The organism is Sediminibacter sp. Hel_I_10 (assembly GCF_000688335.1).
Lineage (GTDB): Bacteria > Bacteroidota > Bacteroidia > Flavobacteriales > Flavobacteriaceae > Psychroserpens.
This window is the reverse complement of the sequence record NZ_JHZX01000001.1, coordinates 922,746-1,153,431: the sequence shown is the minus strand read 5'-3', so window position 1 is coordinate 1,153,431 and position 230,686 is coordinate 922,746. Positions and strand designations below refer to the sequence as shown.

Annotated in this window: 218 protein-coding genes, 1 tRNA gene and 1 riboswitch (2 of these 220 only partly in view); of the genes, 108 read left to right on the top strand and 111 right to left on the bottom strand. The window is 37.2% G+C overall.

Annotated elements, in window-relative coordinates; all coding sequences use genetic code 11:
* The 7 genes from groL to miaB form a co-directional block, all read right to left on the bottom strand.
* Positions 1-246, bottom strand: the start of a protein-coding gene (gene groL / locus P176_RS0105120) for a chaperonin GroEL (RefSeq protein WP_026753692.1). 1,392 nt of this gene lie to the left of the window's left edge; the window shows 246 of its 1,638 coding nt (coding positions 1-246); the start codon lies at positions 244-246; its stop codon lies off the left edge, out of view.
* Positions 247-361: 115 nt separating this feature from the next.
* Positions 362-637 (bottom strand): co-chaperone GroES, encoded by a 276-nt coding sequence (gene groES / locus P176_RS0105115; protein WP_026753691.1) that lies wholly within the window; start codon positions 635-637, stop codon positions 362-364.
* Positions 638-797: 160 nt separating this feature from the next.
* Entirely contained in the window at positions 798-1,157 is a 360-nt protein-coding gene (secG, locus tag P176_RS0105110; protein WP_026753690.1) for a preprotein translocase subunit SecG, read from the bottom strand.
* A complete protein-coding gene (locus P176_RS0105105; RefSeq protein WP_051605405.1) occupies positions 1,157-2,116 on the bottom strand; it encodes a hypothetical protein in 960 nt (319 codons plus the stop codon). The genes secG and P176_RS0105105 overlap by 1 nt, the downstream gene beginning before the upstream one ends.
* Entirely contained in the window at positions 2,094-2,600 is a 507-nt protein-coding gene (locus tag P176_RS0105100) for an LptE family protein (RefSeq protein WP_026753688.1), read from the bottom strand. Before P176_RS0105100 ends, P176_RS0105105 begins: the two co-directional genes overlap by 23 nt.
* A 68-nt stretch (positions 2,601-2,668) precedes the next feature.
* Entirely contained in the window at positions 2,669-3,937 is a 1,269-nt protein-coding gene (locus tag P176_RS0105095) for a sigma-54-dependent Fis family transcriptional regulator (protein WP_026753687.1), read from the bottom strand.
* 48 nt (positions 3,938-3,985) lie between these two features.
* Positions 3,986-5,413 (bottom strand): tRNA (N6-isopentenyl adenosine(37)-C2)-methylthiotransferase MiaB, encoded by a 1,428-nt coding sequence (miaB, locus tag P176_RS0105090; protein WP_026753686.1) that lies wholly within the window; start codon positions 5,411-5,413, stop codon positions 3,986-3,988.
* Between the two features lie 284 nt (positions 5,414-5,697).
* Between miaB and P176_RS0105085 the strand changes: the two genes are divergently transcribed.
* From P176_RS0105085 to P176_RS0105050, 8 genes are all read left to right on the top strand, one after another.
* The gene (locus P176_RS0105085) at positions 5,698-6,144 is read left to right on the top strand and encodes a hypothetical protein (protein ID WP_156032960.1); all 447 of its coding nucleotides are present in this window, start codon (positions 5,698-5,700) and stop codon (positions 6,142-6,144) included.
* A gap of 167 nt (positions 6,145-6,311) precedes the next feature.
* Complete coding sequence (topA, locus tag P176_RS0105080) at positions 6,312-8,834, top strand: type I DNA topoisomerase (RefSeq protein ID WP_026753684.1); 2,523 nt, start codon at positions 6,312-6,314, stop codon at positions 8,832-8,834.
* Between the two features lie 6 nt (positions 8,835-8,840).
* Positions 8,841-10,007: a formimidoylglutamase gene (locus tag P176_RS0105075; protein WP_026753683.1), complete on the top strand. Its 1,167-nt coding sequence runs from the start codon at positions 8,841-8,843 to the stop codon at positions 10,005-10,007.
* A 189-nt stretch (positions 10,008-10,196) separates the two neighbouring features.
* Positions 10,197-11,567 carry a gliding motility lipoprotein GldK gene (gene gldK / locus P176_RS0105070; RefSeq protein WP_026753682.1) on the top strand — a complete coding sequence of 457 codons (1,371 nt, stop codon included), beginning with the start codon at positions 10,197-10,199 and terminating at the stop codon, positions 11,565-11,567.
* A gap of 43 nt (positions 11,568-11,610) precedes the next feature.
* Positions 11,611-12,249 (top strand): gliding motility protein GldL, encoded by a 639-nt coding sequence (gldL, locus tag P176_RS0105065; protein ID WP_026753681.1) that lies wholly within the window; start codon positions 11,611-11,613, stop codon positions 12,247-12,249.
* Positions 12,250-12,307: 58 nt separating this feature from the next.
* Positions 12,308-13,873: a gliding motility protein GldM gene (gene gldM, locus P176_RS0105060; RefSeq protein WP_026753680.1), complete on the top strand. Its 1,566-nt coding sequence runs from the start codon at positions 12,308-12,310 to the stop codon at positions 13,871-13,873.
* Between the two features lie 42 nt (positions 13,874-13,915).
* Entirely contained in the window at positions 13,916-14,815 is a 900-nt protein-coding gene (gldN, locus tag P176_RS0105055) for a gliding motility protein GldN (protein ID WP_026753679.1), read from the top strand.
* Between the two features lie 106 nt (positions 14,816-14,921).
* A complete protein-coding gene (locus P176_RS0105050; RefSeq protein ID WP_026753678.1) occupies positions 14,922-15,974 on the top strand; it encodes an FAD-binding oxidoreductase in 1,053 nt (350 codons plus the stop codon).
* Here P176_RS0105050 and P176_RS0105045 read toward each other — a convergent pair whose 3' ends face one another.
* Positions 15,975-16,373, bottom strand: coding sequence for a DUF983 domain-containing protein (locus tag P176_RS0105045; RefSeq protein WP_026753677.1), 399 nt, complete (start codon positions 16,371-16,373; stop codon positions 15,975-15,977).
* A 72-nt stretch (positions 16,374-16,445) separates the two neighbouring features.
* On the opposite strand from P176_RS0105045, the gene P176_RS0105040 reads away from it, so the two are divergent.
* The 7 genes from P176_RS0105040 to P176_RS0105015 all read left to right on the top strand — a co-directional run bounded on the left by P176_RS0105040 (position 16,446) and on the right by P176_RS0105015 (position 25,857).
* Entirely contained in the window at positions 16,446-18,353 is a 1,908-nt protein-coding gene (locus P176_RS0105040) for an ABC-F family ATP-binding cassette domain-containing protein (RefSeq protein WP_026753676.1), read from the top strand.
* 203 nt (positions 18,354-18,556) lie between these two features.
* Entirely contained in the window at positions 18,557-19,726 is a 1,170-nt protein-coding gene (locus tag P176_RS0105035; protein ID WP_026753675.1) for an efflux RND transporter periplasmic adaptor subunit, read from the top strand.
* The gene (locus tag P176_RS0105030; RefSeq protein WP_026753674.1) at positions 19,723-22,968 is read left to right on the top strand and encodes an efflux RND transporter permease subunit; all 3,246 of its coding nucleotides are present in this window, start codon (positions 19,723-19,725) and stop codon (positions 22,966-22,968) included. The genes P176_RS0105035 and P176_RS0105030 overlap by 4 nt, the downstream gene beginning before the upstream one ends.
* 22 nt (positions 22,969-22,990) lie before the next feature.
* Entirely contained in the window at positions 22,991-24,346 is a 1,356-nt protein-coding gene (locus P176_RS0105025; protein WP_026753673.1) for a TolC family protein, read from the top strand.
* A 55-nt stretch (positions 24,347-24,401) separates the two neighbouring features.
* Positions 24,402-24,584 (top strand): CPXCG motif-containing cysteine-rich protein, encoded by a 183-nt coding sequence (locus P176_RS20240; protein ID WP_081820676.1) that lies wholly within the window; start codon positions 24,402-24,404, stop codon positions 24,582-24,584.
* A 137-nt stretch (positions 24,585-24,721) separates the two neighbouring features.
* Positions 24,722-25,630: a hypothetical protein gene (locus tag P176_RS0105020; RefSeq protein WP_026753672.1), complete on the top strand. Its 909-nt coding sequence runs from the start codon at positions 24,722-24,724 to the stop codon at positions 25,628-25,630.
* A 154-nt stretch (positions 25,631-25,784) separates the two neighbouring features.
* Positions 25,785-25,857: transfer RNA gene (locus tag P176_RS0105015), tRNA-Met, on the top strand.
* A 149-nt stretch (positions 25,858-26,006) separates the two neighbouring features.
* On the opposite strand, the gene P176_RS0105010 is transcribed toward P176_RS0105015, so the two are convergent.
* From P176_RS0105010 to P176_RS20535, 4 genes are all read right to left on the bottom strand, one after another.
* Complete coding sequence (locus P176_RS0105010; protein ID WP_026753671.1) at positions 26,007-26,681, bottom strand: hypothetical protein; 675 nt, start codon at positions 26,679-26,681, stop codon at positions 26,007-26,009.
* A complete protein-coding gene (locus P176_RS0105005) occupies positions 26,674-27,660 on the bottom strand; it encodes an adenylate/guanylate cyclase domain-containing protein (protein WP_026753670.1) in 987 nt (328 codons plus the stop codon). The genes P176_RS0105010 and P176_RS0105005 overlap by 8 nt, the downstream gene beginning before the upstream one ends.
* Before the next feature lies 1 nt (position 27,661).
* Positions 27,662-28,156 (bottom strand): Pycsar system effector family protein, encoded by a 495-nt coding sequence (locus tag P176_RS0105000; protein ID WP_026753669.1) that lies wholly within the window; start codon positions 28,154-28,156, stop codon positions 27,662-27,664.
* Between the two features lie 254 nt (positions 28,157-28,410).
* Entirely contained in the window at positions 28,411-28,587 is a 177-nt protein-coding gene (locus P176_RS20535; RefSeq protein ID WP_164916316.1) for a hypothetical protein, read from the bottom strand.
* Between the two features lie 173 nt (positions 28,588-28,760).
* On the opposite strand from P176_RS20535, the gene P176_RS0104985 reads away from it, so the two are divergent.
* The 19 genes from P176_RS0104985 (at position 28,761) to P176_RS0104890 (ending at position 47,619) form a co-directional block, all read left to right on the top strand.
* A complete protein-coding gene (locus P176_RS0104985; protein WP_156032958.1) occupies positions 28,761-29,291 on the top strand; it encodes a sigma-70 family RNA polymerase sigma factor in 531 nt (176 codons plus the stop codon).
* Positions 29,267-29,674: a hypothetical protein gene (locus tag P176_RS0104980; protein WP_026753667.1), complete on the top strand. Its 408-nt coding sequence runs from the start codon at positions 29,267-29,269 to the stop codon at positions 29,672-29,674. Before P176_RS0104985 ends, P176_RS0104980 begins: the two co-directional genes overlap by 25 nt.
* 55 nt (positions 29,675-29,729) lie before the next feature.
* Positions 29,730-30,449 (top strand): ImmA/IrrE family metallo-endopeptidase, encoded by a 720-nt coding sequence (locus tag P176_RS19970; RefSeq protein WP_128757748.1) that lies wholly within the window; start codon positions 29,730-29,732, stop codon positions 30,447-30,449.
* A 321-nt stretch (positions 30,450-30,770) separates the two neighbouring features.
* Entirely contained in the window at positions 30,771-32,567 is a 1,797-nt protein-coding gene (locus tag P176_RS0104970) for a ParB/RepB/Spo0J family partition protein (protein ID WP_026753665.1), read from the top strand.
* Positions 32,568-32,827: 260 nt separating this feature from the next.
* On the top strand, positions 32,828-32,989 hold the full coding sequence (locus P176_RS20355) for a hypothetical protein (protein WP_156032956.1): 162 nt from the start codon (positions 32,828-32,830) through the stop codon (positions 32,987-32,989).
* Between the two features lie 36 nt (positions 32,990-33,025).
* Positions 33,026-33,862 (top strand): DUF932 domain-containing protein, encoded by an 837-nt coding sequence (locus P176_RS0104960; protein WP_026753664.1) that lies wholly within the window; start codon positions 33,026-33,028, stop codon positions 33,860-33,862.
* Positions 33,863-33,990: 128 nt separating this feature from the next.
* On the top strand, positions 33,991-34,431 hold the full coding sequence (locus P176_RS0104955) for a hypothetical protein (RefSeq protein WP_026753663.1): 441 nt from the start codon (positions 33,991-33,993) through the stop codon (positions 34,429-34,431).
* A gap of 94 nt (positions 34,432-34,525) precedes the next feature.
* Positions 34,526-35,710 carry a TolC family protein gene (locus P176_RS0104950; RefSeq protein ID WP_026753662.1) on the top strand — a complete coding sequence of 395 codons (1,185 nt, stop codon included), beginning with the start codon at positions 34,526-34,528 and terminating at the stop codon, positions 35,708-35,710.
* 18 nt (positions 35,711-35,728) lie between these two features.
* Positions 35,729-36,061, top strand: coding sequence for a hypothetical protein (locus P176_RS0104945; RefSeq protein WP_026753661.1), 333 nt, complete (start codon positions 35,729-35,731; stop codon positions 36,059-36,061).
* Positions 36,062-36,081: 20 nt separating this feature from the next.
* Entirely contained in the window at positions 36,082-37,584 is a 1,503-nt protein-coding gene (locus tag P176_RS0104940; protein WP_026753660.1) for an efflux RND transporter periplasmic adaptor subunit, read from the top strand.
* A gap of 12 nt (positions 37,585-37,596) precedes the next feature.
* Positions 37,597-40,698, top strand: coding sequence for an efflux RND transporter permease subunit (locus tag P176_RS0104935; RefSeq protein ID WP_026753659.1), 3,102 nt, complete (start codon positions 37,597-37,599; stop codon positions 40,696-40,698).
* A 13-nt stretch (positions 40,699-40,711) separates the two neighbouring features.
* The gene (locus P176_RS0104930) at positions 40,712-41,938 is read left to right on the top strand and encodes an MFS transporter (RefSeq protein ID WP_026753658.1); all 1,227 of its coding nucleotides are present in this window, start codon (positions 40,712-40,714) and stop codon (positions 41,936-41,938) included.
* Between the two features lie 10 nt (positions 41,939-41,948).
* The gene (locus tag P176_RS0104925) at positions 41,949-42,197 is read left to right on the top strand and encodes a (2Fe-2S) ferredoxin domain-containing protein (protein WP_026753657.1); all 249 of its coding nucleotides are present in this window, start codon (positions 41,949-41,951) and stop codon (positions 42,195-42,197) included.
* A 956-nt stretch (positions 42,198-43,153) separates the two neighbouring features.
* Positions 43,154-43,498, top strand: coding sequence for a single-stranded DNA-binding protein (locus P176_RS0104915; RefSeq protein WP_026753655.1), 345 nt, complete (start codon positions 43,154-43,156; stop codon positions 43,496-43,498).
* A 77-nt stretch (positions 43,499-43,575) separates the two neighbouring features.
* Positions 43,576-43,956, top strand: a complete 381-nt coding sequence (locus tag P176_RS0104910) for a DUF6876 family protein (RefSeq protein WP_026753654.1) — start codon at positions 43,576-43,578, stop codon at positions 43,954-43,956.
* Positions 43,957-43,968: 12 nt separating this feature from the next.
* On the top strand, positions 43,969-44,166 hold the full coding sequence (locus P176_RS0104905; RefSeq protein WP_026753653.1) for a hypothetical protein: 198 nt from the start codon (positions 43,969-43,971) through the stop codon (positions 44,164-44,166).
* Between the two features lie 443 nt (positions 44,167-44,609).
* A complete protein-coding gene (locus tag P176_RS0104900) occupies positions 44,610-44,990 on the top strand; it encodes a BfmA/BtgA family mobilization protein (protein WP_026753652.1) in 381 nt (126 codons plus the stop codon).
* Between the two features lie 11 nt (positions 44,991-45,001).
* On the top strand, positions 45,002-46,033 hold the full coding sequence (gene mobB / locus P176_RS0104895; RefSeq protein WP_026753651.1) for a MobB family relaxase: 1,032 nt from the start codon (positions 45,002-45,004) through the stop codon (positions 46,031-46,033).
* A 5-nt stretch (positions 46,034-46,038) separates the two neighbouring features.
* On the top strand, positions 46,039-47,619 hold the full coding sequence (locus tag P176_RS0104890; RefSeq protein WP_037348722.1) for a type IV secretory system conjugative DNA transfer family protein: 1,581 nt from the start codon (positions 46,039-46,041) through the stop codon (positions 47,617-47,619).
* 14 nt (positions 47,620-47,633) lie between these two features.
* Here the strand turns inward: P176_RS0104890 and P176_RS20235 are convergent, their stop codons facing one another.
* On the bottom strand, positions 47,634-49,439 hold the full coding sequence (locus P176_RS20235; protein WP_081820674.1) for an ATP-dependent helicase: 1,806 nt from the start codon (positions 49,437-49,439) through the stop codon (positions 47,634-47,636).
* 2 nt (positions 49,440-49,441) lie between these two features.
* Entirely contained in the window at positions 49,442-51,367 is a 1,926-nt protein-coding gene (locus P176_RS0104880) for an ATP-dependent endonuclease (RefSeq protein WP_026753649.1), read from the bottom strand.
* A gap of 142 nt (positions 51,368-51,509) precedes the next feature.
* On the opposite strand from P176_RS0104880, the gene P176_RS0104875 reads away from it, so the two are divergent.
* Positions 51,510-52,877, top strand: a complete 1,368-nt coding sequence (locus P176_RS0104875; protein WP_026753648.1) for an RNA-binding domain-containing protein — start codon at positions 51,510-51,512, stop codon at positions 52,875-52,877.
* Between the two features lie 9 nt (positions 52,878-52,886).
* On the opposite strand, the gene P176_RS0104870 is transcribed toward P176_RS0104875, so the two are convergent.
* The 9 genes from P176_RS0104870 to P176_RS0104830 are packed head-to-tail and all read right to left on the bottom strand — an operon-like array spanning position 52,887 to position 60,147.
* Positions 52,887-53,249 carry a hypothetical protein gene (locus P176_RS0104870; protein ID WP_026753647.1) on the bottom strand — a complete coding sequence of 121 codons (363 nt, stop codon included), beginning with the start codon at positions 53,247-53,249 and terminating at the stop codon, positions 52,887-52,889.
* 6 nt (positions 53,250-53,255) lie between these two features.
* Positions 53,256-54,089, bottom strand: a complete 834-nt coding sequence (locus P176_RS0104865) for a DUF4138 domain-containing protein (RefSeq protein ID WP_026753646.1) — start codon at positions 54,087-54,089, stop codon at positions 53,256-53,258.
* A 32-nt stretch (positions 54,090-54,121) separates the two neighbouring features.
* Positions 54,122-55,051, bottom strand: a complete 930-nt coding sequence (traM, locus tag P176_RS0104860) for a conjugative transposon protein TraM (RefSeq protein ID WP_026753645.1) — start codon at positions 55,049-55,051, stop codon at positions 54,122-54,124.
* 33 nt (positions 55,052-55,084) lie between these two features.
* A complete protein-coding gene (locus tag P176_RS0104855) occupies positions 55,085-55,699 on the bottom strand; it encodes a conjugal transfer protein TraK (RefSeq protein WP_026753644.1) in 615 nt (204 codons plus the stop codon).
* Between the two features lie 11 nt (positions 55,700-55,710).
* Positions 55,711-56,553 (bottom strand): hypothetical protein, encoded by an 843-nt coding sequence (locus P176_RS0104850; protein ID WP_026753643.1) that lies wholly within the window; start codon positions 56,551-56,553, stop codon positions 55,711-55,713.
* 1 nt (position 56,554) lies between these two features.
* Entirely contained in the window at positions 56,555-57,139 is a 585-nt protein-coding gene (locus tag P176_RS0104845; protein ID WP_037348721.1) for a hypothetical protein, read from the bottom strand.
* A gap of 46 nt (positions 57,140-57,185) precedes the next feature.
* On the bottom strand, positions 57,186-59,588 hold the full coding sequence (locus P176_RS0104840) for a TraG family conjugative transposon ATPase (protein WP_026753641.1): 2,403 nt from the start codon (positions 59,586-59,588) through the stop codon (positions 57,186-57,188).
* Positions 59,581-59,859: a hypothetical protein gene (locus P176_RS0104835; protein ID WP_026753640.1), complete on the bottom strand. Its 279-nt coding sequence runs from the start codon at positions 59,857-59,859 to the stop codon at positions 59,581-59,583. The genes P176_RS0104840 and P176_RS0104835 overlap by 8 nt, the downstream gene beginning before the upstream one ends.
* Positions 59,860-60,147: a hypothetical protein gene (locus P176_RS0104830; RefSeq protein WP_008610937.1), complete on the bottom strand. Its 288-nt coding sequence runs from the start codon at positions 60,145-60,147 to the stop codon at positions 59,860-59,862.
* Positions 60,148-60,336: 189 nt separating this feature from the next.
* On the opposite strand from P176_RS0104830, the gene P176_RS0104825 reads away from it, so the two are divergent.
* The 7 genes from P176_RS0104825 to arsB all read left to right on the top strand — a co-directional run bounded on the left by P176_RS0104825 (position 60,337) and on the right by arsB (position 64,871).
* Positions 60,337-60,960, top strand: coding sequence for an N-acetylmuramoyl-L-alanine amidase (locus P176_RS0104825; protein ID WP_026753639.1), 624 nt, complete (start codon positions 60,337-60,339; stop codon positions 60,958-60,960).
* Positions 60,961-61,122: 162 nt separating this feature from the next.
* Positions 61,123-61,455 carry a helix-turn-helix transcriptional regulator gene (locus P176_RS0104820; RefSeq protein WP_026753638.1) on the top strand — a complete coding sequence of 111 codons (333 nt, stop codon included), beginning with the start codon at positions 61,123-61,125 and terminating at the stop codon, positions 61,453-61,455.
* Between the two features lie 64 nt (positions 61,456-61,519).
* The gene (locus P176_RS0104815; RefSeq protein ID WP_026753637.1) at positions 61,520-62,155 is read left to right on the top strand and encodes a hypothetical protein; all 636 of its coding nucleotides are present in this window, start codon (positions 61,520-61,522) and stop codon (positions 62,153-62,155) included.
* A 10-nt stretch (positions 62,156-62,165) separates the two neighbouring features.
* On the top strand, positions 62,166-62,633 hold the full coding sequence (locus P176_RS0104810) for a DUF6428 family protein (RefSeq protein ID WP_026753636.1): 468 nt from the start codon (positions 62,166-62,168) through the stop codon (positions 62,631-62,633).
* Between the two features lie 19 nt (positions 62,634-62,652).
* Complete coding sequence (locus tag P176_RS0104805; RefSeq protein WP_026753635.1) at positions 62,653-63,426, top strand: metallophosphoesterase; 774 nt, start codon at positions 62,653-62,655, stop codon at positions 63,424-63,426.
* Positions 63,427-63,438: 12 nt separating this feature from the next.
* Positions 63,439-63,819 carry a glycine cleavage system protein GcvH gene (gcvH, locus tag P176_RS0104800; RefSeq protein ID WP_026753634.1) on the top strand — a complete coding sequence of 127 codons (381 nt, stop codon included), beginning with the start codon at positions 63,439-63,441 and terminating at the stop codon, positions 63,817-63,819.
* Positions 63,820-63,824: 5 nt separating this feature from the next.
* Positions 63,825-64,871, top strand: a complete 1,047-nt coding sequence (arsB, locus tag P176_RS0104795; protein WP_026753633.1) for an ACR3 family arsenite efflux transporter — start codon at positions 63,825-63,827, stop codon at positions 64,869-64,871.
* Between the two features lie 24 nt (positions 64,872-64,895).
* Here the strand turns inward: arsB and P176_RS0104790 are convergent, their stop codons facing one another.
* The 22 genes from P176_RS0104790 to P176_RS0104685 form a co-directional block, all read right to left on the bottom strand.
* Positions 64,896-65,558 carry an ATPase gene (locus P176_RS0104790; protein ID WP_026753632.1) on the bottom strand — a complete coding sequence of 221 codons (663 nt, stop codon included), beginning with the start codon at positions 65,556-65,558 and terminating at the stop codon, positions 64,896-64,898.
* On the bottom strand, positions 65,542-66,261 hold the full coding sequence (locus P176_RS0104785) for a hypothetical protein (RefSeq protein WP_026753631.1): 720 nt from the start codon (positions 66,259-66,261) through the stop codon (positions 65,542-65,544). The genes P176_RS0104790 and P176_RS0104785 overlap by 17 nt, the downstream gene beginning before the upstream one ends.
* Positions 66,262-66,264: 3 nt before the next feature.
* Complete coding sequence (locus P176_RS0104780) at positions 66,265-66,549, bottom strand: helix-turn-helix domain-containing protein (RefSeq protein WP_026753630.1); 285 nt, start codon at positions 66,547-66,549, stop codon at positions 66,265-66,267.
* Between the two features lie 322 nt (positions 66,550-66,871).
* Positions 66,872-67,708 (bottom strand): RteC domain-containing protein, encoded by an 837-nt coding sequence (locus P176_RS0104775; RefSeq protein ID WP_026753629.1) that lies wholly within the window; start codon positions 67,706-67,708, stop codon positions 66,872-66,874.
* Between the two features lie 273 nt (positions 67,709-67,981).
* The gene (locus P176_RS0104770; RefSeq protein WP_026753628.1) at positions 67,982-68,899 is read right to left on the bottom strand and encodes a helix-turn-helix transcriptional regulator; all 918 of its coding nucleotides are present in this window, start codon (positions 68,897-68,899) and stop codon (positions 67,982-67,984) included.
* A gap of 8 nt (positions 68,900-68,907) precedes the next feature.
* Complete coding sequence (locus tag P176_RS0104765) at positions 68,908-69,393, bottom strand: asparaginase domain-containing protein (RefSeq protein WP_026753627.1); 486 nt, start codon at positions 69,391-69,393, stop codon at positions 68,908-68,910.
* A 502-nt stretch (positions 69,394-69,895) separates the two neighbouring features.
* Positions 69,896-70,702, bottom strand: a complete 807-nt coding sequence (locus P176_RS0104760; RefSeq protein ID WP_026753626.1) for a DUF547 domain-containing protein — start codon at positions 70,700-70,702, stop codon at positions 69,896-69,898.
* Positions 70,703-70,750: 48 nt separating this feature from the next.
* Positions 70,751-72,730 (bottom strand): heavy metal translocating P-type ATPase, encoded by a 1,980-nt coding sequence (locus P176_RS0104755; RefSeq protein ID WP_026753625.1) that lies wholly within the window; start codon positions 72,728-72,730, stop codon positions 70,751-70,753.
* A gap of 77 nt (positions 72,731-72,807) precedes the next feature.
* On the bottom strand, positions 72,808-73,164 hold the full coding sequence (locus tag P176_RS0104750) for an STAS/SEC14 domain-containing protein (RefSeq protein WP_026753624.1): 357 nt from the start codon (positions 73,162-73,164) through the stop codon (positions 72,808-72,810).
* Positions 73,165-73,187: 23 nt separating this feature from the next.
* On the bottom strand, positions 73,188-73,364 hold the full coding sequence (locus P176_RS20530; RefSeq protein WP_197022145.1) for a hypothetical protein: 177 nt from the start codon (positions 73,362-73,364) through the stop codon (positions 73,188-73,190).
* 10 nt (positions 73,365-73,374) lie between these two features.
* On the bottom strand, positions 73,375-74,691 hold the full coding sequence (locus P176_RS0104740) for an APC family permease (protein ID WP_026753623.1): 1,317 nt from the start codon (positions 74,689-74,691) through the stop codon (positions 73,375-73,377).
* Between the two features lie 80 nt (positions 74,692-74,771).
* A complete protein-coding gene (locus P176_RS0104735) occupies positions 74,772-75,206 on the bottom strand; it encodes a Fur family transcriptional regulator (protein ID WP_026753622.1) in 435 nt (144 codons plus the stop codon).
* 36 nt (positions 75,207-75,242) lie between these two features.
* Positions 75,243-77,750: a heavy metal translocating P-type ATPase gene (locus P176_RS0104730; RefSeq protein WP_026753621.1), complete on the bottom strand. Its 2,508-nt coding sequence runs from the start codon at positions 77,748-77,750 to the stop codon at positions 75,243-75,245.
* The gene (locus P176_RS0104725; RefSeq protein ID WP_026753620.1) at positions 77,747-78,109 is read right to left on the bottom strand and encodes an STAS/SEC14 domain-containing protein; all 363 of its coding nucleotides are present in this window, start codon (positions 78,107-78,109) and stop codon (positions 77,747-77,749) included. Before P176_RS0104725 ends, P176_RS0104730 begins: the two co-directional genes overlap by 4 nt.
* Positions 78,110-78,153: 44 nt before the next feature.
* Positions 78,154-78,576 carry a Fur family transcriptional regulator gene (locus tag P176_RS0104720; protein WP_008992770.1) on the bottom strand — a complete coding sequence of 141 codons (423 nt, stop codon included), beginning with the start codon at positions 78,574-78,576 and terminating at the stop codon, positions 78,154-78,156.
* Positions 78,577-78,720: 144 nt separating this feature from the next.
* A complete protein-coding gene (locus P176_RS0104715) occupies positions 78,721-79,152 on the bottom strand; it encodes a hypothetical protein (protein ID WP_026753619.1) in 432 nt (143 codons plus the stop codon).
* A gap of 59 nt (positions 79,153-79,211) precedes the next feature.
* The gene (locus tag P176_RS0104710) at positions 79,212-79,550 is read right to left on the bottom strand and encodes a P-II family nitrogen regulator (protein ID WP_026753618.1); all 339 of its coding nucleotides are present in this window, start codon (positions 79,548-79,550) and stop codon (positions 79,212-79,214) included.
* 115 nt (positions 79,551-79,665) lie between these two features.
* Positions 79,666-80,928 carry an efflux RND transporter periplasmic adaptor subunit gene (locus P176_RS0104705; RefSeq protein ID WP_026753617.1) on the bottom strand — a complete coding sequence of 421 codons (1,263 nt, stop codon included), beginning with the start codon at positions 80,926-80,928 and terminating at the stop codon, positions 79,666-79,668.
* Between the two features lie 16 nt (positions 80,929-80,944).
* Positions 80,945-85,360 (bottom strand): CusA/CzcA family heavy metal efflux RND transporter, encoded by a 4,416-nt coding sequence (locus P176_RS0104700; protein ID WP_026753616.1) that lies wholly within the window; start codon positions 85,358-85,360, stop codon positions 80,945-80,947.
* Positions 85,361-85,479: 119 nt separating this feature from the next.
* Positions 85,480-85,875, bottom strand: coding sequence for a hypothetical protein (locus tag P176_RS0104695; RefSeq protein ID WP_231481190.1), 396 nt, complete (start codon positions 85,873-85,875; stop codon positions 85,480-85,482).
* A gap of 75 nt (positions 85,876-85,950) precedes the next feature.
* Positions 85,951-86,292, bottom strand: a complete 342-nt coding sequence (locus tag P176_RS18990) for a DUF6660 family protein (protein ID WP_231481188.1) — start codon at positions 86,290-86,292, stop codon at positions 85,951-85,953.
* Between the two features lie 52 nt (positions 86,293-86,344).
* Positions 86,345-87,550 carry a site-specific integrase gene (locus P176_RS0104685; RefSeq protein ID WP_026753614.1) on the bottom strand — a complete coding sequence of 402 codons (1,206 nt, stop codon included), beginning with the start codon at positions 87,548-87,550 and terminating at the stop codon, positions 86,345-86,347.
* A gap of 581 nt (positions 87,551-88,131) precedes the next feature.
* Between P176_RS0104685 and P176_RS0104680 the strand changes: the two genes are divergently transcribed.
* Complete coding sequence (locus tag P176_RS0104680) at positions 88,132-89,343, top strand: serine hydrolase (protein ID WP_026753613.1); 1,212 nt, start codon at positions 88,132-88,134, stop codon at positions 89,341-89,343.
* A gap of 44 nt (positions 89,344-89,387) precedes the next feature.
* Here the strand turns inward: P176_RS0104680 and P176_RS0104675 are convergent, their stop codons facing one another.
* Positions 89,388-93,359 (bottom strand): AsmA family protein, encoded by a 3,972-nt coding sequence (locus P176_RS0104675; protein WP_026753612.1) that lies wholly within the window; start codon positions 93,357-93,359, stop codon positions 89,388-89,390.
* A gap of 95 nt (positions 93,360-93,454) precedes the next feature.
* Positions 93,455-94,660 carry an FAD-binding oxidoreductase gene (locus P176_RS0104670; RefSeq protein ID WP_026753611.1) on the bottom strand — a complete coding sequence of 402 codons (1,206 nt, stop codon included), beginning with the start codon at positions 94,658-94,660 and terminating at the stop codon, positions 93,455-93,457.
* Positions 94,661-94,856: 196 nt separating this feature from the next.
* On the opposite strand from P176_RS0104670, the gene P176_RS0104665 reads away from it, so the two are divergent.
* Positions 94,857-96,647 carry an alpha-amylase family glycosyl hydrolase gene (locus P176_RS0104665; RefSeq protein ID WP_026753610.1) on the top strand — a complete coding sequence of 597 codons (1,791 nt, stop codon included), beginning with the start codon at positions 94,857-94,859 and terminating at the stop codon, positions 96,645-96,647.
* Positions 96,648-96,808: 161 nt separating this feature from the next.
* Here P176_RS0104665 and P176_RS0104660 read toward each other — a convergent pair whose 3' ends face one another.
* Complete coding sequence (locus tag P176_RS0104660; protein ID WP_026753609.1) at positions 96,809-97,825, bottom strand: LacI family DNA-binding transcriptional regulator; 1,017 nt, start codon at positions 97,823-97,825, stop codon at positions 96,809-96,811.
* 146 nt (positions 97,826-97,971) lie between these two features.
* Between P176_RS0104660 and P176_RS0104655 the strand changes: the two genes are divergently transcribed.
* The 4 genes from P176_RS0104655 (at position 97,972) to P176_RS0104640 (ending at position 101,347) form a co-directional block, all read left to right on the top strand.
* Positions 97,972-99,018, top strand: coding sequence for a sugar kinase (locus P176_RS0104655; protein WP_026753608.1), 1,047 nt, complete (start codon positions 97,972-97,974; stop codon positions 99,016-99,018).
* A gap of 82 nt (positions 99,019-99,100) precedes the next feature.
* Positions 99,101-99,769, top strand: a complete 669-nt coding sequence (locus P176_RS0104650; protein ID WP_026753607.1) for a bifunctional 4-hydroxy-2-oxoglutarate aldolase/2-dehydro-3-deoxy-phosphogluconate aldolase — start codon at positions 99,101-99,103, stop codon at positions 99,767-99,769.
* 3 nt (positions 99,770-99,772) lie between these two features.
* Complete coding sequence (locus P176_RS0104645; RefSeq protein ID WP_026753606.1) at positions 99,773-100,294, top strand: LacI family DNA-binding transcriptional regulator; 522 nt, start codon at positions 99,773-99,775, stop codon at positions 100,292-100,294.
* Between the two features lie 78 nt (positions 100,295-100,372).
* The gene (locus P176_RS0104640; RefSeq protein ID WP_026753605.1) at positions 100,373-101,347 is read left to right on the top strand and encodes a Gfo/Idh/MocA family protein; all 975 of its coding nucleotides are present in this window, start codon (positions 100,373-100,375) and stop codon (positions 101,345-101,347) included.
* Here P176_RS0104640 and uxuA read toward each other — a convergent pair.
* Positions 101,341-102,537 (bottom strand): mannonate dehydratase, encoded by a 1,197-nt coding sequence (gene uxuA, locus P176_RS0104635; protein ID WP_026753604.1) that lies wholly within the window; start codon positions 102,535-102,537, stop codon positions 101,341-101,343. The genes P176_RS0104640 and uxuA overlap by 7 nt on opposite strands.
* Before the next feature lie 43 nt (positions 102,538-102,580).
* Positions 102,581-103,408: an SDR family oxidoreductase gene (locus P176_RS0104630; protein ID WP_026753603.1), complete on the bottom strand. Its 828-nt coding sequence runs from the start codon at positions 103,406-103,408 to the stop codon at positions 102,581-102,583.
* A gap of 242 nt (positions 103,409-103,650) precedes the next feature.
* Between P176_RS0104630 and P176_RS0104625 the strand changes: the two genes are divergently transcribed.
* Complete coding sequence (locus P176_RS0104625; RefSeq protein ID WP_037348717.1) at positions 103,651-104,466, top strand: DMT family transporter; 816 nt, start codon at positions 103,651-103,653, stop codon at positions 104,464-104,466.
* An 88-nt stretch (positions 104,467-104,554) separates the two neighbouring features.
* Here the strand turns inward: P176_RS0104625 and P176_RS20810 are convergent, their stop codons facing one another.
* From P176_RS20810 to P176_RS0104610, 3 genes are all read right to left on the bottom strand, one after another.
* The gene (locus P176_RS20810; RefSeq protein WP_369793738.1) at positions 104,555-104,683 is read right to left on the bottom strand and encodes a hypothetical protein; all 129 of its coding nucleotides are present in this window, start codon (positions 104,681-104,683) and stop codon (positions 104,555-104,557) included.
* Between the two features lie 547 nt (positions 104,684-105,230).
* Positions 105,231-106,049: an SDR family NAD(P)-dependent oxidoreductase gene (locus tag P176_RS0104615; protein ID WP_026753601.1), complete on the bottom strand. Its 819-nt coding sequence runs from the start codon at positions 106,047-106,049 to the stop codon at positions 105,231-105,233.
* Positions 106,050-106,067: 18 nt separating this feature from the next.
* Positions 106,068-106,922, bottom strand: a complete 855-nt coding sequence (locus P176_RS0104610; protein WP_231481187.1) for an SDR family oxidoreductase — start codon at positions 106,920-106,922, stop codon at positions 106,068-106,070.
* Between the two features lie 208 nt (positions 106,923-107,130).
* On the opposite strand from P176_RS0104610, the gene P176_RS0104605 reads away from it, so the two are divergent.
* Complete coding sequence (locus P176_RS0104605; protein ID WP_026753599.1) at positions 107,131-107,616, top strand: ferritin-like domain-containing protein; 486 nt, start codon at positions 107,131-107,133, stop codon at positions 107,614-107,616.
* A 217-nt stretch (positions 107,617-107,833) separates the two neighbouring features.
* Here P176_RS0104605 and P176_RS0104600 read toward each other — a convergent pair whose 3' ends face one another.
* Complete coding sequence (locus P176_RS0104600; protein WP_231481186.1) at positions 107,834-108,487, bottom strand: Crp/Fnr family transcriptional regulator; 654 nt, start codon at positions 108,485-108,487, stop codon at positions 107,834-107,836.
* A 94-nt stretch (positions 108,488-108,581) separates the two neighbouring features.
* A complete protein-coding gene (locus tag P176_RS0104595; RefSeq protein WP_026753597.1) occupies positions 108,582-108,803 on the bottom strand; it encodes a hypothetical protein in 222 nt (73 codons plus the stop codon).
* Positions 108,804-108,928: 125 nt separating this feature from the next.
* Between P176_RS0104595 and P176_RS0104590 the strand changes: the two genes are divergently transcribed.
* The 11 genes from P176_RS0104590 (at position 108,929) to P176_RS0104540 (ending at position 118,528) form a co-directional block, all read left to right on the top strand.
* Positions 108,929-111,388: a heavy metal translocating P-type ATPase metal-binding domain-containing protein gene (locus P176_RS0104590; protein WP_026753596.1), complete on the top strand. Its 2,460-nt coding sequence runs from the start codon at positions 108,929-108,931 to the stop codon at positions 111,386-111,388.
* 2 nt (positions 111,389-111,390) lie between these two features.
* Positions 111,391-111,630 (top strand): hypothetical protein, encoded by a 240-nt coding sequence (locus P176_RS0104585; protein WP_026753595.1) that lies wholly within the window; start codon positions 111,391-111,393, stop codon positions 111,628-111,630.
* Between the two features lie 139 nt (positions 111,631-111,769).
* Positions 111,770-111,970, top strand: coding sequence for a cbb3-type cytochrome oxidase assembly protein CcoS (gene ccoS / locus P176_RS0104580; protein WP_026753594.1), 201 nt, complete (start codon positions 111,770-111,772; stop codon positions 111,968-111,970).
* A gap of 10 nt (positions 111,971-111,980) precedes the next feature.
* A complete protein-coding gene (gene ccoN, locus P176_RS0104575; protein WP_026753593.1) occupies positions 111,981-114,185 on the top strand; it encodes a cytochrome-c oxidase, cbb3-type subunit I in 2,205 nt (734 codons plus the stop codon).
* A 2-nt stretch (positions 114,186-114,187) separates the two neighbouring features.
* The gene (locus P176_RS0104570; protein ID WP_026753592.1) at positions 114,188-114,376 is read left to right on the top strand and encodes a CcoQ/FixQ family Cbb3-type cytochrome c oxidase assembly chaperone; all 189 of its coding nucleotides are present in this window, start codon (positions 114,188-114,190) and stop codon (positions 114,374-114,376) included.
* Positions 114,373-115,344 carry a cbb3-type cytochrome c oxidase N-terminal domain-containing protein gene (locus P176_RS0104565; RefSeq protein ID WP_026753591.1) on the top strand — a complete coding sequence of 324 codons (972 nt, stop codon included), beginning with the start codon at positions 114,373-114,375 and terminating at the stop codon, positions 115,342-115,344. The genes P176_RS0104570 and P176_RS0104565 overlap by 4 nt, the downstream gene beginning before the upstream one ends.
* 14 nt (positions 115,345-115,358) lie before the next feature.
* Entirely contained in the window at positions 115,359-115,664 is a 306-nt protein-coding gene (locus P176_RS0104560; protein ID WP_026753590.1) for a hypothetical protein, read from the top strand.
* Positions 115,665-115,758: 94 nt separating this feature from the next.
* Positions 115,759-117,180 carry a cytochrome c oxidase accessory protein CcoG gene (ccoG, locus tag P176_RS0104555; RefSeq protein WP_026753589.1) on the top strand — a complete coding sequence of 474 codons (1,422 nt, stop codon included), beginning with the start codon at positions 115,759-115,761 and terminating at the stop codon, positions 117,178-117,180.
* A gap of 43 nt (positions 117,181-117,223) precedes the next feature.
* Positions 117,224-117,379, top strand: coding sequence for a hypothetical protein (locus P176_RS20525; RefSeq protein WP_197022144.1), 156 nt, complete (start codon positions 117,224-117,226; stop codon positions 117,377-117,379).
* Positions 117,369-117,818 (top strand): FixH family protein, encoded by a 450-nt coding sequence (locus tag P176_RS0104545; protein WP_026753588.1) that lies wholly within the window; start codon positions 117,369-117,371, stop codon positions 117,816-117,818. The genes P176_RS20525 and P176_RS0104545 overlap by 11 nt, the downstream gene beginning before the upstream one ends.
* 2 nt (positions 117,819-117,820) lie before the next feature.
* Complete coding sequence (locus P176_RS0104540) at positions 117,821-118,528, top strand: sulfite exporter TauE/SafE family protein (protein ID WP_026753587.1); 708 nt, start codon at positions 117,821-117,823, stop codon at positions 118,526-118,528.
* An 85-nt stretch (positions 118,529-118,613) separates the two neighbouring features.
* Here the strand turns inward: P176_RS0104540 and hemN are convergent, their stop codons facing one another.
* The 3 genes from hemN to P176_RS0104525 form a co-directional block, all read right to left on the bottom strand.
* The gene (hemN, locus tag P176_RS0104535; protein ID WP_026753586.1) at positions 118,614-120,002 is read right to left on the bottom strand and encodes an oxygen-independent coproporphyrinogen III oxidase; all 1,389 of its coding nucleotides are present in this window, start codon (positions 120,000-120,002) and stop codon (positions 118,614-118,616) included.
* Positions 119,999-120,283: a hypothetical protein gene (locus P176_RS0104530; RefSeq protein WP_026753585.1), complete on the bottom strand. Its 285-nt coding sequence runs from the start codon at positions 120,281-120,283 to the stop codon at positions 119,999-120,001. The genes hemN and P176_RS0104530 overlap by 4 nt, the downstream gene beginning before the upstream one ends.
* 149 nt (positions 120,284-120,432) lie before the next feature.
* A complete protein-coding gene (locus P176_RS0104525; RefSeq protein WP_026753584.1) occupies positions 120,433-121,401 on the bottom strand; it encodes an App1 family protein in 969 nt (322 codons plus the stop codon).
* 64 nt (positions 121,402-121,465) lie between these two features.
* Here P176_RS0104525 and P176_RS0104520 point away from each other — a divergent pair, with 64 nt between their 5' ends.
* Positions 121,466-122,362 (top strand): diacylglycerol kinase family protein, encoded by an 897-nt coding sequence (locus P176_RS0104520; RefSeq protein ID WP_026753583.1) that lies wholly within the window; start codon positions 121,466-121,468, stop codon positions 122,360-122,362.
* 256 nt (positions 122,363-122,618) lie between these two features.
* Here the strand turns inward: P176_RS0104520 and P176_RS0104515 are convergent, their stop codons facing one another.
* A complete protein-coding gene (locus tag P176_RS0104515) occupies positions 122,619-123,257 on the bottom strand; it encodes a porin family protein (protein ID WP_026753582.1) in 639 nt (212 codons plus the stop codon).
* 480 nt (positions 123,258-123,737) lie between these two features.
* Between P176_RS0104515 and era the strand changes: the two genes are divergently transcribed.
* The gene (era, locus tag P176_RS0104510; RefSeq protein ID WP_037348715.1) at positions 123,738-124,628 is read left to right on the top strand and encodes a GTPase Era; all 891 of its coding nucleotides are present in this window, start codon (positions 123,738-123,740) and stop codon (positions 124,626-124,628) included.
* Positions 124,629-124,743: 115 nt separating this feature from the next.
* On the opposite strand, the gene P176_RS0104505 is transcribed toward era, so the two are convergent.
* The 4 genes from P176_RS0104505 to P176_RS0104490 form a co-directional block, all read right to left on the bottom strand.
* On the bottom strand, positions 124,744-126,669 hold the full coding sequence (locus P176_RS0104505; protein WP_051605403.1) for an OmpA family protein: 1,926 nt from the start codon (positions 126,667-126,669) through the stop codon (positions 124,744-124,746).
* Positions 126,644-127,582 carry a type IX secretion system membrane protein PorP/SprF gene (locus P176_RS0104500; protein ID WP_037348713.1) on the bottom strand — a complete coding sequence of 313 codons (939 nt, stop codon included), beginning with the start codon at positions 127,580-127,582 and terminating at the stop codon, positions 126,644-126,646. The genes P176_RS0104505 and P176_RS0104500 overlap by 26 nt, the downstream gene beginning before the upstream one ends.
* A 13-nt stretch (positions 127,583-127,595) precedes the next feature.
* A complete protein-coding gene (locus P176_RS0104495; RefSeq protein WP_197022143.1) occupies positions 127,596-131,810 on the bottom strand; it encodes a gliding motility-associated C-terminal domain-containing protein in 4,215 nt (1,404 codons plus the stop codon).
* 157 nt (positions 131,811-131,967) lie between these two features.
* Positions 131,968-134,424, bottom strand: a complete 2,457-nt coding sequence (locus P176_RS0104490; RefSeq protein ID WP_026753577.1) for a LysM peptidoglycan-binding domain-containing protein — start codon at positions 134,422-134,424, stop codon at positions 131,968-131,970.
* A gap of 231 nt (positions 134,425-134,655) precedes the next feature.
* Between P176_RS0104490 and der the strand changes: the two genes are divergently transcribed.
* From der to P176_RS0104475, 3 genes are all read left to right on the top strand, one after another.
* Entirely contained in the window at positions 134,656-135,963 is a 1,308-nt protein-coding gene (gene der / locus P176_RS0104485) for a ribosome biogenesis GTPase Der (protein WP_026753576.1), read from the top strand.
* Between the two features lie 10 nt (positions 135,964-135,973).
* Positions 135,974-138,415: a T9SS type B sorting domain-containing protein gene (locus P176_RS0104480; protein WP_231481185.1), complete on the top strand. Its 2,442-nt coding sequence runs from the start codon at positions 135,974-135,976 to the stop codon at positions 138,413-138,415.
* Between the two features lie 131 nt (positions 138,416-138,546).
* Positions 138,547-141,324 carry an outer membrane beta-barrel protein gene (locus P176_RS0104475; protein WP_026753574.1) on the top strand — a complete coding sequence of 926 codons (2,778 nt, stop codon included), beginning with the start codon at positions 138,547-138,549 and terminating at the stop codon, positions 141,322-141,324.
* A 135-nt stretch (positions 141,325-141,459) separates the two neighbouring features.
* Here P176_RS0104475 and P176_RS0104470 read toward each other — a convergent pair whose 3' ends face one another.
* Genes P176_RS0104470 through P176_RS0104450 form a run of 5 tightly spaced genes read right to left on the bottom strand, consistent with a single transcriptional unit; the run spans position 141,460 to position 144,721 of the window.
* Positions 141,460-142,323, bottom strand: a complete 864-nt coding sequence (locus P176_RS0104470; RefSeq protein ID WP_081820673.1) for a TPM domain-containing protein — start codon at positions 142,321-142,323, stop codon at positions 141,460-141,462.
* Between the two features lie 29 nt (positions 142,324-142,352).
* Positions 142,353-142,790, bottom strand: coding sequence for a TPM domain-containing protein (locus tag P176_RS0104465; RefSeq protein WP_026753572.1), 438 nt, complete (start codon positions 142,788-142,790; stop codon positions 142,353-142,355).
* Positions 142,791-142,801: 11 nt separating this feature from the next.
* The gene (locus P176_RS0104460; protein WP_026753571.1) at positions 142,802-143,404 is read right to left on the bottom strand and encodes a LemA family protein; all 603 of its coding nucleotides are present in this window, start codon (positions 143,402-143,404) and stop codon (positions 142,802-142,804) included.
* Between the two features lie 11 nt (positions 143,405-143,415).
* The gene (locus P176_RS0104455) at positions 143,416-143,745 is read right to left on the bottom strand and encodes a MerR family transcriptional regulator (RefSeq protein ID WP_026753570.1); all 330 of its coding nucleotides are present in this window, start codon (positions 143,743-143,745) and stop codon (positions 143,416-143,418) included.
* A 4-nt stretch (positions 143,746-143,749) separates the two neighbouring features.
* A complete protein-coding gene (locus P176_RS0104450; RefSeq protein ID WP_026753569.1) occupies positions 143,750-144,721 on the bottom strand; it encodes a M23 family metallopeptidase in 972 nt (323 codons plus the stop codon).
* Positions 144,722-144,825: 104 nt separating this feature from the next.
* Here P176_RS0104450 and alaS point away from each other — a divergent pair, with 104 nt between their 5' ends.
* The 6 genes from alaS to P176_RS0104420 all read left to right on the top strand — a co-directional run bounded on the left by alaS (position 144,826) and on the right by P176_RS0104420 (position 153,970).
* A complete protein-coding gene (gene alaS / locus P176_RS0104445) occupies positions 144,826-147,465 on the top strand; it encodes an alanine--tRNA ligase (protein ID WP_026753568.1) in 2,640 nt (879 codons plus the stop codon).
* An 87-nt stretch (positions 147,466-147,552) separates the two neighbouring features.
* On the top strand, positions 147,553-148,515 hold the full coding sequence (locus tag P176_RS0104440; protein WP_026753567.1) for a GSCFA domain-containing protein: 963 nt from the start codon (positions 147,553-147,555) through the stop codon (positions 148,513-148,515).
* 126 nt (positions 148,516-148,641) lie between these two features.
* A complete protein-coding gene (locus P176_RS0104435) occupies positions 148,642-149,184 on the top strand; it encodes a DUF6252 family protein (protein WP_026753566.1) in 543 nt (180 codons plus the stop codon).
* Between the two features lie 9 nt (positions 149,185-149,193).
* Positions 149,194-151,101, top strand: a complete 1,908-nt coding sequence (locus tag P176_RS0104430; protein ID WP_026753565.1) for a PQQ-binding-like beta-propeller repeat protein — start codon at positions 149,194-149,196, stop codon at positions 151,099-151,101.
* Between the two features lie 323 nt (positions 151,102-151,424).
* The gene (locus P176_RS19965) at positions 151,425-153,251 is read left to right on the top strand and encodes a tetratricopeptide repeat-containing sensor histidine kinase (RefSeq protein WP_197022142.1); all 1,827 of its coding nucleotides are present in this window, start codon (positions 151,425-151,427) and stop codon (positions 153,249-153,251) included.
* 68 nt (positions 153,252-153,319) lie between these two features.
* Positions 153,320-153,970, top strand: a complete 651-nt coding sequence (locus P176_RS0104420) for a response regulator transcription factor (RefSeq protein WP_026753564.1) — start codon at positions 153,320-153,322, stop codon at positions 153,968-153,970.
* On the opposite strand, the gene coaD is transcribed toward P176_RS0104420, so the two are convergent.
* Entirely contained in the window at positions 153,963-154,418 is a 456-nt protein-coding gene (gene coaD / locus P176_RS0104415; protein WP_026753563.1) for a pantetheine-phosphate adenylyltransferase, read from the bottom strand. The two genes, P176_RS0104420 and coaD, sit on opposite strands and share 8 nt — an antisense overlap.
* 130 nt (positions 154,419-154,548) lie before the next feature.
* Positions 154,549-155,526 carry a D-alanine--D-alanine ligase gene (locus P176_RS0104410; RefSeq protein ID WP_026753562.1) on the bottom strand — a complete coding sequence of 326 codons (978 nt, stop codon included), beginning with the start codon at positions 155,524-155,526 and terminating at the stop codon, positions 154,549-154,551.
* A 144-nt stretch (positions 155,527-155,670) separates the two neighbouring features.
* Between P176_RS0104410 and P176_RS0104405 the strand changes: the two genes are divergently transcribed.
* From P176_RS0104405 to yaaA, 3 genes are all read left to right on the top strand, one after another.
* A complete protein-coding gene (locus P176_RS0104405; RefSeq protein WP_026753561.1) occupies positions 155,671-156,222 on the top strand; it encodes a PASTA domain-containing protein in 552 nt (183 codons plus the stop codon).
* Between the two features lie 14 nt (positions 156,223-156,236).
* Positions 156,237-157,274, top strand: coding sequence for an RluA family pseudouridine synthase (locus tag P176_RS0104400; RefSeq protein WP_026753560.1), 1,038 nt, complete (start codon positions 156,237-156,239; stop codon positions 157,272-157,274).
* A 297-nt stretch (positions 157,275-157,571) separates the two neighbouring features.
* Positions 157,572-158,330, top strand: a complete 759-nt coding sequence (gene yaaA, locus P176_RS0104395; RefSeq protein ID WP_026753559.1) for a peroxide stress protein YaaA — start codon at positions 157,572-157,574, stop codon at positions 158,328-158,330.
* A 3-nt stretch (positions 158,331-158,333) separates the two neighbouring features.
* Here the strand turns inward: yaaA and P176_RS20230 are convergent, their stop codons facing one another.
* Positions 158,334-158,459 carry a 30S ribosomal protein THX gene (locus P176_RS20230; protein WP_081820671.1) on the bottom strand — a complete coding sequence of 42 codons (126 nt, stop codon included), beginning with the start codon at positions 158,457-158,459 and terminating at the stop codon, positions 158,334-158,336.
* A gap of 65 nt (positions 158,460-158,524) precedes the next feature.
* On the opposite strand from P176_RS20230, the gene P176_RS0104385 reads away from it, so the two are divergent.
* Together P176_RS0104385 and P176_RS0104380 are read left to right on the top strand one after the other, a co-directional pair.
* Positions 158,525-159,205, top strand: coding sequence for a uracil-DNA glycosylase family protein (locus tag P176_RS0104385; RefSeq protein WP_026753558.1), 681 nt, complete (start codon positions 158,525-158,527; stop codon positions 159,203-159,205).
* Between the two features lie 185 nt (positions 159,206-159,390).
* On the top strand, positions 159,391-160,191 hold the full coding sequence (locus tag P176_RS0104380) for a hypothetical protein (RefSeq protein ID WP_026753557.1): 801 nt from the start codon (positions 159,391-159,393) through the stop codon (positions 160,189-160,191).
* Positions 160,192-160,215: 24 nt separating this feature from the next.
* Here the strand turns inward: P176_RS0104380 and P176_RS19960 are convergent, their stop codons facing one another.
* From P176_RS19960 to P176_RS0104365, 3 genes are read right to left on the bottom strand one after another with little or no spacing between them, the layout of a single operon-like run.
* Positions 160,216-161,187 (bottom strand): hypothetical protein, encoded by a 972-nt coding sequence (locus tag P176_RS19960; RefSeq protein ID WP_051605400.1) that lies wholly within the window; start codon positions 161,185-161,187, stop codon positions 160,216-160,218.
* Positions 161,184-162,140, bottom strand: a complete 957-nt coding sequence (locus tag P176_RS0104370) for an aspartyl protease family protein (RefSeq protein WP_026753556.1) — start codon at positions 162,138-162,140, stop codon at positions 161,184-161,186. The genes P176_RS19960 and P176_RS0104370 overlap by 4 nt, the downstream gene beginning before the upstream one ends.
* Before the next feature lie 37 nt (positions 162,141-162,177).
* Positions 162,178-163,041, bottom strand: a complete 864-nt coding sequence (locus tag P176_RS0104365) for an alpha/beta hydrolase (protein WP_026753555.1) — start codon at positions 163,039-163,041, stop codon at positions 162,178-162,180.
* A 47-nt stretch (positions 163,042-163,088) separates the two neighbouring features.
* Between P176_RS0104365 and P176_RS0104360 the strand changes: the two genes are divergently transcribed.
* Complete coding sequence (locus P176_RS0104360; protein ID WP_026753554.1) at positions 163,089-163,709, top strand: L-threonylcarbamoyladenylate synthase; 621 nt, start codon at positions 163,089-163,091, stop codon at positions 163,707-163,709.
* Positions 163,710-163,800: 91 nt separating this feature from the next.
* On the opposite strand, the gene P176_RS0104355 is transcribed toward P176_RS0104360, so the two are convergent.
* The 3 genes from P176_RS0104355 to P176_RS0104345 form a co-directional block, all read right to left on the bottom strand.
* Entirely contained in the window at positions 163,801-164,661 is an 861-nt protein-coding gene (locus tag P176_RS0104355; RefSeq protein WP_026753553.1) for an OmpA family protein, read from the bottom strand.
* 80 nt (positions 164,662-164,741) lie between these two features.
* Positions 164,742-165,746, bottom strand: a complete 1,005-nt coding sequence (locus P176_RS0104350; protein ID WP_026753552.1) for a glycosyltransferase family 2 protein — start codon at positions 165,744-165,746, stop codon at positions 164,742-164,744.
* A 33-nt stretch (positions 165,747-165,779) separates the two neighbouring features.
* Positions 165,780-166,229: a type I restriction enzyme HsdR N-terminal domain-containing protein gene (locus P176_RS0104345; protein ID WP_037348710.1), complete on the bottom strand. Its 450-nt coding sequence runs from the start codon at positions 166,227-166,229 to the stop codon at positions 165,780-165,782.
* 143 nt (positions 166,230-166,372) lie between these two features.
* On the opposite strand from P176_RS0104345, the gene holA reads away from it, so the two are divergent.
* Entirely contained in the window at positions 166,373-167,377 is a 1,005-nt protein-coding gene (gene holA, locus P176_RS0104340; RefSeq protein ID WP_026753550.1) for a DNA polymerase III subunit delta, read from the top strand.
* Between the two features lie 34 nt (positions 167,378-167,411).
* On the opposite strand, the gene P176_RS0104335 is transcribed toward holA, so the two are convergent.
* Positions 167,412-167,924, bottom strand: a complete 513-nt coding sequence (locus tag P176_RS0104335) for a hypothetical protein (RefSeq protein WP_156032950.1) — start codon at positions 167,922-167,924, stop codon at positions 167,412-167,414.
* 375 nt (positions 167,925-168,299) lie between these two features.
* Between P176_RS0104335 and P176_RS0104330 the strand changes: the two genes are divergently transcribed.
* The gene (locus P176_RS0104330; protein WP_051605399.1) at positions 168,300-169,934 is read left to right on the top strand and encodes an ABC transporter substrate-binding protein; all 1,635 of its coding nucleotides are present in this window, start codon (positions 168,300-168,302) and stop codon (positions 169,932-169,934) included.
* Positions 169,935-169,944: 10 nt separating this feature from the next.
* Here the strand turns inward: P176_RS0104330 and P176_RS0104325 are convergent, their stop codons facing one another.
* The 3 genes from P176_RS0104325 to P176_RS0104315 form a co-directional block, all read right to left on the bottom strand.
* Positions 169,945-170,652 (bottom strand): lysoplasmalogenase family protein, encoded by a 708-nt coding sequence (locus tag P176_RS0104325; protein ID WP_026753547.1) that lies wholly within the window; start codon positions 170,650-170,652, stop codon positions 169,945-169,947.
* 126 nt (positions 170,653-170,778) lie between these two features.
* Positions 170,779-171,960: a GlmU family protein gene (locus tag P176_RS0104320; protein WP_026753546.1), complete on the bottom strand. Its 1,182-nt coding sequence runs from the start codon at positions 171,958-171,960 to the stop codon at positions 170,779-170,781.
* A 109-nt stretch (positions 171,961-172,069) separates the two neighbouring features.
* The gene (locus P176_RS0104315) at positions 172,070-172,321 is read right to left on the bottom strand and encodes a type B 50S ribosomal protein L31 (RefSeq protein WP_026753545.1); all 252 of its coding nucleotides are present in this window, start codon (positions 172,319-172,321) and stop codon (positions 172,070-172,072) included.
* Positions 172,322-172,490: 169 nt separating this feature from the next.
* On the opposite strand from P176_RS0104315, the gene P176_RS0104310 reads away from it, so the two are divergent.
* The 4 genes from P176_RS0104310 to P176_RS0104295 are packed head-to-tail and all read left to right on the top strand — an operon-like array spanning position 172,491 to position 177,638.
* Complete coding sequence (locus tag P176_RS0104310; protein ID WP_026753544.1) at positions 172,491-173,015, top strand: DUF4199 domain-containing protein; 525 nt, start codon at positions 172,491-172,493, stop codon at positions 173,013-173,015.
* Between the two features lie 43 nt (positions 173,016-173,058).
* Entirely contained in the window at positions 173,059-174,021 is a 963-nt protein-coding gene (locus P176_RS0104305; RefSeq protein WP_026753543.1) for a glycosyltransferase family 2 protein, read from the top strand.
* 60 nt (positions 174,022-174,081) lie between these two features.
* Complete coding sequence (locus tag P176_RS0104300; RefSeq protein ID WP_026753542.1) at positions 174,082-175,812, top strand: phospho-sugar mutase; 1,731 nt, start codon at positions 174,082-174,084, stop codon at positions 175,810-175,812.
* Positions 175,812-177,638, top strand: a complete 1,827-nt coding sequence (locus P176_RS0104295) for an ABC transporter ATP-binding protein (RefSeq protein ID WP_026753541.1) — start codon at positions 175,812-175,814, stop codon at positions 177,636-177,638. Before P176_RS0104300 ends, P176_RS0104295 begins: the two co-directional genes overlap by 1 nt.
* A gap of 352 nt (positions 177,639-177,990) precedes the next feature.
* Here the strand turns inward: P176_RS0104295 and P176_RS0104290 are convergent, their stop codons facing one another.
* On the bottom strand, positions 177,991-178,584 hold the full coding sequence (locus P176_RS0104290) for an NUDIX hydrolase (RefSeq protein ID WP_026753540.1): 594 nt from the start codon (positions 178,582-178,584) through the stop codon (positions 177,991-177,993).
* Positions 178,585-178,699: 115 nt separating this feature from the next.
* Here P176_RS0104290 and pyrE point away from each other — a divergent pair, with 115 nt between their 5' ends.
* On the top strand, positions 178,700-179,353 hold the full coding sequence (pyrE, locus tag P176_RS0104285; protein ID WP_026753539.1) for an orotate phosphoribosyltransferase: 654 nt from the start codon (positions 178,700-178,702) through the stop codon (positions 179,351-179,353).
* Positions 179,354-179,377: 24 nt separating this feature from the next.
* Positions 179,378-179,773, top strand: coding sequence for an orotate phosphoribosyltransferase (locus P176_RS0104280; RefSeq protein WP_026753538.1), 396 nt, complete (start codon positions 179,378-179,380; stop codon positions 179,771-179,773).
* Here the strand turns inward: P176_RS0104280 and P176_RS0104275 are convergent.
* Positions 179,770-180,501 (bottom strand): biotin--[acetyl-CoA-carboxylase] ligase, encoded by a 732-nt coding sequence (locus tag P176_RS0104275; RefSeq protein WP_026753537.1) that lies wholly within the window; start codon positions 180,499-180,501, stop codon positions 179,770-179,772. The two genes, P176_RS0104280 and P176_RS0104275, sit on opposite strands and share 4 nt — an antisense overlap.
* Before the next feature lie 96 nt (positions 180,502-180,597).
* Between P176_RS0104275 and rsfS the strand changes: the two genes are divergently transcribed.
* The 6 genes from rsfS (at position 180,598) to P176_RS0104245 (ending at position 185,434) form a co-directional block, all read left to right on the top strand.
* Complete coding sequence (gene rsfS, locus P176_RS0104270; protein WP_026753536.1) at positions 180,598-180,969, top strand: ribosome silencing factor; 372 nt, start codon at positions 180,598-180,600, stop codon at positions 180,967-180,969.
* A 42-nt stretch (positions 180,970-181,011) separates the two neighbouring features.
* Positions 181,012-182,991 carry an ATP-dependent zinc metalloprotease FtsH gene (gene ftsH, locus P176_RS18970; RefSeq protein WP_051605398.1) on the top strand — a complete coding sequence of 660 codons (1,980 nt, stop codon included), beginning with the start codon at positions 181,012-181,014 and terminating at the stop codon, positions 182,989-182,991.
* A gap of 109 nt (positions 182,992-183,100) precedes the next feature.
* Entirely contained in the window at positions 183,101-183,706 is a 606-nt protein-coding gene (locus P176_RS0104260; protein WP_026753535.1) for an LUD domain-containing protein, read from the top strand.
* Entirely contained in the window at positions 183,707-184,528 is an 822-nt protein-coding gene (locus P176_RS0104255; RefSeq protein ID WP_026753534.1) for a phosphatidate cytidylyltransferase, read from the top strand.
* Positions 184,518-185,171: a phosphatidylserine decarboxylase family protein gene (locus P176_RS0104250; protein WP_026753533.1), complete on the top strand. Its 654-nt coding sequence runs from the start codon at positions 184,518-184,520 to the stop codon at positions 185,169-185,171. The genes P176_RS0104255 and P176_RS0104250 overlap by 11 nt, the downstream gene beginning before the upstream one ends.
* Positions 185,168-185,434: an acyl-CoA-binding protein gene (locus P176_RS0104245; RefSeq protein WP_026753532.1), complete on the top strand. Its 267-nt coding sequence runs from the start codon at positions 185,168-185,170 to the stop codon at positions 185,432-185,434. The genes P176_RS0104250 and P176_RS0104245 overlap by 4 nt, the downstream gene beginning before the upstream one ends.
* Positions 185,435-185,512: 78 nt before the next feature.
* On the opposite strand, the gene P176_RS0104240 is transcribed toward P176_RS0104245, so the two are convergent.
* From P176_RS0104240 to P176_RS0104230, 3 genes are all read right to left on the bottom strand, one after another.
* The gene (locus P176_RS0104240; RefSeq protein WP_026753531.1) at positions 185,513-185,767 is read right to left on the bottom strand and encodes a Rho termination factor N-terminal domain-containing protein; all 255 of its coding nucleotides are present in this window, start codon (positions 185,765-185,767) and stop codon (positions 185,513-185,515) included.
* Between the two features lie 22 nt (positions 185,768-185,789).
* A complete protein-coding gene (locus P176_RS0104235) occupies positions 185,790-186,350 on the bottom strand; it encodes a type 1 glutamine amidotransferase domain-containing protein (RefSeq protein WP_026753530.1) in 561 nt (186 codons plus the stop codon).
* 219 nt (positions 186,351-186,569) lie between these two features.
* Positions 186,570-186,869, bottom strand: a complete 300-nt coding sequence (locus P176_RS0104230) for a GNAT family N-acetyltransferase (RefSeq protein ID WP_026753529.1) — start codon at positions 186,867-186,869, stop codon at positions 186,570-186,572.
* A 119-nt stretch (positions 186,870-186,988) separates the two neighbouring features.
* Between P176_RS0104230 and P176_RS0104225 the strand changes: the two genes are divergently transcribed.
* From P176_RS0104225 to cls, 3 genes are read left to right on the top strand one after another with little or no spacing between them, the layout of a single operon-like run.
* Entirely contained in the window at positions 186,989-187,663 is a 675-nt protein-coding gene (locus tag P176_RS0104225) for an alpha/beta hydrolase (protein ID WP_026753528.1), read from the top strand.
* Positions 187,664-187,698: 35 nt separating this feature from the next.
* Positions 187,699-188,655, top strand: coding sequence for a lytic transglycosylase domain-containing protein (locus P176_RS0104220; RefSeq protein ID WP_026753527.1), 957 nt, complete (start codon positions 187,699-187,701; stop codon positions 188,653-188,655).
* Positions 188,656-188,658: 3 nt separating this feature from the next.
* Positions 188,659-190,113 (top strand): cardiolipin synthase, encoded by a 1,455-nt coding sequence (cls, locus tag P176_RS0104215; protein ID WP_026753526.1) that lies wholly within the window; start codon positions 188,659-188,661, stop codon positions 190,111-190,113.
* A gap of 82 nt (positions 190,114-190,195) precedes the next feature.
* Here the strand turns inward: cls and P176_RS0104210 are convergent, their stop codons facing one another.
* Both P176_RS0104210 and P176_RS0104205 read right to left on the bottom strand, forming a co-directional pair.
* The gene (locus P176_RS0104210) at positions 190,196-190,756 is read right to left on the bottom strand and encodes a membrane protein (protein ID WP_026753525.1); all 561 of its coding nucleotides are present in this window, start codon (positions 190,754-190,756) and stop codon (positions 190,196-190,198) included.
* Positions 190,746-191,645, bottom strand: a complete 900-nt coding sequence (locus tag P176_RS0104205; protein WP_026753524.1) for a DUF6263 family protein — start codon at positions 191,643-191,645, stop codon at positions 190,746-190,748. The genes P176_RS0104210 and P176_RS0104205 overlap by 11 nt, the downstream gene beginning before the upstream one ends.
* 251 nt (positions 191,646-191,896) lie before the next feature.
* Between P176_RS0104205 and rpmH the strand changes: the two genes are divergently transcribed.
* The 3 genes from rpmH to P176_RS0104190 all read left to right on the top strand — a co-directional run bounded on the left by rpmH (position 191,897) and on the right by P176_RS0104190 (position 195,759).
* Positions 191,897-192,058 carry a 50S ribosomal protein L34 gene (gene rpmH / locus P176_RS0104200; protein ID WP_026753523.1) on the top strand — a complete coding sequence of 54 codons (162 nt, stop codon included), beginning with the start codon at positions 191,897-191,899 and terminating at the stop codon, positions 192,056-192,058.
* A gap of 98 nt (positions 192,059-192,156) precedes the next feature.
* Positions 192,157-195,009, top strand: a complete 2,853-nt coding sequence (gene carB, locus P176_RS0104195; protein ID WP_026753522.1) for a carbamoyl-phosphate synthase large subunit — start codon at positions 192,157-192,159, stop codon at positions 195,007-195,009.
* Positions 195,010-195,132: 123 nt separating this feature from the next.
* On the top strand, positions 195,133-195,759 hold the full coding sequence (locus P176_RS0104190) for a T9SS type A sorting domain-containing protein (RefSeq protein ID WP_156032948.1): 627 nt from the start codon (positions 195,133-195,135) through the stop codon (positions 195,757-195,759).
* A gap of 49 nt (positions 195,760-195,808) precedes the next feature.
* Here P176_RS0104190 and P176_RS0104185 read toward each other — a convergent pair whose 3' ends face one another.
* The 6 genes from P176_RS0104185 to P176_RS0104160 form a co-directional block, all read right to left on the bottom strand.
* Positions 195,809-196,360: an acyl-CoA thioesterase gene (locus P176_RS0104185; protein WP_026753520.1), complete on the bottom strand. Its 552-nt coding sequence runs from the start codon at positions 196,358-196,360 to the stop codon at positions 195,809-195,811.
* Positions 196,361-196,366: 6 nt separating this feature from the next.
* A complete protein-coding gene (locus P176_RS0104180; RefSeq protein WP_026753519.1) occupies positions 196,367-196,732 on the bottom strand; it encodes a hypothetical protein in 366 nt (121 codons plus the stop codon).
* Positions 196,733-196,825: 93 nt separating this feature from the next.
* Entirely contained in the window at positions 196,826-198,217 is a 1,392-nt protein-coding gene (gene rmuC / locus P176_RS0104175; RefSeq protein WP_026753518.1) for a DNA recombination protein RmuC, read from the bottom strand.
* Between the two features lie 94 nt (positions 198,218-198,311).
* Entirely contained in the window at positions 198,312-199,103 is a 792-nt protein-coding gene (locus P176_RS0104170) for an ABC transporter ATP-binding protein (protein WP_026753517.1), read from the bottom strand.
* A 61-nt stretch (positions 199,104-199,164) separates the two neighbouring features.
* Entirely contained in the window at positions 199,165-200,187 is a 1,023-nt protein-coding gene (locus P176_RS0104165; RefSeq protein ID WP_026753516.1) for an iron ABC transporter permease, read from the bottom strand.
* 72 nt (positions 200,188-200,259) lie between these two features.
* Positions 200,260-201,438 carry an ABC transporter substrate-binding protein gene (locus tag P176_RS0104160; protein WP_231481183.1) on the bottom strand — a complete coding sequence of 393 codons (1,179 nt, stop codon included), beginning with the start codon at positions 201,436-201,438 and terminating at the stop codon, positions 200,260-200,262.
* A gap of 92 nt (positions 201,439-201,530) precedes the next feature.
* Positions 201,531-201,764: riboswitch (cobalamin riboswitch) on the top strand.
* A 27-nt stretch (positions 201,765-201,791) separates the two neighbouring features.
* Here P176_RS0104160 and P176_RS0104155 point away from each other — a divergent pair.
* Both P176_RS0104155 and P176_RS0104150 read left to right on the top strand, forming a co-directional pair.
* Positions 201,792-203,624 carry a TonB-dependent siderophore receptor gene (locus P176_RS0104155; protein WP_026753514.1) on the top strand — a complete coding sequence of 611 codons (1,833 nt, stop codon included), beginning with the start codon at positions 201,792-201,794 and terminating at the stop codon, positions 203,622-203,624.
* A 4-nt stretch (positions 203,625-203,628) separates the two neighbouring features.
* Positions 203,629-204,651 (top strand): DUF5074 domain-containing protein, encoded by a 1,023-nt coding sequence (locus P176_RS0104150; RefSeq protein ID WP_026753513.1) that lies wholly within the window; start codon positions 203,629-203,631, stop codon positions 204,649-204,651.
* Between the two features lie 78 nt (positions 204,652-204,729).
* Here P176_RS0104150 and P176_RS0104145 read toward each other — a convergent pair whose 3' ends face one another.
* Complete coding sequence (locus P176_RS0104145; protein ID WP_026753512.1) at positions 204,730-206,235, bottom strand: S41 family peptidase; 1,506 nt, start codon at positions 206,233-206,235, stop codon at positions 204,730-204,732.
* 313 nt (positions 206,236-206,548) lie between these two features.
* Here P176_RS0104145 and P176_RS0104140 point away from each other — a divergent pair, with 313 nt between their 5' ends.
* Genes P176_RS0104140 through P176_RS0104125 form a run of 4 tightly spaced genes read left to right on the top strand, consistent with a single transcriptional unit; the run spans position 206,549 to position 208,710 of the window.
* On the top strand, positions 206,549-207,058 hold the full coding sequence (locus tag P176_RS0104140; RefSeq protein WP_026753511.1) for an RNA polymerase sigma factor: 510 nt from the start codon (positions 206,549-206,551) through the stop codon (positions 207,056-207,058).
* The gene (locus tag P176_RS0104135) at positions 207,045-207,581 is read left to right on the top strand and encodes a hypothetical protein (RefSeq protein WP_026753510.1); all 537 of its coding nucleotides are present in this window, start codon (positions 207,045-207,047) and stop codon (positions 207,579-207,581) included. The genes P176_RS0104140 and P176_RS0104135 overlap by 14 nt, the downstream gene beginning before the upstream one ends.
* A gap of 5 nt (positions 207,582-207,586) precedes the next feature.
* Entirely contained in the window at positions 207,587-208,153 is a 567-nt protein-coding gene (locus tag P176_RS0104130) for a DUF4252 domain-containing protein (protein ID WP_026753509.1), read from the top strand.
* Positions 208,154-208,164: 11 nt separating this feature from the next.
* On the top strand, positions 208,165-208,710 hold the full coding sequence (locus P176_RS0104125; RefSeq protein ID WP_037348708.1) for a DUF4252 domain-containing protein: 546 nt from the start codon (positions 208,165-208,167) through the stop codon (positions 208,708-208,710).
* Between the two features lie 120 nt (positions 208,711-208,830).
* On the opposite strand, the gene purB is transcribed toward P176_RS0104125, so the two are convergent.
* Both purB and P176_RS0104115 read right to left on the bottom strand, forming a co-directional pair.
* Positions 208,831-210,174: an adenylosuccinate lyase gene (purB, locus tag P176_RS0104120; protein ID WP_026753507.1), complete on the bottom strand. Its 1,344-nt coding sequence runs from the start codon at positions 210,172-210,174 to the stop codon at positions 208,831-208,833.
* Positions 210,175-210,247: 73 nt separating this feature from the next.
* Entirely contained in the window at positions 210,248-210,817 is a 570-nt protein-coding gene (locus tag P176_RS0104115; RefSeq protein WP_026753506.1) for a hypothetical protein, read from the bottom strand.
* Positions 210,818-210,855: 38 nt separating this feature from the next.
* Between P176_RS0104115 and P176_RS0104110 the strand changes: the two genes are divergently transcribed.
* Positions 210,856-211,329, top strand: coding sequence for a heme-binding domain-containing protein (locus P176_RS0104110; protein WP_026753505.1), 474 nt, complete (start codon positions 210,856-210,858; stop codon positions 211,327-211,329).
* 102 nt (positions 211,330-211,431) lie between these two features.
* Complete coding sequence (locus P176_RS0104105; RefSeq protein WP_026753504.1) at positions 211,432-212,664, top strand: glycosyltransferase; 1,233 nt, start codon at positions 211,432-211,434, stop codon at positions 212,662-212,664.
* A gap of 11 nt (positions 212,665-212,675) precedes the next feature.
* Here P176_RS0104105 and P176_RS0104100 read toward each other — a convergent pair whose 3' ends face one another.
* The 9 genes from P176_RS0104100 to gcvT form a co-directional block, all read right to left on the bottom strand.
* On the bottom strand, positions 212,676-213,146 hold the full coding sequence (locus P176_RS0104100; RefSeq protein ID WP_197022141.1) for a nuclear transport factor 2 family protein: 471 nt from the start codon (positions 213,144-213,146) through the stop codon (positions 212,676-212,678).
* A 171-nt stretch (positions 213,147-213,317) separates the two neighbouring features.
* Positions 213,318-214,040 (bottom strand): YebC/PmpR family DNA-binding transcriptional regulator, encoded by a 723-nt coding sequence (locus tag P176_RS0104095; RefSeq protein WP_026753502.1) that lies wholly within the window; start codon positions 214,038-214,040, stop codon positions 213,318-213,320.
* 138 nt (positions 214,041-214,178) lie between these two features.
* Positions 214,179-214,871, bottom strand: a complete 693-nt coding sequence (locus P176_RS0104090) for a hypothetical protein (RefSeq protein ID WP_026753501.1) — start codon at positions 214,869-214,871, stop codon at positions 214,179-214,181.
* 21 nt (positions 214,872-214,892) lie between these two features.
* On the bottom strand, positions 214,893-215,213 hold the full coding sequence (locus P176_RS0104085) for a hypothetical protein (RefSeq protein ID WP_026753500.1): 321 nt from the start codon (positions 215,211-215,213) through the stop codon (positions 214,893-214,895).
* Positions 215,214-215,219: 6 nt separating this feature from the next.
* On the bottom strand, positions 215,220-217,280 hold the full coding sequence (locus P176_RS0104080) for a carboxy terminal-processing peptidase (protein ID WP_081820670.1): 2,061 nt from the start codon (positions 217,278-217,280) through the stop codon (positions 215,220-215,222).
* Positions 217,281-217,308: 28 nt separating this feature from the next.
* Complete coding sequence (locus tag P176_RS0104075) at positions 217,309-217,599, bottom strand: 4a-hydroxytetrahydrobiopterin dehydratase (protein WP_026753498.1); 291 nt, start codon at positions 217,597-217,599, stop codon at positions 217,309-217,311.
* 116 nt (positions 217,600-217,715) lie between these two features.
* On the bottom strand, positions 217,716-218,555 hold the full coding sequence (locus P176_RS0104070) for a sugar nucleotide-binding protein (protein ID WP_026753497.1): 840 nt from the start codon (positions 218,553-218,555) through the stop codon (positions 217,716-217,718).
* Between the two features lie 18 nt (positions 218,556-218,573).
* A complete protein-coding gene (locus P176_RS0104065) occupies positions 218,574-219,488 on the bottom strand; it encodes a glutaminase (protein WP_026753496.1) in 915 nt (304 codons plus the stop codon).
* Positions 219,489-219,490: 2 nt separating this feature from the next.
* Positions 219,491-220,561: a glycine cleavage system aminomethyltransferase GcvT gene (gene gcvT / locus P176_RS0104060; RefSeq protein ID WP_026753495.1), complete on the bottom strand. Its 1,071-nt coding sequence runs from the start codon at positions 220,559-220,561 to the stop codon at positions 219,491-219,493.
* 223 nt (positions 220,562-220,784) lie between these two features.
* Here gcvT and P176_RS0104055 point away from each other — a divergent pair, with 223 nt between their 5' ends.
* Positions 220,785-222,260 (top strand): aminopeptidase P N-terminal domain-containing protein, encoded by a 1,476-nt coding sequence (locus P176_RS0104055; RefSeq protein ID WP_026753494.1) that lies wholly within the window; start codon positions 220,785-220,787, stop codon positions 222,258-222,260.
* A gap of 49 nt (positions 222,261-222,309) precedes the next feature.
* Here the strand turns inward: P176_RS0104055 and thrC are convergent, their stop codons facing one another.
* From thrC to thrA, 4 genes are all read right to left on the bottom strand, one after another.
* Entirely contained in the window at positions 222,310-223,605 is a 1,296-nt protein-coding gene (thrC, locus tag P176_RS0104050; protein ID WP_026753493.1) for a threonine synthase, read from the bottom strand.
* 62 nt (positions 223,606-223,667) lie between these two features.
* Entirely contained in the window at positions 223,668-224,024 is a 357-nt protein-coding gene (locus P176_RS0104045) for a four helix bundle protein (RefSeq protein WP_026753492.1), read from the bottom strand.
* A 144-nt stretch (positions 224,025-224,168) separates the two neighbouring features.
* Positions 224,169-225,095 (bottom strand): homoserine kinase, encoded by a 927-nt coding sequence (locus P176_RS0104040; RefSeq protein ID WP_026753491.1) that lies wholly within the window; start codon positions 225,093-225,095, stop codon positions 224,169-224,171.
* Between the two features lie 45 nt (positions 225,096-225,140).
* Complete coding sequence (thrA, locus tag P176_RS0104035; protein ID WP_026753490.1) at positions 225,141-227,585, bottom strand: bifunctional aspartate kinase/homoserine dehydrogenase I; 2,445 nt, start codon at positions 227,583-227,585, stop codon at positions 225,141-225,143.
* A 324-nt stretch (positions 227,586-227,909) separates the two neighbouring features.
* Between thrA and P176_RS0104030 the strand changes: the two genes are divergently transcribed.
* Positions 227,910-229,466: a bifunctional ADP-dependent NAD(P)H-hydrate dehydratase/NAD(P)H-hydrate epimerase gene (locus P176_RS0104030; RefSeq protein ID WP_026753489.1), complete on the top strand. Its 1,557-nt coding sequence runs from the start codon at positions 227,910-227,912 to the stop codon at positions 229,464-229,466.
* Positions 229,467-229,524: 58 nt separating this feature from the next.
* Here the strand turns inward: P176_RS0104030 and P176_RS18965 are convergent, their stop codons facing one another.
* A protein-coding gene (locus tag P176_RS18965) for a TlpA disulfide reductase family protein (protein ID WP_051605397.1) crosses the window boundary here: on the bottom strand, positions 229,525-230,686 show its 3' portion. 257 nt of this gene lie beyond the right edge of the window; the window shows 1,162 of its 1,419 coding nt (coding positions 258-1,419); its start codon lies beyond the right edge, outside the window — the gene reads right to left on this strand; the stop codon is at positions 229,525-229,527.

The window sequence follows — 230,686 nt, the reverse complement described above, 5'->3', positions numbered from 1 at the left end:
ATCATTGGTTTTAGAAGCAACTTCTTTTACCATTTGAGCGCCCATATTTTCGAGCTCATCATCTAATTCTATTTCTTTTGCAACGGTAACACCATCTTTAGTAACTTGAGGAGCCCCAAATGATTTACCAATAATAACGTTACGACCTTTTGGTCCTAAGGTTACTTTTACTGCATTTGCCAATGCATCAACGCCACGTTTTAATCCGTCACGCGCTTCAATATCAAATTTTATATCTTTTGCCATTTTGTTTTATTTTAACTTTTAAGGTTTTGGCAGTTGCCAATAGTTGAAAGTTCTTGTGTTTAATAGTTTTAATAGGAAAGATGCTCATGACGGGTAGGCCAAGAGCAACTGCGATTTATACAATCGCCAAGATGTCACTTTCGCGCATCATCAAATAATCTTTACCTTCTAATTTTAGTTCGGTACCAGAATATTTTCCGTAAAGCACGGTATCACCAGATTTTACGGTCATAGGCTCATCTTTAGTGCCTTTGCCAACAGCAACTACTTTACCTCTCTGAGGTTTTTCTTTAGCGTTGTCTGGAATGATAATTCCTGAAGCTGTTTTAGTTTCAGCTTCAACTGGTTCAATAAGAACTCTGTCTGCTAATGGTTTAATGTTTAAGCTCATTTTTATGATAGTTTTTTAATTAAAATTTTACACTATTCAAGGTGCTAAAAATGTGCCAATAGCGGGTAACTGACAAACTTGCAGACTACGTCTAAACAAGGTGAAACAAAAAAAGCCAACTCATAGGAGTTGGCTTTTTAGAGATATAAAAATAGTTATTTTATTTTGTAGAGTCTGCAGGAGTGGCAATATCGTTTGCAGTACTTGGCGTAGAAACCGGAGCAGGCGTGCTCGTTGAAGTTTCGTTACCATTAATAATTTTAGACTCTGTAGTTGCGCCTCCAGCACCTGGAATTGCAAAGTTAGAAGCTAAAATCAACGCCAATAACATTGTTGCCAAGGCCCAAGTACTTTTATCCAAGAAATCTGTTGTTTTCTTAACACCACCCAATTGCTGAGTGCCGCCTCCACCAAATGAAGAAGAAAGTCCGCCACCTTTAGGGTTTTGTACCATAATAACAACCACTAGTAAAAAAGCTACTAGTACGATTAGGATTAAAAATATTGTAAACGTGTTCATTAGTTCTTGGTATTATTTTCTTGTAATTGTTTTACCGCCTTAATTTGGTCTGCAAAGAAACCACTTTTTTCTGGATATTTCAAACTTAAAATTTTATAAGATTGAATCGCTTTATCATAGTTTTTTTGTTCTAAGTAAATGCGTGCCAATGTTTCTGTCATTAGCTCGTCATTACTGGTGTTTGAGACTTTTGTAAGATCTATTTTTGGACTCTCTTTAGACGGAACAATTTTGGGGTTACTCTTCAAAAACTTATTGATTAACTCAAATTTCTGGTCTACGGTGGAGCCGGTCTGTGACGCTTTTTCTTCTTTTTCTTCTTCTTCGGAAACTTTAGATGAAGCTTCTCTTTCAATTGGTTTGAAACTTGTGATCTTTAGCCATTCTGCAAAGGAATGCGTTTCATTTTTGTTGAAATCAAGGGGCTGTCCTAGACTGAGTATCTTTTCTGGCGTTGTTTCAATATTTTGGGTATCGACATTTAAAAGCGGCTCATTAGATGGAACTTCGGGGAGCGGTTTGTTCTCAAAGAGATGAGGGTCTAGAACACCTTCACTATTTTTTATATGCTCTTTAAGGGCATCATCATAAGTGACTTTCTTGTCGATAGAAATATCATCGTGTTCATTAACCTCTATAGACTTAAGATGCTCAGAATTGTGCTTTATGTTAAGAGAGATATTATTTTGATTAAATGCTTCCGAAGTAATATAATCAAAGAGAATGCTACGATCTGTAGTAAAGGCAGCGGTGGTTTTTAGAGCCTGATTGTATTTAAAACTTTGCTTCAATTTTAGACCTTTAAGATGCAGGGCTCTCAAGGCTTGAAAATACGGATAATCATTAAGTGTCTCTTCTAGCTCTGCGGTTTGGGCTTTACTAATGTGCTGCGGATGCTGAAGTAGATATGTGATTTCTTCGGGTTTCAAAATTGCATTACCATTTGGCCAAAGAGGCATTAAATATATCTTGAGTTAAACGCTCAAAAATTTCTTCATGTGCTGTATCTCTTAAATTTCCTGTGAGTAATTCGGCGCCGGCATAATCATAAAAAAATGAAAAGCGTTGCTCAAATTCTTCATCGGGTGTGTTTTTATCGTAAAACCTAACATTTACACTAACGGTCAATCGGTTTTGTGCCGCGGTACTGTTGGCTTGAGCAGTTGTTGGAGAAATACGGTATTCGGTAATTTCACCTTCGTAAACTAAATCCCCGTTTGTAGTAGTTAAAGTAAGGTTGGTTTGGTTTAAGATTAAATCTTGTAGCGCCAAGGTGAAATCTCTGTCAAATCCTGGTTCTATAAGTGATGCCGTGTTTTGAAAGTAATTGACTTGAAAGGTCTCTGTGCCAGGAGCAATCGAAATCCCTGAAAAAGAATAAGGCCCACATCCCGAAATTAAGGGCAAAACACTAAAAAGTAATAAGAATTTGAGCAACTTCATGACAAACAATTTTTACAAATAAACGATAGCAGTATGCTAAAATATAATAAGGACCTCATAAACTTCTCTTAAAGATCATATTGTTTTATTTTTCTATACAAGGTACGCTCGCTTATCCCAAGTTCTGCAGCTGCTAGTTTTCTTTTGCCTTGATGACGTTCTAGTGATTTTTTGATCAACTCAAGTTCTTTGTCATGCAGGGAGAGAGTCTCCTCTTCTTCAACTTCTTCAGCAAAATGATATTTGTCTTTAGCATTGGCTTCAAGTTGTTCTTCCTCTTGTTGAATTTTTTCTGGAATAGATAATACTTCCAGGTCTTCAAATTCTTCAGTATAGCTCTCTTTTTTATGATCACCATAAATTTTTTGAATGAGTCTCTCGTTGTCCTTTTCAACATCATCCACGTTGCCACTCTTCATAAGCTCCATGGTTAACTTTTTAAGATCGTTAAGATCACTCTTCATATCAAAAAGTACCTTATAAAGAATCTCACGCTCATTGCTAAAATCACCTTCAGATTTTGAATTATTTACCACCGCAGGAAGATTATTGCTTCCGCTCGGTAAATAATGGTTTAATGTAGAAGCATCTATGGTCCTGTCTTGTTCTAATACCGAAATTTGCTCAGCCACATTGCGCAATTGTCTAATGTTTCCATTCCAGCGGTGCTTTAGTAGGTAATGCACGGCTTCATCGGTGAGTTTTATAGTGGGCATTTTATATTTGAGCGCAAAATCACTCGAAAATTTTCTGAACAATAAATGAATGTCCTCTTTTCTATCCCTAAGTGGTGGAATATTAATGTCTACTGTACTCAATCTATAAAAAAGATCTTCCCTAAATTTTTCTTTTTGGATGGCCTCAAACATATTGACGTTAGTTGCAGCCACAATGCGCACATTTGTACTTTGCACCTTACTTGATCCTACTTTAATAAACTCTCCGTTTTCTAAGACACGTAATAATCTTACTTGAGTGGTTAAGGGTAATTCTCCAACTTCATCTAAAAAAATAGTACCTCCATCTGCTACTTCAAAGTAACCAGATCTGGTTTGGGTGGCTCCTGTAAAGGCGCCTTTCTCGTGACCAAATAACTCACTGTCAATCGTACCCTCGGGTATAGCACCACAGTTAACAGCAATGTATTTGCCATGTTTTCTGTGGGATAATTGGTGTATAATTTTAGGGATACTCTCTTTACCTACACCACTTTCTCCAGTAACCAATACCGAGATATCAGTAGGGGCAACCTGCATGGCTTTTTCTATGGCGCGGTTGAGCTTGGGATCATTCCCTATAATGCCGAAGCGTTGTTTTATGGTTTGTATACTTTCCATGTTCGTTTTCCGCGAAAGCGAAACTTTTATTTTAATTACTAGTGTATTTTAAATAGCCTCTCCAATCAAGGTCGCGCTGGTGCAATCGGTAATTTTAACCTTGACTAACTCCCCAACTTTATAGTGCTTTTTAGGGAAAACGGCTACAACATTCTGAGAAGTGCGACCGGACCATTCATTGCTTGATTTTTTAGACTCGCGTTCAATTAATACCTCTACTATAGAATTAATATAGGCCTTGGTTCTAATTTCACTGTGCTCACGTTGCTTTTGTACAATTTCGGCCAAACGGCGTTTTTTGACCTCTTCAGGAACATCATCGTCTAATTTTCGTTCAGCCATGGTGCCTGGTCGTTCTGAATAGGTAAACATGTAACCAAAATTATACTTTACGTAATCCATTAGACTTAAAGTGTCTTGATGATCTTGTTCGGTTTCGGTGGGAAAACCAGAAATTAAATCTTGACTAATAGAGCATTCTGGCAATATGCGACGAATGTTATCAATAAGTGCAAAATATTCTTCACGGGTGTGAAGACGATTCATAGCCTTTAGAATACGATTGCTCCCACTTTGCACAGGCAAGTGGATGTGCTTACAGATGTTTTTATAAGCAGCCATAGTCTCAATCACATCTAAGGTTAAATCTTGTGGATTGCTTGTTGAAAAACGAATACGCATTTCTGGGTGGGCATCGGCGCACATGGCGAGTAGGCTAGAAAACCCTACAGCGGTTGCCTTTTGCATATCGCTGGCTTTTTCAAAATCTTTTTTGAGTCCGCCACCATACCATAAATAACTGTCTACGTTTTGCCCCAAAAGTGTAATCTCCTTGTACCCTTTGTTCCACAAATCATTGATTTCTTCAATGATACTTTGCGGGTCTCTACTGCGTTCTCGTCCTCTTGTAAAAGGTACGACGCAGAAGGTGCACATATTGTCACAACCACGGGTAATAGAAACAAAAGCACTTACACCATTGGTGTTCAGTCGTACAGGAGAGATGTCCCCATAAGTTTCATCTTTAGAGAGAATCACATTGATGGCGTCCCGACCTTCATCAACTTCAGCCAAAAGATTGGGCAGGTCTTTATAAGCATCGGGGCCTACAACTAAATCCACGATTTTTTCTTCTTCGAGAAACTTGGTTTTTAAGCGCTCTGCCATGCAACCCAACACGCCGACTTTCATTTTGGGGTTGATTCGTTTAACCGCATTGTATTTTTCCAAACGCTTTCTAACGGTCTGTTCGGCTTTATCTCTAATAGAGCAGGTGTTTACGAGAACTAAATCGGCTTCCTCTAAATGTTGTGTGGTATTAAAGCCTTGATCAGACAAAATTGAAGCTACGATTTCGCTATCGCTAAAGTTCATAGCACAGCCATAACTTTCTATAAATAGTTTTCGTGTGTTTCCTTCTTTTTGATCTAAAACCAAGTGTTCTCCTTGTTTGGTTTCATCTATTGTTTTCTCCATAATTCTTGCTGCACAAATGTGTTTGTCAATATAAATCTAACGCTTTTCAATAGGCTTGCAAAGATAGCATAAATTATATAATTGTGACAAAGTGTCATAGCTGAATTTTATTTAGAACAGCGCCTTCTTTGCAGTGTGAATTACAACTTTACCTGTGACAATAATCATAAAGCTCTAAGTGAAGAATAACAGTCGTCAAAAAACTATAAAGAATTAAAATTTTACGCAACCTTTTATTAAATTCGACATCTACATGAATGTAGAACTAAAAAAGACAGAGCGCTATGATCAATAAACTTCCTAAATCCCTTTTGTTGGGTTTGTGTTTCACTTTATTATTTATGAATACCCAATGTGATGAAGATGATGAGGTGCAAAGTTATTGTGGTGAGGCTGTAGTTGTAGATCCTGGATATTATGAAACCGCAACATCAGGCCCATACAATTTAATTAGCGCTGAAATTACAGATAACTGTCTCAATGTAGAATTTTCGGCAAGTGGTTGTGATGGGAATACTTGGAGTGCAGTGCTTGTGGATTCTGGCGATATTATGGAATCTTCTCCTGAGCAACGCAACCTCAAATTAGTGTTTTCTAACGAAGAGCTTTGCCAAGCTGTTTTTGAGCAAACTCGGATATTTGATCTTACCAATCTTCAAATTGAGGGCAGTAGTTCTATTTTATTAAATATTGAAGACTTTCCGGCGCCCTTAACCTATAATTACGAATAAGGTCTAGAGTGGTATTTTTATAAAGTTTTAAATCTGAATCTTATTGGTTTTTTGTGCATTACAATAGATAAAAGTCTTTTTTTATCGGATAAAACACGTTTCAATTTTACTTAAATTAGGAAGATAACTTTTTTTTCGCATACATTTGTGACTTTAAAAATCCAAGTATGCCGAAGAATTTAGTCATAGTAGAGTCACCAGCAAAAGCCAAAACCATAGAAAAATTTCTAGGGAAAGATTACAAAGTAGAATCTAGTTTTGGTCATATTGCAGACTTGCCGTCTAAAGAACTCGGCGTTGATGTTGAGGGAAATTTTGATCCTAAATATCAAGTTTCGAAAGACAAAAAAGATGTTGTCAAAAAACTGAAGGATTTAGCTAAAAAAGCCGAAATGGTTTGGCTGGCAAGTGATGAGGATCGAGAAGGAGAGGCTATTGCATGGCACTTGGCAGAGTCTTTAGGTTTAGATAAAGCGAAGACCAAACGTATTGTTTTTCATGAAATTACTAAAACGGCCATTCAAAAGGCCATCGAAAACCCAAGAGATATTGATTATGATCTGGTAGATGCGCAACAAGCACGTCGGGTCTTAGATCGTATTGTGGGTTATGAGCTGTCTCCCGTATTATGGAGAAAAGTAAAGGGCGGACTTTCAGCAGGTCGCGTACAGTCAGTCTCAGTAAGGCTTATTGTAGAGCGTGAGAGAGATATCCAAGACTTTACAGCAGAGGCTTCCTATAGGATTGATGCGGAATTTTCAAACGAAGATGGGCAAACATTTAAAGCCAAACTTCCGAAGAACTTTTCATCTAAAGAAGAGGCATATGCCTTTTTAGAAAAAAATGCTAAGGCCGATTTTAAAGTTGGAGATTTAACCAAAAAACCAGCTAAAAAATCGCCGGCAGCACCATTTACAACCTCTACACTGCAACAGGAGGCATCCAGAAAACTTGGGTATTCTGTAGGTAGAACCATGAGCAACGCACAGCGTCTGTACGAAGCAGGTTTGATTACTTATATGAGAACCGATAGTGTTAATCTTTCTGATGAAGCCCGAAATGGCGCTAAAGCAGAAATTGAGCACGCTTATGGAGAAGATTTTAGTAAACCAAGAACTTATAAAGGTAAATCAAAAGGTGCTCAAGAAGCGCATGAGGCGATTAGACCAACAGATTTTAAAAACCACAGTGTAAATATAGAACGTGATCAAGCCAGATTATATGATTTGATTTGGAAACGTGCAATTGCTTCTCAAATGAGTGACGCGCAATTAGAGCGAACTAATGTGAGAATTGAAGCCTCAACTCATGACGAAACTTTTACGGCAAATGGTGAAGTCATTAAATTTGAAGGTTTTTTAAAGGTCTATCTCGAGGGTACAGATGATGAAGATGCAGAGCAAGATGGGATGTTGCCTGCCATGAAAGTGAATGAGACCTTATTAAATAGCTATATAACGGCAACAGAGCGTTTCTCAAGACCACCATATCGTTTTACAGAGGCTTCTTTGGTAAAACAATTAGAAGAGCTGGGTATCGGTCGTCCGTCAACCTACGCACCTACGATCTCTACAATTCAGAATAGAAATTATATAGAAAAAGGAGATAATGAAGGGGAAGAACGCGATTATGCGCAGTTAACCCTTCAGCAAGGAAAAATTAAAGATGTCAAACTTACCGAAAAAACAAATAGTAATAAAGGTAAGCTTGTACCTACAGATATTGGGATGATCGTCACCGACTTTTTGGTGACTCATTTTGGCGGAATTTTAGATTATAATTTCACGGCTAAAGTTGAGGCCGATTTTGACGAAATTGCAGAAGGCAAGGAAGATTGGAAGAAGATGATGAAAAGCTTTTACAAAGATTTTCATCCAAGAGTTCAAGATGTACAGGAAAATGCAGATCGCGAATCTGGAGAACGTGTTTTAGGAAAAGATCCGGAAACAGGCAAACAGGTAAGTGTGCGTTTAGGTAAGTTTGGGCCTATGGTTCAAATAGGTACAGTAGACGATGAAGATAAACCACAATTTGCAAGTCTATCTCCAGACCAACAGCTCAATAGCATTACTTACGAAGAGGCCATGCAATTATTTGAATTGCCAAAATCTTTAGGTACTTATGAAGATGAGCCTATAGAGGTTAATAACGGTAGATATGGTCCTTATGTTAAATTTGGAGAGCAGTTTGTCTCGCTTCCTAAAGGAACAAACCCTATTGACGTGGAGCGTGATCAGGCCATTGAGCTTATAAAGGAAAAACAAAAAGCAGATGCTCCTATATACATGTATAAGGATTTACCTGTTCAAAAAGGAAAAGGGCGTTTTGGTCCTTATATCAAGTGGAATAACATGTTCATTAATGTGAACAAGAAATACGATTGGGATGATCTTTCTGACGATGATATCGTAGAATTGATCGAGACCAAAATTCAAAAGGAAATAGATAAAGTCATCCACAATTGGGAAGATGAAGGCATTAGGGTAGAAAAGGCACGTTGGGGCAGACATAATATTATCAAAGGAAAAACAAAGGTGGAGCTTCCTAAAACAGTGGATGTTTCTGAAATGACTTTGGAACAAGCAAAAGCTGAAATAGAGAAGAAGGCGCCTAAGAAAAAAGCGGCTGCCAAAAAGAAACCGGCAAAGAAAAAACCAGCTAAAAAGAAATCGACCACCACTAAAAAATAATAGCCTATGAGTTTCAATTTTTTATCACCAGTTTCAGATTCGGTGCTCGCACATAACGAGCTCCTGTCTTTGCAGACGCTTGGTAAAAAAATGAAAATTCACTCAGATCAAAACGGCATGCCAGACTTAGATGGCGTGCAAATGGCAATTATTGGCGTTTTAGAGAACCGTAATGATGTCAACTATATGGGCGAAGATCTTAACTTCGATACCATCAGGATGTCGCTCTATGCGCTCTTCCCAGGAAACTGGAATACAAAACTTGCCGACTTAGGAGATATTCGTAAAGGGGCTTCTGTTGAAGACACCTACTTTGCTTTAAAAACAACGATTTCGGTTTTAGTAGAAAAAAAGATCATTCCTATCATTTTAGGCGGAAGTCAAGATTTGACTTACGCAAATTACCGCGCATACGATACGATGGCGCCAATGATCAATATTGTTAACGTTGATAGCAATTTTGACCTTGGAGATGTCTCTGTAGACATGAAAAACAATAGCTTTTTGGGTAAGATTATCTTAGAGCAGCCTTATAACCTTTTTAATTATTCAGCAATTGGCTATCAAACCTATTTCAATTCGCAAGAAGAGATAGATTTGATGGAAAAGCTCTATTTTGAGGCCTATAGATTAGGCGAGGTCTCCAATAAGATTAGTTTAGTGGAGCCCGTGATGCGAGATGCCCATATTGTGACCTTAGATCTTAAATCGGTTAGAGCTTCAGAGATGGGGGCCAAACAAAAGTATTCGCCTAACGGTTTTGACGGAAAAGAAATTTGTGCTATTTCTAGATATGCAGGAATTAGTAATAAAGTATCTTCCTTTGGTATCTATGAGTTCAAAGTCACCAAAGAGCTTGATGCCACGCCAATGTTGATCTCACAGATTATTTGGTATTTTATTGAAGGCGTTAACTGTAGAATTAAGGACGACGACTTTTCATCAGGAAACTCTCATCAAAAGTTTAATGTGCTTATAGAAGAGGATGAACTTATTTTTTACAAGAGCACAAAATCTGGGCGTTGGTGGATAGAGATCCCTTTTTTACCAAATGTTAATAATAAATTAAAAAAGCATACGTTATTACCATGTACCCATGAAGATTATATTGAGGCAAGTCATGGGAAGATTCCAGAACGCTGGTATAAGGCATATAAAAAGAACAGTTTCTAACTATTTTACGAATATCGCATTTTAACACACCCCTAATCGACGAAGTGTTAATTTTAAAGGTTTAAGTGCAAAATAATCCGAAAAAAAGTTGGTTATTAAAAAATATATAAATATGTTTACCGTCTCAAAAAAATTAAAGACCTATTTATCTTTTATCATTACGAAAAAATAATTTAACCTCGAGTTACTATGAATTTCAAAAAGTTTGCTTTATTAACAGCTGTATTGGCGCTTATGGTCAGCTGTAACTCTGGTGACAGAGGACAGTTAGTAGGAGTCAAAGGAAAGCAATGGCATCCCGAAAAACCATACGGTATGACACTTGTACCTGGTGGTGCTTTTATCATGGGAAAATCCGATGATGACCTTCCTGGTGTGCAAGATGCTCCAACAAGAACGGTAACCGTTAGAGCCTTTTATATGGACGAAACGGAAATTACAAACAGCGAGTACCGTCAGTTTGTAGAATGGGTTCGTGACTCAACGTTAAGAATGAAATTAGCCATTCTTGCTGATGATATTGGTGAGACCCCTGGTAATGGTGGTATTGGTGAATTTGCATTTAATGATGCAGATCCAGAGAACATGACCGTTTACGAGCAATACATGTACGATAACTATAGCGGTTTAGGCCCAACAGGTTATGAAGGTAGAAAATTGAACCACGATGTGGATTTGATTTTTGACACTTCTGAATATCCTGATGAGTATTATGCTGAAGTTATGGACACCATGTATTTGCCTATAGAAGAATCTTACAACGGGCAACGTACTTGGGATGTAGATAAATTCAAGTTCCAATACACATACATGGATATCAAAAAAGCAGCGAAAGATAGAAATTTAAAGAGGAGTGATGTGTTAATCACCGAGGAAGTAAAGGTGTATCCTGATACTACGGCTTGGATTCGTGACTTTTCATATTCTTACAATGAGCCTATGCACAATGATTATTTTTGGCATGATGCTTATGGGGATTATCCTGTAGTTGGTGTCTCTTGGAAACAAGCAAACGCATTTTGTCAATGGAGAACATTATACCATAATGCTTATAGAAAATCAAGAGGGGTTCACAACGTCAATCAATACCGTTTACCATCAGAAGCTGAGTGGGAGTATGCTGCAAGAGGTGGTTTGCAAGGCGCAACTTTTCCATGGGGAGGGCCTTATGCTAAAAACGACCGCGGATGTTTTATGGCAAACTTTAAGCCTTTACGTGGTGACTATGCGGCAGATGCAGCTTTGTACACTGTAGAAGCTGATGCTTACGAGCCAAATGATTTTAATCTTTATAATATGGCAGGTAATGTGTCTGAATGGGTGCAAGGATCTTATGATGCGGCATCTTATGAATACATGGCCTCTTTTAATCCAACTGTAAATGATCCAGATAACGAGCGTAAAGTTGTTCGTGGAGGATCTTGGAAAGATGTTGCTTATTTCCTTCAAGTAAGTTCAAGAGACTATGAGTACGCTGACTCAGCAAGAAGCTATATCGGTTTTAGAACTGTTCAGGACTATTTGGGAACAGAAGTTACCCAAAACGCAGCAACTAATTAATCAATTAACTAAATAATCAATTAAAACTAAAAACAACGAAAACATGGCACAAAAAGGAAAACTTTCAACAATGAATATGGTCTATGGACTAGGAGCGGCAATCGTAATTCTAGGGGCATTATTTAAAATTCAACACTGGCCAGGAGGTTCGTTGATTTTGACTATAGGTATGGTTGTTGAGGCAATTGTATTTACCATTTCAGCTTTTGAAAGACAACAATCAGATTTAGATTGGTCTTTAGTATATCCAGAATTAGCAGGCGGAGCAACAACAACTAAAAAAATTGTTAAAAAAGAGGAGCCAAAAGATGCAGAAGGTCTTTTATCTAAAAAATTAGATAACCTTTTAAGAGAAGCTAAAATTGACGGTGAGTTAATGGCGAGCTTAGGCTCAAGCATTAAAAACTTTGAAGGTGCTGCTAAAGGAATCAGCCCAACTGTTGATGCAATGGCTGCTCAAAAGAAATATAGCGAAGAAATGTCTTTAGCTGCTGCACAAATGGAATCATTAAACAGTCTTTATAAAGTACAAATGGATAGCGCTAATCGTCAAGCATCTATCAATGAAGAAGCAGTAGAAAACGCAACTAAGCTTAAAGAACAAATGAAAGCTTTAGCATCTAACTTGTCTTCTTTAAATGGAGTTTACGGTGGAATGCTTACTGCAATGAACAAGAGCTAATTGGTTTTTAGGTAACCGCATTAATAAATTAATCAAACAAAACTAAAAACGAATTACAATGGCAGGAGGAAAATTATCTGCAAGGCAGAAAATGATTAACTTGATGTATTTGGTATTCATTGCGATGATAGCCATGAACATGTCAAAAGAAGTACTATCGGCTTTTGGGCTAATGGACGAAAAGTTCGATGAGGCCAACGCAGTTACGAGTGACATGAACGAAAAGTTACTCGCTAATTTAGAAACCAAAGCAGAAGAAAAACCAGCTGAATTTGCATTAGCAGCAGACAAAGCGACACAAATTAGTGCCGTTTCTGATGACTTCTTCAAATACTTAGCAGGGTTGAAAAGTGAGATCATCAAAAAAGGTGGTTATGAAGTAGATCCTAAAACAGGAAAATTGCCTTTTCAGGCAATGGATAAAACCGATATTTTGGATGAAGCTTGGTTTACAGGTGACCGATTGACAAAACAAGGTCAAGAAGTGATGGATAAAATCGAAGGTTACAAGTCTAAAGTAAAAGAAATTATTGGTAACGACGTTAAGTATTCACGTGCTATAGAGAACTTCGAAGCGCGTTTCAGTACTCAACCAGAGCTTAATAATGACGGTAAAAAAATTGATTGGTTAGATTACCACTTCAAAGGCTATCCGGCAATTGCATCTTACACGCAATTAACGGCTATGCAGAATGATGTGAAAGTAACTGAAGCAAATTTATTCAATGTGTTTTTAGGAAACACACTAGATGAGGCTGTGTCTTTAAAAAATTACCAAGCTATCGTAATTGCTGATAAATCTGCGTTTTTTGCAGGAGAAAAATTCCAAGGTAAAGTGGTATTAGGTAAATACGCGAATGTAACACCTACTGGTCTAAGTATTGGTGGTGAATCAATCAACTTGGAAAATGCAATCGATTCTACAGGGGCAGCTCGTTTAGATTTTAACGTTGGTTCTGTTGGAGAGCAAAAAATTGAAGGGACGTTCACATTTTTAGAAGATGGTAAGCCATTAGAGATTCCCATTAAAGGAAACTATGTGGTAGTGCCAAGACCTAACTCTGCTACAATATCTGCAGACAAAATGAATGTCGTATACCGTGGGGTTGAAAACCCAATGACAATATCTTTCGCTGGAGTTCCTGATAACAAGGTGTCAGCTTCTGGATCTGGTCTTCGTAAAGGTTCAGGAATGGGTAAATATACGATGGTTCCAACTTCAGGAAGAGAAGTGGCTATTAATGTTTCTGCAACGCTTGATGATGGTTCTAAAGTAAGTGACAAAGCCATATTTAGAATCAAGGATATTCCAAAGCCAGCAGGTCAAATCGCAGGTCAAGTTGGAACTGCAAAACTGCCAAGAAATAACGTTGAAATTGGTAAGATTGAGGCTGTATTAGAAGATTTTGACTTTGATTTACCATTAACTGTAACAGGATTTAAGTTGAAAGTAGAAGGTAAGCCATCTGTAACCGTATCTGGAGATCGTTTAAATGGTGCTGCGAAATCTGCATTGAGAAGTGCACCTCGTGGTTCTACTGTTCAAATATTTGATATTAAGTCTAGAAGTAATGGACCTGCAATTAAACCTGCAAACCCATTAATGATTGAATTGACCAACTAATCCATTTTCGTATTAGTTAACCCAAATTTAAAAATGAAAAAGATGAATTATAAATTTTTATTATCAATCGTTGCTAGTGTGGGGCTTACCTTTGGTGTGCTCGCTCAGGCAAATATTTTGAATGCCAATACGCCTCAAGAAGTAGGTGTTAAAACTGAAGCTCAGTTGGCCTTAGATAATGACAAGCCTTTAGAATACGGTTACGTTGATGATAGAGATATTCTGTTTTCTAAAATGACTTGGGAAAAAGTGGTTTTAGATGAACGTGTCAACTTTCCTTTATACTTTCCTGTAGATACCAATAATATTGGTAAAAACAGACGTTCTTTATATCATGTATTGATTAAAGCGGTAAAAGAAGGAAAAATTGAAAATGTTTATAATGATTCTTATTTTTCATCCAAGAGAACACAAAAGGAGATTCAAGACATTACCACTAAAGTAGATACTTTAGATATTGGTTATGATCAATTGAATGCTGATGGTTTTGTTTCACCAGAATACATCACCACCACAAATATTGAAGCATTTCATATTAGTGCTTACCTAATCAAAGGCCTTTGGTATTTTGATAAACGTCATGGTGAGTTAAAATATAGAATTCTTGGTATTGCACCAGCTGCACCAGATGTTAACTTTTTAGATTCGGATGATGAGTCAATGAAAACACCAAATGCATTATTTTGGGTATTTTTTCCAGAAGCAAGACAGGTATTGCATGAAGCAAAAGCATTTAACAACAAAAATAGTGCAGCGCCATTATCTTTTGACCATTTGTTAAATTCAAGACGTTTTAATGGATACATGTATAAAGAAGAAAATGTATATGGAGATCGTGAAGTTAAAGAGTACATCGCAGATAATGCATTGATGCAACTCTTAGAGTCTGATCGTATCAAGGACAAGATTCGTAATTTTGAACAAGATATGTGGAACTACTAAATCGTTCTAAATCATAATTTTTAAACGCCCACTTTAGAGTGGGCGTTTTGCATTGTATATCTTTGGGACTTTACAAAACTTAATTTCACATGAGACAAATACTAAAATGACTGAGGTAGATTATATTGTTGTAGGTTGTGGATTAGCCGGTGTTGCTTTTTGCGAGCAGTTGAGAAAGGCTGATCAATCATTTGTGGTTTTTGATGATGATTCTCAAAAATCCTCTAGTGTTGCAGCAGGTATTTATAATCCAGTGGTCTTAAAACGTTTTACTCAAGTTTGGAAAGCGAAAGCGCAATTGGAATTGGCGATGCCGTATTATCACGATTTAGAAAACCTCCTCGAGGTGAAGTTGAATCACAAGCTCAATGTCTACCGAAAGTTTGCTTCAATAGAAGAGCAAAACGAATGGTTTGTGGCTTCTGATAAGCCTGTGCTATGCGATTTTATGCATTCGGAAATTTTAAAAAACGATCAGAAAGAACTTATTGCTCCATATGGTTTTGGTAAAGTGTTACACTCAGGCAGAATTGATACTAGATTGTTGATGGAGCGCTATCGGTTATTTCTAAAATCAACGCATCGATTAAAGGAAGAGCGGTTTCAATATGATTTACTGAGTCCGGTTAATCACGGCGTCGTATATGCTTCAATTAAAGCAAAGCACATTGTATTTACAGAGGGTTTTGGCTTAAAAGAGAATCCATTGCTGCCTAATAGTCCTATAGTTGGGCTTAAGGGCGAGATGTTGATTGTTAAAGCTCCAACGCTCAAATTGGAGGTTATTTTAAAATCATCTGTTTTTGTTGTGCCTTTGGGAGAAGATCTTTATTGGGTTGGTGCAACATATGAACATCAGGATAAAACTCATAACATTTCCGAAGCAGCTAAAGTACAATTGGTTTTAAAACTAAAGACGTTACTTAATTGTGAGTTTGAAGTGGTGCAACAAGTTGCAGGTATTAGACCAACAACAAAAGACAGACGCCCGCTAGTTGGAAGTCATCCGAGTATGGCAAATGTCTATATACTTAACGGTATGGGTACTCGAGGAGTGATGATTTCACCATACGTTGCACAACAACTTTATGATCATATTGAATATCAAACAGATCTTGATACGGAGATCAATCTTAAGCGGTTTAAAGCCTTCCGCTAATTATTTTTTAGAACTAAATTTCTTGATGGCTTCTTTATCGTAACCAATAAACATATTGATCCAGATGTTACGAGAGATTCTCATGATTATAGGTCCAAAGGCAATCATAGTCACAATAATTGCAAAAAAAGAATAGAGAAGAGACGCTTGAAACATAAAATGGCTTATGACAAAAGCGGCTACAGCAAAAGCTATGCCTACGCCATAACTGACATACATGGAGCCGTAAAAAAAGGAAGGTTCAAGCCGATAGCGAAGTCCACATTTAGAACAGGTATCGTTAATTTTTAGTACATCGGTAAGGACGTAAGGGTTCTTGGTTTTATACATAGATTCCTCTTGGCATCTTGGGCAAGTTCCCGTAAAAATACTATAGATCTTAGTGCCTTTAAACATGATTTAATTTTGATTACTTTTGCGCTTTGTAATAAAATACGAAGTTAAGGAATTTAACCATAACTCAACTCAATTATGCTCAACGTCCATAATCTTTCTATATCCTTTCAAGGTGACTATCTTTTTGAGGAAATCACATTTAAACTCAGCCCTGGCGATCGTGTGGGTCTTATTGGCAAAAACGGTGCTGGTAAATCAACCATGCTGAAAATTCTTTCTAAAGAAATTGAGCCAGATTCTGGTCAAATAGCTTCTGATAAGAACTTAAGCATTGGCTTTTTGAAACAGGATATTGATTTTGTTTTGGGGAGGACTGTTTTAGAAGAGTCTTACGAAGCATTTCAAGAAATTAAAGAGCTAGAGGCCAAGATGGAATATATCAATACGCAGTTGGCAGAGCGTACCGATTATGAAAGTGAAGGTTATAACCAATTAATGATAGACCTTAATGATGTTCAACATAAATACGAAATCATTGGCGGTTATAATTATCAAGGTGAAACAGAGAAGATTTTACAAGGTTTAGGTTTTAAACGTAGCGATTTTGAGAAGTTAACAGATACCTTTTCTGGTGGCTGGCGTATGCGCATTGAGCTTGCCAAGCTCTTACTTCAAAACAATGACATTCTATTGTTAGATGAGCCTACCAACCACTTAGATATTGAATCTATTATTTGGTTAGAAGGATTTTTAAGAAATTATTCTGGTGCTGTCGTGATTGTTTCTCACGATAAGATGTTTTTAGATAATGTCACGAATAGAACCATTGAAATCTCATTGGGTAGAATTTATGATTTCCCAAAACCATATTCTAAGTTTTTATTACTTCGGAATGAATTAAAAGAGCAACAATTAGCCTCTCAAAAAAATCAACAGAAGCAAATAGAGCAAACCGAAAAACTGATTGAGAAGTTTAGAGCCAAGGCCAGTAAAGCCACAATGGCGCAATCGCTTATCAAAAAGCTGGACCGTATGGACCGGATTGAGGTAGATGAAGATGACAATAGCGTCATGACCTTAAATTTCCCAATTTCTATTACACCTGGTAAAGTAGTTGTAGAGGCCGAAAAAATATCGAAAACCTATGGTAAAAATCAGGTATTGTCAGATGTCAGTCTTTTAATTGAACGTGATAGTAAAACGGCATTTGTTGGCCAAAACGGTCAGGGTAAATCTACGCTGGCTAAAATTATAGTGGGCGAGCTTAAACATGAAGGTGAACTTAAGCTGGGACATAATGTTCAAATAGGCTACTTCGCACAGAATCAGGCAGAATATCTGGACGGTAATAAAACGGTACTAGATACGATGATTGATGCCGCAAATGAAACCAATAGGAGTAAGGTTCGTGATATTTTGGGATCATTTCTATTTCGTGGTGATGAAGCTGAAAAATATGTAAAAGTTTTATCTGGGGGAGAACGTAACCGTTTGGCCTTGGCAAAACTAATGTTGCAGCCGTTAAATGTGTTGGTTATGGATGAGCCTACCAACCACTTAGACATCAAATCCAAAAATGTGCTTAAAGATGCCTTAAAGAGTTTTCAGGGCACCTTGATTGTGGTTTCTCACGATAGGGATTTCTTACAGGGGCTAACCAATAAGATCTACGAGTTCAAAGATCAAAAAATCAAACAATATCTAGGAGACATCGATTTCTATTTAGAGCAGCGCAATGTTGAAAATTTGAGAGAAGTTGAAAAACGAACGGTTCATAAACAAGCTCCAAAAGAAACCACAAAGTCTTCTTATGAAGATCAAAAGAAATTGAAGTCACTCAATAATAAGATCAGTAATATTGAATCTAAGATCAGTGCTTTAGAAAAAGATATTAAAAAAGATGATGTTGAGCTCGCTACAAATTATGATAAAACCGTTGCAAACAGCGACTTCTTCACAACCTATCAAAACAAAAAGAAAAAGCTGAAACAATTGATGAGCGATTGGGAAAAAGTGACTTTAGAGTTGGAGCAAATGGCTTAATGAAGGTCTTAAATCAACTTTAAACTGTTTTGAGCTTGTATTTCTTACATTGTAATCACGCGTACAGTAAAAATAATTGGATCACTTAAAAAGTGGTTATGCCATAATTTAGGAGTTTTTTAACTTCAATCCTTTTTGTGGTTAATAGCTTTGCTCAGTTATGGTTAAATGAATAACCATAACTTTGATAACCATTTTCATTTATGCGGAAAGCTATACTCTACACATTAGCTGTTCTCTTACTTATTGGTGCTTTTTTTGGTGCAAAAGCGCTTATTGATAGTAAGGAAAAACCAAAATCACAGCCTCAAAAATCAACCAAAACTGTTTTTGTGGATACCGTTGAGAATGCAACAATCCCAATCTCAATTCCTGCCAATGGTAATTTAGTGGCCAAAAGACGGGTTGAAATCTACTCTGAAGTTGAGGGGGTTTTTCGTTATAGTTCAAAATTATATAAAGTAGGACAAAGCTATAGTCGTGGACAAACATTAATCAAAATTGATGCGAATGAATACGAGGCTTCTGTCCAATCTTCTAAAAGCGATCTCTATAACCAGATCATTGCCATTATGCCCGACCTGCGTTTGGATTATCCAGAGGTTTACCCTAAGTGGCAAGACTATTTAAATGATTTTGATTTAAATAAAACAGTTCCACCTTTACCAAAGGCTTCAAGTGAAAAAGAAACCTATTTTGTAAACGGCCGTGGGATAAATACCGCTTATTATACAATCAAAAATTTAGAGCAACGCCTATTGAAATATCAAATTATCGCGCCTTTCGATGGTGTGTTGACCGAGGCTTTGGTAACCGAAGGTACCTTAATTCGTAACGGACAGAAATTGGGCGAATTTATTGATCCCGAAGTTTATGAACTGCAAGTCGCATTATCTAGAGATTATGCCGATTTGCTTAAAGTAGGAGAGGCTGTTCAACTAAAAAACAATAAAGGAACAGAACAGTATGCTGGCACGGTGAGTAGAGTAAACGCTAGTATTGATCAAAACACCCAGACCGTGAGTGTGTTTATAGAGGTCAAAAATGACGCCCTTAAAGAGGGGATGTATTTACAAGCCAATTTAGATGCAAAAAAGGAAGAGAACGCCATATCAATTGACCGCAGCTTGGTCAATGACCGTAATGAAGTGTTTATCGTTGAAGATGGGAAATTAAAAACATTGAAGGTAAATCCTGTTTATTTTTCAGATAAAACCGTAGTTGTTAAAGGAGTTTCAGATGGTATGTTGCTTTTGTCAAAACAGGTTTCTGGAGCTTATAATGGGATGCCAGTTGAAATAGCAAATGATAAAAAGTCAGAAGACACAAAAAAGTCTGAGGTTAATTCTGAAAACGTGACTACAAAACCATGAGGAAAATTATCTCATATTTTATCAAATACCATGTTACGGTTAATGTGGTAATTATAGCCTTCGTGATTTTTGGGATTGTAGGCATGTTGCGGATGCAATCGTCGTTTTTTCCTTTAATTGAGTCTGAAATCATAAACATCGATGTCACTTATCCTGGGGCTGCGCCCGAAGAAATAGAGGAGGGTATCGTACTAAAAATCGAAGATAATCTTAAAGGGTTGGTTGGTGTTGATAGGGTAACTTCAACTTCTCGTGAAAATGGTGGAAGCATCACGGTAGAAATCGATATTGATGAAGATATTGATGTGATGCTCACCGAAGTCAAAAATGCAGTAGATCGTGTTCCCAATTTTCCGACAGGCATGGAGCCTTTGGTCGTAGCTAAACAGGAAAACATTAGGGAAACCTTTGATTTTTTTATTAGTGGTCCCGATATCGATTTAGCGACATTAAAACAAATTGCTAGACAAATAGAATACGACTTAAGGGCTATGGACGGCCTTTCTCAAATAGAACTTGCTGGTTTTCCTGAAGAGGAAATAGAAATTGCTGTTGATGAAAATGATCTTTTGGCATATAACCTTACTTTTTCTGAAGTGGCAGAAGCCGTGTCTCAGGCAAACATATTGACCACAGGAGGAAGTATTAAAACAGACGCCGAAGATTTTCTTATAAGAGCAGATAATAGATCTTACTACGGAAAAGAACTCAATAATCTTGTTGTAAAGTCTAATATTGACGGCACCAATATTCTTTTAGGAGACGTTGCAACCATTAGAGATCGATTTTCAGAAACACCAAATGCTTCGTTTATTAACGGGCGAGTGGCGGTAAGTGTGAACATCTCAACAACCAACAATGAAGATTTAATTTCAGCAGCAGAAAAGGTGCGCGATTATGTTGAAGCATTTAATAAAGAGAATGAAACCCTTGAAATTATTGTTGAGGATGACCGTAGCATTACCTTAAATCAAAGAACTGATTTATTAATTGAGAATGGCGTAGTAGGGATTCTTCTGGTATTATTATTTCTTTCCTTCTTCTTAAACACACGTTTGGCATTTTGGGTAGCATTTGGATTGCCAATTGCGTTTTTGGGAATGTTCATTTTTGCAGCATCCTTTGGTGTTACCATTAATGTCCTTTCGCTCTTCGGTATGATTATCGTCATTGGTATTTTGGTTGATGATGGTATCGTGATTTCAGAAAATATCTATCAGCATTATGAGATGGGTAAAAAACCAGTTCAAGCCGCAATAGATGGAACGATGGAAGTGTTGCCGCCAATATTATCTGCCATTATTACAACGATATTAGCGTTTTCTACATTTTTATTTTTAGATAGTCGTATCGGTAAGTTTTTCGGAGAGGTCAGTACCGTAGTGATTCTAACCTTAGTTGTTTCCTTGATTGAGGCACTTATTATCTTACCTGCACATATTGCCCATTCCAAAGCACTCGTTAGAGCTTCTGAAGAAGAGAAAAAGGAGAAAAAAGGATTGGATAAGTTTTTTATGAAGCTTCGTAAGTTCAATGTTTATGGAGATAGAATGATGAGCTATCTACGGGACAATATGTACGGGCCAGTAATTCGATTTACGGTTAAGAACCGATTTATAAGTTTTGCAGTTTTAACGGCACTATTTATTTTAACTGTAGGCTCCATTATGGGAGGTGTTGTTAAAGTAACACTCTTTCCAAGTATCGCTAGTGATAGGGTGAGTATAGACTTGCTCATGCCTGAGGGCACCAATCCTAAAATCACTGATAGTATTATTTCTATGGTTGAAGATGCCGCATGGAAAGTTAACGAGGATTATACAGCGAGGCAAACGGGAAATAAGCAGGTGGTAAAAAATATCGTGAGACGCGTAGGTCCCGGTAATAATAAGGCCTCATTACGGGTTAATCTTTTACCCGGTGAGGAGCGGGATTTTGGGTCACCAGAAATCACTAACTCCATACGTGATGCTGTAGGTACAGTGTATGGTGTAGAAAGATTAACCTTTGGTTCTGGTGGTAACTTTGGAGGTAAGCCTGTTTCTGTATCCCTATTAGGAAATAATCTTAATGAACTAGAGCAAGCCAAAAAAGAGCTTAAAGCTGTCTTGGTTGATAATCCTACACTTAAGGATGTGACAGATACAGATCCAGATGGGATTAAAGAAATTACTATTGAACTTAAAGAGAATGCCTACGCTTTAGGCCTCAATCTAGGTGAGGTAATGCGTCAGGTAAGAGCAGGTTTTTTTGGCTTACAAGCACAACGTTTTCAAAGAGGGCAAGATGAAATAAGAGTATGGGTACGTTATGACCGAGGTAATCGTGAATCTATAAATGACTTAGATGATATGCGTATCGTTACACCAGATGGTAATCGTGTGCCATTTACTGAGATTGCTTCATATTCTATTAGACGCGGTACAGAATCCATAAATCATTTAGAAGGTCTCAGAGAGATAAAGGTAGAGGCAGATATGGAGGATCCTAACGCAAGTGCAACAGATGCTATTGCTAATATCGATCAAAATGTTCTTCCTGATATTCTCTCAAAATATCCAAGTGTTTCCGTATTATATGAAGGACAAAATAGAGAAGCTGATAAATTGAAAAGCTCTGCCAATAAGGTCTTTCCTGTAATCTTATTTCTTATTTATGCCGTGATAGCATTTACCTTCCGAAGCTATAGTCAACCCCTATTGCTTATACTAATGATTCCATTTAGTATTATAGGTGTAGCATGGGGTCATTATATTCACGACTTTCCATTGAATGTATTATCGCTGTTGGGTATTATTGCCTTGGTAGGGATTATGGTAAACGATGGTTTGGTGCTTATTGGTAAATTCAATGCCTATCTGCGCGAAGGGATGTCATTTGATAAAGCTCTAATTGAGGCTGGAAAATCAAGGTTTAGAGCAATTTTTCTAACGTCTTTGACCACTATTGCAGGGATTGCGCCTTTGCTTTTAGAGAAAAGTAGACAAGCGCAGTTTCTAAAACCTATGGCTATATCGATAGCCTATGGTATTTTTATCGCAACATTTTTAACCTTACTAATCTTACCGCTGTTAATATCATTAACTAATTCTGCTAAAATAAAAGCAGTGTGGTTGATGTCTGGAAACCGTGTTGATAAGGAATCGGTTGAACGGGCCATTAAAGAGCAGCGTGAAGAAGAAGAACGCCAAAAGGATATTGACGAAGCAAACGATAATTTAGATAACCAAAATCCAATTTAGAAACCCAGATATTTAAGTTCAAATGAGTCGACATCTATCAGCCCTTTTTTTAATCTTGATTTCAGTAGCAACTGCCGCTAAGGGTTTTTCGCAAGAAGAATTGAGAAAGCAAGACGCCATTGTTCAAATGTTAGAAAATAACTTCGGAATTCAATTGGCAAAGAAACAGATTGAAATTGCCGATAATAATAGGGGAATTTTAAATTCAGGTTACCTTCCCTCAATAGTAGGATCTGCGGATGCACAATACTCTGAGGATAATGATACACGATCTTTTCCTGGTGTTTTTGAAGAGGATGGAACTCCAAGAGAAGATACTGTTATTGAAGGGGCAGAGACACAACAGTATGGCGCTTCGGTAAATGTAGATTATTTACTTTTTGATGGGTTGGGCAGGTATTACAATTATAAACAACTTAAAGAGGAATATAACCTTACAGAGCTCGAGGTACGGGAAACCATTGAAAATACAATTTTACAATTATTCACGGTTTATTATGATGTAGCTCGGCTTTCTGAGAATTTAAACGTTCTGCAACAAGCTTTAGATATTTCTAGAGAACGTGTTACCAGAGCACAGTATCAATTTGATTACGGACAAAACACAAAACTCGAAGTGCTGCAGGCAGAAGTAGATGTGGTTACAGATTCTATCAACGTCTTAAGTACCAAACAGCAACTACAAAATGCCAAACGCGATTTAAACGTAGTTTTAAATAGAGAGTTGGAGACCGCTTTCAAGGTGGACACTTTGGTTAATTTTCAAAATGAAATCGCATTGGAAAGCTACGTGGTTGATGCGAAAAAAAATAACGTCACCTATTTGCAAGCTGAAAAGCAAATTGCAATAAGTGATTTTCAAATCAAGGCAAATAGAGCTTTGTTGTTGCCAAGTATTGGTTTGAGCGGTAGTTACGGCTGGAATAGGACCAACAGTCCTGCCTCTGCTTTTTTTCCGGGATCCATATCCAAAGGAGAATCCTTAACCTTAGGTGCTAGTCTTACTTGGAACTTGTTTGATGGTGGCAGAAGTATAACCAATTTAAAAAACTCCAAGATCTTAAAAGATTCTGAAGAGATTGCAAAAGCACAGATTGAACTTCAGATCGATCGTGATATTGCTAATGCCAAGGGTAACTACGAGAATTTAGTCACTATTTTTAATATAAGGGCGCAAAATGTAGATACCAATAAAAATAACCTCGAGCGCTCAAAAGAACGATTAAATATAGGTCAGATCAATTCAATAGAATTTAGACAGGCGCAGGTGAATCTCATTGACGCAGAAACCAGTAAAAATTTAGCTAAATATGAAGCTAAGTTGGCAGAACTACAATTGCTACAGCTCACAGGGCAACTTCTTAACGTTGAATTTTAATAATTGCGCATTAGTTGAAGACTAGAACTATAAAGTTTATAAAAGTTTAAAATATATGATTGAGTATTTTTTTCAATGTCCGTATTGTTGGGAGAATGTATCCATGCTCATAGATTATTCCCAAAGCCGTCAGCATTATATCGAAGATTGTGAAGTTTGCTGTAATCCTATCCAATTGAATATCAGTATAGAAAATAATGAAATAATTGAATTTCAGGCTGAAAGCATAGAGCAGTAGTAAAATTAAAAAATACTGATAACCAGTAGTTTAATTATTTTTTCGATGAACAACAATGCATTTCATCGAAAAAATTTGGCAAGTCATCGATATTCTTATATTTTCGTTCACGTATTTAGACCCTAAACTCTAAACTTATGAAAACCGTGAAAATTACTTTTATTTTTTGTCTTATATCAGTCCTTGCTTTTGCTAAAGTGTCCCCAAAGGAAAAAGCAGCATTGTTAGATTTGTACAAATCTACGAACGGAGCTGAATGGAAGAACATCTGGAACTTAAGCAGCTCAGTAGATCAATGGTATGGTGTTGTTGTAAAAAACGATAAGGTCGTTGAACTTAATTTAGCTTTTAATAACCTAAAAGGGGCATTGCCAGAAAATTTCGGTGATTTAGAGAATTTAACGCAAATTAACTTATTTAGAAATGATATCACAGGGGCTATTCCTAGTTCTATAGGTAATCTTAAAACCTTACACACCTTAAATTTAGCTTTTAACCAATTGAGTGGAACATTACCATCAACTCTTGGTGATCTAGAGTCTTTGCGTAGTTTGCAATTGTTTATGAACACCATAGAAGGAGAAATTCCGAACTCTATTGGGAAATTGAGTTTATTAGAGGATTTTGAGGTTTACAATAACAATCTTACTGGAGAACTACCTTCTGGGATAGGAAATTTAACAAATCTTAGAGCTATTATGGTTAGCAGTAATAAGCTTTCTGGAAAATTACCATCTAATTTTTCTAAACTTAAAAAATTGAAGGTACTCAGTTTATTTGACAATAACTTTTTCGGGATGTTACCTAATTCTATTACCGAGTTATCTAGTCTTGAGGAGTTAATATTGAGTAATAATGCGTTTTATGGTGCCTTACCAAATAACTTAGCCCAATTATCAAACCTAAAAGTATTAATGCTTGGCAATAATGGGTTCAAAGGAGAAATAGTTAATCTAGAAAAGCAATTTCCTAACCTTCAACAGTTTGATATAAATAATACCGAAAATCAAGGAGTGATAGCCACTCTAGATGAGGAAGAAGATTAATCACGTTAGTTTTTAGTTTGAGTAGCTCCCTGCAATTATTTGTTGGGAGTTATTTTTTTTAATCAAAAAAAGCTTTTATATTTGCAGTCCCAAAATGATTGCATCGGTATTATGAGCCGAGTCTTTAAAAAGATAAATCATTTTAAAATTACATCGCGGGATAGAGCAGTAGGTAGCTCGTCGGGCTCATAACCCGAAGGTCACTGGTTCGAGTCCAGTTCCCGCTACTAGAGAAATCAAGCCTTCACAGAAATGTGAGGGCTTTTTTTATGTCTTGGGTACAACATAGGTACAACATTTAGGGCTTTTTCATTGACTAATTAGCTTTGATAATTATTGATATCATTTGTGTATGTATTTTATTTTGAGCTGACAGTTAACCTAATACTTTCTTTCTTTTAAGTAGTTGTTGCCTAAATAGAACCAAATCTATTTTTAATTGCTGCATACCATATCCTTTTAAGCTATAAACTTTTTTACGGCAACATTTTTTGTATTTAGGTTTTCCACATAACGGACATTCAATATTGGGTTGATGCTTAATACCACCTATCGAAGTTTCCAAAAGTGCAATTATATCTTCAAAATTTTCGAGGTCGAATTCCTCTTGATAAAATTGAGCGATTCCTTCAAAATGATGTTTGTATTCCCCATTTGCATACTCACCCGTTGATTCCTTGTAATGGTAATTGGCAAAAAAGGGATATATGACATTCCTGTAAAACTCTTCAAATGTAATTCCTCGCTTTTTGCTCTTTAAAAGTTTATGTGGAATATCCAAACAGCAAACGCCTTCTTTTGAGATATGATAATCCCAATCTCTATCAATTATTTGAGTTTTTTCTATTACGATAGGAATAGTGTATGGGTATTCAACTTTATTAATTAAAATGAGAATTTCAAATTGCCCCCAAAGTTTGCCTTTCTTATCGAGTACGCTAATTTTCCCTTCAAGAGCCAAATAACCAGGTTTAGGGCTATGCACATCCTTAAAAGAATAATACTTGCCCAAAAAGCTATCAATATCACAATTGAGATTTGTCTTAGTCATAGTTAAAATAAGGCTTGCTTTTGGATGCAATGGGGTATAAGTCTCTACTGTTCCTGTTTGGGTCAGGCAAGGTATTTATTGTTAATACTAGAACGCCCATATCGTTTTGAACAGCCAAGTTGTTATCTACCAAGTAGCGTTCCCAATCGAAATTGTATTGATAATATTTCCGTCCATCCTCATAATCGTGTATTTCTTTACTTCGTTGCTCAAAATACTTGTCTTTCCTGAGTTGGGTTGTTACATTGTGCCCTACCACAATTCCGCTGTTTTTGGCATTACTCTGCATTTTTGGTGCAAGGCTAGTATGCAAGCTACACGTAGTAACTTCCCCAGATTCGCCAATACCAGAATAGAACCAATCTACCTGTTTTGAATGACCTAAATCCAGTCCGGCCCTTGTGTGGATATCTTGTATGCCATTATCTTCAAAAAAGTCTTTGAGGTCGTTTTTTACAAAGTAAGATATCATTGAAAAAGATTTTAGCGCATCTTCTACTGCCTTCAATTTTTCAATATTCTTTCCGCCAAAATATACCATTAAGCCATCACCTTGAATACGATGAACATAGCCGCCACAAAGATTAACTGCAAAAATTGAAGCTCGAATGATACTTTCCGTTATCAATCGGACGGTACCTTTTGTAAAGTTATTAAAGAGCTTGGTGCTTTTCTTTACATCTATAAAGCCGGATATTATCCAATGCTCTTCAACCAAGTCTTTAGCTTTTAGATAAGTAAAGTCAGGATGACTTCCCAATGGTTGGTAGTCGAAAGTTTCTTTAACGCCCATTCCTTTAGCAAATAGTTTCATTTCGCGGGAAAGTTCACGTCCAGGAAGTTCATTTCTTAGTAATTTAAGATACTCGCGGTTGCTTTCCAACATAGGTTCACTAAGCCCGTAAATTTTGTTTGATTTTGTAGGGTCGTTCTCGACCGCTTTTTTAATTACATTTTTGTAGTCTTCAAATAAGTTCATTTTATGAGGTAATTTTAATTAATATGTAGGTTGAGGGTGCTAAAAGCATAAATTGTATGATTAATAGAACACAAGCCCATTTAAGTTTTCTGAATTTTGATTTTAACCCTTTTGAAAGGATATAAACCTGATTTCTTAAATCTTTTAAATTGCCTTTTTTAGTTTGGTTTTTTGAAAGGTCAAAAAATTCATCGGGCTCTTTCTGTCCTATACTAGCAAAATAATACAAGGATTCTATCTCTGATTTTGCCGAAAAATATGGCATACTAGCTAATGCCAATAGGATGAGACTACCCACACCGAGGGTTATGATTGCCGCCAAAAAAAACAATAAATAGTTTTCTTGATTGGGTAATTCTTGTATTTGAGTTATGAGCGTGATAGTACCACCTGTTATAAATGTATTGATGGCGATATATACCGCTGTTTTATTATTTACGCTATCGTAATAATGGTCTAGGCGATTTACAGTATATTCTAATCTTTCTTTTTCCATACAGTTAAATTTATTAACTAGGCTGATTCTTAAGATCCAGCCTAGTTGATTACTTGATAGCTTTTGCGACAGCCGATACAGCTGCCACAAATGTTACCACAGTAAGAATGGTAGAAATAACTTTAGCGTTATCCCCGTTTAAATGTAGACAAGTGTCCATTTTGCAAAGACTCAACTTGTCATTTTGAAATGAATAATTCATAGTCAAAATTTAAATTAGCCCAATTTCACAGCATTTGGGTTTCGCTGAAGTGTTACTTGCTTTTATCAGTAACACCTTTAAATTTTCTACCGCTGGTCTTTACATCCATAAATCTTCCTGAATCGGAATCTCTTTTAACGTAAAGCCCAGTTTTAGTGTTTTTAACTTGTGTTCTGCTTTTTATTGCACCGTGTCTGCGATTATCACCACTTTTTCCATTTGTTGCCATTTGTATTGTTTTATAGGTGCTACACTTTCATATGCTTTTAAATTTATTTTTTTTACCGTCATTTGGTAAATTTTTACGACATTGAAGCATATACTTAATGAATGAGGGTAGCTACAACTTCAGAAATAATAGAACAGCTTAACGCAATCGATATAAAGAGCCTCTTAAACAGGATGGAACTTTATACTCGTGATCGCTTTTATGACAAGAGTGACAGAAACAAAAAAGGCTTTCAGTTTCAAGATTTTTGTCATCAAACATTAACTAAAGCCTGTGATGGTACACGCAAATGGAAACCAGATAATTGCTCTTTTGAGAAATTTATATTTTGGGCTTTACATAGTGATTTAGATAGTTTTTTTAAACAGTTAAAAAGAAAAGGCGATGATTCTGATGAAAACCCTCAATCAGAATACATAATCAATATTCCAAATTATTCCGATGAAGAACCTACTGAAGACTTTAATTATGAAAAGATTGATGATGAAGTGAGATTGCAGCAATGGATAAAACAGTTGGAAGACCAAGGGGCGGACAAAGAGGAAGTAGAAGTGTTCGAATGCTTGGCAAATGGAATTGACAAACCAAAAGACATAGCGGATTTACTCGATAAACCAATCGATGTGATTTATACAATATCTAGAAGATTAAGAAGAAAAAAAATCAAATTCAACGAGAAGTGGACAAGCTTAAAAAAACAGTAAAGGAAAGTCTTGATAATTTTGACAAAGCGATTCCTGATAATTTGGTTAGGAAGCAGCTTGAGATGGAAGGTGTCGATTTAGATGAACAATCTTTATTACAAGATAAATTTATCAAGCAATTGAAATTTAGATTAAAGTCAAAGAGTATTGTATTGAAGAATGATAGTATGCTTGACAAAGCATCAAATTATTTTAAAGATGCTTTAACCAAAGGGCTAGATAAGCCTATTACGTATATGAACAATTTAATTCAAACAAATCAATTACAAACACAATTCAGTAGATTGGAAAAAATGTCTGAAGAACAAATTAAAGACATTATTAAAGACCAAAACCTGATTGAAATTTTAGAAATGCTTGAGGAAGAATCAGAAGGGCAGTAACAAGGCCAAAGAAATATTACAACAAATCGGATTTGATGAAGTCACAGAACTTTCTATGAAAGATTTATTGGCTGGTTTTGATGTTATCTACATAGAAGAAGAATTAAATGGTTCAGACGGTGTCATCATTAGAGGTAAGTCAAAAACAATCATTAAGGTAGATACAAATATTTCTACCCTTCAGCGCAAAAGGTTTGTTGCTGCGCACGAATTAGGACACTTCTTTCTTCACGATAAATTGGAATTTCATTTGGACGATGAGAAAACTCTAAGCTGGAATAGATTAGAAGAAGTTCACAAAAGAGGTATTCAAGAAATTGAAGCGAACGATTTTGCAGGCGAGCTTTTAATGCCCGAACAAGTTTTTAGAGACTTCATTGCAAGAAAGCCATTTGGTCCAGATTTGATTAAAGAGTTAAGTGAGCGTTTCAATACCAGCTTAACTTCTGTAATATTTAGAATGTTAAGTTTGGAAATTGCACCTTTTTTCGTTGTTTTTATGGCCGACGGTGTTGTACGCTATTGGCGCAAAACGGAAGATTTTAAATGTTATACAAACGATATTACTAAAATTCAGCCACCAGAGTTTTCAGTTGCAAAAGAGTATATAAATTCAAATTATGAGTTTATCTATGAAGGAGCTGAGAAAACTCAATCTATTGAAAAGTCGACCTGGTTTAAATTAAATGACTGGGAAGAAGATATTGAGTTTAATGAATATTGCTTACCTACGAAAAAATACAAAACACTTATAAGTGTTATTTGGGAAGCATAGCTAATAGGTTTTTATAATCACTCAATCTAATATTTTTTCAAAAAAATCAAGGGATATTGTCTGCAACAGAATCCCTAATTTATAATCTATTTCTAAATACTGAAGTACTATTTGGAAATTGATAATAGAATTATCTAAAAGAGGAGTTTATTATCATACAATATAACCGCAATTTAAACTCGTAAAATACTTCCATCAAAAGACTACGGCATAAAGCCATCGCTTCTTCCTACGCTAATTTATTCCGTTTCCTTTTGAGCCAAGATTTTATCTTCCGTTTGGTTTCTGCTCAAATATTGTTTAATCAAAAATTTGAGTATTATGACAACAAAAGCGAGTACCACAAGAAAGAGCGGTAAAAAAATTACGGCCGCCAAGAAAGAAGTCAAAGAAAAATTGACACAAAAAGCGATTGGACTTCAGATTGAGAACCTATCAATTGCAAAGGTCATTCCCGACCCGATGCAGCCCAGAAAAACTTTTAATGAAGCACATCTGCAACAGCTTTCCGAAAGCGTCAAAAAGCACGGTGTTCTACAGCCTATTACAGTTCGAAAATCTGGAAACGGATTTATCATCGTGATGGGCGAACGTAGGTATCGAGCAAGTAAGCTGGCCGACAAGAAAACTATTCCGTGTATTGTCAGGGAATATAAGAACAACGATGTTCTTGAAGTTCAGATTGTCGAAAATCTACAAAGACAGGATGTCGAACCGACCGAAGAAGCCGATGCGATTGCCTACCTAAGTGAGAAATATGCGCCTACCGAAATAGCGAAGCGATTGGGTAGAACGGATAACTTCATCAGACAGCGTCTAAAGTTGGCTGGATTGATAGACGGTTTTAAGGAATTTGTGCGCAATGGCGAAATGACCATATCATTGGGTGTTGGTGTAGCACTCTTCGAGCCGGAAGAACAGCAAATGATGTTGGAAACAATGGGCGAGGATTTTAATGCACATCAGATAAACAGGATGATTAAAGACCAGACATACGATTTGGAAAAAGCATCTTTTGATGTAGCCGATAAAAAATTGGTCCCAAAAGCTGGGTCTTGTGTTGAATGTCCTTTCAATGCTGCAAATCAAGGCAATCTGTTCGGCGATGGTAAAATGGTCTGTACAAAAGCAGCCTGTTTTGAAACGAAGAAAAGCAAATCGTTCTTGAACCTGATTGATAAATCCAAAAAAGAGAACATCCTATTGATTCCTGAAATACGACAGTATTGGGCAGATGACGAGAACAATCAGCTCATTATATCGCAATTAGAAAAGAACGGACTAAAAGTCTATTTGCTGGACGATATTGAAGTCATTGAAAATCCGATTAAGCCTACAATCGAAGCTATTCAGGAAGAATATCAGCATTACGATTATTCCGAAGATGAATTAAAGGCAGAATTGGATGAAGCAATGCAGAATTATAAAGAAGCCTTGGAAAAATTCAATTCAGCAAAAGAAGATGGATATAAAAGCGGCGTTGTGTTCCATCCCGATTCATTCCAGCACAAGGAAATTTTTGTAAAGATTGTTGAAAAATCAAAGAACGTTTCTACGGAATATTCGGCACCATTGGCCAGTAGAAAAATGGCAGATTGTACACCCGAAGAACAAATCGTTAAAATCAACGAAAGGGAAATCCGGAAGAAGCAAATTGAGAACAACAAGCAGTTTGAAGAAGTTGTAGAAATGATTCGTGAGACGAAATATATTGATACGAAGAAGACACTTTCAACTGATGAAATGGTGGCATTCTCGATATCGCTATTTGAAAATAATGTGGACTATATGAGCCAACAAAAATATTTCTCAAAGTTCTTGGGCGACACTTCAAAGATGACCAAAATTGAAATGGTCGAGAATTTCAAAAAGAAGTTCAAAAAGGAAATCTTTCACAAGTTGATACGCTATATGCTCACAAAGCAAGTGCATTTTGGCGAAAGCAATCACGTCAATAATCTGACGAACATTTCATTCTACAATGCGATACAAGGATATTACAAATCCAAGATTGCTGGCATAGAAAAAGAATATGCTGAAAAACGAGACAAGCGTGAAGAACGTTTGAAAGAGCGCATCACGGTTCTTGAAAAGCAAATTCAGGAACTCAACGATTAGCTTTTGTTGTTTGAGGAAGGGTCGGCATTCGTGCTGGCCCTTTTTCTTTTTTATGATAGTTTTTAAAAGACGTATTTACAAGGAAGGGGTTATCAATCAATAGTTAGCGCAAAGGTAAACTCGTAAAATACACCCATCAAAAGACTACGGCATAAAGCCAACGCAACATCCTACGCTTATTTATTCCGTTTCCTTTTGAGCTGAGATTTTATCTTCCGTTTAGGTACTGCTCAAATATTGTTTAATCAAAATATATCATTATGAAAAGAGTATCTGAAAAACCTAAAATTTCGCTACAAGAAGCTGAAAAGCATTATCAGTCAAGTAGTAAAAATTATGACATTGATAGTGGCGAAAGTCACTTGGCTTATTACAGGGATAAGCATCCCAACTATTACCGAGTATTATCAGAAAATGTTTAACCTGCCTGTCGGCAGACAGGTCTAAATTCAAAAGTAATGTATTTACAAAATCTACAACAGGATGAAATCTTTGTTCCATCAGAAATGAAATCCTTAAAAAGTCTGACACAGATGGAATCCCGAAGAGGGCTTGAAAATGCCATAATCTCTAATGGCAAAATCGTCAATGTGGTATCGAACAGCTATGGCCACATTCCAAATCAACTGTTCTTCAAGAAAGCTGAAGAAATGCTGACCGATGAACAACTGAATTTCCACAAACGCACCATCAACAAAAATGATAGGTCGTTTATTACCGACTTTATCATCGATGATAAAAGCCAGTTTACGGTCAAGAACCATAAGGACTTGATACTGCCGATGCTTCGGTTCAAAAACTCGTATGACGGAAGTGAAAAGACCTCTGGACACTTTGGGTTTTACAGGGAAGTATGTTCAAATGGCTTGCACGTTTCTCAAGCGGAAATCGAGTTTTCCATCAAGCACAGTAAGAACAATACGCACTTGATTATGCCGAGGCTGAACAATCTATTCGATAAATTTCTCGACAATGAATTCTATACCATTACAAAGAAATTCGACAAGATGAAAGAATTTAAAATCATCGATACACAGGAATTTGTAAAAGCGATTCTTGACAAAACAAAACTGTTTAGGTATGAATGTAGCGATAATAATAGCGACCCGTCGAAAAAATCTCGTGAGGTCATCGAAATCTTAAACTATGAAGCCTTGTTGCTCAATGAAGAACCAAATCTGTGGTTAGGTTACAATGCGTTTAATTCAGTACTTCATAATGTTTTGAAGAAAAGCTTTGGCCAACAAGAACGGTTGGATAAAAAACTGTTCGACGAAGTCTATGCAATGGCATAAAGCCAAAAGGTTCATCCAGTACCTTAAACTGGATTTCCCCCCTTTGCAATACTTATAAAATAATTTAGAATTTAGTTTGATAGTGTGTCAATTTTCCCAGACAAGAAATATTGCTATCTTTGTAATTAATGCAAAAACCAAATAAAATAGCGGCATTTTTCTTTTTAGGCTTGTTTAGCCTTATGATGCTGCATCAGGTTTTTCCGCATTTGCACCATCAGCACGAGGAAACGCATTCCCTTTCAGATATTGCTCATACTGACGAACACCATCATCACGATGACAGTTCGCACGAAAAGGAAGAATCCCCATACGGATTTTTTGGGTTCTTTATGGAAATGCACGTCCACTCAACGGTATCCAGCGATATTGTTGTACTTAAAAGGAATACAGTTGAGCAGCAGACCAATGTTGATAAGGATATAGTAAAAAGTTCTTTTGAAACTCAAAAAATCTTTTTGATTGACTATAGGCAAAATAGTAAACCGCCTGTCTATCATCCACCCAATACATATTTTAATCCCTACCTCTCTTCCCTCGACTCACGAGGCCCACCATCTTTAGGTTAATCATTTAGGAGAATGGTATCGCTATGGTATTATTCCCTTTTATAAATGCAGACCTGTCAGTCGACAGGTAAGATTAAACCTAAAATTTCAAACAATGAACAAATACATCGTGTCCGCGATTTGCGGATGCCTGTTCTATGTTAATGGTTTCTCACAGGATAAAAATATTGGGGAACTGCTTAACGAAATAGAACAGAACAATACAGAGTTAAAAGGCTATCAATCTTTCATTGAAAGTCAGCAACTCGAAAACAGGAGCAACAATAATTTGCCTGACCCACAGCTTTCTGGCTTTTATTTGCCATTTGGCGACAATACAACTGGAGATTATACCGAATATCAACTATCGCAATCTTTTGAATTCCCAACGGTATATGCTGCTCGTGGCAAATGGAACGAGTCTAAATCGCAACAGTTAGCGTCAGCCTATGCTAATAAAAGACTGGAAGTCTTATTGAAAGCAAAAAATACGCTTTTGGAACTTGCTTTCTTGCAAAAGCAAAAAACTATTGAAGCAGAAAGAAAAACCCAGAGCAAGCAGGTTTTTGACCAAATCCAAAAACTTTTTGATACCGAGCAAGTAGGCATTTTAGATTTGAATAAAGCGAAAATTGCTTGGATTCAAGAGCAGTTTGTTGTGGAACAGATTGAAAGCGAAATCCAAATTTTGTTATCCAAACTCAAAACCTTGAACGGAGGCAATGCAATTGATGCTATTTCGTCAAGTATTGCATTACCTATCGAAGTTGGTACGGTAGATAATCTTTGGCAGGAAAAATTAGCGAAAGACCCTTTACTACAAGAATTAAAGGCTAATGAATCTGCATCTCGTCAAAAAGTAAAACTGGAAAAAAACAAGGTGCTGCCAAACGTGGCACTTGGCTATAATTATCAAGGCGTTAGCGGTAGTCATTATTCTGGGTTTTATGGCGGTGTTTCAATTCCACTTTGGAGTAGCAAGAACAAAGTAAAAGCTGCCGAAGCGAATTATGAGTATCAACAGTCCAACACGCAGGTAGTTACCACTTCGCTTTATACACAATTTCAAAAAACCTATAATCGATACGAATTGATACTCGAAAAATTTAATGAGTATCAAACCACTATGGGCAATTTAAATAGCGAGCAACTGCTTTTTAAGGCTTATATGTTGGGCGAGTATTCGTTTATGGATTATTACGTGGAGCTTCAGTTTTATCGGAATGCATCAGATAAAATGCTGCAAATGGAAAAGGAACTGCAACTGCTTCAAGCACAATTATTAAAACATCAGTTATAAATTTTTAAACATACAATTATGAAATCGAAGATTCACGAATACCAAAACAAATATTTAGCAATGAGTAAAATTTCAAAATCAATATTCGCAATAGCAATCGCATCAACATTTTTAGTAACCTCTTGTCGAGAAACAAAAACCGAAAATACTGACGACCACGGTCACGAGCATAATGAGGATGGTAGTCATACGGAAGAAACCATAGAGCAAGAAGAGTTTAAAGTAGGAACTGATTCTATGGAAACAAAAACAGAGGAACACGGGCACGACCACGATTCAGAAGGGAATCATACAGATGATGATTCTGACACCCACAAACACGATGATGAGTCAGAACACCACGACCATTAAAAATCAAAAACATACGAAAGATGAAATATATAATAATAGTGCTCGCCTTTTTGGCAATGTCCTGCAATAACAAGTCAGAAGACGCACACGCACACAACGAAGATGGTAGTCACGTGGGCGAAGAAATTCCACGATTGAGCCATACTATCTGGACGGATAAAACAGAACTCTTTGTTGAGTTTCCTGCGCTCATAGTAGGTAACGGAAGTAGATTTGCAGCCCATTTTACGGTTTTGGATAAACACCAGCCCGTTCAAGAAGGTTCTGTAACGGTCAGCTTAATAAAAGATGGAAAAGGAATTAGAAATACGGTAGATGCACCGTCATCCCCAGGCATTTTTTCGCCTGCCATACAACCGAAAGAAGAAGGAAACTATCAATTGGTTTTTGAATTAACTACACCTGAATATTCAGATAAAATAACAATTGACGATGTTACGGTTTATGCTAATATAGATGAAGCCATAAAAGCTTTGGGTGCAGCCGAAGATGATGGGAGCATTTCGTTTTTAAAGGAACAAGCTTGGAAAATCGATTTTCAAACCGCACCTGTCGTTTCAGGTAAAATTTACGATGTCATCAACACCTCTGGTGTTTGGATGCCCTCGCCCGGTTCTGTAAAGTCCTTGGCAGCAAAATCCAATGGGGTGGTAGATTTTAAAGTAAGCAACCTCACGGAAGGCACAGCAGTAAAAAAAGGTCAGCTCTTAATGAGTTTGAATAGCCAAGGTTTGGCATCTAATAATTTGAGTACGGATATCGCTTCCGCGAAAGCGAAATACCAACAGGCCAAATCTGAATATGACCGAAAGAAAGAGTTATACGACTCTAAAATTGTCCCAAAATCTGAATTCGAGAAAGTAGAGAGCAATTTTGAAATCGCCAAAGCCAATTATCAATCATTGACATTAGGCGTTTCGGGAGGTAGCAAACAAATTCGTGCACCTTTTGATGGCTTTATCAAATCCATTACGGTTTCCAATGGTGATTACGTGGCGCAAGGCGTCGCATTGGTAGCTATAGGGACACATCAATCCAAGGTATTGAAAACCCAGTTAGCACCTGACTATGGACTTACGATGGACAATGTACAGGGAATCTGGTATCAAACGAGCAACGGACAATGGGCAAATGTAACAGATGCGGAAGGCAAGATTCTTTCCATAGGTAAAGATGTAGAGCGTGAAAATCCATTGATTTCAGTTTTTGCACAAGTAAATGCAGAGGTCGATATGCCAGAAGGAAGTTTAACGCCCGTTCAAATTGCAATGGGAAATGCGACCCAAAATACAACGATTCCTGTTGATGCCTTATTGGAAGATTATGGAAGTTATTCTGTTATCGTGCAACTTTCAGGCGAAAGTTTTGAAAGACGTCCTGTAAAAATAGGAAAACGCAATGGCGAGAATGTAGAAATAGTGCAGGGCTTGGAAGTTGGCGAAGTAGTGGTAACTACAGGAGCATATCAAGTTAAAATGGCTTCAATGTCGGGTTCAACACCTGCACACGGTCACGAACATTAAAAACGAAGTGAAATGTTAAACAAAATATTATCAATTTCACTTCAAAATAGATTGCTCATTTTATTGGGAGCGGTTGCATTGAGTGTGTTGGGCGTGTATTATGCACGTACAATGAACGTCGATGTATTCCCAGACCTTACAGCGCCCACGGTAACAATTCTTACCGAAGCACACGGAATGGAATCTGAAGAAGTAGAAAAATTAGTAACCTATCAATTGGAAACGGCCTTAAACGGTTCGCCAAATGTGAGACGAATCCGTTCGTCATCGGCAGCAGGTGTTTCCATTGTTTGGGTAGAATTTGAATGGGGAACAGATATTTATCGTGCTCGCCAAATTGTTAGTGAACGCATCCCGATGGTACGGGAAAATTTACCCGAAGGAATTGGAGCACCAACAATGGCACCTATTTCATCCATTATGGGCGAAATAATGCTTTTGGGAGTGACATCAGACAGTCTTTCGCCGATGGAACTGCGAACCTTATCCGACTGGACAATCAGACCTCGCATAAAAGCCATTGGCGGTATTGCAAATGTGGTGGTCATTGGTGGCGATTACAAGCAATATCAGGTATTTGCCAATCCCGAAAAGATGAAGTATTACGACGTGAGCCTATCAGAATTGGTGGAACACGTTAAGGAAGCAAATCAAAATGCACCCGGCGGTGTCATCAATCAATATGGCAATCAGTATATCATTAAGGGAAGCGGTAGAGCCTATGCGCTGGAAGACTTGCAGGAAGCCGTTCTTAAGGAAGTGAATGGTCAAACCATCAAAATAAAAGATGTAGCAACTGTACAAATCGGAGCTGCCGATAAAATTGGCGACGGTTCATTAAATGCAAAACCCGCTGTGATTCTGACCATTTCAAAGCAACCCGATGTGAATACCTTGGAGTTGACAGACCGCTTGGACGAAGCCATTGCAGACTTGGACACAACCTTGCCAAAAGGTGTCAACATCAAAAGCCAAATCTTTAGACAGTCCGATTTCATAGATGCTTCTATTAGTAATCTAAATATGACTTTGTTGGAAGGTGCGTTTTTTGTAATGATTATCCTGTTCATCTTTTTAATGAACTGGAGAACTACCGTTATTTCCTTGCTGGCAATCCCTATTTCATTATTGGTATCCATCATTATTTTAAAATGGCTGGGTTACACCATAAATACAATGAGTTTGGGTGGTATGGCCATTGCCATAGGGGCGTTGGTAGATGATGCCATCATTGATGTGGAAAATGTATATAAACGCTTGCGTGAAAATATCAGAAAACCAAAAGGGGAACGGGAATCGACAATAAAAGTAGTGCGTGATGCTTCAGTAGAAATAAGAAGTTCCATTATCATCGCTACCTTGATTATTATCGTTTCGTTTGTTCCCTTGTTCTTTTTAAGCGGAATGGAAGGTCGATTGTTACAACCGCTCGGAATAGCCTTTGTGACCTCAGTATTGACCTCATTGGTAGTTGCCGTAACCGTAACCCCAATTTTATGTTCTTATTTATTGGACAATGAGAAGCTTCTAAACAAACAGGCTGATGGTACAAAAGTAGAGCGTTGGTTGCAGAAACATTATGGCAATCTTCTGGAACGAGCGACACGAATACCTAAAACCATTATAGGCGTAACTGTCATTGCATTTGTATTAAGTCTTCTGGTTGTAACGCAATTGGGAAGAAGTTTCCTGCCAGAATTTAATGAAGGTTCATTGGTAATTAGCGTGGTTGGTCCACCGGGAATGTCTTTGGAAGAAAGTAATAAGACTGGAAAGTTAATAGAGACCATTTTATTGGATATGCCCGAAGTAGAGGTCGTTACTCGAAGACAAGGACGTGCCGAACTGGACGAACACGCACAAGGTGTTAATGCTTCGGAAATTGATGTGCCCTTTGTTCTTGAGAACAAAACCAAAGAAGAGTTCTTTGAAGAAGTCCGAAATAAATTGAGTATCGCACCTGGTGTTAATATCACATTGGGACAACCCATCGCACACCGTATTGACCATATGCTTTCTGGAACACGCGCCAATATTGCTATAAAGATATTTGGTTCCGATTTACAACGTTTGTTTGAAGTTGGTAAAAGCGTAGAACAGAACATTAAGGATATTGATGGATTGGCAGATGTTGCGGTTGACCAGCAAATTGAAGTACCACAAATACGTATCAAACCCAAACGCCAGATTCTTTCGGCTTATGGTATGACGGTCGGTAATTTAATGGAACAAGTGGATATTGCTTTTGCAGGCGAAGAAGCAGGCGAAATTTACGAAGGACAGCAATATTTTGATTTGGTAGTACGCTATGAAAAACCGTTTCGGGACAACATTGAGAATATTGGTAACACGTTAATCAGTTTGCCAAATGGTGGTCAAACCACTTTGGGCGAACTGGCAACCGTTCAATCTGTAAGCAGTCCAAACACTATCAATCGAGAAGATGTGCAACGTAAGATTGTGGTAGCAGCCAATGTTCAAGGCAGGGATTTACGTGGTGCCGTTAACGAAATAAAGGAAGTGGTCGCCAGCAATGTAAATATGCCAGAAGGTTATCGTGTACAATATGGCGGACAATTTGAAAGTGAATCCAAAGCATCACAATTGCTTTTGATAACAGCCATAATTGCAATAGCCATCATTTTCTTGCTATTATATTATGAGTTCAAGGATGTAAAACTGGCGTTCGTAGTCTTAATCAATCTACCATTAGCGTTGATTGGTGGTATTTTGATTGTGTACTTCACATCAGGAATCATCAGTATCGCTGCGACCATTGGATTTATCAGTCTCTTTGGAATAGCAACCCGTAATGGTATTTTATTGGTATCACGTTATGAAGATTTACGAAAGGAAGGAATCCAAGGCTTTCAATTGATAAAGAAAGGTGCATTAGATAGATTAAATCCCATTTTAATGACTGCCTTTACCACAGGTCTGGCATTGATACCATTAGCCTTAAAAGGTGGCGAACCCGGAAGTGAAATACAAAGCCCTATGGCAGTTGTGATTTTGGGTGGTTTGCTTTCAGCTACTATTTTGAACTTGGTGGTAATTCCTTGTGTGTATCAGCTATTAGTTAATAAAAAACGGAATTCAAACGAAACAATATGATTTAAGAGAATAGATGAAACTGTCAAAACTATTAGAGACCTTCCAAGCTTTACGTAATCGTTTATTCGCAAAACTTTATTTGGCACAGACCATAAGTTTATTGGGCGATGCCTTTACGTGGGTCGGGTTGGCTCTTTTGGCATATCAGTTCGGCGAAGAAAGGGCTGCGGTCATATTGGCAACAGCTCTTACTTTACGAGTTACTGCATTCATTGTATTTTCGCCTTTTGCAGGCGTATTAGCAGATAGGATTAGCCGAAAGAAAATACTCTATACCACACATTTTATCAGAATGGTTATAGTAGGTTGTCTGCCTTTCGTGACTGAAGAATGGCAAATTTATGTCCTCATTTTTCTGATGAATGTATTTAACGCATTTTTTAGTCCGACTTATCGGTCTATCATTCCGCAGATTGTAGATAAATCAATATACAGACAAGCGATAGGTTTATCGGCAGCCACGTATCAGCTGTTAGGAGTATTGGGTCCAGGCTTGGCAGGGATTTTAGCCATCTGGTTAGGTGCAAGGGAAATATTTTTTGTCGATGCTGTTACATTTGTTATCGCAGGTATTTTATTGTTGAGCCTTCCAAAAAGTAAGCTGGATATTGTTGCAGACGAAATCGAGGGTAAGATAAAGCCAACCACTTGGCAAGATGTTTTAAAGGGTATTAGACTACTATTTTCCAATCAATACGTGCGCTTCGCATTATTCATTGAATTTGTTTCTGCGGTTGCTGGCGCACTTATCTTGGTCAATACCATCATATTGGTCAAAGGTGGATTGGAACTTACAGATAAAGATTACGGAATCATTATGGCAGCTTTCGCTATTGGTGCAATGGTAGCGGCATTTGTTTCTGGAGCAATTGATAAATCCAAATCAAGACGCATATCTCTCATTATTGGAGCTCTGATTTTAGGAGTTGCCATAAGTTTTGCCAATTACCTCGATTTTTCAATGTTATTCATTGTATGGATTGTTGCCGGACTTGGTCAAAGCCTTGCGGAGATTCCATCCGAAACACTTATCGGAGAAACAGTACCCATCGAAGAACAAGGTAAAGTCTACGGTTCTCATTTTGCATTTTCACATCTATGGTGGGCATTTGCATATCCATTGGCAGGATTTTTGGGTACTACATTCCCAAATCAAAGCTTCCTTTATGGAGGCATTATTACATTAATAATATTGGTGTTAGTGGTTATTTTATTAAGACCTAAAAAACATTCATTATAAATAGAATACTATGGAAGAATATAAAAATAATAAACCCGTTATTTATCGGTGTGACGGCGTTAATTGCCGAAAGAAAAAAGGAAAGCTTTTAGATTATTATATAAAGAAATACAAGTTAAAAAATAAAATTGAGGTTGACGATATGGACTGCAACAACAAGTGCGAACAAGCACCTGTTATGCATCTTCATCCAGAGGATATATGGTTTTCGGAAAAAGATTTAGGGACAATCGTTAGAAGACATATTTTAAATAAATAATTGGTTTAAATTGGAAACAAATTCACCTTCTTACATTGGTAGGGAGGTTTTTTTTATGCCATTAGATTTATTCCCATTCAGCACATTCCCCTACATTCCGCGAAAAGCTTCATTACGGCAAAAGCGCTTCACTACTGAAAGTCTTGGACACAACTTCAAAGCTTCCGTTTTCCATTCCACTTGCCCGTACATTCCCGAGAAATATCGGGAAACGGTCAAACTGCATTCCAACCTACACCTTCAAAGTCAAGTCCGCTTTAAATCCTGCATAATGAGAATAAATAGTTTTCTTAATCCGTTCAGCACATTCCCCTGCATTTCGCCAAAAGCTACATTTCGGAAAAAGAGCTTCACTACACATATCTTGGACACAATCCCCAATTTTAGCTTTCCATTCCGTTAACCCTTCCCGATGCTCTGGGAAGGAACACTTCATTCCTTTGCCAAAATTGTGGATTAAGTCCGCTTTTCATCGGAAAGTCATCCCTTCGGTTTTCTTAACAGGATTTTCGGCGCGGTCTTCTTGAGCCCTCACTCGAAAATCCTTAAAAACCGAACCGCTGCCCTACACATTTTAAGGGGTTTATAATGGATAAAGCCTTTGTTGTTTTTCGGGGCGTCGAAAAACAGGCACGACATAACCAATTCTAATTTAATCACAGCTGCTTATCTCGCTTAACTGTCGGTACGCTCAAACGCAACTGCGCTTAAAAGAATTGCTAATGCCCTTATGGAACTTGTCAAGACTATACAAGTTTTAGTGAAAAATAAGGCTTCTACTTCCTTGAAATTCCAAGGAATTTACTACGTCGCAAACACACCTGATTTTGCCCGAAAAGTCTTGACAAAACCCACTCTATCCATTGTGCGGTGCACAGAAGAAAAGAACAAACACCCCTTAAAATTTAATCTGTTTTAAATCAATAGGGGAAATATAAATCCTTAAATATTTTATTATGAGTACTATTAAAAATCACGTACAGTTAATTGGAAACGTTGGACAAGAGCCAACCATTACGAACCTTGAAAGCGGTAAGAAAGTAGCCCGCTTCTCACTCGCTACAAACGAGTATTACAAAGATGCAAAAGGCGAAAAACAAACGGACACCAACTGGCACACCGTAGTAGCTTGGGGCAAGACTGCTGAAATCGTTGAGAAATTTGTCGAAAAAGGCAAAGAAGTTGGAATATCGGGAAAACTTAAAACCCGAAGCTATACAACTGATGATAACGAACAACGCTATGTTACCGAAGTTATAGCTGATGAAATCCTATTACTTGGAAGCAAAAGCGATAAGTAATCTTCAAAATTAAAGAGGGCGCACCTGTCGAAAGTTTCGCCCTCTTTTTCATTATTCACACATTAAATATATGTACAATGAAAGCACAAGTTAACGAAATAAAAGAGCGATTGCAATATTTTACGGGAACAGAAATGTTCTATTCTTTACCGCTCATACGAACAAGATTTACGGACGGATTAAAATATCTTTCTACGGTAGCGGAATGTTTTTGGCTCATTACGGACACGTCCGTAATTGCAAAAAGTCTGATGAACCGAAGCGAATTTGTAACCATAGACTTCAAAAGATTGCCCAAAGAAAAACAGGATTATTCTGGTTATGAAGCCGAGATAATTTACAGCGATGGCAACGACAATATTTTGGAAAAACACCGTTACAGGGCAACCGATTTTCCACTCGATGAACTGCGGTTATTTTTTGTAAATGATACGCTGATGTTACCAAGCGAATATTAAAATTTTGAAGCTATGATTCACATAAAATTTCAAGATTTGAGCGAGGAAAAACAAGAGGAACTTTTACAGGTTTCGAGACAACACGTTACACATATTTATGGGGAATCCATCCAAAAATATGTTGACGAAACTGGGGCAGATTATGATAGTTTGATAGATGAAGAAATGATTAAAAACTTATACACCTATAATTTCGTTTTCAACATTTAGCACTATGATATAGAGCAACGAACACCTCTAAAATTTTAGAGGTGTTTTTCTATGCAATTAATATATAGTCAAGAAAAAAACGTATCTTTATTTCGCTGAAATTCAGCATTCAAATTTAAGTAGGGTTATCCACTTTTCGACTTTCGCCGATAACCATACACATCGAAAAATAACATATCGGAAAATCATTTTCCCTGAAAATGGCAATCGGCTTTTTAGCCGGATTGTATGGATTTTTGTCACGCTTGCGCGTGACGAAAAGGAATAGCAAGAGGGTAACGGGCTGCGCCGCGTTACATATTCCATTTTCATTTTAATCTATTGATTTTTAAGCAGTTAAAAATAAAGTAGATATAAAAAATCCATCGATTTGCGTCAAATGGTTTTGAAACACCAGCAAACAGGGATGGATTTACGTCAAATCTTTAAAAAAGCGAAAGGAAATGGACTCATTCATCACTATCAGGTTCAAACGGAAAACCGCCAAAAGGTTTCAGGAATTTTCCAAGAAGCACTTCAAAACGCACACGGAAGCGATGGAAAACATCCTTGATTTTTTCCTCTACAACGAGATATCACCAAAGGAAAAATTGGGACCAACTGGACGTACCATAGAAGCTAAGTTACTCAAAAGAATCAATGCAGTTATCGCCATAATGCGAGATGTGGAAAAGACACAAACCAAACCTACAGTCGCAATGTTGCAATCCCTTTTTGTAATGGACGAACCTAAAAAGAAACCGCTCATTTTGGAAAAAAAATATGCTGAGGAAAAGAAAGAAGTACGCTTTCGCGAAAAGCGAAACACCAACAATGAACTTTAAAGATTTAGCTTATGTACATCACAATCACACCTCAAAAAATGGGCGGTAACTTTTCCAAAAGTTCAGCAGATTTTGTTGGCTATTTAGAGAAGGAAAACCAAGGATTGGAACAACACGAAATGGAACATTTTTTCAATCAATATGGCGATGAGATTTCCGCTGAAGAAGTAGTCAAAGAAATAGATGGAAATACCGCAAAATTGGAAAAACACGAACCAAGGTTCTATTCAATTACCGTGAGTCCTTCAAATTTTGAATTGCGAAAACTTCAGAACAGTAGCGAAGATTTAAAAAGATATACTCGCGAGCTGATGAAGGATTATGTGGCTTCATTCAACAGGGAAATCAAAGGGCGACCTGTCAGTATCGACGACATAAAATATTATGCTAAAGTTGAACACCAACGCACATTTAAGGGGACGGATTTTCAGGTAAAAGAGAACCAACCTTTTGCCACAAAAATACTTCAGCTAAAAACTGAAATCCGAAATATTCAAGAAGGGCGAGCTGAAGGAAATATCAAAAAGATGAAAAAAGAAATTGCCAAACTGGAACGCCAAGCACCACATCAACAAAATGGAAAACGGATTGTCCAGGGAATGGCGAAAGATGGAAACCAAAGTCACATCCATATCATTGTGAGCCGAAAGGATGCGTCAAACAGATTTAGTTTGTCACCTGGAAGCAAATACAAAGCTTCCGATGTGAAGTTGAATGGGGAAACCGTAAAACGTGGTTTTGACAGAGATAAGTTTTTTGAGAAAGCTGAAAAGACGTTTGATAAGACTTTTGGGTACAAACGCAACTTTGCAGAGACCTACAAAGCACGAAAGGATTTTGTAAAAAGCCCAAATCTATATTTCGCCGCCTTGATGAAATTACCAGCGAACGAAAAAGCATTAGCGTTTAAAATGATTACCAAATCAGGATTACCGATAGTGCCAAGTATTCCAGTTAGTCAAACACAAATCGCACTTCGGATTTTCAAACGATTAAGACGTGGTGCAGAGGTGGCAATTAAATCAAGTTCCATCGGAATCTAATTAATATGCAGATATATAATGTCATAACGATACTTTTAATTATTGGTCTAACCAGTATTATTTTCTATGCAATGTTTCGGGTAAGTAAGTATGCGTTCCTATTGAATATCATAATGCTTTCGGTCTTCGTTTTCTATATTACTGAAGGAAATGAATTAGTATCAATATTGCTTTATCTGGCGTGTCCTCTAATGCTAATTAATATAGGATTGTACGTTTTTCTGCATAAAACTGAAAATGTACAAAATGGCGATACAAAGTATCAAGTCAATTTCGCTACAACCAAAGGAAATTTTAAATTGGATAACATCAAAAGGGGTGCATCCATCATTGGTTCTGCTGGAAGCGGGAAGACCGAAAGTGTGGTGTATGGATTTTTAAAACACTTCCGGAAAGAGAGCTTTTGCGGAATCATTCACGACTATAAAGATTTTGAGCTGACCGAAATGGCTTATCCTCTTTTTAGGGATAGCGATATTCCATTTAAGGTTATTTCCTTCGATAAAATCATCCACAGGGTAAATCCTATCGCACCACGCTATTTAGAGAACGAGGAAAGCGTAAACGAAGTCTCACGTGTATTAATCGAAAACCTTTTAGAACAAAGAGAAAGTGGCACAACAGGAACAACAAAATTCTTTAACGATGCAGCCGAAGGTTTGATAGGTGGATTGATCTGGAAACTGAAATGCGATTATCCCAAATACTGTACGTTACCACATTTAATAGCCATATATCAAATGCTCGATACCGATAGCCTAATCCAGTTTTTGGAAACCAACACCACATCGAGAGCGATGGCAGATGCTTTTATTAGTGGGAAGGATTCAGATAGACAGACAGCTGGTGTGAAAAGTACCTTGGCAAATGCGCTCAAACGAATTAGTACACAACGCATTTTTATGGCACTATCCGCAGACGAAGTGCCTTTGAACATCAATAGCGAGGAAAATCCTGCAATAATTTCCGTGGTAAACAATCCAAAATATGAGACATCCTATTCGCCTGTAATCGCCACTATCATTCACACCATTACCAAACAAATGAGCGTGCGAAATTCTAAACCGTCTTTTTTATTGATGGAAGAGGCGCCTACCATTAGACTGCTGAATATGCACCGTATTCCAGCAACATTACGTAGTTATGATATTGCCACCATTTATGTGATGCAAGATAAAATACAGAACGATATGATGTATGGCGATAAGGCGAGCAAAGCGATTTTAAGCAATCTATCCTATCAGTTTTTCGGAAAAGTCAATGACCCAGATACTGCAAAATACTATGAGCGCTTTTTTGAAATAATCAAAGACCCGACTAAAAGTATAAGTCGTGGCCATAATCTTGATTTTGATACACGAATCACAACAGGCGAAAAGGAAATCCCCAAGATTAGAGCAGATGTTTTCTTCCGGTTGAAGCAGGGCGAGTTTATCACTTATGCTGATGGAAAAGATAAGAAAGTCCAGTTTAAATTAGCCAGAATTCAAAGGCAACTTCCTAATGACACCAAGCAGTTTTCTCAGGCGGATTTAGCGGCTAATTTTGAGCGGGTTTATGATGAGGCGAAGTCGATATTTAGTTGAAGAATGATACAGTTTCATTCAAGATTAATGATTGAAATTTCTTCCCCGAACCTTTTAATTAACTGCTCATCAGTAATTTTGTCAGGAAACGCCATAGCCAAAAGGTGCTTAGGCCTTGACATCGCCACGTAAATTATACGTTTCTTTTCTTTTATGAATCCATCAGCATCAGGCTCTAAATCTCTAAAATTAATATTGCTTGCGTGGTTTTTTTCATCAAAAAATATTAGGATAGCATCCAATGTTTTTCCCTTGACTTTATGAACTGTGGTCAGCGAGCTTGTTTTTTCAATGTCTACGCGGTTGAAATGAGCCGATACAGGCTCGTTTCTCGTGGTCTTAGCAAAATATTTAGAAGTTTTTTTAATTCCAAAATCTATTTCATAATCAAGATTTAGAGCTTTCTGAATGTAAGATGGGCATAAATTTGACCAGTCCTCTACCGTAAGTGAGAGTTCAGGCAATCCTTCAACAAACTTTATAATGCGGGCATTATAGAGATAATCAGTTTTTAATTCAGCTCGCAAATGACCAAAATCAGCAAAAGACAATCCCCTATTTTCCAAACGAATTACAATATTTCTGGCTATGTTGATGGCTTCTTTTAAATTTTTATCATCATATTCTATTTTGGCAGCAATAAGTTCGTATGCTAAGGAATTGTGCCAAGGTTGTTGTTGTGTATCTCTACCCAACATTTTGTTTCTAATATTATTCCCCCGAACTACCACTTTAAGCTTTTTATATTCTTTATCGGTACAGTATTCTTCGAAATGATTTATGATTTCGCCTCTGTCGCCAGTTTTATATTTATAGATAAGAATAGGCTCGTTCAAGTTGGTTTTGCAGGCACTTGAAATAGTTCGTTGATCTTCGGGTCTTAATAAGGAAAAACAGTCTATAATATGTTGTGGCGACCTTCTGTTGTTTGATAAATCTAAACCAACATAATCTTCGCTATTATATTTGTCCAAAAATAGTTGCGGATTGGCATCCCTAAATTCAAAAAGGCTTTGATAAGGGTCGCCAATAAATTCGAGATTAATTAAGCCTTGATTATTTAATTCTTCAAAAATTTGGTGCTGCATTAATGAGTTGTCCTGTGCCTCATCAATTATAATATGTGGAAACCTCTTAGACAACCATTTGCTAATTTTTGGATTTTTTCTAAGAAGAGTTAATGCAATAAATGCAGAATCATTTGTTGTAATGAGACCATTTTTAAACTGCCAGTTTTTTATGTATTTACAATATTTAATAAAAACATCTAAATCAACCTTTTCAGTCGATGGGTTGCCACCATTTACGGAATAAGTGCCATCTGGCTCTAACCTAATTTTTGATGGTGCATATTGGAAGAATAATATTTTGTTTTGCTTAGTTTTAAAAGTATTCATTGGTCGCTTAAGTGCACCAGTATTCTTTCCGGTTTTAGCATCATTGATTTTCCAAAATGAATCCAAACGCTCTTTTTTGTCCAAAATTTGAGGACGAGCAAAATTTCTTTCTAAAAGGTAATAAAATGGTAATGTTATGTATGTATTGATGAAGCTATCAATGGTACTTACAAGATGGGGGTATTGCAAATTCTTACTGCAAAGTTTGTTACATGTCGAGTTAATTTCATCTTTAGCAACGTTAGTGAATGACAAACAAGCAATTCCTGAGTGATTGCCATAGATCTTTTTATACTCATCCTCAAGATTGATAATTTTTTGAGCAATCGCAGTAGTTTTTCCACCACCAGGACAGGCGTTTAAAACAACTCTACCTCTGGCATCAAAATAGGCTTTTAATTCGTCTGTAATGTCCAATTCCATACCTACCCCTTTAAATGCTTTAGACTTTTTCGAATGTATTTTGGAATTACAAATTCTTTTCTGGCACGCTTTAGGTTCTTGAGAATATATAGAGAGAAGTTTTGAGAAAATTCGCCTTTAGTTGGAAACGACTTCCACAATAATATAGCTGCTTTTCTCTGTTGTTCTTCGGTAAGTTCTTCTTCAATCACGGCATCCACATAGTCAAGAATGGCTTTCGCTTTCTTAGGTCTTATTTTGTTGATGTACTTAAATAGAAAGTTATTTTCAATACCCTCTTTTGTATTTGGGATATTTGCAAGTGCCAATTCATATTCAAGAGTTTTTTCAGCAGAAAAGATTTTTACGGTGTCTTTACCATTAATCGCGGAAGTAATATTTGGAATTCTCGATGATACGTCTGCTGCCTGAATTAAATTATCCAGTTCATCCAGCTTTTCATAATCTGTGACAAGAAGTTTCTTAAAAGAGTATTCTTTTTTCTTCGAGCCAGAAAATTTGTCATCATCCGTTAGAATTGAAACTGGTTTGTCAATGGATTTATGTGGCTGGCTCGAATTGAACAAGTGAATAAACGGATAAAAACTTGTGCCACCAATATTGACCAGTTCTATTCTGTAATCTTCCAAACGATATTTCTTTATGGCTGTAAAAGCTGATATTAAAAGTTCTTCGGAAATACCTTCAACAAATAGTACTGCTTTGGCAAACAGTAGTTGAGATTTTGTCACATCTATATACCTTTCCAACTGTCTTCGTCTGAATCTGAAATTTGCTTGGGTCAATTCCTTATCCTTAACGGTGTCTTCTATAATCTTTTCTGAAACCCTATTTTTAAACTGCTTGCTCAATTGAAAGGCTTGACCATCCAATAATATTAAGTTCTTTAAGGGCACTTTGGAAGTTAAAGTGGGGGAATGTGTTGTAATGAATAATTGGCTGTTTTTAGATTTGCTGGAATCTCTCAAAAAACTATAAAGACTTAGCTGAAGTTGCGGATGTAGGTGTGCTTCGGGTTCTTCAATAAGCAGGGCGAAATGAGGAACCTTATTATCTTTGATTTGGTCTTTAATATCACCAAGAACTGTTGCGATATATATAAGATTATTTTGCCCTAAACTATTCTGCCAAAGCGAAAAACCATCACCTGCCAAACTATCTCTATCGTGAGGTAAGAATGGTTTTATAGCGTTTACAATATATTCGGTTTTTGATTGCTCTATTTGAAGTCCAATTTGGTTATCTCTAAAGCGTTGATAAATACCAGCGAGATTTTCGTTTACCCCATCACGGGTTTCCGAAACTTCTGCTTGTGCTAAAAGTTCATCATTTGCAGTACGCATAATACCTTCAATGACATCTTCAGTCTCGTTTTTTTCAACTCGCCTTTTGATAACACGACCCAAGACATTACCTCGATTTGTCAATAAGTCACGCGTGCTGTCTCTGAGTCCACTTAGATAGTAATGCTGAAAAATTGCGAATGTACTATAATCTGCTTTCTGACCCTCAACATTCCCAGTATAGTAAGATGAAATAGGGTATTTTCCACCTTTATCCTCGTAAGTTAGAACAACTTGTGCATATTCATTTGTGTCATCTTCAGGGTCAATTACCATATACTCATACAATGCACCTCTTTGTGCGGCTGATAGCCCTTTAAACTGGAAAATTATGGTAATCTTATCTGCTCTCGTGACATTCAAGTTATCCTCAGCATCTTTTTCTATACTTTCGTGGAAATCAGCAAATCCTACTGAAATATCCCTAATGGGTTCACCCATATTGTAGAGTAACCTAATAGCATCGATAACTGCCGATTTGTTACTTCCATTTTCCCCGATTAGTATATTTATACTACGGTTAAAATTAAGCGCCATTTCTTTGATTCCCCTAAAATTTTTGATGACAAGTTTGGATAAATACATACGCAATTGGATGGTTGGTTAAACTTGTAAATTTAACAAACATTTTCTTGCATTCGGAATAACTGTAATCCTATTGTAGATTTTAAAAACTTATTATCACAATTTAATATCGTTATCTTTACCGTCTGATTTTAAATAAATAATGACCGAAACAAACCGCATAGAATACAAACGAGAACTGTCCGATGGACTTGAGAAAGAGGTCATTGCTTTTTTGAACTATCGCGAAGGTGGCATTATCTATATCGGTATTGATAAGGAAGGGAACACTTACGGTTTGGCTGATGCGGATGGCGACCAGTTAAAAATTAAGGACAGGTTAAAGAACAATATCCGTCCTTCAGCTTTGGGTTTGTTTGATATTGTGAGCGAGGAACGAGAGGGCAAGAACATCGTAAAAATCATTGTGGCGAGTGGTCCCGAAAAGCCCTATTATCTCAAAAAGTATGGGATGAGCGAAAAGGGTTGTTTCATTCGCTTGGGTTCAGCAGCTGAGCCGATGCGACAAAAAATGATAGACGAGCTTTTTGCCAAACGTACCCGAAATTCCATCAGTAAGATTAAAGCAAGTCGGCAAGATTTAAGTTTTAGTCAGTTGAAAATCTACTACGAAGAATCAGGACACAAACTTGGTAAAGCTTTTGCAAAGAACTTGGAACTACTTACCGAAGATGGCGCATTCAATTATGCCGGCTATCTTTTGGCAGATAAGAATAACACTTCTATTAAAGTGGCCAAGTATTCGGGCAAAACCCGAACGGACTTGATAGAAAGCAACGAGTATGGTCACGAATGTTTGGTCAAGGCCACCAAGCAAGTGATAGATAAAATTGCTGTCGAGAACCGAACCAACACTAAAATAACGGCTAAGGAAAGACAACAAGCCAACCTTTGGAATCCCATCGCCTTACGCGAGGCCATCATCAATGCCTTTGTGCATAATGACTACACAAACGAAATAACCCCAAAGTTTGAAATCTTTAGTGATAGAATTGAAATCACTTCGTCTGGTGGTCTTCCAGAAGGATTAAGCGAACAGGAATTTTTTGAGGGCTTTTCAGTCCCACGCAACAAGGAACTGATGCGAATTTTAAAGGATTTGGAACTTGTGGAACAATTGGGTTCTGGCATCCCTCGTATTTTGGAACACTATGGGAAAGAGAGTTTTAAATTTTCAGATAACTTCCTTAGAATGACTTTTACAGCTAAAAAAACTGCTGTTGAAGAAGGTGGTCAAATAGGTGGTGTAATGGGTGGTCAAAAAGGTGGTGTAATAGGTGGTGCAATAGGTGGTGTAATTGATTCTTCTGAAGCTTTAACTAAAAGACAAAAAGAAGTTCTTAAACTTATTGCTGCTAATACTTCAATAACCTATAATGAAATAGCTGAAGCTTTAAGTATTAATGAATCTGCTGTTGGCAAGCATATAACAGCTATAAAGAATAAAGGTTTTTTAGTGCGTCAAGGCGAAACAAGAGGCTATTGGGAAATCAATCTCGATGAAAACTAAAAAAACTTTTCAAAAAGGCCCTTTTTCCCTCGGACCTTTACTCGTAACTTTCCATTGGCCGTTTTCTTTAGCCAATTTGAAAATTCCAGTTTTCCCATCGTAGGTGGTGCTGTATTTCACCCAAGCAATTTCGCCATCAACAGCTTCATCTAAAATTTCTACTTCGATGTCTTTATCAGAATCTGGTATCATATTCTGTACAGTAATCAAACTGGCATAGCCTTCTGAAGTAGTATGTTTTTTTAAAGCTGATTCGTCTTTTGAGAAAAAACTTTCTGCAACTGCCTTGGCAGTTTCAGAAGGGGATTTCGTTGTGCTTTCTGAACAACAAAGGAACAACAGAACAAGCGAGCAAATGACTATTCTTTTCATAATATTCTAATTTGGGTTATTGATATATCTATGTGATATTTTCAGTTCTATATTTCGTTCGCCATCCTTTTCATTCAATTCCAAAATTGCCCTGCGGTCATCGGATAATGAGAACTTGGGCATCACATAAGCAAATCGTACCGTTTCACTTTCCTTGATTTTAGACGGTAGATTATGTTTGTATATCGGTTCTTGATAGAGACGTTGCAATGATTTTCTTTTCCCTTTTTGCCGAGTTTCAATCGAAAGGTTCAAGAAATTCAAATCGTAATCCAACGAAGAATTATTTTCAATCTCGATAACGAAATACAATTCATCCTTATCAAAAACAATATTTTCAACGGTCAATATAATGCCTTCATTCCGTTTCTTAATCCGACCTATGCGCTGTTTTCTTTTGAGTAGATACGAGCAGAATTTTTGGTAATAATACGTGCTATTATCTACAAGTTCTTCAGAAGATTCAGCAATAACCGATTCTATAACAATAGGTTTTTCATTTCCGATACTATTGGATAGCGGAATGAAATAATTGAGCTTAGATAGCTGTTTTTTATATCTTACAATATACGAAAAAATTGAACCATTTCTATTGACTACCAACAGATTACTTTCCTTCCCTGGCTTTGCCTGAAGAAGTCCAAAATACTGTTCCTTTTCACGATTGTAAGTAAATACAAAATTATCTGAACCAGTAATACCTTGCCTAATAGGTTCTGGGAAGAACAGCGCAACGTTTTTGGTGTCGTTGGCATAAATGGTATCGAGAACTGTAGTTGTTTGCGCTTTCGCGAAAGCGGAAATACATATGACTGCTATTATTAAGACTGAATTTTTCATAAGAGTGCGTTTTTAAATACCCATTATGGGCCTCATAATTTTGGTTTTAATATTAATTTGTAATTGTTCAATACTGTAACTTTTACGTTACGGTTACTACGTCTAAGAACTTTTGTAATGCCACCTACTTGCGGAACGGTAGGTATGTTGATGTCGCCAATAATGTCGTCAAGAACTTCGGTGGTGGCTTCTGCCCGAAAATTGTTCTGTACGTAAACACCTTCACTACCATCAGATAAATCAAAAGCTTTGAGCTTTGTAGGATGGTGCTGTATGTTTTCAATTTCAATGAGCGCACGATTGGGCTGAAAGCTGATGAAACCGAAAATAGGTGTATTCTTAGGCATTTCTTTACCATTGATTGTAGCAGTTTTGGTCAGGCGCATCCGCAATCTGGTATTCGCTTTTACGACTTGGTCGCCATCTACTACCACGTAAATTGTTTCATCGGTATTACCAATTATTGAAACCTTGTCCGGTTTTGGCGCAGCAGCAAAGAACAATTGGTGTTCCAAGCCCAATTCTTTAGCTTCAATTTTTTGTTCCCGCTTCACTTCAGCAGAATCAATCGTTGATACCGCTTTGCGAACAGTTCTTTTCTGTCCCAAATTCTGGTATCGCTTATCTGAATACTGAATCTTACCAGCCTCATAGATGCTATCTACGATACGCTCTTTTTCCCGTTCCGGAAGGTCTGGATCGTAAAATCCCAAGGAATCAATCAGTTTTTCGTCATAGATGCTGGGCGCATTATTTTCCCTAACTTTTTTCAAGTCGTTAATCGCATCAAGTTTGGAATCATATTCTTTCTGGTCTTCTTCCAAATCTGGCACTAAGGTCTGTTTAAGGTTTTCGGTTTCACTTTCATCATCGCCCATTACCATTACGGAATAGGAAATCAGAAATATGAAAATCACGGCCAACACCGCTACAAATACTATCTTGTTTTTTTCTACTTTCATAAGAGTGAGTTTTTAAGTGCCGATTATCGGCTTTCAATTTTCATCTGATACCTTCTTTAAGGTATTTTCGAAGTAATTGGTAATCAATAAGCCGTGTGGATTGTTTGGGAAGTTTCGGTCAACCATAATTAAGTTTCCGGTGGAAACCAATTCATAAGTGTCGATGATTGAACCTCTATTGATTTCAAAAATGGTCGTCGTGGTAAAACTGTACGAGCCATTATTTTCATTTATCCGCGAATCGATGCTTAGTACTTTTTGAACCAAGGAATACTGAAGTAATCTATTGTAAACACCATCGGCCTTTTTCTGGCGATAGAGATTGTCCACGGAACTGTTACCTAACCAAAGTGCCTTTTCCAAGTTGCGTTCATAATTACTGGCATCGATGTTATAGAAGTAATTATGGAACAGATCCAAATGTGCTAATGCTTCGACCCGAAAATTTTCTTTTTGAGTCACGAGCTTCAGCGGAATAATACTACCATCGGTATTAATGGCAAAAGCACTATTGAGCGCTTTTTGATTGGTGTTGAACACCATCCAAACTGAAAAAGTGCTGGACAGCAACGCACAGGCAACAACTGCCAAAACGATAAATCGGTTCAGTTTTAGGACATTATAAATATTCTTATATGGTGTTTTCATATTAATCTGATTTAAGCAGTAAATAATCTGAGTGTAAAGGACGTAGCACGTTTATACAGTTTGAATTTCAGGAAAACAATAAAGCCTACTGAGCCCAGCTGAACTACTGGTGCAAAAAAGCCCTGACCTGTATCGGTTCCGAAAAGGTTGACCCAGAAATTGGTATTGATTTCGGTATATAGTTCATTTACAAAAACGTTGACCAAAAAGAAGGCAGGTACCAGCATATATACAGCTGCATACAATTTGAAGAAAGTGTAGGCTAATGAGCGGAACTTTTCAAATACGGCTAAACTGATGACCAAAGGAAAGAAGGTTTGCATTATTCCAAGTAGAAAAAAGCGTTCTGCCAAAAACAGCGGATAGATGAACAAATCCAATATCCATAGGAAAAGGCTAATGATGAACGCAAGTATCTTGAAACCGTAAAGTGGTGTAACCAAGGCTTCATATAACAGCGTCATAGCTGATTGTGCAACTTCAATAATACTAACGTCCTCTTCGATGGGAATATCTTGCATCTGCAATGGCAATAAGGCTGGTGCTGTCCCTCGATATTGCCCTTCGATAGCTACTAATATGCCATCAAAAAACCCTAAGACCTGAGTTGAGAATATGACCAAGATGACAATGGCAAAATTCTTGACCAGTTCGCCTGGACTCAATCCCCAAGTATAACCATCCTTATCTGCAATGCCTTCATTATATTTTTTAAGAATGTTGACCAAAAAAAACAGGACAGCGAGCGTTTTCATTCCGGCAATAGTGTATTGCGAAAAGTCGCTGGCCTGTATGGTCTGGAAAACGGCATCTATATATTCCAGCCCGATCCCTAAGAGAATTGTGGCAGTCATTTTAGTATTCGGTTTCGCGATTATTGACTTTATCCTGCATTTTTCTAAAGGAAATAATGTCACGATAGCGTTTAGTTTTTGTAGTGATGTTGGAAATCATTTGCTTTGATTCCATCTCTTTTGCTTTTAGAATTTCAGCACGTTCGGCATCACTCATTTTGAGATAGTCGCTGGATAGAACTTCATCTATGAAATCTACCGTGTCCAATGAGTTTTGAACTATGGCATCGAATGATTGCACAACCCTTGAGACTTCATCAGGTTTTATGTAAGGCGAGTTAAGGATATCTTGTACATCGTTTTGCATTACGTTGATAAGGTGCTGATTGTTTTGTCCAATTTCCTCAACTGCTCTCAGTTGTTCGACAACGCTTGACACTTTTTCTATAGCCTCTTTTGCATCTTTCAGAAATTTTACAGACTTTATCATTTGAGCGGTCTGTTTCCCAGATTCCAAAAGCTGTTTTACCAAACTGATAAAATTGGTGTTATCATAAGTTGGCATTCCCTGGGCGGTAGCATTACCCGACATAAATAAGGTCAGAGCTACGGTCATTACTAAAATTTTGATTTTTGTTTTACTCATTGTAAAAAATTTGTTTTGGTATTCGTGAATCTTCGATTTCATAATATTATGTTTTAGATGTGAATTGAATTATTGCTTTTTGCATATCGTGATGCTCGTTGTAGAGCTTCATTATTTCTTCGTTTTCCTGTCCATCGGTCAGGTAAGCTGCGTACACTTCCTTTGGAACTTCAAGCCGGAAGATGTTGCTCTCACGACCAATTTTAATGAACATTTCGGTGTGCTTACGTGGACCAGAAAGGTTGTTTTTGATGGATTTTAATTGGTTCAGGTCGTGGCTAGATAGGTTGAGTCTTTTGACCAATTCATCATAGCCTTTTTCGTTATTTAAGCTATAAATGACCTGCGTGTTTTCAAGAATACTTGCTGAAGTTGAATTGTTAGGCAGCTGGTTTATCGACTGAAGAATAATCCCAATCGCACCGTTTTGTTTACGGATAGCTTGATAATAGAACTCGACACTTTCCAATACATTTTCAAACTTTAGTTGTTTGGCAAACTCATCAAAAAGGATGATACCTTTTTCGGCTCTGTTTTTCCAAATAGTTCTTTGTATAGCAGACTTAATCAGCTTTAACATTACAGACAAGATTTCCTTATTGTCTTTTACTTCATCCAGTTCAAATACAATCAATCGTTTGTCTTCGATTTTGTAGGTTTGGTCTTCGCTTACTTCAAAAAGGAAGCTATATAGACCATCGCCGACGTATTCGGACATTACGTGCAAAAAGCTCGTGACATTGAAGTAGTCGGGATGGATTTTTAGGGTACTCAGAAGATCTTTCTGATTCCTTTCTATAAAACTGTAAAAACCATCCAGCGAGTGATTTTCTGAAATGCTATCATAATAATGGCGTAATATCTTTTTAACCGATACTGATTGCGCTTTTGTAACTTTTAAATCTGAAGCAAATAACTCAAACAAAAAAACCGACAAGTCTTCCAAACGTTCGGGTGTAAGGTCATTTGTATCGCTTATGTAAAATGGGTTGATGCCTAAGTTCTTTCCGCTTTCGTAGCGAAGCACCGTGTATTTTTCGGGATAGAGTTTGGCGAATTTGGTATAAGAACCACCCAAATCGATGATGACCAAGCGAACGCCACTTTCAAAATACTGGCGCAAAATGTTATTGGCCAAAAAGGATTTTCCTTCGCCTGTTGGGGCGAAAATGGCAAAGTTTCGTGCCTTGATGCGTTTCTTCTTTTCATCCCAAACATCTTTTAGGACAGGAATGTTATGTTCACGGTCGTTAAAGATGATTCCGGTGTTATCACTTTTGTAATTGGTATTATTGATGAACAAGCAGAGCGCGTGTTTTAAATCGGTTACGTATAAATCATTGTTTGAGAAATTGGATGAGAAACAGCAGTAGCTATTTAGGATGTAATTCTTACGTTCTTCGCCTCGTGGATAGTAAGGGATAATATCCAATTCCTTGAATTCAGTCTTTATTTTTGAGGTTATCTTATCGAGCTCTTTGGCTTCTTTTGCCCAGTACACGATATTCAAATGACCACGAATGATTCGGGCATTATCATCGGCATTGATTTGGTCAAGAATGTGCTGGATTTTCCCCAGAACCACTTTATTCTGCGAACCGAAGTTGGAACTTTTGTTCAGTTCCTCAATCTTCTTATCAAGTAGCTTGCGCCATTTTTGTTTGTCGTCCAAATACAAAATCTGGTTGACAATGTGGTTCTCATTAAGCGTAAGCCCTAAGCCATCAATAAACCCTTGATGAAATACAAAATCGTCAGAAGTGAATTTCTCATTGGTTTTGCTACTCTGTACACTTTCGCCAAAGCACAGTTCGCTGTTGATGGCAAGGGCATCAAAATGGTTTTCGCCAATATTGACGCTTTTTTTGTTCAGTAAAACATCGGTATCATAGCCTTCATTGAAGCCATTGAAGTAACTGTTTGTTAGTTTTTGAATTTCTTCCGCTTTAAGCGAAACAAAACCCATCTTTCGGCTATTGTTGATGAACGAGACCGAATCGCTTACCGAGTTGGCGAAACTCTTGATATTATCATCTAATTCTTGTACTATTCCCTTTGTAACTTTCCTAAAAGGGTTGACATACTTAGGATTGTTGAGTGCCTTATTTTTGGTCAAGATGAAGAACAAATAACAGCTATGTTCGATATGTCCACGACCTTTAAAATGCTCGTGGGTAGCCTTTTCCAAAAAGGTTGAATTCGGAAGTTGTTCTGAAGTATATGATTTCTTGAGGTAGATGTCCTGTTTATGAACCACAGTACCAACTGGCAGCGACTTCAAAGCCTGAAACCAAGCACCGTGCATATCCTCAAAATCTTTTTCCGATAGCGAATAGATTTCTGGTAGATTACCTTTATAGCACAGGACCACATTGCCATTATTGGCAAATACGATATTGTCTTGAATATCTACAATGGGTTGATATGCCGAAAGGTTAATCTTATTCATAATTGAAGCCAGAATATCTTTTGTTACTAATAATTTGAGGGAAAGCCTTTGCCATTTGGAAAAGCTGTGGATTGTGGGCTATTCGTGTCAGCGCCACATAAAGGGAAGCATTAAATACCAATACACCTATTATTATCCCAAAGCTGAAAGAGAAGATGATGATGAGCAACGAAGCCAAAATGGAAACCATCATTAAGGCAAACAGGGAAATGGGCAGCCCAAAAATGACCGCCCTTTTCCTGATATTTTTATAGACCTCGAAGCGTTTCATTTATACAACGATTCCTATTAGGTAAGTAAAGATTCCTACTACTGCACCTGCAATCAATACAAATACTAAAACTCGGGTAATCCCCTTTTTTAAATCTGCATTTTCCCCAAAAAAATGTCCTGCGTTGAACAGGAAACCTACAAGGAAGATTACACCGAGTAGTATTGGAAAAATAGTTCGGATAGTGTCGCCAACATCATTAACTGAATCTTCAATGCCACCAATTTGAGCAAAAAGCGAAGTGGATAAGAGCGAAAGAATGGATGCTAAATAGTGTGATTTTTTCATAACGGAAAAGTTTAAATTTTTAGTTCATTTTCGTTATTGGAAATTTACATATATTTGAATATAAATAACTGAATATCAAATATTTGTGAATAAAATATTATTTGAAATCAATTGAATTTTTTTGCTATTAATTACCATCAAATTCTATGGATTTTTGAAGTGAAGTTGTTGATAACCCGAAAATTAAAAATGAAAAAAGTGCTCAAAAACGTCAGTTTCGTGATTTTGCTTCTAAAAATGTGCATCATTATTGGACAGGAAACGACTGCTCAAAAAAGAATTGTAATTGACGTTGGACACGGTGGAAAAGATGCTGGCGCAATTGGCATAAACGGCATCCAAGAAAAGGATGTGGTTTTGTCCATTGCAAATGAAATTTTGAGGTTAAATAACAACTTGGAAAAACCACTCGATATTTATTTGACCAGGTATAGTGATACGCTCATTTCTTTATCTAACCGGACTAAGCTGGCCAAAGCTTTAAAAGCGGATTTATTTGTGTCGTTGCATTGCAATCATTCGGATAATCCAGATGCGAAAGGAATAGAGGTTTATGCTTTGAGAAAACAAGAAAGGTTCTCGAAGGAATCGGTATTTGCAGGCTATAAAATTGAAAGAGCCCTTTGTAAAACAATAGGCTATGAAAGTAGAGGTGTGAAGTTTGCAAACTTTCAGGTGCTGAGGGAAACGACAGAGTATTGTCCTGCGATACTAATGGAATTGGGTTTTTTAAGCAATATAGATGAAGCTCAGTATTTAATGAGAAAAGAAAATGTTCTCGCCATTGCGCTATCAATTTTAAAGAAATTATAAATTAAAAAATGAGGTTATGAAAGAGCTATTCATCGAAATTATTAGAAGCATAAAGCAACTTATTTTTGCTTATTTCAGAGAGATTAAGAATTTAATGCGATAAAATAATTTTGACGTTTTAAATATTAATCGTAATATTGCAATGAATTAATATAAATCACGATGGGATTAGCCAAAACGGAAATGTTCACAGACCAGCAAAACCAAATTTCGGTTTTTGCAAAAGCATTTGGACATCCCGCCAGAGTGGCAATCCTGCAACATCTTTTCAAAATTGATGCTTGTTTTTGTGGCGATTTAGTAAAGGAAATCGGTTTAGCACAACCGACAATTTCACAACACCTGAAGGAACTAAAATATTTAGGCTTGATAAAAGGAACAGTTGAAGGAACAAGTGTTTGCTATTGCATAGACACCGAAAACTGGACGGAAATGAAAGATATTATGACCGAATTTCTGGGGCAAGATTTGTTGCCAAAAGATGAATGTTGTTAAAAAAATTTAATTTAATTAATCGCTTTATTGCGATAAACTTATATAGTTTTTTAAACCTTTAATTATGAAAACAAAAACAATAATTCCCATCGTGGTGTTTTTACTTTGCTTTCAGCAAGTAATTCAAGCACAGACCCTCAAGAACAAAATTCAGAAATCCGTGGTTGAAATTGGCGATACATTCCCTGAAATCCCAATGGACAGGCTAAAGTATCTTGACCAGGTTAGTTTTTTAGTATTCAAAAAGTTAGAAGACAGCACCAAGCTTGACGTGCTATTTCTTGATAAGACCAATCAAGAAATTAGCCAACTTGCAATGATATGGCTTCAAACAGGTATGCTATATTATGGACATAGCGATATATTCAATATCCAATCCGCAGGCTTCTCGCCCAAGATTGAACCTATGCCAAAACTTGCGGAATTAAAGGAATATGGTTTCAGCATAAGAAATACGCGCGGGGAAAACCCAATATCCTATAAGATTGACTTCGGTTCTGGCAATTGGACCGTATATCCAAAATCTTTTCAATCTTTAAATTTAAACAGCGAGACTACTTTCAATATATATCTGGAAAACTTATCTGACGACGAGACTAAAAACAACATTGAATTACTTTTTTCAGATACATCAAGCATTCCAAAAGAAATGCTCTATATGGCAACACGAATAAACAATCTATTGCAAACAAAACAATAAAAATAATTTTATGAAATTATCACAAATCAAAGCCCAACTTACGCAGTTGGATAAAATCGCCTTCCAACTACCAAATGGCGATTTGGTTCCAAATCACTTCCACGTTACCGAAGTGGGCAAAATCACAAAACATTTCATTGATTGTGGCGGAACCGAAAGAAAAGAGGAAGTTGCCAATTTTCAACTGTGGAACGCAAACGATTATGACCACAGGTTGCACCCCAGCAAACTGTTGAACATCATCGAGCTTTCCGAAAAAATATTGGAAATAGGCGATTTGGAAGTTGAAGTAGAATACCAAGCAGATACGATTGGAAAATTCGGACTCGATTTCGACGGAAACAATTTCTTGCTGACATCCAAACAAACCGACTGTTTGGCTAAAGACCAATGTGGTATTCCTACAGAAAAACCTAAAATGAAATTATCCGACATTCAAACCGCAACTTCTTGCGCACCAGATAGCGGTTGTTGCTAAACCTAAAAAAAACTTCATAATGAAAATAATACTATTCAGCGATATTCATTCAAACTTACCTGCATTACAAGCATTTTTTAAAGATTTGGAAAACAGGGAATACGATGCCATCTACTGCCTTGGCGATTTGGTGGGCTATAACGTTTGGCCCAATGAGGTCATCGAGGAAATCAGAAAGCGAAAAATACCGACCATCGCCGGCAATTATGACTTTGGTATTGGCAGGAAAAGCAATGATTGCGGTTGCGCCTATAAAACTGATGAAGAAAAAGCAAATGGGAAGGTTTCAATTTCTTTGACCAACGAATTGGTTAATGATAAAAACAGAGCGTATCTGAGAACACTTCCAGCCCATATGAAATTAGAATTTCAATTGAATGAAGACCAATTGAATGTGCTATTGGTACACGGAAGTCCACGAAAAATAAATGAATATCTTTTTGAAGACAGAGCAGAGAAAAGTATGATTCGTATTATGGAACAAGCCGATGCCGATGTGATGTGCTTTGGTCATACCCATAAACCTTATCACAGAACTTTCGATTCGGCAGATGAAAGTGCGTCACATTTTCGGCACGCTATAAATATCGGGTCAATTGGTAAACCCAAAGACGGCGATAATCGAGGTAGTTACATCATTTTAGATATCAACGAGAATGCTTCGGTTAAAGATAAGGACAGTATTTCTGTAGAATTCGTAAAGTTTGAATACGATATCGAGAAAGCGGCAAAGGCGGTCGAAGACAGTATTTTACCCAACAGCTATGCTGATAATTTGAGAAACGGATATTAAAACCTTGCAACTATGGAAGCATCTAACAATCTATATTTTTCCAAAGAGCACACTTGGATAAAAATTGAAAACGATACCGGAACTATTGGTATTACCACTTTTGCCCAAAGTGAACTTGGCGAGATAGTCTATGTTGACTTACCAAGCGTGGGCGATGAGTTTGAACAGGACGAAGTTTTTGGTTCTGTCGAGGCTCTTAAAACAGTAAGTGATTTATTTATGCCCCTTTCGGGCGAAGTTACCGCTGTTAACGAGAATCTACTTGAAAACCCAACACTTGTAAACGAAAAACCTTTTAGCGAAGGTTGGATGGTCAAGATAAAAGTTAGTAACCTGAACGAGCTTTCAAATCTTTTGAGCCACGAGGCGTATCAAAAATCAATCAATCAATAAATAATATGGCTAAGAAAAAATTAGGCTTCCTCGATAGAAACCTTACACTATGGATTTTTGTCGCAATGGCAATAGGCGTCGGGATTGGGTATTTCATTCCAACATTTCCAAATATCATAAACTCATTCAGCAGCGGAACAACCAATATACCTATTGCGATAGGCTTAATATTGATGATGTACCCACCTTTGGCTAAAGTCAATTATGCGCTCTTACCTAAAGTTTTCAAAAACACAAAAATCCTTTCTATTTCACTCATTTTGAATTGGGTAATTGGTCCTGTCTTGATGTTCGTTTTGGCAATCACGTTTTTACGTGATTATCCCGAATATATGGTTGGACTTATTCTAATAGGCTTGGCACGTTGTATCGCAATGGTCTTGGTTTGGAACGACCTTGCTGAAGGAAGTAGCGAGTATGGTGCTGGTCTGGTCGCTTTGAACAGTATTTTTCAAGTCTTTGCATATAGTTTTTATGCTTGGATTTTCATAACTGTACTTCCGCCTTATTTTGGTTTTGAAGGTGCTATTGTAGATATCTCAATTGGCACTATCGCTGAAAGTGTAGCTATCTATTTAGGTATTCCTTTTGTGATGGGAATATTGAGCAGACTAATTTTAGTAAAACTAAAGGGCGAAGATTGGTATACAAATAAATTTATTCCGAAAATTTCGCCCATAACATTGATTGCACTTTTGTTTACCATAGTAATAATGTTTTCGCTAAAAGGCGAACTGATTGTGGAAATCCCGATGGACGTAGTGATTATTGCAGTTCCTCTACTCATCTATTTTACGTTAATGTTTATCATCGGCTTTTTCTTTACCAAAGCAACAGGTGCAGAATACGACAAGACAGCAGCAGTTGCATTTACTGCCGCAGGAAATAATTTTGAATTAGCGATTGCCGTTGCCATCGCAGTCTTTGGGTTGAACTCAGGACAAGCTTTTGCTGGTGTTATTGGACCTTTAGTGGAAGTTCCAGCGTTAATACTATTGGTTCGGGTTTCCTTTTGGCTGCGGAAAAAATATTATGGTAAAATCGAGGTTTAAGTTGTTAAAGGGATAGGTAAATGTTCATTTCCGCTTATCCCCAGCCTTTGTATCAAAAGCAATCAAATTAAATAATTCTCGCATTCGACTACGAACTCGGTTTCCATAGCGTTCTTCCAGTTCCTCGGCATTCAGGTTAGTTGTGGCGTGTGTTTTAATTTTATGTTTGGTTTGCAAATACAGCTCGTATCGAGATAAAAGCACTTCGCCCATCACGTTAAGATCCTTACCGTAAAATCTGCCAGACGGTTCCACGCCCAAATCATCAAAACAATAAAACTTTGTGTTACCATATTCTTCAACTGTTTTAAAGCCAAGATGGTTAAAACTGAAGGTTACGTTCCGGCAGGGAATCATTTCGTAAGGTCGTTGCAATGGCACCAAATGGCGCAACAATTTCATCAAACTGGTTTTTCCGCAACCTACTGGTCCAGAAAGCAAGATGCCTTTGTCAATGTCAATGCCATAAATCTCACAGTTATCCTTGTCCTTGATGAAATAGGAACAGAGCTTCAGCAGAATATCCTTGTCCTCATCATAAATCCTGAACTTTTCGCCAAACAAAAGTTTGCCTTTGGCATTCAGGTAAATCAAGATTTTTGGAAAATCGTAGAGGACACTTTTGCCATCAAATTTTCCGAGCGAATATTCCACGCCACCTTCGGTTATTTTAGAGGGGTTGTCCATAATCTTTGTTTTTAGTGGTTCGCAAGTTGTCCTTGATTTGGGACAATTGTTTTTTGTTTGATTTTTTTTCCTCGGCGAATATTTCAGTTCTGTCCATCCAATTGATGGCTACGGCTCGCCAATCTCGAATTTCTTTTCCATCGCTTGTTTGCCAGTTACGAGTTTGGTAATGCTCAAAGAATTTTTTTGCTTCATCAGCATCAAAACCTTTTTCTTCAAAAAAAATAAAAACGGCCTGCCAGCCCTTTGGTTGTTTTATATTGTTTTCTTGTTTGTTATTGTTTATAGTAGATACCAATGCTTGTCCACCTATGGGACGGTACTGTCCCTCAACTGGTTCTCTTATGGGATGGTACCGTTCCGCAAGATGTTCTAATTCGGGATGGTACTGTCCCGTAACCGTCTCATCACTTGTCTCGATAATGGCCATCTTGATTTTGCTGCCTTTATAGGGATTGTTTGAAGGGAAGTAAAAAAGGTAGTTCCAAGAATCAAGCTCGGTTACACAACGATGGTACGTAGATTTCGAGCCTATTTTTGATGCCATCATTAGGTCGCGACGGTTTACGTAGAACTCATCCGCAAAGCGGCTACTGTTCCATTCTTGGAACAGCGCCATATATAGGCTGATGTGGGTAGGGTTGAGGCGGTCATCAGAATAGAACTTTTCAAAAGCCGCATTAAGTAGCTTTATATAGTTCATCGCCTATGAATTTAGACCGTGCTGTACACGATTAGCATCCATAACTTTTTGAATTTCCTCTGTATCGTAATAGATAATGCCACCTACTTTAGTGTATGGTAGTGTCCCATTGATACGAAGATTTTGCAAAGTGCCTGGACTTACCTGAAGCAAGTCCATAACCTCGGAAGATTTGAGATATTTTTTAAGTTTTCCTTTGGACTGATTGGTAAGTAGTTTCTTGATGTCATCGAGCAATTCCATTTTGAAATCTCGAAGGTCGTCTGTGGTAATAATACTTGTCGGCATAATAGAACGGTTTTAAAGAAAAGGACTATCAGAGGTTTAAATTTTTAATTGATAGCCCTTAACCTGATTTGACTTTCGTTCTACAAATTTGAATAGGTTTATTGGATTTTATTCCCCAGTACGACCGTACTACGGTTAAAATTTAACATTTTGAAATTTGGTGTGTTTTGATAAGATTTGAAGGCGTTTTTGTAAATCGACACCATCAAATTGAACTAAATTTTATGAAAAACAAATGCAGAATTCAATTACCGTAGGTTAACCGTACTACGGTCTTTTTTTAACAGTTCAAAAAGAAAGACATAATGAAAAAATTGAAGGTCTATTCCTCGCTTTTATTCATTTCTATGAGTAGTGATGTTGAGAGTTCGTCGAGAAAAAGCGTTCTACTGTTTTTCCTGTTTTTGATATCGTGATAGGTTTTGTAGATGTCCTTGGGCTCAATATTAAAAAGCTGTTGTAACTTTTTTGAAACTTGCATTATACCCTGATTTTCCTGTTTACCCAATCCTTTCGCACACAATGCGTAAACCAGTTCCACGTAGTCTGTATTAGAAAAAGGCCAGTCCATCTTTTCAATTGGTTTAATGGTGGACAATTTCCCATTTAATCCTTTACGAACTTTATGCTTTTTTTCATCTAAATAGGTCACTAAAAAATCATACGCCTTGTATTTGCCCAAAAGCATATCTCTTGGGGTACAAAATTCTGGGTCTTGAAAATAGAATTTTGAGGTAGTGATATGAAATGTTTCCATAGAATCCCTCGTGTAATATTCCTCGTCAAAATGGGTAGCACCAGAATTAACGTATCGTCCAAAATCCATATTGTAGAGAAAAAAGCGATTTACCTTGTTGATTTTCTTTTTGATGGATTTTAACTGAGAATGTTTATCCCCTTTAGGAAATTGAATTTCAAAAGAATGGATTTCTGAAAAGTAGATGAGTTTGATAAGAGGAATCTGTTTGGTTTCTTTGAAGAATTCTATTTCTTCCTTGGTAGTTTTAAATTCATTATTGAGGATTTCTTTTTTGTAAGTACTTAAAACTTTACGACACAGTTTTATAGAACGATATGCCCGTTCTAAAATATTTTCATATTGAAATTTTATTTCATCCAGATCCTGAAGTAGTTTTTTTGATAGTATTTGAGAATTCATAAGCAGGCAATTTTTGTTTGGAAACCATAGGAATGGGATTTAGTTGATAAGGTTGCGTTTTAGTTTTCATTGTCCTGCAAAATTTATGTAATGACTGCTCTAAATAATAAAATTTGTGGCTCATTAGTAGAATTTATGGAACTGTCTGTAAGTTAACTTTACGTAGTAATTATACAAGGAAAACTTTCCGTAATTAAATACGGAATACACCGTATTTTTCTACGGACATTTTGTGAAACACTCTAAACTCAATGCTTTTCAGATTGATTACGACTACATCTTTTTCTTACGAAATCGCTTCAAAAATTCACGTCTGTTCTTTACGCCTGTCTTTTTGAAGATATTGGATGCGTGTTTTGATACTGTACTTTCAGCAATGAATAAATCTTTAGCAATATTTCGGTAGCTTAAATCACTTAAAATGGAAAGTGCTATCTCAATTTCTCGTCTTGTTAAATCTTCATAAAAGATTTTACTCTCTATCGCTTCATCTTTCTGTTTTTTCTTAAGAGCAAACACCTCGTACATTCGGTTATTATTTTCTATGAAATATAAATACCTATCTACTTCAATTGTGGTTATGGCATAAAAAGCCAAGTTCATCACGGTAAATGTTATCCATTGGTAGTCCCCAATAACCGTGCAAATAGGTAACAATGCAATACTGCTTACACTTACGATAGAAAGTCTATTCCGTCTCAAAATAAAGGCATTTGGATTATTTGGATTGGAAATCCTTCTGTAAAAAATGAACAGAAATATAATGGCAGCTATGGATATTGGTATGGTAAATAGGAATCTGGCAGAGTCTAAAGAGCCTGTAACAAAATACGGAATTAAAAAAAGAATGATATAACTAACGCTCGTGAATATAGCAAGATTACGAATGGAAGAATTATACTTCAGAACAACAATATCATATTCCTTATAGAGATAATATACAATGAAGACACATAGCGTTATTGCCACGCTATACGTTATGATGTATTGAATAATAAAAGGCCCAGGAAAATTATCTGTTGGAAGAAATCCGCCAGTTACATTATAGACGACGAATAGTAAACCGAGAATTAGAAAACGCTTAAAGCTACTATGCGTTTTCTTTCCTGAAAAGTAGAGTGTAAACAATACAATGACCGTATCTATTATTAGATAGAAGAACGTTGTCCAATGTATTGAAGTTCCAAACATTTATATTCCTACTCATTGCGCTCAAATTTGTTGGTTTCTAAATTTTTGGAAACATTATTCCAAGGAAAAATTTGTCCGTTCATAGCAATATAAACATCCGGTTTTAGAAGCTGTAATGAGCTAATTGCATACCCTAAATTGAAAGGTGCATCTGTATCTGCAGATGAACCCAATATGAATGACCCAACCAAAACAATAGTTTTGTTCAAATTGAGCTTTCCTATATAATTTGCGGTATCTTCCATAGTGAAAGTACCGTGAGTTATTAAAATTTTGGTCGCTTTAGATTCTGAAATCTTGCGAACTAAAAGTTTTATATCATTTTTATTTATTGCTCGACTATCTTTTTTAAATACACTCTCGATGGTATAGTTAAAATTAACATTTGCACTTTCAAGAAAGTCTTTAATGGTAACATTGGATTTCGTAATTCCGCTGCCATCTTCATAGTCTAAACCCTCTATGGTGCCACCAGTAGTTAATATATGTATCATAATACAGGACTTATTTTACCCTATAAATATAATGGTTATTATTTGTAATTAAATTTCATCAAGCAACATTGATTAGAATAGCATTAATCATTTTTTCTTCCATTACACACAAACCACTTGGAACATTATATTCTTGTAGTTAATCAATGTTTATGAATATTCCCTTTTAGCACAAAAAAGTAAAGCAGAAATGCGGCCATTATCATAAGGATTATCATAAGAATACCCCTGACCTTATCTCTTTTTGTGATGTCGGTATTAGATGATTTCCGATTTTTTTTGTTTCTTTTAGAATTACTTTTTTGATACATTACTTTTGATGATTTTCACTTCATTTTCTACAATCATATCGCATTCAATATGGGCAAAAAAGCGACAGCGATATCGATAGGAATTGATTCTCATATCTTTACATTTATGGGTATTCTCTTTTCGTTAGCCAGAAAGATTACCAAATTTGAAAACCCTATCAAGTTTTCAAAACATTTTAGATTTAGAGAAATTATTTCTGCTCGTTCAAGTCCCAGTTATAATTTTGATATTGCAGGGTAGCATTAGCGTTAATCTTCGTGTCTGCATATTTATTGATAAAACCAATGACATCTTTTTTATCATTAACGGTATAGTCCTTTTCATACCATTTGAAAATCATTGATACTTTTGGGTTGGTAGCTGAAATCTCATTAAATTTTTCATTATTAATGAAATCCCTTGTTACACGCTCTAACTGCTCATTTATTTTACCAGCAGTGTAGGCCTCGTTTAATAATGGTGGACAAGAAATAGATGCGCAGGCAATAGCAAAATGGATTCGAGGCTCGTTCATTTTACGAAGCACACCATTCTCAATAGTCGCCAAGGTTATTTCCCGACCATCAATTGGGACGTAAGGTTTTGTCCAGGGTCCATCGATATCCTTGATACTATTCACGGGATAATTTTCTACAATTAGTTTTACTGTGTAAGCATTATAAGAGTTGATGTAGTAGGCGAGCAATTCCTGCACAGACCAATCGTCGTTTGGCTCTTGTGTGGCAAGAATTTTCAAGTAATCTTCTAAAGTCTCAAAATCTTTCTTGAAACCTTCGTAATCAACAAGACCTTCATTGTTAACGTACTTCCTCAACAAATTATCCCAAATCGTATGGTCAACATTCACAGAAGAGTTTGCGGTCGTAGAGACTAATTTGCCTTCAACCTTCTTTGTTGGTTGCCCTTGACTGGTAATTCCTGCCGCACCTAAAAGTGAGCAGCTCTGAATACTTCCCGCAACTAACAGCAGGACAATAGTTTTAATTATAATTTTCATTTTTCTGTTTTTATTATTATTCCAATTTCAAATTCGTATTAAGTTCTTTTATTCCCATTTTAACTTCTGCAACCGTACTGCATTCAATATTGCCAATAACGCCACACCAACATCTGCAAAAACAGCTTCCCACATCGTCGCCAATCCACCTGCACCAAGGATAAGTACAATTACTTTCACACCGAATGCCAAGCCAATATTTTGCCATACGATTCTACGGGTTGAACGTCCAATTTTAATAGCTCTTGCAATCTTGCTCGGTTGGTCGTTTTGGATGATGACATCGGCAGTTTCAATCGCAACATCGCTACCTAAACCACCCATCGCAATACCTACGTCGCTTGCTGCCAATACAGGCGCATCATTGATACCATCGCCTATGAAAGCTACTTTCGTATCAGGTTGCTTTTTGAGCTCTTCGACTTCGTTGAGCTTATCTTCTGGCAATAACCCGCCTTTTGCCCAATCTATACCCAATTCTTTTGCGACCTGTTGGGTTATGGAATCCTTATCGCCCGAAAGCATTATGATTTTTGAAATTCCTGATTCCCGAATTTGTTTTATGGCTTGATGGGCATCTTCCTTCAATTCATCGTCAATAGTTACATAACCTGCAAATTTTCCATCAATGGCAACCATTACGATTGATTCCACAATGTCGTTGGTTGCAGATGGAACTTCTATACTATTTGAGGTCATCAAGGCTTTGTTTCCTACCAAAACAGTCTTGCCGTTGACCTTACCTTTTAAACCCTTTCCAGCAACTTCAGAAACATTTGTAGCCTCTAAATCCGCGCCCTCGGCTTTATATTCTAATATGGCTTTAGCTATTGGATGGGTAGATTTTTCTTCCATTGCCATCAGGTACTGCATAAATTCTGTTTCCGTGAAAGTAGATTTATTGATAATTTCCTTGATTTTGAAAACCCCTTTGGTCACGGTTCCTGTCTTATCCATTACAACAGTATTCACTTTGGTCATTGCATCCAAAAAGGATGCGCCTTTAAATAGAATACCATTTTTTGAAGCTGCTCCCAATCCGCCAAAATATCCCAATGGGATAGAAATTACCAAGGCACACGGACAGGAAATAACCAAGAAAATTAAAGCTCGGTATAACCATTCCTGAAACACATAATCATCTACAAAGAAATACGGGAAAAATGTCAACGCAATTGCAAGGAACACAACGATAGGCGTATAGATTCTCGCAAATTTTCTAATGAACAATTCGGTTTTTGACTTACGAGCAGTGGCGTTTTGCACCATATCCAAGATACGGGCAATAGAACTATCCTTAAATTCTTTGGTGGTTTCGATTTCAATAACGCCATCAAGGTTGATGCTTCCCGCAAATACTTTTTCACCCTTAGCAATGGTATCAGGTTTGCTTTCGCCCGTTAATGCTGCTGTGTTGAACGAGCCTTTTTTTGACAGTAAAATTCCATCCAAAGGAATTTTTTCTCCAACTCTGACCTGTACTTTTTCGCCAATAGCTACTTTTTCTGGATTTACTGAAATGTAATCGTTTTCTCGATATACTAAAGCTTCGTTGGGGCGCACATCTAAAAGGGCTTTAATGTTACTCTTGGCCTTTTTAACCGCAGCACTTTGGAATAATTCACCTACCGCATAGAACAGCATTACAGCAACACCTTCGGGATATTCGCCTATGGCAAATGCACCAATTGTGGCAATGGACATCAGTAGAAATTCTGTAAATAAATCGCCATTCTTAATACTTTTCCAACCTTCCAATATCACAGGAAAACCTACGGGAACGTATGCCACGGTATACCATAATATTCTTATCCAACCCGTAAAATGCGGAAATGTCCCTAAATAATCAAAAAGTATGCCCGCCATCAACATTATGAAGCTGAAAATTGCAGGGATGTAGGGTCTTAGATTCATTCTGCTCGTGGGTTCTTCACTCGCGATTTCCATAGTATCACAACATCCATTTTCAGGGTGTTGAGTTGGATTATTGATTTTCTCGTTGTTATTATTTGATTTTCCTTTTTTCATTTGTTGTTACTTTCAGGCATAATATAATACATAGATACCGCGGTGCTTACACAACTAATACCAGTATTAAAGTGACCTTAATTTTTAATCCATTGTTTCGCTGTCTCCTTATCTTTCAAATCAAAATATCTGATATCTGCATTGGTAAAAGGCTTCATAAATTGGGCTATCCATTCCTGCCATTTTTTATCTCCTACCATTGCTATTTTTTCATAGTCCTTGGCGTGGGCCGTGTCCATTTTGAGGTCTTCCCATAAACCAGGCAAGTCCCAACCCGTAAAGTTGTCCATCTCAAAATACCAACGGACTTTCATTCCCTTGTCCAGTATAGCGTGGATAAGTGGATGGATTTTTTCTATATCTTCTTTTCTCAATTTGCCTGAAGCTTTTGTAGCAATGGTATTTTTATTTGTTAATTCGATTATCCGTAACATTTTGTTTGGTTTTTAATTAATAATCATCCTTCTAAATCGTAAAACCATTCTTCAGCCATTACGACTGCTTTTTTTATGGCTTTTTCTTTTGAAAAGTCTTCCTTTTCGATTAATTCTTTCGCAATTTCGATTGCCTTTTTCCTTACCGATGGATTAAGGGCGTCAAGCTCTGTTCTAAATTCTTCAAATGTCCAGTCCATAAAAAATGTATTAGTGGTTAAACAATTCGTTTTCTTCTTTACCATCTATCTCTTTTCTTGGTCTTTTATCCAAAAAATAATCGAGTATTATTCCCACTATTATCGCTCCTACAAAGGCAGCGTAAACCAATCCATCATACTGAATAATTAGAGTTAGGCTAACCAATATGGCCAAAATGGGCAGTATTGGAACTTTGCCAATAGACAATGGCACTCTGAAAGGTCTGTTCTGTGTTGGTTCTTTAAAACGTAAAACAATGAGTGCAATATTTACGGCTACAAACACAAGCAGTGCGCCTAAAGAAGACATACCTGCTACAATCTTAATATCGCCCAACAATAAAAATCCCGCAACTGCTGCCATAACTACAATAGTAGTAACCCACGGTACTTTCTGTGCATTGGTTTTGGTCATAAACTTTGGAAGTTCTCCGACACTGGCCATTCCAAAAAGCAACCTACTTATGGATATGATACCACTAAAAGCAGCATTAGCCGTAGCAAAAAGTGCAGCGATAGCCAATACCACAGGCAACCAATTGTTGAGATTGGAAGCTGCAAGAGAAAGTGGCGAATCCACGTTTGCCAAAGCGGAAGGGTCTGCAATATTCAAAACCGTAAAAGCAATAAATAAATAAATTATTGTAGTTATTACCATAGTCATTAAAAATGCACGGGGAATTGTTTTCCCTGGGTTCTTAACTTCCGAACCCAAAGCTGCCATATGTTCAAAACCAGTATAGATAAAGAACAGTGTAGCTGTGGCCGCCAAAGTTCCAGAAATCGATTCAATTTTAAAAAATTCTGCTTTGGGTGGACCAGTTTCCAAAAGTCCAAATACTATCAATAATAACAATCCCAAAAGTTGAATGCTGACCATAATAATATTTGCTGTCGACGATTTTGTGATGCCTGTAATACTAATTAATGACAACACCAATAAAATGCCATAACTTATTAGAAGAGAGGGCATATTAAAAAACGTATTGAAATACCCCGAAAAGGCAAGTAACACGGCTGCAATGGTGGCCGAACTATGAAAAGCAATCGTCCAACCCGTGAGAAAAGACGGAATATCAATTTTTGGAAATGCCTTGCGTACAAAAATAAATTCCGCACCAGCATTGGGATAGGTAGAGGACAACTCTGCATAGGACATTGCAGAGACACTAGCCGCAATTGCTGCAAAAATAAAACTCAACCAAAGGTCTGTGCCCGCTTGTCCAGCAGCTGCACCAATCACGGTATAGATTCCTGCACCCACAATCGTGCCAACGCCATAAAAGGTAAGTCGAAGCGTACCCAAAGATTTTTTTAGTTCTGCCATATTTTTTAGTTAAAGAGGGTGGAAAAAACCTGAACTGGACCATTGGGCGCAAAGGTTCAAGGTTCAAGTACTCCCACCTGTTATTTTTTCCTGCATTTTTCACATATTCCTTTCAATACAAGGTTCACATCGTTCACTTCATAATCGTCTGGCAAGCTCTCTTCCGATATTTTATTTGGTAAACAGATTGTTTTCCTACAATCGGTACAATGAAAGTGCATATGTAAATCTGTACCGTATTTACCTTTGGCGTTTTCATCAGAAATCGCATATTTTGCCACTCCGACCCCATCATTAATCTGATGAATCAACCCTTTATCCTCAAAAATCTTGAGATTGCGATAAAAGGTCGTTCTGTTTGCTGTTTTATTGGTTTCGCTCTTTTGAACAAAGGCCTTTTTCAAATCGGAAAAGGACACGGCACTTTGTTTCCTTTTTAGGAACTTGTATATCTTCGACCTCATTTTAGTAGGTCGAATCCCGTGATATGATAGTATCTTTTCCGTTTTGGTCATTTTAACCTTTTCAAAAGCAACCCTTTTTTATTAAATTTATTTTTTATAAGCCAAAAGCCTTAACGCATTAAAAACCACAAGTAACGTTGAGCCTTCGTGGATGACCACTGCAATACCGATATTGGCCCAACCCATAATGGTCGATGGTATGAGCAATGCCACAATACCGAGGCTTACCCAAAGGTTTTGCTTAATAATGGTTTTTGCCTTCCTGCTCAAACCTATGGCAAAGGGCAGGGTTTCCAGTTTATCGGCCATTAGGGCAATGTCAGCTGTTTCCAATGCTACATCACTGCCCGCAGCACCCATTGCGATTCCTACGGTGCTGTTTGCCATTGCAGGGGCATCGTTCACACCGTCGCCTACCATTGCGACTTTGGATTCCTGTTCTTTTAATTTTTTAATGGCATCAACCTTTTCCTCTGGCAACAGGCTTCCCCAGGCATCGGTCAACCCAATTTCTTTAGCAACGGCATCGGCAACCTTTTGATTATCCCCGGTTAGCATTATCATCCGTTTGATGCCGATTTCCTTTAATTTTTTCAGTGTTTCCTTGGCCGCTTCCCGTGGGGTATCCATCAGGGCGATGATACCGATATATTCTTTGTTCCTTCTTATGAGCATTGTGGTATTTCCACCACCTTCAAGTTCTTTTACTTTATTCGATATTTCTTCGGATGGTTTTGCTTCATCGAGGTCTTCGTACAAGTCAAGGTTTCCAATATAGATTTTATCCTTGCCCAAGGACGCTTTGATACCTTTTCCGAGAACCGCTTCTAAATCTGACGCATCGGTAATATCAGTACCTTTCAGACGCTCTTTCCCATCCCTTACGACAGCTTTGGCCAAAGGGTGGTCGCTCAAATTTTCAACAGCAACAGCTATCTTTAACAGTTCATTTTCTTCAATATCCCCTAATGGTACTACTTCGGTAAGTTTGGGCTTGCCTTCTGTAAGCGTGCCCGTTTTATCAAAAGCCAAAGCAGTAATGACCCCTAAATCCTCAAGTGGTCGCCCACCTTTGATAAGCACGCCGCCACGTGCTGCCCTTGCCACACCGCTTAATACGGCACTTGGTGTTGAAATGGCCAGTGCACAGGGACTTGCAGCTACCAATACCGCCATTGCACGATAAAAGCTGGCACTAAACGGTTCATCAATGACCAGAAAGGCAAAGAGCAGGATGCCCACCAATATCAGTACGGATGGTACAAAGTATTTTTCAAACTTGTCGGTCAACAGCTGGGTTGGGGATTTCTGGGTCTGTGCCTCGTTGACCAATTTGACCAGTCGGGACAGCGTAGAGTCTTTGGCTTCTTTGATTACCTTTATTTCCAGCGTGTTATTACCGTTGATAGTTCCGGCGAACACGCGGTTTTCATCATTTATATCATCATCTGCGGAATAGTCCCTGCTCGTATCTTCCACGGGAATTTTGTCCACGGGTACACTTTCCCCGGTAATAGGTGCCTGGTTGACGCTGCTTTTTCCATTGACCACGACGCCATCTGCGGATATTTTACTATTGGGCTTGACCACTATAATATCGCCAATACTCAATTCCTCAATTCCAACTTCTTCGGTCTTGCCATCTTTTTTGAGCAATGCCGTTTTTGGTGCTAAATCTGCCAGTGCCGCAATGGACTTTCGGGCCTTTTCCATTGCATAATGTTCAAGGGCGTGCCCCAAACTAAACAGGAACAGCAACAAGGCACCTTCTGCCCATTCTCCCAAAATGGCTGCCCCAATGGCTGCAACAAGCATTAAGAAGTCGATTTCAAAACCACCTTTGGCGACGGTCTGTACTGCTTCCTTGGCCGTAAAAAAACCACCGAAAAAGTAAGCACCAATATATAAAGTAAGACTGACCCAATCTGGGATGGATTCTACATAGGAAAGCCCGAAACCTATTCCGAGAAGTGCCCCACAGATAATGGAAAAAATGAGCTCCGTATTTTTACCGAAAATACCACCGTGGGCGTGCTCTTCTCCTTCATCGTGGGTCTCGCCCTCTGTGGAAGTTTGTTCTTTAGTATCTTCCTTCTTTGAACGCTCCTGTTTTTTGGATGCTTTGGTGTAATCATTTTCGTTTGAAGCACTCCGCTGAATCTGAAGGTCTTCATTTTCAATTTGTTTACTTATTTCATCAAAATTTGTTTGCTTTTTATCAAATTCAAGTCGTACCATTCCAGAGCCTGAAACCGAAGCTTCCAAAACTCCATTGATTGCCAAAAGGGTTTTCTCTATGGAACGAGCCTGCCTTGTGTGTCTGATTCCTTTAACCTCTATGAGCAAATGCCCGTACTTTTCGGTAATCTCGGCACCTGTCCGTTCGGCGAGGGATTGAATGCGGTCGATGGAAATGATATCGGGGTCATAATGAAAACAGAGCTGTGGCAAATCATCTCCGTTTGCATCGGCCACGTGCACTTTTTCGATGCCCTCTTTGGCCTGTAATTCTTGAATAAGCCTTTCAACACAAGTATCTTTTTCGTTTGGAACTTGCGGAAGTATGACTGGGATTTTTAGTTGTATTTTTTTCATTTTTTACTATATTTTTTTATCCATTCTTTGGCATTGTCTTTTTCTTCTGGCTTATAAAATTTTATATGAGCTTTTGAAAAAGGAAGCAATGCCTCGGTAAATTGCTCCTGCCATTTAACGCTACCCACTAAAGCAACACGCTTTAAATGCGTTTCATTCGGAAGATTTAATTCAATTCCCTTCCAATATGCGTTTGCCGTCCAGCCTTCAAAATTTTTAATTTCAATGTACCAGGAAACTTCCTGATATGCAGTTATATGTTCTGTTAAGACCGGTATCAAGTTTTCATAATCCTTGGCATCCAGCTTATTCTCTGCTACCATATATACAGTAGCCTCTTTTTTATAGATTGTTATCATTGCTCATTATTTATAAATGATAATTGAATTTAAAAACCAAACGTTTAATCCAAATTGCCACTGCATTTTTCGCAGATGCCCTTTACCACCAAGTTAATGTCCTCCGTGATATAGCCATCAGGCAAGTTGATATGAGGGATTTTATGTTCTGTTAAACAAACCGTTTCATTACAATTGTTGCAATGAAAGTGCAAATGAAGGTCGTTGCCGACCTCGCATTCACAATTTTCTTCGCAAAGGGCGTATTTTATAATTCCGGTCCCATCCTCGATTTGATGCACAATACCTTTTTCTTCAAACGCTTTCATAGTCCTAAATAGGGTACTTCTTTCACTGACCTTAAAATCTTTTTCCAAGTCGCCAAGGCTGATGGCCACATTCAACTCTGCCAACCGCTTATAGGTCATAAGGCGCATAGCCGTAGGTCGTATTCCTTTGCTTTCTAAAAATTGAACTATTTTTTCCATTTGTATATCAGGTTTATGAAAGAATAGTTGCGTGTTTTAGCAATAAACTTCGCAAGTCCAGAATCAACTGGAAAATCCGCAAGGATTTTCCGAATAGGCAAGGACAAGCAATTATTTTTATACGGTGTCATTTTTATTTTTCGTTCAGTTTTTCGGTTTAGAAATCAGATTGTCCAATTCCAAATATTTCTCTTTCATAAGACTCAAAGCAAAAGCTCCGGCAGAAGCACTAAAAACAGAAAAGTCAAACGCTCCTTTTATTCCGGTTGAAAAAGTCATTGACAAAGCAAATACTAACAATAGAAATCCGCTTAATTTTGCGAACAGTTCCGTTTTAAATCCTATTATCAAGAAAATCGCAAAAACAATTTCGGCTACGGTTGCTAAAATTCCTATTGTTGGGATTAGTGAATTGGGAATCCAAGGATTTATCAATTGGGTATAACTCAAAAAACTTTCCCAATTTCCCCAAACAGAAACTTCTTTGCTCCAAACTCCAAATCTGTCGGCGACTGCCGATAAAAAACCGATTGAAATTGCTAATCGCAAAAAGACTTTAATAAACTTGGCATTCATATTTTTTATTTTTCGTTTCTAATTTCCGTAGCGTTCGGTTAAATGCACCACAGCTGGTTTTATAAGTCATACCTCTTGAGAGATTCCCCGGTTTTAATCTGAAAGGCATCCTCGATATTTGCTATATAGATAATGCCGTCTCCAGGTTCTTCCGTTTTGCCATTTTTTAAAATTATTTCAATGGCAGCTTGGGCTTCCTCATTTTGACAGACCAATTCCAGCTTAACCACAGGACTATCGGTAATACGAAAATCCAACGAAGGTCTTGCACCTTTTGCCTTGAATGCGCCAGTGCCTTCTGCTTGTGAAAGGGTCATACTTTCAAATCCATTATCTGATAGTGCTTCAATGACTCTTTGGATTCGGTTCGGTTTTACAAATGCTTTTATTTCTTTCATCTTAAAAATATTTTTATGTTTTAATCGATTTTGAACCGAGCTTGTTTTCTAATTTTTAACTAACTAATTAAGACGATAAACAAACTCGGAATCAAAATCTTTGATTGTTATTGAATTAATGTCCGTGTTCCAGTTCGCCCTTGACCATTTCCGAAGACAGGTTATACGCTCCGTTTATGACAACTTTGGCATCCTTTGAAACTTCGGCAGGCAAATTGACTTCAACAAAGCCTAAATCAGTAATACCGACCGTTACGGGTATCATTTTAAACTTCATTTTGTTCGCTTCCATTTCTTCATCTTCATCCAAAATAAAAATGAAGGATTGCTCGCCTTCTTTTATAATGGCAGCTTCCGGTACGGCAAAACCCTTTTTCTCTCCCTGCACTATTCGCCCTTCCACATACATACCTGGCAATAGGTTTTTATCCTTGTTTTCAATATCTGCCAGAACTTCCAAAGCTTTTGGGTCGGTGTTGAAGGTTTTACCTACAGACCGAACGGTTGCTTTAAGCAGTTCATCTGGGCGTGAGGCCGTGGAAAAATATATCTGTTGCCCTTTCTTGATATGCTTTATGTCCTTTTCATATACTTTGAAGTTGACATAAATCTTTGAATTATCGCTTATTGAGAACATTTTGGATTGTTGTGCCACGTAATCGCCAAGGCTAATCATTACTTCATCCACGTAACCACTTATGGGCGTGGTAATGGGAACAGCGGGATATATTTGGCCTTCCGCCACTTTGTCCGGGTTAATTCCCAACAGTCTCAATTGGGACCGCAAACCATTGACACTGGATGTTGTTGAACGAAATTTTGACTGTGCCATCTGAAATTCCTTTCCCGAAGAAACACCTTTATCATAAAGGGTCTGCTTGCGTTCAAAATCCTGTTTCAAAAAGACCAGTTCATCATTTTTTTCCTGATAATCTTGTTGCATTGCAATGATATCTGGGTGTTCTATATATGCCAACACTTGTCCTTTGCTTACGTTATCTCCAGGGATGACTTTTATGGCACTCACATTTCCACCAACAAAAGGGCTTATGTTCGCCTTGTCCTGTGGGAAAAGTTCCAGCGTTCCTGTTACCTTAATGTTGTTCCCTAAATTCCGTTCTTCCAAAGGTTTCATTTCCAAACCTATGGTTTCGGCCTGTTGCTTTGTAAGTTCCACAACGCCTTCTTCCTCGCTGTGACCTCCTTCTTCTTCTTCTCCTTCATTGTGGCCTTCATCGCCGTGTGCATCTTCTCCAGCTTCATTGGTTTTTGATACGCCTTCGGCTTCGTTATGCCCAAGTTCAGATTTTTGGGCATCATTACAACTCATAAACATAAGTGTAAATAATACGGTACTTACTAATAGTATATTCTTCATTTTTCTTTTTTTAAGGTTATAAATTGCCCAATTGATATTGCATATCAATGGTCTGCTGGTTAAACTGATTGATGTATTGTAAATGGTTTTGTTTAATGCGGATGGCACTATTGAGAATCGTGATGTAATTGACGTAATCTATTTCGCCTTCTTTAGATGCCAATTGTGCGGTGGTAATTTGTTCTTCTGCCAAGAGTAGTGCGCCTTCTTCGTAATATTGCAAAATCTTCTTTGTTTTTTCAAGGGATTTGGTCAATTGCGACACACGACTTTCCGTGACCGCCTTTTGTTCCAAATATTGATTCTCTGCTACCATTGCGTCTGCCTTGGCTGCCTTGACCCTCGACTTCTGGGGAAAAAACCATAACGGAATGCTAATACCTGCCTGATAGGTGTTGAAGCCTGACACTTCATCCACAACCTGTCTGCCATACGATAAGCTGAATTTCGGTAGGAATTGTGATTTCTCAACGCCCACGTTTGCTTTACTTACTTCGGCATTTTGCAAGGCATATTGCAACATTGGGTTATTCGCTACCGAAGTGGAATCTAATGTCGCCATAAAATCCAATGTTTTGTATGGTTCACTAATCGTTTCAATGGATTCATCCGTTCCCAAATATTGTTTTAAGGCACGTTTGGCTATTTCAATATCATCAAAGGCTTGTTGCCTTAATACTTGAATCTGTTGAAATTCGGAAGAGGCTGAAATAAATTCCAATTTGCCTGTTTCTCCCGTATCATACCGAAGTTGGGCAGCGGTCTTAAAATTGGCATAAATACTGTCCAGTTGGTCTGCAAAGCGCAACTGCGCCTTATAATAATTTATTTGGTCATACGCTTGCATCACATTACGCACCAATTGTTGTTCACTGGCCACATAAAACTTTTCTCCCAAGGCAATACGCTCTTTATAAAACTTCGATTTTGAAAATCCGGATAGCAAATCAATATTGCCCTGTTGCACACCAACGGTTGTTTGTACTCCAGGAAGATTATTACCATATTCTTCTTTGCCTGTGAAAACTTGGGTGCTACCAAGGTCAAAACTCGTTCCCTTTAGTGCTTTTTCCCGTTCAATAAAAGCTTGGCTCTCTTTAAGGGATGGATAATTCTGTTTTGCCAGAGCAATGGCCTCATCAATGGTCAATGTCTTTGGAATTGTACCATCTTGATTAATGTCTTGAGCAAACGCAGTTCCAGAAGCCATCAAACCTCCAACCATCAATAATACAGTTACAATGTTCGTTGATTTGTTGACATAACTTACATCTCCATCGTTATTGTTTCGTTTCTTTCTCGATTCGAGCCAATAATACAATACAGGAAGGACCACAAGCGTTAAAAATGTTGCGGTTATCAAACCGCCAATAACCACTGTTGCCAAAGGCCGTTGCACTTCCGCACCGCCAGAGGTAGAAATCGCCATCGGGATAAAGCCCATAATGGCCGCCGTTGCCGTCAGCAGAATTGGTCGTAAACGTTCGTGCGTTGCTTCGTATATTCGTTTTTTTAAGTCTGTCATTCCACTTTCTTTTAGTTCATTGAATTTGTTTATCAGTACCAACCCGTTTAAAACCGCAACTCCAAAGAGCACAATAAAACCTACTCCGGCAGAAATACTAAAAGGCATTCCCCTTATCCAAAGGGCAAACACGCCACCAATAGCCGCCAAGGGCACTGCCATATAAATCATTAGGGATTGTGAGAACGAACTCAATGCAAAATAGAGCAATATGAATATTAGGAAAAGTGCAATAGGCACTACAATCATCAATCGGTCTGAAGCACGTTGAAGGTTTTCAAACGAACCTCCGTAGGTTACAAAATAACCTGGCGGTAGTTTCACGTCCGTTTCCAATTTTTGCTGTATTTCCTCGACCATCGATTTCACATCGCGCCCACGAACATTTACACCAACCGAAATACGACGAGAGGTATTGTCCCTTGAAATCTGCATTGGCCCGGGTTTGTAGCTGATATCTGCCACTTCCTTTAAAGGCACTTGCGCTCCGTTTGGCAAATCGATATAAAGATTTTTAAGGCTGTTGATGTCCTGTCTAAATTCCTTTGCCAAACGAATGACCACATCGAACCGTTTTTCGCCCTCAAAAATCACACTTGCCTGTTCGCCTGCAAATGATGCACTCACATAATCGTTCAACTTGTCAACAGTTACACCATATTGGGCCATTTTCGCACGGTTATATTCCACCGTCATTTGTGGCAAGCCGCTTGTAGCTTCCACATTGAGGTCAGCCGCTCCAGGAACGGTTCTGATGACCGCTGCGATTTCCTGTACCTTGTCGGCTAACACTTCTAAATCCTCGCCGTACAGTTTGATTGCCACGTCCTCACGAACACCTGTAAGCAATTCATTAAAACGAAGTTCTACAGGTTGGGTAAATACGAAATTTACGCCGGGAACGACTGAAATTTTTTCTTGAATTTTTTCTATGAGTTCTTCTTTGCTATCTGCGGAAGTCCATTTACTCTTATCTTTTTCAAGAATAATGTAACTATCGGCAATGTCCATAGGCATTGGGTCTGTTGGTATTTCGGCCACACCAATCCTTGAAATTACCGTTTTTACCTCGGGAAATTCATTGATTAAATTTTGAAGTTTTTTTGAAGCCTCAATAGACTCGGTAAGACTGCTCCCCGGTTTTATTAACGCTTGAAACGCAATATCGCCCTCATCAAATTTAGGTATGAATTCGCCACCCATATTACTAAAAATAAATCCTGCAATCAGTAATAGAGCAACTGCGCCAATTACGACACCAGCTCGAAAGCGAAGTGCAAAATTGAGCAATGGTACATACCCTCTGTTTAAACCGGACATTATTTTATCACTGAACCTATCAATCTTGTTTTCAAATTTGGCAAACCAACTATTCTGATTTTTAGCAGGTTTTAGGAATAGTGCTGAAATCATTGGAACATAAGTAAGACAAAGGATAATCGCTCCTAAAACGGCAAATCCGAACGTAAACGCCATAGGACGGAACATTTTTCCTTCAACGCCTGTTAAGAACAAAATGGGAGTAAATACAATAAGGATAATCAATTGTCCGAAAAATGCCGAATTCATCATCGTGCTTGCCGATTCATAGGCTATTTCATCCATTTCAGACTGGTCTATGGCGGTTGTGGTTTTTTTCATCCGTTGATGAATGTGGAATACCATTCCTTCCACAATGATTACAGCACCATCCACGATGATTCCAAAATCGATTGCACCCAAGGACATTAAGTTTGCCCATACTCCAAATTGTTTCATCAAAATAAATGCGAATAGCAATGATAAAGGTATTACCGAAGCTGTAATCAAGCCACCACGGAAACTTCCCAAAAGCAAGACAAGCACAAAAATCACAATCAATGAACCTTCAATAAGGTTTTTTTCAACGGTGCTTGTGGTTCTTCCAATGAGTTCACTTCGGCTTAAAAATGTATCTATGTAAACGCCTTCGGGTAGGGATTTTTGTATTTCTACAATGCGCTTCTCCACATTTTCGACTACGTTGCCTGGGCTTTCGCCTTTCAGCATTAAAATTTGTCCACCAACAGTTTCGTGTCCATCTTGGGTAAACGCACCATAACGTACCTGATTACCAAAGCCTACTTTTTCGGCGACATCCCGTATTAAAACAGGGCTTCCGTTTTGTGTGGTTACAACTGTATTTTCCAAGTCTTCAATGCTACGTGCCAAACCTTCGCCGCGGATAAAATTGGCCTGGTTGTTTTTTTCAATGTAAGCACCACCAGTATTGGCATTGTTGACTTTCAAGGCTTCAAAGACCTGATTCATTGTAATACCGAAACTTTTCAGCTTATTAGGATTTATTGCAACTTCATACTGTTTTACATAACCTCCAAAAGCATTGACCTCGACCACTCCGGGGACTAATGCCATTTGACGTTTTACAATCCAATCTTGGATGGTACGAAGCTCCATTGCATCGTATTTATCTTCGTAGCCCTCTTTTAATTTTAAGGTGTATTGGTAGATTTCGCCCAGACCTGTAGTTATTGGTGCCATAAATGGCGTGCCGAAGCCTTCGGGGATTTCTCCAGCAACTTCGGTTAATTTCTCTTGTACCAATTGCCGGGGAAGATAAGTGCCTGCCTCGTCCTTAAATACAATGGTAACCACGGACAGCCCAAAACGGGATACTGAACGCAGCTCGATAACGTCAGGAAGATTTGCCATTGCCAATTCTACCGGATAGGTAACAAATTGCTCAATATCTTCAGTACCTAAATTTGGGGCCACTGTAATAACCTGTACTTGGTTGTTGGTAATATCGGGTACAGAACCCAGATTTATAGTGGCCATAGACCAAATGCCCGTACCTACAAGTGCCACTATAAAGAGCCCAATAATAAACTTGTTATTAATGGAAAATGAAATGATTTTGTTAATCATAGAAAAAGTATTAATTCAGTTTAAACATCGCAATGCAAAGAGATGCAATACGTTTATGATGCGATACTTACTTTGAAAAGCATCACGGTAGGATATAGCTATCCTAAAAAAAAACTGAATTATACTTTAGGGGGTTGGAAAAGCGATTCCAGATATCTGGAATTTAATTGGAATGTGTAATGATTATACTGATTTTTAGCCTCGGGGGAAACCTTACTTATTAACGTAGGTTGAAAAGGTGCGAAGAATACAAAATGTTGACAACATTGGTGGCTCATATGCACAGGCTCATTGTCGTGGTCTGAATCTGGATGGTGGTTATCCACTTTTCCATCATCATTTATGTAATCTTCATAAACATATTCAAAAAAAGAAAGTCCATCATTTTCTCTATGGTCTTGATAATGCGCGATAAAATGGGATATTTCTTCTATCTGCTCACAAACTTCCATATTGGCCGCTATTCCTTGAAAAAAGAATAGAAACGACATCGATATGGAAACGAATATTTTCATAAAGTTTTACAAATATACGAATTAATCGATGCACAGGTTGTGCAAAGTAATTTTGACAATCCTTGAGTATGTTTATTAAAAATCAAAAAAACCTCTTCTAGGAAACTGAATTATAACCGTTGGCAGTAAAATGGAATGTGGGATATCTTTGCCGAGGTTATCAAAATTGGCGAAAAATTCGTGTAGAATTGCAGGTTGTAATGGCTCGAATACAGCAAGCCCGAAATTTATGGTGTGAACGTGGCAACAATGACATTGGCAAAAAGGCGAGCATAACTCGCAATCTTGACTGTGGTCACCATCAGCATCGATTACCGTAACAACTTGGGAATCATCTTCGCTATAATTCATATCATTGCAAGGCACAGCATTAAGTGCCAAGAAATAAAACGAAAGTATGATTACAATAAATTCCACGTTACAAAGATAACAGAATTTTTGTGCAACTGTGTTGCAAAATTGGAATGGTTCAAAAATTGACTACACTATCCAAAGCATCATCAGCATCCTTATGGATGAAATTTGCTTGATAACGTATAGTCGTTGTTACAGATGAGTGACGATACAATTTTTGCAGCATTTGAATAGGAATTTTATCCCCAGAAATATTACCAAAACTATGCCTGGCAATGTGCATACTTATATTTTTCTTTATCCCCAGTTGCTTAGTGGCAATCTTTAATCTTCTATTCAAATTTCGAGTTATTGATTGTGTTCTTTTCGATATTTCTTCAGTATCATTGAGGTTGGTGCCTTTTAATTGAGGAAAGACAAGCTCATTGTAAGATGAATTGTCTTTGTAAAAATCAAATATTTCTATAGCTTTTTCAGGAATTTTAAGAGAAACAAGCTTACTGTTTTTGTTCATCCGATAGAGTAGGCGTCCATCGTTAAAATCTGACCATTTTAGTTGTAATACATCCCCAATTCGAATACCTGCAAAGTAAAAACTGACGAGCCAAATATGAATTGCCTTTTGTTGAGCTTCAGTTATCCCTTGTGCATTTTCTAATATTTGAATTTCATCTGCCGTAAAGCCAATTTTTTGAGCTTCGGGAATTCGTATAGTCATCTTTCCTTTGCCAAATGGATAGAGGCCTCTATCTGTTATTGATTCAGAAATTGCCAAATTAAAGATTGTACGGATGAGAATTAAATAGTTTACAACTGTCCTCGGCGAAAGGTTTTTAGTATGCAGTAAGTGAGTTTCAAATTTCTTTAGAACTGTGACATTCAGTCTATTGAAAGGAAGTGAATCTTTGCAAAGAAATTCTTTGAATTTTTTTAGTCGCCCAAGTTCAGTATCGTATTGATGATGTTTGTTTCTATTTTTTAGATTTTGAAGATGCATTTCGGCTACGGCGAAAAAGTCAAGTCCTTTAGTAACTACAATTTTGTTTTTGATTTCTGAAACTGTCTGATATTCAGTTTTCATTTCAGATTTTAATACCTTATCGTTAGCTTCTGCTACCTTAGTTATAATAAAATTATTCAGCACCTTTGAATTAGGGTGCGACTTCCTAACATTGCGGTTTTTCTCGTCCCAAAATTTTATATCTATATATTGACCTGTATTTAAGTAAGAACTTTTACGGTCTTTAGTTATGCGAATAGAAATAGGAAACCGTCCGGCTTTATTTTTCTTTTTTCTTAAAACTACTCTTACTGTTGCCATAATAATTACTTTTGGATTATAAAGGTAGTCATTTTAGGTACAACATAGGTACAACATTTGTTGGTTTTGTTTGATATTATATATTGTCAAACTATATTAAATAGTATGTAAATCATTGATTTATAGTGTTTTTATATTAAATTGATAGTATAGTATCAAAAACTCATAACCCGAAGGTCACTGGTTCGAGTCCAGTTCCCGCTACTAAGACGAGAGTCGATCAAAAAAACGGAATGTGAGAACATATTCCGTTTTTTTTATTTTTATATGTCCCTGCTCACTCCACCACCGATCTTGCTTGGAAGAGATTAATCCTTTTTTTTCTCAAACTTTAGTATTAAAAGAGCTTTTCTTATAACACAATATATCTAAAGGTTATTAAGTATGAATTTGAGTTCTTCCTAACAGAATAGAAAGCTTGATGGCCCTTTATCTCAATTTTAATTATATGTTTTTCTTAAAAATGCGATCGTTTTAACAGGAACAAGCTATTTTAATTGACAAATACAATATATCTCATTAAAGTATTTTGAATATCGTGTAATGATTATTAACTTCATCCCATAAAATCTTAGCTTTATTTGAAAAATAATATCAAAAAAATATCGGTCGTTTCTCTAATTCTTATTTGTACCTTCTCAATAGTTGTGCTTTCTTCAGCTTCTTTTGCTGAAAATTCATCAGCTAATGCTGGAGGTTTAGCAAAAATTTCACTCGAAACCCTACAAGAAGGTGTCTCGCCACTCATCATCGAGCGATATCCAGAGAAAGAGTCCAAAAATGTAAGTGCTAAATTAGATTCATTATTAGATCGTATTAATAAACGACATGATTTTAATGGCGCGATATTGGTGGCAAAGAATGATAAGATTCTCTACAGTAATCAAGTAGGAATGGCCGACTTCAATAAGAAAACACCTCTAAATAAAGAATCGGTTTTTCAATTAGCGTCAGTGAGCAAACAATTTACTGCGGCTGCAATCATGTTATTGCACGAGCAGCACAAAATTAAACTTACAGATACTGTAAATGCCTATTTTCCGGGTTTTCCATATGAGGGCGTTACTATTGAAAACCTTCTCAACCACACTGCAGGATTGCCAAAATATTTCTGGGTGTCTGAGCACAAATGGAATCAGGAAAAAGCTCCTTCCAATAGCGAAATGATGTCATTATTACAGAAGAGCAACGTGCAACGCTTTTTTGAACCTGGTCATAATTTTGACTACTCCAATACCAATTACTTTGTTTTGGCATCTATAGTTGAAAAAGTCTCTGGAACGTCTTTTAGCTCATTCTTGAAAAAGAACATTTTCGATCCGTTAGAAATGGATCACTCCTTCGTATATAGCTTTGAAAATGATAGTATCAATGAGAATCAGCTAGACGGTTATAGGCTGTATCGAGGCTGGAGGCATCTTAAGATTGGAGGCACCGTAAACGACGCCGTTGTGGGCGACAAAAATGTATACACCACAGCCGAAGATCTTTTTAAATGGACCTTAGGGTTAAATACAGGCAAGCTTCTTAGCAAAGCATCTTTAGACCTAATGTATGCTGAAGGAAAAACAATTTCAGGTAGAACAATTCCTTATGGTTTTGGATTTAGAATTGATAACAAGCGAGAAAATACCATCTATCATCATGGACGATGGAATGGATTTAGTACCGCGCTCACAACCTATTTAGATGACGATTTGGTAGTTATCGTGTTAGAGCATACGAGTTATAAATCCATGAGGTCACTTAATGCTCAAATAAAGAAAATTGTCACTGAGAATTTAAAGACTTAATTTTTTTTTTCTGAAAACGTAAACATTAAGAAACAGGGTTTTCTTTATTTATTGTTTTTCAGATCTTCTTTCTGCTTTCTTAATTTCCGATTGCTCAATCTTAGTTTCACCTTCAGTTCCTGATGCTTAGGTTTGGGGTCATTATTATTTTGAATGAGTTGGACGTAAAATTTGCTTCCGGCATTTTCAAAACCTGTTTTTTCAGGGAGTATCAATCCATCATTACCTTTGAGGTTTTTCCAAGGTAAAGAAATCCAAACATTTACAAATTCATTCATTTTAAACTGCCCTTCTACAAAAAAATGTAGTGCCGAAGATTGTATTTCTGTTCGTGGTATAAGGATCTTTCCGTCTACAACTTCGAAGGTCTGTACAATAGGCTGAAATCTTAGCTGTTCAAAGCGCTCCGCCTTCATGAGTGGCACGTTATCCATTATGGGTTGAAAGCCATAGATTGCCAAGTCAATAATATCAAGTGTTAGAGAGCCATTGAGAGAGCCCATATCTAACTTTCCTTCGTTATCTAGCCAGCCTGTAGCTTGTAATTTATAATTAAGTGTCCCTTCAATGGTATCTGTGTTCTTTAGCGCGTCATTATCTAAATAGTTTAGGCCCGAAATCAACGCGTTTAGGTCAATATGTGTGACGTTCATATCAATATCTACCGGCAGTTTCTCTTGAGACGCTAAACCAAATTTAAGGTCGAGATCTGCCGCGCCGCCAAAAAAATCAAGTGCGGTTTCTGAAATATGGAATCGATCACTTCGATCAAAGAATAATACAGAACCGAAATTTTCTATTTCAAGATTCTCATGTCTCAAACTGTCTAGCTCTATATTTAAGGTGGGGTTAAAAGATGTATTGATGCCATTGAGGGCTTTTTTTAATCCGTTAAGATTGATATTGGTTTTTGTTGTGTCTTCTACCGATTTACGTGTTGAAGATAAAAAGGCTTTTATGTCTTTGGTGTCGAGGTAACTCGATTTGATATTAAAATTTGAACGTTGATTATCAATCTCATTGGTGCTATTTACAAAACTTGAAAAGTGATCAATGGTCCCTGAAAAGTCTACCGAACTTCTTCCTGGCAGATCCAGCTGAAGTTTCTTTAACGTAGCCACATCATTCTCTATTTCTACATTCAAACTATCAATAGGGATACTTAGCTTAGCCGCTTCATTATAAACCACCGATGGTCCAAGCTTTAATTGGCCTTGGGTATTGTTATTAATCAATTTTAGGTTTTCAGACTGGCCATTGTAGACGCCGGTAAATTCAAATGCCCCCGAATTAAACACAAAGTTTGTAGTCTTGAGATAATCATTTAAATCTTTACTTTCGCCCTTGGCGTTAGCAATAAAATTGAACTCAAAGGGATTGGAGTATAATTGGTTCTGATCTGATTTTGTGGTGATCACCTTCCCTATGACCTGCGCTTGAGAAGACTTATAACCAATGTTTAAGTAATCTAAATTGAGTGTAGAATCATTTTCAAAAAAAAGATGAGCCCCAATGTTTTTAGTAATAAGGTCTTTGTATTTTAAGGAGTCTATAGACAAGCTAATATCAGGATCAAAATGGCTAATGTCTGTAAAAACACTATGCAGTTGTTTGCGTGGTTTGTTGATTTTGTTGTTTTCCTCATCGCTTAATGAGGCCACCATATCCAAAACATCATCGCCATCTAAAAAAGGCATAGAAACCGATAAATCAATAGAGCCAGGATTGCTATCGTCTTCTAAAAGAAAACTAGGAAATTTCCTTATTTGACCCTTTAACTCTATTGGTCGTAGATCGGCAAGGTCTAAATTGAATTTTTCTAAAGTGATGTTAGAGTCTCGTACATCGAGGGCCAAAGAATCAAACTTGATATCTAGGTCTGCTGGCTGGTAATAATAATGATTTTCAGTAAGTACCAGATTCCCTTTAGCGGTTTTCAAAAGCTCATTAAATTCTTGAATATTACCAGAAACACTGCCGTCAAAATCGTACTGCCCAGAAATGATTGCCAATAATTCGATGTTGAACAAGTCTTTAAAAACCTGAACTGGTCCTAAAGAGTTGACTTCTAAATCGACCACAATAGGATCTTTTGAGCGTCCATTTGGCAACGGAACTTTAAGGCTACCTTGTAAACTTGTAACTGCCTTATCATATTTAAAATCAAATTCACTAATAGAAATAGTTTCTGCATTGGTGAGCGATAAATGAGCTCTAACATCTTTTAAGGTGATGTCATTAAACTGCATTGATTTTAAATCAATATTAAATTGAGGATGAAATTGAGTGTATACTGTATTTAGGGTTTCGTGTAGCGTTTTCCGATTCTCAGAGGTTGATCTTTCCTCAGGGAGAAATTCGGTTGCCATCTGGATGATTTCAGTAATATTAATCGCATTGGAGATCAGATCAATTTTACTTGTTGTAGAAGATACAGGTACTTTTGATATCAAATCTGCCGGATGACTAAGCCATCCTTTAAGCACCAAAGTATGGCCATTTGGCATTAATATTTCTAGTTTCCGAAGGTTGGCAATGTCTTGATCAAGATCTAATACAATGCTGTTTATTGGTAATTGAAGTCCATTACTTTTTAGAACTACCCGAGTGTTCTCTAAACTAAACCTGCCTTTTGCATGATTGGCAAGCTCGGTGAGTACTGGGATATCTCCAGAAATTTGAGCCGCTAAATCAAAATTGCCGCCTTTAAAATCAAAATTATCAGTGTCTATTAACCGCGTCAACGCTTCATTACTTCCTTTGAGTTGTACTGGCGCATAGACGTAATTTAAAACTTCAGGAGTGCTCATATAATACGCGGAATCTACAGCAACAGCAATGCCATCAAGGTCTGCCTTAAAGGCATCCATATATAGTTTGAGGTCTTTAGAAGTCTTCTTCGCTTTTTTTAAACTATCCGTCGCATAGATATCTGTAGTTAAACGTCCACTAAATCTAGCATCCTTTAAATTGTACAGTTCTGAAATAACAACGTGATTTTCCGAAGAAGAAAACACCACATCGACCTTAGGATCGTTGCCATAACTAAATGCTCCTGTTAGATCAAGCTCAGATTTAAAAGTCTTGATGATTTGGTAATCTTTTAATTTTGCGGAAATGCTATCGGTAAGCAAGCCTTTAACCAGCTTGAAATCTGTGGATGGGTTGGTCAATCTAAAGGCATAGGTTCTAGTTTGGCCTACATCAAAATTTGCTTCAAGACGGAACGTTTGATCATCGATATGAAGCGGAAATTCTGAAACAGCAATGCTATGATTTTTTTTATTAAACTTAAATTCTGGCTTGCCTTGTACCCGAGCACCATTAAAAAAGGCGCCTTTCTTCATGTTAAATCCGAGCAAGTTAACGGTAACATCCAATGAGGCATCACCGGTTATTGCACCGAGATCGCCATCATATCGTCCGTTGAGTTTATGAAAATCCAAATCAAAATGTTTGCGCTCTGTAGTGTCTTTTGAAATGAAAGTGACATTTTCTAGAGAAAATTGAAGTTTGTTTTCATTTAACAGCTCTGATAGTTGCAAAGGATCTACAGGTTCATTTGCGTTATCTAGTTTGAGTTGCTGGTAATAGGTATTAGGTCTCGTTGGGATGACCTCTGAAAAGACAGTCGCATTTTTTATGTCAATCTTTTCAATTTTTATATCTCCTTGTAAGAGATCTCTAGGTCTTACTGTGATTTTAACCTGCTCGATAGATATGGCAGAATGCTTGTCTGAGATAGTATCGATACTGGTTTGTTCAATATCTAAAACGGTAAAGCCTATTTTGGGAAAACTGCTTATAAAGCTCGTGTTGACCTCACCAATAGATAGGGTGCCATTATGGTTTTCGCTATACCATTCTTGTAAAACGTTGATAAGCGTGTCCCTGTTTAACCAGCCAAGTGTAAAGAGACCTACAGGAATGCATATCAAAATAGCGAGGGTCAAGAGCATTCTCTTTAACCACTTGCGTTTGATGGGTTTTTTACGGTCAGGATTTACGGTCTCCAATAAAGCGTTAATTTTCAGGAAAAATAAGAAGAAAAATTTAGTCGGATGTTAAAATTATCAGCATGCGAAGTGAGAAATGCTTAAATAGCATAAATCTAGCGACCAAATTTGTAATACGCTTCTAAGGGATGGGTTTCTCCTCTTAGTAGCGCAGCAATAATATCCATCCCGATAACTGAAAATGTAATACCATTTCCTCCAAAACCCAATACAAAATAAGTGCTTGGGAAATCTTTGTGTTTACCGATATAGGGAAGCCCGTCCTTGGTTTCTCCAAAGGTTCCTGCCCATGCAAAATCATTTACAAAATCATAATCTGGTAAGATTTTGCCTAAGTATTTTTTTAGCTTTTCAGCTTTTTTACCAATGTTGGCATTTCTTTTTTCGGGATCTACATAATCTTCATCTTCTCCGCCAATGAGTAAACGATGGTCATCAGTGGTTCTCATATAGATATAGGGGTCTGCTGTATTCCAAAAAAGAGTATTTTCTAGCTGCTCTTGGTGGTCTTCAAAACGTTCTCCAACCATAGCAAATGTGGAGATGAGTTTCACGAATTTTTCCTTGATGATTTCTGTGCTTTCAAAACCATTGCAATAAATGAGTTTTTTGGCTCGTATAGTACTATTGTCGTTCACCTTTACAGTAACTCCAGTTTTTTTATAAATCACCTTGGTGATGTTGGTTTTATCAAAAATCAAGAGCCCTTTCTTATGGTTATAGGCAAGAATGTCATGAGCCAATCTAAAGGCATCAATGCTTCCGCCTTGTTCGGAGAGAATTCCGCCGTGTGTGTTATTTAATCCAAAGGTCTTTAGGATGTCATCTGCTTCTAACCACTTTACCAAAAAACCATTTTCCTTTCTTGCTTCAAATTCCTTTTTAAGCTTAGGGACATCTTTTTTGTAGGCCGCATAATATAACGACTGTTTTTTCTCAAAGCCACACTGAGATTTGACTTTTTTAGAAAGTGCCCCTAATGTATCTATTGAGTCTGAACACGCTTTATAATTGGCCACTGCAGCATCTTCACCAATTTGCTGCATCAATTCATGCAAAGGCACATCAATTTCATATTGCAACATAGAAGTGGTTGCAGAAGTGCTGCCATGCGCAATTTCCCGTTTGTCAATTAAAGCGGTTTTATAACCATCTTTAATGCATTGATGTGCAATCAAACTTCCTGTAATTCCACCACCAACAATTAGGATATCCGTAACTAAATCTTTACGTAATGACGGATAAGAATTTACGATACCGTTTTTTTCTAACCAAAAAGGTTCACTAGATCTTAATTTCATGATACAATATATTTTATCCATAAATGTAGAACAATTCTGAGCTCATATAAGAGACATCTGTTTTAGGTCAATCATTTACCGTTTAGAGCGCGTTAATAAATATGTAAATCAAATCATTAGTGGGATCAACATCTTAAATTAGCTAGACATTTTTAATGATGAAAATGTAGATAAATAGCTTTTAATATAATGAGTTATGGAATTGACAATTAAAAAATCCCTCGGTATGGGCGCCATTTTTGAAGATGGCATGACCACCTTTAGAGTTTGGGCACCAAATGCAGATCGCATCTTTGTGATGGGCACATTTAATGACTGGTCAAAGGAGAATCTTGAAATGGAGCAAGAAGAAAACGGATACTGGGCGGTAACCACCGATCAAGCTGAAATAGGAGATGAATATAAATACGTCATTCATAATGGCGATATGGTATTGGATCGTAATGATCCATATGCTTTTGAGATGACCAACAGTAATGGAAATTCCATTATCAGACGTCTGGATTTTGATTGGGAAGAAGATACTTATGTATTGCCCTCTTTTAATGAATTGGTGATTTATGAATTACATGTGGGTACTTTCAATAGAAAAGATGAGGATACAGTTGGCACTTTTGCCGATGTTATTGAAAAGCTATCTTATCTTAAAAATCTTGGTATCAATTGCATCGAACTTTTACCAGTAGCCGAGTTCCCAGGCGCTATCTCATGGGGTTACAACCCAGCTCACCCTTTTGCTATAGAACAAGATTACGGAGGTCCAGAAGGTTTGGCTGCGCTGGTTAAGGCAGCTCATAAAAAAGGGATTGGGGTGATTATGGATGTGGTGTACAATCATTTTGGACCTACAGATGTTGATTTATGGCAGTTTGATGGTTGGAGTGAAAATGACAAGGGTGGCATTTATTTTTATAATGACCATAGAAGCTCGACACCTTGGGGAGACACGCGCCCAGATTATGGCAGACAAGAAGTAAGACAGTATCTTCGCGATAATGCGCTTATGTGGATAGAAAAGTACCATTGTGACGGGCTGCGCTTAGATGCAACATCTTATATACGATATGAAGGTGGCGGATTAGGATTTGATAAAGCCATTGAAGAGGGCAATCAAATGATGCGGGAAATTAATAAAGAGTTACAAGAAAAATATCCGAATGTAATTACAATTGCTGAGGATTTAAAAGGTCAAGAATTTGTAACAGATGCCATTGATGCTGGTGGGGTCGGGTATGGCTCGCAGTGGGATATGAATTTTGTGCATCCTGTTAGAGAGGTTTTGATAGATGCCAATGATGACTCCAGAGATTTGCAGAAGATCGTGGATGCTCTTGAATATCGCTATAGTGGCGATGCTTTTAAACGCGTTATTTATACAGAATCTCACGATGAAGTTGCCAATGGAAAAGCGCGCGTTCCTGAGGAGGTTCAACCTGGTGATGCCGAAAGTCCGTTTGCCAAAAAAAGAGCTTTGCTCGGTATGGTATTGACGCTTACAGCTCCTGGGATTCCTATGTTTTTTCAAGGACAGGAATTTATTGAAGACGAGTACTTTCAAGATTCACAACAGTTGGATTGGGACAAACAAAGCCGACATAAAGGAATTACCAGATTGGTAGCGGATCTTATAAAATTACGTACTGGCGAAATGCCCGATGGTGACGGACTGCGCTCTCAAGAAATGTCTATGGTACATTGTAATCAAGAGACAAAGATATTGGCGTTTAGAAGAGGAAACGATACTTCAAATCCAGTATTGATAGTACTTAATTTTTCTAATCAAGATCGCTGTGATTACGGCATTGGGGTTGATGATGGGCGTCATTGGAAATTAAAGATAAACACGGTAGCAAAAGAGTATGATGCTGATTTTTCAGCACTGGAAGTCAATGATCCAAAGCTTATTGAAGAATCAACAGATCAAAAGCCCTTTACGGGGCAAATCGATATCCCTGGTTATGCTGCGCTTATCTTTACCTTACAATAGTTTTAATACACCATTATTCCAAAGTTAAAAACGCAATGAATTTGGTTCAAATTAGAAATTAAAAAAAAGCTTCTTAGAAATAAGAGGCTTTTTTTATGCTTTGCAATAATTCAGTTCAAAAAGAGATAAGACGTACTCATGGTTTGGGTTCCAAAAATTATTTATTCTGAAGAATCGCGAATCACCAATTTTGCGTCAAGGATAATTTTATTGAGCGTTTGTTTTAGTTCCGGCATTTCCACACGCTTTAAAAACGTCTCCGCGGCTAGTCTTCCTATTTCAGAACTGTGCTGATCAATACTGGTAATAGTTGGTGTTACTAATGATGTAAAGGGTTCATTACCAAAACCTACTAAACGCATGTCATTTGGAACGTCAATACCTTCCTCAGTTAAAACTTGAAGCGCGCCCAACGCAGCATTGTCACTAGCTACATAAACAGCATCTGGTCTATGTTCTAATTGTAATAAGGCTGTCATTTTATCACGCCCATCCTCCAAAGTTAAATCGCTTTCAATCAACAAGCTCGTATCCATAGGAAGATTGTTTTTTGAGATGGCATCTACGTATCCCTTAATTCGGTTATTGAAAATACGGGTGCGTCTAAATCCTCCAATATGGGCAATACGTTTGCAACCTTTTTCTATAAGGTGCTCTACAATCATGTGGCTACTGTCATAATCATTTATCCCTACATAGTCTACGTTAAGGTCATTTTCACCGCGATCAAATAAGATCAACGGGATGCCTTTTGACTTCACTTTTTCAAAATAGGACAAATCAACCGTTTCATTCGCCATAGAGGCAATGATGCCGTCTACTTGCGTAAACAAAAGGGTGTCTATATTGCTGCACTCTTTTTTAAAAGATTCATTAGATTGTGTGATGATGATGTTATACCCTGCTTTGTTGAGTACTTCCTCCATGCTTTGTACTACAGAAGAGAAGAAATTGCTATTGGTTCTGGGTACAATGACGCCTACCAAATTACTTTTTCCTTTTCTAAGCGCACTGGCAAGATGGTTGGGTTGGTAGTTTAAGTCTTTAGCAACACGTTTGACAGCAGCTTTTGTCTTTGCGCTAATTCGGGGATCGTCGTGCATGGCTTTTGACACCGCGGCAGGAGAAATATTTAAAACATTGGCAATGTCTTTTATGGTTGTTTTTTTTTTATTCACCTAACTTTTATATATTTGCTTAAACGATTAAGCAAAAATACGGTTTTCACCATAACAAATCAAAACTAGACCCTTTGATTTATTTTTAGTAAATCTGCTTAAACGTTTAAGCAAAACAATAATTAATAGATAAAATACATTTTAGAATGAAAAAAGTAGTCACTTTCGGAGAGATCATGCTAAGGCTAGCACCAGAAGGATTTTTAAGATTTTCACAAGCATCAAGTTTTGATGTGGTTTACGGAGGCGGAGAGTCTAACGTAGCGGTATCGCTTGCTAATTATGGCGTTCCTGTTGATTTTGTAACACGTCTTCCAAAGAATGATATTGGCGAATGTGCCATGATGGAAATGCGTAAAAGAGGTGTTGGCGTAGACAAGATTATTTATGGAGGTGATCGTTTGGGAATCTATTTTTTAGAGACCGGTGCCGTGAGTAGAGGAAGTAAAGTGGTTTATGATCGTGCTCATTCTGCAATTTCTGAAATAGAGCCAGGAATGGTGGATTGGAAATCTGTGTTTAAGGATGTGGCTTGGTTTCATTGGACGGGAATTACACCTGCAATCTCTCAAAGTGCAGCAGACGCTTGCTTAGAAGCAGTAAAAGTGGCGAGTGAGATGGGCGTTACCATTTCTACCGATTTAAATTACCGTGCAAAATTATGGACGTTTTGTGATGATGCCCAAAGAACTAAAATCATGACCGAACTTACCTCTTATTGCGATGTGATTTTAGGTAATGAAGAAGATGCAGAAAAGCATTTTGGGATTCACCCAGAAGGTTTAGATGTGCATAAGCATGGTCATGATGTTAAGGCAGAAGCATTTTTATCTGTATGTAAGCAAATGATGGAGAAATTTCCAAGAGCTAAAAAGGTAATTACAACCTTAAGAGGATCTATCTCTGCATCTCATAATACTTGGGCAGGTGTCCTTTATGATGGTACTAAAATGTTTGAAACACGTCAATATCAAATTACTGATATTGTTGATCGTGTTGGAGGAGGTGATTCATTTATGGGCGGATTGATCTATGGCTTACTAAAATACCCTGAAGACGACCAAAATGCATTGGATTTTGCAGTAGCAGCGTCTTGTTTGAAACACACTATTAAAGGTGATGCCAATCTGGTAACAGTTTCCGAAGTAGAAAAACTTATGGGTGGCGATGCTTCAGGGCGTGTTGCACGTTAAGAAAATAAAGTATAATTAAAATAGAAATACCTTCCCAATTTTTACTGAAAGCGTAAGATTTGGGAAGGATTTAAAATAGGATATGGCAAAATATACAAGATTAGAAGTGGCTGAGGTAATGAAGCAATCGGGAATGGTTCCGTTGTTTTACAATTCAGATGTAGAAATCAGTAAAAAAGTAATCAAGGCCTGTTATGATGGCGGTGCACGCTTGTTAGAATTTACTGCACGTGGCGATTTTGCTCACGAAGTTTTTGGAGAACTAAATAAATATGTATTAAAAGAGTTACTAGGAATGATCATGGGTGTTGGCTCTGTTACAGATGCCGCAGCAGCATCACGATTTATGTCTTTGGGTGCAAACTTTATTGTAACACCAGTGCTTAGAGAAGATATCGCTATCGTTTGTAATAGACGTAAAGTACTTTGGTCTCCAGGTTGTGGAACGTTAACCGAAATTTGTCGTGCTGAAGAATTAGGTTGTGAAATCGTGAAACTATTCCCTGGCGATATTTATGGGCCCAACTTTGTGAAAGCTATAAAAGGCCCACAACCTTGGACGAGTATTATGCCAACTGGCGGTGTATCTCCAACTAAAGAAAATTTAGAAGCTTGGTTTAAAGCAGGAGTAACTTGCGTGGGTATGGGTTCTAAACTCATTAATAAAGATGCAGATGGCAATTATGATCTTGCTAAAATTCAAGCAGATACCAAAGCCGCATTAGATATTATAAATTCTGTAAAGTCTTAAACATTGAAAGCATCACCTGTAGTCACCATAAAAGAGCTCTCATTTTTGTCAGGCTATTCTACTTCTACAGTGTCTAAAGCCTTAAATAACAAGCTTGATGTGAGTAAGACTGCTCGAGAAACAATCAAGACCATAGCTAAACAGCATAATTATATTCCTAATAATTATGCTGTTTCCCTAAGGGCGAGAAAGTCTGAAGCTATAGCAGTCATTCTCCCCAAAATAACAGAGGCTTGTTACAGCCATGCGCTTTGTTTTCTTCAAAAATCGGCAGAGCAGGCAGGATATCGCATTCTGTTTTATCAATCTGGAGGCAGTACAGTCAAAGAGTTAGACTGTATCAATAGCTTGAATGACGGCTCAATTGATGGTATTATTGTTATTTCCGCTTCCAAAAATCAGCATATAAATTATAGCGATACATTCTCGATTCCATTGGTCGCCATGGACATTGACCACTCAAAATCTCCAGATGACATTAGGGATTTATGCCAATCTGGTTTTAAGTTCTTAATACAGCTTTAGTTCAAAGCATATTGTTTTTTTTGCAGTCTATACCTAAGCAATAGCTTAACAATTCAATATTTTTTAATTTAGTTCATTATGAAAACGCACGTTTCTTGGGGTATTATTGGTTGTGGTGATGTGGCCGAGGTAAAGAGTGGTCCCGCTTTTCAAATTGCAGAAAACAGTTCGCTTGTAGCAGTCATGCGCCGTGATAAAGCTAAAGCAGAAAACTTCGCTAAGAGGCATAAGGTTCCTTTTTTCTATGATAATGCTGATGAGGTGATCCAACATCCAGAGATTAATGCTATTTATATTGCAACACCTCCTTCTAGCCATCTAGCATATGCATTACAGGCTCTTAAAGCAAATAAGGATGTGTATCTGGAAAAACCAATGACACTAGATGCGCATGAAGGGCAACAACTTTTAGAGGCCTTAAAATCTAGCAAGAGTAAAGTTACTATAGCACATTATAGAAGACAATTACCCGCTTTTTTAAAAGTAAAAGAACTCATTGAACAACGTATTCTAGGAGATGTATTGTTTGCAGATATTCAAATATTACAGCCTAAGAGCTCGACTATTATTGCTGACACCGAAGACAATTGGCGCTTAAAACCGTCGATTTCAGGTGGTGGTTATTTTCATGATTTAGCACCACATCAGCTTGATTTGATGCTGCATTGGTTTGGAGATATGCGTTCTGCATTTGGAGCCTCAACCAAAAATGGCAACACAACCCAAGTGTCCTCTACTGTCAATGGAATCATACACTTTAAAAATGGCCTTCAATTTAGAGGCATATGGTGTTTTAATGTTTCCGAAGCAGATCAAAAGGATCAATGTGTCATTTATGGTACAAAAGGACATATTAAATTTTCCTTTTATGGTGACCATGTTTCTTTATGCGAAAACGGAAAAACTGAAACCTTTCAATTTACAAATCCTAAGCATGTGCAACAGCCGATGATTCAACAAGCGGTAAATTATTTCCTCGGAACCTCTGAAAATCCATGCTCAGTAGAAGACGGATTGAAAGTGATGCGAATTATGGATGAATTTACTCAATGATTATATAGCGAACGCCTAATTCCTAATTCTAAACCTCGCAATTCTGAAAGCCCCCGTAAGCGACCTATAGCCGAGTAACCGGGATTGGTTTTCTTGTTTAAATCATCTAACATTTTATGACCATGATCAGGTCTAAAAGGCATTCTTATATCTGTTCTGCCATTCTTTTTACGTTTCAGTTGCTCATTAACCAAGGCCTTCATCACGTCATACATATCTACATCTCCATCTAAATGATCGGCTTCATGAAAGTTGCCCTGCTCATCACGTTTTGTAGCGCGTAAGTGAATAAAATGAATGCGATCTCCCAAGCGCTCTACCATACCTGCCAAATCATTATCTGCTCTTACGCCAAAGGAGCCTGTGCAAAATGTGAGTCCGTTATTGGGGCTTTTCACAGCGTCGTACAAATCCACAACATCTTGTTCTGTACTTACCACTCTTGGAAGGCCAAGAATTGGAAATGGAGGATCATCGGGGTGGATGCACATGAGCACGCCTGCCTTCTCGGCAGTGGGTATAATTTCAGAAAGAAATAAAAAGAGATGCTGTTTTAATTGGGCAGCATCTATATCCTTGTACGTGGCTAATATTTGATTAAACGCTTCTAAAGTATAGCCTTCTTCGGCGCCTGGAAGGCCAGCAATAATAGTGTTGATGAGTTGTGTTTGCTCAGTTTTAGAAGTGTGTTTAATAAAATCTTTTGCCGCCTGCTTCTCTGTCTCCGAGTATTGCTGTTCTGCTCCAGGTCGTTTCAGTAAAAACAGCTCAAAGGCTGCAAATGCGGCAGCCTCAAAACGGAGTGCGGTCGAACCATCTTTTAGTTCATAATCGAGATTGGTACGCGTCCAATCTAATACCGGCATAAAATTGTAGCAAACAATATCTATTCCGCATTTCCCCAAATTGGTTAGGGTCTGCTTGTAGTTTTCGATGTAGATTTTAAAATTACCAGATCTGGTTTTAATATGTTCATGAATGGGTACACTCTCAACAACAGACCAGGTGAGGCCAAAGGACTCAATGTGATCTTTCCGTTCCAGGATCGCCTCAATTGGCCAGACGTCTCCATTTGGTATTTGATGCAATGCAGACACTACGCCTGTAGCACCAGCTTGTTTGATATCTGAGAGCGAAACGGGGTCATTGGGACCGTACCATCGCCAAGTTTGTTCTAGTTTTAAACGCATTGAAAAAGATTTTAAGAAAAATAAAATGAGATGGTATTACAAATTAAACACCACTATAAGCAGCAAATCCTCCATCTATAGGGACGACCACGCCGGTTACAAATTTTGATCCTTCACCACAAAGCCATAAGGTAGTGCCTATGAGATCTTCTGGTTTGCCGTAGCGTCCCATTGGTGTTTGGTCAATAATTTGCTGCCCTCTTTGGGTCAAGCTTCCATCGGCATTGGTGAGCAGTGATCGATTTTGATCGGTTAGAAAAAAACCAGGGGCTAAAGCATTAACCCGAATACCAACTTTTGAAAAGTGCACAGCGAGCCATTGCGTAAAATTAGACACGGCAGCTTTTGCACCACTGTAGGCAGGGATTTTGGTTAACGGTGTAAACGCATTCATTGAAGAAATATTCAAAATGCTACAACCCTCTCGTCCCACCATATCTTTTGCGAAAATTTGAGTAGGGAGTAGCGTACCTAAAAAGTTGAGATTGAATGTGAATTCAACACCTTTGGGATCAAGATCAAAAAAGGTCTTAAAGCCTTCGGTCGTGTTATCCAGATCTTCCATTTCAAAAAACGGATTAGAGGTTGTACCCAAAGGGTGGTTTCCTCCAGCTCCATTCACCAAAATATCTACTTTTCCGAAGGTATTGTTGATCTCTTTTTTTGCAGTAATGAGGCTGTCTTTTTCTAAAACATTTGCAGTAACACCAATGGCTTTACCTCCATTTTTGTTAATAGTATCAGCAACTTGATCTGCTGCTTCTTTTCTTAAATCCAATACGGCAATATGATGTCCTTCTTTTGCTAAAGCCTCTGCTAGAGTGCTACAAAGCACACCACCGGCTCCAGTTAAAACAATGGTTTTATTCATTTTTAATGTTGATTTCACTTTATTTCTATCGAAATTTAAAATTACGATAACTTTGCGAAAGGGCTGGGCTTTAAAATGGAGATTCCTGAGGTTTGGGCGTTAAACTTTTCTAAAATTGAAGGATGGTAAAGTTGTTCAAAGATTATTTTTTACACTTCGGAAATACTAGTTGTAATAGGTCTTGCGTCTAAATAACTTACTTTTGCCAAAACTCTTAAAATCTGAAAAGCGCGATTCAATATATGATCATAAGTGCTCTGGCATTTACATTGCTGAACACTTTTGTAAAAGAACTTCGCAGTTTTGATGTGTATCAAATTGTGTTTTTTAGGTCTATTGGTTCTTTGTTTTTTACCATACCATTGCTCTATAAATTCAAGCTTTCACCTTTAGGAAATAAGAAAACGCTATTGGTGTCAAGGAGTATTGTGGGGCTTATTTCTATGGTGTTTTTCTTTAAATCCCTAAAATATTTACCAATGGGTTCTGCGGTATCCATACGTTATATTGCTCCTATATTTGCGGCGTTTTTCGCCCTATTTTTATTAAAAGAAAAGATAAAACCAATACAGTGGTTTTTCTTTGTGCTAGCATTTATAGGGGTATTGATCTTAGAGGGTTTTGACGGTAATGCTAAAAGTATAGGTTTAGTATATGCTTTAATTTCTGCTCTGTTTGCCGGTCTTGTTTATATATCCATTAGAAAGATAGGCACCCAAGATCATCCGTTGGTGGTGGTCAATTATTTTATGGTCATTTCAGCAGTTATTGCAGGATGTCTCTCAATTGAAGATTGGGTTCAACCATTAGGAAAGGAATGGCTAGTGTTCTTGAGCTTAGGTGTTTTCGGATATTTTGGTCAAATGTATATGACCAAGGCCATGCAAATGGGGGAGACCAACCAAGTGGCTCCATTAAAATATTTAGAGGTATTGTTTACTATTGGTGTTGGGTTGTTTTGGTTTCAAGAAAGCTACTCTTTGTATAGCGTTTTAGGGATCTTTTTAATCGTATCGGGCTTGACGCTTAATATCTTGATTAAGAATCCAACCAAATGATCGTTTCAGGAATAATCATCTATGGTGCTAGCATTTCATATGAAAGATACTGATTGTAATATCTGTACTTTGAGATTTTGCTCTAATTTTACTTGTCTTCTTCCATTTGGTCTTTGGTCTCATCATTAGAAATCATCGCATGATCTTCACCGAGTCCTATTATAGAGATCAAATTTGTAATCGCATTATACAGCATGAGGATGACCGTAATCATCATTCCACTTATTATAGAGGTTGATATCAAAGTGGCCCAATAAATATGATTGTACCACGAGATCGGTACTTGTTCGGATTCTAGAATTGGAATGTTAAAAAACTGGAATAAAATTAAAGCTGAGATGAACAGAATGACATCAAATTTTGCAATATTAAGACCTGTAAGTAGTGTTTTTTCTTGAGGTTACTACCAAAGCCAGAACTTACACTTAGTACCGTTAGTGAAAGCGTTAGAATAGTTGCTGAACCCAGAACTATAGTATTACATAACATATTCAAACCTGATATGGATACATCTAAGAGGTGTTTGGCCTCTTAACCTGACAAGCTCCTCACCAAAAAAACACCTAAACCCGTAAAGGCAGTTGCGAGTAAACCACCGTAAACAGCCTTTTTGTTTTTACTGAAAAATTTAATCATGCCTATTATCTATTTTTTGGTTTCACAACTTTCAGGATAGAAAATTTATTTTTGAGTGCATTGATTTTTAATTCTGAATGCTTTACGAAAATAACATCTTTAGCGAATCTTTACAAAATTGAGCAATTTTATCCAAAAGCAGACTCAACTGATCCACCATCAATTCTAATATTAGTACCGTTGATGTAGCTCGCATGTTCAGAACATAGAAAGGCCACCATTGAGGCTACTTCCTCAGGTTTGCCTCGTCTTTCCATGGCGATATGTGGTCTCTTGTTTTTTACAAACCATTTTACGGCTTCGTCTATGGTGATGTTTTTTTCTTCTGCTAATTCTTCCATCATGGCATCTGTCATTGGTGTTTCTATATAGGCAGGAGAAATACAGTTGAAGAGAATATTTTCTTTAGAATAGGATCTAGATAAACATTTAGATAAGTTTATGATGGCTGCTTTGCACGCATTGTACGGACTCTCTTCTTCGTAGGGTTGAAAAGCGTTTTCTGAAGCTACCAAAATCATACGGCCCCAATTTAAGGATTGCATTTGCGGGATAAAAGCACGGCAAACCCTTACCGCTCCCATAAGATCGACATCTATAGTTTTCATCCAGTCATCATCTGTAAGTTTTAAGAAATCATCTGCGGCTCCTCTCGCACCTGCACTATGAAATACAATGTGGGCACCTCCAAAGTCAGTTTCAATCTGATTGGCTAAAGACAATACCTCTTCATTTTTAGAAATATCCGCAGCGATAGTGACCACTTTTGCTCCCATAGCAGCTTCTTTCTCTACTTCTGCTTTAGCTTTTTCAAGAGCCTCGCCTTTTTTCTTATCTGATAAAATGATGTTAACGCCCTCACGAGCTAAAAATTTAGCAGTCTCAATTCCTAAACCAGAATTACCTCCTGTGATTAGCGCTGTTTTTCCTTTAATATTTAAATCCATTTTCTTTTTTAAATTTAATTAACCATTCATTGAAAATCCAGGATAACACGTCATCCCGCCATCCACAAAAATCGTAGTTCCATTAATATATTCCGATGCGTCCGATGCTAGCCAACTTGCAACATTGCCAATATGTTCTGGGACTCCCATTTCTTCGTAAGGAATCAGTTTATGTAAAGACTTTAATTTTTCTTCATCTTGCCAAACTTCCTTATTAATATCTGTTTTGATTGCACCGGGCGCAATACTATTACATCTAATTTTATACTTAGCGTAACCTTGGCAAATGCTTTGCATGAGCATCGCCATCCCACCTTTTGATGCTGCATAATTGGCATGACCAGACCAAGGGATTACTTCATGAACAGAACTCATATGTATAAATTTACCGGCAGATCGAGATACGTCTGTTCTAACGCCTTGTTCCATAAATGTGTTAAGCGCCAATTTTGCGCACAAAAAATGGGACGTTAAATTTACAGACAGTACTTTTTCCCAATCCTCAAGTTTCATTTCATGTATTGGGGCATCGATCTGAATACCCGCATTAGCAACAAAAATATCAATTGTGCCAAATTGGGTTTTGGCCTTTTTGAATAAGCGTTCAACATCTTTCTCTTTGCTGACATCGGCTTGTACTATGATTGTGCTTCCTGCGTTCGATAACTTATCAATTGTTGAAGCCGTTTTTTCTGCACCTTCTTTGTCACTATGGTAATTTATTACCACGTTTGCACCTTCTGCAGCCATAGCAATAGCAACGGCGCTTCCAATTCCAGAGCTTGCTCCGGTTACAATACAGGTTTGTTTAATGAGTCTATTATTGGGTTCTTGTTTCATATATAATTCAATAGAAAATAGTTTTACCTCCATCCGAGACTCTAATTAATCCTTTTATAAGATGATATAGGTATGTTTTTAAAGAGAATGTTAATTCAAAACAGATGATAGAGAACATTATAACGATATACTTAAACCTTAATGTTCTCAATCGCCTTTTTGAGTTAATTAAAAAGTGAAAATAACCAACCTTCTGAAAATAGGCGGGGTAACTTTATCTGAAACAAAAAAACATATAATAATGAAAGATTTAAAAGGATTATTTGAGCATCAATTAAAAGATTTATATAGTGCAGAATCTCAACTTATAGCAGCCTTGCCTAAAATGGCTGAAAAGGCATCAGACTCTAAACTAAAGAAAGCTTTTGAAGATCATTTGGAAGAGACCAAAAATCAAAAACTTCGATTGGAAGAAATCTGTGAGCAATTAGAGATCAAACCTACGGGAGAGAAATGTCAGGCTATGGCAGGACTTATTAAAGAGGCTACTGGATTTATGGAGGAAGCCGAAGGCGATAAAGTTATGGATGCTGGACTTATTGCAGAGGCGCAGCGCGTTGAGCATTATGAAATAGCAGGATACGGTACAGCTGTTCGTTTTGCAAAAGAATTGGGTCATGTAGATATTGCAAAGAAGTTACAGCAAACTTTGGATGAAGAATACGACGCCGATAATAAATTGGATAAACTTGCTGAAAGCAGAGTCAACCAAAAGGCTAAGGCTTAAACTTTGAATAACACATAAATCAAAAAAAAAGAGTATTCAAGTTTATTTTGAATGCTCTTTTTATTTTGAGTTGCATTTCATAAAATTAAAGTAGATGAAAAGTCAGTACAATTACATCCTGATTTAAATTTTTTATAAACGGGCTCCATTTATTGCAAAGCCAAAAATTTTAATAGAAAACAAATAGGATTTTGAGCTTTAACCTTAAGACTTAATGTTAAATCCCTTCAGCCATATTGTAAAGCGCTTTCTTATCTTCTAATTTTATCCGCTTACCATCAGTGCTGATGACTTGTGTTTTTTTCAATTTCGTAAGCGTACGAATAAGAAGTTCAGTAGCCGTACCAACCACATCGGCAATATCGGCGCGGGTCAACACCAGTTTAAGATAGCCTTCATCATCATTGCCAAAATTTTTGTCTAGATACAACAGTGTTTCTGCAAGACGTTGAAGCACCGTTTTTTGTGCCATATTCCTAATGGTATCATCGGCAAATTTAAGATCATTCGCCATATGCTTAAGCACCGCGTTGGTAAAAAATGCATTGTTTTGCAGACTGCTTTCAATATGTGTTTTTGGAATGAAGCAAACTTGCATATCCTCGAGGGCAGTGGCGCTTAAATTGGTTTTTTCAGACGTAATAACAGATCGTTGACCTAAGACTTCCCCTTTTGCGGCAAGTTTCACAATTTGATCCCGACCGTTATCACTCATTTTAGTGAGTTTTGAAACGCCTTCTCTCACGCAAAAAACACCATTAACACGATCTCCTTCTTTAAAGATGGACTCGCCCTTTTTAATGGTTTTGGTCTCTTTACTGTCAGACATTTGCTTTAATTCTTCTTTGGTCAAAGCCTTAAAGCTATTCATTTGCCTGATAATGCAATTTTCGCAACGAGAATGTTCAAATGAATCCATATAGGGCAAATCTAGCTGAAATCTTAGAAATAAAAAAAAATCAAGCTCATGATCCTAGATCGTTTTTGTCTTCATAAAAATCGCGAAAGGTTTTATCGGTTTTATAATCATCTGTTAAAATACGATATACAGTATAAATGAATAAGATCTGTCCAGCGCAGGTCGCAAAGAAAATCCAACCAAACCAGATGTTCATCACGGCAAAAATAACCACGGTAATTAACACCAGAGTTGTTAGTTTTAGTAATGTTAGTGCTGAAATTTTCATAAGTATGAAATTATGAATTTATAAAATAGATCATTTTAAAAATATCATAAAAAAGGATAAGCTGACAAAAGTCATTTTTTTCGTAATGAGTTCTTAACACCTTTGCTCAAGCAATTTAGACGATTATGGAAAACTGTTATCATTGTGGAGACACTTGCCGTGACACGACCATTTTACATCAGGATAAAATGTTCTGTTGCAACGGGTGTAAGATGGTGTTTGAGATCTTGGAGGACAATGATCTCACCTATTATTACAGTTTGCAGGATAAGCCTGGTAAATCGCCTCTTAAAATTGAAGGACGTTTTGATTTTCTCGATAATCAAAAAATTAGGGATCAGTTGTTGGAGTTTAATGCGCAGCATACCCAAATTGTATCTTTTATCATCCCTCATATGCACTGTAGTTCTTGTATTTGGGTGCTAGAAAACTTAAATAAACTGCAGCCTTCAATAAAGAACAGTCAGGTTAATTTTCCTCTAAAGTCAATTCGAATCACCTTCAATTCTTCGGAAATCAGCTTAAAAGATGTCGTGATCTTACTCTGTAAAATTGGTTATGAGCCTAACATTTCACTAGAAGATTTTAATAGGAAAACAACGCAAATAGACAGAAGCCTAATTTACAAATTGGGTGTGGCAGGATTTGCCTTCGGAAATATCATGTTTTTATCTTTTCCGGAATATTTAGCATTTGTTGGCGATACAGATGGTGGGGAGTTTTGGTTAGATCAGTTCAAAATAGTGTTTCGATGGCTCATGTTTGCATTTTCGATTCCTGTAGTATTTTATTCTAGTCGAGATTATTTCATCTCAGCTTTTAAGGGATTACGATCAAAGATCTTGAATATTGACGTACCCATCGCGATAGGAATCACAGTGCTTTTTGTTCGGTCAACCTTAGACATCGTGATGCATTGGGGGACAGGCTTTTTTGATAGTCTGGCAGGTTTGGTCTTTTTTCTCTTGCTGGGTAAGTTCTTTCAGCAAAAAACCTATGCTTTTCTATCGTTTGAACGGGATTATAAATCGTATTTCCCCATAGCGGTGACAAAACTCATCAAAAATGATCATAAATACGGCTATTCCGAAAGGGATAATGATAACAACTATGAACTTCTAAAAACAAAAGAATTACAGACCCCTGTTTATGAATTAAAGCGAGGAGATCGTATTTTGATTAGGAATAATGAACTCATTCCTACAGACGGGATTTTGATTAAGGGGAGCGCAGTCATTGACTATAGTTTTGTCACAGGAGAAGCGGCACCCGTTACCAAACAATGTGGCGATAAGATTTTTGCAGGCGGAAGGCAGCAAGCAGGAATTATTGAAGTTGAGGTTGTCAAATCTATTGATCAAAGCTATTTGACCCAACTTTGGAACAATGAGATTTTCAGCAAAAACAAAGCAACACACTTTAAAAATCTCACCAATCATATAAGCAAACGTTTCACAATAGGCGTTTTGAGTGTTGCAGTAATCGCGACCATCATATGGCTCTTTATCAACCCTGCCATTGCATTTAATGTATTTACGGCAGTACTCATCGTTGCTTGCCCCTGTGCCATTGCACTTGCGGCACCATTTACACTAGGTAATATGTTGCGCATTTATGGGAAGCGTCAATTGTACTTGAAAGAGACCGGAGTCATAGAGCAAATGGCACAAATTGATACGGTGGTTTTTGATAAAACGGGGACGCTTACTACGCATCACGAAAACGGGATTACTTACGAAGGCATTTCGCTCACCGAAAGTGAGAAGCACGTACTTACAAGTACGCTAAAAGCCTCTAACCATCCGTTGAGCCGTGCGCTCTATGACGTGTTGCAGGATAATGGTATTTGTACCTTGGATGACTTTAGTGAAGAAACAGGTCAAGGCATCATTGGTATTAGCGGTGATACGAGTCTTAGAGTAGGTAGTTTTAATTTTGTAGCACATGAAAATCCCGCTTTTGAAACTCAAAACACTCAAGTTCATATTAGTGCGAATGATGAGTACAAGGGGGCTTATGTTTTTAGTACTACCTATCGTGAAGGGATGTCTCAGCTTTTTTCTGAAATGAGCCAATTGGCGCATTTGGTGGTGCTGTCTGGTGATAACGATGGAGAGGAGGCTTACCTTAAAACACAACTGCCTGCATCGGCTGAATTAAAATTCAATCAGAAACCAGAAGACAAGTTGCTATTTATTAAAAAACTTCAGCAACAGGGCAAAAAGGTCATGATGGTGGGGGATGGCTTAAACGATTCTGGAGCCTTGGCACAAAGTGATGTTGGTTTTGCGGTTTCCGAAGATATCAATGTGTTTTCACCCGCTTGTGATGGCATTATAGATGCCTCTAGATTAAGAGATTTGAGCACATATATGACGCTTTCTAGAAAGTCGATTCAAATTATAAAATATGCATTTATAGGCTCTCTAATTTATAACCTCATTGGGTTGAGTTTTGCTGTAACAGGCCATCTTAGACCGGTTGTGGCTGCTATTTTAATGCCACTAAGTTCTATTACCATAGTGGTTTTTACAACAATCTGCACCTACTTCTTAGGAAAGCAGCTCAAAAAACACATGAAATAAAAATGAATAAGAAAATCACACAATTAGCAAAGCAATTAGAATCACTGCAATCCATTTACCATAAAAATCAAGGCATTGGGAATATTGAAACTCAGCGTAATTTGAAAGAAGCGTTTTATGGTTTGCAAATTAAACTACAATCGATGAAAAGATTGTCTTATACCAATAGCCAATTAGTAAAACGGTCCATAATCAATCTCCATAAAGAAGCCGCAATTTTTGGCATGTATGTCATGGTTTAATAAACGACTGAAGCTTCAAATTTAAAGCAAAGGGCTGAAAGTTCATGTCCATTATTTTCGGGATAATTTTCCATAACTGACAAAAGTCATCTTTTAAGAACCCCTATCTCAATAATTTTACACCATAATACAAAAAGATATGAGTATCATTTATCTATTACTCGCCGTGAGTGTTATTGTGGCCGTTATTTTCTTTATCGCATTTGTGTATTCGGTAAGTAGGGGACAGTATGATGACACTTACACACCATCGGTAAGAATGCTTTTTGAAGATGAATTGGTGAAAGATAAACCTATCAAAAAGAAATCAACTACAACACTAGATAATTTAAACCAGTAACTGAGAGACTATGCAAACAGAACAATTTTACTACGATAATGTCATCGTAAAGAAATTTGTAAATGCCACTATTTTTTGGGGTATCGTAGGGATGAGCGTGGGGCTTTTGCTCGCCTTTATGTTTTTATTTCCTAACATCACCGATGGTATTTCATGGCTAAGTTTTGGGCGTTTACGTCCCTTACACACCAATGCCGTTATTTTTGCCTTTGTAGGAAATGCCATTTTTGCGGGCGTTTATTATTCTACACAACGTTTGCTTAAGGCAAGGATGTGGAAAGATTGGTTAAGTAATTTAAATTTTTGGGGGTGGCAGGCCATCATTGTTGGAGCCGCTATTTCATTGCCCTTAGGCTATACAACCTCTAAAGAATACGCCGAATTAGAGTGGCCTTTTGATATTGCAATAGCTGTAATTTGGGTGGCTTTTGGTGCCAATTTAATAGGAACAATTCTAAAGAGAAGACAGCGTCACTTATATGTGGCCATCTGGTTCTACCTAGCAACATTTGTGACGGTTGCTGTGCTTCATATTGTCAATAGTATCGAACTTCCAATTAGTGCATTAAAGAGTTATTCGGCTTATGCAGGTGTTCAAGATGCGTTGGTACAGTGGTGGTATGGGCATAATGCTGTTGCATTTTTTCTTACCACGCCATTTCTAGGTTTGATGTATTATTTTGTACCCAAAGCGGCCAACAGACCAGTGTATTCGTACCGTCTGTCTATTGTGCATTTTTGGTCTCTAATTTTTATTTATATCTGGGCTGGCCCGCATCACTTATTATACTCTGCTTTACCAGACTGGGCTCAAAATCTAGGCGTTGCCTTCTCAATCATGCTTATTGCCCCATCTTGGGGAGGTATGATCAACGGTTTACTCACCTTAAGGGGTGCGTGGGATAAAGTGAGAACAGATCCTGTTCTTAAATTTATGGTCGTAGCGATAACCTGTTATGGTATGGCCACTTTTGAAGGTCCAATGCTATCACTCAAAAATGTTAACGCTGTTGCTCATTTTAGTGATTGGATCATTGCGCACGTACATGTAGGAGCCTTAGGCTGGAACGGATTCTTAACTTTTGGAATGATTTATTGGCTTGTACCAAGGCTCTTTAAAACATCCTTGTGGTCTACCAAACTGGCAAACGTGCATTTTTGGGTAGGCACCTTAGGGATCATTATGTATACGCTTCCAATGTATGTTGCAGGTTTTGTTCAAGCTTCTATGTGGAAACAATTCAATCCAGACGGAACGCTCACTTACGGAAACTTTCTTGAGACGCTCAACGAGATCATCCCTATGTATTGGATGCGTGCCATTGGGGGAACATTGTACATTCTTGGTGCTTTTGTAATGTTGTACAACATTGTTAAAACAGTTAGAAACGGCAGTACGGTTACCGATGAATTGGCAGAATCATCGCCTCTACAACGCGTCACTAAAAAAAGAACCCTAAACGAAGGTTATCATACCTGGTTAGAAAGACGTCCTGTGAAATTAACAATTTTTGCCACCGTGGCTATCTTGATAGGCGGGATGGTTCAAATTATTCCATCGCTCATGGTTGATGATTATGTGCCTGTAATTTCTACCGTAAAACCATACACACCCTTGGAGTTGGAGGGCCGTGATCTTTACATTCGAGAAGGCTGTGTGTCTTGTCACTCGCAAATGATAAGACCTTTTAGAAGTGAGGTAGAACGCTATGGAGAGTATTCAAAATCTGGAGAGTATGTTTATGATCATCCATTTCTTTGGGGCAGTAAACGTACAGGACCAGATCTTTTTAGGGTCGGCGGAAAATATAATGACAACTGGCATCTCAATCACCTTTATGATCCACAAAGTACAAGTTCAGGTTCTATAATGCCGTCTTATAAATGGCTGATAAAAAATGAGCTTGACAAATCTCAAACCGAAGCTAAGATGGAAGCCATGGTCACTTTGGGAGTGCCTTATACAACAGCTGAAATAGAACGAGCACAAGCGTGGATGACAGAGCAAGGCACTCAAATAGAACAGCGTCTCAATGCTGATCCGGATTTCGTAAAAACATACGAAGCTGACAAAGCCTATGCCAAAGAAAATAACGAGGTCTTTGTAGAAATGCGAAACCGCGAAGTTGTTGCGCTTATTGCTTACCTACAGCGCTTGGGAACAGACATTAAAATCAAAACGAATGACAAATTAACCGCAGATAAAAACGAATAGATATGTTAAAATATATAAAAGGCAATCTAGAAAATATTGATGGCGTAGAAATCTACCCAATTATTTCACTGCTCATTTTCTTTTTCTTTTTTGTTGCACTTTTTTATTGGGTATTTACAACGAGCAAAGCTCATATTGACGAAGTGAGTCAGCTTCCATTAGATAGCAATTCAAAACACGGCGACTTATGAAAACAGCAGCACTCATTAGAATTTTGGTTTTTGGGCTTTTTGCATCTCTATTGCTCAATTATATAAGTACAATGGAAGGCGTATCAAACGCTATTGAACAGACTTGGATCTGGGTCTTTGTAGGAGTAATTGTTTTGGTGCATTTTGCTTTTGAAATTTGTTTAGAAGCTTTACGTAATGTGATGTATAGATCACTTTCCGAAGAAAAGCAGGCAAGATATGATGCGCGTTTGGCTTTGGTAAAAGCAGAACGTTTTAAATGGATCAAGGAAACCTACAAAAAAATGCTTGGGAGTAAACCTCTTGAAGAAGAAGGTGAGATTGTCTTAGATCATAACTATGATGGCATTAGAGAGTTGGATAATAAATTGCCGCCTTGGTGGGTCTATGGGTTTTATGCAACCATTGTATTTGCCATAGTTTATATGGCCCGGTTTCAAATTTTTGGAGGCGTAAATCAAATCGAAGAATATGAGATTGCTGTAGCTCAGGCTAAAGTAGAGATTGAAGAATATAAGAGAACAGCTAAAGATTTAGTGGATTTCAATACCGTTGAGCAATTAACAGATGCCAGTGATCTTAAAGCAGGAGAAGCCATATTTTCTGGAAACTGTGTGGCATGTCATAAAGTTGGTGGTGCTGGCGGAATTGGTCCAAATCTCACCGATGATTATTGGATTTTAGGTGGCGGAATTAAAAACGTCTTTAAAACCATTTCTGAAGGTGGCCGGGCAGGAAAAGGAATGATCTCATGGAAATCTAATCTAAAACCTTCTGAAATGGCGCAAGTGGCCAGCTACATTTTGAGTCTGCACGGGACTAATCCCGCAGATCCTAAAGAGCCAGAAGGTGAGCTATGGATGGATCCTCTTGCTCCTGTAGAACAGGTTGAGGTAAAAGTAAAAGACAGTACAGAAATCCAGGTCATTATTGAAGATCAGCCCGTTACAGGTGATGTAGTTAATTAAAACACTAAAATGTCATGCTTTCAGAAGTAATCGAGAAGTTAAGCTGTAATGATCAGCCAATTATCAAAACAATTTACGATTACAACCAAACGAAGATTGTGGCTATCGGTTTGAGGCGTGGCGTGCAGTTGACAGAACATGTCGCTCCTTGTAAAGCAACGTTATTGGTGATTAAGGGCGAAGTGGATTTTAATACAGAAAAAGAAAGTAGACGCTATGCGTGTTTTGAGAGTTACGAAATCCCTTTAAATCTAAAGCATAGTGTTATGGCTTGGGATGATGCTATCATTTTGTTGTTTCTAAGTCAAGAGCTTTCATAGAGATGATGCCTGACTTAAATCTCTAAATCAATGTAGGGGTTGAGACTGAATATTGTAAGAAGATTATTTTCAAGATTGAAAATTATAGGAATTAATGGCAGAGCAGGGCAAGGACAATTTTAGGGACAGTATAGGAACGCTTAGTGAAGAAGGTAAACGGGCGTGGATCTTTCCAAAAAAACCAGAGGGTAAATGGTACCAATATCGAAAGTACGTGAGTTATGTACTTTTAGTCATTTTATTTACCTCTCCATTTTTAAAGATTAATGGGCATCAATTTTTGATGTTTAATGTGCTTGAGAGACAATTCAATATTTTCGGACAACCATTTTGGCCACAGGATTTCTACATTTTTGTAATCATGATGATTACGGGTGTGGTGTTTGTCATCTTATTTACAGTAGCCTTTGGTAGATTATTTTGCGGATGGGTTTGTCCGCAAACCATTTTTATGGAAATGGTCTTCCGCCGCATTGAGTATTGGATAGATGGTGATCGAGGGAAACAGATAAGGCTCGCAAAAATGAGTTGGACGAAAGAGAAGATCTTAAAACGCTCATTAAAATGGCTGATCTTTTTTATCATTTCATTTTTAATAGCCAATGTCTTTTTGGCGTATTTGATAGGTAGCGATCGTTTGATTCGTTACGTCATAGATGGTCCTACAGCACATTGGAGCACCTTAATTTCACTCACCATTTTTACAGGGGTATTCTATTTTGTGTTTGCTTGGTTTAGAGAGCAGGTCTGTATCATTGTTTGTCCATACGGAAGATTGCAAGGTGCATTGTTAGACAATAAATCCATTGTTGTGGCCTATGATCATAAACGAGGAGAAAAAGAGAAAGGTCGGGCAAAACTTAAGAAAAATGAAGATCGTGAAGTCACAGGAAAAGGAGACTGTATTGATTGCTATCAATGTGTCAACGTATGCCCAACGGGAATTGATATTCGCAATGGTACGCAGTTAGAATGTATTAACTGTACAGCATGTATAGACGCTTGCAATACGATTATGGAGGCAGTTGATCTTCCTAAAGGATTGATTCGTTACGCCAGCGAAGAAAATATAGAGAAAAAAACGTCTTTTGAATTTACGCCGCGTCTTAAAGGATATAGTGTTGTTTTAGGGATATTGATTTCGGTTTTAGTGGGAATGCTCTTTTTAAGAAATGACGTAGAAGCCGATATTCTAAGATTACCGGGCCAGCTTTACGAACATAAAGCAGATAACATGATCAGTAATGTTTATACCTACAAATTGGTGAATAAAACCAATACGGATATTAAAGACGTGAGCTTTAAACTACTCTCTCATAAAGGGACTATTGAAATTGTGAGTCATGAGAATTTAATGGTTCCTGCAGGAGAACTTGTGCAGGGTACTCTTTTTATAGAAGTTAATGCCAGTGCCTTAAGTGGTGATAAAGATAAGGTACTCATAGGTGTGTTTAGTGGTGATGAACAGATTGAAACCACACGTACTGCCTTTCTGGGGCCAAGAAGTTTTAATTAATGCTTTTTAGAAGACCGTAAAAACTAATAAAAATAAAAGATTTATGAAAGATCAAACCCAAAAGAAATGCTGTAAAGGCTGTCAAAACGGGCATCCAGGTGAAAACCCTTCTTGCAAAGCAAAGCAGATGTTAAACAAGCTCAGGACATCGCAAGAAGTACAAAAAAATGAGACTAAATTAGAACATCATGAAAATTAATTGGGGAACAGGATTGGTAATTGGAATGGCACTTTTTATGGGTTTTATTCTGTTTTTTGTTTATAGAATCAGTACAGAGAATAGCCTAAATCACGATTTGGTAACAGAGGGTTACTATCAGAAAGAGCAGGAATTACAGGATGATATTTATGCGCAACAAAATACTGCAGACATGGAGCTCCAGATTAAGAGCTTCAAAAATGAAATGGGCTATATGCTCCAATTTCCAGAGGGGTACGAGTCCAATAAAATAAAGGGAGTGGTCTATTTGTACAGACCGTCAAATAAACTATTGGATTTTGATCTTCCTATTGAAAAGTTAACAGATTCAAAGGTGCTCATACCAGATCATCGCTTATTAGATGGACGTTGGAATATTACGATCGATTGGGAGTACGAAGGCAAACAGTATCGGTTTAAAAAACAAATCATCTATTAAAGATGCTATATACAGCGCTCATATTCGGTTTATTGGGGAGTTTCCATTGCATCGGTATGTGTGGCCCTATTGTATTTTTACTTCCGGTAGATAGACATAATCCGGCAAAGCGAGTGCTTCAAGTATTGATCTATCATGTTGGTCGGTTGTTGACCTATAGCATTATTGGTGTATTATTTGGCTTTTTAGGAAAGCGACTCTATTTATTCGGGTTTCAGCAGTATATTTCCATAGCAATAGGTGTTTTGATGATTCTAGTCATTCTATTGCCCTCTAAGATATTTAGTCGTTATAATGGCTCTAAATTTATATATAAATGGGTTGCTAAAGTGAAACGCTCTTTAGGAGCGGAGTTAAAACGCAAATCAATGGATAGCTTCTTTACCATTGGCTTTCTAAACGGTTTTTTACCGTGCGGGTTGGTTTATATGGCTGTTTTTGGAAGTATTGCAGCTGGTAGTGCTTGGCAAGGCGGATTTTACATGATTTTTTTTGGTTTGGGTACCGTTCCGTTAATGACCGTGGCTACTTATTTAGGTAACTTTTTAAACGGTACCTTTAAAAAACGGATAATAAAAGCTGTGCCTGTCTTTATTGTTATTATGGGGGTCTTATTTATCTTGAGAGGGCTAGGATTAGGGATTCCTTATGTTTCTCCTTCGGAAATAGTAACGGTAGAGCAACTCTCATCAAAACAGTCTTGTCATTAATTTCTTTTTATGTTGCGTTAATCTACAGAAAAAGGGAAGCTCTATTTTAGAATTCCCCTTTTTAAATTATGCTCAAATTTTATAATCATACAGTCATAGAAAACAATTTCGTATCTGGTTTTTTTCGTTGTAATCTTAGGTCGAAGGGTAAGCAAACGTTTCTTACATAAGGCTTACCAGAGGCGGTGATTTTTAAACTGTTTTCACCAATAACAACTAAGCCATCGTCTTCCATTTCAGAGAGCTTGGCTAAAATTTTATCCATGTCAATCTGTTTTTGAGTTTCATCCCAAGAGGTTTCAAACCTGCACATTAAGTTGAGGATGTGCTTTCTAATGATCAAGTCCTCCTCATTTAATATATGTCCACGCATAACGGGGAGGCTATTATTTTTTAACAATTGATAATAGGATTTCAAGGTTTTTACATTTTGCGCAAAACCAAACCAACTGTCACCAATAGCAGATACGCCAAGCCCAATCATAATGTCGGTTTTTGATGCATTGTAACCCATAAAATTACGGTGTAAGATTCCTGTTTGCTGTGCTTTATAAAGTGCGTCGGTTTTTAGGGCAAAATGATCCATTCCTATTTCTACATAACCCGCATTTAAAAGCATGGTTTTGCCTATTTCATATTGAAATCGTTTTTGCTCAGGAGACGGTAAATGCTTTTCGCTATAGCCACGTTGCCCATTCCCTTTGATCCATGGTACATGGGCATAACTGTAAAATGCAATCCGGTCTGGCATTAACGAGATGGTTTGGTTTATGGTATGCACAACGTGATCTTGGGTTTGGTATGGTAGCCCATAAATAATGTCGTGACCTACAGACTCAAAGCCTGCTTTACGCGCATTGATGGTCGCTTGTTGAACATTTTCAAAAGGTTGTATCCGGTTAATGGCTTTTTGTACGGTTATATTATAGTCTTGTACGCCGTAACACACACGGCTAAATCCGTTACGATTGAACATCTTCAAATGCTGGGCTGTAGTATTGTTTGGGTGGCCTTCAAAGCTAAACTCGCAATTTTTGGATTTATCAGCAATTTTAAAAATCCCGATTAATAATGTCTCTAAATTTTCAGAGGAAAAAAAGGTGGGCGTACCACCTCCAAAATGCAGTTGCTGTATGGTTGGGCGCTTGCCTAAAATCTCCACATACATAGAGAGTTCTTTAAGTAGGGCCTTGATGTATGGGGTTTCTACCAAATGATTTTTGGTGATGCGCTTATTACAGCCACAAAACGTACACATGCTTTCGCAAAAAGGCAAGTGTATATAAAGACTAATACTGTTTTGCTTTATGTTTGTTGTTTTAGAATGGCTGTCAATATCAAGTCCTATTTTAAGGCTTTGTTTCCAAGTTGAAGCAGAAAAGCTATCCGCATCCCAATAAGGGACAGTGGGATAGCTTGTGTATCTGGGACCAGGGACGTTATATTTTGAAATGAGTGTTCTGGGATCAATCATAGAAATAGGCTGATAAAAAGTACGAGCGTGTTAATAATAACACTAGTAACAAGGAGTTTAAAAATTAACTGCGGTTTTTGTACCGAAATGATTGCCGCATTATGAAGCGTACAGATCGTAAGGCAAATCATGACTAGAGCCATTTGTAGAAATCCATAGCCAAACGTGAGTATTTGCATGATAGCAATTGATCCTAAACACGTAGAGAGTACAATGCCCATTGCAGAGTAACCCATTATGTTTTTTGTAAAGTCTTTTTCTAATTTTCCTAAAGTTGTCATAACTATTGATTTAAAATGATACAACAAATTTAGGGCAGCACATCGCCTTATTTTATGACTTTTGTCAGTTGGAAAAAAAATCTGAAAGGCTCTTGATCAATGGAAAGAAATTGAATTAATCACACGGTGAGTAGGTTCTAGAGCCCCTTTTATTTTATAATTCCAATGTCTTTAGAATGAACAATGGCATTTTTACTGTTGGTGAAATATAGGGTTTCGACTCCCAAATCACTGATGTTATTTAAAGTTTCTACGACGTTTTGCTTTTGATTTTTCCGCGTTTGTCTTATATAAATGGCTTTGATATTCTTCGGAAACACTTTGCAGATGCGTTCATAAAGAAAAGGGTCTTTTTGTGAATCATCACCAAGAAGCACGTACTGTAAGTTTGGATAGAAGGAAATAATGTCTTTAATTTTTTCAAACTTATGGTCATGACTGCCACCACCGGTAAATACAAAATCGCCAATTCCTGTTTTGATTTTTTTTAATAAAATCACAGCTTTTGGTAATTGGTATTTTTTTGCAATGGCAACAATAAAGGAATACAAATTCCACTCACTACTGGATACATAGAAAAATGAATTGGCGGCGGCTTCGCTAGTTTGACCCGCAGCGCTTAAGGCTTGATAATGTTCTGGAACATCCTCAAAGATCTTTCTCTTGTTGATGTTTTGAGTGAGCATTACAAATAGTTTCTTGAAAATATTAGAACTATGAGAAATCAAGAAGGTATCGTCAATGTCTGAAATAATGCCATAGGTTCCGTCAAATGGCTTAAGAAGTTCACTATTGGCAATAATGTTAAATTCACCAATTTTATGAGAGACCGAACAGGAGTGCCATCCACTTTCTAAAGCTTCGGAAAACGGAACTCTAAAGCTAAAATAGCCATCATCCAATGATTTTGTGGTGACGCTTAAGTCTTTAAACTCAAACCTAATGGATACATTTTTAAGCGGTTTGATATTAAACATTTTAAAAATAGCCATGGCATGTTTGATAGAGGGCTGTTGTATACTGTATTGGCTTGGAGCCCAGGACTTAAAGATATGTCCGGAAATCACCAGTTCCTTATTATTGATATAGCCTCGGTATATGCTTAAGTCAACCTTCATTATTGGGCATTTATTAACATCATAATCATTAAAATTACTTAATTTTATATGGAAACACATTTAAATGGCGCTAAAAAACAATGTTTTGTTCATCCTAAACCCCACAGCAGGGAATAGCGATGTCAACTTATTAAAAGATGAGGTGAAGGACGTTTGTGAAAAAAACAGTCTCGCTTTCGAAATCATGGAGACCAGTGGGGACAATGATCAAAAGCGGATAGCAGACAAGGTCAAAGGCTCAAACTTTAATCGTGTTGTAGTGGCTGGTGGCGATGGTACGATTAATCTTGCCGCTTCAGTTTTAAAAGATGCTGGAGTGAGTATGGGGATTATTCCTACGGGGTCCGCCAATGGTTTGGCGCTCAACTTAAACCTGCCAGATGCTTTAGAAGATCAAATTAAAGTAGCTCTTGGTGAAACTACCTATGCTATGGATATGCTAGTGGTTAATGGGGAGGATTGCCTTCATGTTGCCGACTTGGGATTGAATGCCGAGCTGATACGGAATTATGATAGCTCTAGTATCCACGGAAAACTGGGCTATATCTTACAATCCATCCCAACCTTATTTAAAGCAGATTACCCTTATCATTTTGAAATTACTATAGATGGTAACCGTAAAAACTTTAAAGGCATTTTGCTAGCCATAGCCAATGCGCCTAAATTTGGGATGGGAGCCACCATAAACCCTAACGGGAAAATGAATGATGGAAAATTTGAAGTGATCATCTTCAAAAAATTGAACTTTTTTCAAATTCTTAAGACGTTTACCAATGGCTATCAACTCAAATCAGAATTCGCAGAACATTTCAGTATCGATGCTGTTCATGTCACGTGTAAGCATTCCATAGCCTTACAGATTGATGGCGAATATTTTGGAGAACAAACAGACATTGAAGTTAAGATTCTTCCGGGTGCCATTGAAATCGCTGCTCAAGAAAATAATGAGTTTTTTGTGTGATCTGTTTATATTTATGTTGAATAGGATTACTGAACAAGCGAGAACGTGAGTCTTACAAATGAAAGTTGGAGTAGGTATAGAGACCTCAATTTTGTAATACGACTGAGGTAGTGCTTTCTAAGCTTTGAATTAAACTATGTATTAGTCAAAACTTTCAAAAATAAAAAATCCCATAACGTGTTATGGGATTTTCTCTCTTAAGTAAATAGATAAAATTCATGATATCTTATTCAAGATAAATCACATGCTTTTATGTTTAGAACATGAAGCCAACTCCAAATTGCCAAACATTGTTTTTTGCATCTACATTTTGAAATATTGAATCATCTTCAAATACATCTGTTAGTCCAAAAGTGTATCTCGCACTCAAGAAAAAACCGCTATCAAATTTATAAGAAGACCCTAAGGCAACACTCGTATCAAATTTTTTGATAGAAGAATCCTCATCATCAATCTCTATATCTCCACCATCTGCAGTTGGTTGAAAATCATATTCTTCGTTGATTTTGAAACCAAATTGTGGTCCTGCTTCTACACTCAATCCCTTCACTAAATACGCTTTTAGTAAAAGAGGTACTTGGATGTAATCTAATTGGTACTCGATATTATCATCGGTATCAAATACATTGTCTTGGTCAATTTCACGAATATCAAATCCCTGTCCTGAGTATAGTAATTCTGGTTGAAAAGAGAAGCGGTCACTAATAGGAACTTCTAATACTAAACCTACATTGAAACTTGTTCTCGAATCCACATCCCTAAAATCATCTCCACCGATGTTAGAAAAGTTAACGCCACCTTTAACTCCAAAATCTATCGATTTTGAGTCAGCCTGTCCAAAACTTGTAGCAATTGAAAAAACTAAAAATACTGTACTTAAAAATACTGTTTTCATGTTATGATTTTTTTTGATTTGGCGTCAAATGTAAATTGATGAAACCTTTGTGTAATGCGTATTAACGCACGTTTAACTTAAGTTCTAAAAGACATGAAAATTTATATAAAAAATAAAATTGCACCTTGTATTTTTTAAAATATTTTATTGATTCAAACGACATCATTCCCGTTTTTTTATGATACTGTTCCATGTTTAGGGCTTACAATTAAAGCGGCATCATTAACCAAAGAGTTCAACTATTTTGTGGTTTTTATAGTTGCTTTCTATAGAAATATGTAGCGTGTTTTCGTGATTCTATTTTATCGTGTATGCGAGTAATAATCAACGTCGTGCAATGTTTTGGTTACATTTACTATGCTTATAGGATCTAATCCAATCTCTAAAATTTCAGATGTTTTTTAAAAAGTAGGGTTTGAATTGAAAGCTTACTGAAAATAGCACTTTGTATAAACAATTTAAGGACTATCTTTGTTTTCTATGGAAAAAGTAGCACATAAAGCCGGTTTCGTAAATATCATTGGCAATCCTAATGTGGGGAAATCCACACTTATGAATGCTTTTGTGGGCGAAAAGTTATCTATTATTACCTCAAAATCCCAAACGACAAGACATCGTATTTTAGGGATTGTAAACGGGGATGACTTTCAAATGATCTTGAGCGATACGCCAGGTATTATAAAGCCTGCCTATGAGTTACAAGCGTCTATGATGGACTTTGTAAAATCTGCTTTTGATGATGCTGATGTCTTAATTTATATGGTTGAGATTGGCGAACAAGAACTCAAGGACGAAGCCTTTTTTAATAAAATTACCAACTCCAAAATCCCAGTGCTTTTGTTGTTGAATAAGATTGATAAATCAGACCAAGAACAGTTAGAATCCCAAGTACAATTGTGGTCTGAAAAGGTGCCCAATGCCGAAATTTTTCCAATTTCTGCTCTAGAGGGCTTTAATGTAAAAGAGGTTTTTTCTAGAATTGTGGAGCTTTTGCCCTTATCTCCTGCGTTTTACCCAAAAGATCAATTGACCGATAAACCAGAACGGTTTTTCGTGAATGAGACGGTACGCGAGAAAATTTTAATGCACTACAAAAAGGAAATTCCTTATGCCGTAGAAATCGATACAGAAGAGTTTTTTGAAGAAGAAGACATTATCAGAATGAGATCTGTAATTATGGTGGAGCGTGATTCTCAAAAGGGAATTATTATTGGTCATAAAGGCTCTGCTTTAAAACGCGTTGGTGTTGAGGCTAGAAAGGATTTAGAGAAATTCTTCGGAAAACAGGTGCACCTAGAACTCTACGTCAAAGTCAATAAAAATTGGAGAAGCGATCAAAAGCAATTAAAACGCTTTGGTTATAATCAATAAGCTTGGTGCATTTATCATATACTTTAAATGCACCGCGGTCATAATTCATTAAAGTCTTTGATTTTTGTTTCAATTTGTGAGTATTAAATCACTTGAAATAGTAACTGGTTTTGGTCTATTTAAGAATTAAAAACTCGCAGCGTCTGTTAATGGAATGTTCAGCTTCTGTACACTTAGTACCGCAAGGGATAATAGGTTGAGATTCTCCAAAGCCTTTTGAAATCAATCGGCTTCTATTAATTCCATTTTGCACTAAATACTCTAGTGTTGCTGCAGCTCGTTTTTGGGACAGCTCCAAATTGAAACTTGCAGAACTTCTAGAATCGGTATGAGCTCCTAGTTGAATTTCCATCCGTGGGTATTTTTTAAGAAGCGAAACCAAAACATCCAATGTTTTTGCGGCTTGCTCTTTAATTTCCCATTTAGAAAAATCGAAGTAAATGTTCTCAAGTTCAATATAAGTGTTCCCATCATCACGATTAGTAATAATCTCTTCGGCATCATCATAAGACTTGATTTCCAATTCTATGTTAAATTCGATATCGCCTTTATCATTGGTGTCAAAGGTTTTGAGCTCGGGAATATATTTAGGTTTAAACCCTTCGATTTGGTAATGTTGATTTGGACTAATTTCCATACTGTAACTACCATCTTTACCAACAACAAGCTCTTCTATAATAGTACCCTTTCTATCAAATAAGGTCACAATAGTATTAGGTAGAAGTTCACCCGTAACTTTATCTTTTACCAAGCCTTCAACAAAATAGGTTCTGTCTTTTGGGGTACGATCAAAGTTATAGATTTGATCGGTACCGCTTCGATTTGAAGAGAAATATCCGCTGTTAATACTATCAATTAATACAAATGCAAAATCGTCTCTAGGGCTGTTAATGGTCTCACCTAGATTTAGAGACTCTAAATAATGCCCTTCCTCGTATTTGCTAGAAAATAAATCAAGTCCCCCAAAGCCCTGCTTTCCATTTGAGGCATAGTATATAATGCTATCCTTTGTAATAAAAGGAAATTGCTCTCTGTATTTGGTATTGATTTCTGCACCGAGATTTTTTACCTTTCCAAAACTGCCATCTTCCAATATATCGACATAAAAAATATCAAAGGATCCCATACTCTTTGGCATATCACTAGAAAAGTACATTCTATCTTCTTCTGAATTTAAGGCAGGGTGCATTGTAGAATAGAAGTCATTCGCAAATGATACCCGCTCAACATTGGTCCATTCATTATTAATTTTTTCTGCTTTAAAAATACTAACCACCGCAACCTTATTAGAATCAATCTCTACACGACGTTTTTCATTGCGAGAAAAATACATGGTGTTGCCATCTTTTGTGACTATGGCATTGCTTTCATGCTGCGTCTTAGTATTTATAATTTCAGGAAGAGCCGTTATGCTGTCTAAACGCACTACAGTACCCTTTGTGACCTTAGCTTCATAGAGATCTAAATAGGGCTTATTGTTCCATCGGTATTCTGGACTTTCGGGATTTCTTGTGGATGCAAAAATAATATGGTCGCCACCTATAATCCCCGTACTAAAACTTGAAGTTCCATTTTGTTTGGTCAAATTATTTAAAGCATAGGTAAAAGGGGTAATCTTTTTAAGTTTAATTCGAAATACGGCCGTGTGTAATGGGACTTTTAAATAGTGGGAGGAGATGGAATCTGATTTTTCATAAGCTTCAGAACTTCTTAGAGCATCAAAATATTTAAAGTAAAATTCTGAAGACAATTGAGATTTATCGCCGTTATCAAATGCTTGGGAGTAAGCATCGTTTGCCTTTTTGATGTCCATATTAAAATAATAGCAATCTCCAAGTTTTACTAAAATTTCAGGAGTTTTTTCTAATGTTTCATAAATTTTTGCAGCATCAATATAGGCTCGATTTTCATAAAGTTTATTCGCCTTTTTTAAGTTTTGAGAAAAACTCAAGAATCCTGTGCTTAAGAGGACATGTATAATTACTATGATTTTAAATGGTTTCATGGGCGTCTCATTAGAAAAATCTTGGGGATTTATCATAACCTTTGGTCAATCTACTAATGTCAAATAATAAAAACACCTCATGCGATCCAGAATTGAATCGGCCTAGATTTGACAAGGTATAGTCATAGGCATATCCTACCCTAAGATTTGGTAATATCCTTAAGTTGATCAATCCACTCACAGAGTCGTCAAAACGATACCCAACACCGGCCTCAATTTTTTCATTAAATAATACATTGGCGGTAATATCTATAGATAATGGTGCACCATTCACATATTTCGTCATAAAAGCTGGCTTTAATTTAAGACGGTCATTAAGATTTATAACATAACCACCAGTTAAAAATAGATGAATGTTTTCAGCGCCTTCAGTTACAATGCCGCTGTCTTCGTCCAAGTGTTTTGAGTTTAATAAATTAGGGGCAGATAATCCCACATAATAGTGATCTGTAAAATAATAAGCACCAGCCCCTATATTGGGAAAGGTACGGCTTATGTTTTCTGCAAACGCTGGATCGGGTAAGGGATCAGAATAAATAAATCCGCTAAAATCAGTACTAAAAAATGAGGCACCAGCTTTGATACCAAAAGAAACACTTGCTTTGTCGTTAACGGGTATTACATAGGCAACATCAATATAAGCATTGGTCTCTTTAACCACATCACCAATTTGATCATGAATTACAGAAATACCCCCCTCTAGACGATCGGTAAATTTAGTGTGTGCGAAAAAGGTTCCAGTAGACGGACCACCGACAGATCCAACCCATTGCGTACGGTAAAGCGTCCCAAGATTTAACGAGGTTTCATCTGCCGTAGAGTAAGCCGGGTTTAATACACTCATGTTGTACATGTATTGGGTAAACTGAGGATCTTGTTGAGCTTGCATGAGACAGGTAAGCCCTAAGAACATCAAAAGTAATTTATATGTCAAAAATGCGTTGCTCATTTAGTCGTCATCATTATCTGCTTAAATATACGCGACCTTGCTGTGGTGAGCGTACGCCGTCATTAAATTCTAAAATATAAAAATAGACCCCAACAGGAGCGATACCATTTCCTTTTTTAGAAGTACCATTCCATCGTGGTGAATTGACATCGCCCTTGTACAATTCATTACCATAGCGATTAAAGATGGTCAACTGAAACTCAGGAAAAAGTTCGTTTAGATTTACAATATGAAAATCATCATTGATCCCATCATCATTTGGTGAAAATCCATCAGGGATGATCAGTTCTAAGATACAGGTATCAATAATAACTGTGGCTTCCAACCTTGGAGAACTTTCGCATTCATTTTCAGATACAAAAGCACCGTAATAAATTTGACCATCCACTAAAAGATCTGAGGGATCATAAATGCTACCACCTTCCGCAGCATCATACCAAACAATAGTACCAGCTCCTATGACATTATTGGTTAAACTAGTTATGGTTGCTTCATCTTCTAAACAGAATGAGGCGCCTTCTTCTACCAGTTCAGGGGTCTCAATATTTTCAATAGTGACCTGAATGGGTTGTATGGCTTGTGTATCTCCAGAACAGGTACTGCCTGAAAAGAAAAATTCAGTGATGGTAATGGTTGTTAATCCTGGATTTTCTAAAATATTTCCAGAGATATTGAAAAATGAAATTCCAGAGACTAAGTTAACCGTAGTACTATTTACAGAATTATTAGCGCCAAAAAGTTGGTAAGTGATATCATAAGTTCCATCGGCTAGTGTGTTAGCCCCAGAAATAGTGACCACAATACTAGAACCAATACAAAAATTAGAGTCTGAGGATATCACGACATTTGATAAATCAGGGCTCTCACCTAGAGTGACTATCACAGAAGCTTCATCTAGAAGATCACATTCTGAAGAAAATACGCTATAAGTATAAGTGCCTTCTATATCTATTGCAGGATCAAAAATACCATTTCCACTTAATAATGGAGGTGACCAAAACCCTGTAGCATCAGGAGTGCCACCAATAAAATTAAATAAATTAACAGGGTTATCGTCACAAATTTCCGCTGTACCATCCTCACCTGCATTTGGTTCTGGTTCAATACTTACATTAACCGCAGCAGATGCATCTGGACAGCTGCCAGCCCCTATTACTGAATAGGTGTAAACTCCTGCAGCATCAATACTCGGGTTAAATATACCTGGTCCACTTATGAGCGGAGGCGACCATGCCCCACCTGGTTGTGGCGTGCCTCCTAACACATCAAATAAATCTATCGGTCCATCATTACTACAAACGTTCAAATCAGCGTCAATGCCAGGATTGGGTATTTGGCTGACAGTTACGTTAACGATCGCCGTATTATCAGGGCAAACTCCTGTACTTCCGCTAATGGTATAGGTATAGTTTCCAGCACTATCTAAGGAAGGATCAAAAATTCCTGTACCGCTACTAAGTGCAGGGGACCATGTGCCACCTACATCAGGAGTTCCTCCAAGGCTATCAAAAAGATTTACTGGCGCATCAATTGAACATAAATCAATGGAGCCGTCTAAACCTGCTTCAGGAACAGTTTCTATTCCAACAGCTACGGTCGCCGAAACATCTGGGCAAGGAGTAGTGCTTGCAATGGTATAAGTATAAATGCCTTCTGGATCAATAGCGGGGTCAAAAAGTCCTGTACCGCTGGATAGCACAGGAGACCAACTGCCTCCAGTCTCTGGACTACCGCCAAGACTATCAAATAAGTCAACAATTCCGCTATTGCTACATAGGTCAATAGCGCCATTATTTCCAGCATTGGCTAATTCTGATACTGTTACCGTTACGGTTGCGGTATCATTTTCGCAAGAAGGGGTATTGGATAGCTGTGTATAAGTGTATGTGCCTGCCGAATCGATATTTGGATCAAAAACACCTGTGCCGCTATTAAGGTTAGGAGACCATGTACCACCAAGCTCAGGAGTGCCCCCCAAACTGTCAAATAAATTAATGGGGTCGCTATTACTACATATATTTAGCGAACCATTAAGACCTGCTTCAGGTACTACTTCTATAGACACCGTTACTTCTGCCGAAGAATCCGAACAAGAAGCTGTTCCAGATAAGGTATAGGTATAAATTCCAGGTGCATCAACATTAGGATCGAAAATGCCAGTACCACTATTAAGTGTTGGGGTCCAAACGCCACCAGATTGTGGCATACCTCCGAGACTGTCAAAAAGATTGACGGCGGTGTCGTTACTACATAAATTAACGGATCCGTCTAACCCTGCATCTAAAAATGGTACGATTACAACAGTAACATTTGCAGTATCTCCACTGCAAATTGATGTACCAAAAATGGTATAGGTATAAGTGCCTTCTGGATCTATTGAAGGGTCAAAAACTCCAGTACCACTATTTAATGTTGGAGACCAAGCACCACCTGGATCTGGATTGCCGCCAAGGCTGTTAAATAAATTGATCACTCCAGCATCGCTGCAAACGTCTAAAGAACCATCTGTACCTGCATTTGGTGCAGTCTCCACATTCACCGTAACCGATGCAGTGGCATTTGGACAAGGAGGAGTTCCTACTAAAGTATAGGTATAAACACCTGGTGGATCTATCGCAGGATTAAAAATGCCTGTACCACTGCTTAATGCTGGAGACCAAGTGCCACCTGCTTCTGGTGTTCCTCCTAAGCTGTTGAACAAATTAACCGAAGGATTGTTAGAGCATAGGTCGATTGAGCCGTCGGTGCCAGCATCTGGAAATTCCGTAATAATAATTGTAACAGTAGCAGAATCATCAGGACAAGGGTTGCTGCCAAAAACAGTATACGTATAAGTTCCAGCTGGGTCTAAGGTTGGATTAAAAATACCAGAACCACTACTTAATGACGGTGACCATGTACCGCCAGGATCAGGATTTCCGCCAAGGGTATCAAATAAATTAAATGGTGTGATATTATCACAAATCTCTTCCGAAGCATCTATTCCAGCAACTGGTAATGTAGATACAGAAACCGTTACAGCAGCTGAGACATCATCACATGGTCCAGTGCCTGGTAAGGTATAAAAATAGACGCCTTCTGGGTCAATGGAAGGATCAAACAGGCCTGAGCCACTTGTTAAGGCAGGCGACCAAGTACCTCCAGTTTGAGGCGAACCTCCCAAAATCTCGAATAAATCTACACTATCACTATTGCTGCAAAGGTCTAAAGTACTATCGGTACCAGCAATTGGTGCTACTTGAATATTTACGCTCACTGTGGCAGAGACATCTTCACAAGGTTCTGTAGCAATAATGGTATAGGTGTAATCTCCTGGAGGGTCCAGTTCAGGATTGTAAACCCCAGTTCCGCTAGAAAGCGCTGGAGACCAGGTTCCTCCCGTATCAGGAGACCCTCCTAAAACAGTGAATAAATCTATGGACTCGCTATTTTGGCAAATATCTAATGAGGCACCTGTACCAGCATTAGGGCTACTGGAAAGTATTACAAAAACAGCCAGCCTTCCGGTGCTCTCGCAGGGTGGGTCTAACGTGGTAGCGTAATAGGTTTGCCCATTAACCAATGGTGTCTCTAAAGCTAAAGGTACTGCCGAAAATAAGGTAGAATACCAATTATTGAGTCCGCTCGCTTCAAGATCAGCAACGGTAGCATTAAAGGAATCTGTAATGCAAAACTCTTGTTCAGTATCACCTTCGGGAACAGGGGTCGACCCGACATTTACCAGTACCGAAAGTCTAGAGGTGCGACAGCCTGTTTCAGGATTTTCCTGATCTGCATAGTAGAGGGTGTCGTCATTTAAAACGGTAGAATCACTTAAAGCTGTACCGCCAGTGGGCGCCAAATACCATTGCACATCATTTCCGTTGGCAACTAAATCGCCAACTGTAGCATTTGTTGGATCATCTAAACAAACCCCTTGAAAATTTTGACCTGATGGAGGACCAACAATTACGACGTCCACACGCTGGCGGGAGCCACAACTTCCTGAGTTGTCATCTGCATAATAATCTTCCCCATTATTGAGACCAGCGGCATTATTAATGGGAGTTGTTGAGGTAGGCGTATCATACCAAACCACACCGTTACCATTATCTATTGCCATCAAGTCTCCCACCAAAACCGATTCCAAATCACAAAAGGTTTGAATTGGAGTATCGACTGTGGGGCACTGTGCTGAACTAATAGAAAATCCGAAGAAAGTAAATGATGCTAAAAATAGAAATTTCACCTTCAAGGAATTAAAAAAAAATGGTTTGACTTTCATTAAAATGGCTATAGGCTAAATGAAATTAATGACGTGGATTAGTGACAGCAATTTCAAAAACTAAAACGCTCTTGAGGGTAAGCAAATATATGTAAACAGTCCTAATATAGCAATTCCGTTTTTAATCAATTTCTATTATGGTATCATCTGCGTTATATTGTAATATATAGATGCCGTTGTTTTGATAGCTGCGTTCTGTGGTTTTTTGATAATCAAATCGCATGCGTAGATGCTCTGTAGAAGTTTGCTTTATGGTAGATTCCAATGAATCATTTTGTGACATTCTTAGTAAGATATCAAAAGTAGTATCAAAGCCAGAAATTGCAGTTTCTGATGCTTCCTTATTAAAAAGCCTTTCGTAATTAGTGTTAAAAGTGATTAGGTTTTTAGAGGTTTCAGAAGTAAGAATAGAAGGATATGTAAGTTTAAGAATTCGAAATCTAATTTTAGAGACCTGACCTTCTGATGGTAATCTTGACATTCCCAATAAGGCCAATTGTATATTGTAACGGGAAAGTTTACCCATAAGTGTTGTGGTGGTATTTAAGAATACAATGGTTTTATCCGTATCTAGTATAATATAATTGAGTCGGTCCTTATCTAGAGCTGCTTCAAGAACGTCATCCTCGAAGAAACCAGCGTTGTCAACTTTTAAGGATGTAGCTGTTGGAATAATCTTAGAGACCAAATTAAGGTTATCTGTTCCTTCAAGGTCACTCACAACCACAACATTACTATCTACGCTATTAATGTGATTCAACATTTTTAGCTGTTGATCTCGTTCTGAAGGCAAAGCCTCGTAAACGGCATTACCATTAGTGGCAGGATAATTTGAACTAATGTTTATTATTGAAGTTGGTCCGTCTGAAATAATTTTAGGATAATTGTCACCCTGAAAAAAAGGCATTATAACTGAACTACGTTCGCCTGGGCGATCCATTTTAATTTCACTGGCCTCATGACTGTTTATTAAGGCAACGTCAAAACTGATCCCTAAGGCTCTAGCAGAATCCAGGGCTATAGTTGCCCCTTCATAAAACTCTAAAGCTCTTTTGGCGGAATCAGGAGAAGCTGTATTTGTTGAATCTATCGTTCTCTCATTAAACTCCCTCTGTGAAAAAGGAAGATAAAAATACAGTTCAATGGATTTTGTGGGATTAATATTAGATACCAAATTATTATTGCCTAGAGCATTGTTTGAATCTCCAGATCCGTCGCTCTGGTTTCTTGAGGCAATGGGATTTTTAGGCATTTTAATTAATGCCCCTTCAATCACTCCATTTTTCAATTCTGGATTGAGATCCATGAATTGGTCCATGCTGAGTCCTGCTTTTCTCGAAAGTCCAAATAACGTTTCATTTGGTTGAATGATATAATCCATGTACAGGTCATCATCTGTAGTGGTCTCTTGTGTATTTGGTAAAGGTGTTTCTGGAGAAGTGTCTTCGATGATGTCTTCAGAAACGGTCTCTGTATTTTCGTTTTCTTCTATTATGTCGAATTTTTCTGGTTCTTGTGCCTCAGCGACGTTTTCTTTTTTATCTTCTATTATCACTTCTTCTTCCACTATTGCTTCTTCTTCTTCTTCTTCTTCTTCTTCTTCTTGCACAACCTCTTCTTCAATTGGTGTTTCAACAATGACGTCAGTTTCAGATTCAACTCCAGCTTCAGTTTCAGTTTCAATCTGGGGTTCGGGTTTATTTAGGGGTTCGGTTTCTGATTCAGTAACTGTTTCAACTTCTTCAGTTTTAACTTCAGCTACAGCGGTTTCACTTTGTTCTGTTTCAATTTCTGGGTTGTTTTCTGAAGTAGTTGCGACGGTTGTAGCATCGTTATTGGAAGCCTCACCATCAATTTTGATGCGATGGCCTGCCATTAGCATATCCTTGATTTGCGGATTATTGGCTTCTAAACTAGCAATATCTGTATTGAAAAGTTTAGCTAGGCCAAATTTTGTATCTCCTTTTTGTACGATATATAGGCCCTTAATTGTAAAACTGCAATTTTTCCCAGGAATTCTAAGCTTTTGCCCAGCCATCAATACGTCTGATAATCTGTCTTTGTTTGCCGCGATCAACGCATTAAGACAAATGCTATTGTCTTTAGCAATTCCCCAAAGCGTCTCTCCTTTATCAACACGATGTTCAATAATTTCAGTAGAAATTTTTTCTCCTGTAAAATTAGGATCAATCTTTAAGTTATGTCCAGCTTGGAGCATATCAACAATCTTCGGGTTTTGTAGCTCCAATGAGCAAATACTAATACCAAATTTTTTAGATAAACTCAGTTTGGTGTCACCGCGAACAACGGTATAATTTATAATGTCATCATTGTTGCTTGATGTTATGGGTTTTGATGATTTGGTAGTTTTTGGAATAATCAACGTGCCACCCGCATAAATGATATCTCTGGATCCTGGATTGAGATCAAAAATGGATTGAACAGATACACCATAATCCCTTGATATGCTATAAACAGTTTGTCCTTTTTTTATAGTATGTTCAATGGTGTTTTGCTGTGCTAAGCTACAGTATGAACATATGATACAGCAAAAGACAAGACAAAGAAATCGTCCCATTATAACAAATATTTAGTAAGGATTAATCAGTTTATAAAATTACTAAAAAATAACCGATATGTTTTGATGCGAATAGTTGTTATCAACAGGATATTAACAATGCTTCGATGAATTTTGGTTTTGTTTTAGACGCCTGCGACTTAGGGATAATTTAAAACAATTTTAAAAGTGATAACACTTGTCTGCAAACTAGCATCTATGTACTATCTTTGTACACTTAATTTTGAACAAATGAGCAGTATTGTTGCTATAGTGGGACGACCAAACGTTGGGAAGTCTACCTTTTTTAATAGGTTGATTAGAAGGCGTGAAGCTATTGTTGACGCCGTAAGCGGCGTTACTCGTGATCGCCATTACGGAAAAAGTGAATGGAACGGAAAGGAATTTTCGTTAATAGATACAGGAGGATACGTTAAAGGTAGCGATGATGTTTTTGAAGCAGAAATTGACCGTCAGGTTGAATTGGCTATTGCAGAAGCAGATGCGATTATCTTTATGGTAGACGTAGAATCTGGAGTTACCGGGATGGATGAGGATGTTGCCAATCTACTTAGAAAGGTGAAGAAGCCCGTGTTTCTTGTGGTCAACAAAGTAGATAATAATAAACGAGCTCAAGATGCGGTAGAATTCTATGCACTAGGGTTAGGAGAATATTTTACCATTGCCAGTATTAATGGGAGTGGTACAGGAGATTTGTTGGATGCTGTAATAGAAGCATTACCAGATGCCGAAGAAGAGAGCGAAGAAGATCAATTGCCAAGATTTGCCGTAGTTGGTAGACCTAACGCAGGAAAATCATCTTTTATAAATGCTTTGATTGGAGAGGAGCGCTACATTGTTACCGATGTTGCAGGAACTACAAGAGATGCTATTGACACAAAATACAATCGATTTGGTTTTGAATTCAATCTGGTAGATACTGCGGGTATTCGTAGGAAATCTAAAGTCAAGGAAGATTTAGAGTTTTACTCGGTCATGCGAAGTGTTCGAGCAATTGAGCAGTGTGACGTTTGCCTATTGGTATTAGATGCTACTCGTGGTTTTGACGGACAAGTACAGAATATATTTTGGCTAGCAGAACGCAACAGAAAAGGAATTGTGATCTTGGTGAATAAGTGGGATTTGGTAGAAAAAGAGACCATGACCATGCGTGATATTGAGCGTTCAATTAGAAAAGAAATTGAACCGTTTACAGATGTGCCAATTGTATTCATTTCCGTAGTCAATAAACAACGTATTTACAAGGCCATAGAGACTGCGGTTGAGGTCTATAAAAATAGATCTAAAAAAATTAAGACCAGCAAGATCAACGAAGTGATGTTGCCTATCATAGAAAACTATCCTCCACCAGCTTACAAAGGAAAGTTTGTTAAGATTAAGTACATCATGCAGTTGCCAACACCGCAACCTCAGTTTGCATTTTTTTGTAACTTACCACAATACGTTAGAGAGCCCTATAAGCGTTATCTAGAAAATAAACTACGGGAAGAATTTGATTTTAACGGTGTGCCTGTAAGTGTTTACATGAGAAAAAAATAAAAAAAAGTTTATGTTTAGGATGGTAAGATTGAATTTTTTAAGTGGTTTAATTGCGCTACTGTCTGTCCTAAACCTAAATGCTCAAGATTCCCCACCTCAAATAGAGGTCACCGGTGATTTGGGATATTGCGCAGATGCACCAACTAATATTGTAACCAGTGTGATTATTGGAGATGATGATGTTGGTGATAATACCTTGGAGAACGTCTTTATTCAGATTTCAGAAGGCTATCAAATTAATCAAGACTTACTGTCTTTAGATGGTACATTTCCAAATATAAGTGCTACTTGGTCTAACGCTCAAGGTACGCTTACCTTAAATGGTCCTGCTACTTTTAATGAATTTGAAGTAGCCATTAGCAATGTGGTGTTTGAAACCACTCAAACCATTTTTAATGAAGATAAATTTATCTCCATTAACCTGTCATCAGCAAATTACTTGCCATCCACAGGGCATTATTATGTGTATGTTCCAGATTTGGGCATTTCTTGGGTTGAAGCGGAAGCGGCTGCCGAAAGTCAAGTGTTCTTCGGAATACAAGGCTATCTCGCAACATTGACCTCTGCGGAAGAATCTCAGTTGGCTGGAGAACAAAGTCCGGGAACGGGATGGATCGGCGCCACAGATGCCCAAAATGATGGTACTTGGCAATGGGTTACTGGGCCAGAAGCGGGCGAGGTATTTTGGATAGGCCAAAATAATGGTACACCACAAAATGGAGCTTTTTCGTTTTGGAATGTTGGTGAGCCCAATAATTTCAACGGCGATGAAGATTATGCCCACATTACCGATCCGAGTGTAGGTAACATTGGTTCTTGGAATGATCTTCCCAATGCTGGTGATCCTAGTCCTAGCAGTCCGTATTACCCAAAAGGATATTTTGTGGAATATGGTGGCATGCCAGGAGATCCAGAAATTAATTTGTCTGCAAGTACGTCGATTATTACCCCAAGAATAAGCTTAGATGGCACATCTGCCTGCGGAAATAGTACGTCCCAATTAAGCGTTAGCGCCAACACACCACGAGTTTTATGGTATGAGACTGAAACGTCTACTATACCAATTAATGACGGGTTTACCTATGATGTTACTATTAGCGAAACAACAACATTCTGGGTAGTGCCGCTGTTTAATGGGTGTAACACCGGAACGCGTGAACCTTTAACGGTTACTGTTTTTCCCATTCCAGCGGCTATTGATATCGCTATTACACAGTGTGATGATGAAGTTCAAGATGGTCTTGCCATTTTTGGACTCAATGCTTATGAAGATGCCATTACAGATAATATTGTCAATAATAGGGAGGTCAACTTTTATGAAGACGCCGCTTTTACAATTTCCATTGATCCAGAAATGTATAATAGCCTCTCTAATCCTCAAACTATTTACGCAGAAGTGATTGATACCCAAAGTGGCTGTTCAAATTCTTCTGAAGTCCTTTTACAGACGAGTACGTCTAACACCAATACCGCATTTTTAGAACAATGTGATAGTCAGCAAGAAGACGGGCTTACATCTTTTGATCTGTCTCTTGCCAATGATCAAGTCTTGGCAAATCTTCCCCAAGATTTTGAAGTGACTTATTACCTAACATATACTGATGCGCTTTTTCAGTCCAATCCATTACCTATAAGTTATACCAATATAGTACCATACAATCAAACTGTTTTTTCAAGAGTTGATGATAATGGCTCTTGTTATAGTATCGGTCAAGTCAACCTAGAAGTTATCGAGCTTCCCGTTTTAGCTCCTGATGCAGAGGTGTTTTATTGTCTGAATTCTTTTCCAGAGCCTATAGTGTTAAATGGAGGTGTTGTTGAAGGTATTCCAAATAACTTCTATTACAATTGGTCAACTGGCGAGACTACGATTAACATTGAAGTCAATGAGCCTGGCGTCTATACGGTTGAGGTAACACCAGTTGATGGCTGTCCAAAAACAAGAACCATAACCGTTTCTCCATCCAACGTTGCATCAATTGATCAAGTGACTGTTAATGATTTAAGAGATAGTAATAGCATTACTGTTGAGGTTACAGGAGATGGTACCTATGAGTTTGCACTTGACGATGCCAATGGCTTTTGGCAAACCTCTAATGTATTTACAAATGTAGAGGCAGGGATTTATACGGTATTTATCAAGGATGTAAAAAATGATTGTGGCGTAGTCTCTGTTGAGGTTTCGGTGGTAGGTTATCCCAAATTTTTTACTCCAAATGGGGATAATGTCAACGAGTTTTGGCAATTGCGTGGTGTGTCTGAGCAATTTCAGTCCAACAGCAAAGTCTTTATTTTTGATCGCCATGGCAAATTACTATACACCTTAAATTCTGCGACAGATGTTTGGGACGGTACCTTTAATGGCTTTGCCTTACCTACGAGTGATTACTGGTTTTCAGCCACACTTCAAGATGGCCGTAACTTTCAAGGACACTTTACCTTGAAACGTTAAAAATTTATGTTTTAACTTTTATTAAGAAAAATCATACGATTTCTTTTCTATTTTCGTTTTCAAAGTTATAATCATCAATCAATCAGTTCAAAAAACACGTTTTGTTTTTTGAATACATTACCCTAACTAACATGAAGAGAACTCTTCTTACAACCCTATTATTGGGGTGCTACGCTTTTGTTTTTGCCCAAAATCCTACAGTTTCTGGTACTATTATTTCCGAAGATGATAAATCGCCGCTTGAGTCGGCCACCATTTATTTAGAACGTGTTCAAGACAGTAGTTTGGTGAGTTACACCATTTCAGATAAGGACGGGAAGTTCTCTCTTGTTAATGACAGTAACGAGAAGCGCCTAAATCTTTATGTGACTTTTGTTGGGTATCAAACCTATGTTAAACAAATTTCAATTGACAAAGAAACAGTTGTCTTAGATCCCATTAATTTGGCAATTAGTACAAGCTCCTTAGACGAGGTCGTTATAAAATCTAGAGCGCCCATTACCATTAAAAAAGACACCTTAGAATTTAATGTAAAATCGTTTAAGACAAAAAAAGATGCAAGCGTTGAAGATTTACTCAAGCAGTTGCCAGGAGTAGAGGTAGACGAAGCAGGTAAAATTACCATTAATGGTAAGGATGTGAGTAAGATTTTGGTTAATGGAAAGCCGTTTTTTGGTGATGACCCCACGATAACTACCCGCAACTTAACCAAAGATCTTATTGAGAAAGTTCAGATTGTTGATACCAAAACCAAATCTGAAGCATTTTCGGGTGAGGAGGGAGACAAAGAAAATAAGACCATCAACCTTACTATTAAGGAAGAAAATAATAAAGGGGTATTTGGGCGTGTTGCCGCAGGAGCGGGAACCGACAAACGCTATGAGTACGCTGGGATGGTTAACTTTTTTGATAATGATCGTCGGGTTAGCGTTTTGGCAGGAGGAAACAATACAAATTCACCAGGGTTTAGTTTTGGTGAAATTCAAAAAATGTTTGGCGGCGGGAGTATGTACGTGAATAGTAACGGATCTTTTGGAATTGGTGGGCGCAGTTTTGGTGGCGGACAAGGCATTACCACTTCAAGAAACGTTGGTGCCAACTATGCCGATGTGTTGAGCGAACAAGTAGAAGCAGATGCCGATTATTTTTATTCTGGTAGTAATTCAATAAATGAAACACTGACCGAGAGAGAAAATATTTTACCAGACTCTCGATTTTTTACCAACTCTAGATCGCGATCGGAAAATGATAGTCAAAATCACAGCGCGAATATGGGCTTTGATATTGAGGTAGATTCTACACTTCTAATCAATATCAGTCCGTCCTTTAGACTTTCTAAATCTGAAACTACCTTTTCAAGAGATGAAGAAACGCGTAATGAAGAAGATGCACTCACCAACCAATCTACAACGGCATCTTATGTAGAAAATTTAGCTAAGAATTTTGGTAATGATATCAATGTGACCAAACGTTTTGGTAGCGCTGGTGCATTCTTAAAGCTAGCAGCTAATGTAGATTTAAATACTACCGAGGGCGAAGATTTTCTTAATTCTGAAACCAACTTTTTTACGCAGGCCAATGAAGATATCATAAGAGATCAATTTACAGATTCTGAAACCGAATTTAGAAGTTTAAGGACGTCAGCAACTTATAGACTGCCGTTAATTGCCAAGGTCTTTTTTATGGATTTTCAATATGTTTTTCAAGACGATAAGCGCACCAGTTTAAGAAGTACTTTTGATCGTAATGAAATTACCAATGGCTTTGATGATTTCAATTTGGCTTTAAGTACAGATTTTGAATATTTCAATACAGCTCATACGCCGTCGTTAAGACTCGTGTATCGAAAAAAAGACTGGTCCGTTTCCGCAGAAGGGAAGTATGTTTTTAGAACTTTGGAGAATAAAGATTTTTTAAGGCCAGAGCTTAGTTTGAAACGTGACTTTGAGGCTTTAGAACTTAGAAGTTATTTTAATTATCGTTTTAGTGATAAGGCTTCCATTTATAGTGGATACTCTTTGAGTAATAATCCGCCTAGTTTAAATCAACTACAACCTTTTCAAGATGTATCAGATCCATTAAACACGGTAACGGGAAATCCTGAACTTGAACCCACCAATAATCATCGCATCTATGCGGGTTATAATGCGTTCGATTGGCAAACAAAGAGTGGTTTCTATAGTTATGCCAGCGTTAATATTGTCAATAACCAAGTGGTGACAAGAACAACTGTTGACCCAGAAACCTTGAAACGAACAACCACCTACGCTAACGTCAATGGAGGTTATGATATTTATGGAGATGTAAACCTTAGTAAAACCATTAAGTTGGACTCGCTAATAGATCTTAAATATGATGTTGGTATGGGGACTAGATTGAGTAGAAATATCAATTTTAATAATGAGGTTCAATATGAAAGTAACGTCACTGCTTTAACGCCTAGTGTTGGCTTGCGATTCACTTGGAAAGAGGTTATGGAGTTTAGACCTAGATATCGCCCTAGTTTTACGCAGAACACTTATAGCATTCCATCCTTTGAGAATATAGATTTTTTAAGACATAACTTAGACTTACGCTTGACTACCTATTTGCCCAAGAAATTTGAATGGCGTAATGACGTTGATTTTAGTTACAACCCTAATGTGGCGGCAGGTTTTCAAAAGAGTGCCTGGTTTTGGAATTCTACTTTGGCCTATTCCATGCTGAAAGATCAAGGGACGCTGACCTTAAAAGTATTTGATTTGCTTAATCAGAACACCAATGCTCAAAGAGTAGCGACAGATAATTACATACAAGATTCACAAAGTACCGTATTGCAGCAGTATTTCATGTTGAGTTTTAGTTGGAAATTTAATAGCTTAGGTTCAAAGGGAGAGACAAATGATAATAATTTCTATTTTTCTGATTAATCAAGCATTGGCGAATGATAGGCTTTGAAACGAAAATATTCGATAACTGTTTTAGAGAAAACACCATTGGAAATGGAGTATAGAACGTCTTTATTTTAGTTTACGTTCTTTGTCTTAAAGTTGTTGCTAAGTAATTTACCAACTACCTCCTGCGCCACCGCCAGAGAATCCGCCGCCGCCAAAGCCGCCACCGAATCCACCGCCAAAACCACCTCCTGAAGAACCACCTCCAAAAATGCCGCCTCCAGACGAAGATCCTCCGTAACTGCCGCGTCCTAGATTGCTCAAGATAATAGCATCCAAAATGCTCGGGCCTCGTCGGTTTCCTCTACCGCCGCTTCCATTACCGCCACCTCTCTTTTTAGATAAAACGATAATGATAATTATAAAGATGATGAATATAAAAAACAGAAAGCCAGCAGGCGATCCGCTGTTTTTTCCATTTGCTTTTCGAGTAGCTTGATATTTACCGGTTAAGACTTCAAAAATAGCATCAGCACCCTTGTTGAGTCCTTGGTAATAATCCCCACGTTTAAATTCGGGAATAATTACAGTTCTTGTGAGTTCACCAGTAATACCTGCAGTAAGTCTATCTTCAACGCCATATCCTGGGGAGATCCAAATCTTTCGATCATCTCGAGCCAAAAGCACAAAGACACCATTATCTTCTTTAGCTTGACCAATGCCCCATTTTTGAGCCCACTTGGGAGCGAGCAAACCAATATTTTCTCCTTTGGTCGTTGCGATAATGGCAACTACAATTTGAGTAGAGGTGGTATCTGAATACCGAACGAGTTTTTCTTCCAGATTTGTCTTTTCTGAAGCAGAAAGTAAATTGACATAATCGTAAACACTGGTCTGTTTCTCAGGTATTGCTGGGATATCAAACTGTGCAAAGACATTATTAGTTGAGATAAGCATTAGAAAACATAACAAGCCTCCAAAAATTCGTTGTTTTGAAATTGCGTTTGAGAGTATCTTGTTGGTGTTTCTAATCATAATTGTATGTTGCTTTATATAATGTAATACTATCCTTTACTAATATCGTCACTTAGCTCATTAACATCGCCGTGTAACCCAGGGAAATGACGCTCTAATTGCTCTCCTGCTTTTAGGATGCCTTTTATAAGCCCTGTCTTAAAATCGCCTTTTTTAAATTCGGCTAAAATAATGTCTTTGGTACTTTCCCAAAAATCATTTGGTACAACGTCATTAATGCCCTTATCTCCATAAATCACAAAATCTTTATCTTCTACAGCAACGTAAATTAATACGCCATTCTGTTGTTGGGTATTGTCCATTTTGAGATAATGAAATATTTCCATCGCACGCTCAAACGTATCCATTTTAGAGCTTGCTTCAATATGAACCCTAATTTCTCCAGAGGTTCGGTTTTCAGCTGTTCTAATGGCTTCAACGATTTCTGCCTCATCTTCAGTACTTAAGAATGTTTCAATTTTAGACATTTCCGTAGGAATTAATTATTAAAATCAAACTCAACATCGACTGGCTTTTCTGCACCTGCTTCTGCATCAAAATAAGCCTTGCCTTCAAAACCAAAGAGTCCTGCTAAAATAGAATTCGGGAATTTCTTAACGTGGTTATTATAAGGTTTAATGGCTTCATTATAGCGGGTTCTAGCAGTTTGTATCGTGTTTTCTGTACTAGTTAATTCGTCTTGTAGTTTTAAAAAGTTCTGATTGGCCTTTAATTCAGGATAGCGCTCAACAGTAACCAATAAACGAGAAAGGGCGCTGCTCAAGCCACCTTGTGCTTCGTTGAATTGTTTTAACTGTTCTGGCGTAATATTAGAAGGATCAATGGTAGTTTGCGTTGCTTTTGCACGGGCTTCAATAACATCGGTCAAGGTAGTTCTCTCAAAATCTGCTGCTCCCTTTACCGTATTAACCAAGTTACCGATAAGATCATTTCTTCTTTGATAAGACGTTTGCACATTACCCCATGCCTCGCTTACATTTTCATTAAGCTCCACAGCGGTATTGTTGAATCCTTTGCCCCAAGAGTAAAGTGCTACGACCAAAAGGCCAATTATAATTACGGGAATAAGCCATTTTTTCATGATAGTTGGTTTTAGAGTTGTGATTTTATTTTAACGAGTTGGGCCTTGATGCCCTCTAATTTATCAATAATCTCAAAGGTGTTGAGCGCCTGTTGCTTTTCTTCTTTGAGATGTGTTTTAGCACCGTCTAAAGTAAACCCGCGTTCTTTTACCAAATGGTAAATGAACTTAAGGTTTTTGATGTCTTCAGGTGTGAATTTTCGATTGCCTTTGGCATTCTTTTTAGGTTTGAGAACGTCAAACTCCTTTTCCCAAAACCGAATGAGAGAGGTGTTCACGTCAAAAGCCTTGGCGACTTCGCCAATACCGTAATAGCGTTTTTCAGGAAGGTCTATGTGCATGGCATCAATCTAGAGATTGGTTTTCTAGGGATGCTTTCTTAAGCATTAGAGCATATTCTTCTGCAGTCAAGTTTCCGTAGTAAAAATTAATTGGATTAATGCGGTCCTCATCTTTCCATACTTCGTAATGAAGGTGTGGGGCTTCAGATCGGCCCGTACTGCCGACATAACCTATAAGATCGCCGCGTTTCACCTTTTGATTGGGCTTCACATTATATTTATATAAATGGGCATATAAGGAAATGTAACCATAACCGTGGTCAATCCTAATGTGGTTGCCATAACCGGTTGATTTATTATCTGCTCGAGCAATCACACCATCACCGGTTGCGAAGATCGGCGTTCCTCGAGGGGCAGTAAAGTCCATCCCAAAATGAAATTTTCTAACCTTAGTAAACGGGTCTGTTCGGTAACCATATCCTGAAGCTACATATTTCATATCTTCATTTCTAACGGGCTGAATGGCAGGGATTGCAGATAAAAATTTCTCTTTATCTTCTGCTAATTTTGCAATTTCATCAAGTGAGCGTGATTGTACAACGACGGCTTTTTGTAATTGATCTAAACGTTTATTACTTTCTATAATCAATTTAGAGTTGTCAAAACCCTCGTATTTTTTATACCGATTAACCCCACCAAAACCGGCACGGCGTTGTTCTTCTGGAATGGGATTGGCTTCAAAGTACAGCCTGTAAATGGCATTGTCACGTTCTTCAACATTTTGCAACGCAGCAAAGGCCTCATCAACACTTTCATTTAAAATTTCGTATTGTAATTGTAAATTGACGAGTTCACGCTTTAAAGCGCGTTCTCTGGGCGACTCCACAAATTGACTGGCCATAAATACGAACAGAAACCCAAACAATGCCGCCGCCAATATAAATATAGAAGCAAACTTTATTGTGGTGCGTTTTTTACGCTCTATCTTTCGATAGGACAGCGTATCTGGATCGTAATAATATTTTACTTTAGCCATAGCTATAAAAGTTCTATTTTTGCAGGGAACAGAACGTTTCACAAATATATAAATTGTTTCTTATTTAAAGTAATATCTAAGAAACATCGTGTTATAAACTGATTATGAAGTCTCAAGATATTCGAAATACTTTTTTAAATTTTTTTAAGGATAAAAATCACAGTATTGTGCCCTCAGCGCCAATGGTTTTGAAAGATGATCCCACCTTGATGTTTGTCAACTCAGGGATGGCACCTTTTAAAGAATATTTCCTCGGAAATGCAAAGCCAAAGAACAACCGTTTAACCGATTCACAAAAGTGCCTCCGGGTATCTGGAAAGCACAACGATTTGGAAGAGGTGGGGTATGATACCTATCACCATACACTTTTTGAAATGTTGGGCAATTGGAGCTTTGGAGATTATTTCAAGGAAGAAGCGATAGCTTGGGCTTGGGAACTGTTGACCGAAAAATTTGAGATTGATAAAGACATACTCTACGTGTCGGTTTTTGAAGGTGATGAAGGCGACAATATCCCTATGGATCAAGAAGCTTATGATATTTGGAAAACCTTAGTGCCCGAAGACCGGATTTTGATGGGTAATAAAAAGGATAATTTCTGGGAAATGGGAGATCAGGGTCCTTGTGGACCCTGTAGTGAGATTCATGTCGATATCCGTTCTGAAGAAGAAAAAGCGAAGGTAGACGGGAAATCCTTGGTTAATCAAGATCATCCGCAGGTCGTTGAAATTTGGAATTTGGTATTCATGCAATACAATCGCAAAGCCAATGGTAGCTTAGAAAACCTTCCTGATAAACACATTGATACCGGGATGGGGTTTGAACGTTTATGCATGGTATTGCAAGGTGTACAATCTAATTATGATACCGATGTATTTACACCCATCATAAGGGAAATAGAAACCATAACCGATAAAACCTATAGCGTTCAAAAACCAGGTCAAAAGCTTACCGAAGTTGAAGACAAAGTGAATATTGCCATTAGGGTCATTTCAGACCATGTAAGAGCGGTAGCTTTTTCTATTGTAGATGGTCAATTGCCAAGTAACACTGGTGCTGGTTATGTGATTAGACGAATTTTACGCCGTGCGGTACGGTACGGGTTTACCTTTTTAGATCAAAACGAACCCTTTATTTACCGTTTGGTAGATGTACTTATTAAAAAAATGGGGCAAGCCTTTCCTGAATTAAAGGAGCAGCGGCAGTTAATAGAAAATGTCATCAAGGAAGAGGAGGCCTCTTTTTTAAGAACATTGGATCAAGGTTTGGTGCTTTTAGATGGCATCATAAAAGGGGCTACTTCTAAGGAAATTTCAGGAGCTAAAGTTTTTGAGCTTAAAGACACGTATGGTTTTCCTGAAGATTTGACCGAGTTAATCTTAAGGGAACAAGGCTATACTTATAATGAGGCCGACTTTAAACAAAAGCTAAAAGCCCAACAAGACCGTGGCAAGCAAGCATCAGAACTCAAATCTGATGACTGGACGGTTTTGGTGGAGGACCAAGAGCAGGAATTTGTAGGTTATGATACTTTAGAGGCTCAGGTAAAACTCACGCGCTATCGAAAAGTAACCTCTAAAAAAGATGGAGAACTGTATCAATTGGTTTTCAATCTCACGCCTTTTTACGCAGAAGGTGGTGGTCAAGTTGGGGATAAAGGGTATTTAGAAGATGTTCATGGCGATGTGGTGTATATCTTAGATACCAAAAAAGAGAATAATGTCATTGTTCATTTCGCTAAGAATTTACCAAAGGATCTCAACTCTAGCTTTAAGGCAAGTGTAGATGCCAAACAGCGCTATCGTACCGAATGTAATCATACCGCAACCCATTTGTTGCATCAAGCCTTAAGAGAAATTTTAGGCACACATGTTGAGCAAAAAGGCTCTGCAGTGCATTCCAAATATTTACGATTTGACTTTTCTCATTTCGCCAAATTAACGGTGGATGAATTAAATGAAGTAGAAGACTTTGTAAATGCTAGAATTGCAGGGAAGTTGCCTTTACAAGAGGAGCGTAATATCCCGATGGAACAAGCAATCAATCAAGGCGCAATGGCCCTTTTTGGGGAGAAGTATGGTGATACGGTAAGAGCCGTAAGATTCGGAAAATCCATAGAGCTTTGTGGAGGAACTCATGTAGATAATACAGGCGATATTTGGCATTTTAAGATTGTATCAGAAGGAGCTGTGGCCGCAGGAATAAGACGAATAGAGGCCATAACAAGCGACGCTGTAAAAGAGTTTTACTTTGAAAACAATCGCGCTTATTTTGAAATGAAAGATTTGCTCAATAACGTTAAGGAGCCCATCAAAGCATTGCAACAACTTCAAGAGGAAAATTCCACGCTTAAAAAGCAAGTGGAAAGTTTGATGAAGGAGAAAGCGAGCAGCATTAAATCGGATCTTAAAAATGAATTGAAAACGATCAATGGGGTTCAGTTTTTAGCTAAAAAATTAGATTTGGACGCTTCGGGTATTAAGGATGTTTGCTTTGAATTGGGAAGCCAATTTGATAATCTGTTCTTATTATTTGCTGCGGAAGATAATGGTAAGGCAATTCTATCTTGTTACATTTCAAAAGATCTTGTAGCTAACAAAAATCTAAATGCGGGCCAGATTGTAAGAGAACTTGGGAAACACATTCAAGGCGGTGGCGGAGGTCAGCCCTTTTTTGCAACGGCAGGAGGCAAGCATCCCGCAGGAATTGCTGAGGCTTTGAAGGCCGCTGAAGGCTATTTATGATTTGTTGTTGCCAGCTCGAATTTGAACTAAAGAATGGCCTTTTATAAGTTTAGGTACTACTTATAGGCTAATTGATATACATAATAGATGAAGCTTCAAACAAAACTACCTTTACATCAAAATGCTTCTGGTTCAATACATTATGAATCAAAAGTCTTGCTTTTAGGATCTTGTTTTTCTGAGCACATTGGAGACAAGTTTGACTATTATAAATTTCAAGGCTTAAGCAACCCCTTTGGGATCTTATTTCATCCCTTGGCCATAGAAAACTTTGTAACTAAGGCAATCAATAAAGACGTCTATGCTGAGGAAGATGTTTTTCAGCTAAACGAGCAGTGGCATTGCTATGATGCGCATTCTCGTCTCAGTCATCCATCTAAATTAGATTTACTTGAGCAACTAAATACTCAGATTGAAAAAACGCATCAATTTCTAAAGTCGGCCTCACATGTCATCATCACTTTGGGAACGGCATGGGCCTATCGCTTTATTGAGACCGATACCTATGTTGCCAATTGCCATAAAGTGCCCCAAAAGAAATTTTTAAAGGAGTTACTTTCCGTAGCAACCATTTCAGAATCGTTGGATGCCATAACAAGCATGATTTCGAGCATCAATCCCAACGTGGGCTTTATTTTTACGGTGTCTCCCGTACGACATCTCAAAGATGGTTTTATAGAAAATACGCAAAGTAAGTCGCATTTGATTTCAGCAATTCATGGTTTTCTTAATGGGTCACCTTCAATAAAACATTCCGCTTTCTATTTTCCTTCTTATGAAATCATGATGGACGAGCTTAGAGATTATCGTTTTTACAAGGAAGACATGCTCCACCCAAATACGACGGCTATTGATTATATCTGGGAGCGTTTTCAAGAGGTTTACATTTCCGAAGAAACTACAGCCGTTATGGAAAGCGTTGCGACGATTCAAAAAGGATTAGCGCATCGTCCCGTGAATCCCATTTCGGCAGCGCATCAAACATTTTTAGCCCAACTCAAGAAAAAGCAAGAGGCCTTGACCGCACAGTTTCCACACATTCAGTTTTAATTGATTACTTAGAATTTAAACAACTTAATTTCAATTAGTTATGTAAATATACGTCATTTGCCGTATTGCATAAGGTTTCGTTTTACTACATATTTGTCTCATTAGTAACCATTAAAAATATCAACAATGAGAAAATTAAACCAACTAATTGTTTTTTTACTGATAGGATCAGTAATGAGTTTAACATCATGTTCTAGTGATGATGACGGCGGATCTTCAGGAAACGCAGCATCAGGAACGCTATCTGCCAAGGTTGATGGGGCATCTTACCAATCTTTGGAGATCTCATCTTCTGCAACTATTGCTAACTCTGGATCTGCTCAAACTTTGTTAATTATCGCTACTAATAGTGACGGCAAAGCATTTTCATTTAACATATTTAATTATGAAGGTGTTGGAACCTATATGATTGACGGAGATGTGTTAACGGGCGTAAATGTAGCTTCTTATAGTGAAACGGATGTGAACTTAAGCAATCCACAAGCGTCTACCACAGAACTTTGGCAAGCGCCTTATGAGAATCTATCTGTAGGATCCATTAGTATTTCTGAAGAAACAGATACCAAAATTCTAGGAACCTTTGAGTTTACGTGTAAGAATTTAAACGGTGATAATTCTGTCAAGAACATTACAGATGGCTCATTTAATCTTGAAAAACAAGTACAATAACCGTCAGTTATGAAGACATTACTTTACTTAAAGTCTCTATGGATTCTTGCTCTCCTATTGAGTGCAGTACCAATGCAAGCTCAAAAAGCAGAGCAGCCCAATCAAAAATATGATTTAGGTGCCAATATAAATGAAATGACCCTTACTGTTGGCGGTGTGTTGGTGGTAGCCACCAATGATGGATTAGCGGGTATTAAGCCAGATCAAAGTGAGCCAATATTCGTTTTTAACGATTTTGGCAAACTCAAAGCTGAAGAAACGGAATTTATACCAAACTCTCCCTATATTGTTGTTTCACAAGGTGGAGACTCTAGGTTTGCAGGATTGACAAAAACGAAGAGAGCAGTAATAAATTATTTGAGCGGACAGGTTATTTTCAACTCTGAAAATGACAATTGGAATCAAATTTACACTTGTGACGTTGTACTTCCGGAAAATAAACTCATCGTAAGTGGCATTCAAAAGGAAGGTGATAAATTTGAGAAAATGACACCAAAAGTCGCGGTTTACGATTTAGCTTCTAATACGCTTGATTACAGTTTCTTTTTAGATAAACCAGGTCGTGTGGGCTTGTCTAAAGATTTTAACGTTACCGGCATTCCGCTTTTACTTAAAGAATTCCTTATTATTCCAACGGCTCAAGGCTTAATAGCTAAATCGCATACGGGTGAAGACCTTTGGGAAACTAAAATAAAAAATATCGGCTGGATGGTTTCAGATGAGACAGAAACTGAAATTTACGGTTTTGAATCAACAGGAAATGGTAAAAATACTAGAATTCATAAAATTGGTAAAGATGGTATAGAACTGTGGGAAGACGATAGAAAAATAAAAGGCGTGATCACAAATTTTGAAATTCTACCCAACGGACTTGCTGTTGTAAGTAATAAAGGTGACGGTAGTGACGGCGGCGCTTTCTCTACAAAAAGTGAATCTGAAATCGCATTTTTAAGTGCCGTTTCAGGAGAAGATCTATGGGAAAAAGCTCCAAAAACGAAAGGTTACGTACAGCATTTCTATATTATGGAAGATGGTATTTTATTTGGAATTCAATCTGGTGGTATCAACAAAATTTCTTTTGAAGGTGAGCCTTTGTTTAAAAAACCGCTCAAAACTGGAGAAAATATCATGATCATGGCACATACACCAAATGGGTTGATCTACATTACCAGCGAAGACGCCAATATTGTGAATCTTGAAAATGGTGAACAGGTTTGGAAAAAACCTTTGAAATACAAAAGTGCTGAACGTGTGGCATCAACATTTGACCAGGCCAACAGCAGGTATTTAATTTCAGCTAACGAGACCATTTATGCCATAGATGCTAATTCTAGTGAGATCTCTGAAATTGCTGAAGTTGATTTTGAAGAGAAAGAATCGCCAACAAATATACAAGTGAGAGATGGAAATTTATTTTTAAATTCATCACAAAATCTCATGTTATTAGAGGAAAATGGCCAGAAAATATATCATGAATATTACAAGTCGCCATCTAAAAGTGGTTTCATGAAGATTGCAGCTGGTATTACAGCAGCAGCTTCAATAACGATGTCTGTGGCTTACTCAGCAAAAGCTCAAATGAATAAAATGGGTTACGGTAATAGTTTAAGAAATTATAACGAATACGGTAAAGAGAATTTGCGTACGGCCGAAATGTTTTCAAACATTGCAGGCGCTTCTTTTAAAGTATTATCCAAACGTTTTAAAGCAAGTTCTGCAACAGAGAATGCACAATTTATACTCACAAAATTAGAAGATGGTGTTGGTTTGGTAAAAGTGAATAAAGATACCGGTAAGGTGGATAAGGAGATTATTTTAAAAGATAAAAAACCAGAGTATCAAGTGGACGAATATGGTGGTTATCTCTATTACAAGGCCAACGATAAAACCATTTATGCTTACAATCTTAATAATTAAATCTTGTTGTTGAGATTATGATTAGGCGTGATTTTTTATAAGATTGCGCTTAATCTTTTTTAAATGCGGATTGACGAAAAAATCCTACAAAAGTTTGAAATATTAATATATTTGGTATGCTATTAATCGATTTTTAATAAAGCGTCAGTAAGTGTAGTTGTCCCCAAGACCGCTATGATCTGATGCTTTTTTTATGCGCTGTAATGAAAAATAGAACGCTTTATTTGCTGTTTTTTTTAATAGTTTCTGTTGGCTTTTCTCAAAACCTAGACAGTTTATATCAGGTTGCTAGAGCTACTAAAGACGATTCTATTAAACTAAGAATGTTTAATAAAATTGGATTTGGCTATATTTTTAACAACACCAAGAAAGCTCAGCACATTCTTGAAGAGGGCATTCAATTAGCTAAAAAAAACAATTTCAAATTTAGCCTCACCGAGTTAACTAATACCTATGGCATTTACATGGATGTTGCAGGTAAATCGGACTCTGCAAACTATTATTTTGAAGAGGCCTATCGGCTAAGTCAAGAGTATGGCTTTAAAGGATTAGAAGCTAAATGCATCAACAATCTAGGGATGTTCAATTGGAATAAAGGACACTACCAAGAGGCCTTGGATTTCTTCTTTCAATCCTTAAAAATGAACGAGCTCAACCACGATGAAGCTGGTACAGGCAATTGTCTAAATAATATAGGGCTCATTTATCAAGAAATGAACTTAAACCAGAAGGCTCTAGAATATCATAGGCGTGCTTTAAAAGTAAGAGAGAAATACAATCTAGAACAGGATCAGATTGCCTCTTTAAACAACATAGGAATCAATTTAAAGGATTTAAACCGAATTGATGAAGCCATATCTACGTTTAAAAAAGCGTTAGAACTCGCACAGCGCAAAAATAATCAAATTGAGTACTTTAGATTATTAGATAACCTGGCCAATGCTTATCACGTCAATGGTGAACTTGAATTGGCACTCCAAAATTATTTAAAGGCTTTAGATCGTCCAGAAGGTTTTGAGGGAGATGAAAAAGGTATGTTTTCGCTTTTAAATAATATCGCCGCGCTATACAATGAAACCAATGCGCCTAAACTGGCACTAAATTATGCCAATAAAGGTTTTGATTTGCTTAAAAAATTCCCGGAAAAAGAACTTGTTGGTTCCGAATTATATCTCACAAGTGCCGAGAGTTATTATATGCTCAGGGATTTTAAAAACGCGCGCCTACATAAGCAACAATTTATCGTACTTAAGGATTCTGTTTTTTCTAAACAAAATGCCGAATCTATCGCAGATTTAGAGGTTAAATATGAAACCGAAAAAAAGGAGAGAGAACTCTTTATCCAAAGAGCAGAATTAGCAGAACAGAAATTGACGATTCAAAAAAAGAACTTTCAACTCTATGGATTGTTGGCCTTTGCTTTCATATTAGCACTTTTGGGATATCTGTTCTATAATCAGCAAAAACTCAAAAACAAACAGCTTCGAAAAGAAAACGAACTTAAAGATGCCTTGATTAAAATAGAAACCCAAAATAGATTGCAGGAGCAACGTTTAAGAATTAGTCGAGACCTCCACGATAATATTGGCGCGCAATTGACCTTTATCATTTCTTCTATAGACAATTTAAAATATGGCTTTGACCTTAAGGATGAGAAGCTCACCACCAAATTAGACATGATCAGTCAATTTACCTCGGCAACCATTTATGAATTGCGTGATACGATTTGGGCAATGAACAAGCCTGAAATCCAACTAGAGGATTTACAATTGAGAATTTCAAATTTTATAGAGAAAGCAGATGCCGCATCACATGGCGTATCGTTTGAGTTTAATAATCATACGGCAACTATCGAAAAGCGTAAATTCTCATCTGTAGAAGGGATGAATATTTATCGCATTATTCAAGAAAGCATCAATAATGCTTTAAAATATGCTGAAGCAAAACGGATAACGGTACATTTTACTTCGGAAAATGATCATTTTATATTCAAAATTGCAGATGACGGTAAAGGCTTTAATTTAAAGACAAGCCCAACAGGTAATGGTATTAATAACATGAAAAAAAGAGCTTATGATTTGGGAGCTACGATTGATCTGTATTCCAGTGATCAAGGAACAGAGATTATCCTAAAAATGAAGAACGGTTAAATACGACAAATAGCGTATGGTTGATCATCGTTTTTTGACGTATCTTTTTAGTTGTTAAAATGAGGTTTATGAATGTCAAAATTGCCATAGTGGATGATAATTCGTTTTTGATTCACACTGTAAAAGAAAAATTATCTTTTTTTGAAGCATTTAGTGTAAAAATCACTGCGACCAATGGGTCTGACTTACTCACTGCTTTGGACGATAACCATCATTTGGATCTTATTTTAATGGATATTGAAATGCCTGTTCTTAATGGCATTGAGACTACAGCGATTGTCAAACAAAAATACCCTCATATTAAAATTATCATGCTCACGGTTTTTGACAATGATGAACATATATTTAATGCCATAAAAGCTGGGGCCGATGGGTACTTGTTAAAAGAAATCAATGCAAAAGATCTTCATGACGGTATTTTAGAAACCTTAGATGGCGGTGCGGCAATGAACCCTTCCATTGCCATGAAAACCTTAAAATTACTCCGTAATCCATTGTGTATTGAAAATGAGACGGATAAAGAAGATATCAAATTATCCAATAGAGAAACAGAAGTCTTAGAGCAGTTGAGTAAGGGGCTGAACTATATTCAGATCTCAGATAATTTGATCATTTCGAAAGGCACCGTAAGAAAGCACATTGAAAATATTTACAGAAAACTGCAGGTACACAATAAACTAGAGGCGGTGCACAAGGCTAAAAAGAACAATCTTATTTAACGCGTACGCTTTTGGGTACTAATTGTGCATAATCCCCATGGTTACGAATGACGTCCCTAACAATTGAAGACGATATAAATGAGGTGCGTGCTGCGGTCAGTAGAAAGACGGTCTCAATTTTAGACAATTTTCTATTGGTATGCGCAATGGCCTTTTCAAATTCAAAGTCGGCAGGATTTCTCAAACCTCTTAAAATAAATTGAGCTTTTACTTCTTTACAAAAGTCGGTTGTGAGCCCTTCGTAGGTCATCACTTTGATTTGTTTGTGCCCTTTAAAAGCCTCTTCAATAAAATGCTGGCGCTCTTCTAAAGAGAACATATATTTTTTATCGGCATTAACACCAATGGCAATAATGACTTCATCAAATAATTTAACACCTCTTTTAATGATGTCGTAATGCCCGTTGGTGATGGGGTCAAAGGATCCTGGAAATAGTGCTCGTTTCATATGTATTTTTCCTATGTCCTATGCTCAAAAAGGAGTAATAGGCATTTTATTGATGGTTCAAGAAATAAAAGTGACTTTAAAGTTACAATAGTATCTCAGTTTAAAAAAAAATCTGAGACACATTCCTGCCTTATCCCTTAAGGGCAGATTCAATAGCATTGCCAAACAAATCTTTCATGCTAATGCCAGCTTCTTTTGCTTGTTGCGGTAAAATGCTGGCTGCGGTTAATCCTGGAACGGTATTTACTTCTAACAAATGCGGTTCTCCGTCCTTAAAAATAAACTCACTTCGGCTAAAACCTTTCAATTTTAAAATTTCGTAGATCCTTTTTGCGGTACTCGTTACTTTCTCAGAAAGTTCTGGTGAAATTCTTGCAGGGGTAATTTCTTGAGATTGCCCAAGGTATTTTGCCTTGTAGTCAAAAAAATCATTGTCTGATACAATTTCAGTTATAGGCAAAACGGTCACTTCTCCTTTGTAAGAAATCACGCCAACCGAAACTTCTGTGCCATCTAAATAAGATTCTATAATGACTTCGTCATCTTCGGCAAAAGCAACCTCCAGAGCCTGTTGTAAATCTTCTTTTTTGTAGACCTTAGAAATTCCGTAGCTACTGCCTGCTTTATTGGCTTTTACAAAACAAGGCAATCCTACTTTTTCAACAATAGCAGTCTCATCAATGGCATCTCCTAAATTCACAAAATAAGATGCTGCAGTTTTAATGCCATAAGGCTTTAAAACACTCAAACAGTCGCGTTTATTAAACGTTAAAGCCGCTTGATACATGTTGCAGCTGGTATGGGGTATTTTCAATAGCTCTAAATAGCCTTGCATAAAACCATCTTCTCCTGGGGAGCCGTGAATGGCATTAAAAACGCAATCAAATAAGATTTTGGTCTCATTGACCTTTACCGAAAAATCATTTTTATCGATGGGGAACTCTTCATTGGTTTCATTAACAAAAACCCATTTATGCTTTAAGATATGAATGCGGTACACATTGTATGCTTCGCGGTCTAAAGTGTCAAAGACCACTTGGCCGCTCTTTAAGGAAATCTCAAATTCGCTTGAGAATCCGCCCATAATGATGGCAATGTTTTTTTTCATAGTTGTTTCCCTTAATGGAGGAATTTCAAATTTGAGAGTGCAAAATACTAAAACCTAAAGAATTTAGTTATGCTAAAATACCAAATAAACGCCCAACAAAAACCCGTTGGTTTTTATATCTTTGTGGCTTAATGAATACTGAGCATGAGTTTTATTTCGTTTCTTAAAAGTAAGGTTTTTTTAAAGCAATTGGCCTTGGCCATTGTTGCTCTAGTGGTCATTATCTTTTTAACCATGCAATGGTTGAGCAGTACTACAAATCATGGTGAATTTATAACCGTACCCGATTTAACGGGTAAAAGTTTGGGTACTGTTGAGATTGAGCTGAATGATAATGATTTGGCCATGGAAATTCAAGATTCCGCAAATTTCAATCCAGAATATCCTAAGTTCTCAGTGATAGAGCAATATCCTGAAGCTGGAACACAAGTAAAGGAAAATCGAAAAATATATTTGACATTAAATCCTTCGGGATACCGTAAGGTAGAAATCCCTAAAGTAGTGCGTCGCACCTTTCGTCAAGCCAAACCTACCTTAGAAACCTTAGGTTTTGAAATTGGTAAAATCACCTATTTAGATGATATTGGTAAAGATGAGGTGATTGCCATTAAGCATAAAGGCAAGACCATAGAGGAAGGCGATTTACTACCTCTGACTTCAAAAATAGATATCGTTTTAGGCAACGGTAACCGCTAAACTAAAACATACATATGACTACTGTAGATACTTCCACAGACGAGCAAGACGATGAGTTGTTCGAACATCACGCTTTTTCGGTAGATAAGGGGCAAAATCCTTTACGTATCGATAAATATTTGATGAACCGCATTGAAAATGCCACACGTAATAAGATACAAGCCGCAGCAAAAGATGGGAGTATTTATGTAAATGATACACCCGTAAAATCAAACTATAAGGTTAAACCTTTAGATCAAATACGCGTGCTTTTAGAGCATCCGCCTTATGAATTTCTTTTAACTCCAGAAGACATCCCGTTAGATATCGTCTACGAAGATGATGTGCTTTTAGTGGTTAATAAACAACCTGGGATGGTGGTACATCCTGGCCATGGTAATTACTCTGGTACACTGATCAATGCTTTGGTGTTTCATTTTGACAATTTACCCAATAACTCGAGTGATCGCCCAGGTTTGGTGCATCGTATTGATAAAGACACGAGTGGTTTATTGGTTATTGCCAAAACCGAGCAGGCCATGACCCATCTCTCTAAGCAGTTTTTTAATAAAACCAGTGAGCGCGAGTACGTCGCAATTGTTTGGGGCAATATGGTTGAAGATGAGGGAACGGTTGAGGGCAATATAGGTCGCCATCCTAAAAATCGTCTGCAAAATACCGTTTTTGAGGGCGACGATGCCGATAAAGGCAAGCCTGCAGTAACACATTATAAAGTTATAGAACGTTTAGGATATGTAACCCTAGTGTCTTGTAAGTTGGAGACAGGGCGTACCCATCAAATTCGTGTACACATGAAGCATATTGGCCATACCTTATTTAATGATGAACGTTATGGTGGAGAACGTATTTTAAAAGGAACCACATTTAGCAAGTACAAACAATTTGTAGATAATTGCTTTAAGGTATTACCGAGACAGGCACTTCACGCCAAAACTTTAGGCTTTGTGCATCCAGTTACTGGAGAGCACCTCAGCTTTGATTCTCCTGTGCCAGAAGACATGCAGCAGTGTATAGACAAATGGCGTAATTACGCCACACATATTGAGGAGTAAATATTTACTGTCTTGGGCGTTACCACGCTTTGGCGTGGTCAGGCTGTCCGCTGTATCTTTTTTCAATGTTATAATGAGAGTATTGCATTGACTTTGTTCTAGAAAAAAGGATGCCGCTTCTATCCTTAACGCAGAGATCGATAATTAGAGTGATTATTTTTACAATTATCAAAATCTATCTTAGGATTGGTAATAAGAAAACAAATTGGTTGGAAGAACGCGATTTGGATGGTATTTTTATAAAAATTAGAAATAGTATATTAATTAAAATCCATTCCTGAGTTACAGGACCAACATATGAAACTAGTATTATCCCCTGCAAAATCCTTAGATTACGATAGTAAGTTACCAACTTCAAAACACACCGAGCCTCAATTTTTAAATGAAGCTGAAAAGATCAATAGTTTGCTTAAAGAGAAATCTCGAAAACAGCTGTCAAAGCTTATGAGTATTTCCGATAATTTGGCAGATCTTAATTATGAGCGCAATCAAGAATTTAAAGTGCCATTTGATACTAACAACGCTAGGCCAGCAATTTATGCTTTTAGTGGGGATGTTTACCGTGGTTTAGATGCTTATACGATTGAGAATGAGAAGATCAATAAACTACAGGATACGGTGAGGATATTGTCTGGTCTTTATGGTGTATTAAAACCTTTGGATTTGATTCAGCCTTACCGTCTGGAAATGGGCACTAAATTTCCCGTGGGAAAACATAAAAACTTATATGAATTTTGGAGCCAAAGCATTACCGAGGCCTTAAATAAGGAGTTATTTACCGATGAGCTGTTTGTGAACCTGGCGAGTAATGAATATTTTAAAGCAGTAGATACTAAAACCTTGAAAGTACCTGTCCTGGACATTAAGTTTCAGGAATTAAAAAATGGTGATTATAAAACTATCGCCATCTATTCAAAATTAGCAAGAGGGCTTATGTCTCGATACATCGTAAATACAGATGCTAAAACAGCAGAAGATCTCAAAGGATTTGATTTGGACAACTACCGTTTTACCGAAAAATTATCGTCAGAAAACGAATTGGTCTTTACGAGATAACGGCTAGGCCTTTTTATTCGGATTGATTTTATCTTCAGTTTTAGGTCGTTTTTTGATACGCGGACGTCTTACGCCAAAGCTGCCTCTGTTGATTTTTCCTCGTTTCGATTTTTTATCGCCTTTTCCCAAGTGTATGATATTTTATAGTGAAAATTGAAGTTACGAAAATAGGCAATAACTATCAACCTAATGATATGTTCTTTCACAAACATCCTTATCCGCCATTTATTAAAGATAACAGCACAAAGTTGATTGTTGGTACCTTACCGCCACCTCGATTTACTACTGGAGAGCTATTAGAAAAAGATGTTGATTTTTGCTACGGAAGTTATCACAATTCACTTTGGAAATTTATTGATGCCATTTATAACTTAAATTTGAGATATGATAATTCTGAAGCAGCCGTAAATCAACGTAAATCTTTTTTGACGGAGCATTGCATTGGTGTGTGCGATATTGTAGAGAGTGCTAAACGAGATAAGATAGATGCCTCAGACCTTGGGATGAAAGAAGTGAAACTTCGTGACCTTATCGGGATCTTAAAACATTATCCCAACATAGAAATGCTCGTATTTATTGGTGGAAATAGTAAAAACGGCCCCGAATACTTCTTTAGAAAACAGCTTCGCGAACATGGTTTAAAATTAAAATTAGTATCGAAAGAAGCTCCAAAAATTCACGAATTTGAAATAGACATTGCGTCAAACAAATCAATATTGCAATCGAGAACAATCAAAACAGTCTCTCTCACTTCAAGCTCAGGAGCAGCAAATATCTCTATCAGTCGGTCGCCCTTATATCAACAACTAAAAGCTAATAATCCAGATTTCAACACCTTTGATTTTAGGGTCATGCAATATCAAGACTATTTATAAGAGCTATTTATTATAATATAGGAGTCACTAAAGTGCTTACTGGCAAGAGAAGAACTAGCCATAGTTATATGGGGTTGTTCTATTCAGCCGTTAATTTCAAAGGTAATAAAGTTTAACTTTCATTGAATAAGAATCGTCTTTGGGTTCAAATTCTTTATCTTCCATAACCGATAATTATAGAAAAAATGAAAAAAATATTACAAGTCGCCAATGGCGTTGCTTTAGTGTCTACCATTATTATAAATTACTTGTCAAATACAGGAAAGCTTAATAACACAACCATTGGTGAGGTTTCTGATGGCTTAAATTCACTTTTTACACCTGCGGGATATGCCTTCTCTATTTGGGGCTTTATTTATTTACTCTTATTGGGCTTTATTGTGTATCAAGGGAGAAGCTTATTTGTTAAAGTGAGAAACGATGATTTTGTATTAAGAATTGGCTGGTCTTTTGTGATTTCATGTTTGGCAAATAGTGCCTGGGTGTTTTGCTGGCTATATGGTTATACCGGTCTATCCTGCGTTTTTATAGTATTGCTGTTGTTATCTTTACTTAAAATTGTGATAGATAATAGTATGGAACTCTGGGATGCGCCAATTTCGGTAATCTCATTTTTGTGGTGGCCTTTTGTGTTTTATAGTGGTTGGGTTACCGTAGCTGTTATCGCAAACGTGTCGTCTTTTTTAGTAAAAACGGGATGGGATGGTTTTGGAATTTCCGAAGTAAAATGGACCATCATCATGATGGTTGTGGCTACAGTGATTAATCTTGCAGTAACATGGCAAAGAAACATGCGGGAATTTGCTTTAGTAGGGGCTTGGGCTTTGATTGCCATCGCTTATGCCAATTCTGAAATACATGATAGTATTGTGTATTCTGCAGTGGCGTTAGCCGTTATTTTAATTACGAGTTCTGGGGTTCATGGGTTTATGAATAGAGATACAAACCCGTTTGTGAAGTTTATGGAATATAGAAAACAAAAGTAAGTAGAGCCGTTTAGATGAGGCCAATTATTTGACCATATGTACGGAGTTGACGTGGCCCATGCCGTCACGTTCCTTAACAGGATTTGAAGGATCTAGAAGCCACTCACCATCCACAATAAACTTGTAATGGTGTTTTCCTGCGGAAAGCGGTAGTCGGTAAGACCAATAGCCGCTCTCTGTTTTTTGCATGGATAGCTCATTCTCATTCCAATCATTAAAAGAACCAGCTAGAATCACCGTTTTGGCATCTTGATGACCTTTCAATAGAAAGGTAACGTGTTTTCCAATATTAATGTGAGAGTTGTATTCTCCAAACTCATTAGGGATTCTGTCTGGATTGCTGGGGTCTTCCATCCATTGACCATCAACAATAAATCGATATTGATAATCGCCAGGTGTCATTTGCAACAGCAATTCCCAACCATTTTCAATTTTGTATAATTTAAAAAGTCCTTCGTTCCATTTATTAAAAGACCCGGCTAAGATGACGTTCTCTGCATCTTCATAACCTCTCAATCTAAAACGCACATTACCTTTTGGACTAGGGTAGGCATTGGTGAACATGTTGAGATTAAAGACATGCAACGGCCGTCCTTCTTCGGTAGCTTGAGCGATATTGACATCATTGTTGGTAGGCTCTGCCCAATATTGATTATTCACAATAAACTTGAACTCCCAAGAAAAAGCATTATTAAAATTGCTAATGGGTTTTCGTAATTGATACGTATTCTTATCAATCTTCTCCATTTTCCATCGGTATTTAGACCAATCGTTGAACTCTCCCGATACGACCACGTTATTGACATCGAGTTCATCAAATGGAATACGGCCTCCAAGGGCATCATCAGAATACACCTGATAATCATCCCGATGAAAGGTAAATACAATGTCATTACCATCAATGCTATACCCCTTTGTAGTTGGGTTTTGGGCAAAGGTTGAGCTTATGGCTATGACCAGAACCAGAAAGAAGCGATATGTTAATGAATAGTTCAATGTTTGTTTATAGGAAAAGCAATAAAATACAGTTGCTCTTTTTTATAGTTAATGATGGTTCGTTGTTGTCTAAAAAATTCATAGCCCAAGACCCCATCTAATGAGGTCCCGAAGGCATCATTCATTTGGTGCAAATTAGTGAGTAGGGTTTCCATAGGTGCAAAATAGATGGTGTTTGATAATTTTACACGATACAATTTTCCTGCCATGACTTCCATTTGATTTCCGCTAAGCCCAGAAAGCAAAATACGCTGACTAGGATAAAAGTATTTTAAAACCCTTTTCTTGCTGCGTTTATTAAGCTGGTTGTATTCTGCTCCGGTATCTAAGCCAAATGTTACTTTCTCATCATTGATGAACGCCTCTAAGACAATGGTGTGTTTTTTTAAGCTGAAATTGATAGTGTCTACTATCTTCTCCAAATAGACGCTATGATCTAATTTCTCTCCTTTTCGGTCTACCCTTGAGAGTGTAATTTGGTTGAGGTACATGTCTACAAAAACCTCATAATCTTTCAAGATATTGTAACCGATGATGCCTAGCAAATGGATTTTTTTACTGATTTCAATATGAGACAGATCTATGACATCAGACATTTTATCTTCAATAAGAATGTCCTTGATCATAAACTCTCGGAGTCGTTGTTCTACAGGATTTTCTATTCTATCAATAACACCAGAAGTTTCTCTACTTCCAAAAATAGATTTGCCAGACTTAAAATGAACTTTATTGAGAATTAGGGTTTCTGATCCTGTGTCAATAATAAAATTTCCCTTTTGATCTAGAAGTTCGGCTTCTATGACAATAAGGTGATCTACCAATTTAAATGGTATTCTCGTAGTGTGTTCGCTTAAAATTTCCGCCTTAGGAAAAGTGATTAGTGGAGGTTCTGTTATGGCGAAACCAATACAGGGTAGTACGATTAGAAGGTAAAATAAAATGGATGTTCTCATATTTAGCAGACTCCAAAAAACGCCATTTGTTACAGGTTTAATCCAGGTGTACTTGAGTAAATGCTTTTATAGAGGTCCAAGTATCTATCAATTCTTCTCCATCCCATCCATGTGCTTCATTAGGATACAATGTAAAGCTGTGCGTTATACCAAGCTCTGTGAGCTTAGCATCCATATCTACACCTTGACTTGTTGGCACTAATGGGTCGCTTCCTCCATTAAACAAAATTGTTGGAGGCGATGTAGTTGTAGCACGATGATATGGGCTTACATACTCTAAAAATGCTGTTGAGGTGTCAATCCCAAAGCTGGCGATAAGTGCTAAGGCTAAAGGATTGTTAGATTCTAAATAGGCGGGATCTGTGAAGTTGGTAGGGCCAACAATACTGGCCACCATTTTTACAAGATTATCGGTATCATGAGCATAGCTCCAAAGTAGAGATAATTGAGCCCCAGCGCTTGTGCCTAAAAATCCGATAGCATTGGATATCACATATGTACTTTGATTATCTTGAAGATGATTAACAACCGCAGTAATATCATCAATTTGCATTGGGAATGGCAGATGATCTGGATTAGCCAATCTGTAGTTAATGTTGACGATGGCAAGATCTGGAAGATCTGTTTGAATGAGATCTTTTATTAGGTTCATATCAGTTTTATCGCCAGAGGTCCAGCCGCCACCATGCACTAAGATCATTACTTTAGTGTCTTCGGTTCTATAGGCAGGTAAATAGATATCAAAAGTTTGCTCAGGATCTTCACCATAAGAGACCTCCAATAGCTCGGCGTACTCTAAGCTTTCTAACTCTTCTAAACTGGAGTTGGCATCTGATTTTGAACAAGCCTGTAACCCTAAAAGTAAGATGATCAGAAAGAAGATTTGGTTGATGTTTCTCATAATGAAATTATTAGTTACATTGTAAACGCTAAGGAAAGATATATATTATGGCTGAATTAATAAGAATCTACGAAGAAAATCCCAACCCAAAGGAAATTAAGAAGGTAATTAAAGTCTTAAAAGCGGGTGGACTTATCATATATCCTACAGATACCGTTTACGGTTTGGGCTGTGATATTAATAACATTAAAGCCTTGGAAAAGGTAGCGCGCATTAAGGGCGTGAAATTAGAAAAATCAAATTTCTCCTTTATTTGCAAAGACTTGAGCAATTTGAGTGATTATGTAAAACAGATTGACACCACAACCTTTAAAATTTTAAAGCGTGCCTTGCCCGGTCCTTACACCTTTATTTTACCTGGCTCAACTAATTTACCACATCCATTCAAAAAGAAAAAAACGGTTGGTATTCGGATTCCCGATAATAAAATTGCTTTAGAAATTGTCAACCAATTGGGTAATCCCATTATTTCAACTTCTATTCGTGATGAGGATTATGTGATCGAGTATACCACAGACCCTGAGCTTATTCTTGAGAAATGGGATAAGCTTGTAGATTTGGTTATTGACGGTGGCTATGGTGATAATGAAGCTTCAACGGTAATTGATCTTTCTGAGAGCGAGCCAATCATTGTTAGAGAAGGGAAGGGGAGTCTCGAAATTTTTTAAATTTAAGACTGGTCAATGCTAGGGTTGATAAATGAAAATAAAAAAAGCTCAACTGATAAGTTGAGCTTTTTTCTATAATTTGAAGTTTGGATTATTTTCCTTGACCTTCTAATTCTTTCATTTCTTTTTCTACCATTTCGTAGAATTGATCAATCTTAGGCATTACTACAATACGAGTACGTCTATTTTTTGCTCTGTTTTCCGCAGTATCATTAGCTACTAATGGCACATAGTGACTACGACCAGCAGCAACCAATTGTTGTGGGTTAACATCTAGGTCTTCTAAAACACGAACTACTGAAGTTGCACGTTTTACACTTAAGTCCCAGTTGTCTAAAAGCACACCTTTTTGGTAAGGAACGTTATCGGTATGCGCTTCTACCATTGCTTCGAAACTAGGTTTGCTATTAATTACTTTAGCAACTTTACTTAATACGTTTCTTGCTTCGCTAGTTACATCATAACTTCCGCTCTTAAATAATAGTTTATCTGCAATAGAGATAAATACAACACCTTTCTCAACATTGATCTCGATATCTGGATCGTTGATGCCAACGGCTTTCTTAAGGCTTGTTACAATAGCTAGAGTTACACTATCCTTACGGTTTAATGCATCTTGCAATCTTGTAATTTTTAAATCTTTCTCTTTAAGGCTTTCCAATGATTTTTCAAGGTTTTCTGCACCTTTTTGAGTTAAGGTGGTCAAATTCCCCTTAGTGTTTATTAAATCTTCATTGGTTTTGCGCATATCAGCAAGTTGAGCTTGTAAGCCCTCCATGCGTGCCATTGCAGCGGCCTTATCTGACATACAACTGTTCAATTTAACGGTTGCGGAATTCAATAGATCTTGAGTTTCCTTTTGTTTTTCTTGTAATGTCGTAAATTCTTTCTTAGACACACAAGAGGACAAAATCAGCATCCCAGCAACGCTTAATAGCATTAGTTTCTTCATAATAGTGTTTAATAATTAGTTAAATAACATACCAAAATTATGTAAAAGAATGTGCCCTGATGTATGCTTTAACTAAAATTTTAACACTTGGGGAGGTCCCTAAAAATCTTTTGTTCCTTCATAAAATAAGCCCAGACCACCGAGGGTGTGGCGTAGTAATCTTTACGCTTAGTTGAAAGCCGTCTTTGTTTCAATAATTTAGGAAGATGCCAATAAAAACTAAAGTGCGCCTTTAATATGGCCACGAAATGATTTGGTTGAAATTTGAGTAGAAATTTAAGACCTGCAATACCATCTAAAGTCAGTCTAGTAAAAATGATGGGTAAGATCAATCCGCCAGCGTTCTTCATTAGTGTGAACAAGCTGTTTCTAAAGTTGAGATAGGTTTTTTTAGGACTCAATGTATTAAGAGTGGCTCCTCCAACGTGATATATCGTAGAGGCTCCAACGTATTTGCTTTTAAACCCCTTATTGAATGCCCTCCAACAGAGGTCAATTTCTTCAAAATGAGCAAAATAATCTTCGTCAAAACCTCCAAGTTCTTGGAATACAGAAGATTTTATAAAGAAACAGGCACCTGATGCCCAAAAAATATCTGCAACATCATCATATTGTTGCACATCTTTTTCTACAGTGTCAAACACCCGGCCCCTGCAAAAGGGATAACCATACTTGTCAATAAAGCCGCCAGCTGCGCCAGCATATTCAAATTGACTTTTGTTTTTATAGTCTAAAATTTTTGGTTGTATAATCGCGGCTTCAGAAGAATTTTCAAAAGTAGCGTTTATGGGTTCTAACCAATTGGCTGTGACTTCAACATCGCTATTGAGCAAGCAAAACACATCGGCATCTACCTGTTTTAAAGCATCATTATAGCCTTTAGCATAGCCGCCATTCTCTGAGTTTACAATGATTTTTACTTGCGGAAAATGAGTTTTAACGAAACTAACGGAATCATCTGAAGAAGCATTGTCGGCTACATATAAAGTAGCACCCTCAGAGCGTTCTATAACCGATGGCAGAAATTGCTCAAGAAGTGCTTTTCCATTCCAATTTAAGATAACTATGGCAATTTTAGACGTCAATAGCTGTTTTTTAAGGGGTTGTCCAATCGATTTTTAACTTCTGCTAAATTCTGGAAGATCTTCCAAAAAGAGATAGCGCTCATTTTCAAAGTCCATTTGGCAATAGTAATGATTAATTCCGTTGGTTACCATCAAATAACTAGCATTCAGCTCTAAATTATAGCGTGCTATTTGATCAAAGGTACTTTGGTCAATCTTGATTTTTGGTGCTTTACATTCTACAATAAGATGGATGCTTCCGTCGGTATTAAAAATCACAATGTCGTAGCGCTTGGTCAATGTATTGATTTCTAATTTCTTTTCTACATTGATTAAGGATTTTGGATAGTTTTTAACTTCCATTAAATACTGAACGCAATGTTGACGCACCCATTCTTCTGGCTGCAATACGACGAACTTTTTACGAATGGCATCAAAAATAGCCACTTTATTTTCGCTATTTTTGAATCGAAATGAAAACTGCGGAAAATTTAAACTTGGCAACAATGGCTCTTGTTTTTTCCAAAGATAATAGACACAAGTTGAAAACCGAATATCTATTGGTTTTTTAAAATAGGATACTTGTGTATTGTTAGTTGTATTTCGGCTTTAGTAATAAAAATAATTAGTTGATAGCAATTTAAGATTTGGACGACGTTAAGCTCATTGTAGGAGATATCAAGAAAGGAAAGATCAAGCCCATTTACTTTTTAATGGGAGAGGAGCCTTATTATATTGATGCCATATCTGATTATATAGAGAAGAACATACTGTCTGAAGAAGAGAAAGGCTTCAACCAGATGACGCTTTATGGCCGAGATGTTTCCGTAGAAGATATTATAAGTAATGCAAAGCGATATCCAATGATGGCTGAGCGGCAGGTAGTGATTGTAAAGGAAGCTCAAGATTTATCAAGAACTATTGATAAGTTAGAGGCCTATGCCAAAAACCCCCAACCAACCACTGTTTTAGTCGTAAATTATAAATATAAAAAATTAGATAAGCGCAAATCAGTCTATAAGGCCATCAAAAAGGTGGGCGTGGTTTTTGAAAGTAAAAAGCTTTATGATAACCAGGTAGCAGATTGGATTAGGCGCGTGCTTTCTGGACAAGATTATACCATTACTCCAAAGGCTTCACAAATGTTAGTGGAGTTTTTAGGAACAGATTTGAGCAAGATTATGAATGAGCTCAACAAGCTAAAAATCATACTCCCTCCAGGCACACAGATTACTCCTGAGCATATTGAGAAAAACATTGGCATAAGTAAAGATTACAACAACTTTGAGTTACGAAAGGCTATTGGCTATCGAGATACCGTAAAAGCATTCAAGATCATTAATTATTTTGGAGAGAACCCAAAAGATAATCCTATGGTCGTAACGGTATCCTTACTCTTCAATTTTTTTTCACAGCTATTGCATTTGCACGGCTTACATGATAAAAACCCGCGAAGTGTAGCTACAGCATTAAAGATCAATCCCTATTTTGTACAAGAGTACATTGATGCGGCTAGAAATTTTCCTATGAGAAAAGTGAGTGGTGTTATTGGAACCTTGCGAGAATTTGATGTTAAGGGGAAGGGTGTCAATTCAAATGCCGTGTCCCAAAGTGATCTTTTAAGAGAATTATTGGTTAAAATCTTCAATTAAAGTCAGTCGTTCGGTACTCAGTTCATCCGTCAATTTATTGTTTGTTAAAGACGTAAGTAACGTCCTGCTCAATTGTAGTTTCAGAAGTATCCACATCTGTAGCTATAAACCCATTAGGGATATGCATGAGTAGCGTGTTGCCATTTTTTACAGCACTATATGTGTTTCCGTTCAATGCTATGAAGATGCTTGTTTCACTTTCAGTATAGCTTAGTGTATTTCTGTCTAAATCAGTATTCATAGAACATGAGGTCGCAAAAACTGTTTTTCCGTCCTCCAAATAGGTGTTGTAAGAGACAAATGATGTGTAAAGCAGGCTACCAGAATGATTAGTCCCTAAGTTCAATTCAGAATCGTTCAAACAGCCTGGTTCAAATTCTAAAGAGGCGACGCCATCATTATCAAGATCTATAGGGGTTTCGACACGCCAAGAGGTTAATTTGTAAGATCCTGTGAGCGTATTGTCATTGTCAATATCATCCTTTGAGCAGGATAAAAGTAGGCTTAATAATACGATTGACGATAAAAGGAGTTGAATCGTTTTCATGTCGTTTTCAATTTGGGTAATCAAATATAATTGCGCGCTTCCCTAATAAAGAATAAACTAGATAAAGTAAATAAAAGAAGGATAAACTGCTACAAATCTTTAGTTTCAAAGTTTAAGAGACTAGTTTTAGTTGGGAAAAATGTTTGAAAAGCGTTGTCATTGACCTACTGAAGTTAATTGGTATTTTGATGATTGTAGAATTTATAAGTATTGTAATTTTGATATGGTCTTGATTTGAGATGAAATAGGTTAGCTTGTTTTTTTAGGATAGATGATACAGAATAGAGTCTTATTCATTCTGGGTATTATTTCTTAGGGAAGGGAAATCTATTATATTTACTTAATTAAAAAACAGACTTCAATTAGGATTGATTTATGAATAGTTTGGTAAATGATGACATTAAAAAATATTTTAGACAATCGCTAATCATTTTAAGCCTGTCTCTTCTTTGTATTTCCTGCGGAAACCCTAACAACAGTATTAAAGATCATCTTGTTTTTAGATATAATGAACACAAAAACATAGGATCTTTAGACCCGGCTTTTGCTAAGGATAATGCTGATATTTGGGCTACTAATCAGCTGTTTAATGGCCTTGTGCAAATGGATGAACAATTAAAAGTTCAACCCTGTATTGCAAAACAATGGACTATTTCCGAAGATGGCACGACCTACAGATTTGCGCTCCGTAACGATGTGACATTTCATAAACATCAATTATTTGGAAAAGATTCTACAAGAACCGTAACTGCAGGAGATTTTGAGTTTAGTCTCGGTAGGTTAACAGATAAGACATTAGCATCACCAGGAAGTTTTACGATGAACAGGGTAGATCACGTAAAGGCTGTTAATGATACCTTATTGGAAATTAAATTGAAACAGGCCTTTCCGGCATTTTTGGGCTTACTCACCATGAAATATTGCTCTGTTGTTCCACAGGAAATTGTAGAGCAATATGCTAACGATTTTAGAGCTCACCCTATAGGTACTGGTCCTTTTCGATTTAAGCGCTGGGAGGAGAATTTAAAGCTCGTTTTCCGAAGAAATGACGACTACTTTGAAACGGACTCCGTTGGAAACAAATTACCATATCTTGAGGCCGTTTCTATAACCTTTTTGCCAGATAAGCAGAGTGAGTTTTTACAGTTTGCACAAGGAAATATTGATTTTGTCTCTGGTTTGGATGCCTCATATAAAGATGAGATTTTGACGGCCACGGGAGATTTGCGTCAGCAATATGCTGGAGCTGTTAATATGATTAGAGGTCCATACCTCAATACAGAGTACCTTGCTTTTTATATGGATTCTGATGTCTCTGAGATGCAATCGCAAGTATTGAGAAAGGCCGTTAATTATGGCTTCGATAAGCAAAAAATGATGACCTATCTTCGAAATGGTATTGGGATTCCTGCTACCGGTGGTTTTATTCCAAAAGGACTTCCTGGTTATGATGCGCATATTGGGTATTCATTTCAGCCAGAAAAAGCGAAGCAATTGGTTGAACAATTTAAAGATGAGACCGGAAACACACAACCAGAAATTACAATAACTACTACCGGTAATTATTTGAGTTTTTGTGAATATATCCAAAGAGAGCTTCAGAAAATCGGAATTTTAGTCAATGTTGATGTCATTCCTGCTGCGACCTTAAAAGATGCAAAAGCCAATGGTAAATTAGATCTGTTTCGAGCGAGTTGGGTGGCCGATTATCCTGATGCAGAAAATTATCTATCCTTATACTACAGTAAAAATTTTGCTCCTAACGGACCAAACTACACCCATTTTAAAAATGAGCAATTTGATGATTTGTATCAGCGTTCTTTTTCTGTAACAGATACTAAACAAAGAGAATCACTTTATCGTAAAATGGACAGTTTGGTGATGTCTCAAACTCCTGTGGTACCATTATTCTATGATGAGGTGGTTCGTTTTACTCGTAAAGAAGTTTCGGGTTTGGGGATTAATCCCATCAATCTATTAGATCTAAAACGTGTTCGAAAAACAGATTAAATTTTGAATATTAGGATTCTATTTCGATTTTAGTTTGAGGCTCAATCTTTTCCTTGACCAACCCCATGATGATCATATATTGGGCAGATGCATAGACAAACATAGTGATGAACCGCTCATAAAACCAATACTTGTAAAACGACCCTAAAATAGAGAGCGTATCTGCCAAAAGAAAAGAGAAAACACCTATCATTACCAATATATAGCTGCTCTTGCTCACTTCTTCTTTTCTTAAAAAAGCAAATTGCACCAATAACAAGGTCACAAATAAAAACAAAAGTACAGGGATTAAGGATGAGCCAAGATTATCTAAAGTTAGATTTAATATGCTAAACATGTAGAGCAGATAGAAGGCTAGAAAAGGTAAAAATTGAAGGATATTGAAGTCTCTATTATTCGAAAAGCGACAGACGTAACATACTTTTCCCAAAATAAAAAAAATACTTCCTGCAACTAAGACAATAGGTTCAGTTTTGAAATAGGTCATCACATTTGCTAAAAGAAAAAAAGAGAGGGCTAAGATGGTAAAGACAAAATTGTTGCTTGTGCTTTCATTATCGTTTAAGGTATAGAAAAAAATAAGCAACAACATGAGCGCTGGCTTAGTCACTAATCTCAAAATTTCTAACTCAGAAAACGTCATAAAAACCAAATCTATCATAACGATAGAAAAATAGCAGATAGAGAACTTCAGAATATTATTGAAGATACGCTGCATAATAAGTTGGTTTTTAGGTGGTAGGATCTAAAATACAAAAAAAGGGAATACTACGGCTATAAGATTAAGCACAATTGAGAAAACAGCTGTATAAACTTAGTTGGTACTAACACCATATTTTCAGAATCAAGACGCATCCTTACGCCACTTTTTAGTAAGATCAAAAACAGCTTCTAAGATGTTTTTGTCGATTTCAGAAAAATCAATGTCACGGCGTTTCATAACAACCTCTGCCACTTCAAATGCTTTTTTTGTAAGATAGGTGCTAAAGCCAGAGTAACCGCCCCATGAAAAACTAGGTATGAAATTTCTTGGGAAACCGCTTCCAAAGATGTTGGCGCTAACACCAACTACGGTACCCGTATTAAACATCGTGTTGATCCCGCACTTACTATGGTCTCCCATCATGAGTCCGCAGAATTGAAGTCCCGTTTTGGCAAAATTCTCTGTCTGATAACTCCATAGTTTTACTTCTGCATAGTTATTTTTAAGATTGGAGTTATTGGTGTCTGCACCCAAATTACACCATTCACCTATCACGGCATTGCCTAAAAAACCGTCATGACCTTTGTTGGAGTATCCAAAAATAACAGAGTTATTCACTTCGCCACCAACTTTGCTATGTGGTCCAACGGTGGTTGGGCCATAAATTTTTGCACCTAATTTTACAGTAGCGTGATCACAAAGCGCAAATGGACCTCTAATGATGCTGCCTTCCATAACCTCAGCGTCCTTACCTATGTAAATTGGGCCTGAGGTAGCATTAAGAGTGGTGAATTCTAACTTCGCACCTTCTTCAATAAATATTTGATGTGTATCAAGTACGTTATTTGAGCTTGGTATGGGCTGTGATTTTCGTCCTTCAGTGAGCAGTTCAAAGTCAGCTCTTATAGCAAGATCATTTTTTGAAAAAATATCCCAAGTATGCTCAATATAAAGCGTTTCCTCATTGTAGTCGAGATGCTCATAAGTTGTAAAATCAATATCGTCTTGAGTATCTTTAGTAGAAAAGGCCACCATATGGTCGCCATGAAATAAAGCTTGGTTTTCTTTAAGATCCATCACAAGCTCCGCTAATTTCAGATTAGGAATAAAGGAGGCATTGATCATAATATTTTCCTCCATTTCAATCATTGGGAATTTCTCCGATAGATAATCTTCTGTAACTGTGGAAGTAGTCGCATCTAAGTAGCGTTCCCATTTCTCTCTAATGGTAAGAATTCCAATTCTAATGTCTGCAACAGGTCTTGTAAACGTAAAAGGTAAGAGTTGAGTTCTTGCGGGGCCGTCAAATAAGATGTAGTTCATGGATTACTTGGCATTATGAGTGTTCACTCAAAGTTAAATTAATAAAAGGTATCACAAAAAAAAGCCTTCATAAAAAATTATGAAGGCTTTATAATATCGTAAACTAAATTTATTTCTTGAATTTAGCGTATTTGTTTTTGAATTTATCGATACGTCCAGCAGTATCTATCAATTTAGACTTACCAGTGTAAAACGGGTGAGATGTTCTAGAAATCTCTAGTTTGATAACTGGATATTCAACACCGTCAACATCAAGTGTTTCGTTGGTATCAGCAGTTGACTTAGTTAAAAACACATCTTCATTTGACATGTCCTTGAATGCAACAATTCTATAGTTTTCTGGATGTATTCCCTTTTTCATCTCGTTTATCTTTAAAAATCTGTACTTTTTTGGAAGTGCAAATTTAGTTATATTTTGTAAATTACCAATAAATTATATTCTTTTTTTATATATCCTTTTCTTATGTAACATTTCAGTAATAAGAGATACTAACAGAATACAAACATAACTAATCAAAAGAAATTAAAATATGGAAACCGAAAAACCTTCGATTAAATCAATAGCTTATACCTATGGTCTCTATTTGGGCTTGTTAACCGTTGTTGGACTTGTATTTCAATATGTAACCGGATTGGAAAAAAATTGGGTCGTAAGCGCTGTAAGTGTCGTCATTACTATCATTATTTACTATTACGGTATCAACGCCTTCAAAACCAATAATTCCAATTTTCTTTCAATTAAAGAAGCCATAAAAGTTGGTCTTGCTATGGCTGTCGTTGGCGGAATTATTGGAGCTGTATATGCCTATGTTCACTATGAGTTTATCCAACCAGAATTTATAGATGGTATTAGAGAAAAAGCTTATAACGATATGACGGCTGGAAATCAAAATATGTCAGAAGAGCAATTAGAAACGGCAACGACAATGATGAATATATTTACATCACCATTTTTCTTGTCAACGATGACGCTTTTAGCTTCAACCTTCTTTGGTTTGATTATTTCGTTAATTATTGGCGCAATAATGAAAAAGGAAGATCCCAATCTAGCTTAAATAATTTCAGTATTTTTGATGTTTATAACATCAAAGCGATTGCATGAACATATCAGTAGTCATACCACTACTTAACGAACAGGAGTCACTTATAGAATTACGCGATTGGATTGCTAAAGTCATGCAAGCCAATCGTTTTTCTTATGAGGTCATTTTTATTGATGATGGCAGTACTGACGATTCTTGGTCTATCATTATGCAACTTTCCCATAAAAATGAGAATGTCAAAGGAATTCGGTTTATCAAGAACTTCGGAAAATCACAAGCATTACATGCGGGCTTTGAAAAAGCAGAAGGGGATGTAGTCATCACAATGGATGCCGATTTACAAGATAATCCAGAAGAGATTCCAGAGCTTTACCATATGATTATTGTTGAGAAATTTGATCTTGTTTCTGGATGGAAAAAGAAACGATACGATTCATTTTTGTCCAAAAATCTTCCGTCTAAACTCTTTAATTGGGCAGCCCGAAAAACATCGGGAGTAACACTTAATGATTTCAACTGTGGTCTCAAGGCCTACAATAGAAATGTGGTTAAGAATATTGACGTTAACGGAGAAATGCACCGCTATATTCCGGTATTAGCAAAAAATGCGGGCTTCATAAAGATTGGAGAAAAAGTTGTTCAACATCAGGCTAGAAAATATGGTGAGACAAAATTTGGAATGGACCGATTTGTTAAGGGATTTCTCGATTTAATTACCATTTGGTTTATCTCAAGATTTGGCAAGCGTCCCATGCATTTATTCGGAGCCCTTGGAGTGATCATGTTTGCCATTGGTTTTGGTTTTTCGCTTTATTTAGGCGTAGATAAGTTGTTTCTAAACCCAACTGGTCGCTTGATTACGCAACGTCCACAATTTTATATTGCACTTTCTACAATGATTATTGGTACGCAATTTTTTGTCGCGGGATTTCTGGGAGAAATCATTTTGCGCACCAAACGCAATGAAAAAAGATATCTTATAGGGCAGGAGCTTAATTTTCATTCCAATTTGAATTAACACCTCCTTATCATAATAAAAATATGGATTTACGTACTTTTATAATACAATACTAATATTATGTCAACATTAGAATCACAAATTCAAAAACGCATTGATAATTGGTTAACTCCAGTTTTTGATGAGCATACACACAATAGGATAAAGCAACTTCAGGAAAGCAATCCTAAAGAGTTAAAAGAAAGCTTTTACCAAAATCTAGATTTTGGTACGGGCGGTATGAGAGGCGTCATGGGCGTTGGTACAAACCGTATCAATAAGTACACCTTAGGCAAAAACACCCAAGGTTTAAGTAATTATCTTAAAGAACAATTTCCTTCGGAAACTTTAAGAGTAGCCATTGCGTTCGATTGCAGACACAACAGTAAATCCTTGGCAAAGGTGGTTGCAGATGTGTTTTCGGCAAATGGCATTAAAGTGTATTTATTTGAAGATTTACGTCCTACTCCAGAATTATCTTTTGCCGTAAAGCATTTAAACTGTCATTGCGGAATTGTATTAACGGCTTCGCACAATCCTCCAGAGTACAACGGTTATAAAGTGTATTGGCAAGATGGCGGGCAGTTAGTGCCACCACAAGATGCCGAAATTATTTCAGAAATCAACGCACTTGATTATGCCCAAATCAAATTTGATGCTAATGACGACTTGATAGAATATGTGGGTAAAGCTGTTGATGATGTCTTTGTAGATAATTCCGTTAAAAACGGAAGTTTCAATACGCCTAAAGAAGCTAAGGAAGATTTGAATATTGTATTTACATCTCTTCATGGGACGTCTATTACTGCCATACCTCAAACACTAGAGCAAGCTGGTTATACCAAAGTACATATTGTAGAGGAGCAGAGAGAACCCAACGGCGACTTTCCTACAGTACAATCTCCAAATCCAGAAGAGCCAGAAGCACTTAAAATGGCAATTGAATTAGCGGCAAAGGTCAAAGGAGATATTGTTATTGGTACCGATCCTGACTGTGATCGCCTTGGTGTTGTAGTAAGAAACTTAAATAATGAGTTGGTCATTCTTAACGGAAACCAAACGATGTTATTAATGACAGATTTTCTATTGAAACAATGGAAGTCTGCCAAAAAAATAAATGGAGACCAATTTGTAGGGACTACCATCGTGTCTACGCCAATGTTACCTGTTTTGACAAAGGCTTATGGTGTAGACTGCAAAATAGGTCTTACAGGGTTTAAATGGATCGCTAAAATGATTGAAGATTTTCCGCAAATGGATTTTATTGGCGGAGGGGAAGAGAGTTTTGGATATATGGTAGGAGACTTTGTTCGCGATAAGGATGCTGTAACATCAACCTTGTTGGCTTGTGAAATTGCAGCTCAGGCAAAAGCGAAAGGGGTAACTATGTACCAAGAGCTTATCGACTTATATGTGGCGCATGGTTTTTATAAAGAACGACTGGTGTCACTAACTAAAAAAGGCATTGAAGGAGCAGAAGAGATCAAACAAATGATGGTTGATGCTCGAGAAAATCCACCAAAAGAGATTAATGGTTCAAAAGTGATCAAGATTGAGGATTATCAATTATCGGTTGAAAAAGATATCTTGAATATTAAAGAACACGTCATCAACATTCCAAAATCAAACGTTTTAATTTATTATACTGAAGATGGAAGTAAGATTGCTTTACGACCTAGTGGTACAGAGCCTAAAATCAAATTTTACATCAGCGTTAATGATAAACTAGCTACTGCTGAAGACTTTAAAAAGGTTGACGCACAACTCGAAGATAGAATTGATGCTATCCTAAAAGACATGAAACTCGGTTAATGGATTATATAAAAAAGCTTTCAAGGTTTATATTACCTTACAAACGGTATGCGATTTTAAATATCATCTGTAACGTGTTTTACGCCTTGTTTAGCACTTTGGCAATGGTATCCCTGATGCCAATGATCAATGTGTTATTTGGCGAGAGTGAAAAGGTTTATGAAGAACCATTATATGGTGGTATTCATGACATTACGAATTTTGTTGAAAATTATCTAAACTTCGTTGTAACCACGACTACTTTAAATAAAGGGCCTCAACAAGCATTATTGTACATGATCATTTTGATCATAAGTATGTTTCTGTTGAAAAATGTCTTTAATTATCTCGGTCTCTTTTTTATTACTTTTTTGCGTAATGGTGTTTTGAGGGATATCAGAGATGAAATGTATCTCAAGGTTGTTACGCTGCCGATATCTTATTATTCTGAAAAAAAGAAAGGTGATATTATAGCGAGAATTTCTGGTGATGTGGCTGAAGTGAAAAATTCGATGCTTTCGGTTTTAGAGCTTATTGTTAAAGAGCCCTTAACAATTGTTTTTGCCATAATTACCATGTTTATAATCTCGACTAAGCTAACCATTTTTGTGTTTCTTTTTATTCCCGTTGCAGGATTCGTCATTTCTTTGATTGGTAAAAGTCTTAAGAGAAAGTCAGGTAAGGTTCAAAGGGAACAGGGCGTTTTTCTTTCTACAGTAGAAGAGACCTTAGCGGGATTGAAAGTGATAAAGGGCTTCAATTCTGAAAAAAGATTTTATGGTAAATTCCAAGACTCTACAAATCGTTATTACGAGTTTTCAAACACCTTAATGAATCGGGAAAACTTAGCTTCACCAACCAGCGAGTTTCTGGGTATTGCTACTATTGCGGCTCTACTATGGTATGGCGGCAATATGGTGATGGTGGAGCAGACGTTATCTGGTGGTGCATTTATTGGCTATATGGCCTTGTCCTATCAAATACTTACGCCGGCCAAAGCGATTAGTAAGGCCAGTTATAAAGTGAAATCAGGTAATGCCGCAGCCGATCGTATCCTGGAAATTTTAGAAACAGATAATGTTCTAGAAGACAAAACTAATGCTTTGGTCAAAACGGATTTTAATTCTGAAATAGAACTTAAAAATATCTCATTTAAATATGAGGATGATTTGGTGCTTAAGAACTTCAGTATGAAAGTTCCTAAAGGCAAAAGTGTAGCGCTAGTCGGGCAATCGGGTAGTGGTAAATCCACAATAGCTAATCTTGTAACCCGATTTTATGATGTTAATGACGGCCAAATTGCTATAGATGGCGTTGATATTCGGGATATGACTAAGCATTCGCTTCGCAGTATGATGGGATTGGTAACGCAAGATTCTATTCTATTTAATGAAACGGTTAAAAACAATATTTTAATAGGTAAAGTAGATGCATCTGATGAAGATGTGATTAATGCCCTGAAGATTGCAAATGCTTGGGAGTTCGTGAAGTCCCTTCCTAAGGGTATTGATACAAATATTGGCGACTCTGGAGGCAAATTATCTGGCGGGCAAAAACAACGCTTAAGTATTGCAAGAGCTGTACTTAAGAATCCTCCTATCATGATATTGGATGAGGCGACTTCAGCTTTAGATACAGAAAGCGAAAGATTGGTTCAAGATGCCTTAGAAAATATGATGAAAAATAGAACATCTATTGTAATTGCCCATAGATTATCTACTATTCAAAAGGCAGATGAGATTATAGTGATGCACAAAGGCGAAATTGCAGAACAAGGCACTCACGATCAATTATTGGCTAAGAGTGGTGTTTATAAAAAACTAGTAGACATGCAGAGTTTTGAGTAGGTGTGGCTAAAGAAGATAAAGGTTTTAAAATCAAAAAAGGATGTAACTAAGGTTGCATCCTTTTCGTTTTTTTATCATCAGATATATGGCGCACTGACAATAAGGACTAACATGGTTTAATAAAAGTAAGACATACATTCCTAAAAACCAAGAAAAAGATGCTATTTATCGAATAAATTTGCGTTTAAACGATATTTTAACTTATGGAATATTAAATATCAGTCTTTTAAGCAATTAATTAATTTTGAAAATCAAGAAGATTTTATAAATGTATATGCTTGATTTTTAGATGGAAACGGCAAGTAATGTAATTTTTGTATGAGATTTAGAAATTGATCTGCTCTACAGCGACTTACTCAATTAAACCTCTAATATTGGCATAACTGTTTTCTAAAGCAGCTTTACTCTCTTCCTCAGATAGCCATTTAACCTTTGTAATGCCTTCACTTTGTTCGGGATTAAGTTTTCCTTCGTAAGACGATCGCATTTCAAACCAATAGGTTATCTTGATTCTATATTTGCCATTGCGCTTAAAGATGTGATAGGTGGTGTCTAAGGGTTTCACGATTTCAAGATGCTTAACGCCAGTTTCTTCTTCAACTTCGCGCAATGCCGTTTCTTCTATACTCTCTTTTTTTTCAGTCTTTCCTTTAGGTAAATCCCACTTATCATTTCTGTAGATAAATAATATTTCGCCTTTGCTGTTATAGACCTTTCCTCCACCCGCAATAACATTGGGTAGTTTCTTTAAAAACTTTTTTAAAAGCGTCTCTTCCTTTTTTCCTATCAAGTGAACTTTAGGTAAATCGGTCTTATTAAGTGTCTTGATGACTTTACGAATACGCACTTTAGAAAGTAAGTAATTCTTAAAACCGTCTTCTTTCTCAACAGCAGTGGTGAGTATAATGGGCTTGTCGTTTACAAAAACCTGATACGTTCGGGACATTTTCTAATTTTTTACCGTGTAAAAGTATTAATTTAAAATAGGTCGGCGTCATTCGATAAATTAAATTTTTAACGATTTAAAATTCCCTATTGTTAAAAAATCGTAATTTTGTTTTATGATTTTCGACAAAGAAACCGCAAAAAAAACAGCAGAACTTTTATTACAAGTTAATGCTATAAAGCTTCAGCCCAACGATCCTTTTACATGGGCATCTGGCTGGACTTCCCCAATTTATTGTGACAATCGTATAGTATTGTCTTATCCGCCAATAAGAAATTATATTAGAGACACCATGGCAAAACACATCCAAGCGCATTATGGCAAGGTAGATGTTATAGCAGGAGTGGCTACAGGAGCTATTGGTATTGGTATCTTGGTTGCAGAATATTTAGGGTTACCTTTTGTGTATGTTCGCCCCGAGGCGAAATCTCATGGCAGACAAAATCAAATAGAAGGTTTTATTGAATCTGGTCAGCACGTTGTTGTTGTAGAAGATTTAATTAGTACAGGGAAAAGCAGCTTAAATGCGGTTAAGGCACTCAAAGAAGCCAATGTACACGTTAAAGGTATGGTGGCTATCTTTTCTTATGGCTTTGAGGTTGCCAAATCTAATTTTGATGAAGCGCATGTAGACCTTTATACCTTGAGTAATTACGAGAACCTTTTAGAGCAAGCGATGGAAACCATGTATATTAATAAAAAGGAACAACAGGTGTTGTCTCTTTGGAATTCCAATCCTAGCGAGTGGAAGGGCATACCATCACACTAAATCGAAGTTTACAACTTATACCTTATGAAATTAGAATCATCAAGAACCACAATACCTAAAAGTCAACAAGAAACATTTGATTTTTTGTCAGACGTTAAGAACTTTGAAAAGTTAATGCCAGAGAACATTAGCAAATTTGAGGTTTTGGAAAACGATAAATTTTTGTTCGCCTTAAAGGGAATGCCAGAAATTGTTCTTAAAAAGAAAGAGGCCGTTCCTAATTCTAAAATAGTTTTAGGCGCAGCGGGAGGCAAATTAGACTTCGCTTTGATAGCAGATATTGATCAAGTAACCGAGTCGTCTAGTGAAGTTAAACTCACCTTTGAAGGAGAATTTAATGCTATGATGGGAATGATGATCAAAAGTCCTATTCAGAAATTTATTGAGACCTTGGTTACCAAAATGCCTCAAGAAGTTTAATATAAGAGTTTGATTTGTTTGAGATCAAACTCTTTTATAATCTCATCTTCTAGTAGAACTTTGAGTTTTCCAGTAGAAGATATTCCATTGATAAATCCAGAAAAACGCTCACCCTTTATATTTTCAAAGGTGGAAGGTTTGTTTTTTCTAAAAAGATGAGATTCATAATCTTGCATTATAGCGTTAAAGTGCATCCGTTTTAAACGTGCCATTTGTTGCTTTAAATGGCTTACTAATAGATTTAGAATTTCATCTAAATCATAATGTATTCCGGCAATAGATTTCATTGAGCAGGCTTGAGGTAAATGTTCAAAATCAGTTTGGTTGACGTTAAGTCCTATACCAATGATGGAAGCTTGAAGTTTTTGTTTTTTAATAATGTTTTCTATGAGTACGCCTCCAACTTTAAATCCATCTGCCATAATGTCGTTAGGCCATTTTATAGCTGATTTTCTTAAATTGAAGTGCTGTACAGTTTCTAATACGGCCAAAGAAGTAGCCATACTGATATAAAAGCTTCGCTCTAAATTAAGCCAAGAAACATCTGTAAAAATACTTGCAGTCAGGTTTTTATGGGCTTGAGTTTGCCAAATAGTGCCCATTTGCCCTCGACCATTAGTTTGCTTTTCTGCAACTACAACTGTAAAATCCGCAATGGCGGTTTTAAGCTGAAGTTGACGTAAATAGCTGTTTGTAGAGTCAATGGCACTAAGTTTGATTATGTTCATTGTGATGCTTTCATAAAAATTAAAGTTTTCTTATGAAAATTTACCTCGGGTAAAACACAAAAAAACAATAACTTTGCACAAATTTAAATTAATTTAATGGCGAAAAAAAATACGACTCCAGACCAACTTATAACAACAGTTATTGCTGGGATTGAAGATGTAAAGGGTAAAGAAATTGCAATTCTTGATTTAAGAGAAATCGAAAATACTGTCTGTGATTACTTCGTGGTATGCGAAGGTACTTCAAACACTCAGGTAAATGCCATTGTAAATTCCATTCAAAAAAGAGTTAGTAAAGAGCTCAAAGATAACCCGTGGCATGTTGAAGGTAGTGACAATGCTGAGTGGGTTTTAATGGACTATGTCAATGTAGTTGTCCACGTCTTTCAAAAACATATTAGGGAGTACTATGACATCGAGAGTCTTTGGGGAGATGCCAAGACAACCGTCATAGAAACGAGTTACTAAAATTATTAATAATTAAGCTTATCACAGTTGTGATAGATACGCATGGCAAAAGACAATAAGAATTTAAATAAAAAACCAAAATTCAGTCCTTACTGGATTTATGGATTAGTCATAGTCGCATTTTTAGGTATTCAATTATTCTCAGGAGGTTTTGGCGGTAGTTCTGCTAAACAAATCAATCCTACAGAATTTTTTGATTATATGAAAGAGGGCGATGTGGCTAAGTTAAACATCGTAAACAATAGAGAAGCTCGAGTCTTTTTAACTAAAGACGCTATGAGCAAAGAGGTACACAAAAGTTCAGCGCCTTCAGGTATTTTACCTTCTGTGTCTCCACAACCAAATTATGTATTTGAGTTTGGAGATTTAAAATTGTTTCAAGAAGAGATCAATAAAATAAAATCTGAAAATGATATCAACGTTCCTGTTTCTTTTAAGTCTGAAGAAAACGTTTGGGGCAATTTCATTTTTTCTTTATTACCGTTTGTTTTAATTATTGCGGTATGGATTTTTATAATGAAACGTATGTCTGGCGGTGCTGGAGGTGGTGCTGGTGGTCAGATTTTCAATATTGGGAAATCTAAGGCCAAGCTTTTTGATGAAAAAACAGATGTAAAGACCTCATTTAAGGATGTTGCTGGTTTAGAAGGTGCAAAAGAAGAGGTTCAAGAAATTGTTGATTTTCTTAAAAACCCTGATAAATATACCTCATTAGGTGGTAAAATACCTAAAGGTGCATTATTAGTTGGTCAACCAGGTACGGGTAAAACATTATTGGCTAAGGCTGTTGCAGGTGAGGCTAAAGTGCCTTTCTTTTCATTATCTGGTTCAGACTTTGTTGAAATGTTTGTTGGTGTTGGTGCATCTCGTGTTCGGGATTTATTCAAGCAGGCTAAAGAAAAAAGTCCGGCAATTATATTCATCGATGAGATTGATGCTATTGGTCGTGCCAGAGGTAAAAGTAACTTCTCAGGGTCTAATGACGAAAGAGAAAATACATTAAACCAACTCTTGACCGAGATGGATGGTTTTGGAACCAATACAAACGTTATTGTTCTAGCTGCTACAAACAGAGCAGACGTTTTAGATAAAGCGTTAATGCGTGCAGGACGATTTGATAGACAGATTTTTGTGGATCTTCCAGATGTAAGAGAACGAGAAGAAATATTTGAAGTGCATTTAAGACCTATCAAACAGTCCGAAAAATTAGATATAGAATTTTTGGCTAAACAAACACCAGGTTTCTCTGGAGCTGATATAGCGAATGTTTGTAATGAAGCTGCATTAATTGCCGCACGAAAAGGTAAGGCTGCAGTGGATAAACAAGACTTTCTAGATGCTGTTGACAGAATTGTTGGTGGTTTAGAAAAGAAAAATAAGATCATCACTAAAGATGAAAAGAAAGCTATCGCGTTTCATGAAGCTGGTCATGCCACTGTAAGTTGGATGTTAGAACATGCAGCACCATTGGTCAAAGTCACTATTGTGCCAAGAGGACAATCTCTAGGAGCAGCATGGTACTTGCCGGAAGAAAGATTGATCGTAAGGCCAGAACAAATGTTGGATGAAATGTGCGCTGCCCTTGGTGGTAGAGCCGCTGAAAAGGTGATTTTCAATAAAATTTCAACAGGTGCTCTGAGCGATTTGGAAAAAGTAACTAAGCAAGCGAGAGCTATGGTCACTATTTATGGACTTAGTGAGAAGGTTGGTAACTTGACCTATTACGACTCTAGTGGGCAGTCAGAATATAATTTCTCGAAGCCTTATAGTGAACAAACTGCTGAACTTATTGATAAAGAAATTTCTGATATTATCGAAAATCAGTACAGACGTGCCATTGCTTTGTTGGAGGAAAATAAAGATAAGTTAACCCAGTTGGCTGAAGTGCTTCTTGAGAAAGAGGTGATCTTTAAAGATAATCTAGAGAAGATTTTTGGTAAGCGTCCGTTTGCTAAAAAAGAGCTCAATGAGCCTAATGTTCCAGCTCCAGAAGGAACAGTTGAAATTAAGGAAGAACCTTAATCTTGTCACACATTACACATAAAAAACTTGAATTAGCCATAGGTTAATTTAAGTTTTTTTATATTTGGTAATACCTACGTATAACTAAGGTTAATAGCTATTTCGTTACATGAGTCTATTTCGTAAAATCTTTGGATTAAAGAATACGCCCGAAGAAAACATAAAAAGCGAATCTAGAGGCAAATACATGCCTGAAATTAAGCTGCCCGTAGATGAACAATTCACTATAAATTTCAAGGCCAACGGTGGCAAATTTTTATATTGTGAAAATATGCAGGAGATTCAGCAGAGTTTATCCTACATTTTAAAGGAAAATGGCTGGAAAGATGAAAAAGTGCTTCTTTTTGATGAAAGATTAGCTAACCTCTTTAAGGATTTTGACTTTTGTACTACAAAAAAAATATCTGAAAGTGCTTACTTTTTTTCGACTTGTGAATACCTGATTTCTGATGATGGTTCACTTTTAATTTCATCCAACCAAATTGCTGAGAAAAAATTAAAAGAGCTCCCAGACGACTTTATCATTTTTGCTACCACAAGTCAATTTGTTGAGAATATTGGTGAAGGTTTGAAGGGGATCAAGAAAAAGAACAAACAAAAAATACCTACCAATATAACTACCATAAAGCACTTTAAAACTATTGAAGAAAAGGATTTTTTAACTTACGGAAGTAGTTCAAAGAACCTGTATTTATTGTTGCTAGAAGATTTATAGATGAAAGAACTTCGTACAAGATTACTGTCTGGCATCATCTATATCGTATTGTTAATAGCATCTTTGTTTTGGCAACATGCTTTAATTATTTTATTCTACATCTTCGGTCTCGTGTGTATGGGCGAGTTCAAAAAACTTATTGGTCTCAATAGTTTTTCTCCTTATATCGTATTTAGCATATTGTATTTTGGCTTTTCCTATTGGAAATTGTTTTCAGATGCGAATGAAGTGTTCAATGAAGGGTCTCAGATTCTTTTGACGCTCTCCGTTTTTGTAGAGCTGCTACTTATTAAAGATTTGTTTTCAGAAAAAACAATTCCGCTATTTGAGTCGAAACGTTTCATAATAACAACATTTTATTTATCGAGTGCTTTTGTGTTTTTGATTTCCATAGCTAATTTTCAAAATACATTTACACCTCTCATCTTGCTAGGGTCTTTTATTCTTGTTTGGGTAAATGATACCTTTGCATATATTGTAGGTAAGAACTTTGGTAAACAAAAATTATTCTCGAGCATATCTCCGAAGAAAACAGTAGAAGGCTTTTTAGGCGGTCTGTTTTTTGCCTGTGTAGCCAGTTATTTTATAGGTCATTTTATTGGGATATTAACGTTTAACAATTGGCTTATTTTAAGCGTTATTATTAGCGTTTTTGGTACTTTAGGAGACTTAATTGAATCAAAATTTAAGCGTCAAGCTAATGTTAAGGATAGCGGTGTTATCATGCCAGGGCATGGCGGACTCTTGGATAGATTAGATAGCATTATATTTGCAGCACCATTCATATTTTTATATTTAAGAATAATCACATATGTTTCATAAAGAAGGCTATAAAATTATATTAGGAGCACTGGCATTAACGGTAGGCTTGATATTTTTAATTGATTATTTGGTTGTGTTACCATGGTTGCGCATTGCTTTAATGATTGCGGTAGCGCTTTTTTTGGTATTAATTCTCCAATTTTTTAGAAATCCCAAACGAAATACGGTTTTAGGTGAACATACTGCCTTATCTCCAGTAGATGGTAAGGTTGTTGTTATTGAAGAAGTTTTCGAAAAGGAATTTTTTAACGATAAGCGCATTCAGGTGTCTGTATTTATGTCCCCGCTTAATGTTCATGTGACCCGTTTTCCCACTAGTGGTAATATAGTGTATAGTAAATACCACTCTGGAAAATACCTCGTCGCTTGGCACCCAAAGGCTAGTGAAGAAAATGAAAGAACTACGGTAGTGGTTGAAAATGAAAACTTCGGAAAAGTACTATACAGACAAATAGCTGGAGCCTTGGCCAAGCGAATTGTCAATTATGCAAAAATAGATGAGAAGGCCATTCAAGGCTCTGATTCGGGTTTTATTAAATTTGGTAGTAGAGTAGACCTGTTTTTACCGTTAGACGCAGAGATCAAGGTTAAACTTAACCAGAGAGTTCGAGGTGGTGAAAGTATAATAGCAGAACGTCGATGAACTCCCAAGAACTTGATAAAGAGTTTAAAGAAGCTGTAGAGCGCATTAATAGTTTTGAAGAAGCTTATCCAGCAGATTTTCTATTAAGACTATATGCGTATTATAAAAAAGCCAGCAATGATTATAGTAGGCCAAATGGAAGTAAGCCGATTATAAATGCATTTAAGACAAACGCTTTATTTCAGGTGCAGGATGTTACTCAAGATGAAGCTAAACGCATCTATATCGATTTAGTGAATAATTACTTTTTATATAGAAAATAAACCGTTCAGGTTTCAACATAAAAAAAGCAGAATCTAGAAATAGATTCTGCTTTTTTCAAATGTAAAAGGAAAATTAAATCAATCTTGTCTTAAAGCTTTTATAAGTTCTTCCTTGTTCATCGTGCTACGTCCTTCGATACCAATATCTTTAGCTTGTTTGTAAAGCTCCTCTTTGGTTCGATCTTCATAAGGCTTTGCGTTTCCGCCTTTTTCACCAGAATTTTTCGTATTCGCAATTCTAGCAGCCTTTTCCTTACTGTAGCCTTCATCTCTTAAAGCTTCATACTGAGCGTCATTTTTAATACTCGCTCCATGATTTGTTTGCTTTGCCATTACATTTATTACTAATTGCTAATTATGCAGTTTGCTCTTCGTGTTTTCCTTCATAGACTTCCTCTACGATTTTTGCACAAAAGGCTGGCAAATCGTTAGGATTTCTACTAGTTACTAGCCCTTGGTCTACCACAACTTCTTGATCTACCCAATTAGCTCCTGCATTGACCATATCGGTTTTTATAGAACTAAATGATGTAATTTTTCTATCTTTTACTACGCCAACTTCGGCTAACAACCAAGGTGCATGGCATATTGCTGCTACTGGCTTGTGGTTTTCGAAGAATGAACGAATAAAATATAATGCGTCTTCATTTCTTCTTAATGTATCTGGATTGATGACACCACCAGGAAGCACTAGCGCATTATAATCAGAATGAGATACTTCTGCTAATGTTTTATCAACAGTGTAATCCTTACCCCAATTTCCATCGGCCCAAGCTTTAATAGTTCCTTTATCTTCAGAAATGATGTGAACATCTGCTCCAGCTTCTTTTAAAGCATGCATTGGTTGTTTCAATTCACTTTCTTCAAATCCGTTTGTTGCTAATATTGCAACTGTTTTCTTATTTAAATTTTCCATGTTTACGTTTCGGTTTTAAATTAATACTACTCTTAATATAACTTTAAAACGGGTTCCAACCTAAGTAATCATTGGGTTTAACTAAGATTTAGCGTATTATGTTAAGAGCTCTTAAAATGGAAATAATGTTGTTAATGACTAAGTGAGGTAAAATAAACCCATTGAAAGTAGAGGTGAGGTGTTTAAATAAAAGAGAGCACCAACAACGGGTTCTACGGGTTATATTCGAATACCTACTGGAAGTAATTTTTTATATTTTCGGTGGCGTCTAATAAATTTTGCTATTTCAGGACTTGTAGGTACCACACCTATTTCCCGTTCTTTAATATTTTCAAATACAAGTGTCAAAAACTCTTCTTCGAAATCTTCATTTGTCAACCCTTCTGGAATAAAAAGTTTTGTAAGAAAAATTTTGCGATCCTGTAATGAATATTCAATTTTAGCCAAGGAGCCATTTTCGGTTTTAAATTCGAATTGGCGTAAGAAGTCGTTGTCAGTCAATTCTGCTGCATCAATCATGGTAATTACGGGTTTAATTTATTTGGCTGGTAGGGTATAACTATACTTTTGCATAGTTTTGTATTCGTAAATTTACGAAAAATATAAGATACGAGCAAGATACTCATTTGTAGAAAGTTATGAACAATAAATTAATACACGTTTATTTAATGCCCGGATTGGCCGCTAACCCGACCATATTTGAACATATTAAATTAGATGAAAATCAATTTAAGATTCATTGGTTAAAGTGGATGATGCCAGAAGTCAATGAGACGTTAGAATCTTATGCTAAACGTATGGTTGCTAAGATTGAGTATGACGATGTTGTACTTTTGGGAGTGTCCTTTGGAGGCATCTTAGTTCAAGAAATGTCAAAGCATATCAAATTAAGAGCGCTTTTTGTCGTTTCTAGTGTAAAGTCTATGCACGAGTTGCCTAAGCGCATGAAGGTGATGAAATACACTAAAGCTTACAAAATTTTACCCACCCAATTGGTGAGGAGTATTGATCTTTTGGCCAAGTATTCTTTTGGAGATAACATTACAAAACGTATTGAGCTTTACAAAAAATACCTTTCTGTTCGTGATCCTCAATACCTCGACTGGGCTATTGCTCAAGTGATAGAGTGGGATCAAGATGCTCCAAATAAAGATGCCATTTATATTCAAGGAGATAATGATGCTGTTTTTCCGCATTCTTGTGTTGGTAACTGCATCATCATCAAGGGAGGTACCCATATCATGATTATAAATAAATACAAATGGTTTAATGAAAATTTACCCAAACTAATTCTGCCAGAATCCGTAGACTGAACAGATTATTTAATACTTTTAAAAAAAAGAAAAAGATGAAAATCATAAAAAATATTTTAGCTGCAATTGGTCTCATTTGCGCATCAGGGCTCTTCATTTTTGCCTATCAGAATACTGAACAAACTTCAGTTGAAACAGCAAAACAAAATCAAAAGAATACCTCTGAAGCCTCCACAAAAGATTATAACGTCTATGCATTATCTATTCCTGAAGACTTGAACTTCGCGGGAGAACAATTGCCTTTAGAGAATCCTGATATTTTGGAGCGTATGGATCGTGAGCTTTTGGTCAATACCTATTGGCAATCTAATGGTCTTTTAATGTTTAAAAGAGCGGGTAAATATTTTCCTATTATAGAGCCGATATTGAAAAAGAATGGAATCCCTGACGATTTTAAGTATTTAGCAGTTATAGAAAGTGGTTTAATAAACGCTGTATCACCTGCAGGCGCTCGTGGATTTTGGCAAATTATGCCAGCCACAGGTCGAGAAAATGGTATGGAAATTAATGATAACGTAGATGAGCGTTACCATCTTGAAAAAGCGACCGAGGTCGCTTGTAAGTATTTAAAAGATTCTAAAGAGAAATTAGGGTCATGGACCTTAGCTGCAGCAGCTTATAATGCTGGAAAATCTGGAATGGAACGACGATTGGAAGAGCAGGACGTCAAAGATTATTATGACTTATTGTTGGGTGAAGAAACCGGACGATATATGTTTAGAATAGTTGCGTTGAAAGAAATTTTAAGCAACCCAAAAAAGTATGGCTTCAATTTTTCTTCGGAAGATTTATACAAGAATGTTCCAACGTATCAAGTAGAGTTGGATAAACCCGTAACCGACTTTGCAGCGTTCGCCAAACAATATGGGATCAATTATAAGATCCTGAAAATTCATAACCCTTGGTTGCGTGAAGATCATTTAAACAATGCTTCAGGTAAAAAATATGTTATTGATATACCTGAAAAAGGTCATTATACCGCAAAACCTTAGCCCTTGGATTTTTTAGAACGTAATATTTGGAGCATTGTTATCATCATTAATTACTTGGTGGCGATTTCTGCTATCATCGTAATTCTTTTAAAAAATAAAAACCCCACAAAGACCATTAGCTATATTCTTGTGCTTGCCCTTTTTCCATATTTGGGGTTAGTGGTTTATTATTTATTCGGGCAGCAATACCGAAAAACAAAGCTTTTCAACAGAAAGGACATCTCCAATTCAGAAGTCATCACCAAAGTTGGTAATAACTTACGTATTAAAGAAGGCGATCTTAAAAAAGTGGAAGAGCTTATTGATGATAAAATCAAGCTTGTGCGCTTATTGAAGAAAAGTGACCAGTCTCCATTGACCATCAAAAATGAGGTGGATATATTAAGAAATGGTGAAGCTAAATTTAAAAGACTGTTTGAAGATTTAAGAAATGCCAAACATCATATCCATTTAGAGTACTATGTTTTAGAAGAAGGAGAGATTGGCTCAGAACTTTTAGATATTATTTGTAAGAAAGCTAAAGAAGGTGTTGAAGTTAAACTAAGCTATGATGATGTAGGTAGCAGTATTTCATCTAAACACAAGCGAGAAATGAACGAAAGCGGTGTGCATCACGCACCGTTTATGCCTGTTTTGTTTTCAAGTTTAACCGGAAAAACCAATTATAGAAATCATCGTAAAATTGCAGTTATTGATGGCCAAATAGGCTATGTAGGCGGTATTAATATTACAGATGGCTATATTAACGGACCGCACAGAAAACAGCGCTATTGGAGAGATACGCATTTAAGAATTGCTGGCGAGGCCGTAAAGGTACTGCAGTTTCACTTTTTAACTACTTGGGACTTTGTTACAGATGAGGCTATAGAAATTAAATCGACTTATTTTCCAGACATTGAATGCGAGGAGAATGTAGCGGTGCAAATAGCGGCTAGTGGTCCTGATACCGATTGGGCCAATATTATGGAAGCACTGTTGACGGCCATTAATAATGCCGAAGAATATGTGTATATCACCACACCCTATTTCATTCCAAATGATCAAATTGTAACGGCCTTGCAAATTGCCGCAAAAATTGGGATAGACGTAAGGTTAATTATTCCTAAAATATCAGATTCTTGGATAGCTCAGCACGCTAGCGCCTCATATTTAGAAAAGCTTTTAGATGCTGGGGTAGGAGTTTATCTGTATGAAAAAGGGTTTATACATGCTAAAACCATGGTGGTTGATGATACTTTTGCCACCGTTGGAACTTGTAATTTAGATAATAGAAGTTTCAATATCAATTTTGAGATCAATGCCTTACTCTATAATTCTGAAAAAGCAAAAGAGCTGAAATCTCATTTTGAAGACGATTTAAAATCCTGTGAGAAACTAGACCTTGAGCGTTGGATAGATCGTTCTAATTGGTGTAAACTACAAGAATCTGTGAGCCGTTTATGGGCGCCGCTTTTATAATAAGGTCATTTGATAAGTGAACACTATAAAATAAAAAAACCTCCTTTTAAAGGAGGTTTTTTTATTTTAAATGAAAGAATAATTAGCGTCTTCCTGCATTTCTGTTTCCGTAATGCTGTTTTGGGCCTTGGGATTTCTTCATACCATCTTTCATCATTTTGATTTGGTCTGTCAAAATATTTCGTTTATCCAATTTTTGCGCTTCACTAAGCAATTTTTTAGCCTCGATTGGTCGGCGTTTGCTAAATGCAATTCCGGCCAAATTCAATTTAGCCATAGCCTTGTCATGGTCCATGCTTAAACCAAGACTCAAGGCTTTTTTAAAGTACTTTTCAGCTTCGTTCATATTGGTTTGTGAGACCATGACGCCATGTAGAAAATTATAATAGCCTTCCTGTTTTTTGATCAAGGCGCTAGAAGGATTTTTGATTTTGTTTAACCAACGCGTGGCACCTTCAAAATCTTGCTTTCTTAATTTTAAAAAGGCCAATAAAATAAATTCATTTTTAAAGTATAGAAAAATAAATATTAAGGATAAAAGCAGGTACATGATACCATTGCCAATATTGCCCTCAGTAAATTGATACACCCCAAAAGCGACGATCAAAAATGCGATAACGAGCTTTATATTTTTATTGAACATAATTTTTTACTTTATAAGTTATTTTGGTAGTTACAGTGGTTGGTATAAGAACGCCTTTCATAGATTTCATTACAGAAGTTCCAGTAGCGGTAGATGTGCTGCTAACCGAACTGATAAACCCTGAAATTCTAGAGGTGTTTACTTTAGAAGTCATAGTGCCAGAAAGATCCATCATGATCGTATCGTCTTCAATTTTAAAGGAGACATCACTCTTGCCGCTTATCATAAATACTGCTTCGGAAACATTCTCTAATGTCCAAACGTTAGAAGAAGATAGATCGCCCTTAAAATTATTGCGCCAAGTATCTCCTTTTTTAACGGACACTTTTGGATACACATAAGTCAATTGCTCAAAACTTTCAGAAAGCGTAGCTCCTCCAAACTCTTTTTTCATGGACTCTTTCATGAGTTCTTTTGTAAAGGCATTAAAGTCGCCAGCATTATTGACCATACCTTCAATAAGTTGCTCTGTACCCGAAATAGATTTTATATGGCCGTTTTTATACATCTTCATTTTTAGGGAGGCTGCAGTGATGCCAGAGAATAATTTGGCTTCTACGTCATCTGCATTAATACTATCCTTAGTGTCTACATTCATCAATTCTCCCATAAGGCTTGAGGTGGACTTCATTTTAAATCGATCAAACTTAAAATTAAATATAATGATGCTATCATTAACACTGGCAACCCTAAAGGTGTATTCGCCTTCAATCATATTGCTCATCTCATGCTTTTCGCCGTTCATGTCTTGAATGATTTCTTGATCTGCGCTTTGGTAAACCTTAAAAGCATCTCCTTTTTGTACCTTATATCCCAAATCATAGGATTTCTGTGCAAATGCGGTAGCGCAAAGACCAAAAATTAATAAGAAAAAGGCAACTGGTTTCATGTATTGCTCGGTATAAGAGGCTGCAAAGTAAATGATTTTTATGATTTCAACCTAGGTAATTGAAGGCATAAATGAGATGGAAATGAGGTTTTAATTGAAATTTTTGTAAGATTCAAGGTGTAAAATTTCAGATAGAAAATATTTTCAAAATTAGATTTGGCAAAATAAAAAGTCTTTGTATATTTGCACGCAGTTTTGAGATAGCTCTCAAAGAAATAAACACGATCACAAGATTTTAAAAAGATAAGACAATGCCAAAAAGAACGTTTCAACCATCAAAGAGAAAAAGAAGAAACAAACATGGTTTTAGAGAGAGAATGGCTTCTGTTAACGGGAGAAAAGTCTTAGCACGTAGAAGAGCCAAAGGAAGAAAGAAATTGTCTGTTTCAACTGAACCAAGACATAAGAAATAATGATTAACAATTGTTAATATTTAAAAGGTGTTACTTAGGTGTAACGCCTTTTTTTGTACCCAATAGTTACCTAATTTTGAAATCGTAAAAATACATCCATGCCAAAAGACAGCACATTAAAATCTATCCTGATTATAGGTTCAGGTCCAATTATTATCGGTCAAGCCTGTGAGTTTGATTATTCTGGAACGCAAGCATTACGATCTTTGCGTGAAGATGGTATTGAAACCATCCTAATAAACTCTAACCCAGCGACTATCATGACCGATCCAACGATGGCAGATCACGTATATCTGTTGCCGTTAAACACGAAGTCACTCGTAAAAATATTAAAAGAACATCCCCATATTGATGCCGTATTACCAACAATGGGAGGACAAACTGCTCTAAATTTATGTATTGAGGCTGATGAAAAGGGAATTTGGAAAGACTTTGACGTCAAGATCATTGGTGTTGATATTGATGCCATCAATATTACTGAAGATCGTGAAAAGTTTAGAGAACTAATGCTCAAAATTGGAGTAGGCATGGCACCACAAGCCACAGCTAACTCTTATTTAAAAGGTAAAGAAATTGCACAGGAGTTTGGTTTTCCTCTGGTTATTAGAGCATCTTATACTTTGGGAGGTGATGGCGCCTCTATAGTTCACGATGAAAAGGACTTTGATGAGTTATTGACTCGAGGCTTAGAAGTATCGCCTATTCATGAAGTCATGATCGATAAAGCGTTGATTGGTTGGAAAGAATATGAGTTAGAGCTCTTGAGGGACAAAAATGATAACGTGGTTATTATTTGTACCATTGAGAACATGGATCCAATGGGGATTCATACCGGTGATTCCATTACAGTGGCGCCAGCCATGACGCTTTCAGATAAAACCTACCAACGTATGAGGGACATGGCCATTCATATGATGAGAAGCATTGGTGATTTTGCAGGAGGTTGTAATGTGCAATTTGCTGTGAGTCCAGATGAGAAAGAAGATATTATTGCCATAGAAATCAATCCTCGTGTTTCAAGATCTTCAGCATTGGCAAGTAAGGCCACTGGATATCCTATTGCAAAAATAGCGGCAAAACTGGCACTTGGTTACCATTTAGATGAATTAAACAATCAAATTACAGGTTCTACGTCGGCACTTTTTGAGCCCACATTAGATTATGTAGTTGTTAAAATACCGCGCTGGAACTTTGATAAGTTTGAAGGGTCAGACCGTACTTTAGGATTGCAAATGAAAGCCGTAGGAGAGGTAATGGCCATTGGTCGTTCTTTTCAAGAAGCCTTGCATAAAGCAACCCAATCTTTAGAAATTAAACGCAATGGTTTAGGTGCAGATGGAAAAGGCTACACCGATTATCATCAAATTATAGATAAGTTGACCAACGCAAGTTGGGATAGGGTTTTTGCTATTTACGATGCGATTAATATGGGCATTCCATTGAGCAGAATCCATGAAATCACAAAAATTGACATGTGGTTCTTGAAACAATATGAAGAATTGCATCAAATAGAGCAACAAATCTCAACGTTCAATATCAATACCATTGAACGTGATCTGTTACTTGAGGCAAAACAAAAAGGTTATGGGGATCGTCAGATAGCCCACATGTTAAAATGTCTTGAAAGTGAAGTGTATAATAAGCGTGTTGAGTTTAACATCAATCGCGTCTATAAATTAGTAGATACCTGTGCTGCAGAGTTTAAAGCAGAAACACCATATTATTATTCTACATTTGAAAATGAAGTCGAAAACGCAGATGGAGAACGTTATTCTGTTAATGAAAGTGTCGTTTCAGATAAAAAGAAGATCATTGTCTTAGGCTCTGGCCCTAATCGTATTGGTCAAGGTATTGAGTTTGATTATTGTTGCGTACATGGTGTACTTGCTAGTGCTGAGTGTGGTTATGAAACCATTATGATCAATTGCAACCCAGAAACGGTATCTACCGATTTTGACATTGCAGATAAGCTTTACTTCGAGCCGGTATTTTGGGAACACATTTATGACATTATCCGTCATGAAAAACCTGAGGGCGTTATTGTTCAATTAGGTGGGCAGACCGCTCTTAAATTGGCTGAGAAATTAGACCGCTACGGAATTAAAATTATAGGGACTACTTATAAGTCTCTTGATTTAGCCGAAGATCGTGGCAGTTTCTCAACCTTATTAAAAGAGAACAACATTCCATATCCTGAATTTGATGTGGCCTCAACCGCAGATGAAGCACTTGCTGTTGCAGATAAATTAGATTTTCCAATTTTGGTAAGACCCTCTTATGTATTAGGTGGTCAAGGCATGAAAATTGTTATCAATAAAAAAGAGCTTGAGGAGCATGTTGTCGATTTACTTCGGAAAATACCAAACAATAAATTGCTTTTAGACCATTATTTAGATGGCGCTATAGAAGCTGAAGCTGATGCCATTTGCGACGGAGAGAACGTTTATATCATTGGTATCATGGAGCACATTGAACCTTGTGGCATTCACTCTGGAGACAGTAACGCGACCTTGCCTCCTTTTAATCTAGGCGAACTCGTCATGCAACAAATAAAGGATCATACCAAAAAGATTGCTTTGGCATTAAATACGGTAGGGCTTATCAATATTCAATTTGCAATTAAAGACGAGGTGGTTTACATCATTGAAGCCAACCCGAGAGCATCAAGAACGGTACCGTTTATCGCTAAAGCTTACGGTGAGCCTTATGTCAATTACGCTACTAAAGTCATGCTTGGAGAGAAGAAAGTAACAGACTTTGACTTTAATCCACAATTGGAAGGTTTTGCAATCAAACAACCCGTATTTTCATTCAATAAGTTTCCTAATGTCAATAAACAATTAGGGCCAGAAATGAAGAGTACGGGAGAGAGCATTCTCTTTATCGATAGTTTAAAGGATGATCAATTTTACGACCTTTACGCGAGAAGACGTATGTACTTGAGTAAGTAAGTTGTACGGCTTTTACGATAGTAGGTTTTGTTTTTACGATGGGATGCGTGCATTTCATCGTAAAAATTGAACTTTCATGGTGATGTATTTGATTTTTTTGTACTTTCAATTAAAATTCAACCTATGATGAAAAAACTACTCTTTATTTTATTTGTGAGTGTCGCGTTAAATATTTCTGCTCAAACTACAGAAACAGTAACTATTAATTGGAGTTTTGGCTCAAATCCATCTGCGGAAGGAGATGCTAATGCGAATAGAACTATTGAAGTTGGTGATACAGTAGATTGGTACTTTTATTCTACAGGCAGTCATAATGTCGTTAGTGACGGGTCTGCAACCGAATCTTTTTCAAGCGGTGCTTTAATGGGAAATGATTTCACGTTTTCTCATACATTTACAACTGTCGGTTCAAATCCTTTCGTTTGTGAACCTCACTCAGGATCTATGTTCGGTACAATTACAGTTGTGGCGGAAGGCGCATTAAATTTAAACGGACAAGATGCACCAACAAAATTCTCAATATACCCAAATCCTAGTTCAGACCTTTTAAATATTTCTCTACCTAGACTCTCTGATCAAAGTTTAAATCTTGAGGTATTTGATGTGCTCGGTAAGCGTGTGTATACTCAACAGTTAGGAGCTATTAAGACTAAAGTGAATATCTCAAAATGGAATAGCGGTGTTTATTTAGTACGATTAACGTCTGCTGATGATGCCATTACTTTGACCAAACGTTTTGTGAAATTATAAATTCCAAACAAACATAACTACTTAAACCTTCGACAACTGTCGAAGGTTTTTATTTTTCAGGAAGTTCTATCCTAACCTTATAAGGTTTAAGATCATCTAGGTAATGCTCATGAGAAAAATCTTCACTATCAAATTCTTTTTGTCGCATCCTTTTGGTCTCTATTCGTTTTATGGCCTTTAAGAAACGTTTCAATTCTTGTTCATCATTCACAATGAGCCCAGGCACACTTACAGACTTACCTTGATTATCCTTAGCTACCATAGTGAAGTATGAAGAATTACAGTGCTTGACTTCACCTGTAGTAATATTTTCGGCTTCAACACGAATGCCAACAACCATAGAGGTGCGCCCTACGTAATTTACCGATGCTTTCATCGTGACCAGTTCACCAATTTCTATCGGGTTTAGAAAATCTACAGTATCTACAGAGGCCGTTACACAATAAGTTTTAGAATGTTTTGAAGCACAAGCAAAAGCAATCTGATCCATCAGATTTAAAATATAACCTCCGTGAATCTTTCCTCCAAAATTGGAGTGGGAGGGTTGCATCAATTCTGAAATGCTAATTCTTGAGTCGTCAATGGTTTTATAAAGCGGCATGGATTTTTATTTTCTAAAATGTGGTGAGGATTCTTTATCTACTTTGGTTACAAAATACTTAGTATCGCCCAGCCAAAAGAACGTTCCAAAACGTTCTGTGTAGGTTAACTTTACATATTCTCCTTGAAAATTCTTTAAATCCTCTATAACCTGTTTGTCTTTATCTAATACTGAAAATGAAAAGATCTGGGCACCAGATATACCCTGACTAATTTGACCTTCCCAAGTTTTAACTATCACTCCTTTATTACTTATTTTAATGAGTTCTCCAGAACGATAGCCCTCGCTGTAAGGAACAAAATAGATCACAAGATAGTAAATGACCATTAACGCAATTACAGATATAACGACAATACTTGCTACTTTTTTCATGCCTTTTGGATGGATTTAATTTTTGTTGGAAGGTCTCTCAAATAGTTGAAACTGCTGACCCGTATCAAGAATTTTATTAACTATTAAAAGTGGTTATTCTTCACTATCATCAGAAGCGCGCTCTAAAATTCTCTCCGGTAAAGACTTTTTGGCTTTGGCGCCCATACGCTTTAATTTTTCAACACTAGTGATGAGGTTTCCACGACCCTCCACTAGTTTATTCATGGCTGAAGAATAGTCCTTTTTGGCATCATCAATTTTCTTGCCCACACCGGTTAAATCTTTAACTAAGCCTTCAAACTTATCATAAAGTGCACCCGCTTGTCTTGCAATTTCTATTGCGTTACGTTGCTGCTTCTCGTTATTCCACATGGTATCAATGGTGCGTAATGTTGCCAAAAGGGTGGATGGTGTCACTATAACAATATTTTTTTCAAAGGCTTTGTTATATATCGAATTATCCTCATTTATGGCAATGGCAAATGCGGGTTCAATAGGAATAAACAGCAGTACAAAGTCTGGCGATTCAATATCATAAAGGTCCTGATAATTTTTATCAGAAAGTTGATCCACATGTTTTCTAATCGAGCTGATATGCGCCTTTAAAAAAATGGGTCGTTCCTCTTCTTCAGCATTTACGTAGCGCTCATAATTAGTAAGCGATACTTTGCTGTCAATGATCATTTTTTTGTTGTTGGGAAGATTTAAAACCACATCGGGCAAAACTCTTGAGCCATCGGCTAAGGTAAAACTTTGCTGTACAAAATACTCTCGATCCTTTTCTAAGCCAGATTTTTCTAACACGCGTTCTAAAACCAATTCACCCCAATTACCCTGCATTTTGCTATCCCCCTTAAGGGCTTTGGTTAAATTAGTAGCCTCCTTGGTCATTTGTTGGTTTAAATCTTTTAAACCTAAGAGCTGTTCTTTTAAAGCAGAATGCATACTAATGCTTTCCTTTTGAGTATCATCTACTTTCTTTTCAAAGACCATGATCTTCTCCTGCAAAGGACTCAAAATATTCTTGATGTTTTCTTTATTCTGAAGGGTGAACTTTTCAGATTTTTCATCTAAGATTTTAGTGGCTAAAAGTTCAAAGTCTTTCCGAAGTTGTTGTTGGCGATCTTCTACTTCAGCTTCACGTTTTTGATATAAATTTTGTAGATTTTCATATTCGGTATTTCTTCGAGCCAACTCGGTACTCAAGAGATCTTTTTCACTTCTAATATCTTCGCGAACAGTTTCAGTTTTTAGAAGGATTTGTTGCAATTCAGTAATTTTCGAATTGAAATCGTTTTGTTGTTTCTGAAGTTCAGCTTGATGGTAGGTTCGCGCATCATCTAATTGTTGCGATAAATTTGCATTGCGTTCTTCTAAAGTGCTTTGTTCACTTTTACTTTTCAGCTTAATAAAAAGCATTCCTAAATACGCACCAATAGCTGCGGAAATAATAATAGCAAGAATGAGAATGATGTTATCGGTCATGTTTTGATAAGAAGTTTCATCAAAGATAGTTTTTTTGATGAAAAAAGGATTGACAAGCTGATCACGATTTGAAGGCTATTTTAAAAGAATAAGGTCACTTTCTAACTTTGAAACTCCCTGTCTTTTCATCAAAATCAATGAGGTCTTTAGAGAAAAGAGATTTAAAAACCCCTTGTTCAATTAATTTACAGGGTGCATCTGTGACCACTTGATCCTTGGTCATCACAATCATGGTATCACAGAGCTGAATGGCCAGATCTATTTCATGAGAAGAAAATAAAATAGTTTTTTGCGTGTGTTGGGCTAATTGTTGCAGCAACTTTAAAATATAAGCCTTGTGATACATGTCTAAATGAGTTGTAGGTTCATCTAGAATTATCAGGTCTGTATCTTGGGCTAAGGCCCTTGCAATCATGGCTTTTTGTAATTGCCCATCACTCAACTCAAAACATTTGCGATCTCTTAATTCTGTAAGATTGGTTTGTTCTAAGGCTTGGTCTACCATGCCAATGTCAATTGCTGAAAGTTTTCCCATCCAATTGGTGTAAGGTTGCCTACCGAGCGCAATGAGTTCAAAAACGGAAAGGTTTTTAGACATCAATTGTTCTGTAAGCACTAAGCTCATGATTTTGGCCAAATCTATGGCGCTATGACTTTCCAGAGGTGTTCCCCTTAGTGTCATGCTACCGCTTAATGGTTGTTGTATGGTTGCTAACGTTCTTAATAATGTCGATTTTCCTATACCATTTGCACCTACAAGACCAATGAGTTCCCCTTTTTTTAATTCGAGATGAATGTCACTGGCAACCACAGTAGTCCCTTTTTTTGACGTATAGCCAATAGCGAGCTTGGAGGTTTTTAGTATGGATGATGTGTTGTCTAACATGTGTTAAATCTAGGTCTTTAGTCTAGCTAATTTGAATAACATTTAAAGTTTTTGATTTGTATTAAAATATCATTTTACGTTGTTTAACCAAAAGCCAAACCACCACAGGCGCTCCAATTAATGAGGTAATGGCGTTTATTGGTAACATATAGTCACTTGTTGGTAATTGGGCAATACTGTCACAAATAAGCATGACGATAGCTCCAATTAAAAATACTGCGGGCAATAGGATGCGATGGCTTGATGTGTCAAAAAGTTGACGTGTGAGATGCGGAATGGCTAAGCCTATAAATGCTATAGGTCCTGCAAAGGCCGTAATCGATCCCGCCAAAAGGCTTGTGGCTAGAATGATAATTAAGCGACTTTGCTTAATATTTAGACCTAAACTTTTGGCATAATTCTCTCCAAGTAAAAAGGTGTCTAGTGCTTTTAAAGAGGCTATAGCAAATAGTAGTCCCAAGGCATAAATTCCGAAGAAAATCCAAAGTTCGTCCCATGATAAATTACCTAGGCTTCCAAAACCCCAAAATATGTATTGTTGTAATTGTTCCGCAGAACTAAAGTAGGATAACACGCTTACAATGGCAGCTGTAATGCTTCCAAACATTAACCCAATGATAAGTATGGCCATGGTATCTCTCACTTTAGCGGAGATCAATAGTACGGCAAGCAGCACAAGAAAACTTCCTAAACTGGCGGCTATAACAATGCTCCATTTTGAAATGAGTACTCCTGCAAAAACGCCACCAAAGAGTCCCGAGCCTAAAATAACCAAAGCTACGCCTAAACTAGCACCAGAACTTATACCTAAAACAAAAGGCCCGGCCAAAGGATTTCTAAAAAGGGTTTGCATCATTAAACCCGAAATTCCTAATCCAGATCCTACCAAAATGGCTGTGATGGCCTTTGGTAGCCTGTAATCTACAATTATGTATTGCCACGACTCATGGTCTGAGGTTCCGAAAACTGCCGAGATCACATGACTAACGGGAATGCTTACAGAGCCTAAACTAATATTCATAAAGAAACAGACGATCAAGATGGCCGATAAGATTACGAGTACAGATGTGTTTTTGATAGTCAATGGGCTGCTCTAAAAAGGATGAGATGAAAAGTTGTGGTTTTAGTGTAAAGTCCTTGTTTTTAAATACTAAGATTATTCCATGTTTTCGAAAAAAGTCAAGTTGTAATCGCCTAATAATTCTGGATGACAAATTTTAATCATATCCTTCAATACCAAGTCGGGCCTAGCGGTACCTAGCTCATAATATAAAACGCCTCCCGTGGCACCAGTAGTATTTGCAAATGAGTACACTTGCTTGTTTTTAAAAGCTTCAAATTGGGTGTAATGGCTATTTGCTTTTTTTATAGCGTCTAAACTTGTGTAATAAGATGGACTTAACCACAAGTCCGCATTTTTTCCTTTTTCAAAAACAGCTTCAAAGCTTAGGGCCAAACTTCCTTTTCCAGTGGTCTCACTCCATAAATAATTAACATTCGCATCTTTTAAAAACTGCGCTTCTGGGCTAGTGCCGCTAGGCAAATACCAAATGTCTTTATACATTGCCCCGCAGAGCACGGTAGGTTTTTGGTCTACCTTTGAAGCTAAGTTTTTGGCGTCTTCGTAGTTGGTTTTAATCTCATTAAAGATAGCATCTGCCTGCTGTTGTTTGTTATACAATGCCCCGAAGAACTTGATCCATTCGGCTTTTGCCAAAGGTGATTTTTCTACCCAATCGCCATTGTATAGAATAGGAATACCAGAAGTTTCAATAGTAGCTAGACTTTTATTGGTGCCATCTACACCAAAAGTGACAATAAGTTCAGGCTGTAATTCTAGCAACACTTCAGTATTGATACCTTCAATTTTACCCAGTTCCCTAACCGATCCATTATCTATTTGCACTCTGGTTTTTTCCGAAGAAATATAATCTGTCCCAGGAAAACCGATTAAGCTTTGCTCAACTTCTAAAAGCTCTAAAGCAGGGATGTGGGTTGTAGAAGTGACCACTATTTTTTGAACGGGAGTTGCAATAATGCCATCAAACTCATCTTTGTTGATCGTTATTTTTGGTAACATGTCTCGATCTACTAAGGCGTAAGTAAAGGTTTTATCAGAATCTGGCCAGGCGTTATTAATAGTTAATACCTTAAAGCTCTCGTTAACGGTAATAGAAAAACCTTCGGCATAGTCTAAGGAGACGTTCTCAACCTCTACGTTTGGTATGGGCAGTTCCTGTTGTGCTTTCGTGTTGTGCTCCTTACATGAAAAAGACAGGATGAATACTAGTAAAATAAAAATTCTTGGAAAATGCATATGACTAATTGAGTTCATCCAAAAGTAATATTAATTAATCTTTTGGGTCAATCCTTAAACAAAATGTTTACTTTCGCAGCGAATTTTGGTTTGACTTAGTCGCAGCGAAAGTTTTTAAACCCTTAAAAGGTTAAAAACAAATTCAGGATGACTACTTCAATTAAAAGGGAATCTGGTGAAAGACCAGAACTGTTCCCGCAACTGTAAGTTTTACACTAAAATCGTTTAGTGTCTCTGTATAGAGTTGTTGTTTTCTTCAAAACCACTGTCCTTTAAATTACGGGATGGGAAGGTTAAACAGCAAAAAATAAGTCAGGAGACCTGCCTTTATTCATAATCACAATGACTTTCGGGAGAAGAGTCTTAGAGATATGAAATATACCATCTTAATTCTGTTTTTGCTGTGTTCAGTGCGCTTTGTACGTGCCCAGTCGCTCATGGATTCTATCCAACGCTTGGATGAGGTTGTGCTAAGTGATATTAAGCTTAAGGACTACGCTAAAGGTTACAAAATTAACATCTTAAACGATTCTATACTTAGAAAGAATGGAACCTCATTAACAGATGTACTTCGCTTTAATTCCAATATTTATTTCAAGGAGAATGGTTACGGTATGGTGTCTTCGCCTTCTTTTCGTGGTACAAATGCATCTCAAACTGCAGTGATCTGGAACGGCATCAATATCAATAGCCAGCTCAACGGTCAAGTAGATTTCAACACGTTGAGCACTGCAAATTATGATGCTATTAGTATTAGAAGTGGTGGCGGAAGCGTACAATATGGCAGTGGTGCCATTGGCGGAAGTGTTCATTTAACTAATACGCTAGACTTTAAGAAGCATTTTGAGCAACGGTTACAATTAGGTTACGGGAGTTTTGATACAAAGAATGCTGGTTATAAAGCCGACTTCGGAAATGGTAAGATCTCAGCAAATGCGGGAGTGGCCTATGTTGATTCTGAAAATGATTTCGAATATCTGGGTAGCAACAGACGAAATGAAAACGGTGCTTTTAATAATTTGGACATCAACTTCAATCTGGGGTATGTGCTCAACGATACTGATGTTTTGAAAGTCTATCATCAAAACTTTAGAAGTGACCGAGAATTTTCAGGAACACTTTTGGCACCATCAAAGAGCAAGTATAAAACCGAAGATTACCGCAGTATGTTGGAGTGGGCACATATCAAAGCCAATTACACTTCAAACCTAAAGGCGGTTCACTTGTCTGAACAATTTCAATACTTTGAGAATAAGGATTTGAAGAATTTTTCAGAAGGAAAGGTCAACACTTGGTTATTAAAACATCGCTATAAGCAGCAGGTGTCAAATCAACTTGATTTGAGCATCATTACCGATTATAGTCATATTACGGGACGAGGCGATAGTTTTGAAAATCCTTCAAGAAACGCCTTCTCTGCTACGGCGATTATGAGCCATAGACCAACCTCTAAATTGAGGTATGCGCTTAATATTAGGCAAGATTTTATATCAGATTTTGAGAGCCCGTTAGTGTTTTCAGGAGATCTTGCTTATCAGATGTTCAAACCTTATGTCTTAAAACTTAATATTTCCAAAAATTACAGAGTGCCCACTTTTAACGATTTGTACTGGAACCCCGGCAGAAATTTAAACTTAAAGCCAGAATCTTCCTATCAATTGGATTTGGGGCATGAGCTCAAATTTAAAAGCCTGTGTTTTAAGATAAATACCTTTTACATTGAAACTTCAGATCTCATACAATGGCGCCCAAACGGTACTAATGGTAGTTGGAACCCAGTTAATGTTGCTAGTGCAAGACAGTATGGTTTGGAAACTGAGTTTAATTACGAGTTGAAACGTGATCATGATACGTTCTTGTTGGCAGCAAATTATTCTTATACCGAAGCAGAAGATATTGAGAAAGCGCAGCGTTTATTTTATGTGCCTCTTCACAAGGCCAATGCCTCTTTATCTTACAATTATAAAGATTTTACAAGTTATTACCAGCACCTATACAATGGAGAAGTAGCCATTATTGGTGGTGACTTGAAAGCCTTTGATGTCGCTAATTTTGGGATTACTTATACCTTCAACAGAACGGGAACCTGGAATGGTACTGCCGATTTCAGAATCAACAACCTCTACAATACTTACTATGAAAATGTGGCATTTAGACCGATGCCAAATAGAAATTACACAATTAAATTCACCTTAAACTTTTAAAACGATGACTAAAAAATTATTTGTACTTGCCTTTTTGGCATTCACCTGTTTATCTTGTAGTAATGACGATGATTTGACACCCATAGCACCAAGAGGAGACTATGAAAATGGATTGTTAATAACGCACGAGGGTAATTTTGGGCAGGGAAATGCGTCCATCTCTTACGTTTCTAATGATTATGAAAGCGTAGAGAATGACATCTTTGGTAATGTAAATGCCCGTGCATTAGGAGATACAGCGCAAAGCATGGCCTTTGAAGGCGACTTTGCCTATATTATTTTAAGTGGTTCTAATAAAATTGAGGTGGTTAATAGATATACCTTTGAATCGGTCGCGACGATTGAAACTGGGTTATCAAACCCAAGATATATGACGATTAGTAATGGGAAGGGTTATGTTACCAATTGGGGAGATTACACGCCGGCTACAGATGATTTTGTTGCGGTAGTAGATCTCACATTACAAGCTGTAGTAAATACGATAAGCTGTAGTTATTTGCCAGAGGAACTCATTACCGTAGGGAATAAAATTTTTGTGGCCACAGGTATTTACGGTGAGGGCAATCAAGTAGATGTTATCAACACTCTTACTGATGAGCTTGAAACCTCAATTACAGTTGGTAATTCTCCAAATTCCCTTCAAGTTGATGATGAAGGAGATGTATGGGTGTTATCTTCGGAAAACTTAGTTGAAATAGATACTGTCAACAATGAGCTTATTCAAACTATTGCTTTTTCAGATGGCGTTACTTCTCCTTCAGATTTAAATTTTGACAATGGTAACTTTTACTTTTATGCGGGTGGATCTGTATATAAAATGAGTGCTTCATCCTCAACGTTTCCTACCACAGCCGAATTTGATAGCTTAAGTTTTGACGATATGCAGGTCAAAGATGGATTACTATACGGACTTGACGCTCTTGATTATGCCAGTAATGGTGTGCTTAGCGTTTATGATTTAAACACGAACGCTGAGGTTTTTAATCACACTTTAGGCATCATTCCTGGAGGCGTGTATTTTAATTAGAGTACATTTTTCAACTTAAAAAAAGCCCCTTGATTCCAAATGGATTCAAGGGGCTTTTAAATTTTTAAAAAATATGAACTACCTGTTGATGAAATTTGTAGAGCTTGTGTTTTTTCCTTCAACATACATTTCGTAAGAAAACGGACGATCATCTTTTGAGCTGGAAAACTCTTCCACATGATAATCGTCAAATCCAGAAAATCGACCTGTGCCTTCAATAGCATTTATAGCTTCAGCCAAAAATGGCTCATCAATATCACCTAATGTTCCAAGGTTTCCAAAATTCTCAGAAATCGAGATATTTGGGTTAAGACCAGAGTCAAAATCAGTAAATCCTGCAGAATTTATCGTTTTAAAAATTAATGGTTGCAGCGCATAGGTATGTCTTGGGTTGGCATCCTGTCTACTAAAATTTGGAGAATCATAGATTGTCCTTGAAGCTTGATATTTCCCTCTGGTATCACTGCCTATTTTAATTACTTCTATGTATGGAGTTAGGCCGCTAATTACCAATTCACTTGCAGAAGCGGTGCTTCGTGTTGTTAAAACATACACTCTATTGAGGTTTAAGCTGTTTATAGATTCCTGAAACGTAATTTCACCATTATTGTTGAATTTCAACATCTCGTCAACGAATGGGTTTTCTAATAGTTCTGGATTATCAGCTAAAATTTGAGCTTGAATTTCACTGTTCCATTCTTCTCTAGTAAATAACTCTCCAGTATGTTGACCAGTGATCATGGAAGCTAACCAAATTGCCGTATTGACAGAGCCCCCCCCGTTATATCGTAAATCTAGAACCAAATCAGTAATCCCGGCTGATTGAAATTCTCCGAAAACAGAATTTAGTTGTGAATCAAATTGGTTGGTTCCAGTAAAACCATTATACATTAAATAGCCAATTGTTTCGCTACCTACATTTAATACTGAATTTATAAAAATAGGATTCTCGGTATATTCAGCACCTGTCAAAGAAATGACTTCGTTTGTGTTTGAGATGCTGTCGTCAGAGGATTCGGGAGTATTATTATCATTATAAGTTGCCAAGTTGATGTTATAGGTTTCAGTAGTAAAAAGTAAATTACGATAATTTTGTGTGGTTAACTGTACACCATTAACCCCGTAAAAAACATCCCCTCTTTGAACATTTTGAGCTTCTGCAGAGGTATTTGGTAAAACATATCTAACATAACCGTAAACTTCGGTACTTTCTTCCGTTAGTCTAAAAACACCGTATTCCATGCCGTTACTAATTGACACACCAGAAAATTGCTGTTCTAGAGCGATGTAATCATCTACAATTACACTAAAACGATCTATCGTTTCACGTTCATAAATTAAGCTTTCAAATAAGACCTCGGGAGCGTTGTAACTACTCAAATAATTGGCATACGCTTCATTTGAAGAAAACCGATCATTGGCTAGATTAGGAATCTCATCTTTATAAAGATATACGGCGTTCATCCCTTTCCATACAAAATCATTGATTTCGCTTGCGGAAATAAGATGATCATCATTATCTTCAAAACAACCGGTAAAGGTGATTGCGACTAGACAGAGCAAAGTGATTTTAAGTAGTTTCATTTGTGTTTTTGGAGTTTTAAAATTTCTCTGCGGGAAGAATAACAAACAGCCGAGATCGTGTGAGTTAGCACTACGCTTAAAAATTTTAGGTTCTTTTTCTTTTATAGCATTGATTTTATAAACTCTAAATTTACTTACATTATTGTGAATTTTAAAATATTCAATTGGGCGAGATATGCTTAAAAACACTGACAGTGTCCAATTTAATCTAAAAATAGACTTAATTTCAAAAAGCTTGTAACAAAGTTCTTCCATACTCGTCGTAACAGTAAGAAGCAGAATAATCACCTGCTTTTACACTAACCAAACAAAAATGACACAAACTGATTTTATAAAATTGGTGACGCCTTTTAAGGATAAGGTCTTTAGACTAGCAAAACGTCTTTTGGTTTCTAGCGAAGAAGCTGAAGATGCTACACAAGAGATCTTAATAAAGTTATGGAATAATAGAGTAAAAATTGCTGAATACAGGAATACTGAAGCTTTTGCGATGACCATGACCAAGAACTTCTGTTTAGATCGTCTAAAATCAAAACAGGCACAAAATTTGAAAATAGTACATAGCAACTATCAAGATCATACGATCTCGTTACAGAAAGAAGTAGAAAATAGAGATAGCGTCAGTTGGGTGTCTAAGATTATTGAAGAGTTACCAGAACAGCAAAAAATAATATTACAACTTCGAGACATTGAGGAGTATGATTATGACGAGATTGCAAAAGTAGTGGATATGAATCCTACGGCAATTAGAGTGGCTTTGTCAAGAGCAAGAAAAACAATTCGGGAAAAACTAACACATACGCATCAATATGGTATTAAGTGAGATAGAAAAATTATTAGAAAAGTATGACCTGGGCGAAACATCGCTTAGCGAAGAGCAACAGCTAAAAGCTTACTTTTCTCAAGGCAATGTGCCAGCGCATTTGGAGTCTTATAAAGTGATGTTTCAATATTTTGATACTACAAAAGAGGAGATGTACATCAAAGCGATTTCAATTGAACCAGCGGGATCAAAACAAAAAAAGAGTAGAATTTATCAATGGATTTCTATTGCGGCCGTCGCCGTTCTTATGCTAGGGATTTTGATACCAAATATGATGGGTGACCAACCCGCCAGAACCTTAGCAGGTCTTAGTCAAGAAGAACGAGAAACTTATGATAAAACAAAAGAAGCGCTTTCAATGTTGTCATCAAATTTTAACGATGCAGCAAGTAGTGTTGGCAGTTTAAGTCTGGTCTCTACAAATTTTAATAAAGGTGCAGAGCAGGTCATGCATGTTAAAGAATTTTCAAAAACAACAAATAGATTAGTAAAAAAGAAACAAACACCTAAAAACAAAAATTAGAAATTATGAAAAAGTTAATCGTAATAGCAGCAATTGCCTTATCGTCTACTGTGACATTTGCACAGGGCATCTTTGATAAATTTGAAGATAAAGACGGTGTGATGTCTGTAGTCATCAATCAAAAAATGTTTAAAATGTTGGCTACTATGGGTATGGATATTGACGATCCAGAGGCTCAAGGTTATATAGAAATGGCCAAAAATATCACAGGATTAAAAGTCTTTACAACAGGAGATCTGAAAATTTCCCAAGACATGAATACCACGGTGACCAATTATTTAAAAACATCGAAACTGGAAGAACTCATGCGTATTAAAGATGGTGATCAAACCGTGAACTTTTATGTAAAAGAAGGTAAAGACGAAAATCACGTTAAAGAACTCTTGATGTTTGTCAATGGCCTTGGAGAATTTACAAAAGACCAAGACATTACCATTAACGGTAAAAAACGAGAAGTTGAAACGGTATTACTGTCACTTACTGGAGATATAGATTTGAGACAAATATCAAAATTGACAAGCCAAATGGATATGCCAGGAGGTGAGCAATTGAAAAAAGCTGGTAAAAAATAATACAAATCATCATGACATCATCAATCAAAAAACTAATGGTCTTTTCTATTCTGGTTGCAACTCTATTAAGTTGCAACCAAGAATCGACCTTACAATCTTACTACGTCGATAATGAACTAAAGTCGGGCTTTACCTCAGTAGATGTTCCCATAAGCATGCTTAAAATAGACACAGAATCCTTGACCGAAGAACAAAAAGAGGCTTATGAGTCTGTCGAGAAATTGAGCATGATTGCTTTTGTTTTAGACGATAACAATCAAGCAGCATACAATGAAGAATTTGCCAAGGTAAAAGCCATTTTAAAAAATCCGAAATACCAAGAATTAATTCGTGGCGGAAATGTAACGGACGGGAAATTTGTCGTTAATTTTATTGGAGAAGAGGAGAGCGTGGAAGAGTTTGTGCTACTAGGTAGTGCTAATGAGAAAGGCTTTGCTGTGATTAGAGTGTTAGGCGACGATATGAATTTGAACAAGATCATGAAATTAGCTTCGGTATTTGAAACTATGGATTTAGAGGACGGCCAACTCAAAGAATTCACCGAGTTTTTTGATTAGTCACATTTCGAGATTTAATTTAAAAAAAAGCCATCTAGAATAATCATCTAGATGGCTTTTTTTATACGTTTGAGCGTCAAATTTCAGCTCTTAAACTCTAAGTAAAGTGCGTACAAAGAATTAGATACCTGTATAATTGCTAGGAGTTATTGCTTTTAATTCCGTTTTAATAGCTTCGGAAACTTCAAGCGTGTCTATAAAGTTAGCAATAGAGGTTTCGTTAATTACTTCGTTGGTTCTGGTTAAGCCTTTAAGAGCTTCATAAGGATTTGGGTAAGCTTCACGTCTAAGAATAGTCTGGATGGCTTCTGCAACCACTGCCCAATTTTGTTCTAAATCTTTAGCAAACTTAGGTTCATTAAGCAACAATTTATCAAGACCTTTAACGGTAGACTTAAAGCCAATAAGCGTATGCCCAAAAGGAACACCTACATTACGTAAAACCGTACTATCTGTAAGATCTCTCTGTAATCTTGATATTGGTAGTTTAGCCGACAAATGTTCAAAAACGGCATTGGCGATACCTAAATTGCCTTCAGAATTTTCAAAATCAATAGGATTTACTTTGTGAGGCATGGCGCTACTGCCTACCTCTCCAGCTTTGATTCTTTGTTTGAAATAGTCCATAGAAACATAAGTCCAAATGTCTCTATCTAAATCTATAATAATCGTGTTAATTCGTTTTAGAGCATCAAATAGTGCTGCTAAATGATCATAATGCTCAATTTGGGTGGTAGGGAAAGAGTGCTGTAAGCCTAAGGTTTCTTGAACAAACTTTGTTCCAAAAGCCTTCCAATCTATTGTTGGGTAAGCTACTTTATGAGCGTTAAAATTTCCTGTGGCACCACCAAATTTAGCGGCACTAGGGACATCGTTCAATAAATTAAACTGCTCTTCCAAACGTACTACAAACACCTCAATTTCTTTTCCTAATCTGGTTGGTGATGCAGGTTGTCCATGTGTTCTTGCTAGCATTGGGATATCTTTCCAATCGTTAGCCAGTGTTTTTAATTTTTTTAAAACCTCCAAGTATTCCGGTACGTATACATCATTAACAGCTTCCTTAATACTTAACGGGATGGCTGTATTGTTGATGTCTTGTGAGGTGAGGCCAAAATGGATAAATTCTTTATAAGCCGTTAAGCCTAAGTTATCAAATGCTTCCTTTATAAAATACTCTACCGCCTTAACGTCATGGTTGGTGGTTTTCTCAATATTTTTAATGGATTGTGCATCTTCAGTAGAAAAATCACTGTAAATCGCTCTAAGATCTTTAAAAGTATTGGTTGCGACACCTTGAAGTTGAGGTAATCCTAGTTCGCACAAGGCAATAAAGTATTCAACTTCAACTTGTACACGATATTTAATAAGTGCTTCCTCAGAGAAGTAAGGTGCAAGGGATTCTACTTTGTTTCGGTATCGGCCATCAATTGGTGAGATGGCTTTTAAAGAAGATATGGACATGGTTTTGTTAATTTTGAAGCCCCAAAGATAGGTCTTTTCATTGTAAGGCTATAGAAATAGATGCATGAGATTTTCAGGCTATTTTATCCATTTTTAAGAGTATTTTTCGGCCTCTTGCCTTAAAGCCGGCACTTTGCTTGTTGTAATCGCGCTCAATGATGATCTTGAGTTCGGGATGGATCCATTCATATTCAGTTCCTAAGAGATAGAGCGTATTCATGGCGTAAGCTTTTGGAGCAATTTTTTCTTCTTTGATCATCCAGTCAAAGCAAGATTCAATAATCTTTTCTTTATGTAATGGTTGCAATTGAGTTTTAACCGCATTTTCATGTTTTGAGTAGAAAGCTGTGATCAACAATTCGCAGACTTTGGCCATTGGTCTTACGGCAGAATCTAAATGCACGCGATGCAAATTATTAGTAAAGTATTGAAGATGAGGTAAGACTAATTCAATGCTATTGCTGCAAGTATATTCAAAGACCCAAGCTGCTTTGCAGGAGATTTTGTCATCTACCATAAATGCAATCTCTAATAATTTAGGAATCAACTTAGGTTGAGCTATGATCATGTGGGAATGCTGTAGACGGCTTTCGCGAGAAGCATCTACAGTGTTTAATTCTTCATAAAGTGCTTCGGTAGTCAAGCGATTTTACTTAATTTAACCATTCTAAAATAGAAAAAATGAAAATAGTAAAAAAGGTTCTTTTGATGTTATTGGCGGTGTTTGTGATTATGCAGTTTTTTGGACCTGAAAGAAATGAAGGCGATCTCGCAACTTTAGATGCTTTTGTTGCTGAAACCAATCCTTCAAACGAGGTCAAAACAATTTTAGAGACCACTTGTTTTGACTGTCACAGTAACGTAACCAGATACCCTTGGTATGATAAAATAACCCCTGTTAATTACTGGTTGGCAAATCATATTGAAGAAGGGAAAGAGCATTTTAATGTATCAGATTGGGATAATTATTCCATCAAAAAGAAAGATCATAAATTAGATGAACTTATAGAGGAGGTTGAGGATAAGGAAATGCCCTTAGAGTCTTATACCTACACACATACCGAGGCTAACTTATCTGATGCGCAAATTAAGGCGGTAGTAGATTGGGCTAAAACAGTAAGAGCAGGCTACAATTTGGGCTTGAACTCTAAGTAATTCAATATTCTTATTTATAGAGCTTATCTTTTTTAACTTCAAGATCAAATTTGCATTTTAGAATGCGAACGTTGAGGTATTGAACTCTCTTCTTTTTCACAAATGAACAAACAACTACTCATCATTGGTTTTGTTTGGCCAGAACCTAAAAGTTCTGCGGCCGGCAGCCGAATGATGCAGCTCATATCCTTTTTTCAGACCCAAGGTTACCACATTACTTTTGCTTCAGCTTGTGCAAAAAGCGATAATGCCTTTGATGTAGAGACCCTCGGAATCACTAAAAAAACCATTCAACTGAATGATGGTTCCTTTGATGACTTTATTATAGAATTACAACCAAGTGTCGTGATTTTTGATAGGTTTATGACAGAGGAGCAATTTGGTTGGCGCGTTGCAGAGCAGTTGCCAAATGCGTTGAGAATTTTAGATACCGAAGATCTTCATTTTTTAAGAAAGGGTAGGGAAGCCGCTTATAGAAAGCATGAGGAATTCTCAAACGTTCATCTTTTTAACGATTTTGCAAAACGGGAAATTGCAAGCATGTATCGCTGTGATTTGAGTCTGATTATTTCTAAAGCTGAAATGCAACTCCTAGAAAATCGGTTTCAAATGCCGAAACAATTATTGTTTTATCTGCCATTTCTGGTGGAGCCGATTTCCGAAGTAACACAACAGCAACTTCCAAGCTTTGAAAATCGTGATCATTTTGTGACGATAGGAAACTTTATCCATCCTCCAAATTATGACGCCTTATTATATCTTAAAGAAACCATTTGGCCTAAGATTAAACTGAAGTTGCCTAAGGCAGAATTGCATAACTATGGTGCTTATGGCGCTCAAAAAGTCGAGCAACTACACAATCAAAAGGAAGGTTTTTTAATTAAAGGGCGGGCAGATAATGCCAATACTGTTATTGGCTCTGCAAAAGTGTTATTAGCACCTTTACGCTTTGGTGCAGGATTAAAGGGTAAGCTATTTGACGCCATGCAAAATGGCACTCCTTACTTGACCTCAAAAATAGGAGCAGAGGGCATTTTAGATACTGATTTTATGGATCCTGTGGTTGCAGATCATCCCGATACTTTTGTAGACTATGCGGTAAACTGTTATACCGATAAGGACCTTTGGATGAAGCTACAGCAGAACGGATTTAAAATTTTAAATGAAAATTTTGATAAATCGAGTTATGAGACAGCGTTTTTAAAACGATTGGAATCTTTAATACAAAATCTGCAACAGGAAAGAGCGCTTAATTTTACAGGTCAGATGTTGATGCATCACACCATGCAGGGCACAAAGTACATGTCTAAATGGATTGAGTTGAAAAATTTGTAAGCCAATTCAAACTACTGTTTTTTGCCCATGTAGAATAAGGTATTTTTCCAATCCATTAATACCTTTCGAAGCGTAAAAGGAAATAGTTCTTTTTTTGTAAGTGATAGCAAGGAGATGGAATTGCTCAGGTGTTTGATTTTAAAAGTATCATTTTCTTTTCTAATAATAAATACGGTTCGAACCCTATCAAATTCAGGGAAATCTTGAAATAGTTTAATGTCCCAAATCGAAATACAAGACGCTAAGATCATCCCATCACCTAATTCCCGAGTGTCAAAATCAATAATCCCGACTTTAAAAGGCGTGCCAATTTGTTCAAAATCATCATCTATGGCATTAATCCATTTCGTTTTATCGTAAATAGTATTTGTAATGCCATCAAGACCCATGAAATCCTCATCAAATAAATTTTTGATAATGGAGTTTCTTTCCCCATAAAATCGAAAATATAACTCTACAAAATGTCTAGCAGTTTCTTTCATAGCCATTAGTCTAAAGACGTTCTTCTCCTCCTCTTAAATTTAAGAATTAATTTTAATTTTTGAAAAGAAAAAGGCATGTAATCAGAGACTACAAATGCAATTCATCATAGCAAGGGATAAATTTCTTAGAATTAAATCAAGAATATAAAGGCGTTATTGCTGTTTTGAAAATTAGTCTTCTGAACTTTCTTCCATAGTATGATATACGTTTTGTACATCATCATCTTCTTCTAGTTTTTCCAAAAGTTTTTCAACATCTTCAGCTTCTTCTGGACTCAGTTTTTTAGTCACTTGTGGGATGCGTTCAAACCCTGAAGATAGGATTTCGATATCACGTGATTCCAATTCGGCTTGTATGGCACCAAAGCTTTCAAATGGGGCGTAAATGAGGATGCCGTCATCATCTGCAAAGACTTCTTCTGCTCCAAAATCAATAAATTCCAATTCAATCTCATCGGGATCAACGCCTTCTGCACTAATTCTGAAATTACAAGTGTGGTCAAACATAAATACAACCGATCCCGAAACCCCCAAGCTTCCATCACATTTATTGAAATAGCTTCTCACATTAGCCACGGTACGTGTATTATTGTCTGTAGCAGTTTCTACTAAGATAGCGATACCATGCGGGGCATAGCCTTCAAAAACAACTTCTTTATAATCGCCTTGGTTTTTATCTGAGGCACGCTTTATGGCACGATCGATATTATCCTTGGGCATGTTTACAGATTTGGCATTTTGAATTACCGCCCGCAGCCTAGAATTGGCGTCTGGATCTGGGCCACCTTCTTTAACGGCCATAACAATATCCTTACCAATACGTGTAAAGGCTTTGCTCATAGCAGCCCAACGTTTCATTTTCCTTGCTTTACGGAACTCAAAAGCTCTTCCCATAATTGTATATTAAAATCTGTTTTTATTGCGGTTAAAATTATTGAAATTTAAGCAAACGGACAATAGATTAGTCACTAAGTCCCGTTTTGTTTAATACAATGTCTCTCAATGTGATGAGTGTTTAGGTAACGCTTTCAATTAATCGTTAGGAATATGTCGTGATAAAAAGTTGGCGTTTGCATTGTTCAAATTGTTAATTACCGTCTGACGATCGTTGTTGAGTTCGTTATTGATAGTATTATAATCATTAATACCCTTATTGATCTGCTTCACTTTTTTGTTAAACTCATCAATTTGTGTTTTGGTTCTATCACGTTCAGGCATTTGATCTAGGGTGTTTCTTATCTTTTCGAAGTCTTCATTCATTACCAAGAAATCAGTGATTTTCGGAATTTTATCTCCGCTTTCCTCTATGAAAAACTCAAAAGCTGCTCTGGTAGCTTTGATCACAGAATCGTCTTTTTTGTAGTGCTCTTGTGCGTCTAAAACTTCTAAGCCGTTTTTTGCGGCAGCATTCAAGGCATTAGCATTTTGTTGAATGGCACCGACATCATTTTTCTCTAAGGCCTCCATTAAATAGATTTCATTGATATACACTTTAAAATAGATCAAATACAAATCACTATAATGCTCAAATACATCATTTGAAGTTGCCATTTTTTTACCGAGATCAGAGTCATTTTCAAGAATTTCAATATTATTGGCATTTGCAAAACTGTATAAATCGGTTTCAAATTCTTGCTGAGATTCTTCCATTTTCTGTTGCGCCATTTCTTGTGCTAAGATATAAGCCTCCATATCATCGTATGATTGCTCTGCTACTGCCTTCATATCAATGATTTTTGCGTAATCTTAATTCAGTAAATCTCTATTGAAATTCATGTGTCGCAGTACCTTGCTTTTGTAATCAGTGTCACCATATCCGTCCGCTTTTTCAATTTTGGTAATGGCACTTTCAATCGTTTTCAATAAGCGTTTTCGTCTATTATCAATGTTCTTATCACTTTTGCTGTGTGCTATAGCTTTGGTGTAGTTCCACATGTCTTTAGTAATGTCTTCTTGCTCATCACCAATAAAATCTAAATATTCTGATGCGTTTTTAAAAGACTGTGCGTTATGAACGGTGCAGGTTAATACTAAAAGTAAGCTGATTAAAAAGGAAGTGGTTTTCATTTTTATTTAGTTAGAGGAGTTTAGTTGACGTAACGCATCTTTTAATATGGCGTTGGCTTCTCGAATATAAATATCACTATTGATGTTCTTTAGAAGTTCATCATTGATAGCGCTCTGTTCTGGATCATAACTTAAAACATGCTGAGTGGCGGCTGAATTGATTGCATTGAGCCCCGTGTTTTGATCAGACATTATGGTGTCTAATTCCTGCCATTTGTCATGGTAGGATTGTACGTCGTTATAAACATTTTCTAGGGTTAATGGGTATGCTGTATAGTGCTTAAAATAGTTATCTATAATCAATTCATTAAGATGTGTAACGGCTTTAAAGCGCTCATTGTTTTGAATACGAAGCTTACTTTTCTTTCTGAGTTTTTCAAAATCCATGTCCTTTAATTTAGAATAGCGCATGGTTTCAGGGATGCGATCATTTTGAAGCGCAAATGGGCTAAATCGCTCTTCGGTCTCAAAATTATCGTACATGTTAGGAAGTACAATATCAGGAATCACCCCTTGTGACTGATGGCTTTTTCCTGTAATTCGGTAAAACTTCTCCACGGTGATTTTAGTAAAGCCTAAATCTTTTTTAGCATCCAAAGGTAAAATCACTTGCGCCGATGCTTTGCCGTGGGTAGTGCTGCCAATAATGATGGCTCTATTGTAGTCTTGCATGGCTGCAGCAAAAAACTCTGAAGCAGAGGCACTAAAATTATTAATAAGTACCACAATGGGTTTGGTAAATAAAGACCCACGATTCATGTCCTTAATGGTATACGTATCTCCGTTATTATATTTTAAAATAGAAAGCGGGCCGCGGTTGATAAACATTCTAGATAAATCTGCGGCCTCTTTCATTGAGCCACCACCGTTAAATCTCAAATCTATTACTAAGCCTTCAATATCCTCTTTTTGCAGTTTATACAACTCCTTGGCCACATCATTGGCAACGCCAAGTCCATTAGAAGATTCAAAATCTGTATAAAAACTGGAGATATGAATATAACCAGTTTTTATTCCAGAGTTTAAAATATAACCTGTAATTGTGTTTTCCTCACTTTTGGTTTCTTCTTTGGTGAGTGTCACGTCCTTGATGATGCCACCTGGTTTTTTTAAACGAAACGTTAGCGTGTTAATTTGATCGTCATTGGTAAAGGCTAAAATATCGTCATTAGACACACAATAGGCTTCCAATGTCTTTTCTTCGGAAATGAGCGCCGAAATAATATCGTTCTCCTCAATGTTAGCGTTTTTAAAGGCCGCGCTTCCAGGAACAATATGGGCTATTACAATAGCGCCATCGTCATTTTTTACGGTAACGATACCATAGGAAAGCTGATTGTTGGAAAGTCTATTCTCATAAACGTTCTTGTCTGAAGCATTAAAATAAGAAGAGTTGGGATCATGATAGAGCAAATAGGCATTTAAAAAAGATTCTTGTACAAAGTTTTCGAGACTGCCTTTTTTATGCTGTAGTTCTTCTAATTTACAGAGTTCTTGAGAAATGATCTTATCTTTTAAATCATGCTCTAAACTTTTAAAATTTTGCTCAATATGCTCATAGACACTATCATTTTCAATCATGGTGTAAATGATGTCGTACCGAATACGTTTGCTCCAATAGCGCTTGAGGTCTTCTTTGCTGTTAAAATTACTAAATTTCTCTCGTCCCTTAAACCTTAAAGTGTCTTTTCCAGAATAGTCAAAATCTATGGCTCGTAATGCCGAGAGTATGGATTTGGTATCTTCGATTCTCGTGTTGAGCTTAGTGATGTATTTATTGATAAAAGAGCAGCTATTGCTAGCAATATAATCATCTAATAGCAACTTGTCTTTTGAGAACAGATTGATGTCACTTTTTAGAAATAAACGGTTATCTGTATCTATTTCAGCAATAAACAAATCAAATACGTGAGTTGAAAGACTGTCATCTAATGCTTTAGGAACAAAGTGCTCTCGCTGCACCAGATGATGTAATGCTTGTACTTGCTCACAAAAAACGGCATCGTTTTGAGCAAATAAAGGCATAGCAAATGCTAGAGAAATTATAAAAAGTAGGATTTTAGACATAGGGGTATAAGCGGAAGTTTAGTCTTTACTACTCTTGCACCTCAACAATTTCCTCAATTGCTTCGGCCAAATCAAAATCTTTTTGGGTAACGCCATCGGCATCATGAGTTGATAGGGAAATTTTTAAAACATTATAGACATTGGTCCATTCAGGATGATGGTTTTGTGCCTCACACTCAAAGGCTATCCTGCTCATAGCGCTAAAACAGTCTTTGAAATTTTCAAACTCAAATTCTGCGTATATGGTATTGTCGCGAAATTCCCAGTCTGGGAAATGAAGCAATTTTTTTTCTATGATGTCTTCTGATAGTTTACTCATTTTAAAATCTTATTTAAGTATGATTTAAAAATAAGGAATATAATTGAGAAAATTGATGCTCAGGGTTTTTGAAATGGGTTTATCGCGCTCATTTTATAATGATTATAAAGACCAGTTTATTTAGCGAGTTCCTCAAGCACTTGAGTGCTTGTGATTTGTAGGTGTTTTGGTAATTTGTTGTATTTGGGGAGTACAGCCAGATAACGATCTTCATTAGTGGTGTATACCTGTTTATAGCTCACACCATTTTTTTGGGTAATTTGACCAATAATATCTTTAAAATACTCATCGTGATGCACTAAATCTGTACTTCCCAAATGGAAAATCCCATTTTTATTGCGGTTGATAATGTAGTGAATTTGCTGTGTGACCTTAGATTCGGTCGTTACGTTCATGATAATATTAGGAAATAACTCGATGGCCGTATTATCTTCCAAATGTTGTTTGATCTCTTTAAGACGCGGAGACTGAACCCCTAAAACCATTGGTAATCTTACAATCGCCACTTTTTTCTTCGGAAGGCGAAGTAGCATATTTTCAATCTTGATCTTGAAATGGCCATAAATACTTCCGCTAAACGTTTTATCTAACTCGTAACTGGGAAATTTGCTATAAGCATCAAAGACATTGGCCGAGGAAAGAAAGATCATTTTAGAATCGTGCGCCATCAAGTATTCGGCCACATGCTGGTGAGCTATAGTTTGTGCATGAAAATCACCACGTAAACACGAGATGATAATAGATGGCTTGGTCGCTTCAAGTACCTCAAAAATATCATCTTCCTCTACATTATATTGAAAGTAATGTTGATTGTTGTCAAATTCCTTTCTAGAAACGCGATAAGTGCCAAAGGTGTTAAAATAAGCGCGTAGCTCTCTATAAATAGCATTACCAATAAATCCACTGGCGCCTAAAATGAGTATTCTATGTTTATGTTCTTCGGAAGGGTTCATCATATGCAATCTACTACACCTCTAAAAGATGGAAAGCTCGGTTTTTGTTGTAAACATTTCCAAGGCCATCATTCCTAGTTTACTGTTTCCTTTTTCATTAAGTCCTGGTGACCAAACCGAAATCACAAATTCATCAGGTAGCAATGCTACAATACCACCTCCAACACCACTTTTACCTGGTAATCCCACTTCAAAGGCAAATTCACCGGCCTCATCGTAAAATCCACAAGTCAACATGAGTGCATTGATACGTTTAACATGCTGGTCTTTTAAGTGGGTGGAATTATTAATACAAACGCCATTATTTGCAAAAAAGTAAAAGGCATTGCACAGTTGCTTGCAATTGATCTCTAGAGCACATTGATGAAAATAGAAGTCTAAAACCTCACTGACGTCATTTTTGAGATTTCCAAAAGATTTTAGAAGGTTTGCTGCAGCAAAGTTTTTGAACCCTGTTCTTTGTTCAGATTTGGCAACTGCAGTATTATAGTTTATCGAGGGATCATTTGTCAATTTTCTAACAAAATCTAAAAATGCTTCTTTAGGATGTTCCAACTCGCTTATCAAAATATCGCAGATGACCAATGCACCGGTATTTATAAACGGATTTCGAGGGATTCCTTTCTCTTGCTCTAACAGGGATAAATGGTTAAACGGATTTCCTGAGGGTTCTACACCAACACGTTCCCATAAATTGTGATTTTGAAGCGCAATCGCCATGGCAAACGTAAGCACCTTAGAGATACTTTGTATCGAAAAAGGAGTTTTAGAGCGCCCAGTATGATACGATTTTCCGTTTAAAAGCTGCAGATGCATTCCAAAATTAGCCGTATCAATTTTAGCCAATTCTGGAATGTACGATGCTACCTTTCCACGATGTTCACAGGTTGAAAGCTCGTGTTGGATCTCGTCTAAAATCGTCTGGTAATCTATCATAGTTAACCTTTATAGAAAGGTAATTTCACCACTGTTGCCGGAAGTAAGTTTTTTCTAATTCTGATAAAAATTTGATCACCAAATTTGCTGAAGTCCGTTTCTACATAACCCAGACCAATCCCTTTTTTGAGAGAAGGAGACATGGTTCCTGAGGTTACTTTTCCAATCAGCTTTTCATCTTGATCAACGATATCATAGCCACTTCTAGGAATGCCTTTTCCGTCCAGTTCAAAAGCCACTAATTTTCTTTTCAAGACGCTTTTCTTCTGTTCAGATAAATTTTCAGAACTGGTAAAACGTTTTGTGAATTTTGTAATCCAGCCTAAGCCTGCTTCTATAGGAGAGGTAGAGTCATCAATATCATTTCCGTAGAGACAGTAGCCCATTTCCAAACGCAAGGTATCACGTGCTGCCAAACCAATAGGCTTAGCGCCAGCCTCGGTCACTTTATCCCAAATTTGCTTAACCTCTGAGTTTTTACAATAAATTTCAAAACCACCACTTCCTGTGTAGCCCGTCGCCGAAATGATCACATGCTCAATACCGGCAAAATCACCCACAACAAAATTGTAAAAAGGAATGGCACCAAGATCATGACTAGATAAGGGTTGCATGGCTTCAACAGCCTTTGGTCCTTGAATGGCCAACAAAGAATATTCATCACTTAAATCTCGCATGGTGGCGCCAATATCGTTTTTTGAGGAAATCCAATTCCAATCTTTTTCAATATTGCTTGCGTTTACTACGAGAAGATAAGTCTCCTCTTTAATTTTATAAATAATAAGGTCATCCACAATGCCGCCTTCATCATTTGGTAGACAGCTATACTGTGCTTTACCAATCGTTAATTTTGAGGCATCATTAGTAGTGACGCTTTGTATCAGTTCTAAAGCCTTAGGCCCTTCAATTAAAAATTCGCCCATGTGCGAAACGTCAAAAACACCAACACCTGTGCGTACCGCTTCATGCTCTGCACTAACACCATCATATTGTACGGGCATATTATATCCTGCAAAAGGAACCATTTTGGCACTAAGTGCTGTGTGAGTGTCTGTTAAAGCTGTGTTTTTCATGGTTTTATTTTTAGTCTTTTAGCGCTCCGTTGATGCATTGTACTTATCAAGGAGATGGCTTGGTTTACGTCATTGTTTTCGCAAAAGTATCGAAAATTATTTGTTCTTCGGAAAGGTTTCCCATAGAAAGCAAAAGTCTAAAACTGTTAATCTTTTCAAAGTCAATATCGCTAATTATATATTATTGCTAAATTTCCGAAACCAAACACATCAAGTTCAGATCATGAAGTATTTTGTCACATTTTTAGTACTCTGTTTCAGCGTATCTCTAAGCTTTTCTCAAGACGGAAAAGCCGATGATTTTTTAAAGAAGGAATTTCATAAAAGTAGAAGGGAAGCACTTCGCTTTAAAATGCCATCAAACAGTGTGGCCGTGTTTTTTGCGAATCCGGTTCGCAATCGTGCCAATGATGTGGATTATGTGTATCACCAAAATCCCAATTTTTATTATTTAACGGGTTATAAGGAGCCTCACGCGGTGTTGGTGGTATATTCAGAGATGCAAACTAAAGATGGCAAATCTTATGATGAACAGTTCTACGTACAAGAGCGTAACCCCGCAGCAGAGCAGTGGACGGGCCGCAGGCTTGGAGTAGAAGGGGCAAAGGATGACCTTGGTTTTGAGATGGTTGATAATGGCAGTGCATTCTTGAACTCTGAGATTGACTTTGCAAGTTTTGATAAGGTGATTTTTGAAGATTTTCAAGATGATTATCGAAATACACGTAACTCAGCAGATTTGTACGACCTCATCTATGCCTTTAAAACACAGATCAAGTTAGTAGATGATTATAAAATTGAAAACAAAACAAATGATGTTGAATTAGATAACACGGCGAATATAAAGGCAGAAACCGTTAAAACCGATACTAAGATCATTTCAACATTGATGGCTGGACTTCGTGAAATCAAGACTCCCGAGGAGTTGGTTTTGCTTAAAAAAGCCGTTAGAATTTCAGCTATGGGGCAACGGGAAATTATGAAAGCCATGCACCCGGGCATGTCTGAAACAGAAATACAAGGTGTGCATGAATACATTTATAAAACCTATGGTAGCGAATACGAAGGCTACCCAAGTATTGTTGGCGCGGGTAATAATGGTTGTGTGCTGCATTACGTTGAGAATTCAAAAATGAAGGTTGAAAATGATTTGGTGCTGATGGATCTTGGTGCCGAATATCATGGATATACCGCAGATGTTACTCGTACGATTCCTGCAAATGGAAAATTCAATACAGAGCAAAGAGCCATTTATGATATCGTTTATAAGGCTCAAGAAGCTGGTATAAAAGCAACGGTTATTGGTAATAGCATGCAATCTCCTGATACCGCAGCGCGTCAAGTGGTATATCAAGGCTTGATCGATTTGGGTATTGCCAAGAATGAACGTGAGGCAAGACAGTATTTTCCTCATGGAACCTCACACCATATTGGTCTGGATGTTCACGATCCAGGATTATATGGAAGGTTAGAAGCGCACATGGTGATTACTGTAGAACCCGGTATTTATATTCCCGAAGGAAGTGCTTGTGATCCAAAATGGCATGGTATTGCCGTTCGTATTGAAGATGATATTTTAATTACAGCAAATGGTCCCGTAAACCTTTCTGCGGAAGCGCCACGTAAGGCCCAGGAGATTGAACAGTTAATGAAACAAAAAAGCGTTTTGAATGGATTGGATTTGCCGAGTTTAGATTAATAATCAATGGTTTTTTTTAGTCAACAATTCGAACGAAATCTGCTTGATTCTAACGTTTCAATAAAAACGCTTTCAAATCTTCATAACTGGCAATTTGAGTCGCCACTTTCTCTTTGCCAATAACTGCTTGTATTTGTTCAGGAAGCGCTACTTTGGTCTCAATGACGTCTTCAACAACATCCAAAAACTTGGTAGGGTGTGCCGTTTCTAAAAATACACAATGGGCATTGGGATGGTCTTTCAGGTAGTCTTTACAACCCAAGTAGCCAACAGCACCGTGCGGATCTGCAATGTAATCGTAACGTTGGTAAATTTCTACCAAGGCTGCTTTGGTTTGTGCATCATCATAACTAAAGGAAGAGAGATTCTTTTTAAGAGCTTCAAAGTTGTCCTTATAAATTTCCCTTATTCTTATAAAGTTACTAGGGTTGCCTACATCCATAGCGTTGCTTATGGTGGCTACGGAAGGTTTTGGCTTGTAAAGTTCTGTTTTTAGATATTCTGTCACCACATTATTGGCATTATTAGATGCAATAAAATGTTTGATAGGTAAACCTAATTGTTGAGCGACCATTCCAGCACAGATGTTTCCGAAGTTTCCACTAGGGATGGAAAACACGATGTCCTTGTGGTGCTTATGGAGTTGCTTGTAGGCAAACATAAAATAGAACAGCTGAGGTAACCATCGCGCCACATTAATGGAGTTGGCCGAGGTGAGTTGCATGGTATTGGTGAGTTCCTCATCCAAAAATGCTTTTTTAACCATATCCTGGCAATCGTCAAAAACGCCATCAACTTCTAATGCGGTAATATTTTGACCAAGTGTTGTCAATTGTTTTTCTTGTATGTCACTTACTTTCCCAGACGGATAAAGAATGACCACATTAACTCCTTTAACGCCAAGAAAACCATGAGCAACAGCCCCGCCAGTATCTCCAGAAGTGGCGACCAAAACGGTAACCTCATTGGTGTTATTTTTGTTGAAATAGCCTAGGCATCTTGCCATAAAACGTGCACCAACGTCTTTAAAAGCCATGGTTGGTCCGTGAAATAATTCTAATGTTGAAATATGGTCATCGAGTTTTACAACAGGAAAATCAAATGATAATGTGTCTTCTACAATACCTTTTAAAACGTCTTCTGGAATTTCCGGACTTACAAATTGTGTAATGGCTTCATAAGCAATCTCTTTATAGGATTTGTTGTCAATATCCTCAAAAAAAGACTTAGGTAATGGTTCTATATGCTTCGGAAAATACAAGCCTCTGTCAGGCGCAAGCCCTTTGATAACGGCGTTTTCGAAATTAGTATCTGGTGCTTTTCTGTTTAAACTGTAGTAATTCATAAAATGTAGACCGATGACTGAAGACCGAAGCTTTATGCGCTTCAATTCTATCATTGGATTTTTTATTTTAAATTTTTTCTAAAAGCAATCATCATATTCATTAAAGTATGAGACTGTAAGTAAAAGGAATCAAATTTTTCAGAAGTAATGTAATTTCTTCTTTTGGCCTTAAATAAACAGGTTACAACTTCCGCAAGGGATCTTATTGAATACCCTACAAATTTATACTGTTCTGGATTAGATTGACCTATTGAGCCTTCTGAAATATTCAAAGCTATAGAATCTGATGCTCTTCTTATTTGAGATGATAAATTAAATTTTTCTTTAACTGGAAAACTTTCAGAGATTTGATCAATTTCTTCTCCAAAATCCATAGCTTTTTGCCAAATTATCAATTTCTCAAACTTGAATCTATTCATAATACTCTATTTATTTCATAATGATTTTTATTGATAAATAGTCTCGTCGTCTTTTGTTTTATATCTTCAGTCTTCAGTCTTCAGTCTTCAGTCTTCAGTCTTCAGTCTTCAGTCTTCAGTCCTCTGTCTTTTGTCAATTTTTTCTCAAAGAATCTTAATGCCTTCCGTATTGATCTTCGACACATAAACCTCAAAAGAAATTCCGGTTTCAAAATATATGTTTTTGATAGCTTTGGCGACACTTTGGGCGTTCTCATTTCCGAAGCACAAACTAAAGATCGAAGGTCCAGAGCCTGAAATCCCACAACCTAAAGCACCATGTCCTAAAGCTGATTGTCTAACGGCATCAAAATGCGGAATCAATTGGCTTCTAAAAGGCTCGACCACAACGTCTATCAAAGATTTACTTAATAACTCATAATCATTAGTATGTAACGCATGTACCAAACTGCCAACGTTCGACCATTGGGTGATGGCATCTTGTAATGCAATGTTTTTTGGAAGAATAGCCCGAGCTTCCGCAGTTTTTATTTCAATTTGTGGATGGATGATCACAGCAAATAAATCTTTTGGAGTTGGCAATTGTAAGATTTCAAGAGGCGCAACAGACTTTACCAAAGTAAATCCGCCGAAAATAGCCGGGGCAATATTATCGGCATGTTCACATTTGCTGGCTAAAGCTTCGCCTTTCATGGCAAAATTTGTCAATTGGGTCTTGTTATATGGCCTTCCAAGAAGTTCATTCATGCCAAATACACTACCAACAGCACTTGCAGCACTGCTACCAACACCGCTTCCAGGTTTAATGTTTTTATAGATTTCAAGCTCAAAGCCATGGTCTAATTGAGCGTCTTTCAAAAGTGCTAATGCCGATACTCCTGCTACATTTTTTTCGGCTTCAAAAGGCAAGTCGTAGCCTTCAATTTTAGAAATAAAAATGCCTTTTTGACTTGTTTTTCTAATCACCATCTCATCGCCAATGGTATCTAGACAAAAGCCTAACACATCAAAACCACAAGAGACATTTGCTACTGTAGCTGGGGCGAAAATTTTTATGCTATCTGTATTCACTTATTTGTTTTAAATAGTTGATGAAGATTTCCGAAGGTCATAAATCTATTTATTAAGTGTTCTAATGATATCTGCAAATAGACCAGAAGCCGTTACACCTGCGCCGGCACCAGCTCCCTTAATAATCATGGGTTGTTCTGGATAACGCTGTGTGTAAAACATAACAATGTTATCTTTTCCTTCTAGATTGTAAAAAGGATGTCCCGCTGGAATTTCCTTAAGTCCTACTTTTGCGTGATGGCCATCAAATTCGGCAACATATTTTAACTGTGAGGCATTACGCTGTGCAGAGGCAAATAGTTTTTGAAAGTGTTGCTCATCATCAATAAGTGTCTCGTAGAAATCTGATACGCTGCCACTTTCAAGATTTTGCTTGGTTAAGAAAGCATCATTTTCAATATCTTCAAGATTCATTTCTGTACCACCTTCTCGCGCTAAAATCAATATTTTACGTGCAACATCTACACCGCTCAAATCAATTCTAGGGTCTGGTTCAGTATAGCCTTCTTTTTGAGCTTGCTTTACAACATCATGAAATTTGGTGTTGGCATTAAAATTATTGAAAACAAAATTAAGACTACCCGATAGCACAGCTTGGATGGAGGTGATTTGATCTCCAGAAGCAATCAAGTTGTTAAGGGTGTCAATTACAGGAAGTCCTGCTCCCACATTGGTTTCAAACAAAAAGGGGGCGTTGTATTTTCTAGAAAGTTCCTTAAGTTCTTTATACGTATGAGAGTCACTAGAGCAGGCAATTTTATTACAGGCCACAACAGCAATACTCTGTTTAAGATAGTGCGGATATAATTTTGCTACAGCATCATTGGCCGTGATATCCACAAAAATACTGTTTCTAAGGTTGAAGCTTTTAGCGCGCTCCAAAAAACCATCTAGAGAAGCCGTTTCTCCGTCTGCTAATTGTGCTTTCCAATCCTTTAGGTGAATGCCAGAATCGTTGAGTAGCATCGTTCTACTATTAGAGAGACCAACAACTTTGATATTGATTTTAAGTTGATCTTTTAAGTAAGACTTTTGCTTTTTGATTTGTTCAATCAATCTTTCGCCCACATTACCAACGCCAGTGATATAGACATTAAGCTGTTTGGTCTGTGTTTCAAAAAAACGTTCGTGTAAGGTGTTCAGTGCTTTTTTGACATCTTTTTCAGCAATTACGGCCGAAATGTTTTTTTCTGAAGCACCTTGGGCAATGGCTCTAATATTGATATTATTTTTTCCTAATGTGCTAAACATTTTTCCGCTCACGCCCTGATGACTTTTCATGTTATCACCTACTAGGGCAATAATCGATAATTCTGTTTCAACAATTAATGGATCGATTTTGTGAAGTGAAATCTCATTCTCGAAGGTTTGATCAATGGACGATTTTGCGAGATCAGCATCATGGGCGTCAATTCCGAAGCAAATGGAATGTTCAGATGACGCTTGGGTAATAAAAATAACATTGATTTTTTCGGTAGCCAAGGTTTCAAACAATCGTTTTGAAAAGCCTGGAATCCCTACCATGCCGTTGCCTTGCAGCGTTAACAAAGCAATATTGCTAATATTGGAAATGCCCTTTACAGGGTTTGAGCTCATAACATGATCGTTAGATATTTTGGTGCCATCAGCTTGAGGCTCTAAGGTGTTTTTGATATGAATAGGTATGTTGGCATCCAATACCGGCTGTACGGTTGGTGGATATAGAACCTTGGCTCCAAAATGAGAAAGCTCCATGGCTTCTTGATATGAAAGGTGCTCTATAGGAAATGCGTGTTTTACAAGTTTAGGGTTTGTGGTGTACATGCCGCTAACATCGGTCCAAATCTCTAAACGATTTACTTTAAGAGCAGCTGCAACGATAGCTGCTGTAAAATCTGATCCGCCTCTGCCCAAAGTCGTAATTTCTCCGGATAAGGATTTTGAAATAAATCCAGGCAAAATGGTAATTTGTTGTTTTGCTTCGGAAAAGTAAGCGTTAATGTTAGTATTGGTCTGTTTGTAGAGCACTTCGGCCTTTGTGAAATTGGAGTTGGTCACAATCAAATCCTGACTATTCTTTCTTACGGCATCAACACCTCTACTTTTAAGGGTTTCGGCAATAATAAATGAGGATAGAAGCTCTCCAAAACTCACGAGTTTATCTGAAGTTTTGGGAGATAGTTCATTAATAAGAAAAATACCATCCAAAAGCTGTTTGAGCAGCTGTAATTTTGCTTCCAAATGATTCACACTGCTATTGTGTTCCGAAGACATTAACTCTGAAAGTATGTTAACGTGAACCTCCTTGATGGCATCAAATTCTAAAATATAACGTTCATCCTTGGCTTGCGCAAGTTGGCCAGCTTTTAAAAGTCGGTCGGTAATACCTCCTACCGCAGAGACCACCGCAACCAATGATTCCTCTTTTGCATAATCCTGCAAAATGCCAATCACACTATTTATGTTTTTTACAGAGCCAACAGAGGTGCCTCCAAATTTTAAGACGTTCATTATAGAGTAGTGTTTGGTGTTGTGATTGTTTATAGCATTCTGAATACTTGTCAGAAAAACCAATAGTTCTTGTAGTTTCTTTTATTGAAATAGTGGGCAAAAAAGAGTTTTGAGCACATAAAAGTGACCGATTTAATCCCATTTTACGACGCATTAAAATCCTTTATAGACCGCAATAAACCTTTCAAAAGTATTATTTTTACAGTAATAAAAAAACTTATCAAAGTATTTTGCGATTTTTTTGATTGCAGCCCCATATTCTTGTTTTTTAGGCTAATAAATCGTGAAATATTAATAATACACTAAGTCATTAAAAAGAATTACATGAAGATTTTTTCTAAAGCCCAAATTTACGAAGGGGATCAATTAACAGCAAAAAAGCAAAACATAAGTTCTACAGAGTTAATGGAACGCGCCGGAACGCAAATCTTCAATTGGTTGCATGTGAGAATGCAAGGCGCTCAAGTGCCCATACATGTGTTTTGCGGCATAGGAAATAATGGAGGTGATGGCTTGGTTGTTGCTAGGCATTTAAATACACATGGCTATAATGTACACACTTACGTTGTTAATTATAGTGACAAGCGCTCCAAGGATTTTTTAGTGAATTATGATCGCATCAAGGACACCACTAAAAAATGGCCTCATATGCTGAATGCCGATTCTGACCTCCCAGATATTGGCAAGGATGATATCATTGTAGATGCTGTTTTCGGAATTGGTTTAAATAGGCCAGCCGACACCTGGGTTAAAAATCTTTTTCAACATTTTAAAAAAAGCGAGGCTTTTACTTTGGCTATTGATATGCCATCTGGCGTTTATACAGATAAAACACCAGAACAAGAAGAAGGTGTTGTTTGGGCCAATTATACTCTAAGTTTTCAAGCTCCTAAGCTGGTATTTTTTCTTCCAGAAACTGCAAAATTTTCAGGACAATGGGAAGTTTTAGATATTGGAATTGACCGTGACTATTTGATGGCCACAGAAACCGAGGTAGAGCTTATTGGTAAAAATGAGGTGTTACCTCTTTACCAACCAAGAGAAAAGTTTTCTCATAAGGGTACTTATGGGCATAGTTTGATAATAGGGGGTAGCTACGGAAAAATTGGAGCTGCTTTATTATCTTCTAAAAGTGCTTTGGCAATTGGTGCAGGTTTGGTCACTGCTTATGTACCTAAATGCGGCTATCAGATTATACAGACCGCGTTTCCTGAGGCAATGGTCTTAACTGATACGGCTGAAAATGAAATTTCAAACATTCAATTTGATATTGAGCCTACGGTTATAGGCTTAGGGACAGGTATGGGAACTTCAGAGGTAACAGCTCATGCATTAGAAGGCTTTTTAAAATCGAATAAAATACCATTAGTCGCGGATGCCGATGGCCTAAACATCATCTCTAAAAATGCGCCATTTTTAAAATTATTACCATCCAAAACCGTAATAACGCCACATCCAAAGGAGTTAGAACGACTTATTGGCAAATGGAAAGATGATTTTGATAAACTCAAAAAAGCAAAGGCTTTTTCCTCAAAACATGATTTGGTAATTGTGCTTAAAGGCGCAAATACAATAACAGTTTATAAAGACAAATGCTATGTCAATACCACAGGAAACCCTGGTATGGCAACAGCAGGTTCGGGAGATGTTTTAACGGGAGTAATCACTGGTCTTATTTCTCAAGGTTATAAGCCTTTGTCTGCAGCAATTTTTGGGGTGTATCTTCATGGCAAATCTGCAGATTTAGCCATTGAAGACTTGGGCTATCAAAGCCTAACTGCTTCTCATATTATAAAGAGTTTAGGGACAGCTTATCTTGATTTGTTTGCCCAACCAGAAGGCCCTCAAGTGGAAGAGGCAGAAGCAGAGGGCAAAAAATAAATCATAAAAAAAAAGCGCCACCTTTATGAGGTAGCGCTTTTTTTAATAGTCTTGTGATTTACATCTGTACTTTTGAATTGGAATCTGTTGTCTCTGAAGACATTCCCAATTGCGTTTCAAGCATTGCAGTCAATTTTGGGTCAGATGGTCTAGGCGCATCTGCATTAACAATATTTCCTTGAGGATCAATTAATAAAAACCTAGGGATACTGTTGATGGCATAGTCCTGGATAAATTTTGATTGCCAGTCATTGTCAGCAAAAATTTGCATACCGCCTAACTCCATATCATTTACCATTGCTACCCATTTGTCATGGTCTGCAGCTCTGTCAATAGATGTGCTTACAAACTCAATGTTTTCGTTGTGAAATTTACCTTCAACTTCTTTTAAGAACGGGATTTCACGTTTACATGGTCCGCACCATGTTGCCCAAACGTCAATGTAAACATATTTTCCTTTAAGATCATCAAGAGATGTAGTGCCACCTTTATGGTTCTCATAGTTTACAAATTTTGGAGAAGGCATGCCTTTAACCAAATTTTTGTTTTTTTCATAAGTTTCGGTTAAACTCTTCTTAACGTCTTCATCATTGGTGTTGCTTACAAACAGATTGTATATCTCCTCCATGTTTTCATTTCCTGGAGAGACCAAAAAGCCTCCTAAATAACTTATCACATCTGTTTTTAAAGCAGGGATCTTAATTTCTTTAATAGCGCTTAAATCTTCCGTAGTTATAGATGAAATATCGTCTCCAATAGTTTCAAACATATCGTCCATTGTTGCTTTAAAGGCCATTTGCTTATAACTTTGCGAGTTTCTGTAGGCTTTCGCATCATCGTAGGTCATAGACTTCAGTTCTTCAGGAAAAAATTCAGAAGATACCTCAAAACCTTGTTTTTTTGCATAATACGCATGGCTTTGCTCATAGGATTGTAACATGGCATACTGATCATAGACCAAATTTTGCTTTTCTGTTAACAAGAAATCCTTATCAGCTTCTTCGAGCGCTTCTAAAGCGGTTTGATTTGTTTTTTTGATGTCATCCACCTTAGCCTTATAAGAAGACTCATCGAGTGAGTAAAATTCTACTGAGTTAGCCATGACAGATTGGTTATCTCTTGTTTTTTGAGCTAAATAATTGTTTTCTGCGGCGCCAGTACCGGAGTACATCACACTTTCATCAAACTTCATAGCGTCAATCAATACATTGATACTGTCA

What these genes read in the sequence shown, in the direction of transcription:
- P176_RS0104835 (WP_026753640.1), bottom strand. Translation starts at nt 59,859, where the DNA reads ATGAAACGCTTCGAGGTCTATAAAAATATCAGGAAAAGGGCGGTCATT.
- P176_RS0104140 (WP_026753511.1), top strand. Translation starts at nt 206,549, where the DNA reads ATGACACAAACTGATTTTATAAAATTGGTGACGCCTTTTAAGGATAAG.
- P176_RS0104515 (WP_026753582.1), bottom strand. Translation starts at nt 123,257, where the DNA reads ATGAAAACAGTATTTTTAAGTACAGTATTTTTAGTTTTTTCAATTGCT.
- purB (WP_026753507.1), bottom strand. Translation starts at nt 210,174, where the DNA reads ATGTCCATATCTTCTTTAAAAGCCATCTCACCAATTGATGGCCGATAC.
- P176_RS0104185 (WP_026753520.1), bottom strand. Translation starts at nt 196,360, where the DNA reads ATGCCGCTTTATAAAACCATTGACGACTCAAGAATTAGCATTTCAGAA.
- P176_RS0104310 (WP_026753544.1), top strand. Translation starts at nt 172,491, where the DNA reads ATGGAAACCGAAAAACCTTCGATTAAATCAATAGCTTATACCTATGGT.
- P176_RS0104325 (WP_026753547.1), bottom strand. Translation starts at nt 170,652, where the DNA reads ATGCAGCGTATCTTCAATAATATTCTGAAGTTCTCTATCTGCTATTTT.
- secG (WP_026753690.1), bottom strand. Translation starts at nt 1,157, where the DNA reads ATGAACACGTTTACAATATTTTTAATCCTAATCGTACTAGTAGCTTTT.
- P176_RS0104755 (WP_026753625.1), bottom strand. Translation starts at nt 72,730, where the DNA reads ATGAAAAAAGGAAAATCAAATAATAACAACGAGAAAATCAATAATCCA.
- P176_RS0104250 (WP_026753533.1), top strand. Translation starts at nt 184,518, where the DNA reads ATGTTTCATAAAGAAGGCTATAAAATTATATTAGGAGCACTGGCATTA.
- P176_RS0104095 (WP_026753502.1), bottom strand. Translation starts at nt 214,040, where the DNA reads ATGGGAAGAGCTTTTGAGTTCCGTAAAGCAAGGAAAATGAAACGTTGG.
- P176_RS0104875 (WP_026753648.1), top strand. Translation starts at nt 51,510, where the DNA reads ATGACCGAAACAAACCGCATAGAATACAAACGAGAACTGTCCGATGGA.
- P176_RS0104220 (WP_026753527.1), top strand. Translation starts at nt 187,699, where the DNA reads ATGAAAATCATAAAAAATATTTTAGCTGCAATTGGTCTCATTTGCGCA.
- P176_RS0104470 (WP_081820673.1), bottom strand. Translation starts at nt 142,323, where the DNA reads ATGATTAGAAACACCAACAAGATACTCTCAAACGCAATTTCAAAACAA.
- P176_RS0104765 (WP_026753627.1), bottom strand. Translation starts at nt 69,393, where the DNA reads ATGATACATATATTAACTACTGGTGGCACCATAGAGGGTTTAGACTAT.
- P176_RS0104825 (WP_026753639.1), top strand. Translation starts at nt 60,337, where the DNA reads ATGAAAAAAGTGCTCAAAAACGTCAGTTTCGTGATTTTGCTTCTAAAA.
- der (WP_026753576.1), top strand. Translation starts at nt 134,656, where the DNA reads ATGAGCAGTATTGTTGCTATAGTGGGACGACCAAACGTTGGGAAGTCT.
- P176_RS0104440 (WP_026753567.1), top strand. Translation starts at nt 147,553, where the DNA reads ATGAAGCTTCAAACAAAACTACCTTTACATCAAAATGCTTCTGGTTCA.
- P176_RS0104075 (WP_026753498.1), bottom strand. Translation starts at nt 217,599, where the DNA reads ATGAGTAAACTATCAGAAGACATCATAGAAAAAAAATTGCTTCATTTC.
- P176_RS0104430 (WP_026753565.1), top strand. Translation starts at nt 149,194, where the DNA reads ATGAAGACATTACTTTACTTAAAGTCTCTATGGATTCTTGCTCTCCTA.
- P176_RS20810 (WP_369793738.1), bottom strand. Translation starts at nt 104,683, where the DNA reads ATGATGATTACGGTCATCCTCATGCTGTATAATGCGATTACAAATTTG.
- P176_RS0104790 (WP_026753632.1), bottom strand. Translation starts at nt 65,558, where the DNA reads ATGGACAACCCCTCTAAAATAACCGAAGGTGGCGTGGAATATTCGCTC.
- thrC (WP_026753493.1), bottom strand. Translation starts at nt 223,605, where the DNA reads ATGAATTACTACAGTTTAAACAGAAAAGCACCAGATACTAATTTCGAA.
- P176_RS0104405 (WP_026753561.1), top strand. Translation starts at nt 155,671, where the DNA reads ATGAGTTTTATTTCGTTTCTTAAAAGTAAGGTTTTTTTAAAGCAATTG.
- P176_RS0104655 (WP_026753608.1), top strand. Translation starts at nt 97,972, where the DNA reads ATGAAAAAAGTAGTCACTTTCGGAGAGATCATGCTAAGGCTAGCACCA.
- P176_RS19970 (WP_128757748.1), top strand. Translation starts at nt 29,730, where the DNA reads ATGAAAGATTTATTGGCTGGTTTTGATGTTATCTACATAGAAGAAGAA.
- P176_RS0104865 (WP_026753646.1), bottom strand. Translation starts at nt 54,089, where the DNA reads ATGAAAAATTCAGTCTTAATAATAGCAGTCATATGTATTTCCGCTTTC.
- P176_RS0104815 (WP_026753637.1), top strand. Translation starts at nt 61,520, where the DNA reads ATGAAAACAAAAACAATAATTCCCATCGTGGTGTTTTTACTTTGCTTT.
- P176_RS0104380 (WP_026753557.1), top strand. Translation starts at nt 159,391, where the DNA reads ATGAAAAAAATATTACAAGTCGCCAATGGCGTTGCTTTAGTGTCTACC.
- P176_RS20355 (WP_156032956.1), top strand. Translation starts at nt 32,828, where the DNA reads ATGAAAAGAGTATCTGAAAAACCTAAAATTTCGCTACAAGAAGCTGAA.
- P176_RS0105100 (WP_026753688.1), bottom strand. Translation starts at nt 2,600, where the DNA reads ATGAAGTTGCTCAAATTCTTATTACTTTTTAGTGTTTTGCCCTTAATT.
- mobB (WP_026753651.1), top strand. Translation starts at nt 45,002, where the DNA reads ATGTACATCACAATCACACCTCAAAAAATGGGCGGTAACTTTTCCAAA.
- P176_RS0104820 (WP_026753638.1), top strand. Translation starts at nt 61,123, where the DNA reads ATGGGATTAGCCAAAACGGAAATGTTCACAGACCAGCAAAACCAAATT.
- ccoS (WP_026753594.1), top strand. Translation starts at nt 111,770, where the DNA reads ATGAGTATCATTTATCTATTACTCGCCGTGAGTGTTATTGTGGCCGTT.
- P176_RS0105035 (WP_026753675.1), top strand. Translation starts at nt 18,557, where the DNA reads ATGCGGAAAGCTATACTCTACACATTAGCTGTTCTCTTACTTATTGGT.
- P176_RS0104070 (WP_026753497.1), bottom strand. Translation starts at nt 218,555, where the DNA reads ATGATGAACCCTTCCGAAGAACATAAACATAGAATACTCATTTTAGGC.
- P176_RS0104710 (WP_026753618.1), bottom strand. Translation starts at nt 79,550, where the DNA reads ATGAAAGAAATAAAAGCATTTGTAAAACCGAACCGAATCCAAAGAGTC.
- thrA (WP_026753490.1), bottom strand. Translation starts at nt 227,585, where the DNA reads ATGAACGTCTTAAAATTTGGAGGCACCTCTGTTGGCTCTGTAAAAAAC.
- P176_RS0104505 (WP_051605403.1), bottom strand. Translation starts at nt 126,669, where the DNA reads ATGATAAATCCCCAAGATTTTTCTAATGAGACGCCCATGAAACCATTT.
- P176_RS0104945 (WP_026753661.1), top strand. Translation starts at nt 35,729, where the DNA reads ATGAAATCGAAGATTCACGAATACCAAAACAAATATTTAGCAATGAGT.
- P176_RS0105075 (WP_026753683.1), top strand. Translation starts at nt 8,841, where the DNA reads ATGAGTTTCAATTTTTTATCACCAGTTTCAGATTCGGTGCTCGCACAT.
- P176_RS0104335 (WP_156032950.1), bottom strand. Translation starts at nt 167,924, where the DNA reads ATGAAAACGATTCAACTCCTTTTATCGTCAATCGTATTATTAAGCCTA.
- P176_RS0104520 (WP_026753583.1), top strand. Translation starts at nt 121,466, where the DNA reads ATGGCGCTAAAAAACAATGTTTTGTTCATCCTAAACCCCACAGCAGGG.
- P176_RS0104475 (WP_026753574.1), top strand. Translation starts at nt 138,547, where the DNA reads ATGAAGAGAACTCTTCTTACAACCCTATTATTGGGGTGCTACGCTTTT.
- P176_RS0104500 (WP_037348713.1), bottom strand. Translation starts at nt 127,582, where the DNA reads ATGAGCAACGCATTTTTGACATATAAATTACTTTTGATGTTCTTAGGG.
- P176_RS0104305 (WP_026753543.1), top strand. Translation starts at nt 173,059, where the DNA reads ATGAACATATCAGTAGTCATACCACTACTTAACGAACAGGAGTCACTT.
- gldL (WP_026753681.1), top strand. Translation starts at nt 11,611, where the DNA reads ATGGCACAAAAAGGAAAACTTTCAACAATGAATATGGTCTATGGACTA.
- P176_RS0104260 (WP_026753535.1), top strand. Translation starts at nt 183,101, where the DNA reads ATGAGTCTATTTCGTAAAATCTTTGGATTAAAGAATACGCCCGAAGAA.
- P176_RS0104085 (WP_026753500.1), bottom strand. Translation starts at nt 215,213, where the DNA reads ATGAAAACCACTTCCTTTTTAATCAGCTTACTTTTAGTATTAACCTGC.
- rpmH (WP_026753523.1), top strand. Translation starts at nt 191,897, where the DNA reads ATGCCAAAAAGAACGTTTCAACCATCAAAGAGAAAAAGAAGAAACAAA.
- P176_RS0104610 (WP_231481187.1), bottom strand. Translation starts at nt 106,922, where the DNA reads ATGGAGGTAAAACTATTTTCTATTGAATTATATATGAAACAAGAACCC.
- P176_RS0104125 (WP_037348708.1), top strand. Translation starts at nt 208,165, where the DNA reads ATGACATCATCAATCAAAAAACTAATGGTCTTTTCTATTCTGGTTGCA.
- P176_RS0104925 (WP_026753657.1), top strand. Translation starts at nt 41,949, where the DNA reads ATGGAAGAATATAAAAATAATAAACCCGTTATTTATCGGTGTGACGGC.
- P176_RS0104585 (WP_026753595.1), top strand. Translation starts at nt 111,391, where the DNA reads ATGAATAAGAAAATCACACAATTAGCAAAGCAATTAGAATCACTGCAA.
- P176_RS0104750 (WP_026753624.1), bottom strand. Translation starts at nt 73,164, where the DNA reads ATGTTACGGATAATCGAATTAACAAATAAAAATACCATTGCTACAAAA.
- rsfS (WP_026753536.1), top strand. Translation starts at nt 180,598, where the DNA reads ATGGCGAAAAAAAATACGACTCCAGACCAACTTATAACAACAGTTATT.
- uxuA (WP_026753604.1), bottom strand. Translation starts at nt 102,537, where the DNA reads ATGCGTTTAAAACTAGAACAAACTTGGCGATGGTACGGTCCCAATGAC.
- gcvH (WP_026753634.1), top strand. Translation starts at nt 63,439, where the DNA reads ATGGAAGCATCTAACAATCTATATTTTTCCAAAGAGCACACTTGGATA.
- P176_RS0104845 (WP_037348721.1), bottom strand. Translation starts at nt 57,139, where the DNA reads ATGAGTAAAACAAAAATCAAAATTTTAGTAATGACCGTAGCTCTGACC.
- P176_RS0104385 (WP_026753558.1), top strand. Translation starts at nt 158,525, where the DNA reads ATGTTCTTTCACAAACATCCTTATCCGCCATTTATTAAAGATAACAGC.
- P176_RS0104930 (WP_026753658.1), top strand. Translation starts at nt 40,712, where the DNA reads ATGAAACTGTCAAAACTATTAGAGACCTTCCAAGCTTTACGTAATCGT.
- P176_RS0104180 (WP_026753519.1), bottom strand. Translation starts at nt 196,732, where the DNA reads ATGAAAAAAGTAGCAAGTATTGTCGTTATATCTGTAATTGCGTTAATG.
- P176_RS0104785 (WP_026753631.1), bottom strand. Translation starts at nt 66,261, where the DNA reads ATGAACTATATAAAGCTACTTAATGCGGCTTTTGAAAAGTTCTATTCT.
- P176_RS0104615 (WP_026753601.1), bottom strand. Translation starts at nt 106,049, where the DNA reads ATGGATTTAAATATTAAAGGAAAAACAGCGCTAATCACAGGAGGTAAT.
- P176_RS0104725 (WP_026753620.1), bottom strand. Translation starts at nt 78,109, where the DNA reads ATGATAACAATCTATAAAAAAGAGGCTACTGTATATATGGTAGCAGAG.
- P176_RS0105050 (WP_026753678.1), top strand. Translation starts at nt 14,922, where the DNA reads ATGACTGAGGTAGATTATATTGTTGTAGGTTGTGGATTAGCCGGTGTT.
- P176_RS0104730 (WP_026753621.1), bottom strand. Translation starts at nt 77,750, where the DNA reads ATGAAAAAAATACAACTAAAAATCCCAGTCATACTTCCGCAAGTTCCA.
- P176_RS0104985 (WP_156032958.1), top strand. Translation starts at nt 28,761, where the DNA reads ATGGAACTTTATACTCGTGATCGCTTTTATGACAAGAGTGACAGAAAC.
- P176_RS0104300 (WP_026753542.1), top strand. Translation starts at nt 174,082, where the DNA reads ATGTCAACATTAGAATCACAAATTCAAAAACGCATTGATAATTGGTTA.
- P176_RS0104770 (WP_026753628.1), bottom strand. Translation starts at nt 68,899, where the DNA reads ATGTTTGGAACTTCAATACATTGGACAACGTTCTTCTATCTAATAATA.
- P176_RS0104355 (WP_026753553.1), bottom strand. Translation starts at nt 164,661, where the DNA reads ATGAAGAAACTAATGCTATTAAGCGTTGCTGGGATGCTGATTTTGTCC.
- P176_RS0104245 (WP_026753532.1), top strand. Translation starts at nt 185,168, where the DNA reads ATGAACTCCCAAGAACTTGATAAAGAGTTTAAAGAAGCTGTAGAGCGC.
- P176_RS0104455 (WP_026753570.1), bottom strand. Translation starts at nt 143,745, where the DNA reads ATGCACATAGACCTTCCTGAAAAACGCTATTACGGTATTGGCGAAGTC.
- P176_RS0105020 (WP_026753672.1), top strand. Translation starts at nt 24,722, where the DNA reads ATGAAAACCGTGAAAATTACTTTTATTTTTTGTCTTATATCAGTCCTT.
- P176_RS20530 (WP_197022145.1), bottom strand. Translation starts at nt 73,364, where the DNA reads ATGGACTGGACATTTGAAGAATTTAGAACAGAGCTTGACGCCCTTAAT.
- arsB (WP_026753633.1), top strand. Translation starts at nt 63,825, where the DNA reads ATGGCTAAGAAAAAATTAGGCTTCCTCGATAGAAACCTTACACTATGG.
- P176_RS0104065 (WP_026753496.1), bottom strand. Translation starts at nt 219,488, where the DNA reads ATGATAGATTACCAGACGATTTTAGACGAGATCCAACACGAGCTTTCA.
- P176_RS0104810 (WP_026753636.1), top strand. Translation starts at nt 62,166, where the DNA reads ATGAAATTATCACAAATCAAAGCCCAACTTACGCAGTTGGATAAAATC.
- P176_RS0104850 (WP_026753643.1), bottom strand. Translation starts at nt 56,553, where the DNA reads ATGACTGCCACAATTCTCTTAGGGATCGGGCTGGAATATATAGATGCC.
- P176_RS0104090 (WP_026753501.1), bottom strand. Translation starts at nt 214,871, where the DNA reads ATGAAGGCAGTAGCAGAGCAATCATACGATGATATGGAGGCTTATATC.
- ftsH (WP_051605398.1), top strand. Translation starts at nt 181,012, where the DNA reads ATGGCAAAAGACAATAAGAATTTAAATAAAAAACCAAAATTCAGTCCT.
- P176_RS0104230 (WP_026753529.1), bottom strand. Translation starts at nt 186,869, where the DNA reads ATGATTGATGCAGCAGAATTGACTGACAACGACTTCTTACGCCAATTC.
- P176_RS0104225 (WP_026753528.1), top strand. Translation starts at nt 186,989, where the DNA reads ATGAACAATAAATTAATACACGTTTATTTAATGCCCGGATTGGCCGCT.
- P176_RS0104255 (WP_026753534.1), top strand. Translation starts at nt 183,707, where the DNA reads ATGAAAGAACTTCGTACAAGATTACTGTCTGGCATCATCTATATCGTA.
- hemN (WP_026753586.1), bottom strand. Translation starts at nt 120,002, where the DNA reads ATGATTGATCCCAGAACACTCATTTCAAAATATAACGTCCCTGGTCCC.
- P176_RS0104685 (WP_026753614.1), bottom strand. Translation starts at nt 87,550, where the DNA reads ATGGCAACAGTAAGAGTAGTTTTAAGAAAAAAGAAAAATAAAGCCGGA.
- P176_RS0104740 (WP_026753623.1), bottom strand. Translation starts at nt 74,691, where the DNA reads ATGGCAGAACTAAAAAAATCTTTGGGTACGCTTCGACTTACCTTTTAT.
- P176_RS0104420 (WP_026753564.1), top strand. Translation starts at nt 153,320, where the DNA reads ATGAATGTCAAAATTGCCATAGTGGATGATAATTCGTTTTTGATTCAC.
- P176_RS0104970 (WP_026753665.1), top strand. Translation starts at nt 30,771, where the DNA reads ATGACAACAAAAGCGAGTACCACAAGAAAGAGCGGTAAAAAAATTACG.
- P176_RS0104110 (WP_026753505.1), top strand. Translation starts at nt 210,856, where the DNA reads ATGAAAATAGTAAAAAAGGTTCTTTTGATGTTATTGGCGGTGTTTGTG.
- P176_RS0104840 (WP_026753641.1), bottom strand. Translation starts at nt 59,588, where the DNA reads ATGAATAAGATTAACCTTTCGGCATATCAACCCATTGTAGATATTCAA.
- miaB (WP_026753686.1), bottom strand. Translation starts at nt 5,413, where the DNA reads ATGGAGAAAACAATAGATGAAACCAAACAAGGAGAACACTTGGTTTTA.
- P176_RS0104775 (WP_026753629.1), bottom strand. Translation starts at nt 67,708, where the DNA reads ATGAATTCTCAAATACTATCAAAAAAACTACTTCAGGATCTGGATGAA.
- P176_RS0104905 (WP_026753653.1), top strand. Translation starts at nt 43,969, where the DNA reads ATGATTCACATAAAATTTCAAGATTTGAGCGAGGAAAAACAAGAGGAA.
- P176_RS0104190 (WP_156032948.1), top strand. Translation starts at nt 195,133, where the DNA reads ATGATGAAAAAACTACTCTTTATTTTATTTGTGAGTGTCGCGTTAAAT.
- P176_RS0104235 (WP_026753530.1), bottom strand. Translation starts at nt 186,350, where the DNA reads ATGGAAAATTTAAATAAGAAAACAGTTGCAATATTAGCAACAAACGGA.
- P176_RS0104560 (WP_026753590.1), top strand. Translation starts at nt 115,359, where the DNA reads ATGCTTTCAGAAGTAATCGAGAAGTTAAGCTGTAATGATCAGCCAATT.
- P176_RS0104855 (WP_026753644.1), bottom strand. Translation starts at nt 55,699, where the DNA reads ATGAAAACACCATATAAGAATATTTATAATGTCCTAAAACTGAACCGA.
- pyrE (WP_026753539.1), top strand. Translation starts at nt 178,700, where the DNA reads ATGATTTTCGACAAAGAAACCGCAAAAAAAACAGCAGAACTTTTATTA.
- P176_RS0104720 (WP_008992770.1), bottom strand. Translation starts at nt 78,576, where the DNA reads ATGGAAAAAATAGTTCAATTTTTAGAAAGCAAAGGAATACGACCTACG.
- P176_RS0104150 (WP_026753513.1), top strand. Translation starts at nt 203,629, where the DNA reads ATGACTAAAAAATTATTTGTACTTGCCTTTTTGGCATTCACCTGTTTA.
- P176_RS0104880 (WP_026753649.1), bottom strand. Translation starts at nt 51,367, where the DNA reads ATGTATTTATCCAAACTTGTCATCAAAAATTTTAGGGGAATCAAAGAA.
- topA (WP_026753684.1), top strand. Translation starts at nt 6,312, where the DNA reads ATGCCGAAGAATTTAGTCATAGTAGAGTCACCAGCAAAAGCCAAAACC.
- P176_RS0104525 (WP_026753584.1), bottom strand. Translation starts at nt 121,401, where the DNA reads ATGAAGGTTGACTTAAGCATATACCGAGGCTATATCAATAATAAGGAA.
- P176_RS0104460 (WP_026753571.1), bottom strand. Translation starts at nt 143,404, where the DNA reads ATGAAAAAATGGCTTATTCCCGTAATTATAATTGGCCTTTTGGTCGTA.
- P176_RS0104625 (WP_037348717.1), top strand. Translation starts at nt 103,651, where the DNA reads ATGATCATAAGTGCTCTGGCATTTACATTGCTGAACACTTTTGTAAAA.
- P176_RS0104870 (WP_026753647.1), bottom strand. Translation starts at nt 53,249, where the DNA reads ATGAAAAGAATAGTCATTTGCTCGCTTGTTCTGTTGTTCCTTTGTTGT.
- gldM (WP_026753680.1), top strand. Translation starts at nt 12,308, where the DNA reads ATGGCAGGAGGAAAATTATCTGCAAGGCAGAAAATGATTAACTTGATG.
- carB (WP_026753522.1), top strand. Translation starts at nt 192,157, where the DNA reads ATGCCAAAAGACAGCACATTAAAATCTATCCTGATTATAGGTTCAGGT.
- P176_RS0104365 (WP_026753555.1), bottom strand. Translation starts at nt 163,041, where the DNA reads ATGAGAAACATCAACCAAATCTTCTTTCTGATCATCTTACTTTTAGGG.
- gldN (WP_026753679.1), top strand. Translation starts at nt 13,916, where the DNA reads ATGAATTATAAATTTTTATTATCAATCGTTGCTAGTGTGGGGCTTACC.
- P176_RS0104540 (WP_026753587.1), top strand. Translation starts at nt 117,821, where the DNA reads ATGCTATATACAGCGCTCATATTCGGTTTATTGGGGAGTTTCCATTGC.
- P176_RS0104100 (WP_197022141.1), bottom strand. Translation starts at nt 213,146, where the DNA reads ATGAAAGAAACTGCTAGACATTTTGTAGAGTTATATTTTCGATTTTAT.
- P176_RS0104465 (WP_026753572.1), bottom strand. Translation starts at nt 142,790, where the DNA reads ATGTCTAAAATTGAAACATTCTTAAGTACTGAAGATGAGGCAGAAATC.
- P176_RS0105085 (WP_156032960.1), top strand. Translation starts at nt 5,698, where the DNA reads ATGATCAATAAACTTCCTAAATCCCTTTTGTTGGGTTTGTGTTTCACT.
- gcvT (WP_026753495.1), bottom strand. Translation starts at nt 220,561, where the DNA reads ATGAAAAACACAGCTTTAACAGACACTCACACAGCACTTAGTGCCAAA.
- P176_RS0104950 (WP_026753662.1), top strand. Translation starts at nt 34,526, where the DNA reads ATGAACAAATACATCGTGTCCGCGATTTGCGGATGCCTGTTCTATGTT.
- P176_RS0105105 (WP_051605405.1), bottom strand. Translation starts at nt 2,116, where the DNA reads ATGCCTCTTTGGCCAAATGGTAATGCAATTTTGAAACCCGAAGAAATC.
- P176_RS0104400 (WP_026753560.1), top strand. Translation starts at nt 156,237, where the DNA reads ATGACTACTGTAGATACTTCCACAGACGAGCAAGACGATGAGTTGTTC.
- gldK (WP_026753682.1), top strand. Translation starts at nt 10,197, where the DNA reads ATGAATTTCAAAAAGTTTGCTTTATTAACAGCTGTATTGGCGCTTATG.
- ccoG (WP_026753589.1), top strand. Translation starts at nt 115,759, where the DNA reads ATGGCAGAGCAGGGCAAGGACAATTTTAGGGACAGTATAGGAACGCTT.
- P176_RS0104705 (WP_026753617.1), bottom strand. Translation starts at nt 80,928, where the DNA reads ATGAAGAATATACTATTAGTAAGTACCGTATTATTTACACTTATGTTT.
- P176_RS0104205 (WP_026753524.1), bottom strand. Translation starts at nt 191,645, where the DNA reads ATGAAACCAGTTGCCTTTTTCTTATTAATTTTTGGTCTTTGCGCTACC.
- P176_RS0104530 (WP_026753585.1), bottom strand. Translation starts at nt 120,283, where the DNA reads ATGACAACTTTAGGAAAATTAGAAAAAGACTTTACAAAAAACATAATG.
- P176_RS0104715 (WP_026753619.1), bottom strand. Translation starts at nt 79,152, where the DNA reads ATGAATGCCAAGTTTATTAAAGTCTTTTTGCGATTAGCAATTTCAATC.
- P176_RS0104370 (WP_026753556.1), bottom strand. Translation starts at nt 162,140, where the DNA reads ATGAGAACATCCATTTTATTTTACCTTCTAATCGTACTACCCTGTATT.
- P176_RS0104315 (WP_026753545.1), bottom strand. Translation starts at nt 172,321, where the DNA reads ATGAAAAAGGGAATACATCCAGAAAACTATAGAATTGTTGCATTCAAG.
- P176_RS0104545 (WP_026753588.1), top strand. Translation starts at nt 117,369, where the DNA reads ATGAAAATTAATTGGGGAACAGGATTGGTAATTGGAATGGCACTTTTT.
- P176_RS20535 (WP_164916316.1), bottom strand. Translation starts at nt 28,587, where the DNA reads ATGGCAACAAATGGAAAAAGTGGTGATAATCGCAGACACGGTGCAATA.
- P176_RS0104280 (WP_026753538.1), top strand. Translation starts at nt 179,378, where the DNA reads ATGAAATTAGAATCATCAAGAACCACAATACCTAAAAGTCAACAAGAA.
- P176_RS0104630 (WP_026753603.1), bottom strand. Translation starts at nt 103,408, where the DNA reads ATGAATAAAACCATTGTTTTAACTGGAGCCGGTGGTGTGCTTTGTAGC.
- P176_RS0104955 (WP_026753663.1), top strand. Translation starts at nt 33,991, where the DNA reads ATGCAAAAACCAAATAAAATAGCGGCATTTTTCTTTTTAGGCTTGTTT.
- P176_RS0104055 (WP_026753494.1), top strand. Translation starts at nt 220,785, where the DNA reads ATGAAGTATTTTGTCACATTTTTAGTACTCTGTTTCAGCGTATCTCTA.
- P176_RS0105000 (WP_026753669.1), bottom strand. Translation starts at nt 28,156, where the DNA reads ATGGAAAAAGAAAGATTAGAATATACTGTAAATCGCCTAGACCATTAT.
- P176_RS0104605 (WP_026753599.1), top strand. Translation starts at nt 107,131, where the DNA reads ATGAAAGATTTAAAAGGATTATTTGAGCATCAATTAAAAGATTTATAT.
- P176_RS0104160 (WP_231481183.1), bottom strand. Translation starts at nt 201,438, where the DNA reads ATGAACTCAATTAGTCATATGCATTTTCCAAGAATTTTTATTTTACTA.
- P176_RS0104830 (WP_008610937.1), bottom strand. Translation starts at nt 60,147, where the DNA reads ATGAAAAAATCACACTATTTAGCATCCATTCTTTCGCTCTTATCCACT.
- P176_RS0104890 (WP_037348722.1), top strand. Translation starts at nt 46,039, where the DNA reads ATGCAGATATATAATGTCATAACGATACTTTTAATTATTGGTCTAACC.
- P176_RS0104565 (WP_026753591.1), top strand. Translation starts at nt 114,373, where the DNA reads ATGAAAACAGCAGCACTCATTAGAATTTTGGTTTTTGGGCTTTTTGCA.
- yaaA (WP_026753559.1), top strand. Translation starts at nt 157,572, where the DNA reads ATGAAACTAGTATTATCCCCTGCAAAATCCTTAGATTACGATAGTAAG.
- P176_RS0105025 (WP_026753673.1), top strand. Translation starts at nt 22,991, where the DNA reads ATGAGTCGACATCTATCAGCCCTTTTTTTAATCTTGATTTCAGTAGCA.
- P176_RS0104780 (WP_026753630.1), bottom strand. Translation starts at nt 66,549, where the DNA reads ATGCCGACAAGTATTATTACCACAGACGACCTTCGAGATTTCAAAATG.
- era (WP_037348715.1), top strand. Translation starts at nt 123,738, where the DNA reads ATGGAAAAAGTAGCACATAAAGCCGGTTTCGTAAATATCATTGGCAAT.
- P176_RS20240 (WP_081820676.1), top strand. Translation starts at nt 24,402, where the DNA reads ATGATTGAGTATTTTTTTCAATGTCCGTATTGTTGGGAGAATGTATCC.
- P176_RS0104760 (WP_026753626.1), bottom strand. Translation starts at nt 70,702, where the DNA reads ATGAAAATTATAATTAAAACTATTGTCCTGCTGTTAGTTGCGGGAAGT.
- P176_RS0104435 (WP_026753566.1), top strand. Translation starts at nt 148,642, where the DNA reads ATGAGAAAATTAAACCAACTAATTGTTTTTTTACTGATAGGATCAGTA.
- P176_RS0104695 (WP_231481190.1), bottom strand. Translation starts at nt 85,875, where the DNA reads ATGAAAATATTCGTTTCCATATCGATGTCGTTTCTATTCTTTTTTCAA.
- P176_RS0104155 (WP_026753514.1), top strand. Translation starts at nt 201,792, where the DNA reads ATGAAATATACCATCTTAATTCTGTTTTTGCTGTGTTCAGTGCGCTTT.
- P176_RS0105005 (WP_026753670.1), bottom strand. Translation starts at nt 27,660, where the DNA reads ATGAACTTATTTGAAGACTACAAAAATGTAATTAAAAAAGCGGTCGAG.
- P176_RS0104570 (WP_026753592.1), top strand. Translation starts at nt 114,188, where the DNA reads ATGTTAAAATATATAAAAGGCAATCTAGAAAATATTGATGGCGTAGAA.
- P176_RS0104360 (WP_026753554.1), top strand. Translation starts at nt 163,089, where the DNA reads ATGGCTGAATTAATAAGAATCTACGAAGAAAATCCCAACCCAAAGGAA.
- P176_RS0104490 (WP_026753577.1), bottom strand. Translation starts at nt 134,424, where the DNA reads ATGGGACGATTTCTTTGTCTTGTCTTTTGCTGTATCATATGTTCATAC.
- P176_RS0104960 (WP_026753664.1), top strand. Translation starts at nt 33,026, where the DNA reads ATGTATTTACAAAATCTACAACAGGATGAAATCTTTGTTCCATCAGAA.
- P176_RS20525 (WP_197022144.1), top strand. Translation starts at nt 117,224, where the DNA reads ATGAAAGATCAAACCCAAAAGAAATGCTGTAAAGGCTGTCAAAACGGG.
- P176_RS0104045 (WP_026753492.1), bottom strand. Translation starts at nt 224,024, where the DNA reads ATGAATAGATTCAAGTTTGAGAAATTGATAATTTGGCAAAAAGCTATG.
- P176_RS0105040 (WP_026753676.1), top strand. Translation starts at nt 16,446, where the DNA reads ATGCTCAACGTCCATAATCTTTCTATATCCTTTCAAGGTGACTATCTT.
- P176_RS0104295 (WP_026753541.1), top strand. Translation starts at nt 175,812, where the DNA reads ATGGATTATATAAAAAAGCTTTCAAGGTTTATATTACCTTACAAACGG.
- P176_RS0104210 (WP_026753525.1), bottom strand. Translation starts at nt 190,756, where the DNA reads ATGTTCAATAAAAATATAAAGCTCGTTATCGCATTTTTGATCGTCGCT.
- P176_RS0104700 (WP_026753616.1), bottom strand. Translation starts at nt 85,360, where the DNA reads ATGATTAACAAAATCATTTCATTTTCCATTAATAACAAGTTTATTATT.
- ccoN (WP_026753593.1), top strand. Translation starts at nt 111,981, where the DNA reads ATGCAAACAGAACAATTTTACTACGATAATGTCATCGTAAAGAAATTT.
- P176_RS0104805 (WP_026753635.1), top strand. Translation starts at nt 62,653, where the DNA reads ATGAAAATAATACTATTCAGCGATATTCATTCAAACTTACCTGCATTA.
- P176_RS0104330 (WP_051605399.1), top strand. Translation starts at nt 168,300, where the DNA reads ATGAATAGTTTGGTAAATGATGACATTAAAAAATATTTTAGACAATCG.
- groES (WP_026753691.1), bottom strand. Translation starts at nt 637, where the DNA reads ATGAGCTTAAACATTAAACCATTAGCAGACAGAGTTCTTATTGAACCA.
- P176_RS0104240 (WP_026753531.1), bottom strand. Translation starts at nt 185,767, where the DNA reads ATGGCAAAGCAAACAAATCATGGAGCGAGTATTAAAAATGACGCTCAG.
- P176_RS0104665 (WP_026753610.1), top strand. Translation starts at nt 94,857, where the DNA reads ATGGAATTGACAATTAAAAAATCCCTCGGTATGGGCGCCATTTTTGAA.
- P176_RS0104135 (WP_026753510.1), top strand. Translation starts at nt 207,045, where the DNA reads ATGGTATTAAGTGAGATAGAAAAATTATTAGAAAAGTATGACCTGGGC.
- P176_RS0105030 (WP_026753674.1), top strand. Translation starts at nt 19,723, where the DNA reads ATGAGGAAAATTATCTCATATTTTATCAAATACCATGTTACGGTTAAT.
- P176_RS0105010 (WP_026753671.1), bottom strand. Translation starts at nt 26,681, where the DNA reads ATGACTAAGACAAATCTCAATTGTGATATTGATAGCTTTTTGGGCAAG.
- P176_RS0104640 (WP_026753605.1), top strand. Translation starts at nt 100,373, where the DNA reads ATGAAAACGCACGTTTCTTGGGGTATTATTGGTTGTGGTGATGTGGCC.
- P176_RS0104450 (WP_026753569.1), bottom strand. Translation starts at nt 144,721, where the DNA reads ATGGCTAAAGTAAAATATTATTACGATCCAGATACGCTGTCCTATCGA.
- P176_RS0104080 (WP_081820670.1), bottom strand. Translation starts at nt 217,280, where the DNA reads ATGTCTAAAATCCTACTTTTTATAATTTCTCTAGCATTTGCTATGCCT.
- P176_RS0104670 (WP_026753611.1), bottom strand. Translation starts at nt 94,660, where the DNA reads ATGAAATTAAGATCTAGTGAACCTTTTTGGTTAGAAAAAAACGGTATC.
- P176_RS0104650 (WP_026753607.1), top strand. Translation starts at nt 99,101, where the DNA reads ATGGCAAAATATACAAGATTAGAAGTGGCTGAGGTAATGAAGCAATCG.
- P176_RS0104590 (WP_026753596.1), top strand. Translation starts at nt 108,929, where the DNA reads ATGGAAAACTGTTATCATTGTGGAGACACTTGCCGTGACACGACCATT.
- P176_RS0104600 (WP_231481186.1), bottom strand. Translation starts at nt 108,487, where the DNA reads ATGAATAGCTTTAAGGCTTTGACCAAAGAAGAATTAAAGCAAATGTCT.
- P176_RS0104145 (WP_026753512.1), bottom strand. Translation starts at nt 206,235, where the DNA reads ATGAAACTACTTAAAATCACTTTGCTCTGTCTAGTCGCAATCACCTTT.
- P176_RS0104915 (WP_026753655.1), top strand. Translation starts at nt 43,154, where the DNA reads ATGAGTACTATTAAAAATCACGTACAGTTAATTGGAAACGTTGGACAA.
- P176_RS0104030 (WP_026753489.1), top strand. Translation starts at nt 227,910, where the DNA reads ATGAAGATTTTTTCTAAAGCCCAAATTTACGAAGGGGATCAATTAACA.
- P176_RS0104935 (WP_026753659.1), top strand. Translation starts at nt 37,597, where the DNA reads ATGTTAAACAAAATATTATCAATTTCACTTCAAAATAGATTGCTCATT.
- P176_RS19965 (WP_197022142.1), top strand. Translation starts at nt 151,425, where the DNA reads ATGTTTAATAAAATTGGATTTGGCTATATTTTTAACAACACCAAGAAA.
- P176_RS0104130 (WP_026753509.1), top strand. Translation starts at nt 207,587, where the DNA reads ATGAAAAAGTTAATCGTAATAGCAGCAATTGCCTTATCGTCTACTGTG.
- P176_RS0104480 (WP_231481185.1), top strand. Translation starts at nt 135,974, where the DNA reads ATGTTTAGGATGGTAAGATTGAATTTTTTAAGTGGTTTAATTGCGCTA.
- rmuC (WP_026753518.1), bottom strand. Translation starts at nt 198,217, where the DNA reads ATGACCGATAACATCATTCTCATTCTTGCTATTATTATTTCCGCAGCT.
- P176_RS0104900 (WP_026753652.1), top strand. Translation starts at nt 44,610, where the DNA reads ATGGACTCATTCATCACTATCAGGTTCAAACGGAAAACCGCCAAAAGG.
- P176_RS0104595 (WP_026753597.1), bottom strand. Translation starts at nt 108,803, where the DNA reads ATGAAAATTTCAGCACTAACATTACTAAAACTAACAACTCTGGTGTTA.
- traM (WP_026753645.1), bottom strand. Translation starts at nt 55,051, where the DNA reads ATGAAAGTAGAAAAAAACAAGATAGTATTTGTAGCGGTGTTGGCCGTG.
- P176_RS0104105 (WP_026753504.1), top strand. Translation starts at nt 211,432, where the DNA reads ATGAACAAACAACTACTCATCATTGGTTTTGTTTGGCCAGAACCTAAA.
- P176_RS0104410 (WP_026753562.1), bottom strand. Translation starts at nt 155,526, where the DNA reads ATGAAAAAAAACATTGCCATCATTATGGGCGGATTCTCAAGCGAATTT.
- P176_RS0104290 (WP_026753540.1), bottom strand. Translation starts at nt 178,584, where the DNA reads ATGTCCCGAACGTATCAGGTTTTTGTAAACGACAAGCCCATTATACTC.
- alaS (WP_026753568.1), top strand. Translation starts at nt 144,826, where the DNA reads ATGAAGTCTCAAGATATTCGAAATACTTTTTTAAATTTTTTTAAGGAT.
- P176_RS0104320 (WP_026753546.1), bottom strand. Translation starts at nt 171,960, where the DNA reads ATGAACTACATCTTATTTGACGGCCCCGCAAGAACTCAACTCTTACCT.
- P176_RS0104940 (WP_026753660.1), top strand. Translation starts at nt 36,082, where the DNA reads ATGAAATATATAATAATAGTGCTCGCCTTTTTGGCAATGTCCTGCAAT.
- P176_RS0104735 (WP_026753622.1), bottom strand. Translation starts at nt 75,206, where the DNA reads ATGACCAAAACGGAAAAGATACTATCATATCACGGGATTCGACCTACT.
- P176_RS0104275 (WP_026753537.1), bottom strand. Translation starts at nt 180,501, where the DNA reads ATGAACATAATCAAACTTAGTGCCATTGACTCTACAAACAGCTATTTA.
- P176_RS0105095 (WP_026753687.1), bottom strand. Translation starts at nt 3,937, where the DNA reads ATGGAAAGTATACAAACCATAAAACAACGCTTCGGCATTATAGGGAAT.
- P176_RS20235 (WP_081820674.1), bottom strand. Translation starts at nt 49,439, where the DNA reads ATGGAATTGGACATTACAGACGAATTAAAAGCCTATTTTGATGCCAGA.
- coaD (WP_026753563.1), bottom strand. Translation starts at nt 154,418, where the DNA reads ATGAAACGAGCACTATTTCCAGGATCCTTTGACCCCATCACCAACGGG.
- P176_RS0104170 (WP_026753517.1), bottom strand. Translation starts at nt 199,103, where the DNA reads ATGTTAGACAACACATCATCCATACTAAAAACCTCCAAGCTCGCTATT.
- P176_RS0104910 (WP_026753654.1), top strand. Translation starts at nt 43,576, where the DNA reads ATGAAAGCACAAGTTAACGAAATAAAAGAGCGATTGCAATATTTTACG.